The following is a 230,686-nucleotide window of genomic DNA, read 5'->3' as shown; positions in this document are numbered from 1 at the left end:
TTCCAAGAATTTTCTTTTTCTGTTTTGACTACTAATACTACAGGTAATACTGCTTTATTCAATCATGATTTAGCGGTGAGAAATATTATTACGAGAATTACTGGTAGTTCACCTGCTTATATTGATGGCACAATCACAGTGAGGCCAGGTAGTAGAGCTAATTTGTTTTTTATTAGCCCAAGAGGCATAATTTTTGGTGCAAATGCTAGTTTAAATATTGCTGGTTCATTTGTTGCTACTACAGCGAATAGTCTGAGGTTTGCTGATGGGACAGAATTTAGAGCCAATGCCAATAATAATGCACCATTACTAACAGTCAGTGTACCTGTTGGGTTGCAATTTGGTAGTAATTCTGGTGATATTTCGCAACCAAATGCTAATGTTTTACCTCTGGCGCTGACAGTTCAAAATGGTCAAACTTTAGCTTTAATTGGTGGTAATGTGTCTCTCCAAGCTAGTAGTTTGGCAGCACCAGGAGGCAGAATTGAGTTGGGGAGTGTGACTGGGAGTGGTTTTGTCAATCTGAGTGTTGTTGAGAGAGGTTATGCTTTTGGATATTCTGGTGTAGAGAATTTTGGCAATATTGAACTTGCAAACGGTGCAATTGTAGATACTAGTGATTTTCCTGTTGTCGATAGTAGTGGTACTATCCATATCCAAGGGAGAAATATTACTGTAAGTGATGATTCATTGGTGTTTGCGCTGAACTTTGGCTCAAAAGCTGGTGACAATTTAATCCTCAGTGCCAGTGAATCAATTAGATTAAGTGGTAGTTCAAATATTGCCAGTTCTGCGGAAGGAGAAGGGACAGCTGGGAACGTTTTGATTACGGCTGGTAATTCTGTGGAACTGAGGGAAACATCATTTATTGGTTCGCAAGTTTGTGCTTTCAACCCTCGTTGTGTGAACGTTACAGGTCGTGGTGGTAACGTGACTGTTAATACTAGCAGACTTTTGCTTACAGGTGGTTCAGGGATAGAAGCTTCGACATTTGGTACGGGTAAAGCTGGGGATATATTTGTGAGAGCAACAGATACTATCAACTTGATAGGCGAAACGCCGGATGGTGATATTCCTAGTGGAATTTTTGCTCAAGTAGCTGTGGATGCGATAGATGATGCTGGTGGTACTGGTAATTTGACTCTGGAAACTAGGCGGTTGTCTATTCAAGGAGGCGCACAGATATCGATTGCTGCTAGGTATGGGGGTAGTGGGGGTGATTTAAGTATCAATGCTTCAGATAGCGTCCAGTTAAGTGGAGCTTCACAGTTAGCAACAGCAGCGCCTAATGATATTTTTCGCAGTGGTATTTTTGTCTCAGCCCAACCAGGAGCTACCAATAATGTCGGCAATTTAAATATTAATACAGGACTGCTGCGAGTAGAAGATGGAGCGAGAATTACTACCGATAATTATGGTTCTGGTAATGTAGGTAGCTTGAGATTAAATGTTAGACAGTTGGCTATTTGGGATGGTGGAGAGGTAAGAGTCGGTGCATTTGGAATTGGTTCTGGGGGAGATTTGATTGTTAACGCTACTGATGCTGTAGAAGTTATCGGTATAGGACGTAATACTCCCAGTCGTTTGTCGATGATTGGTGAAGGTCGTGGAGAAATAGGTAATCTAGATATTACCGCGCGATCGCTCAAATTAGATAGTCAAGGTCAATTACTCACTCAAACTACCTCAGCTAATGGTGGTAATATCACGCTGAACCTCCAAAGAATCTTACAACTACGTCGTAATAGTCAAATTTCTACTTCAGCAGGTACGGCTTTATTAGGTGGTAATGGTGGCAATATAGAAATTAACAGTCCATTTATTGTTTCATCTACTGACGAAAATAGCGATATCAGCGCTAACGCTTTTAATGGTCAGGGTGGTAAAGTCACCATTAACACCAAGAGAATTTTTGGTTTTGTTGTTCGTAGTCGAGCAGAACTTGAGCAGCTTTTAGGAACTACCGATATTACTCAGTTGAATGCACAACGTCTACTAAGCAATGACATTATTGCTATCACTCCAGGCAATCCATTAATCAATATACTACCTAGTGTTAATCCCATAGATATAGACGCTAATTCGACAGTAGTTCCTCTACCTGCCAATGATGTAGTTAATCTTAGTTCTCTAGATGTCGCCTCTCAGCAGAAATTTGCCTTTTTACCCGTCAATCCCATCAAGGTTGACACAAGCATAGTCCAAATTTGTAGTCCAGATCATCAGCCAAGACCTAGTTCTTTGTTCATAACTACTAACAATATTCCTCAAACTTTAGAGGGAGCAAGTTTGATTAATCAGAGAATTAATTTATCTAATCGTCATAGTGATTTTGGTAATCTCCATAATTCGTTAATTGGCGATAAATTGAGGTTTATTCCTGTGGTGAATATACCAGAATCGTCAACGATTGTTGAAGCACAGAGATGGATTGTCGATACCAATGGTAAAATTGTTTTAGTTGCTCAAGCAAAAACTAAACAAAGTTGCTGATTAGTTTTTAAAAATATCTCTGGATATCTAGTATTAGTAGGTTGGGTTGAGGCTTTGGGAAACCCAACACCAATATCCATACTGGATTTTTAAGATCCATGTTGGGTTGCGCTGGACTTAACCCAACCTACGTCTGAATTTGGTGAGTTGTGCTGCGCGACAACACACCCTACGTAATTTTCAGAAATCAAATATGAGTTTTATATATCTATTTTCATACTGACAACTTTAACTTTGAAAGATTCAGCAGATTTTGGAGATGTACTTGCTTGCAATTTGACAGATAATGGAGCTTGAGAACGCAGGATTTCTCTAGGAATCTCTGCTTGATACGCAGTAATTTGGTTTGTAGTTTTTAAATTCCATGCTGTGATAACACGATTATTGATGATTAGCTGTAAATTGACTGGTAAGTTATGATTTTCTGCTAGGTTAATTATTTCTACGACTAGCTTAATATTACCTGATTGCCGAGTATCAATAGGCAAAATCAATGTAGCTTCTGGATATCTCATCAAGCTACCATCGACGGCAATTTTTCCCCAACCTTTACGGGTGAAGTTGCGCGAGTTACCCCCTTGGGCAAAATTAATCCTGAAGGGAATAGCACATCGGAAACTACCATTAATATATCCCCATCCTTGGCGATTAAATGTCATGTCTGACAAGAGTTTTTCTGGAGAATATTGTGAGTCTAGACTGGTGAGTTTTCCTTGGTTTCCACAAAGGCGTGCTTGTGTTTGGAGTGCGAAATCTCGATAAACCAGAATTTTTCTAATATAGCCTTGTTTATCTAAGAAAATGAAGGGAGAATCTGTAGGGGTAGGAGCAATTGTTTCTCCAAATTGCTCATATTCTCGAACACGTTCAGCAAATATTTCTGGCTCTGGATTATACCAACTAGGAAAATTCGCTAGTACCCAAGCGGCAGAAGATTTCATTTTTAAATAATGTCCATCTCCAGGATGTTTAAAAAATAGATAATTGGGAAAAATCTGTAAGACTAAGATTATAGGTAGAAAGGAGTATTTGAGTAAGCCTTTCAGTTCTGACATATTTGCCGCTAACCAGATAATCAAAGCCATTGTTGCCCAAAAAGCGTAGCGGCTGAATACTTCTTGTCCATGATTCCAGTTTGTTTGGCTTAAGGTGGGCTGGAGCATCAGGAAAAATGCTACTAATAATATGTCAGCCTGATTAAATATGGGACGCTGATGCTGAAATATCACGCGAATTAAGCGATATATCAGCAGTGTCAAAACACCAACCATGATACCGGGAAAACCGACGATTAGCCCTTGATTTAAGTCAAATAGTGTAGAGTTAAATCTTGCTAAACTAATCAGACGAGGATCAACAAACCCTCGTTGAGCGATTAAATTGGGAACTTGATAATGATAATAATAAAAAATATAAGGTAAAAAAGAAATAGCAGCAATCAAAGCTATCCATATATATTTTTTGACGAAGATTAGAGGATTTTTTAGGGAAGCCAATGTGAAGTTTTTAGCGACAAAAAATAGACAAATAGCTGCTAAAAGAAAAACTACTGATGGATTTTGCAAAGTAGCTAAGGTGGCGGCGATCGCTGCTACATAAATCCGTTGATCAATGAAGGCACATCCAGAGATTAAAATAGACGCTGCCAGATAAATTTCTGGATGTGGCCATAGGAGATAAAAGAATATACACCCGGCTAAATAAAGTAGGGCGATCGCCCATCTAGTAAAAGGAGATTGTCGAGAAAATAGCAAGACATAAATGAGTGTGAAACTAATTAATAAAGAGTTGGTTAATTGAAACGCTTTGAGTTCATTTAAGCGCAACACAGCCAACAATACTTTCACTGGTAAATTGATTAATGGATATAGCCAAAAATGATAACCAAAATATTCTCCTTGGCTCGACTTGAGAATGCCTAAATAAATTTCATTTTCACCATTTTTTAAAGCTGTTAATATTCCTTGCAGCACTTTTACATCGTAAGAACTAGGCTGACTCTCCACAATTTTTATCAGGCTGGTGATATCGGCTTCTCGAATATCTGGACTAAAATGATTGAAAAAACTCTGCAAAATTAAAGCATATTCATAACCATCACCCTGTCTAATGGGGTTGGTTTTCAGGCAAAAGAAAATGAGTATTAGTGAGAGAATAGAGATAAAAATTACAGCAAATTTTTTCGAGGCTAATATCGTAGCGATCGCACCCAGAAATGATCCTAAACGATTGTTTTTCATATAACTATATTTGCATACAGTGTAATTTTTAAAAAGTAACAATTTTTGAAAGATGGAGAAAGACAGACAAATACTTTAACTTACCAAGAGTTAGAACATCAAGTACAGGCGATCGCATCTCATCTGCAATCCATCTCTGCACCAGGCAAACGGGCTTTACTCCAATGATCATAATATTTGCTGTCACCCATTGAATATTTTATTTTCTGGAAGTCTCTAGGCAAGTAATTATACCAATTTCTTTTAAATGTGAAACAGTAGAGATGTTGCAATACAACGTCTCTAAATAGTTTATATGTCAATACGGTTCAGTTAAGGTTGTCAGCTTATTGATCTCCCAAAAACCAAGACTTGGGGGATTCTCCCCCAAACCCCCGATTGGGAGAAGTTTGTGGGGAAGGTTTCCTTCCACAAAACTTCGGACGGTTGCGTCCCCCAAACCCCCTCCAAAAAATAGATCTGTTTTATGTGTAGGAATTCATTTATTTTCTTAACTGAACCGTATTGGTTTATATGTATATTGGGTTTAAGTCCCCCACTTTAACAGTGAACAGTTATCAGTCAAGATCATTGAATCAGCGTTAACTGATAACTGATAACTGATAACTGATTTAAATCCCCCACCATACGCCGTTAGGACTCTTCACTGATAACTGATAACTGATTTAATCAGTTAGGTATTTGATTTTCTGCTGTTATGTCTACCAACAGAGAGATGATTTCCCCAAGAACGATTGCTAACCTAGATAACGTTGAACATTTAAATAGGAAATTAAAAACACTTTATGGCATCCCCAAAACAATTACATGGTACAGAATTAGTAGATTGTGCAAGGGCAAATGCCAAGCAGGGAATTGAGGTTGCTGCTTATCAATGTGGTTACGGGAATGATCTCAATACATTTGCACGGCAACTCAAACAAGCTTGTGAACAAATGAACTTGCAAGTTAAAGAACTCAGCGAACTAATCACTGATCAAGATTTAATATTGAACTTGGGAAGCGGCGAGATTATTGCCCCTGATACCGCATCAGAATTGTAGGTTAGGTAATAGGTAATGGGTTAAGAAGTTCATCGACTTGTATTGAGTTTTTTCATTTTTCAATAATCAAACACTAGTCCTATAGTCCTATAACTGTAAAATTACTCTAGCTAAATTGAAGTAGATGAGAACGCCGAGTACGTCAACTGCTGTAGTGATAAACGGTGCTGACATTAATGCTGGATCTAGTTTCAGAAAGCGAAACAGAAATGGCAATGCGGAACCGGATATGGAAGCTAAAACAGAGATAGCTATCAAACTAGTCCCAACAGCGATCGCTACTTCTATGCGACCTTGGAGAAAATAAGCCCAGACCGTAGCGATAGATCCCAGCATACCTCCTAATAATGCACCAGCGATCGCCTCTCTACCAATTACTTGCAAACTGCCCAGGGAGCGAATTTCTTCGGTGTTCATCCCCCTAATTACCACAGTAGAAGATTGAGCGCCGACGTTACCACCAGTACCAGTTAGTAAGGGAATAAATGCTGTTAGTGTGACAACTTTTGTCAAGATATCTTCTTGAGATTTAATAATTGTGCCTGTAACGGTGTTGGTGATCAGTAAAACAAATAACCACAATACCCGTTTGCGTGCCACTTCTAGTAAACCCATCTGAAAATAATTGTCACCGCTAGACTGCACACCACCACCCAAAGCGTAAATATCCTTGGTGGTTTCTTCTTGGAGAATATCAATCACATCATCGACCGTGACAATTCCTACTAACAGCTGTTGTCTATCAACCACAGGTACAGCTAAAAAATCATACCGTTGAATCAATCTCGCTACTTCTTCTTGATGGGTATCTGTGTTGACAAAAATCACATCACGAGTCATCACATCACCAATGATTTGTTCTGGCTGGGATGTGACTAACTCCCGTAAAGAGACAATCCCCGTTAAACGCCTGGCCTGATCAGTAACATATAAGTAATAAATGATTTCACTAGCATTAGCTAGGCTGCGGATGCGTTCTAAGGCTTGAGCTACAGTAAAATTCTCTTTGAGGGCAATAAACTCCAAAGTCATAATCCGCCCGGCTGTATCGGCTTCATAACCCAGCATCAGCGCTGTGGCTTGGCGTTCTGCGGGACTAAGTTGCTCTAGGAGGTGATTAACTACCTTTGCTGGCAATTCATCAAATAATCTCGCTCGATCATCCGACGACATTTGATCAACAATATCCCGGACTTCTTGACTTTTGAGTTCTTCAATTAATCTCTCTTGCACACTGTAGTCGAGATATTCATAAACTTCTATGGCCTCATCCTTAGAAAGTAAGCGAAAAGCCAAAGCGTGCATTGCTTCCGGTAAACCTTCAATCGCTTCGGCAATATCCGCAGGCTGCACAGGTACAAGAATAGCTTTGGCCCCCTGCAAATCTGCTGCTTCTAAAAGCATTCGCAGTTGAGTCCTCACTAAATCCCGCAATTCCCTACGTGACACATCCTGAAGGGTAGAGTTTAAATTGTTCGTCTCTGTCACTTTCCACTTTCCTCGACCAGTCTGAACAAGGTTGCTGCCTCTAGTCTAAGGGATAGTGGAAGATATAATACCAATCCGTAATTCGTAACCCACATTCTGCACTTCAAGAAGTAGCATAAACGAACTACATTGCCAATCAATTCAAAACGATATTTAACATGAATAGATGGTCTCACAAATTTCAACTAGGATAGTTACTTACATTTTTGCACTTATACCTATCTTTTTATACTCTTAAATATAATTAAATTTAAAAACAAGCATGATTTATTCATCAATTAACCATCCACGCTGTATACCAGACTCAATACCACCAGCCCAATCCTTTATTAAATGGTTACGCACTTTCTGGAAAAGATGTTGTACTACCGTTGGATTAATTGAATTTTTTATGTAGGTTGATTCATACCTAAACTCTCTATCAGTATTTTTTTGCTGACGTAGTACATAAATTTGATCAACTTTATATTTTCGTAAATTTACATCATTGGTCAGTTTTATCCATTCCATAACCACAAGGTATAAACTATTAGGATTTCTCGCTTTTAAATCCTCTGCTGCGCGTGAAGATCCCTCAAGCATGGTTTTATCTAAATATGTTTTACATTCGATGGCAACAACTGGAATATCAAAAATATGCGTCTCAATATTACCTGTGACTGTTACTTCAGAATATGTATCAGGCTCTTCCTTGAAAATTGTCAGCACTTCACCAGGAGTATTATCTTGTTCTGGAGGAGGCGCTGCTTCAAATGATGCTTGAATAGTTGCACCAATTACAAAATCATGATCTTTTCTCTCAATTCGCGCATAAGGTCGTTTGAGCATTTCCGAATATTTTGGTGGTACGAAGAAAATATCTTTGAACGTGTGTGACTTACCAATAAGAGCGTTCTGCCCAAAATCTTGTACTAAATCTTTAAATAAATAATAAAGAAATTCTTCTAAAACACTAGAGTGAAGGTTGGATCTTGAATCAAATTTTTCTGCATAATGCTGCTGATCTAAAAAATCTTTATATGTAGTGAGAAGTTCCACTCTTTGAGTAAGAATTAAATCATCTTGGTCAGTAATTTCTGATTTTGGCCCAATCAGATTCAGATTTGCTTTATGCCATTTGTCATATTCAGTTCTGATTTCTTTAAGGAAATTTCGGCTTTCAGGATCTCTGTATTTTGTACGATGATTCTCTTTTTGTTCAAGATTTGAACCATGAACTAGAGGATTTCTATCAGTTGTTGGCATAACTCTAATTTCTCTTGAAGATGATGTGCAATTACTTTAGCGAGAAGAGGCGGCACAGCATTACCGATTTGATTATATTGACAAAGAAATTTTTCATCAAATCTTTCTTCTCGATGCAATAATTTATGAGATACGACAGTTTTTTTGCCAAAAAATCTATAGTTATCTGGGAATGCTTGAATTCTAGCTCCTTCACGAGCTGTTAAGTTTCGATGTTGAAAAGGATGGATAAAATTAGCATAGAATGAAGCCGCAATAGTGTGAGACGGTTTATCAGGATTTAAACGGCGATTATTCTGATCATAAGATTTGTCTGATAATTCACCATTACCACTACGTCGTCTAGCTCCATGTTCTTTAGGTACATCGGAACTGGATTCACCCCATTTTATATGCCGGAAACGTTCTACTAAACGGTCAGAATGTTCCATTGCCACATGATTATAAAGTGTAGTACTACTATTTCTAGCCCAAGCCTGATAAGTATTTTGAGGTTTTAAATAATAGGGTTGCTCTTCACTTCCTTCACGCGCATTAAGTTCTGGTAAGTCTGATATTGCGTCCCACAAAGTTAGTGCAGGTATAATACTCGTATCATCAAATATTGATAATTGAGACCTATGGAAATTTAAAAATTGCAGAGAATGTGTTTTTTTAGGAATACCGAGTTCTTCACCTTTTTTATTGGCAACAATAAAGACACGTTCCCTAATTTGTGGAACACCATATTCCGCAGCATTTAAAACCCATACTTCGACAAAATAACCAAGTTCTGCAAATGTTTTCTTAATAATATCTATAACTTTAAAACCTTCAGCATTTTTTCTGGATAGCAACCCTTTTACGTTTTCCATTACAAACGCTTTAGGTTCAAGAAATTTTATCCATTGTGCAAAGTTGATGAATAAACTATTTCTAGGGTCTTTAGGATCTTTTTGGGCTGGCCCAGCAATACTAAATCCTTGGCATGGAGGCCCACCAATTATAATATCAGGTTTAAAAATGCAAATATCCTTAACGTCATGTTCTGTACTAAAGTTGCGGATATCATTTTGAATAACTGTTGAATGAGGGCGATTGTAGCGTAGTGTATCACAAGCCCACGCATCGATTTCAACGGATAAAGGTACAGAGAAGCCTGCCATTTCAAAACCTAAACCAAAGCCTCCTGCCCCGGCAAACAAATCGATAGCAATAGGTTGTTCTCTTAGTACCATACATTTAAAGCATTTAAGTTCTGAAAAAATTAGCTTGATACCTTTGTACTTGTTTGTCAAGGGTATCTAGTTTTTCTGTAAACTGCTGGAATGACAACGGCACAACTTAACAAACTTACTTAATGCAGCCCACGTAAACAGTCTTCTAGCTTAGTTGTGCCAATCGTCTCGTTGCGTCAGTCCGGAAGATTGGTAGGATGGGAAAAAGCTAAATATTTGTGTTATTGCTAAAAGTTCCATTTAATCATGACTATTTTTCAAGTTACTTCTCTCAATCCGATCGCTCAACAAACTCGCCAAGCTGCAAGTTTACTCGCATTATTGTCTACAGAAGCACGCAATCAAGCTCTGGACGCGATCGCTAGTGCTTTAGAATCAGCAAAGGCAGAAATTCTAGCAGCGAATATAGCTGATTGTACAGCTGCTACGGCGGCAGGCATCGCTAAACCTCTGTACAAACGTTTGCAGTTAGATGAACATAAATTAAGAGATGCGATCGCTGGGGTGCGGGATGTTGGTAAACTGGCAGATCCCATCGGACAAGTACAACTGCACCGTGAACTTGATACAGGTTTGGTTCTCAAACGCATTACCTGTCCTTTGGGAGTGTTGGGAATCATTTTTGAAGCCCGCCCCGAAGCAGCAATTCAAATTATCTCTTTGGCAATTAAGTCGGGTAATGGTGTTATTCTCAAATGTGGTAAGGAAGCAGTACGCTCTTGTGAAGCGATCGCTCAAGCTGTGAAAACAGGGTTATCAACCACAGATGTCAACCCTGATGTAGTCCAGTTACTCACAACGAGAGCAGAAACTTTAGAACTTTTAAAGTTAGATAAATATGTAGATTTAATTATTCCCAGAGGTTCTAACTCGTTTGTCAGGTTTGTCCAAGAGAATACCCGCATTCCCGTTTTAGGTCATGCTGATGGTATTTGTCATGTATATATAGATCAGGCTGCTGATATCAGCAAAGCCGTTACAGTGACAGTAGATGCCAAAGTACAATATCCGGCTGCTTGTAATGCGATTGAAACTCTCTTAGTTCACCAAGCAGTTGCCCCAGAATTTTTACCCCAAGTGGCACAAGCTTTACAAGCAGTGGATGTAGAGTTGAGAGGCGACGAACGCACCTTAGAAATTTTACCGGAGATTGCACCTGTCACAGCACTCGACTGGGAGACCGAATATAGCGATCTGATCTTGGCAATTAAAATTGTCGAATCTGTAGATCAAGCGATCGCTCATATCAATCAATATGGTTCTCGTCATACTGATGCGATCGTCACTGAAGATTTAGCAACTGTAGAAACTTTCTTTGGTTTAGTCAACTCAGCTGGTGTCTTTCACAACTGTTCGACACGCTTTGCTGATGGTTTCCGTTACGGCTTTGGTGCAGAAGTAGGAATTAGTACTCAGCAAATGCCGCCCCGTGGCCCTGTTGGTTTAGAAGGACTAGTAACATACAAATATCAAATGACAGGTGCAGGACATATCGTTGCCACTTACACGGGTGCAGATGCCAAGCCTTTTACCCATCGAGATTTGTAGTTGCCCGAAATCCTTGTAGAGACGTTGCACTGCAACGTCTCTACTTGTTATCTAGAATTCCCTAATTTTTGTTGCTGTTGGCCTCCCAAAGACCAAGAATTAAGGTGCAAACCATCATATTTTGAGCTTTGACTGACTCTGAAAATAGCCGTCACAAATGAAACGGCAAATAGTGTCAAAACACTTACTAAAGCTAAAACATATTTGTCGGTTTGCTTGGCTGCTATTTTAGTAGACTTTTGAACTTGCATTGTTTTTTGTAATATTTACATCAAAGGAAGATAGGAAAATAGCGGATGCCAACTCATCACAGTTGCGGCAATAAATAAGACAAATATCCAAAAGAACATTGTTTGAACTTTGATATTTCGGTTTCGCCACAAATAATGAAGAACTACCCAACTGACTAACCAGCTAATCAATAAGATAGTTTCTTTGCCACTATAGCTACCAATTTCACCATATAGTTTGTTGGCATTATGGCTTCCTGGTATCCAACTACCAATATCCCAAACAATTTTTTCTATTTCTGGGGTGACACTGACTAAATGCTGAGTCACCATCATTATCAAACAGCCTATTCCCGCACTAATTAATGCTGCTGCTGCTGGCCCAGAAACATTGGGGGGATGATGGGAACCCTCTGCTAAACTCTGAGGAAATAATCTTAAACGTTGCCACAGAAAACTGTACATAGCTGCTGATTCTGTATCATCTCTGCGGAATAATTCTTTACTCATAGCTCACACTTAGTTGAAAATAAATTACAAAGCATGGATTTTGGCGATACCAAGTCCAGTTACTAAGCCACCCATAGCAAAGAACATCATTGCCATTAATCCAATGCAGGTAACTGCTAAAACCGATCTGTTTTGTTTCTCCAAAATAGCATCGCCGTATTGCCACAAAATCCAAGTACAAGCTACTCCTAAAGGCAAAGTGAATAGCACACTAAATTCGTGATATTCCATGAAGATAAAATGCACCAAAGGAGTGTTTGCTTTAATCCAAGCCCGTGCTGAACCAAATTCTGCACCAGCACGATATCTCATGTAAGCCCAGTTACCAGAAGCAATTGCTAAAAATGCCAGTAAACTTGCCCAAAAAGTTAAGGTTCGCATCTGCGGCAAGATTTTACCCACGCCTCTGAGTAAAGGAAACGCTAAATGTCCAGCGTAAACTGCAACTATTGTCGCCAGCAGTGAACCACAACCATGAATTGTCCCCATCCAGCGTTGCCAAGGGCTAGGATGCAATAAGTTGATAAATGGTAAGAATAAAAATAACCCTACTGATAGAATGCTCAATCCATAAATACAGGTTCTAGCAATATCTAATTGTGTAGGTAAATCCCTCGAAACTGAATCTGTATGAGAATCTTGCACCATAGGTACTTTCTTTGTAAGTGTTGGTATTTGTCAACTAGAAAAAGAATATATGCAGCAGATAGTTTGAGGTATTCGCCTTTCTGTAGGCAGCAAAATACATTCAAAAATTACACAAAATTTTGGATTCTGGCTGCTAAATTCTGATTTCAAAGAAATTAATCACGACATTACAGTTAATCTTTACGTCGCTTTTCTGTTTTTTGGTAATCGCAAAGAATCAGCCCTGGTTGGTTGTTATCTGGCTAGCTTACACTGGCTTTGTCATCTCATCAAGTTATTTGTCTAAATCAATTGCCTTGATGATTTAAGTCATAAGCATAATAACTACCTAATCAAAGGTCAAGGAAGTTTACAAAAATTTTATACTTAATAGTAAATTATAAACTTTACTAAATCAGAAATTATTGTAGGGATATTTGGTAATAGATAAAAACTCAGTTGATGATTTGATAATTCTGCCAATTCGGCACATGATTAGTTGAGTTTTCGAGTAGAATCAAAAATTTTATCCACTCACAACTTCAAATTGTCCCATGCAACCATTTTCAGCGATCGCATCTTGATGAGGATGAAACATATACTTACCTGGATAGCGAAAAGCAAACTCTAGGATATGTCTTTCTGCTATCCCCATTGTAATGACATCGGTTTTCTCGCTAGCCTGCATACTCATGCCATAACGATAGACATCAAAGAAATTGGCATGAAGGTGAAATGTTACCGCCGGATCATACTCAATAATGTTGAGAACATATAGCCGAATCAATTGATTTTGGTAAATCTGAATCGGATGGTGCATATAGTGATGCGGCAAGCCGTTAAAAGCATAGTAGTCATTGTGGCTATTATCGTCTATGTCATACCCACCCATGACCAAAACTATCTCATCCGCCGGGGGACGGGGTGTCGGCGGATCGATAATAAACATTCCATACAAACCTTTGGCGATATGACGAGTCACAGGTTCAATATGGCAGTGATATAAATGAACACCGTAAGGTTCAGCATCAAATTCATAAATTGTGGCGCTACCATTACTCACAGGACGTACACCATCCATCTCTGCTGGATGGACACCGTGAAAATGTAGCGAATGGGAATGTCCAGCTTGATTATGAAATAATACCCGGATGCGATCGCCCTGTTTCGCCCTGAGTGTCGGCCCCGGTATGCGACCATTCAAATCCCAAATATTATAAGCAACAGCAGTATTAAGCTGAATAACAGAAGTCCCGGCAGTTAATTCAAATTCTCGAATTGTCCGACCATTTTCTAGTTTTACAGTCCCATAATCAAATTCTCTCAGCATCTTCATGGGATTAGCAACCTGATCAGTTGCATCTATTCCCATCGATGGTACTTTGACAATTGACTTACTGTGTCCATTCAAGGTTTGCCACAAAATTGCCGCACCCACCACACCAGCACTACCTAATCCCAGTTTCAACAATTGGCGACGACTGAAAAATTCTTTTGTATCTAGAGTAAAGTTATTGGGCATGAAATCCTGCCACTGCACCAAAATTGGATTTGCCAACTATTGGCAATTACAGTCATGTATCCTACAAGAGTTAGGAATTATTGTCAATAAGCATTTTAACCTGGGTTTTGGAGATCCATACTGGGTTTCCTCACATCAATCCAATATCATTATCTACATTGAGTTTGTTAAGATCCATCTTGGGTTGCGCTCCACCCAACCTACTAATGAACTTTAACTTTGCCATAGCACTACTAACTGTGTCATTGCTGTGTTATTTGTGTGTATTTTCTGTGTCGCTTCAGTCAGGGAAGAAGCTATTAGTTAAAATAAAAATTTTGAGCATATTTTTGGCTTATATATTATCTTTTAATAAGTATTTAGCCTTTGGTTGAAGATGATTTGATAGTATCTATATCAATGTCAAATATTGAATACATTTTATACACACTTGTCAAAAACAAAGTTTATCGTATATCTTTTTGCAATCAAGTGGCACAATGTCCTTGAACGAGTTACCCAAATTAATTACGAGAGGTCAACAATGACAACTTTATCCTCTAATTCAGTATTACGAAAGACCGCAGGTATTACCCTGTCTAAGCCTGTACAGGTAACACTTTATATGCTGCTATCTTCTTTAGTCATCTGGACTGTATTCTTTTCCACTTATCCCGCAGCCCACAGCACAACCCATTCACTACGTCACCATACTCTCGGTGTTGCTTGTCACTAATTGATAATATTCCCAGAATTTTGAGGTACAGTGTGCTTTGTTGGCTCAGACATCTGACAAAATCATTGAGATAAAATAGCGTTAACTTCGTCCAAACAATTTTGCTGGGAATAATTTTAGGTAATGTAGAGATTTTTTATTTCCTATCTCTACACTACCTGAACTTAATTCGTATTTCAGCAATTAACGACATTAAATCAAAGTAACTCTTGAATATTTTATGAAAAAATCTCACCTATTTAGAGTAATTGTTACTGTTGGCATTGTTTTGTCCATTGTTTACTCATTGGTAGGTTCTGCCCAAACTCCTGTATCTAGAGTCCAACTCTCTACTAATCCACCTATAGAAAAGATTCTACCTTTTGAAGCCGAAGCTGCAAAACCTCAGTCGCCTGTGACAATCACCCTGCAAGCTGTTGACGCTAGTGGTAATCCATTAAAAAATTCCTTAATTAATCTAGATATTTTGACTCCACGATCTAATTTTTGGCTAACAACTGATTTTCCCATTGTTGAGGGAACAAAATTGCTGCAAATGAGTGCCAATGCACCTGATGGTAAGTTAGAAATTCAGCAGATATTACCGATTCGGGGAAAATATCAACTCAAGGTGAATGTGTCACCTCTCGTAGCTAATGCTTTTACGCCCTACGAACAAATATTAAATATTGATGTCCCGGAAAATTCTATTAAATATAAATATTTTGCTGTTGTGGCAGCTATTTTATTATCAATGGGATTGTTGGGTGGCTGGGTAATTGGTGGACAAGAAGAATTGCGTCAAGGAGAAATTGCACCGCAGTCAGTCCGTCTATTATTAAGTGCGTTGACAGTAGTTGCCATATTCACTTTGTTGTTTATCAATATTAGTGCAGAAGTAGCAGAAGCTCATAGTGGACACTCCAGCAATCAAGAAGCAATAATTGCACCTTCTACTCAACAAGCTCAAGGTTTAGAAATCCGTTTAGATGGAGATAAAAATGCGACGGTAGGCAAACTAGCGAATTTTGCTGTTCAGGTGAAAGATACTCAAACTGGGCAACCCATTAAAGATGTAGCTTTACAAGTACAAGCGATCGCACTAGAACATGATTTAACAATCTTTACTTACAAAGGTATAACAAATCAAGCAGGCCAGTTAACATGGCAAGAGCAATTTTTTGATGGTTCACTTCATAAAATTGAGGTAGCAGTAAATCCTCTACCAGGATCTAACCAGCAAGTTACCCCATTAAAAGCAGCGCAAAAAGTTGAAGTTACAGGTATTGCACCACCAATGTATACCCGCATCATTAGCCTATTTTACTTTACTGCTCTTGTCGGTATTGGTATGGCAATAGGATTATTTATCCAACACCGCCAAAATCCCAAATTGAGAGCTAATTAATCAAGCCTATACTAATCGTTCAGCTCACGAACTTTCCGGTGGACAAAGACGGCTAGCAGCTTTAGCCGCCATTTTGGCACTAGAACCGACAATTTTAATCCTAAAACCAGTTGGGTTTGCCATTAGATTGGTAAAGTTTTAATGGTTTGTGTCATCAAGCAAAATAACGAGTAGGGGCGTACATCTGTACATCTCTATACACCTAATTCACTTTTTATAAGCGCTTTCTCTATATTTAAACTGTTCAAAATGCTGGTTTTAATTGGGCGTTTTTCGTCCCAAAATATCAGAGAAGAGTAGAAGTCAGTTACTAATGTCGAAGTTAAAAGTGTAAATACTTGATTAGCAACTTTCTCATCCTCAAAAGCCAGGAAATAGACAGTATCATCAAAAACAGTAGGTTTATTATTTATCACTCTAATGAGTCGAAAGCTGAGTTTTTTATATAGTCCACAAATTGCTATTTTCCAAGGTGAAAATGTATAATTACCGACTCCAAAAATAGAAAACCGGGGATTATTTTGATATATTTTACTTTTTCTAGCATCTAAATATTTTGCATGAGACTCTAGATAATTCCAGGTTTTAGGTGCTAAATATTTGATATGGTCAGTTGATTCGCCAATGAACTTTTGAGTTACTACAACATATCGATTGGTAGATTCTATTCGACCTTGAGCAATATCAGAACCTTTAATTAAAGGGAAAATAAACGTTTCTTCGATATTAACATTTTCTCCTAATCCATTTATATAAATATCATCAACTTTACGTAGTTCCATCACACTTGAGCAATCATGTTTAATACCAGAACGCCACTTTTTTTGTGATTTGCTATCATACAAGTCTTTTAATTTTTCAAAAGTCATTATGTCTTTAACAAGAATACTATCTTGATAACTTATTCGATAACAATTATTATCTTCAAGATCATTGAATACATCACAGAAATAATTTTTGTATTTTGAGCCAAATTTACAAAATAGTAGGCAAGCATCAACATCTGCACCAAAATATTTCTTTGCATCTATTTTATATGTTGCAAAGTATTCAAGATAAAACTTTTGAGAATGAATATAATTTAATAGTTTTCTGGCAACAGAAGTTTTGCATAGCATTGCCAGATAGGACTTACGCTTTTGCAAACATTTAATCATTTGCATCAACATCCATTCTGAAATATCAAAATTACTCTTTCCTGTAATTGCATCTAAAGCAGTGTGATTTTGAAAATTAGTTTTTTGAGGTAAGTTTATACCAGCGATTACTCCTTGCTGTGAGTTAGTTACCCAAGGGAAGTTACCTATTACTAATATATTCCCCTCAAGTTCTCTTATTAATGAAAACCAATCAAACTGAAAAAAATCTTCTTGCTTAAGTTGAATTCTATTTTCATTTGATAAACAGTATTCATTTTTGATTTTTCTTATATAGTTGGGATTGATTTCCATCCCAATAATCTTGTTCGTAGATTTAAATGACTGTGCAGAAGCTTTAATAAAGTTACCTACACCGCAGGTTGGCTCAATAATCACATCAGGGCTAATGCCGAGTTTAACTAGCTTTTGGCAAATCTTTTGAGCTAACTCTATTGGAGTTTGAAAATCTCCATATTCTACTTTTAACTTTAAAGACTGAGTCATAAATTCGACCTATAAACAACAATTATACCATCTTCTTGTCCAGCACGATCAATAACTCTTCCATACTGCAACCTCCACTGCAAAGCATTAGAAATAGTTAAAAATCCCTGAATCGGTGGATTTATTAGTATCTCATCTGCAATATTTCCTGCTTCAATTTCATCAACAGGCAAATTTCTATCCAGGATGAATGCAATTAGATCATCTTTGTTTCCTTCATTTTCCAAAATATTACTGATTCCACGAGTCATTTGAAAATCTGCTGTTCTTTCCGCACTCACATAAATTGTATGTAAAATATTTAAAGTTGCTGTTCGATTTTCACTATTGTCTGTTTTGTCATAAACAAAAATAATGAGCGAGTAGCCAAGACCAAAAATCTTTTGTCGTGCAGATTTGAAAGGACATGACGACTGTGGTTGTTTGATACTTGTCACTTTTACGTCAACCAATAACCCTGGAAAATCTATTCCACTTGCTGAATTGCCTTCCAGAAACTCATATTTCCTTTTCAGATAAAGCTTAAATTTTTGCTCTAAGTAGGTTCCCACTGCTTTACCATCTGTAACACCATAAAGCAAGGGTTCTGGGTATTGAGACTCGACTGTTGAAAATATCGCCGCTTCAGAGCATAGCGTTTTTACTGTTAGGCTGGACATGAATGAAAATAAAAATTATGCTAAATATCTTAGCCTAAGTTGACAATATCTTTGCAGTGTAAAGGTGAGATGACCATGAGATAAGCGATCGCTACTCTTGTAGCGACAAAATTCAAAATAAATACAGCATGAACACTTAGTTGATTTGACATAGATTGTTTATTTATCTAGTGCTGTATTACGTCGCATATAAGCTGCACCAATCATCATACCTATTAGCTGCATCCAATAAGCTAGACTTGGTTGGTTAACACCCAACGGGGGAATATTTAAACTGCCAATGCCATAAAATAACTGTTGAATATACCACCAAAATAAATAAAAATAAGCTGGTACTGTGATGGGAATGTAGACAATAATTAATGGTAGTATAGAGTCTATTTTGACTTTAGTAAACTTGGTAATATACGCACCTAAAACTGCGGCGATCGCTCCATTTGCCCCAATTAAAGGTATAGTCAAACTTGGCTCTGAGATAATTTGCCCCAGTTCCGTCAAAACACCAGCAATCAGATAAAATCCTAAATAGCGTCTATGCCCTAAAATATTCTCTATAGCCCTACCAAATACCCATAAAAATAGTAAATTACCCAATATTTGACTAAAACTACCATGTAGAAATAAGGCAGACAAGAACGAAAGCAAACGTCCAAATACCACCACCCAAGCAGCAGGATTGATAAAAACTGCGTTGTGAATTGCTGTAGTAAACTGGAACGGAACCACACCCCAAGTGTTGATAAAATAACCTAATTCATCACTCAGTTCCAGTTTGATTTCCCATAAAAATACGATAATATTAATACCAATTAACCAGTAATTAATAATCGGTCGCCGCCGCAAACGTAGGTTATCACTAATAGGAATCATGGGATTTGGTCAATAGTCAATGGTCAATAGTCAATGGTCAATGGTCAATAGTCAATAGTCATTAGTCATTAGTCATTATTCACTCCTCAGCACTCCCTCACTCCCTCACTCAGCACTAACCACTTAACCTGTGGCAAGATTGGAACAGATCATGATGCACTGAACTAGGTAAACTAGATGCTGGGAAACACACTTGTTGGAAGATACCAAATTATTAGCCACTTGGGAGGTGGGGGATTTGGTGAAACTTTTGTGGCTTGTGATACTCATTTGCCTGGATTACCTAAGTGTGTTGTGAAAAAACTCCAACCCCCAGCTAATGATTCTCGGACTTTAGAGATAGCTAGGCGATTATTTGATACGGAAGCGCAAGTTTTGTATAAGTTGGGAAGGTGCGATCGCATTCCCCAGCTTTTAGCTTATTTTGAAGAAAATGCTGAGTTTTATTTAGTACAAGAATTTATCTCTGGTCATGATCTGAGTCAAGAATTAACACCAGGAAAAACTTTTACTCAGGATGAAGTCAGTATACTATTGCAAGAAATTCTTGCCATTCTAGAATTTGTCCATCAGCAAAATGTGATTCACCGTGATGTTAATCCGCGAAATTTGCTCAGGCGACAAGATGGCAATTTGATTTTAATTGACTTTGGAGCAGTTAAACAAATTACAACGCAACTGATTACGCCCACCAGTGAAAATAAATCGACTGTGGTAATTGGTACTCCTGGCTATATACCGGGAGAACAAGCACAAGGAAACCCCAAATTTAGTAGCGATATCTATGCGGTGGGGATTATTGCTATTCAAGCTCTCACAGGTTTATCAACTCATCAACTAGAATATGATGACGATACGAATGAGATTATCTGGCACAATCATGCAGCAGTTTCACCAGAATTTGCTAAATTGATTGACAAAATGGTTTGTTATGATTTTCGAGAACGTTACCAGTCAGCAACGGCTGCATTACAAGCACTTAAAGCCATCACAGAACCAGCACCTGATACTCTAGCTATCATTCCTACTCTCCCACCTGGAAAAATTAGCTTTCCTCAAATTAAAAAAGGCATATTACTCAAGTTTTTATTAGCAATATTATTAATTAGTGCAACTGGTGTAACATCAATTTTTATTGTGAATAGTATTAATACTAATAATGCGACAGAATTAACTAAACAAGGGAATATACTTTTTGAACTACAACGTTATCCAGATGCTCTAGCTATTTATCAAAAGGCTGTTACTATTAGACCAGATTATGCCCAAGGTTGGCATGGTAAAGCTAAAACTCTTGGGGAATTAAAGCAATATCAAAAAGCACTTATAGCTTATGACAAAACTATTCAACTCCAACCAAATTATGTAGAAGCTTGGAGTGGACGCGGTTTTACTCTACAAAGTTTACAGCGATATGCAGAGGCGATCGCTTCTTTTGATAAAGCCTTAAAACTGAATAATAACTACCCAGAAGTCTGGAATGCTAGAGCAGTAGCTTTCAGCAACTTAAAGCAATATGATCAAGCTTTAAAATCTTATGAAAAAGCTCTGGAGTTTCAACCAGATGCTTATGAAATTTGGTATAGTAAAGGGCTAGTTTTACAAAATCTTCAAGAATACGAAAAAGCTATTGACGCTTACAACAAAGCTCTAGAAATTAAATCTGATTATGCGCCGGCTTGGTATAACTTGGGCAATGCCAAAGTCAAGCTGAACCGCTATGAAGATGCCTTTCAAGCTTATGATAAAGCGGTACAATATAAGTCAACTTTTACAGCAGCATGGTTATCAAGAGGTAACGTTCTGATTATATTAAAACGTTATCCTGAAGCGATTGAGTCATTTAAAAAAGTCATTCAAATAAATCCCAATAGTTATCAAGCATGGTATGGGCAAGGCTGGTCACAACATCAAAGCCAACGCTATGTAGAAGCAATAGCAGCTTATAAAAAAGCAGCACAAATCAAACCAAATAATTATCAAGTCTGGTATAATTTGGGTAATTCTCAATATATCTTACAGGAATATCAAGCAGCGATCGCCTCCTACGATCAGGCAACCCGTTACAAACCAAGTCATTACGAAAGTTGGTACAGTAAAGGCAATGCCCTATTAAATTTACAGCAGTATCAAGAAGCGATCGCTGCTTACGAACAAGCTATTAAATATAAGTCAGATTATCATCAAGCAATTAATGCTCGTGACGAAGCACAACGTCAATTAGAAGCCGCAACACCAAAGCCTGTAACTATACCAATCATGCCTGATCCTGAATTTAACAGTCCCCCACAGGAAAATTAAATCTATTCAGAGGCCTTCCTACTATTGGGTGAACCAATTGGGTAGTCAAAAAGTACTGGAATTGGGTGAGGTCTACTGTCATCTAGATATTTACTTTGTAGATATCTATTAAGTAATCAGCTTGAGTATCAAGCATGACGAGCATGACTAATTCCATTAACAATCATAATTACCACAATCAACCGATAATTAAACAAGGTAATACAGGTGAGATAGTCAAAGTCCTGCAAAAGCTTTTAAGAAATCACTGTTGTTATTCTGGAACTATTGATGGGGTTTGTAGTTCGGAAACTATTGGAGGTGTTATTTTATTTCAACACCGGGTTTTTCTACCAGAGAACGGTATTGTTGATGAGAAAACTTGGCAAGCCTTGTACAAAGGAGGAGCAGTTAATTTGCCTACTCTCCAAAATGGTAGCCAAGGCGAATTAGTCGTAGCCTTACAACAGAGATTATATATTGCTGGCTACTACACAGGATTAATTGACGGAGACTTTAGTTTACTGACACAAGCAGCAGTCAAATCTTTTCAATTTCGTCATAAATTAAAGGTGGATGGGATTGTTGGCGATCGCACTTGGTTTACTCTGAGTAACACACCTTTTTTCAGCAGTTAAAGGCTAATCATTATTACCAATTTATGTTAAGCAAAAACAAAGAATGTATAAAGAAATCAAGTTAACTGCTGTATTATACGAAACATAAATAGTAGGTTTAACAAAATATTTTCCTAATTTTAGGAGCGCCTGATGGTTACAGCAAAGGAACCAAAACAACAGGTTAAAATCGGCCCCACCAGACTGCTAATTAATAATGAATGGGTGGAAAGCGTTAGCGGTCGGAGATTTGAGACGATTAACCCAGCTACAGGTGAGATAATCTGTGAAGTAGCAGAAGCAGATGCGCCAGATGTGGACAAAGCCGTGCAAGTAGCCCGTGCGGCTTTTACCAGTGGAGAATGGTCGAAGATATCTGCCACCAAACGGGGAGAGTTACTTTACAAACTAGCAGATTTAATTGCTCAAAATATTGATGAGTTGGCACAGCTAGAAACCTTAGACAACGGTAAGCCGCTACAAGATTCCTTGAGTGATTTGGAATTAGTCATTGCTACTTACCGTTACTATGCAGGCTGGGCTGACAAAGTACAAGGTAAAACTATCCCTATCAACGGCCCTTATTTTTGCTACACTCGCCACGAACCCGTGGGTGTAGTTGGGCAGATTATCCCCTGGAATTTCCCCTTGTTAATGCAGGCATGGAAATTAGCCCCAGCTTTGGCAACTGGTAACACTGTTGTCATGAAAACAGCAGAACAAACGCCTTTATCAGCCTTACGAGTAGGAGAATTAATTGTCGAAGCAGGTTTTCCCCCTGGTGTGGTGAATATCTTATCAGGATACGGCCCCACAGCCGGGGCAGCTATCGCACGCCACATGGATATTGATAAAGTAGCGTTTACAGGTTCCACTGAAGTAGGGCATCTCATTATGGAAGCTGCTGCTAAAAGTAACCTCAAGCGCGTCACCCTCGAACTTGGTGGCAAAAGTCCTAACATTGTCTTTGCCGATGCCGATTTCGATCAAGCGATCGCCGGCGCTCACGATGCTATATTCTTTAATCAAGGTCAATGCTGCTGTGCTGGTTCGCGGCTATTTGTCGAAGAAAAGTGTTACGACGAATTTGTAGCTAAAACTGTAGAAAAAGCCAGAAACCGCATTGTGGGCAACCCCTTTGATCCCGATACCGAACAAGGGCCGCAAGTAGATCAAGAACAATTTAACAGAGTCATGAGCTACATTGAATCTGGAATGCGGGAAGGCGCACAGATGCTTTGTGGCGGTAATCGCGTGGGCGAACAAGGTTACTTTATTGCCCCGACAGTGTTTGCCGATGTCCGTGACGAAATGAAGATTGCCCAGGAGGAAATCTTCGGCCCGGTGATGAGTATCATCAAGTTTAAAGATATCGAAGAAGTGATTCAACGGGCAAACGCCACCATGTATGGACTTGCTGCCGCAGTTTGGACACAAGATATCACCAAAGCTCAGGCGATCGCTAACAATGTCCGAGCTGGTACAATCTGGGTTAATTGCTACGATGTCTTTGATGCAGCCGCCCCCTTTGGTGGGTTCAAGCAATCCGGTATTGGTCGAGAATTAGGTGAATATGGCTTACAACAGTACACAGAAATCAAGACTGTTACCATAAAGTTGTAAGTTGAGACGACTAAGGTGTGTCATTGGTGATATGCCTTAGTAGTCAAATGTTAATTGCTCACTGATTTTGCCAGGACTTATGCTGTTAACTGAACGTCGTGCTGATCGAGTGATTCTCTACAATATCAGTTGGCAACAATTGGAAAATCTATTAGTAGACTTAGGTGAAAATCGTGCAGCTAGGATAGCTTATGATGATGGCACGTTAGAGATTATGACACCATTACCAGAACACGAATATTACAAAGAACTAATGGGTGACATCATCAAAGATACGGCTGAAGTTTTAGAGCTAGATTATGAGTGTTATGGCTCAACTACTTGGAAAAGAGAACTACAAAAGGCTGGCATAGAATCTGATAATTGTTTTTATTTCCAAAATGAAGCCTTAATTAGAGGTAAACTTAAGTTTGATTTAAATCAAGACCCGCCACCAGACTTAGCTCTAGAAATTGATGTTACTAGTAAATCTTTAGATCGCTTTCCCATTTACGCCCGTCTAGGCATACCCGAAATTTGGTGCTATGACGCTGGAGAAATCAAAATTTACCAGTTGCAAGGTAAAGAATATATCCAACAAGAAAAAAGTTTAGTATTTCCTCATTTGAACATTCAAGAAATTCCATCACTTATCGAAAGATACCGCATGGCAGGAAGACGGGTTTTTCGACAAGCAATTAGAGAATGGGTAAAAGGACAAATAGGTTAACAGATTACTCTTGAGCAAGTTCAGCTTTAGCCTGTTGCCAGAGGGCTTCTAACTCATCCAAACTGTAATCTGTTAGGGGACGGTTTACTACTGCCTCCATTTTTTGCAACCGTTGGACAAACCGTTGATTAGTGCCTTGTAAACCTTCACTGGGGTCAAGATTATGCCAACGGGCTAACTGAATGATGGCAAAAAGTAAATCACCTAATTCTGCCTGTTGACGTTCTGGTGACTCTTGTGCAACTGCCTGTTGAAACTCTTGTAACTCCTCGTGGAACTTTGCCCACACCCCATCAATATTTTCCCACTCAAACCCTACCTCAGCCGCCTTTTGAGAAATCTTCATCGCTGCTGTTAGGGGAGGCAAAGTCCTGCTATAACGACTGAGTTTTGTACTCAGCTTTTGACTTTCTGCCGATGATTCACCTTTTTCCTGTGCCTTGATTTGTTCCCAATTTTGCCGCACCTCATCCGCATTTTCCACAGTTACATCACCAAACACATGGGGATGACGACGAATCAACTTTTGCGTAATACCTTTGGCAACTGCTTCTAGAGAAAATTGCCCATACTCACTCGCAATTTGCGCTTGCAATACCACCTGTAATAATAAATCTCCCAACTCCTCAGCGATCGCATCCTGCACCCCACTTTTAATCGCATCCACCACCTCATAAGCTTCCTCTATCACATAAGGTGTCAGACTTGCAGGAGTTTGTGCCAAATCCCAAGGACAACCCCCATCAGGCGATCGCAACTTTGCCACCACCTCAATCAACTCCTGCAACGCCGCCAAAGTCTCCATATTGTCTTGATTTTGACTCAATTCCATAACTCCGCGTGCCTCTGCGTTTTAGATATTACCTCTTTTCCTTCCCTCTCCCCCCCGTAGCCCGACGACTTTTCACCTGACGCTTCTTCATCCCACGAGGTAGCAAACCCTTGACCCCCTGCTTTTGCCACCGCTTATAAGCCGAACCTCCCCAATCGCTGAGAGAATGACTCATCGCCCCCAATTCCAACCCCAAAAACAAAGCCAAAAACTCAGTCCCATAACTTGAAAGCGATCGCCTAACACTACCCTCCAAATCTTGCCAAGTCACAGACACATTCCCTAGCTTATCAGCAACTGCCAAAATCACCATCGCCACAACAGCCAACCAACTCACCAAATAAACTACCCGCAATGTCGTGCCAATAATCGGCCCATGAGATAAAAAAGAACGATGGCGGAGACTTTTTTGATAAGGTAGCCAAATCCAACGCAAAAAGCCCCAGCGTTGATACTGACGCGAGTAAATATCCAAATCAGGGCCGAACATCAACCCACCAAACATAAACCCGCCTGCTACCAACAAAGTCACGTTACCAGAGCGAGTCTGCCAGAAAGACACACCAGCCACCAATGGCAACGCCCATAAAGTAATGCGATCGTGGGTTCGACCAGAGGGCATTTATCAGGTTCTCAAAAATTTTTTCTCAAAAATACTAGCGCAATTCAAAATCTTTTGCTATATTGATTGTTAGTGAAATTAACGGGCGGTTAGCTCAGTTGGTAGAGCGCCTGCCTTACAAGCAGGATGTCATCAGTTCGAGTCTGGTACTGCCCATTCAAAAAAGCCACCTGTATAGGTGGCTTTTGTGATAGAATCGTACTCTTAGCACCGTGATTTACAGTACAGTAGGGTGTGTAATCGCTTCAGCATAATGCACAGTTAGAGATTTTCGCTGCGTTAGAATCTATTTTAGATATGTAATGGGCATAGCCAAAGCAGGAATAAATTAGTTTCACTGTTTGGATTTTGGAGGTTGGAAAATTAGATGGCAGCGACTCAACCAACAGTTTTTAAAAACTTTCGTCTTTACGATCAAGATTTTTATATGTGGATAGAGACAACTGTTAAACAGTTAAAAGAAGGTAGATTTTCTGATGTTGATTTAGAAAATCTGATTGAAGAAATTGAAAGTATGGGGAGAAGTGAAAAAAGAGCTTTAGAAAGCAATTTAGTAATTGTATTAATGCACCTATTAAAATACAAATATCAACCAGAAAAACGTACTAATAGTTGGCTTTCTACTATCTTTGAACATCGACGTAGACTAAATAAAAATTTGCAAGATAGCCCAAGTTTGAAAAAGTACTTTGCTGAAAACTTTATCGAATGTTATCAGGATGCGCGTCAGTTAGCGGCTTTAGAAACTGGGTTAACCATTGATATTTTTCCAGTAGAGTCTTTTTGGACTGCGGAGGAATGTTTAAATCAAGAGTTTTTACCTGATTAGTTAAGTAATGATTATTCTCCACAGCGATGCTTCTGTCACATTTGTCTTAGGATTTTATTTTTAATTCACATTGTTGAAAAATATAATTCACCGCAGCAAATAATTTATCTAAATCTTGAATCACATACAAATTTTGATTTCGAGTAAATACATCATTAACTAATTTTCCAAACTGCCATATTTTTCCGTTAGAAACAATCCCGAAAACATCATTTTCAAAATCATTATTAATTCGCTGTACTGCGATCATTTCCGCTAAACACTGCCCCCAACCTTCTTCAAATTTATCTTGTTTAGCTTCAACAGTTAAAAAATAAGGTTTATCAAAAACAATTGTTGCCAGAGGATTTCGCTGTGCCACTGTATAATCTGGAACACCTGATAAATCTTCATCATAAGCTAATGTTTCATGACTCCAAAGTGTTAATTTACTTCGGTAAGATTTCCATACTTCTTTTAATACTGGATAGATCAGATTTTCACAAATAGCATCTTCAGAATTATCAATAACCCCATCGATAAATAGTAAATCTAGCTCCTCTTTGAAAGATTGTTGTACAGGAAAATTTATTTCTAACATGAAATTAGCCTGTATATATTTGATTTGAAATTTTTTAATTACTGCACTAATACTTTTATAATTACTAAATGCCATTTTAATTAATCTCCATTAAATTGGAGTTCAGTAGGTAATGACCTACAAATTACTTTTGCGATCAAGATATACTTCAGTTAAAGCTAAAAACTACAACTGGTGTAAGTTGGGTTGAAGAATGTAGGCGTAAGCCTTCTCGGAGAGTAACCTAACGTTATCAGGACTTTGTTGGGTTTCGCTGTCGCTCAACCCAACCTACTTTTCTACTTTTATGCTTAACTGAACCGTATTGCTTTATGTCGTTAGTGCTGATAACAACTAATAAACTCTCGAAACGCCCAACCCCAGACTCTACCTTCAAAGCCGACCTTAGCCCATAATCGGTTTTTCTCATCATGAACAATTTCATAAATATAAACTTCTGTGTCGTTCTTTATTGTGCCTATGATTTGTCCATTGGGTGATTTACGTAAGTTTAATAGAGTTCCGGTTGGGTCTGTAACTTTACAAACCGTTTGAGCTTTTGCAGGAAACGAAGTAAGCGTAGTAGCTAGAGCTAAGGTAATGACTATAAGTTGACTTTTCATAACTGCCTACAACTAGTTTAAGTCTAGTTTCTGTGATAAATGTATTTTTTTACATCAGTGATAGCTTGGGAATTTGTATAAGGAAATTGTGAATATGTGTTCGGTCGTTTGCATTATCAATAATTACCTGTGCTAGCCTAAAACTGGTTTACCACAATTCAGAAGATATCAGCAATTGCGATCGCTTGGTATTGGGCGGGAAAATGCAAGGCTTTAACCAGCATACCGAATCATAGCCCATGTCCTTTAATTCCTCAAGCTCCAAACCCGGTAAACTGACGTACATAGGGTTCGTGGAACGCCAAAATAATATCTTGTTTTGGTACTCCCATTTCCAGTAATCGATTGGCAATTCCTTCTTCTGTACCATCATGTTGAATCCATATTTTCCCATCTTTAATATCGAGATGTAGAATACAGCCAAAGTCGCGTTTATTTCCCCGCCAACCAACATAAAGTAATTGATAGTGGTCTTGCTGTTCGTCAAAAATTGTTTGCACCTCATACTCCTCAGCATTTCGTTGCATTGAAGCTCTCTTTTGACGTTCGCTAAGAAGATGTTGAATATACTGTCGATATTTTTCTACAGCCATTGACGAATAACCTCCTTTTGTACATCGTAAATTATTAACCGTAATTGATATTTTGCAACTGCCGATGTAATAAATTTTCGTTGTAACGCAAACGTCTAATATCAATTCAAAATTTAAAAAGCTACCAACGAAAATCAAATAGGAGTCCTATTATTTAACTATACTAAAAATTAATTTAGTTATATTTTTTGACCTTAATTAAGGTGTATCTCAGTCAGAATGAGATTATAAATTGGTATTATTAATAGATATGTTATAGGATAATTTAGTCTGGATAAATACTTTTAAAATACGTTTAATAGCATCTTTTTTAATCAATTTAATCGCTTGAGTCACATCCAACCATCGCCGATATCTTTTACTGGCTTCTGGATAATTATCAATTAACATATCAACTGGTAACAAATACATCTTCACTCGGTAAACTTTGCCTCGTTTCCGATATTTATAAGTACCAAGTTTATTCGCATCCACTTGTCCCAGTACTCCGGCTTCTTCCCATGCTTCTTTAGCGGCTGATGCAGGCGGACTCATACCTTTGACAACCCCGCCTTTAGGGATAACCCAATCTTGTCGATCGCGTGTGGTAATTAACAAGATTTCAATCCTGCCATTTCTCTGTCTGTAAGGAATAACCCCAGACTGATCTAATACTTTGTTTACCTTGCGTCTCATAAGCTAAGTTTATTTTATTGCAGAGTTTTCAGTGTATTTTTACCTTTGACTTGTGATTTTTGAATTGACCCTAAGATAGAGGTTAACAGGCGATCGCTCACAACAAAGTAACTAAGATCACTTTTATTTGTCATCTAACCCTTGGCATCTAGACGAGTTGCTTGCTCTAGAGCCGATTTTTCTCTAGCTCTATGGGCGTAAGGTTGTAATTGAGAGCGATCGCCACCTGTAAGTATACTCAAATTGTCTAGACTCATACCCCGCATCAACATTTCCACACGCCAAGTATGTTGAGCTTGCGAAATTTCTGGTATTTGTCCTTGGGGAGTCAATAATCCTTTAGTCCATGTTTGCCAATTTTCTAAAACCTCCGCTTCCGAGATTGGTTGAGCTGCTGTATTGAGAAACATAGCCAGATCAGCATCTTTCCGACTTTTCAACCATTTAATTAAAGGATTGTTGGTGTAGGAACCATAACGTTTACCCAAAATCCACTGATTTACAGGCACTTGCCGCACAAATCCTGGGGTTGTAATCTGAATAAAGTGACCATCAGTATCATAAATCTGTTGGTTGCGCTGTAAGTTAACTATTTCTGTGAGTGATAAACCCGCAGCAAATAATACATAAGCGATCGCATAATCTTGCACCCCTGATTTTCTGGCTTGACGGAGAATTTCATGGACTAAAACAGCAGGTAAATCGGCTACTTCTGGGGTAATAATACTTCTTTCGATGCGGCTTGTTGCTGATGTTGTAGCGGGTGACATCGCGCCTTGCAGAAATAATTCCACCAAATTTTCCAGAAAATCATCCCGACTTTCCCATAGTTGGTGAAATTCGCTAGTAAATTCGATGACAGCATAACCCAAAATCATCCCATTGAGTAAACTAGCTAATTTTTCTGCGGGTAGATAGGTGCTTAAATCTCCCTGTTGAATCACAGTTGCTAAATATTCAGCCACATAGCGGTTAGCCTCTGTCAATCCTCTTCCCAAAGCACGACGATTGTCTGTAGGAAATTGGTCAGCTTCACCCACCACAGACCTAACTAACTCTGGTATTCTTTCTAAAGCGTGTAAAGTGTCACTTGCATAATCTTTTAATGCTTGATAAACATTACCTGGGGGAGTTGCTCGTCGCACCAAAGACTCGCCTAAGTTTTTAAAAGCTGCCGATTCTTCTAACACAGCCAAAAGTAGCCCATGTTTATTCCCAAAATTGCGAAACAAGGTTACTTCATTCACTGTTGCTCTTTCGGCAATTTGCCGGGTTGTAGTGGCACTCACTCCTTGAGCTGTAAATAACTCCAATGCCGCTTGAATCAAGCGTTGACGAGTTGAGAGGGGTTGAGAGGTCATAAATAAAATGCAAGCGTTACTTGCACATCAGAAATAGAGATGTTAGCATACCAAGTGTAAGTGACACTTGCTTTGGTTTACAATTATTATGACTTCAAAACATCTAACACTCGCCTCTGAGGGGGAGAATTTACTGCGCCTCAGTTGGGTAAATGTAGTATTTTTTGCCACAATTCATATCTTAGCTTTATTGGCTCCTTGGTTTTTTTCCTGGTCTGCTTTGGGTTTGGTGTTATTTTTACACTGGTTATTTGGCAGTATTGGTATTTGTTTGGGGTATCACCGATTACTTAGCCATAAGAGTTTTCAAGTACCCAAATGGTTAGAATATGCGATCGCCATCATCGGCGCTTTAGCTCTTCAAGGAGGGCCTATTTTTTGGGTGGGTGGACACCGCCAGCATCACGCCCATACGGAAGATCCCAACTTAGATCCCTATTCTGCTCAACGCGGTTTTTGGTGGAGTCATATGTTGTGGATTTTCTACCCCCGCCCTGAGTTTTTTGACAATAAAATCTATCAAAAGTCTGCCCCTGATTTAGCTAGACAACCTTTCTATCGTTGGTTAGACCGCTACTTCTTACTATTGCAAATTCCTCTAGGGCTACTACTTTACGCTTGCGGCGGATGGTCTTTTGTGATTTACGGGATGTTTGTCAGAGCAGTATTACTCTGGCATTCCACGTGGTTTGTCAATTCTGCCACACATATGTGGGGTTATCGCACCTTTGCAGCCAATGATAACGCGCGTAATTTGTGGTGGGTTTCTCTCCTCACCTATGGCGAAGGTTGGCACAACAACCATCACACTTACCCCAATGTAGCCAAATCAGGCTTCCAGTGGTGGGAAATTGATGTGACTTGGTGGAGTATTAAAGCTTTGAAAACCTTGGGTTTAGCTAAGAGAGTAGTGAGTAAGTAATTGTCATTGGTCAATAGTCAATAGTCAATAGTCAATGGTCATTGGTCATTGGTCATTGGTCAATGGTCATTAGACATCTCCGAAAATGAATGTAGAGACGTTGCAGTGCAACGTCTCTACAAGGATTTCGGGCAACGCAGAATTAATTTCTGGAGATGTCTATTAGGCAATAGTTCTATACTCAGCACTCAGCACTCAGTACTCCCTCACTCAGCACTCAGCACTCCCTCACTCCCTCACCTTCCCAACTTATTAGGAATACCCTCACAACCGCCAGGGATTGTTTCTCTGGATTTTTCGCCACTCCAGGCGCAGCAGTAGTAACGGTTGGCTTCTGACATACGTTGTACATCGCTGAAATCGGCATTTTCGATGACAGCACCGGTGTGTTCGCCTGTATTGTAATCTGGTGGTTCGCTGCGACTGCGGGGTGAGGCTTTTTCTACGGAACCATAGAATAAGCGCACAGCATTGAGATCAGCACCGTTGATATTTGCATCGTAGAGGATGGTGCGAGAGAGGTTGGCTTTGACTAAATCACAACCACTGAGGTTAGCGCGGACAAGATTGGCTTCACTCAGGTCAGTCCAACGTAAATCTGTTTGGGAAAGGTCTGCACCTGCTAACATCACACCTAAATCTATAACGCGCACACCTTCCAGGCGATCTTCAGCGTAACCGCCCATACCATTGAGAATTGCTCTACCCAAACGGCGATCGCGTTTTAATGGTGTAAGTAACTTAGAACGGGAGAGAAAGCGGAGAATTTTGGCTTTACCACTACCATCAACACTACTAAAGATAGCTGCTGTGCGTCCTTCTGCGATCGCTCTTTCTTGCGGCCAGTCTTCGAGTAATCCTTCTTCATCTAATACTAAGTCAGAAATGCCTTGGAAGTAAGAATCAATTGTCTGTTGCTGAGTGATGATGTTTTGCTGAACAGTCAATAGGTTTTGCTGAATTGTCAAGTCTTTGGATATGACATATTGTCGCCACGCCACATAAACAGCAATGATGGCAATGAGAATCTGACCTAAAGCACCAAACCATTCTGCCAGAGTTCCAGAAGCTTCCCAGTTAATTTTACGTCCCCAGAGAAGTAGGCGATCGCCCACACCACTAAACCGCAAAAAGCCGATGAGTGATACAACCAATCCCACAAAAGCCACAAACAGAGTTCTATCCAAAGGTGAAAACCACTCTTCTATCACATATTGCAGCCAGGGTAACAGCATCACCAACGACAGCAACAATGTCACCAATGTGCCGATAGCACCAATTATCCAGTTATTCAGGAAAATTCCGCTAAAAGTGATGACTATGCCAATTACAGTAATTAGTAATGCCCTCGGCTTAACTATAATTGGAGGTTTCAGGCGTTGCTGAAAATTAGAATGGGCTTGCTTTAAAGCAGATTTGTTTTGCGGTGACTGTAACGACGAAATTGCCGCTAAAGCTTGTTGTGCGGCTAGTGCTTCCGAAGTTAAATGATTATCACCTGTACCACCGTCAAAGTCATCCGGTTGTAAGTCTTGTTCAGGTGTTGGTTCTGGGGTTGGTAGATTAGGAGAATTGGATTCAATTGTCATGTCTTCTATTTTGCCCCAGCAGACCTGGTTATATAAAGGTGGGGAAAAATTAATTTTAGAACATTGGTGACAAGTTAAAGCTGTAAGGCTGTTGTCAAAGGGATTTGAGACAATAAAGAATAAGTTTTCACGATTTGTACTGAGTTTTTATATGCAGGTACATATTCAAATATTCTCAATTTGAAAATCGCGTAAATTTTTTAAAATAAAAATATCATTTTTTTTCACTAAATCTCCCATACAAACTATAGGTAAACGTTCTTGATAAGCTTTGATTGCCAGAATATAATCATGGTCAATAAGTTCAGTTTTAATTTTACGTAATTTATCAAAGACCCTGCCAATAATAGTAATTTCCCCACTGAATTTATCTTCATGAGGAGTAGCAATTTGTGTGACAAAGCCCTGAATTTTTAGCCGAGGGTAATTATTAATAAAATTGCCTAAAACTTCCAGGTGAGAAAGATTTTCTGAAATTGCTATGATGTCGATAACTTCACGGATTCTTGGAAGATAATCACCTAAATTTTTGGTGCTGGGGAGTAATATTTCAAATTCTCCTGCCTCTGCTGCTTGCTTGTGCCAGATTGTAGCATTATCGAGAAATAATCGGTCTTCGTGCCAACCGTGAGATTGTAAATACTCTCTGATTTGTTGTGGTTCTATATCTTTAATAATTTCCGCATCTTGCACTGTAACTTTCATGGTTGTACTCCTTGACAGATACTTTGCATAATTGATTGGAGAGCAGCAACTGTAAATTGATTATCTCTTGACATGGTGACAGTCACAGTCGAGATGTTTTGTGTTTCTGGCATTCCTCGCAAGGATAACCAATAGCCGCCATACCTCAGACAAAGTTCTTTTTCTGATTGTTGCACCCAGTCAGCTAAGTTGTCAGGAATTAAAACTACAATTAAGATTCTAGGAACAACAAAATCAATCATTCGTAAATCATTGTAATTTTTCGGTTTGAGAGGGTAGTGGATAGCTTTATTGTTAAGGATATCTCTTGATGTTGATTTTAGCTGCAATTCCAAACGAGGCGCACGGATGCGTCCCATAATACCTGTGGCAGCTATTCCCCAGTCTACGCTGTCGTCATCTACAGCTGGTTTGTAAAGAGAATAACCTGCAACACTGGTAACAGCTTGGAGATATGCGTTGCTAAATTGTTCTTTCTGTTGGTTGATATCCACTACTAGCTAAGTTTATTATTGATGTAATTTTGAGTTTACATCGCCTTTACTACATTTTTTTGATTCTTTGTCAGGATGTGAAAAGTCAAGAATTTAACTGTTGACTAAGAACTATTGATTCCAACTATGAAAAAACTTTTAATTACTGGTGCTAGTGGTTTTTTAGGATGGCATCTTTGCCAGGAAGCTCAAACAGAATGGGAAGTTTATGGAACTTATTACACTCATCCCTTAGATATTCCTGGGAGCAAATTAGTCAAGGTAAACTTAACTGATTTTACAGAACTCAAGCAAATATTTCGGGAAATTCAACCAGATGCTGTTATTCATACAGCTGCACAATCACAACCTAATTTTTGCCAAACCCATCCAGATGAATCCTACATAATTAATGTCACTGCATCCTGTAATATTGCTGGACTTTGTGCTGATGATGCTATTCCTTATGCTTTTACATCTAGTGAATTAGTATTTAATGGCTTAAATTCTCCTTATCGGGAAAGCGATCGCATCTGTCCTATTAACATTTATGGTGAACAAAAAGTCATGGCGGAAGTAGGTATATTAGAACGCTATCCCCTGACAGCCGTTTGTCGAATGCCATTAATGTTTGGCAATGTCCCACCTACAGCTAAAAGCTTTATTCAACCATTTATTCAAACCTTACAAGCAGGTAAGGAACTAAACTTATTTATAGATGAATTTCGCACCCCTGTCAGTGGCAAAACGGCGGCAAAAGGATTGTTATTAGCATTAACAAAAGTCAATGGCATCATTCATCTCGGTGGCAAAGAACGGATTTCTCGTTATGATTTTGGTCAAATTTTAGCAGAGGTGTTTCAATTACCAGCTACAGGAATTAAGGCTTGTCGTCAACAAGATGTGAAAATGGCAGCACCCAGACCGGCGGATGTTTCTTTAGATAGTTCCCTGGCTTTCGCTTTGGGCTATCAACCTTTATCTATCAAGGAAGAATTAGCAGCCCTATTGATTCCCCACCTTTGAATTTTGGCGTTGCTGAATCAGGTGATGATTTACTCACCTAGAAACACGTTATCAATTAAAGTCGGTGGGCAATACTCAGCAAATCTCAAATGTAGCTGGAATTAATCACTCTACAATGATATTTTTGCCCAAATGTATAGATTTTAATGACGATGATTTGTTATTTAAATCACTTAAATCAATATTAAGCAAACATTAAAAATACTCTAAATCCAGTAAAGATGATGTATCGTTTTAATCATCATTAACAAATTTGCTATCAAAGCGTTAAATGCCAAATCAAATATTTAGGCAGACAATATTGCATCTACTATGTCAGCATTTTTTACAAAGACCTTTTGGAGAATCTAACTGATAGTAGAAGTCAGGAAAAGAATTTGTTTAGAGAATAACTACAAGCAATAATAGGGAATTGGGATAAAACTAATGAAGACTAAAATTATTGCAGTTTTAGCGATCGCAGTATCTGTTACTAGTTTAGTCAGCCCGGTTCGCGCCCAATCACCAGCACCAAACCCCGACACACAAGACTATAAACTGACTGGTGATTCTCTAGAAGGAATCGGTGATAGATCAGCACAGGATGACTTCTCAAAATTCTTTAATGGCAACAACTCAGGAGAAATCTCTAATAACCCCAGAGAAAGCAAAACATCTCCTAGTGAATTGCGATTAAATCAACCCATATCATTGCCAAATAATCAAATTTTATTGCAACCAGGGCAGCCGTCTGTTAATGGCAACGAGGCATTACAATTACAGCTAGATTTGGATAATCAGTAAGAAGCTGTTATAACTGCGCAAAAGTTCAAAGTAGAAGATAATGGGTAATGGGTAGTGGGTAATAGTAGGGTGGGCAGTGCCTACCTTACTACTTGAGTCCAGGCTCATCGTTGTTGCATTACCACTAACAGACGCGATTAATCACATCTATACTAAAACAACTGACAAACTTTCTTGAGTTGCCTAAGACCAATCTAATGGATAATTCTACTGGCAGTTTGCAGTAAAATTAGTCCTTTAGATAGAGGAGGGCAAGGCAGATGACTCGTGTCATTATTGTGCGTCATGGTCAAAGTACCTATAATATCGAACGCCGAATCCAAGGGCGTGCTGATGTATCAACATTGACGGATAAAGGCTATAGTGATGCTAGCAAAGTAGGTAAAGCCCTCAGTAATATTTCATTTAATGCGATTTACAGTAGCCCACTCCAGCGAGCAAGACAGACAGCAGAAATTATTCATCAGGAATTAGCTGGACAGTCTGAGGTACGAATTTCTGATTTGCTGTTGGAAATTGACTTGCCTTTGTGGGAAAAAATGCTCACCTCTGAAGTCAAACAGAAGTTTGCCGAAGATTACCGCATTTGGCATGAACAGCCCCACGAATTACAGATGTTAATTAAAGATGGTGGGGAAACTAGAGAACATTTTCCCGTTTTATCTTTATACGCACAGGCGCGGCAATTTTGGCAAGAAGTTTTAGCTCGCCATACAGGTGAAACTATTCTTATCGTCGGACATAACGGTATTAATCGCGCTTTGATTAGTACAGCTTTAGGAGTTCATCCTAGTCGTTACCATTCCTTACAACAATCTAACTGCTGCATTAGCGTCTTAAATTTTGCTGGGAAATTGGGCGAACCTGTGCAACTAGAATCGATGAATCAAACACAGCACATGGGTGAGACTCTACCCTCTCTACGTCCCGGTCATCATGGAGTCAGGCTGTTGTTGGTGCGTCATGGGGAAACTGAATGGAATCGCCAAACTAGGTTTCAAGGACAAATCGACGTTCCCCTGAACGACAATGGCCGAGAACAGGCGCGCAAAGCCGGGGTATTTCTCCAAGATGTAGCCATTGACTTTGCTGTGAGTAGCTCAATGCTACGTCCTAAAGAGACAGCCGAGATTATCTTGGGTCATCATCCTCAGATTAACTTGGAGTTACAAGACGGTTTGAGAGAAATCAGTCACGGACTTTGGGAAGGAAAACTAGAAGCGGAAATAGAACAAGAATTTCCCACAGAGTTGCACCAGTGGCGCATAGCACCAGCAGAAGTACAAATGCCAGAAGGTGAGAATTTACAGCAGGTATGGGAACGCAGTGTGATAAGTTGGCAAAATATTGTCCAAACGGCGTTAGCAAATCAACGGCAAACCGGACTCATCGTCGCACACGATGCTACAAATAAAACTTTGCTGTGTCATGTCCTGGGTTTAACTCCAGACAATTTCTGGAATTTTCGTCAAGGTAATGGTGCAGTTAGCGTGATTGACTACCCATCTGGATTAAATGGTGTCCCAGTTTTGCAAGCTATGAATATTACTAGTCACTTGAGTGGTGGTGTACTAGATAAAACCGCAGCCGGCGCATTGTAAGGGGAGTGAGGGAGTGAGGGAGTGAGGGAGTGGGGGTGAAGAAGGAATGCTAATGACCAATGACTATTGACTATTGACTATTGACCAATGACCAATGACTAATAACTAATGACAACTGAACTTCTGCAACAAGTAAGGGTAATTGATCCGGTTTCTGGAACTGATGAAATAGCTGATGTGCTAATTGCTGATGGTAAAATCCAAGCGATCGCTTCACAAATTTCTGATATCAGTCCTGATACACAAATTAGAGATTGTCGGGGATTAGTTTTGGGGACTGGATTAGTAGATTTATACAGCCATTCCGGTGAACCAGGGTTTGAAGAACGGGAAACTCTTGTATCTTTCCTGCAAGCTGCTGCGGCTGGTGGTTTTACTAGAGTTAGTATTTTACCCGATACGTCCCCGGCGATTGATAACCCGGCGCTTGTGGCACAGTTGCAGAAGAAGACAAGGGGACAAGGGGACAATTCTTTCTCCCCATCCCCCACTCCCCCCATCTCCCCCTCCCCCCATCTCTACACATGGGGTGCTGTTACCCTAGATGTGGCTGGGAAGCAGATGACGGAGTTGGCTGATTTAGCGGCGGCGAGTGTTGTGGGTTTTACTGATGGCTTACCTTTGGATAATTTGGGACTGGTGCGGCGGGTGTTGGAATATGTGCAGCCATTGTACAAACCAGTAGCATTTTGGCCTTGCGATCGCCAACTGATGTCTAATGGAGTTATGCGGGAAGGGGCGGATGCACTGCGGTTTGGTTTGCCACCTGTACCTGCCAGTGCCGAGACAACAGCGATCGCTTCTCTGTTAGAATTAGTTGCTGCTACTGGTAATAGTCAAGTCCATATTATGCGTGTCTCCACCGCCCGGAGTGTGGAACTCATCGCCGCAGCCAAGGCAAACGGTTTACCTATCACCGCTAGTACTACCTGGATGCACCTGTTATTAGACACCAAAGCTGTAAAGAGTTATGACACTAGCTTGCATTTAGATCCACCATTGGGAAATGCTAGTGATGTCAAAGCATTGCGTGCAGGGGTGCGGAGTGGTGTGATAGATGCGATCGCTATTGATCATGCACCCTACACTTATGAAGAAAAAGTCCAAGCCTTTGCTGAAGCCCCAGCCGGTGCAATTGGTTTTGAGTTAGCATTACCTTTACTGTGGCAACATCTGGTAGAAACTGGCGAATTTACCGCCTTAGAATTGTGGCAAGCTTTGAGTAGTCGCCCAGCCCAATGTTTACAACAAAAAATGCAGGCGATCGCACCACATCAAAGTGTAGAATTAACTTTATTTGCTCCTCAACAAACCTGGAAAGTTGACAGGAAAAATCTCTACACACTTTCTAGTAATACACCTTGGTTCGGACAAGAATTGCTAGGTCGAGTAGTAAAAATTTGGTTATAAGATATGGAGTAGAGGAATTTAGAACTTATCAAGTATAGCGATTTTCATGCTGATGAAGTACACCTGTCTAGTCCAGAAGTCGTAGGGGCGGGTTAAGTGAGATATTGGTGAATAATGTCAGCATATTTGTTAACCCGCCCCTACTGCTTATGAGAAATGCGGGTAGCCTCTGTTAACTAAAAATATGTACCTCACTTAACTGAGAAAAGCTATAAAATATCAGGCTAATTAGCTGGCAATTCCAGAGCAGGAACTTGTAAAAACTCTCGGACTTTTTGCAAGTAAGTTGGCGCATCTTCTAACATGGGAAAATGTCCTGTATTCGGAATCATCACAAACTCTACTTTGTCATTTAAAGCTGCTGCTTGTCGTCCCATTGCCGCAGGAATAATTTGGTCATATTCTCCTGCTATTAGTAGAGTCGATACTTGCAAATTAGCAAATTCTTGAGGCATTAATTCTGCCTGTGCTTTACTCACAGAAGTAAAAATTGTGCCTAATGCAGTATCATAATCAGCATCAAGAAAATCTTGTAAAAAAGCTTGACTTTCAGTTTTGGGGATGGGACGATGTAAAAATCTGGCCATAAACATCTTGTCAACAAATGGTATTTTGCCTAACCATTGGGGACGGAATTTGACTACATAACCACCAAATTTATGAAAAGCGGTGAAAGCTTGCTCATCATATTCAAAAATTCCGCTACAAGTTAAAATTCCTCGTTCGACTCGTTGGGGATAGCTATTAAAAAATAGTGTAGCGACGGAAGCCCCCATCGAGTGAGCGTTAATATAAACACGTTGCAGCTGCAATTTATCCAGCAAAACTGCTAAATCTTCAGCGTATTCTGCTAATTCATAGGTTAACTCTTGAATTGCCTGTAGTTTTTCCGGCGTTGACTCCGACTCAGCAACAGATTCACTGGCTGGGATGACAGTGGGTTTTCCTTGAGAACGGCCAAACCCCCGCAAATCGTAGAGTAGACAATCAAATTTATCTGATAAGGCATTAGCAGTACTTGTCCAGTATCTAGCTGAACCAGCCCAACCGTGAAGGAATACCATCACAGGTTTTGCCACATCAGTGGATGATTGTTTTATCCACTCGTAATAATGTTCAACCCCACGCACATTGATGAAAGGCATTTTTTCTAAGTCAATAGTCAATAGTCAATAGTCAAGAGTCATTAGTTAGTGGTCATTGGTCATTATTTCACTACTCCCTCACTCCCTCACTCAGCACTCCTGTGGAGGCGTATTGCAATACGCCTCTACTCAGCACTCATCACTACTAAGCCGATTCTGGTTTAGGTAATGAAGACGGATGTACTAGCAATTCTGCTGTAGAACGCTTCTCTACCATTTCCCTAGTAACTGTGCAACGTGTGACATCTTTACGGGATGGTAGCTCATACATAACATCTAACATCAGTTCTTCGACGATACCACGTAATGCTCTGGCTCCTGTTTTGCGACGGTAGGCTTCTTGAGCGATCGCTTTGAGCGCATCTTGTTTAAAATCTAATTGGACATTATCCATCTTCAGCAGTTTTTGGTACTGCTTCACTAGGGCGCTGCGGGGCTGAGTCAGAATTGCCATCAAGGCTTCTTCATCTAGAGGATCAACTACAGCTACCATTGGCACACGCCCGATAAATTCGGGAATCATGCCAAATTTGACTAAATCATCTGGTTCTAGATGGCGGAGTACATCTGCTGCTCGTTTTTCTTTCGATTGGTTATCCCCAGGTTGGACAAAACCTATTGACTTTTTACCGCCCCTCTGCTCTACGACTTTTTCTAGCCCGACAAAAGCCCCACCACAAATAAACAGAATGTTGCTGGTATCTATTTGGATGCAGTCTTGGTAGGGATGTTTCCGTCCGCCTTGGGGTGGTACATTGGCGATCGTCCCTTCTAGCATTTTTAATAGAGCTTGCTGGACACCTTCACCGGATACATCTCTAGTAATAGAAGGGTTTTCACTCTTGCGGGCAATTTTATCAATTTCGTCGATATAGATGATACCTCGCTGGGCTTCTTCTACGTCCAAATCAGCCACTTGCAATAATCGTAGTAAGATATTCTCTACATCTTCCCCTACATACCCGGCTTCTGTCAGGGTTGTGGCATCAGCGACAGCAAAGGGGACATCGAGAATTTTCGCTAGGGTTTGAGCTAGGAGAGTTTTGCCGCAACCAGTAGGGCCGATTAACAAAATGTTAGATTTTTGCAGTTCTACCGCATCTTCTGCCCCATTCTTACCATTGCCTTTGGTTTGCAACAGTGCCAACCGCTTATAGTGATTGTAAACTGCTACTGACAAGACTTTTTTGGCTTCATCTTGCCCAATCACGTGTTCATCTAGGTATTTTTTAATCTCTCTGGGCTTGGGAATTTGAGTCAGAGAGAGATTGGCAGAACGGGTGCGGCGTTTCTGAGGTGGTTCTGATTTGGGGGTTGGTTGTGTCGTCGCACCACTAGTATCTAGCAACTCCTCATCTAAGATTTCATTACACAAGTCTACACATTCATCGCAGATGTAGACTCCCGGCCCTGCGATTAATTTCCGCACTTGCTCCTGAGACTTGCCACAGAAAGAACATTTTAAATGGGAGTCGTACTTAGACATACCAGCCTCTTATTTCACGATGGTGACGTTTTCCCCTGCTGTGGGAAGATTTTGTCTGGAGATGACTTGATCGATTAAACCGTAATTTTTTGCCTCTTCTGCCGACATAAAGAAGTCGCGGTCAGTATCTGCTTCAATTCTTTCTAAGGGTTGACCAGTGTGATTTGCTAATAACTGATTCAACTGAGCCTTAATGTAAAGAATTTCCCTCGCTTGGATTTCTATGTCAATAGCTTGACCTTGTGCGCCACCCAGGGGTTGGTGAATCATAATTCGGGAGTCAGGCAGAGACATACGTTTACCTGGAGTTCCAGCAGTTAATAAGAATGCCCCCATGCTAGCTGCCAATCCAAAACATATGGTAACAACATCGGGACGAATCTGCTGCATTGTATCATAGATTGCCATACCTGCGTAGACAGAACCACCAGGGGAGTTGATATACAGTTGGATGTCTTTTTCTGAGTCTTCCGCATCCAGAAACAACAACTGAGCCACAATCGTGTTGGCGACAGCATCATCTACGGGAGTTCCTAAAAAGATGATTCTCTCCCGTAGCAGGCGGGAGTAGATGTCGAAAGCCCTTTCTCCCATTCCCGATTGTTCTACAACCATCGGCACGATGTTGCTGATGCCGTTGAGATGGGAAGACATACCAAACTGACTGATGCTGCTGATGGGGTAATTTGCCGACTGGGATACAAGCATAGGAGAACAATTAGAAATTAGGTGGGACAGAGATTGTGGCAGCTATGACTGCCGGGAAGTGAATAAATGGGATTTTGTATTTACCTGTGTGTTAACCATTATGCCTCATCTATATTCTTGTCGTTTGACCCTGCATCAGGCAAGGGCGATTAGCTACGCCGGGCATCACACCATTGTTAATCTGTCAATTTCCTATGTTACAGACGTTGTTGGCAACGTTTGTCCCGTTGTGAATAACTGAGTATGAGTAATAATTTTTCATACTCATAACTCAGCATTTATAACCCATAAATTTCCGTTTGGGGGATAATTTAAGCGTCTGTTGTTGATTCTGTGACAGTTTCCGAACTTTCTGCCTCAGTCTCTGGTGTAGTTGTCTCTGATTCTTGGCTATTTAATGAGCCTTCAGGTACAAGTTCTACGGTAGAGTTGGCCAGGAGCCAATCGATAATTTTTTCGGTCAAAAGTTCGTTCTCTACCACTGATTGCAATCTATCTGTGTCAATATCCTCATCGGGGTATTGCTCCAGCAGTTCTTGCACCTTAGCTTGGATTTCGCCTGGAGTGACTTCTATCGACTCACGTTTACCCACTTCTTGTAAGGCGAGAGACTTTTTCAGACGCTCAATTGCTTCTGTACGCGATCGCTCACGTAATTGAGGGATAATGTCTTGGGTAAATAATTTCTTCACATCTAAACCCTGTTGGGCTAGTCGCATGGCTGTTTGGGTCAGCATCGAGTCTACTTCTCGCTCAATCAGGGTTTCAGGTAAATCTACCTCTATGTGTTTGAGCAATTCTGCCAGCAATGCTTCTTGCTGATTGCCTTTAGTTTTTTCTGCCGCTTCTTTCTGATAACGCTCTACTAAAGACCCACGCAGTTCTTCTAGGGTATCAAAATCACTCACCTCTTGGGCGAAGTCATCATTTAGTTCCGGCAGTTCTTTTTCTTTGATTTCTTTGAGCGTAATCGTGAAAATCGCTGCTTTGCCAGCTAATGCTTCATTCACGTAGGGATCTGGAAATTGGGCTGGCACTTCTCTGGTTTCCCCAGGATTCATCCCCACCATTCCCGTCACAAAACCAGGAATAAACTTATCTTCCTGTAATTCTACTTGAAAGTCACTAGCCTCACCCCCAGGAATGGGTTCTGGTTCTGCTGCTGGGTCGTCATCCTCAGCTTTAGCAATGACACCTTGAAAATCGACTACAGCCACATCGCCAATTTGCGCTGCACGTCCTTCTACAGGAATTAATGTTGCTAGTTCCTGACGTTCTTTTTCTAAAACTTCCTCAACCCGCGCTGAGTCGTAGGTGATTTCCTCTGCCTTTGCTTGCAACCCTGTGTACTGCACCAGATTAACTTCTGGTTCCACATCCACAGCAGCTGCAAAAGTCAGGGGTTTCCCTGGTTCATAATTACTAATCAAATCATCAAAAGAGGAACGCAGTTTTGGTTGACCAATGGCGGAGATGGATTCTTGTTTAACTGCTTGCTCAATCCCATCTTGAATTAATTCTTCTAAGGCTGCGGCTTTGATGTGAGTTGTGCCTAATCGCTGTACCAATACTTGTCTGGGTACTTTGCCTCTACGAAACCCAGGAATATTCACGGTATTGGCTAAATTTTTAATTACCTTTTCGTAAGTTTTCTGGGTAATTTCTGGTGTAATCTCTATTTCCAGCCCAATTTGACTGGCGGGAAGTTTTTCCTGGGTAACTTTCATGCTTTGTCTCTATTTTTTGGTGTTTGTGACTCCAAGTACATACGAGAGGCGATAGACCGCTTCTGGGCGTTGATGTCTCTTGGTGAGAATGGGAAGTGCCTGTCAGGCAGATTTCCTGGCTTCATTGTAGATATCCAGTTTACTGTCTAAAGTAGAAGGACTGGACACTTTCGCGCTATAACTTTACTGAAGGTGTCAGTATGAATATTTTTCAGACTTTCAGTTTCGAGAACTACCACCGTGATATTCTGGTGTTCACGGCTGAACGATTGATTTTTTCATGTTATGTTGTTGAGCCTAGCTTGAAAATAGGGGTGATGGAGCGAGAAAGTCAAGTATTTTCTACCTTCTAGCCGGAAAATCAGCAATGGTAACTGGGTATTCCAGGAAAAAGCTGTTCATGTCTTTGTTGTGTATTCTAGTTGGCTAACGGGTATCAGGGTGGGAGAAAAAACTTTTTGCTTTGGTTTTTCAGTCAAATAGAACTGGGAAATGACAAAAATAGAGTACACTGCATATTCTTAAGCACATAGCAGAATTGTTGTATAATGTATTTAAATTTTTAATTAAACGGTAAATTTGCCAAAATTGTTATAAGATTTAGCATTAATTTAAATTCTGTAAATAACCGCATCAATAACCGAAAAAATTAATATTACTTGTAGTCAAAAGAATTTCTTCAGTACAACAAAGTTAAATCACTACCATTAGCTAAAACTTATGTGAAGCCAAGAAAATCCAGCAAAAATTCTCATGTCCTCAGCAGATGGCGTAACTGCCAAGCTCAAATTCTGCTAGTTCCTGTCTCATTCCCAGGAAAATTATTAATGCTTGCTTAGTCATTGTTATGCAGTTAGATAGATATGAATAAATTATAAAACTGTAAGATATTTACCAAAAAAACCATGAAAGGAGAAAGCTAGTTTGTCTAATTCTTATCGAGTAGCTATATTGGGAGCAACTGGTGCTGTCGGTACAGAGTTGCTGGAATTGCTGGAGAGCCGGAATTTTCCCATAGCGGATTTAAAGTTATTGGCATCAGCAAAAAGTGTAGGGCGATCGCTACCCTTTAAAGGCGAAAATTTAGTAGTCGAGGCAGTGAGCGATCGCGCTTTAGAAAATATTGATATAGTGTTAGCCAGTGCAGGTGGTTCCACATCGAAAGCTTGGGCAGCCACAGCCGTCGCCAAAGGTGCAGTAGTCATCGATAACTCCAGCGCCTTTCGGATGCAAGCCGACGTACCCCTGATTGTCCCAGAGGTCAACCCCGAAGCCGCAGCCAACCACAAAGGCATCATTGCCAACCCCAACTGCACCACAATTTTGCTGACATTAGCAGTCTGGCCACTACATCAAGTGAAACCAGTACAACGCATTGTTGCAGCCACATACCAATCTGCCAGTGGTGCAGGAGCCAAAGCAATGGCAGAAGTCAAAACCCAAACTAGTGCTATCTTAGAGGGACAGTTGCCAGTAGCCGAGGTTTTACCCTATCCCTTGGCGTTTAACTTATTTCCTCACAACTCCCCATTACATGAATCAGGTTATTGTGAGGAAGAGTTGAAAATGGTCAACGAAACTCGCAAGATTTTTGGTACAGAACAAATCAGAATTACAGCAACTTGTGTACGGGTTCCCGTACTACGCGCTCATTCCGAAGCCATTAATCTAGAATTTGCTGAACCATTCCCAGCACAAGCAGCCAGAGAAATTTTAAGTAACGCCCCTGGAGTAAAATTATTAGAAGATTGGGAAAAAAATTACTTTCCCATGCCCATGGAAGCTAGTGGTCGAGATGAAGTTTTAGTGGGGAGAATTAGACAAGATATTTCTCACCCCTGTGGTTTAGAACTTTGGCTTTGTGGCGACCAAATTCGTAAAGGTGCAGCCCTAAATGCTGTACAAATAGCCGAGTTGTTGGTAGAAAAAAATTTACTCCAACCTGCAAAAGCTTATGTTGCATAAGTAAAGCTTTACTACAAACAAAATTAAACAAGGTCATTAGGAGTAACAAAAGGGTGGGAGATTTCGGCAGAGTTTTAACCGCTATGATTACGCCGTTTAAACAAGACGGTAGCGTCAATTATGGTGTAGCGGCAGAACTAGCAGCACATCTAGCAGACAACGGTACAGATACATTAGTAATTTGCGGAACAACTGGTGAATCACCTACCCTGAGTTGGGATGAAGAATACCAGTTGTTTGTGGAAGTTTTGCAAGCAGTTGCAGGCAAAGCTAAGGTGATAGCAGGATGTGGTTCTAATTCCACCAAAGAAGCGATCGCTGCCACACAAAAAGCAGCTAAAATAGGCGTACATGGTACTTTACAAGTAGTACCTTACTACAACAAACCGCCTCAATCTGGTCTCTACCAGCACTTTCAGGCAATAGCTCAAGCCTGTCCCGAACTGCCGTTATTGTTGTACAACGTTCCTGGACGTACTGGTCAAAATCTCAGTCCAGAGACAGTTGTTAGGTTAGCCGAAATCGACAATATTGTGGGTATCAAAGAAGCAAGTGGCAATCTTGACCAAGGGAGTGAAATCCGCCGCTTGACACCGCAAGAGTTCCAGATTTACGCTGGAGATGATTCTTTAACCCTACCCTTGTTAGCGATTGGGGCCAAAGGAGTAGTTAGCGTCGCTTCCCATCTGGTAGGAAACCAACTACAGCAGATGATTCAAGCTTTTAATGCCGGGCAAGTGACAGTCGCTAGTGACATTCATCTTCGACTCTTCCCCTTGTTTAAAGCTTTATTTCTCACGACAAATCCTATTCCCATTAAACAAGCACTCAAACTTCAAGGTTGGGAAGTGGGTTCTACTCGTTTGCCATTAACTGAAGCTGACACAGAAGTCAGTCAAAAATTAGCGGCAGTACTACAAAAACTCAATTTAATTTAATTAATCATTATTTAAGCCTGTTGCTCACTGCTGTTTGTTAAAAATATTGGGTAATTGCTAGTCTGGTATAAAAAACTAAAAAAGCTGATAAATGATAGAAGTTTTCTTGCACCCTCCTAATCAGTAATTAAGCAAAATTAATCTTAGTCCTATCGCCAACCCTTATGAGTGTATTTATTTTTGTTTAACGTTTAACTAATTAATCAGCATCAGCATCATTGTCACTGCTAAAACTTTGTACACATACCATGAATTATCCAAACTAAAAGCTCTTATTGATTACTCTCAAAATTCCCCATTTAATCAAAATTTGGCTACTTGGAAAAAGCTAGCTAGTGTTGTCATTCATACAAGAAAAAGCATTCTAATTTCCAGTTTTATTAACACTTACACGACAAACAACGATCTCAGGAGAAAATGACTAAAAACTACACTGATTCCACCCTGAAAATTATTCCCTTGGGTGGGCTACATGAAATTGGTAAAAACACCTGTGTTTTTGAATATGATGATGAAATTATCTTATTAGATGCAGGATTGGCTTTTCCCACAGAGGCGATGCACGGAGTCAATATCGTCCTACCAGATATGACCTATCTCCGGGAAAATCGCCACAAAATTAAAGGTATGATTGTCACCCACGGGCATGAAGACCATATCGGCGGGATTGCTTTTCACCTCAAACAATTTGAAATTCCCGTAATTCATGGGCCAAGGCTAGCAATGGCCATGCTAGAGGGTAAACTAGAAGAAGCCGGAGTCCGCGATCGCACAGAGTTAAGAACAGTCCTACCTCGTGATGTCGTCCGCATTGGGAAATCATTCTTTGTAGAATACATCCGCAATACCCACTCCATCGCCGATAGTTTCACCGTCGCCATTCACACACCCTTGGGTGTCGTCATTCATACCGGGGACTTTAAATTCGACCATACCCCCGTCGATGGTGAAAGATTTGACCTGCAACGCCTAGCCGAACACGGTGAAAAAGGTGTACTGTGTCTGTTAAGTGATTCCACTAACTCTGAAGTACCAGGATTTACTCCCTCGGAAGCCTCAGTTTTACCCAACCTTGACCGAGTATTTGGTCAAGCCACTGGCCGACTATTTGTCACCACCTTCGCCTCTAGCGTCCATCGCATCAACATGATTTTGCAACTAGCGAAAAAGCACAATCGTGTAGTCACAGTTGTCGGACGTTCGATGCTGAATTTGATTGCCCATGCGCGCAATCTTGGCTATATCAAATGTGAAGATAATCTGCTGCAACCCTTGCACACAGTCCGCAGTCTGCCTAATGAAAATGTCCTAGTTCTCACCACCGGTTCTCAAGGCGAGACAATGGCAGCCATGACCCGAATTGCTAATCAAGAACACCCCCACATTAAAATTCGGGAAGGCGACACAGTGGTTTTCTCCGCTAACCCCATTCCCGGCAACACAATTGCTGTCGTCAACACCATCGACAAATTGATGCAGCAAGGTGCAAAAGTCGTCTACGGAAGAGAGCAAGGTATCCACGTTTCTGGACATGGCTGTCAAGAAGACCAAAAATTGATGATTGCCTTAACTCGTCCCAAGTTCTTTGTCCCTGTCCACGGTGAACATCGGATGTTGGTGAAACACTCAGAAACAGCCAAAAAAATGGGTGTACCCGCCGAGAATATGGTAATTATTCAGAATGGCGATGTGATAGAATTGACAGAAGACTCGATTAGAGTGGCTACTAAAGTGCCATCAGGGATTGAACTGGTAGATACAACCAGTTCCGGCATGGTGAGTGCTAAAGTCCTGCAAGAACGGCAACGCATGGCAGAAGAAGGAATTGTGACTATTGCTGCTGCCTTAGATTGGCAAGGTAAATTACTTGCTAAACCAGAAATTCACCTGCGGGGTGTGGTGACTAGTGTAGAGCGATCGCTCTTGCAAAATTGGGTCAAACAGCGCATTGAGGAAATTCTCAGCCTCCGTTGGTCAGAATTTGCCACTTCCGAAGGTGAACAGCCAGAAATAGATTGGGGTGGCTTGCAAGGCACATTAGAGCGAGAATTGCAACGCTCCATCCGTAAAGAATTACAATGTCAGCCATCTGTAACTTTGTTGATGCAAACCCCCGATGAGCCACCTGTGAAAGTTGCCGATGGCAGAAGACGGCGGCCTAGAACCACTGCTCAAGTAGCATCCTAAAAAATAGATAATAGGGAACGTTCTCATCGTTAACAACTCAGAGCCTCGACTTCCTTGAAAGTCGAGGCTCTGTTGGTTGGTAAAATATACCTATAAAATTCAGAGTAAACTGTCATGACTACTGAGACTAACCAGGTAAATTCTTCAACCACCGGTGCTGATGCTATTGATGAAGCGATCGCCAAAGGAATCGACTTTGATGGCACTCCCATTCCCACCGCCAAGCTAGAACTGTATACCAAAGTCATGGCACTGGAAGCAAATAGACAGCGTAGTGGTGTATCAAATACTATGCGATCGCGCATCGTCCGCATTGGTGCAAAACACATCCCCCAACCAGAACTTGACACATTATTAGCAGAAGCTGGTTTCGCACCTTTGAAAGAAAAAGAAATTGCCTTTTTCTACGGCGGCAAGTAATTTTGTGCGTAGGCGATCGCCTACGCTTATCATATATAAATAATGCCAAAATCAGCAGATGCTTGTGACCAAGATGGGCGATCGCAAAAAAGCTTTCTTGTAATGCAGATGTTCTCTAATCCAACGTACAAATTTTAACTAATATAATGGGTAGGCAAAATGCCCACCCAACAAGATAGATAATTTATTTCTGGAAAAACTCTTAGTGCCAGGAACTAGTTTTGTTCAACTGGAGTTCCCATGCGTTTTAGCCAGCTATAGTTAGCGGTGATGGCATCTCTAAAGGTTGGGTAAACGCTGTATTTAACACCAAACTCTTCACAAACTTCGGCTAAAATGGGGGCAATTTTGGGGTAATGAATGTGGCAAACTTGAGGGAATAAATGATGCACAACTTGATAGTTAAGTCCGCCTAAATACCAATTGAGGAAGTGATTTCTGGGAGCAAAATCAATAGTTGTTCTGATTTGGGATATTGCCCATTCATCCTCAACTTGTAAAGAATCAGGATCTGGTTCAATAAATTCTACACCTTCCATCACATGAGCCAACATAAAGATGTTGCAAATCAGTACGCCATAAGTCATGTAGGTAATGAGGAAGCCTGCGATCGCTTGTACTGGTGTGTAGCCAACTGCGATGGGTATACCGATAAAAATACTTAGCCAGATTAGCTTACCAGCAAAGAGGGTGAATATATCTAATGCTTTGGGTGTGGGGATGGGATGGTTGTGATATCTCCGCTTAAACATCATGGTTTTGATATCAGAAATAGCCCAATACATTGGCACTACTGCGTAGAGAAAGGAAATAAAGATGTGTTGAAATGAGTGATGGGGTTTATATCCTACGTAAGGAGTCATCCGCACTATGTCATCACCGTGTATTTCTACATCATGTCCCAAGATATTGGTGAAAGTATGGTGTAGAAAATTATGGCGATATCTCCACAGATAGCTAGACACACCAATTACATCGTAGGTTAATCCTAGTGCGCTGTTTACCCACGCTCGACTAGAATAACCACCATGATTTGCATCATGTCCGACGCTAAACCCTACCGCAGCAATACCGCATCCTAGAAAGACACAACCAATTGCTTTAAGCCACATTTCTGGTGGGCCGAACACAACAAAAGTCCAAGCAGAAATCACCCAAGCAAAAATCATTAATGTCTTGAGATACATTGCTGGATTATCTCTAGTACCAATGTTCTGCGACTTAAAATAGGCATCAACTCTTTTATTTAGTTCTTTTCTAAAACCATAGTTTTTAGTAAAAGTTACTCTTGTGGCTTGTGTTTGGATCATAGAAGCTATTCAAGTATCCTGAAAATGTGTGTAGTAAAAGAACATTTTGCAAAGCATATACAATCTGATGTAATTGTTAAAAACATCAGTTTTGTATACCTCAAAAAGTAAACAGTTAAATTCCTAAGATTTATGCAAAAGCATCCAGATGGGATTGTAACTTTTTTATCTTAAAGGGTAAAGGGTACTAATATTAATTTTTTCTGCAAAATTTATTCAGCTAATCAGAAAATATTTGATATTACTCAATCGTTATTTAGTAATGTAATAGTTTTGAAATTTTGTGAAAATTGAGAGTTTTAGATCCCCGGATTTTTAGATAATTCGGGGATCTGGTTGCCGATGAATAACTGGATATCAATTATCTAACAGAATTCAGGAGTCAGTAGTCAGAATGGGCTAAACGCCCCGCTACCGCTAATAGCATGAATTGGAGTCCGATTGGAGGATAATTGGGTTTAAGGCCCTCACTAAATTATTTGGTGGTCTACAATGAGTGGCTCTTCTGAATTCCCACTTATTCATTCTGAATCCTGGATTCTGGCTTCTGAATTCTTCTTCATCGTTTTGCATAGTATTCGTCAAAAGTCTGATAACCAACATCAGTTAGATACAAATGACACTGATCTGTAATTTGCTTCATCAAAGACCAAGAAAAGCGACACTCATCATGAAGATAGGGTGACCAATTTTCCTTGATACTACTGTAGGCTAGACGCAAATTATAAGAAGGAATCGCCGTTGAGAGGTGATGGGGAACGTGGACACTAATATCGTGGCAGAGGAATTCTATCCAACGTGGGTAATCGCAATGGATAGTACCAGATAATTGGGCGATCGCTTCATTCCATTTGTCTGCTTCGGCAAAAGGAACATCTGCGGCTGTGTGGTGAACAATTGTGAAAGTACTCATCCAGAAATGGTACACCAGCCAAGGCATCAGCCAAAATTTGACAACACCCCAAATACCAGTTGTCGCAATTAAAAGTGGAAAAGCGATCGCTGCAAATATTAATACTACAACCACAGATAGCTTCACATCAGCTTGGTCTTTAGTTTTGAAGTTCCGCCAATCAAAATGCACCGCCGCCCAATGTCCAATAGAACCTACCCACCACAGACGTTTACGCATGAACAATTCAAAAGCAGACTGGTAAGTTTTATCCCAGCTAGTAAATACTTCTGGTCTGATGGGATGCCAAGCATTATCCTCATCTAACTTATTAGTGTGCTTGTGATGGTGATTATGTTTAATCCGCCAACTATGAAAAGGGTATATTAAAGGCAGCAAAAATATATGCCCCACCAAATCATTTACCCAACGACGTTTAGCAAATGAACGATGACCGCAATCATGAGCAATCACAAAAAAACCTGTTAAGGCCGTACCTGTAAAAATCCAGGCGATAGGTAAGAGAAACCAAGGAGCGATCGCCAAGCTATAGTAGCCTAATCCTACCATCACAACATTGAGGATCACTTGTGTCCAAGCTTTGCGGCGATTCTGCTGAAAACATTCCTTTGGCAAAGTTTTGATAATATCTTTGAGCTTTAGTTCGGAATTACTAAGCTGATTATTTATTTCCTGAGTTTTGATTATTGATGTAGTCATGAAAACCTGAAGAACAACAAACTCCTCTACCAAGCCACCACAAAAGCAACTTGCTGCAAAGTCTTTAACAATTAACTTTTTGCCTGAGCGCAACTCAAACTTACCTATGACATCTGGAAATAACTTTTACCAGCTATTTTTGAACCAAACAAAGGGGTATTTGGTTGCGAAAAAATTATTAAGTCATTAGTCATTTTTGAGACAAATAACTAATGACACATAATAGACTAATTACTGCCTTTTGTCTGCAAGTTTGATGTTATTTGCTAGACCAAGTACCTGTAACAACTGGATAGTCATCCAAGTCATATCAATTTCCCACCATTCCAACCCGTGACGAGCCGAATATTGAAAAGCATGGTGGTTATTGTGCCAGCCTTCGCCAAATACAAGTACAGCCACCCACCAGCAGTTAGTGGATTTATCACCAGACTCATAGCTACGATAGCCGAATTTGTGGGTAGCACTGTTCACTAACCAAGTGCAGTGGTAAACCCAGACAATGCGGACAAAAATTCCCCACACCACAAAAGACCAACCGCCCAGGTATAACAGCAATACACCCAGAGCAATCTGGATGAAAATGAAATATTTTTGTAAAAACTGATAGACTGGGTCTTCGGCAATATCTTTGGTGAAACGAGGAATATCAGCGTGAGCAGGACATTTATAAATCAGCCAACCAATATGACTCCACCAGAAACCTTTGTTGGAATCGTGGGGATCGGGTTCAGTATCAGAATGTAAATGATGAATGCGATGTGTCCCGACCCACTCAATTGGCCCTCCTTGACAGGCTAGAGTCCCACAAAGTACGAGGAAATACTCTAACCATTTGGGAGTTTGGAAACTGCGGTGGGTGACAAGGCGGTGAAAGCCCAGGGTAATACCCAAACCACCTGTTACCCAGTAAAGCAATAAAGCCACACCAACCGCCGCCCAGCTAGAGTTGCCAGGAACAAAGGCAAAGAGAGCGCCGATGTGTAGACCTGCGAAAAATAGGGTGTTTACCCAATTGATTTGAGGTTTAGTTGAAGTAGCAATTGTCATGCAGTAACCTGTATTGAAATTGTCCAGCCTAATCTGCGTGATTGATCAATCCGCATATTTTATAGTTTTTTGTTTAATGAGGAAGTAATGAACAGCTTGGAACAGCTGCGGCAAGCAGAACAGGCACTGTTAGAGATTTTTTCTGGAATTGACGCTCAGGTCAAGCATAATCTGAAAAAAGTGCTAGAAGCCTTTCGTAATCAACGTGTGGGAGCGCACCACTTTGCAGGTGTGAGTGGCTATGGTCACGATGATTTAGGTCGAGAAACTTTAGACAAAGTTTTTGCCGAAGTTATGGGTGCTGAAGCTGCGGCGGTGCGAGTGCAGTTTGTTTCGGGAACTCACGCGATCGCTTGCGCCCTATTTGGTGTACTTCGTCCCGGAGATGAAATGTTAGCAGTGGTCGGTTCTCCCTACGATACGCTTGAAGAAGTTATTGGTTTGCGGGGTCAAGGTCAAGGCTCCCTTATTGAGTTTGGCATAAAATACCGCCAATTGGAGCTAACTTCTCAAGGAACTATCGATTGGCAAGCTTTAAGTACTAACGTTACTGATAACACTCGTTTAGTGTTAATCCAGCGCTCTTGTGGTTATTCCTGGCGACCTAGCTTGTCAATTGCCGATATTGAAAAAATTGTTCACCTAGTCAAACAGCAAAATCCTCACACCGTTTGCTTTGTCGATAACTGTTACGGTGAATTCATCGAAACCCAAGAACCAACCCACGTTGGTGCTGATTTAATGGCTGGTTCCTTGATTAAAAATCCTGGTGGTACGATTGTCACGGCTGGTGGTTATGTGGCTGGACGAGCTGAATTAGTGGAAGCAGCCGCTTGCCGCCTGACTGCACCGGGTATTGGTAGTTATGGTGGTGCTACTTTTGACCAAAATCGTCTCTTGTTCCAAGGTTTATTTTTATCGCCGCAAATGGTAGGTGAGGCAATGAAGGGAACTTACTTGACTGGTTATGTATTTGACAAACTAGGTTATCCCGTCAATCCCGCGCCCCTTGCTCCTCGTGGCGATGTGATCCAAGCTATTAAACTCGGTTCTGCTGACAAGCTGATTGCCTTCTGTAAAGCCGTACAACAGAATTCTCCTGTGGGTTCTTACCTAGACCCCGTTCCTGATGCTATGCCAGGGTATGAGAGCCAAGTGGTTATGGCTGGGGGGACGTTTATTGAGGGGAGTACTCTGGAATTTTCTGCCGATGGCCCCTTGCGTGAGCCTTATGTAGTTTATTGCCAAGGGGGGACTCATTGGACTCATGTTGCCATAGCTTTGGAGGCAGCGATCGCATCTGTGGGTAGAAATTGATTTAAAACTTTGTGTCTCGATGTCTCTGTGGTAAAAAATTTATCTAACCACAAAGGCACAGAGACACAGAGGAATGTGTCTATTTAATTTCGCTCAATTGCGTCTCTTGTGGTCTTGTACGCTTCAATAAAGGTACGGAATGATTCTTCGGATATATCGTCGGCGATCAATTTCTGAGCTACTTCTTTGAGAATTTTGTCAATTTTTTGTTGTCTTAAATCCTGGCTTTGTACATCATCATTTAACAATTCCACCATTTCTTTAATATATTTAGCAGCTAATTCTCTTTGTTTTTGTTCTATTTTTTGTTGGTCAAATTGTTTTTCACGCTCTAGAGATTCTCTGGTAGTTTTATAAGCTTCATTGAAGGTTCTAAAAGATTCCTGGGATATTCTCTCTTGAATTAGAGCTTTAGCTGCTGCATTAAAGGCTTCATCAAGTAGCTGTTGCCTAAAACCCACTTCGCCTAAACTTTTATTCATCAATTTGATGGCTGATTCGATATATTCGTCAGATTCATTTTTTTTGCTGCTTTCTATCCAGATTTTGATTTGTCGTACCCAAGAAAACATGAGTAGAGCAACTGTCAAAAGCAAAGCTAAATAGTCGGCGTGTTCTTGGATAAACGATGGTTCGCTTTGCTCATAAAAAGCGATCGCTCCTGGATGAATCGGCGGAATACCAGCACTATTTGTAGTGTTAGGCTGACTGATGGTTGCCACTAAAGGTTTAACTTCTGGATGATTAGGTGATACTGCATTAGCAATTTCTCGACGATTTTCAAAGATGATTTGAGTAATTTCTTGAATGATTTCTTTATCTACTTTGTTACTGGCTAATAATAGTCTTGATACTGCGACTGTTGGTAAGTCTTTTTCTGGTATGGGTTGATTACCTCTATATGCGCCTTCCGGAATTTTGGCATTTTCCAGGGCTGGATAGAGAATTTTCATGGCTTCTGCTTGTTGAATTGGCACTAATCTGCCACTGGATTGTTGGACAAGTTTAGAAATACTTCTATTACCTAAAGCCCGGACACGGAATAAAGCATCGGCTTTATTATTAAGAAAATCTTTATCTGCTAACTCATCGTTGTAGCCTTGAACTGGCTTACCGTTATTATCTAAACCTGTAATTTTTAAATCTTTTTCGTTTAAACCAAAATGCCTAGCTACTTGTTTAAAAGACTCATATTGTCCTCCTTTAGCCGGGAGAGCGATCGCTTTACCTTTGAGTTGTACAAATTGCTTAATATTAGAGTCTTTTACTACTAGCTGAAATAAGTCTTTATATAAAACAACTACGCTGCGTTCTGCTACTTTTGACTGTGGATCAGATGATCCTAAATTACGATTGGTGAATGTGTTCATTTCCTCTGTAATCACATCGGCTTGAGCCGTTGCTAAGTCAGCTTTGCCTTGTTCTAACCTCTCTAGGTTTTCTGTTGTTCCACCAGTGGCTATGACTTCAATTTTAATATTTGATTTACGTTCTACAACTTCTTCAATCGCTTTACTGATGATATAGCTTTCCCCTGTTTCGTCTCCAGCTACAAGCTTAAGTTCAGTTCCCGTGAAGCGATGGATCACGTTAGAAGTAACAAATACAAATAAAGTAGCACTCATCAGTCCCAGGGAGAGCAGACCAAACTTAGATAAGGAATCCAAATCGTCAAAAAAACGTAGAGGAATTTTCAACACTGCCATATGTGCAAATTATTTAGCTTAATCAGGTTTTTTACACTCACACATATTAAATATTTAGTAAGTGAAATTTAACTAAAGATTATCAATGAGTTAAGTTTTAAGTAAGCTCGAATTCGCAACTTTGTGTCTTTGTGCCTTTGTGTTAAAAAAAGTAATTCTTTTCACCACAGAGGCACAGAGGCACAAAGAATTAACAGGGCTAGATTAATCTGGCAATTTGTACTGTCCAACGATACGTTTAGCAAACTCTGGCACGTGTGCGGCTAATTTCTCTGGGTGATTGCGTTTGACAAACAAATAATTGCGTGTGAAGTGAGAATCAATGGAAAATCGCGCGTATTCCAAGCCTTTAGGTCCGATTTTATCAATCACTACACCCATAAGTTTTGCAGCCCACATGGGGATAGTCACCCCTTTATCATAGGCGGGGATTCCTTGTTGTACGGCTTCCTGGCGATTTCCTTGCGACATGACAGGTTGAGTGTCTAACTGATCTTGTACTAAGTCCAGCATTTCTTTGCCTGTATCATTTCTGACAACAATCCATTGCCAACCGAAGGGTGCGCCCATGTAACCGACAACTAAATCAGCCAGGGAGTTGACATAATCAAAGCAACTCATGCAGGAAGGGGCAAAGACATCCTTGAGTTGGTTGGTTTTTAAGCCAAAGAAGGGGACTTTTTCAATTGAGCCATCTTCATGCTTGAAGTGGATACGGAAGTCTTGCATGAATTCATAGTGTACAACTGTGTCAGGCGATCGGCTGGTGGTATTTAAGAATTTTTGTAGTCCGGCGCGGTTGACGTTATCTACGCAGGGTGTACCTAAAACGTAGAGTTTTTCTAAACCAAGTTGTTTTTCTACCGCCCTGAGTGCTTGAATTTGACAACCTACACCAATGACGAGTAACCGCTTCATGCCCGATTTTTCTACCTGTTCCAAGATGGAAAGATTAGGGGATAGTGTAGGTTTATTTACTCGTGCTGCTAGTATTTCTTCTGGTGTCCGAGCAATGACAGGCATGGGTTGAAAGCGGTCTTCTTTGGTATTCTGTACACAAACAACGCCTTCAACTAAGCCACGATTCAGCATTTCTATGGCAATACTGCTAACAATCCCTGTCCATTGTGCGCCTGCGATGGGTTGTTGTTTCCGTGCGGCGATCATGTCTTGATGTACACCAAAGTATAGCTCATCGGGGTTATCCAGATTGCGCGATCGCCTATGAGTTTGTTCTTCCAGTGTGTCTATCTGCTGATTAATAAAAGCACAAGCTTCCTTGACATAGTGGATATAGTATGTATCACATAGCCCACACTCACTGCAAAGTTCTTTTGCAGGGCGACGACTGGTAGGCTTGAGGGCTTTAGCTTTTCTATGCTTGTGAGAATCAATAGATGTCATATAAATGTTTGTTTATCAAGGAATGTCTTTTATTACAATACCTTCAGACGTTATGAACTTGACAATCGAGATTGAAAAAGAAGCAGACGGACGCTTTATCGCTGAAGTGATTAATTTCCCCGGTGTGTTGGCTTATGGGGAAACGAGAGAGGAAGCAGTAACGAAAGTTCAAGTATTAGCTTTACGTGTGCTAGCAGATAAGCTTGAGCATGGGGAAGTTACTCCAGAATTATGAAATTTTTCATTACTATGATTTCCACAGCTAGCTGGAAAACTTAGTAGAGCGATCGCCTTTAACCTAGCTATCTTAAAATTAATTATCACTACAAGATGGTATTTTCCAGATGAGCAGAGAATTCAACATCTTAATAGAGCGTGATGCAGATGGTTATTTTGTCGCATCGGTTTCAAGTCTTCCTGGATGTCACACACAAGCTAAGTCTCTAGATGAACTCATTGAGCGCATTACAGAGGCAATAGAGCTTTGTTTGGAATTTGTGTAATTGATTGTAGCGGTAGCTTTACTCAACACCAAGATATACATTGAGTTCCTTAGATCATGTTGGGTTACGCAAAGCCTCCACCCAACCTACTAATACTACTAATACTGATTAATTAGCAAATATCTGCCTTAAATGCTGTTAATCATATCTTATTTGCGAATTTAGCAAAAATACTCGGTTTAATTTGAGTATAATCACTATTTTTGAAATTTAACTATTGAGTTAATCTTATCGCTTTAAAAATTACTTAATAGTCTTGCTTGTATTCTTTTATTCCACTCTGGAGTATGTTTGAAGGTGTTGGCAAGCTGAAGTTATGGGTAATTGGATTCTTAAATCACAGCATTTAATCTTTGAGTGGTGTAGAATATATAATCCTTCAGAAGTATTGACTTTTTAAAGATTGCAATTACTCGTATTGCATATTCCCTCAAAAAGTTATAGATTATTAACTTATAGGGGAAGATCAGTCTTTAAAACGAAATCCTCACTCAGTAAGGATATGAGAAGTCTTAAAGACTTCACACAAACCTTAAACAGTTCCGAAGATATGTTTTTGTTTGGTAAAGCAAACCTCCAAATATGAAAATGGAGTGACAGATAATCTAAAAATATATCTTATTAGACTGTTTTTAGGAATTATTTTGATTGCTGAAGGTAGACTACCAAAAAATAAGTAATCATTATCTAATCAATTGTTCATGTAAAACTTATGAGAAATAACATCTGCAAAAAAGACTGTAGACTGTTATTCCTAATGAATTGTTACTGTTCAAATCTTATCTTAGCTATTTTAAAATAGTGGAGATAATCAAACCAAAGCGCATCTACCAATAATTTACACCCCAATGGAGTCGATCTGGCGATGCAGAAAATAAACGAAATGCTAACAAATGAAAATATAGAAGAATCGGCATGGAAGGCATTAGAAAGTTCAATTTTATATTATAAAGGTCGCCCAGTTGGCACAGTTGCTGCCGTTGATGTATCTGTAGAAGCACTAAATTATGACCAATGTTTTGTCAGGGATTTTGTTTCTTCCGCTTTGATGTTTCTAATTAAAGGTAAAACAGATATTGTCCGCAACTTTCTGGAAGAAACATTAAAACTACAACCCAAAGACAGACAATTAGATGCTTATAAACCCGGACGCGGATTAATCCCAGCTAGCTTTAAAGTCGTTTCTGTCAATGGTGAAGAGTATTTAGAAGCAGATTTTGGTGAACACGCGATCGCCAGAGTTACACCAGTAGATTCTTGTCTGTGGTGGATCATATTGTTGCGTGCTTATGTAGTAGCCACTAAAGATTTTTCCTTAGCTTATCAACCTGAATTCCAAACAGGAATCAAGCTAATTATGGAAATCTGCTTGGCAAATCGCTTTGATATGTACCCAACGCTGTTAGTTCCCGATGGCGCTTGTATGATAGATCGTCGTTTGGGTATTTATGGACATCCACTAGAACTGCAAGTTCTATTTTATTCCGCGTTACGGGCGGCGCGTGAGATGTTAATTTGCCAAGGTAATCAAGATGTTGTCGAAGCAATTGATAATCGCCTACCACTTTTGTGCGCTCATATTCGTCAACATTATTGGATAGATATTAATCGCTTGAATGCCATTTATCGATTCAAAAGTGAAGAGTATGGCAAAACGGCGGTGAATCTTTTTAATATCTATGTAGACTCAATTCCCTATTATGAATTAGATAAATGGTTGCCAAAAAAAGGTGGCTATTTAGCAGGTAATGTGGGACCATCACAATTAGATACGCGATTTTTTGCCCTAGGTAATTTGATGGCGATCGTTTCTGATTTGGCTACAGAAAGTCAGTCACAAGCAATTATGAATCTGATCGAAGATAGATGGGAAGATTTAGTGGGAGATATGCCCATGAAAATTTGTTACCCAGCTTTAGAAGATGATGAATATAGAATTGTTACCGGATGTGACCCCAAAAACATTCCTTGGTCTTATCATAATGCTGGCAGCTGGCCAGTCTTAATGTGGATGTTAGCAGCATCTGCTGTCAAAGCTGGTAAACCTTATCTCGCAGGTAAAGCGATTGAAATTGCCCAAACACGCCTGATGGAAGATGAATGGCCAGAATATTATGATGGTAAAAAAGGGCGACTAATTGGTAAGCAAGCCAGAAAATATCAAACCTGGACAATTGCTGGCTTCTTGTTAGCTAGTGAATTGTTGAAGAATCCCGATCATTTGTCATTAGTTAGCTTTGATAGATTACCACCTGAATTAGTTTCTAGAGCGTGTGAGTTTGAAATTAGCAGTGTAGATGCTTCCATGTCTCTATAAGTTTTTAAGCAAGTTTTAGATCCCCGACTTCTAAAAGAAGTCGGGGATCTTGTCTCTCATGAAGTATTTAGTACAATTTAATATGTTTTCATTGGTATTAAGTAGGCAGGTATAATCGTTGATAAAACGGGTTTTGGCAACGCTCAACCCTGAAACCTCTGATTAATTTTTGTTATTTAATTCAGAGTTGATAGATTTTCCGAATTTTAAATTGCTCATGACAAATCCCCGTCAAATAGCTTTGATAGCCTTAAAAGATGTTCACAAGGGTGCTTATGCTGATGTTGCTTTAGACAGAGTTTTACAAAAAGTTAATCTCTCAGGTGTCGATCGCCGTTTAGTCACAGATTTAGTTTATGGTAGTGTTCGCAGACAGCGTACCCTTGACTCGCTCATTGACCAACTGGCGACAAAAAAATCTCATCAACAACCAAGTGAACTCCGCACCATCTTACATTTGGGTTTATATCAACTACGGTATCAAGAGCGTATCCCGGCTTCGGCGGCGGTAAATACTACTGTAGAATTAGCCAAGGAGAATGGTTTTGCTGGATTGACAGGTTTTGTCAATGGTTTATTGCGTCAGTATATTCGTTTGGCTGAAGCATCACTAGACCCTCTGCAATTACCAGAAAATCCGGTGGAACGGTTGGGAATTTTACACAGTTTCCCTAATTGGATTGTGGAGGTATGGTTAGAACAGTTGGGTTTGGGGGAAACGGAAAAACTGTGTGAGTGGATGAACCAAACACCGACTATCGACTTGAGAATCAATCCTCTGCGGACTTCTATAGAAGAGGTGGAAACAGCTTTACAGGCGGAGGGGATTTTAGCTAGGCGAATTCCTCACCTACCCCAAGCTTTACGATTAATTGGCAATACTGGCGCAATTCAAAATCTTCCCGGTTTTAGTCAAGGTTGGTGGGTTGTGCAAGATGCTAGCGCTCAGTTAGTCAGTCATTTGCTTGACCCCCAACCCGGTGAGGTGATAATTGATGCTTGTGCTGCGCCTGGGGGAAAAACAACACATATTGCTGAGTTAATCAAAGATCAGGGTAAAGTTTGGGCTAGCGATCGCACTCCCTCCCGTTTGCGTAAACTGAAAGAAAATGCCCAACGTTTAAATTTACACTCAATTCAAATTTGCACAGGCGACAGCCGCAATTTACCACAGTTTAATCATACTGCTGACCGTGTTTTACTAGATGCCCCGTGTTCTGGGTTAGGCACTCTGCACCGTCATGCAGATGCACGCTGGCGACAAACACCAGCATCAGTCCAGCAACTATCGGTATTACAACAGGAACTCTTAGCACATACATCAAAATTTGTCAAAGATGGTGGGGTTCTAGTTTATGCCACTTGTACCCTGCACTCAGCAGAAAATGAAGATATCGTGACAGAATTTTTATCTCAGCATTCTGACTGGCAAATTGAGCCGCCTGGGACAGATTCACCCTATTTTACTTATACTACGCCCCAGGGTTGGCTTAAGGTCTGGCCTCAGAATCAGGACATGGATGGCTTTTTTATGGTGCGCTTAAGAAAAACCAATGATTCCGGGTGATTACGATCAGGGATAGTACGATTTGATGAGACAGAAGTCAGAATCCAGAATCCATGATGACTCTATCTGACAGGCATAGGATTGTTCACAGAGTTCTTGTTGATTGTCTTACGCCATTTGTCGGTGAGGTGTTTACTGCTGGTTCATCCGTCAGCTTGATAGTATTCACTCTGACTTCTGAATTGTCATTTAAGGAAGCCTGAATCTCTCAGAGGAGGCAGCAATGGTCACCGATTCAAATGTGAAAAACTTAGTTAAAATCCTGATAGGAGCCGCTTGGATTGATGGCAGAATCCAACCTGAAGAACGGCAATATCTGCGCGAGATAGCTCAAGCTAAAGGTTTGGCTACTGATCCAGAGATTAAGCCTTGGCTGTACGAGTTAGTAGCCGTACAACCTAACGAATGCTACGCATGGTTAAAAGAGTATCTAGGCGATCGCCCTAGTTTAGCAGACTGTGAAAGTCTTATTGAAGCCATTAGTGGCTTAATCTACAGTGATGGTGAAGTAGCGATCGAAGAAGCTAAACTCCTGACAGAATTACAGGACATAGCCAAGCCAAATGAAAATAACCAAGCGGCTCACACTACACTGCTTAAACAAATTCAACAACTCTATCGGCGTTGGGTAGAAGTTCAAAACTAAAATTATAGTCAAAAGTCCATAGTCCACAGTCTAGATAAATGACTAATGACCAATGACTAATGACTAATGACTATTTTATGACTTCGGTTCACCCAGACCCGGAGTTTCTTCTTTTTCTACTTTGGGTATAAAATCTGGACGCTCTTTACTTTCCCAACCAGCAGGACGTTTAGAGTTGTACCAAGCAATCGAACCAATGGTTACAGCCGCAACGAAACCAACTACATAAACCAATGTAAAAGCTGTGGGAAAATGATTCCCTCCTGTTGCTACTGCATCTGCTGCCTGCATCAATATAAGCATGAGTATATCTTCCTAAATTTACGCAACACTTCTTAAAACAGTATAAAAAAAGTGTATCATCTACATCCACCCCTAGTTTGAACATTTAGTATGACGGAGGAAATAGTTATTAGGCAATAGGCAATAGGCAATAGGCAATAGGCAATAGGCAATAGGCAATAGGCAATAGGCAATAGGCAATAGGCAATAGGCAATAGGCAATAGGCAATAGGCAATAGGCAAGAGTCATTGGTCAGAACTCAGTACTCCCTCACTCCCTTACTCAGCACTCTCTCACTCATGATACATATAAATTATGTAGAGACGTTGCATTGCAACGTCTCTACTGTTTTTCACATCAGATTATTCGACTGATTTGTTAGTGGTCTGACATTAGAAAAGTAGGTTGGGTTGAGCGACAGCGAAACCCAACAAAGTCTTGATACCGTTGGGTTTCATTCTTCAACCCAACCTACACCAGTTGTAGTTTTTAGCCTTAACTGACATTAGATAAAATCGGCAGACGTGATATTGCTGGACTGGGTATTTTGTAAAATTGCTAACAACTGAGTATTGCTGCCGTTTTGCAAACTAATCAGGGTATTATTGAGGTTAGTACCTGTGCCTTGAGCAATTGTCAGTTGTCCAAAAGATAGACCGGATAAGCTCAAGAAGTCTATGCCGTCAGTAAAATCACTAATAGTACTAGTGCCTGGATTCGAGAGGATAAAGCGATCGCTACCACTACCACCTGTTAAGCTATTACTACCAGCACCACCATTAAGAGTATCGTCTCCACTACCACCTACCAATCTGTCGTTACCGTCTCCACCGAGTAAAGTATCATTACCATTACCGCCGGAAACATCATCAAAACCTACTCCGCCGTTGAAGGTGTCATTACCTCCGCCCAAGTCAACTACGGAGTTGGCGTAGCTACCCTGGAAAGTGATGACATCATTACCATCACGAGGGTCGTTGCTTGCAGGTTCATCGCCCTTGAGATTGATAAAGAAGCGTGAATTATTTATGGTGACAGTAATTGTGTCATCACCGTAACCACCAGTAATTTTGCCATCAGAACGGGGTGCGTCATTGGGATTGGTGTTATTATCCCAAGTGGCAGCAAAAGTGACAGTGATGATGTCATTGCCAGATCCACCATGAGCGCCCAGGATGCCATCTGGGTCGATAATAGTATCATCACCATCACCACCAAATAGGCGATCGTTAATACCTGTACCACCGTTAATGGTATCGTTACCACTACCACCAGCAACGAAGTCATCCCCAGCTAAAGCATTAATCAATTCATTGCGGCTAGTCCCGACTAAATTATCAGCGTTAGCTGTACCGTTAATGATAATGGGCAGGTAAAAGCGACTAACTGAGGGATCATGGTCACTCACTTGGTCAGAAAATTCGGCGTTGACGTGGACAACATCAAATTCAGCTTTGGTGCTGAGATTATTGCTGACTAGGATATGGTCTAGTACTTGAGCATTACCTTGGAAGTTGTAAGTATAGCGCTCACTGGCTGGGAGAGTATTAATTAAGTTATTTAACCCACCACTTTCCAGAACTGCTAAAGGTGCGGAAAATTGAAAATCATTAAAATCTCCAGCCACAACTACATTAGCATTGGGGTCTATGGTGAGAATTTCTGCCACAAAATTCTTCACTTCCTCGGCTTGTTGTAAGCGTTGCACTTCTGAGGAGAGGGTAGGCGGTTGGAAGCGTCCAAATAAGGGTTGGTCGCCACCTTTAGAGTTAAAGTGATTGCCGATGACAAATACGCGATTACCGTTAAAGAGGAATTCACCAACTAAGGGTTTACGGCTACTAGTAAAAGCATCTCCATTAGACAAGTCGGTGTCAACAATCCGCCCAGGACTAGAGGAAAGTTGAGGAGAACCATTAACATTGGTAACGGTGGTATCAACAGTCGTACCACCACCAGCAACATCTACGAAACTGACACGGTTAGGGTTAAACAAGAAACCAACCCGGATGTTACCCCCTGGTTCACCACCATCTTGATTATTTTGGGGATTAATTTGGCGATATTCGTAGGTAGGCCCTCCAGCCGCCGCAATGGTAGCAATTAAAGTCTCGAATGTGACATTGGCATCAACTACACCGTTATTGGTTGGGCCATTGTTGTCTTGAATTTCTTCTAAAGAGATAATATCAGGCGATCGCAGATTATTGACAATCCGGTCAGCCAAGGCGCTAAATTTGGCACTACCATCATTAGGGTCAAGGTTTTCGACGTTGAAGGTGGCAACTGTCAGCTTGTCTGCATCTGTGCTGGTTAAGTTGGTAACTTCTTTTTGCAGGGTACTAGGAGTAGCAACTGTGGTGGGTGAGGTTGCTAGGACTTCATAGTTATCAAAGCTATAGCTAATGACTCCAGTGACGTTGTTTAATTGAGCGCCGACATCAACTGAAGGTGAAGGTGAGCCGGGGGTCAGAGTATCATCAATTTGGATACGTTCTGGGTTAAAGTCGTCTGGATTAATCAAGATACTACCTCTGGCATTAAGCCCTGTAGCACCTGTACCGCTATTACTTAAGACCCAAATTTCCCCGAAATTATTAGTTGGACTCACTGCAACAGGATTGGGAATCTCGACTAAAGTCCCCTCTAAACTTTCGTAAAAATCAATTCCCTCCACGGCTGGGTCGAAATCACCGCCAGTTTCCACATTACTAGTGGTGGTAAAGTCGTTGTTGATGATTTGAGTGGGGGGAGTGCGGCCTCCTGCACCAATAATTGTAGGGGTGATGGTTCCTAGAGAAGCGATCGCACTCACTGCACCACCGCCAATGGTAGTATTAATTTGAGTTATGGTCAGATTCTCGTTGTCATTTCCTGGACGAAATTCATCAACTCTGCCTGTCACCTGTACAGATTGACCAACTGTGGGATTGGCAATACTAGAGTTGCCCAGAAATACAAAAATACCTTCTGAGGTGGCATCATTATTATCTGGGTTGGGGTCTTGTAAGTAAAAACCACGACTACTGCCTGTAGCAAGTATGGCTGTGACTATGCCAGCGACATTGGTGACTGTTTGCCCAACTAACGGCGAAATGTGACTAGCACCTTGGATATCATGAATTCGCACTACAGGTACAGGTGCGGTATCGTTATCAGTAATTGTGACGGTGGCTGTATTGCCACTACCCAAATCATAATTACTGCCATCGATTAAATTTAAGGTGACAGTTTCATTCCCTTCCACTAAGGTATCATCAACTGGTGTGACAGTAATATCGACAAAAGATTGATTTGCCAGTATGACAGCAGTTCCCGTCAAACTGGGTGTGTAATCTGTATTATCTGCTTGTCCTGCACCAGTAGCGATCGCATAATTAACAGTTAAATCTGTAGTAGTATCACCAGTCCGACTAATTCTCAATATTCCCGGATTATTGTCAGTTTCTGAAGCTTCAGCATCAATTGCTTGAATTGTCACTGTCGGTGTGGGATTTCCCCCAGATGCAAAACTAGCAGTTACGGAAAGGTCATCAATTCCTAAACCGTGGTCATTATTAGCATCGTTCATGTCACTCCAGCGTAGCCAAATTTCTTGACCAGGAGCAATATTTAGCCCACTCACAGTGGAAGATAACACAGTCCGGTTAGCGGCTAAATTCCCATCCAAGGCGCTAGGACTAATAGTGTTAAAAATTGGGCTAGTAAAATCCAGATTATCGAAATCATTCCAATTTCCGCTAGTTAGGCTAGTAGCACCAACTTGATAACCAAAATCTAGTTTTTGCTCCTCACTGGGGGTTGTAGAGTTACTAACACCACCAGTCCGCCACTGCTCACCGATGTAACTAATATCCAGAGATGTAACTGTATTAGCAGTGTTGTTAACGAAGCGCACACCCCAAAGAATTGTTCCTGTACCATTAGAAGCAACTCCACCTAATGCTCTGTCTGTTGCAGAAGTACTACCAAAACTGTACAATGCACCTGCATTATTAGAACCAGTACCAGCATTGTATGTAACTCTGCTGGAATACCATCCTGTAATCGTGCTGTCATCAGTCCAGGTATTTCCAGTACCAGTGTTAGCTAATGTATCAAAATTTTGGCTGTAAGGATTGCCCAGATTAACTGCTGGCATATTCAACCTCTATAAATATTAGCAAATACCAGCATTCATACGAGGTTTGGACTATGCCTAGATAAAGGTTGAGTAATGTTAAGTTTAAGGCTGTTTTTAAATTTAAATACTTCCTGCTCTATGCTCAATCCCCAGTCTAATATAAAGAAGTGTGAATCAAGCGATCGCTCACAAGCATGGACTGGAAAGAAATTAGAGGTAACTGGGTACTAATTCCCCCAAATCCTATTGGGGTCATTCATTTTTTGGGGGGTGCATTTGTTGCCACTGCACCCCATCTAACCTATCGTTGGTTGCTAGAACAACTGGCAAATAAAGGATATGCGATTATTGCCACACCATTCGTCAATACTCTCGATCATATTGCGATCGCTGATTCTGTACTCCTAAATTTTGAACGTACCCTAGAGCGATTACACGACTCTGGCACATTACGTAAGCTGTATCTACCTACTTATGGAATTGGACATAGCATGGGGTGTAAACTCCACCTGCTTATCGGTAGTCTCTTTTCTGTGGAACGCGCCGGAAATATCTTAATCTCTTTCAACAATTATGCTGCCAAGGATGCCATACCCTTGGTGGAACAGTTCAACAATACCTTAGCGATTGAGTTTACCCCTTCCCCCACAGAAACCAACAAACTAGTAAAGGAAAAATATGATGTCCGGCGCAACCTATTAATCAAATTTAATAACGATAACCTCGACCAATCAGCAGCTTTAACCAAAATCTTACAAGCACGCTTTCCGGACATGGTGACAACTCAAACCTTGCCGGGAACCCACACCACACCATTGGGACAAGATGTCAAGTGGCAACCCGGAACTTCATTCACTCCCTTTGATGCGCTAGGACAATGGTTTAAGCAAGAAGTCTACCGTGACTTAAATCAGCTAAACCGTTCTCTGCTGTTGTGGTTGAATCCCCTTGCACCACCATAGTATAGGTATTTTGTTTAGTTTTTGAACTGATGGGCGTGGGTGGGGAGTGGGCAAGAAGAAGTCTTATATGCAATTTTGGAGAAAATTTGCTGTAATCGATAAATAATTAGAAAATATTGAGTATTATTGCTTTGAAGGTAATACTTAAACATTATTATTACTTATCATATTTTAATAATTATTTTTAATAACTAATTACGCATTAGTTTTTTGCTAAATTTTTTATGTTTCAAATACTAGTAATCGATGATGATTTATCAATCCAAACACTACTAAAAAGAATTCTGCAAAAACAGGGGTATCAAGTAGTTGCTGCTAGTAATGGTGAAGAGGGAATAACCCAGGCGATCGCTTGCAGTCCAGCACTGATCATTTGTGACTGGATTATGCCAGGATTAAATGGGTTAGAAGTCTGTCATCGCATCAAGACAGATGCCAATTTATCTACCACATTCTTTATTTTATTAACATCTTTAGATTCCGTTGCCGATCGCGTCAAAGGCTTAGATGCTGGTGCTGATGATTTTATCACCAAACCCATTGAGCAAAACGAACTGCAAGCCAGAGTCCGAGCCGGGTTGAGACTGCATCAAGTAAGTAAAGATTTACAAACCCAAAAGCTGCTGTTAGAAGAAGAACTCGCCGAAGCAGCAGAATATGTGCGATCGCTTTTACCTCTACCCATCACAGAACCCATCAGTATCAATTCTCGCTTCATTCCTTCTCGTCAACTCGGCGGTGATTGTTTCGATTATTACTGGCTAGATGACGATTCTTTAGCTATCTACTTGCTAGATACTGCTGGACATGGACTCAAAGCCGCCTTACCTTCGATTTCCGTGCTTAATTTGCTGCGTTCTCGTGCGCTCAAAGGTTTAAATTACTACCAACCCAGTGATGTATTAAGAAGTTTAAATGAAACATTTCAAATGAACTATCAAAATGACAAATACTTCACTATTTGGTACGGTGTTTATAACTGTGTTAGTCGGCAGTTGACTTACTCTAGCGCTGGTCATCCACCAGCAATCTTGATCTCTGGAACATCCCCAACTAGTACAGAAGTTCAACTTTTAAGGACACCTGGAATGCCAGTTGGTATGTTTCCAGAAGCGCAATATGTTGATGCCTATTGTGAGGTAGAAAGATTGAGTAGTCTGTATATCTTTAGTGATGGGGCTTATGAAATCACTAAATCAGACGGCAAACTTTGGAGTTTAGATGCTTTTATTCAGATACTTGCTAGCGTACACAATAGTATTGATTACCAACTTGATCATGTATTGAATTTTCTCACAGCCTTGAACTATAAAGATATCTTTGAAGATGATTTATCAATCCTACAAGTTAAGTTTGATTAATTTTTAGAGAGGATGACTTGATTAAATTCATCTTGACTTTTAAATATTTCAAACACCTTATCCATCCCCGTCAATTCAAATAATATTCGTACCTGTTCATTAATTGAACACAAAAATAACTTTGTTCCTGCGGCTCTTAATGTTTTAAATGCTAATACCAAAGCGCCCAACGCCGAACTATCCATAAAAGTTACATCTTGACAGTCTACTAAAACAATATTTACCCCACTATTGAGCAGATGTGTAATTTTCTCTCGCAAATCTTGTGAGTTAGTTGTGTTGATGATGCCACTGAGTTTAATAACTTGTACTTGCTGATTCATAGTGTTTTTCACCAAAGTGTTGTAATAGAATGTACTAAATTTGCTAATATTATATAGCAAGGTGGATATTTTAGTAATAATACCCAGTTAAAATAGGTAGTATGATTTGAGATTACAGGAATATCTTCACTCTCAAGACTTGCTATCTCAAACATACAATCGAGAATTTTGATAACTAGTTAGTAAAAAACTGGTATTTCATAGTATCTAAGAAAATAGTAATCATCAGGTAAGGTCTATGAACATAACTTAATTCCTCAAGATAATTTTGTATCTCTCATACCAAAAATCTAGATTTTTGGTAAATTAATTAGAGATTAGTTTGCATCTAATCTATTGCGACAAAAAAGTATTGCAGAAAACTTTTTTCATGTATAAAGCTCGTTTTTCATGAGGAACCTTTACCCTTGGCGTAGAGGAATAGTAATCACAAATTTACTACCACTTCCTAACTGTGAAATACATTCCAATGTTCCACCATGTCTTTCAGAAATAATTTGGTAGCTAATAGATAGTCCCATCCCCGTACCTTTACCAATTGCTTTAGTAGTAAAAAAAGGATCAAACAGTCGTTGCTTAACTGCTTCTGTCATCCCTGCACCATTATCAGCAATACATATAGATAGGTGATGGGGCGGGATTTTTTGAGTCTGAATATAAATTTGTGGTTGAGTCAATAGTTCTGATTTTTTTCCAATTGACTCTTCTAGAGTATCGATCGCATTTGCCAAGATGTTCATAAAGACTTGGTTAAGTTGTCCAGGATAACATTCTACTAAAGGTAAATCGTCATATTCCTTGATTACCTGAATCTCACAGCGATGAGATGTAGCCTTCAGCCGATGTTCCAAAATCATTAAAGTACTATCAATGCCCTCATGAATATTTACCTCTTTCATCTCTGCTTCATCCATGCGAGAAAAAGTACGTAGGGATATGACGATTTCTCGAATCCGTTGCGCGCCAATTTTCATTGAGTTAAGTAGCTGTGGCAAGTCTTGGATGAGAAATTCTATGTCGATATCTTGTGCTAATTCTTCTATTGTTGCTACAGGATGAGGATAGGCTTGTTGATATGTTTGTACTATAAATAATAAGTCTTGAATGTATTCATCAGCATGGGTCAAATTACCATAAATAAAATTAACAGGATTGTTGATTTCGTGAGCAACACCAGCTACCAATTGCCCCAAACTAGACATTTTTTCGCTTTGTATTAGCTGCATCTGAGTTCGCTGGAGTTCCTTGAGAGTGGTTTCTAATGCTTTTTTTTGGCGGTTTAACTGAATTTCTGTCTGTTTGCGATCGCTAATTTCTAATGTAGTTCCGACCAACCGATAAATTTTCTCCTCACTATCCTTGAGTGGATTAATTGTAGTTAACCACCAAGTTTCTTGATTATTCATCATCAAGCATTCTTCATAAGTAATAGGAGCATCAGCCTCTAAACATCTTCTGTACTTCTGAGAAAATAATGCACCTTCAATTTCACCATAGACATCTTCTGGTGTTGCACCAATTACTCTGGCATTACTAATACCTGTAGCGCGTTCCGTAGCCTGATTCCAACCCGTAAAGCAAAAATTACCATCTTTGAGAACATCGACTACAAATATAGCGTGTTCAGATCCATCAAAGACACCACGGAGAAACTGCTCTTGCGATCGCAATTGGGCTTCTACTTTTTTTCGCTCAGTAATTTCTGCTTGCAGTGTATCATTGCTTCGAGCTAGTTCTTCAGTACTTTGTTTCACTTGTGTTTCTAATTCTGCACAAGCTTGTTGCAGCCATGTTGCTGTATGACTATCAGCTAAATTTAGTAACTGGAGCAAAAAAGCGACATAAAAATTCTTTTGTTGGTGTCTATCTGGACAATTACTAGTGAGTTCCTGCATTTTGCTCAGAGACTCATTGATTTGGTTGTCCTGTTGCATTTTTGAAGTCATGTGATTGGGCATTTAAGCGGCTGATTACCAACTATCTCCGAAGCCAAAGCTTCGTTTTAGTATTCCCAAAATTAGTCAATAGTCAATAGTCAATGGTCATTAGTCAATGGTCATTGGTCAATAGTCATTAGTCAATGGTCAATAGTCATTAGTCAATGGTCATTGGTCACTACTCAGTACTCCCTCATACCAATTCACTAAAAATCTGATACAGATCCGAACACGGAAACTCTTGTAAAACCAGGCTTTCTTAATTTTGAATTTTGAATTTTGTTAGCGCAGCGTTAGCGACGCAGGAGCGTCGCGTCATTTTGAATTGGTATTACCTGAGCGCGATAAAGTAGCTTTTCACCTTGAAGGTAGCCAGTGTAGCGTATTTTGACAGTTTCACCGGGTTGTGCAGTTCCGTCCATTAATTGATGCAGTTGGGGATTATATGGTAATTCAGATCCTACTGGGGCGATCGCTTCTATTCCCCATGCTTGGCATAATTTTTCTAGAGATTTCTGCACTAGAGGCACGATCTTAACTGCTGGTAGTTGGGGATTTTCTTGAGCTTTCTGGGCAACTGTCGGCCACTGTAACAATAAAGATTCCAGCAGCTGTAAACTCGCCTGCTGGAATTCTTGCTGTAATATTTCTCGCTGTTGTTCTAGTTGTAGCTGTAAGCGATCGTACTCTTTTTTTAAATCCACAATTTCTTCAGGTGTCTGCTGTGGAGTGTGGGGTGTGGAGAGTATTAAAAAAGTATCTAATAATTCATTTAAGGGTATCTGTAGTACTTGCGCCAGCTTTAGCAGTACATCCAATCGCATCTGCTCTAGTTTGCCTTGGCGCAACCGCAGTATTTGACGTTCAGAAACACCAGCAGTTCGACTCAGTGCTTTGAAACTAGTAATACCTACCTGCTGCATTAAATTTTGCAACTTTTGCGTGGAATCGGACATTGGGAACAGGTGACAGGGAATAGGGGATTGGGGATTGGGGATTGGGGATTGGGGATTGGGTGGAGAAAATAGTTATTCTTTCTCTCCATACCCAGTACTTAACCACTAGAAGAGTTGAAACCCAGATTGACCATACTTATTTATACACCGTAGCCCAGTACCCAGTACCCAATCCCCAGTACCCAGTACCTATTCTTCCAGCAAACTTCTCAACATCCAAGCGGTTTTTTCATGTACTTGCATCCGTTGAGTTAGTAAATCGGCAGTGGGTTCGTCGTTTACTTCATCAACGATGGGAAAAATAGAGCGTGCTGTTCTAACTACGGCTTCTTGTCCTTCCACGAGCAGGTTTATCATGTCTTTGGCTTTGGGAACGCCGGCGGTTTCGGGAATCGAACTCAGTTTGGCATATTCGCTATAAGTTCCTGGTGCTGGATAACCCAGCGCTCTGATTCTTTCCGCAATTAAGTCCACTGCTAAGGCTAATTCTGTATACTGGGTTTCAAACATCAGGTGCAGCGTTTGAAACATCGGCCCAGTGACGTTCCAATGAAAATTATGCGTTTTCAAATAAAGTGTGTAGGTGTCAGCCAACAAACGAGACAATCCTTCGGCAATTTTAGCTCTACTAGCTTCATCAATGCCGATATTGACATTCTTAATTGTTCCTTGAGATGCCATAAATTTCTCCTAACTGAGTAATTATTATTAATTGGGCATGAGGGATGAGGGGACAAGGAGACAAGGAGACAAGGAGAAAATTACTTAATTACTCTTTCACCCCATCTCCCCCTCTCCCCATCCCCCTATCTCTCATCTCCCATTCCCTATTCTCTACGCTAAGTGCATCTGCAAAACACTACGCGGAGCTTTGCGAACTCTGGCTAAAATAGTTTCTTTACCTAAACGTTGGCAGGCTTCATACCGATGACAACCAGAAAAGCCATAATATTGTCCATCTACCTCTAAGACATCTATGGGTTCTTGCTGTCCAATTGCGGCGATTGATTCCATCAGGGCTTGCACTTTATTGGGATCGTTACCACGGGGTAATGGCCGCCGAATTTGATTTAAGGGAATTTCTTGTACTCTAACCATGAGGAGTAATGCCTAACTAGTTTTGTTTCTTCTCTTTAAATAAATCATACTCATTATGACTTCGTTTTGCAAGTAATTTTAGAGCAAAACCAGGAAGGGTATTATTGGAGCGCTCATGCGACAAAACCACCAAGCTTTTAAGCAATTGCCACCAGCCAAGTCTCACAACACAGAGGGAAAAAATCACAGAACCATGAAGCGTTCGTTCTGGCGTTTTTCCTATACGGTACTGACAACATTTTGTTTACTGGGATTGACAGGCGCATCAGCGACTGAAGATAAAATCAAGGATTTAGAACTGAAAATTGGCATTGTGCAGCGATTTGGCGCGCAACCTACAGCCAAACTGCAATTAGAGCCGACGACGGGCGATCGCCTGAAACTAAAATTGATACAAGGCGCAAAACAGCAAATCCTCGTCACACAAAGCCCCGTCAAGCTGGAAACAGTGATGCAAGCTTTACCCAAGCCAGCAATTGAGGAAGTGGTAGTTTTAGGTACATATCGCACCTACGAAACTGCGGAAGACAGCGCCGAAAAATGGCGATCGCAGGGAATAGAGGTAGAAATAGCTCAACCAGAACGCTGGCAAGTTTGGGCAAAACGAGATGTGTATAGTACCCCGTTACTGCGCCGCTTGTTGTTCCAGAGTTTACAAACCAAGGGTGATAAATTGGCATACATTGATACCAAAGTTTTACCCAAAGTACCGCGAGTCAGTTGGGTAGTCAATGGGCAACGATATACACCAAACTACGTAGAAATAAGCACCACAAAAAATGTCATTCGTCTGAAACAAGGTGAAAAACTTGACAAATCCCGACTTTATGCTGGAAAAATTAACTTTCAGCCCAATGCTTACGGGACATATACCCTAGTCAATCAAGTATCTTTAGAAACTTACTTGCGTGGCGTTGTTCCCAATGAAATTGGCACGAATGCCCCAAAAGCTTCTCTAGAATCACAAGCAATTCTCGCGCGAACTTATGCCTTGAGGAATTTACGGAGATTTGCTGTAGATAATTATCAACTGTGTGCTGATACCCACTGCCAAGTTTATTATGGGCTAAACGGCACAGATAGCAAAACTGATAAAGCGATCGCCACCACTAGAGGAATGGTACTCACCTATAATAATCAACTGGTGGATGCTCTTTATTCTTCCACTACAGGTGGAATCACCGCCTCTTTTAGTGACGTGTGGAATGGTGCAGATCGTCCTTATTTACGTCCAGTTGTCGATGCACCAAACAATATCTGGAACTTTCAAAAACAAAATTTAAAAGACGAAAAGAACTTCCAGAAATTTATCAGCCTGCAACAAGGATTTAATGAAAGCACCTGGGATACGTTCCGTTGGTACAAAGAAACACCACTAAACGAGATTATCCAGGACTTGCAAAAATTTTTGCGGGCAAAAAATAGCCCCTATGCTAAATTCAAAACAATTCAGGCAATGGCCATAACTGACCGCAGTCCAAGCGGAAGAATTTTAGAACTAGCTGTCAAAACTGACATTGGCATCTTCACCCTCCACAAAGACGAAGTTCGGAGTGCCTTTGCTGCACCAAGAAGTACACTTTTTTACATAGTACCACTCAACAAAGGACAAACAGATTTGTGGGGATACGCCTTTATTGGTGGTGGACTAGGACACGGAGTCGGCTTAAGTCAGACTGGCGCACAAAATTTAGCAAAACTAGGCTGGTCTAGTGAAAAAATCCTCCAGTTCTATTATCCTGGTACTAAGATCCAGCAACTAACAGATGAAGTCAAGTTCTAGAATCATCATTAGAACTTATCCATATTTGACAAAACATTAAGGTTTTGTATTAGGCATTGGTCATAGAAAAATGAGAATTCACCAATGCCCTAAATGCAATTCGCAACAAAGGGGAAACACCTGTAAGCCAGGGTTACCCCATTGTTCAAAAGCAATGAGTAGTCTAACTAGGGAAGTCCTAATTTCTAGTAAAGTTCTTCTTCTTTGTGAGTCTGAATGGTCACATCAGAGGTAGCATAGGCAACACAAGTCAGTACATACCCAGCTTGGATTTGGTCGTCATCTAAGAATGATTGGTCAGACTGGTCAACAGTACCAGAAACTAATTTACCAGCACAAGTTGAGCAAGCACCTGCACGACAAGAGAAGGGAAGGTCAAGACCTTGTTCTTCCGCAGCATCGAGAATGTACTCATCAGAAGGAACATCAATTGTAGTTTCAGTACCTTCAGCTTCGTTTATTAATGTGACTTTGAAAGTTGCCATTTCAGTGATCCTCTCTTTTGCAAACGGCGGTATAAGTTATCCTAAAGCAAAGCTAGGCGGCTGATCTCAGGGGATTAGCCACAGGTTTGTATTTACTTCACTTCTGATACTACGAGAAAAACTAAAGTATATAACTCGAAATCCCCCACGATTAGTAATGAAATTTAGATATCTGATAAGAATAAGTTTTTTTTATACTTTAAGCTCTCCAAAATGGTAGTTATTATAAAAACTTATAGGTTGACGAGGAGGGCATAAAGAGTGGTAAGTGATGAGTGCTGAGTGAGGGAGTGGGGGAGTGCTGAGTGGTAAGTGGTAACTAATGACTAATGACTAATGACTAATGACCATTGACTAATGACTATTGACTATATTTTGAATTCCCCTACGGGCTATTGTGAAAGGTGAAGGTGCAGTACTGGTAAATATTTATGTATAATGCAGAAGCAGCTTTGGGAAAAGCAAAAATGCGCGTAGCTATAGTTGGTACTGGGTATGCAGCAAAACTACGAGCAGAGGCTTTGCTACAAGATGAACGGGTACAACTTGTCGCTGTGGCTGGAAATAAACCAGAAAGAACTCACACTTTTGCCCAAGACTACGATATTGAAGCGGTAGCAGCTTGGAAAGAATTGGTAGAACGAGAAGATATAGATTTAGTAGTTATTTCTACCATTAATAGTGAGCATGGTGCGATCGCTCGTGGCGCACTGACGGCTGGGAAACACGTCATTGTTGAATATCCCCTATCTGTAGATTTTACTGAAGCTAAAGAACTAATTGCCCTAGCCAAAGCGCAGCAAAGATTACTCCACGTCGAACACATCGAACTTTTAGGCGGGTTACATCAAGCTTTAAAGCAAAACTTAGACAAAGTTGGTCATTTATTTTACGTGCGCTACAGCACCGTCAATCCCCAGCACCCAGCACCCCGTAAATGGACTTATAACCATGAAATGTTCGGATTTCCTCTAATTGGTGCGCTATCTCGCTTACATCGGCTGACTGATTTGTTTGGCGAAGTTTTCACCGTCAACTGTCATCAACGCTATTGGGAAAAAGAAGCAGACTATTACCAAACCTGCTTTTGCATTACTCAATTATGCTTTGCCAGTGGATTGTTAGCCCAAGTAATTTATGGTAAAGGTGAAACTTTGTGGCAACCAGAACGAAAATTTGAAGTTCATGGCGATCAAGGTGCTTTAATTTTTGATGGGGACACAGGATTTTTTACGCAAGCAGGGGAACAAACGCCCATAGAAGTGGGGACTCGTCGAGGCTTGTTTGCCAAGGACACAACTATAGTGTTAGACCATTTATTTGATGGTACTCCTTTGTACGTTACCCCAGAGGAAAGCTTGTATACTCTAAAAATTGCTGATGCTGCCGAAAAAGCTGCACAAACAGGTTTAACCGTATTTTTGACAGATAATTAGATTAAATTTCATGAAAACCGAGCCAATTGTTATTTTATCCCAACGAGAAATAGAAAAAATGCGCCAAGCGGGAAGCTTGGCGGCTAGACTTCTAGAACATCTAGAACCAATGGTGCAGCCAGGAGTCACAACCTTGCAACTGAATGACGAAGCAGAACGTTGGACACAAGCACATGGCGCTAAAAGCGCACCTCTAGGCTATAAAGGCTTTCCCAAGTCGATTTGTACCAGTGTGAATGAAGTAGTCTGTCATGGAATACCCAATGCTAGACAGGTTCTCAAGGAAGGTGACATCATTAACATCGATGTCACGCCAATTGTTGATGGCTATCACGGCGACACCTCAAAAACTTTTATTGTTGGTACTGGTTCCCCAAAAACGCAAAAGTTGGTGGAAGTGACAAGAGAGTGTTTATATTTGGGGATTAAAGAGGTAAAACCAGGAGCGAAAATAGGCGATATTGGTGCAGCGATTCAAGAGTATGCTGAGGCTCAGGGTTTCTCTGTGGTGCGTGACTTTGTTGGACATGGTATTCGCAATATTTTCCACACTGCACCCGATATTCCTCACTATGGTACACGGGGCAAAGGTAAAAGTCTCCGAGCAGGAATGGTATTTACCATTGAGCCAATGATTAACGAAGGAACCCACGAAGTCGAAGTTTTAAGCGATGGCTGGACAGCTGTTACCCGCGATCGCCAACTATCAGCCCAATTTGAGCATACAATTGTAGTCACAGACGATGGGGTAGAAATTCTCACAGAAATCAAGTAGTGAGATCATAATTTGGCGATCGCCTGAAGATAAAATTAAGTCAAGTCTGAATATATATTTGAATTCAGCAATGAAGACCTTAGCTAAATGGTCTGTGGATGACTATCATCGGATGATTCAAGTAGGCATTCTATGCGATCGGCGTGTGGAATTGCTAGCTGGTGAAATTGTAGAAATGAGTCCAGAAACACCAATCCATTACAGTACGGCAAAACGAGGAGCAAAATACCTAGAAGAGTTATTGATAGGTAGAGCTGATGTCCGTTTTAATGGGCCTATCACTCTGTCTAACTCCGAACCTGAACCAGACATTGCTATTGTCCGATTACCTGAGTCTGCCTACAATCAACGTCATCCCGAACCACCGGATATATTTTGGGTTGTAGAAGTTGCTAAGTCAAGTTTACAAAAAGACCTAGAATTGAAAACATCCATCTACGCTAGCGCTAATATCCCGGAATACTGGGTGTTAAATTTGTCAACTGGGCAAATCATTGTCTTTCGAGAACCGCACAATGGCAAGTATGTCTCAAAACAAACCATTGGAGAAGGAAAAATTACACCAATAGCATTTCCCGATATTCAAGTATCTGTGGAAAAACTTTTGATGTGAGTAGTGTTTTTATAGACACTCCTAAGAAACTGCCTAACCCAGAACGCGCTATCGTTGAAGCAGAGAAAATCGCAGGGTATTGTCTCAACCCAGAACATCCAGAAGGAAAGCACAAAGCTCGTGTATTCAAATCTTCCTGGACTTAGATTTAAATAATGCAGAAGAACTACAAACCATACTTTTACAAGCAGTAGCTATTTACGATGCTATCCCTGGTAAAAGCAATCCATACGGTCAAAAATATATCATTGACTTTCCCGTTACTCGCGCTGATAAACAAGCAATTATTCAGAGTGTTTGGATAGTGCGAAATGATGAAAACTTCCCTCGTCTAGTCACCTGTTATGTACTCTAAAGAGTAAAGTAATACAATGAAATTATTAGATGTTGTTGCCCTAACCGAAGACTTACCAGAGTTGGAATTATATCGTGGTCAAGTAGGAACGATTGTAGACGAATATGAACCTGGAGTTTTTGAAGTAGAATTTAGCAACTTAACAGGACAGGCTTATGCAGTAGAAACCTTAAATTCTAGTCAGATCATGATTTTATATCATCAACCAATTGGTGAAAGGACATTAGTGTAAGTGTAGCAACCTACTGTGCTAATCGCTCAAATTTGTAGGAATTATGCACTCAACAAATAAACCCTTCTGAGGGTGGTCAATAGTCCATAGTCCATAGTCAAAATCAAGTTTTTTTGGACTATTGACTATTGACAAAAAGCCAGAAAATTTAGTGACACTGCGTAAGTCCTCTGTCTTGAAAAAGTCCCTATCCCCAGTTCCCTATTCCCTATCCCCCATCCCCTCTATTCAAAACTTCTCTAGCGACAGTACAATCTTGCTGAATTTGGTTTTTCAAGGCTTCCAGAGACGGGAATTTTTGTTCAGGCCGCAGAAATTCTACCAATTTGACAGCTAGTTTTTTACCGTACAAATCGCCAGACCAGTCGAGCAAATGTACTTCCACTGATGAATAAGTACCGTTGACGGTGGGACGATTACCTATATTCATCACTCCTAAAATATCACTGGGTATGGTAGCATCTGGTGTCTCACTCAAAATTTCGACCAGGACTGCATAAACTCCTTGACGAGGGATAAATTTATCCTTGGGTAATTCCAAATTAGCAGTGGGAAACCCAATGGTTCGGCCTAATTGTTCGCCTTCAATCACATCTCCAATAAGAGTGTAGGGACGACCTAGTAGACGATTGGCATTTTTGATGTCGCCACTTTCTAAATCTTGACGGATTAATGAAGTACTAATAGGAGCCTCCTGTGGAGAATCAAGGCTGCTACAGTTTGTCTCATCAAGAAACAGACCATCAGAAGTATGTAGCGGAACTATGGTAACAGGAATTTGGTACTTAGCGGCAATTAGTTGCAAATCCATAGCTGTACCGCGACGCTGTTTGCCAAAGCAAAAATCTTGCCCGACGCTAATTTGCTGACAGCGTAGTTGTTGCACAAGAATTTTTTCGACAAACTCTTCCGGTGACAAAGCTGATAATTCTTTGTCAAAGGGTAGTAATACCAGTTGGTCTACACCCAGCGATCGCAATTGTTGCACTTTTTCGTCCAAAGGAGTTAACCAAGTCCGGGGTTGTCCGGTGAAGAACTCATGGGGATGAGGACGAAAAGTCACAACTGTAGAATATATCCGTTTTAGTGGTGCGACTGGTGGGTTTCCTATTAGTACTGATGGGGGTACATTCTCACTCTCTCCCTCAGCTTGAGCGCTCCTAGTTGACTGTAAAACAGGTTGAATGACTCTTTGATGGCCAAGATGCACTCCATCAAATTTACCAAGAGCCACAGCCGTTGGTGTTAAAACCAGTTCAGTTGAAGCAGCAACCCACACAGAACACCCATTTTGAGACAGATTTAGCACTGGGATTTTAAGATTTGAGGTTTATCTGACGAAGGTGGGAAGTGGGGGAGATGGGAAGATGGGGGGATAGGGAGAGAGGGAGATGGTGGGAAAGAACCTATACAAGTATTTTCTCCTTGTCCCCTTGTCACGCCAGTCACCTCAACGGGGGAAACCCCCGCACGGTGCTGGCTCCCCTTGTCCTCTTGTCTTCTTCCATTTTGAATTGATCTGTCCTTCACTCCCTACTTTTCCTCCTGCCTTCTTAAATCTAATCTAAAATCTACAATTACTCCGCGTGCAGTTTTTATGCTGAAAAATTACTAACAGAAAAAGATTCTGATAAGGGCATGGAAATGGGAACTTGGAGTATCATTCCTTCTCTAGCCATAATAGCCCCAGGAAACTTAGCATATGCTTGTGTTCCCACGCGATCTAAAAAATCATCATTATGGGCAGGATCGTGATGGAAAATCACCAATGTTTTGACATTAGCGGCTTTAGCTACTTTTACAGCTTCTTGCCAAGTTGAATGTCCCCAGCCAATTTTCGGTGATTTGGCACAATGATATTCGTCATCGGTGTAAGTGGAATCATAAATGAGAATATCCGCATTTCGCGCTAGCCACAGCACGTTCTCATCTAATTTATCTGGGAAATGCTCTGTATCGGTAATATAAACAGCCGCACCACCACGCCAGTTGACTCGATATCCCACCGCTTCACCAGGATGATTGAGTGGTGCTGTTTCTACAGTAATATCTTTGATGTGGATGGGTTGCCCTGGTTGCACGTCATGAAAATGCAAGTTAGCCTGCATGATTTGCAAAGGTACAGGGAAATTCGGATGGAGCATTTGATCGTTAAGACGTTGTTCTACAGTAGAACCATCAGGAGCGATCGCACCATGAATATGAAAATTATTCCCTTTAACAAATCCTGGCACAAAAAAGGGAAAACCCTGCACATGATCCCAGTGGGAATGAGTGAAAAATAGATAAGCTTCTAGCGGCATTTGGGACAATAAAGATTGCCCCAAGACGTGAAGTCCTGTACCACCATCAAAAATTAAGCGTTTACCACCGACCTGCATTTCTACACAAGGAGTGTTACCGCCATAGCGGACTGTGTGCGGTCCTGGACTGGGTATGCTGCCACGAACGCCCCAAAATTGCACAGTAAATTGGTTCTCTATCCTGGACATGAGTATTGTTTGCTGGACTGAGCGGGCAATTAGTAACGAAAATGTTACTGATTTTGTAAAATCTATGCTGTCTTACTGTAGGAGATAGAGAGGTAGATTGTTGGTAAAACAGCATACCTTGCTTTCGGTAGATTATCCACACTAGGTAAGGTAATACAAGGCTGTTACCTTATTATTCCCAGCATTTATGTATCAGTAATACCAAGAACGCTCCTATTTTATAGCCTAAATTTTGCTCCACTGTATAGATGGGAAAATCAATTCAAAATTCAAAATTCAAAAAAAACAAGGGGATAAGGGGAGCCAGCACCGTGCGGGGGTTTCCCCCGTTGAGGTGACTGGCGTGACAAGGAGACAAGGAGAAAATACTTATATAGGTTCTTTCCCCCCATTCCCCCATCCTTACTACTAAAAATCCCAGTCCGCTAATTTATCCAATGCAGTACCGTATGTGAGATTGTATTGCAGTGGTGTAATACTAATGTAGTTATCTCTAATGACGTGAACGTCTATGGGGATGTGTGGGGATAAATTTAACCCGATTGGCGGTTCTACGTCTTCTAAAACTTCTCCAGTTAACCAGTAGTATGTTTTACCACGAGGATCGGTGCGCTTGTCAAAAACATCAACGTAGCGCCGTACTCCTTGACGGCTGAGTTTGACACCAGCGATTTCTTCCCATTTGACAGCCGGAATATTGACATTAAGCAACATCAAATCTGGTATTGGTTGAGTAGCTAGTTTCTCTATCAGGACTGTGGCAAACTTCGCCGCAGGTTGAAAGTCTCTGGAAATATGGCTAGTTAAGCTAAAGGCAATACTGGGGATACCTTCGATCATGCCTTCCATCGCTGCCGAAACTGTACCGGAGTATAAAATTTCTGTGCCTAAATTTGCTCCTTGATTAATTCCAGAGAGAACCAAATCCGGGGGAGACTCTAGTAAAGCCCAAAGTGCCAGTTTTACACAGTCTGAGGGAGTACCATCACAAGCCCAGGCCTTAATTGTCGGATGAAAAATAGACTCGACAATTTCGGCGCGGATGGGTTGATGTAAAGTTAATCCATGACCAGTAGCCGATCGCTCTCGATCTGGACAAACTACACTCACATCATGGCCAGCCTCAGCTAAAGCGTTCGCTAAAGTCCGAATACCCAAGGCGGAAATACCGTCATCATTGCTAATAAGTAATTTCATAGTCAATAGTCAATAGTTAATAGTCAGTAGTCAATAGTCTATAGTCAAAAAATTTTTCTGATGATTTGAGCAACACTTCAATGGGCGATCGCATCTAAACTGGTAAAAAGAGGCATACTTTTGACCCGTGCCTCTATAGAATTAATGGCATACTACTAAAGTTATGTGTCAGGTAGTCCAAAATATTTGGACTAATGACTATTAATGTACAGACGTTGCATGCAACGTCTCTATCAATGACTAATAACTAATGACTAATGACTAATAACTTAGAAGCTCAACTTTTAGCATTGCGGCAGGAAGGAGAACAGGCGATCGCAGCTGCCGATACCCTCGAACGTCTGGAGGAACTCAGAGTTAGCTATCTGGGCAAAAAAGGGCAATTGGGGGCATTGTTGCGAAGCATGGGGCAGATGAGTGCGGAGGAAAGACCGGTAATTGGAGCGATCGCCAATACGGTTAAGGAAGCTTTACAAACCAGTTTAGACCAGCAACGTACTGCTTTAGAAACTGCCCAAATCCAAGCACAGCTTGACGCAGAAACTCTCGATGTCACTATGCCTGGCATTTATCGTCCCCAAGGTCGCATTCATCCCCTGAATGGTATCATCGACCGAGCGCTGGATATTTTTGTCGGCATGGGCTACACAGTAGCGCAAGGGACGGAAATGGAGACGGATTACTACAATTTTGAGGCTCTCAACACTCCCCCTGATCACCCCGCCCGTGATATGCAGGATACTTTCTACTTACCAGATGGTAATCTGCTGCGGACGCACACTTCTTCAGTGCAAATCCGTTACATGGAGAAAGAGGAACCACCGATTCGCATTGTTGCCCCTGGACGAGTTTATCGCCGAGATGATGTAGATGCTACCCACTCAGCAGTTTTCCATCAAATCGAATTATTAGCTATTGACGAAGGACTAACATTTACAGACCTCAAAGGCACAATTAAGGTATTTTTGCAAGCAATGTTTGGTGAATTACCCATTCGTTTCCGTGCTAGTTACTTCCCCTTCACCGAACCTTCGGCTGAAGTAGATTTACAGTGGAATGGGCGTTGGCTAGAGGTGATGGGTTGTGGCATGGTTGATCCTAACGTGATGAAATCTGTAGGTTATGACCCAGAAATTTACACCGGATTTGCTGCTGGTTTCGGTGTAGAACGTTTTGCAATGGTATTACACCAAATTGATGATATCCGCCGTTTGTATAACAGTGATTTACGATTTTTGCGTCAGTTTTAGCTCTATATAGACATTTAGTATGGTGCAGAAAAATGACTCAATCCTCTAAATTAGACCAAGTTTTAGACAGCATCGAAGATTTATCAGTAGATGAACAGGAAACACTAATCGATCTGATACGTCACCGCTTGGCAGAAAAAAGACGTTCTGAAATTGCGGCGAATATTACTCAAGCACAAGCAGAGTACCAGTCAGGTGGAGTTTTTCGTGGAACTGTCAATCAAATCATAGATGAGTTAAGTACATGATGACTCTGGTTCTAGCATCATCGTTTAAACGAGCATTTAAACGGTTGGTGCGACGACAACCAGAATTGCAAGGGCGAATTGAAGCGCGTTTAGCGCTTTTAACATCTGATCCATTTGATCCACTGTTACAAAGCCATAAGCTGAAAGGTAAGTTGTCTGAGGCTTGGGCTTGTTCAGTGGATTACGATTGCCGTATTGTCTTTAATTTTGTGGAAAATCCAGAATCTGGTGACGAGGAAATTTTACTAATTGATATTGGTTCTCATGATGAGGTTTATTAAGTTGTCATCACTGAATTAGTTAAAATCTGAGTATGCAAATCACATTTAGGCAATATGACTGCAATCACGACCAAAAAACTAACCCTTAAGGAATATATAAAATATGACGATGGCACTGATAGCCAGTATGAATTAGTGGCAGGGGAATTAGTTGCAATGCCACCCGAAAGCCCAAAAAATGTGCAAATCTCTCTTTTCTTACTCGTAAATTTCCTCAAGTTCATTCCGGTTAATCAAGTAAGTAACAAAGTTGAAATAATCGTTTGTGGTTCCCGTGCTACAACTCGTGTTCCCGACTTAGTTGTACTGACAGATGAACTAGCAAAAGCCTTGCAAAGCGCGACTAGATCCACTATTACCTTAGATATGCCACCTCCTGCTTTGGTTGTAGAAGTTGTTTCTCCAGGCAAAGCAAACGAAGATAGAGACTATCGTTACAAACGTTCTGAATATGCTGCTAGGGGAATTGATGAATATTGGATTGTTGACCCTCAAAAAGCCCTGATTACTGTATTGATATTACTAGATGGGCTGTATGAAGAATCTACATTTACTGGAAATACATTAATCATTTCTAATATTTTTCCTCAATTACAGCTAACAGCAGAGCAAATACTCACAGCAGGGGAAAAAAACACATCAATTGGGTAAACTAACGACAGCGATCGCAATGTCCACAATGCCAATTAGTTGTTTCTTGAGTGAAACCAAAAGCATTTAACAAAAACTGCCAACGGCACTGTTTAGTATTTAAATATTGGGTGATTTGTTGAGTAGCTGGTAATTGTGTCGATGGTTGAGTTTTGACTTTTGGTTCAATCTTGTAATGAAAAGGATCGAGCCAGTTTAATTGTCCACTGCTGTGGAGTAAAGCTAGGGCTACTTCACTATCGGGAAATTGTCGAGTTACTTGATTTATTTCTCCTTGCTGAGGGAGTTTTTTGATTAGTTGCTGGGCTTTTTGTTGTTGCGATCGCATTTTTTCCACAAAGAATTGTTGTCTTTGTTTATCCTCTCCATCTAACCACCCTGTCGGTTCACTAATTAACGTCAAAGCCTCGGCTGGCTTACCATCTCGTCCCGCCCTGCCAATTTCTTGCACATATTCAGATAATAAATGTGGTGCGTGAAAATGAATTACCCAACGCACATCAGGTTTATTTATCCCCATGCCAAAAGCGCAGGTACAAACCACAAAAGGTATTTTACCACCTAACCAATTTGCCTCCACGTCTCGGCGTTCTGTTGCTCCTAATCCGGCGTGATAACTGGCTGTCGTGTAACCCATCTCTGCTAACCATGCAGCTAAATTTTCACTATCTCGCCTTGTGCGGACATAGATTAATCCTGCTTGTCCTGGACGATTTTGAATAAATTTGAGTAATTGTTGTTTTCTCCCTCTTGGTGTCCAAGCAATGCGGACATTAAGGTGTAAATTAGGACGGTAGGGATTCAGGCGAAAAATTTCTGGTTGCTGTAATTGCAAGACTGTTTGAATAATTTTTTGCGCTGAGGGGTCAGCTGTAGCCGTAAATGCAGCGATGCTAATTTTGGTTCCTGGTGGTTTATGTTTGAGTAATGCAGGTCGGACAGTGCCTAATCTGCGGTAAGCTGGACGAAATGTTTCTCCCCACTGCACTAAACAATGAGCTTCATCTAGAATTAAGCCGTTGATTTGTAGTTGAGGTTGAGATAATTTTTCCCAAACTGGCGGACTTAGCAAAGTTTCTGGAGATAAATACAGCAATCTTAGCTGTTGTTTTGCCAATGCTTGCAATGTAGCACGGCGTTGCCATGATGGTAATTCGCTGTGCAGTAATGCGGCTTTTTGCTGGCGTTGAATTAATTCTTGCACTTGGTTTTCCATCAGCGCTACTAATGGCGAAACCACTAGAGTTACTCCTGTTTGTAGCAGTGCTGGTAGTTGAAAACAAATTGATTTTCCGCCCCCTGTAGGCATGATAATTAGAGAGTCTTTTTGCTCTAATAAACTGCTGACAATTTCTCCTTGTGGTGGACGGAAATCTTCGTAACCCCAAATTTTCTGAAAAGCCGCACGAACTTCATCCCAAGATTTTGTCTGATTCATTGCATAGTAGTAGATACCCTTGATTTTGAATGTACACTCTACTACTAAGTTATTGGTTCAGTAATGTTATCAGTTGTTTTCCATTTAGTTAAATACAATTCATCATGGCGGTGCTAGTATTTAGTAGCTGCTAGCGTGTATAAGGCTGCGCGATGATCAGTCCAGGAACAACGCGGTAATGTTTGACATTAAAAGTACAAAGTGTTGCACTTCTCCCAACTGCACAAGCGGCAATTAAAGCATCTAACAACCCTAAACCATGTGATAAATGATAAGTTGCAAAGTCTGACGATGCACGATTTAAATCAGCTTCAGTAGGCCAAATTACGGTTAGCGGTGCAACTAGTTTTAGAGCATTACGCAATTTTTGGTGATTTTCTGCATCTTGGACTAGTTCCATAATTACAAAACCAGGTATACTAGGTAACTCAGATAGGCTAGCAAACCACGTTATTGCGGGAGTATGACCTCGTTGAATATCAATTAAAATATCCGTATCTAACAAATACATCGAAGCTATGCTCTCTTACGGTTTTCAGCTTCATGACGTAAATTGCGAGCATACGCTTGACTATCTGTAATATCTGTTCGTGAGTTGATTATACCTTCGCTCTGCCAATAAGCAACAAGCTCGGCTCCTGTCTTAGGTGGATTTGCCAAAATCTTTCTCGCGGAAATCAAGTGAATAATATATTCAGAAAGAGTCAGATTTAGCTGAGAAGCTTCAGTACTAAGCTCGTGTTCTAACTCTGGCGGTAAATCAAGATTAATATTCAACTTTAGCTCTCCTGTTAAGCTCCTGGTTATAGATTGATATTAATAGGACTTACGCACTTAACCAATAAACCCTTCTGAGGGTGGTCAATAGTCCATAGTCAATTGTCAAAGCCATCTTCCTCTAGGGCGGTGACATAACCTGCGATCGCTTCTTTAATATTTGCAAGAGCTTCCTCTTTCGTTTTACCTTGGCTAACACAACCTTTCAGGCTCGGACACTCTACAATCCAGTAGTCATCCTCATCTTTATACATGATTACTTGCCTGATATTCTGGTTCATGTTGTCAATATGTGTATGAAGTTCACTTACACTTTCTCTACAGCCACTTCTCCTGACTTCTCTTGAGTTTGCAACGCTGCGTATAAACGATTTAGGGCATTCACATAAGCTTGGGCGGAAGCGACGATGATATCTGTGTTGGCTGCATGGCCGGAAAATACTCTGGATTCATAGCGTAAGCGAATTGTTACTTCTCCGATCGCATCAATTCCAGCTGTAACTGACTGTACCGAAAATTCTATCAGTTGGTTGGGTACATTGACCACGCGGTTAATTGCTTTATACACTGCATCTACTGGCCCAGTACCAATGGCTGCGTCTGTCAGTTCTTCGCCGTCTGGGGTACGCAGGGTGACTGTGGCGGTGGGACGGGCGTTGCTACCACAGGAAACCTGTACCAATTCTACCCGGAATAAGTCGGGGGCTTGTTGGATTTCATCGTTAACGATCGCCTCTAAATCCCAATCAGAAATCTCTTTCTTTTTATCGGCTACTTCTTTAAATCTGACGAAGGCTTTGTTTAACTCAGTTTCTGATAGTTCAAAACCCAATTCTTTCAACCTTGTGCGGAAGGCATTACGCCCAGAATGTTTGCCTAAAACTATTTGATTGTCTGTTAACCCAATCAATTGGGCATCCATAATTTCGTAGGTGAGTTTGTTTTTTAACACCCCATCTTGATGGATTCCTGATTCATGGGCAAAGGCATTTGCACCAACGATGGCTTTGTTTGGTTGGACTAACATTCCCGTCAAATTGGAAACGAGACGGGATGTTTTATAAATTTGTTTGGTGTCGATATTTGTCAGGGATGCTTCTGAATCTACTGGTCTACCTAAGAAGGGATTAAAATATTGTCGGCGGACGTGCAATGCCATGACTAGTTCTTCTAAGGCAGCATTTCCTGCCCGTTCACCGATACCATTGATGGTGCATTCTAATTGTCTAGCACCATTTTTGACTGCTTCTAGGAAGTTAGCTACAGCCAAGCCTAAATCGTTGTGTCCGTGAACAGAAATAATGGCTTGATCAACATTGGGGACGTTTTCTTTTATCCCCTTAATTATTGCCCCAAATTCGCTGGGTGTTGTATAACCAACGGTGTCAGGAATGTTAATTGTTGTTGCGCCGGCGGCGATCGCTCGCTCTAAAACTTGATATAAAAATTCCGGATCAGAGCGTCCAGCATCTTCTGGGGAGAATTCTACATCATCGGTGAAGGTTTTGGCATAGGCGACCATTTCTTCAGCGATCGCGATTACTTCCGGTCTACTTTTTTTCAGCTTGTACTTCAGATGAATATCAGAGGTGGCAATAAATGTATGAATCCTCCCTTTAGCTGCAGGTTTAATGGCTTCGGCTGCTACTTTGATATCATCATGTCTCGCTCTTGCTAGACTACAAATCACTGGGCCTGTTTGGGTCCCCACTGCTTGAGCAATTTTGTTGACAGCTGCAAAATCTCCTGGACTAGCAAAAGCAAAACCAGCTTCAATAATATCTACACCTAAACGGGCTAGTTGCTTGGCAATCACTAGCTTTTCATCTATGTTGAGTGTTGCACCTGGACACTGTTCCCCATCACGGAGGGTTGTGTCAAAAATGATGATTCTCTCTGGTTTAGTTGTCATTTTGGCTTGTGTGTTTTAGTTTTACTTTTTGCTTTAAATATCTGGAAACCTGAGTTTTTGTAGTTTTAATTAATTTTGTAAATAATTGCTAAGAATATTAACCTTCTACTTTTTCTATCTGGTCTCTAATATCATTCAAATCTATATATCTATCCGTAGCATTGCGTAATTCTCTAGCAATCATGCCTTCTGTTGAGACGACTGTAATGTGAGTATTTTTTGACCGTAATAGTTCAATTGCCCTTTCAAAATCGCCATCACCACTAAATAGAACTACTCGGTCATACTGGTCTACCGTATTAAACATATCGACGACAATTTCAATATCTAAATTAGCTTTTTGGGAATAGCGTCCGGAGGAATCATCGTAATATTCTTTGAGGACTTTTGTCCTGACTGTATATCCTAAACTGATGAGAGCATCACGGAAACCTCGTTGATCTTGCTGGTCTTTTAAGCCAGTGTACCAGAACGCATTGATAAGTGTTGTCTCTGATTGTTCGTTTTTGAAGTATTCTAATACGCGCCTTGGATCAAAAAACCACCCATTTTTTTGTTGGGCATAGAACATATTGTTTCCGTCTACAAAAATAGACAGACGATTCATTGGAGAACCCATAGAAAAATACACCTAATATATAGTAAAGAATTTAGATTGAGCAATGATTATAGCAATTCTCATTTGATAAATTGGCTAATAGTTCTAGAGTAGCTTTTCATGTATAGCTTTTATCTTACCTCGCGCCAAGCATAAAATTAGCAGTAATGAGAGAATTAATCTGCTGGCAGTTGCATATTTTTGCTCTCAACACTAAGAGAAACACCCTGTAATCAAAATCTACCAATAAAATTGACCCAGTAACAGGATGCTTAACTATCCATCTATCAAGTTTACTTCTAAAGAGGTAAGGCATAGGTCTAAAGATAAGAAATGGGTTGTGCAGTTAATAGTATGGCTGCGTGAGAAATACAAGTTTTGTATAAGCAGTATAAGTGCTGTTCATCAGATATGTTAGAGGCTAAGGGTTGGGTGCAACTATTTTTTACGCAACATGGGTTGATGGTAGCAGCAAGTTTCCCAATCAGCTACTTATGGGTAAATCTCACCACTAAGCATGACAAAATATTTTGTCTCATCTGTGCGTGGCTATTGGGGCATGAGCCGTGTGCTGATATTGCTCCTCTGCTTCTTAGCCCCGATGATGCTGACCCAGCTGAGATGGTTTTACCCCAGTTTGGTGCAAAATAATATTTGTATTACAAATGTATAAGGTTGCCATTCAATTTTGATTTCAATGTGGTTGTAGTATAAATGGGACTAAATAAATAAAAAATTGTACGTCACCCAATTATTAACATGATATGGCAGAAGAACCGACAGAAAATGCCCATAAAAAATATGTATCTACTGCCCATGTAACGTCAAGTAAAGCAACAAAAACGACTTTGACAGCAGCAGCACGACAATCTCAGCGTTTAGTGCGTTTACGAAGTCTACTCACCATAACTGCGGCGATTGGGGCGGCGCTACTGACAAGTTCTGGCTTAAGTTTAGTACAACTGTTAGAAAATCAAGCACTTTCAGTATTTTTTCAACTCCGAGGGCCGCTTGTACCTCCAGAAGATATTGTCATTTTAGCTATTGATGACCAGTCCATATCAGGACCCGAACAGTACTATAAAACAAATCCCCAACAGTATGCCTACCTGGAACCACTGAGAAGTTTTCCTTTTAAACGAACTGCATATGCTCAGGTAATTGCCAAATTAATGCAATCTGGGGCGCGGGCTGTGGCTTTAGATGTGGTGTTTGATTTGCCGGGAAGTTATGGTGATGAGGACGATCGCCAATTACAAGCGGCATTACAAAAATATGGTAACAAAGTTACATTAGCAGCACAGTACGATTTTTCTCAATCCCATCAAGGTACGTTGAGTCAACTACGCTTACCCTATGAAAAATTTCGGACAAGCCCAGTATCAATAGGTACGATTAATTTTCCCTTGGAAGCAGATGGCAAGATCCATCGTTTAGCTAGTGAATTATCTAAATTATTGGCAGACGAAGATTTACTCACAGATAAGTTACCATCCTTTGAACAAGCAGTTCTCAGTGCTGCTCAGGTAAAATATCCCCAACCAAAAGGCGATCGCATTTATTTTTGGGGAGGGGCAGGAACTTTTGACACAATTCCTTTTTGGTATGTACTAGATCCGCAAAACTGGCATAATTATTTACAACAGGGAAAAGTTTTTCAAAACAAAATAGTCATCATCGGTGCGACAGCTCAGTTGGGGAATGATTTTCACCCAGTTGCAGTGGATGAGAGGATGTCAGGGGTAGAAATTCATGCCAATGCCATCGCTACTATCATGACAGGTAAATCGATCGCTCCAGCTATAAAAAGTCCACTCCTGAGAGCTTTATTTGTGCTGGTTTTAGTTGGTGGTACATCTTGGGTGACGACTAGAAGCAAAAGCAGCCTGAAGATATTTTACTGGAGTGTGGCGCTGGCTAGTGCTTGGGCTAGCATTAGCTATGTTAGTTTTATTTATGCACAGTTACTTTTGCCGACAGCTATACCAGTATTGGCGATCGCTGTTTGTGGGTTATCCTATTTAGTAACTGAAGTTGCTAGGGAAAAAATCAGAACCCGCCAGCTAGTAGACGTTTTTCAAAAATATAAAACATCTCCCATTGTCCAAGAGATCATCTCCCAACAACAAGATTTACAAGATTTATTGCAAAAACGAGATTTGGCTGTCTTTGGCAAAGTCTTGGGTGGACGCTATAAAATTATCAAGGTGCTTGGTTGTGGAGGATTTAGCGAAACCTATATCGCTGAAGATACCCAACGTCCTGGGAACCCTCGCTGTGTCGTCAAACAACTAAAACCAGCTAATACCCAAGCCAAAGGATTAGAACTAGCTAGACGTTTATTTCAATCAGAGGCGCAAACTTTGGAAAAATTGGGTTTAAATCCCCAAATTCCTCAACTTTTAGCTTATTTTGAACAAGAATCAGAATTCTATTTAGTGCAAGAATATATTATCGGTCGTCCGCTAAATCACGAACTACCGTCAGCTAGAGGCATTAGTGAAACATCTGCGATCGCTATTGTCAAAGAACTATTGCAAATATTAGTATTTGTTCATGAAAACCATGTCATCCACCGTGATATTAAACCTAGTAACATTATCCGCCGAGACTCAGACCGGAAATTAGTCCTCATTGACTTTGGTGCAGTTAAAGAAATTTCCCTACCCCAAGTCGAAAATCAAGAACCAACACCCTTTACCATTGGTATCGGCACTAAGGGTTATGCACCCAGCGAACAATGTTTTGGTCGTCCCCAATATAGCAGTGATATCTATGCAGTCGGGATGATTGGGATTAAAGCTTTAACCGGGATAGCCCCCCATGATTTACCCAGAGATGAGCATGAAGTCTTACAATGGCGCGATAAAGCAATCGTCAGTCAAGGTTTTGCAGATATTCTCAGTAAAATGGTAAAGGATGATTTCAAAGCGCGTTACCAATCTGCATCAGCAGCATTAGCAGCCTTAGATGAGTTAGTTAATTCGCCAAGCAATTCAGCATCCGCAGATGACTTATCAACAAATACACTGGAATTGTTAGATGATTCTCATTTACCTACAGCACGATGGTATAAGAATGGGGAGTGAGAGAGTAATACCAATTCAAAATTCAAAATTCAAAATTAAGAAAGTAAAAAATTGTAGATTGGGTGGAAGCTTGGCGTAACCCAACATTCTAATTATCTGTTGGGTTGCACTACGGGAACTATTTTAGGCTTGCTACGCTACTACCAAGATTCCTCCTGTGATTTATCGCTGAATAAACCCAGCAAGGGGCCGAGAACTGCACCGAACAGAAAACCGCCTGCATGGGCCCAATAGGCAATACCGCCGCTTTCCATGCCAATATTTGTGGGGGTTTCTAAGCTGGCGAGTCCATAGAAAGATTGTTGGAGAAACCAAAAACCTAAAAAGAAGTATGCGGGAACGCGGAAAGTTGGGAAGAAGATACCCAAGGGTACAACACCGAGAATTTCGGCTTGGGGGAAGCGGAGAATGTATGCACCCATAACACCAGCGATCGCACCACTAGCACCGAGGGAAGGAATGTTAGAATCTTGGGAGAAGTACCACTGAGTTAAAGACGCTAAAATACCGCAGCCTAAGTAGAATAGCAAATATTTGGCATGACCTAATTTATCCTCAACGTTGTTACCAAATATCCATAGAAACAACATATTACCTGCTAGGTGTAAAAAACCACCATGTAAAAATTGTGAAGTAATTAAGGTTGCCCATTCTGGTACTGGTTGATGAATAGCCACCCCAGCAAAGCTTAAGGTAAGTTCTCTGGGTACTACCGCCGCTAGATGTAAGAAACCATCTAGTGCTTGGGGAGGAAGACTGGCTTCATACAAAAAGGCGAGGATATTGGCAGCAATTAGTCCATAGGTGACGTACGGCGTAATTTCTGTGGGATTGTTGTCTCGAATGGGAACCACGAGTTGTACCTAGTTTTCAAACATCAAAACCAAAATACTGAGTTTATAGGGTAATTTCTTCTACCTTATGGATGGATGTTGGTGATTTTTTTTAACGCATACGGGCGCAGAGGTCAGCGCGGATTACAACAGTTAATTTTGTCAAACACAATTTAATTTTTAATTTTAATTTTTCTTTTTTGAGAACAAATAAATCTTAATGATTTTGGTATTGATTATATTGATGTATTAAATGTATTATTCATATATTACTTAAGTAAAAACCCTGTTGACCAGTACTGAAAAAGACTACCAATTTTTTTTAGATTGTTATCACTAGTAATATTTGAGAATGCTGACTAATAGCAATCTATAGTAGTTCTGTGTAATTAATCTCTTACTCAAAGAGATGATACGAAGCGTGTCATAGTCACCAGTTGTTCCCTGCTCAAAAAATTATTTTCCCTTGATATTAATGACTTCAGCATCTGCGACTTGATAAATATCAGTTGCAGTATGGCTCTATTTCAGTGACTAATAAATTACCTAAATAATTTGTCATGAGAAAGTCTTTCTGGGGTCTCAGTTTAGGGCTAAGTTTACTATACCCTACAATCATTATTCCAGCAGCCCAAGCAGTATCCTTAGAATTATTGCCAGCAGTGCAGACAGTTGATGTTGGTGATTCTGTAGATGTAGACGTAAAAATTTCCGAGTTAGGAGATTTTCAGACACCTTCCCTAAGCGGCTTCGCTCTGAGTTTATCATTTGATCCGGCTATCCTCACCTTTAATAGCTTATCGTTTGGCGATCCTATCAACGGAGATTTAGTTGGATTATCTTCAGATACAAGACTAACTGACATCCAAACCAGTTCAGGATTAGTAAATTTTGCGGAAATTTCTTTTGATGATCCAGCAGATTTAAATAATATACAACCAGCTAGCTTTATTCTTGGGAGAGCAAATTTTACTGCTCTTCGTCCTGGTATTAGTCAGCTAAAATTATCTGCGAGTATTGATGGATTATCAGATGAAAATAGCGCTCCTCTATCCTTAACAGGAGTCCCGATAGATGCGTCTGTAACAGTTACAGGTACTCAAGTTCCGGAACCGAATTTGAGTTGGTGGGGATTAGGATTAACCATAGGTTTAGGAACAACAATTACTAAGAAAAAACGTAACTTAGTAAACACTTAAATTAGACGTTTACTATTATTGGTGAATTTCATCATTAATATCATTTACCCATCTAACGTCTGATTTTCTTGGGCAAACAATATTATTTGCTTCCAGACAAAAGATAAATACGTTTAAGCGAAAGAAAATAGTAGATTGGGTTGAGTAATCGCTCAACCCAAAAAACTCTTTTGTTTACCCTAGTCACACTGCATATTATCTAGGAGTAGAAAGAATATAAATCATGGAAATTCAACCTATATTTCAGGAACCTACTACGCCTATATCTGATTTAGGTAAATCACATCTATTACCACAAGATATTTTATCACCTAATTTAATTAATATAAATTCATCCGCTTTATCTAGTTCCATTATTCCAGTTATAGAAAATGTATTTTTAAGAGGAGATGCTAATAATGACGGAGGATTGACGAATCAGGATTTAGACCTAATTCTGAAAGATCGCAATAAACCTATTGTTGGCACTAACGATCCACGAGACTTTGATGGTGATGGTAAAATTACGATTTTTGATGTCAGAAAATTAGGCTTATTTATTAAAGGTAATACTGATAACCTTGCACCTAATTTGTCAGCATCATTAACTAATGATACTGCTCCCAATAATGGCACAAATACAGATTTTATTACCGCAGATCCTGCCATCCAAGGAACTATAATTGATGCGAGTAAAATCACTAGGTTTCGGGCTGGATTTGATAATACCCCTGTTGATCAATTCTTCAATATCCTTGGCATCTTAGAAGCAGATGGTAGCTTTGCTTTAGACGCTGCTGCTCTGTCTGAAATTAATGGCGATTCATTAACAGATGGTTCTCATACTCTGTATCTACAAGCTCAAGATAAATGGGGTAATCTGTCGAGTTTATTTGATGTAAGTTTTACACTCGATACTCAATCTCCCAGAGTTGATCTAGCTCCTTTTGAGGTATATACTACCAGTTTTGATGCTTTTGATATTGTTTATAATGAGTCAGTATCTGACTCAGCGTTGATAGCTGGCAACTACACTCTTCAATACAATAATCGAAAACCTGTTGATATCATCTCAGTTACCGCAATCAACGACACTACAGTTAGAGTTTATCTAGCTGAAACCTTAATCGATGGCAGTTACCAACTAATAATTAATCCCGCAATTAGTGACTTAGCAGGTAATTCTTTAATTGAGAGAACTACCTTCGACTTTGGAATCTTCACCCAGCCATCTCCAGCAACTCGCTTAACGGAAATTTCCCCGGCTAATGGCGAAGAAATGGTCAATTTGACCCGCGAGACAATTATCCGGTTTAACGAACCCATTGATCCGACCACAGTTGATACAGACTCGTTCTATTTAATTGCTAATGGTGAGCGAGTAGCAGGCAGAATAGAAGTGTCTAGCACCGAGTTGTTTGCCACATTTTTCTACAACAATCCCTTAGTACCATCAACAGAAGTCCGTGTAGTTGTCGATGGTAATAAAATTTTGGGTCGAAATGGATTAGCGCTGGATGCTGATGCTGATGGCCTGGCTGGTGGGATTGCTACTGCCGATTTCCGCACATTACCCCTAACGCGCATTGCCGGCACAGATGTTTGGGGGTATGTTTACGACTCTTATAACAAGAATTCAGATGGGTCTAACATTCCTGTGGTTGGTGCGACTATCCGTGTAGATGCCTTACCAGGAGTTACAGCTGTCACCGATGAAAATGGCTACTTTATCCTCCGGGATATGCCAGCACCGGAATTTTTCGTCCATATTGATGGGAGTACAGCAGTTAATGCGCCAGCCGGAACAGCCTATGCAACATTAGGTAAGCCGTTCCATAGTGTTCCGGGTCAATCTACGCAATTGACAATGGATGGTGCAACGTTCAATATTTATCTGCCACCGATGGCTGCTAGTGATATCCAGCAGTTATCTGCTACAGAAGAAACAGATGTAGGATTTGGGGAAGCTAGTAAAGCCCAGTTACAAGTCTTATTCCCGAATCTTGACCCGTCTATTTGGGAATTAACCAAAGTTACGTTCTCGCCCGGTTCAGCGCGTGATGACCAAGGTAATGCTGCTACTCAAGCGGCAATTATTGCTGTAGCACCCAACAGATTGCCTGCGCCCCTACCGCCAAATGTAGATCCAAAACTGATCATTTCGATTCAGGCGGGAGGCCCGAATGGTTTCAGTCAGGCTGGTGGTGCAACTCGTTTTGATGTGCCTGCACCGATACAGTTCCCCAATTTGGAAGGGTTAGCACCTGGGGAGAAGAGTTTAATTTGGTCTTTTGATCATGATGCCGGTAAATGGGTAATAATTGGCAATGGTACAGTCAGTGAAGACGGCAAGACGATTGTCTCCGACCCAGGCGTAGGGATTATTGCACCAGGATGGCATTTTACAATTAGTGGAACTACTGCTAAACAGCGTATCGGTGAAAGCAAATTTAATCGGTGTGGTCTGGATTCGGATTCTTATAATGCTGACTTTCCCATTCAAAACAATTTATATGAATGGAAAAATAAGCCACCAACACTAATTGAAAATGCCTTGTTATTAGATCGTATATTACCCAGTTCCGTATTAGAAGGAGCAGTGCGACTTTTTCTTGCACCTGCGGCTGGGAATTTAGGCAGTCAAATGATGAATCGTTTTATGTCTGGAGAAGGCGGGACTTTTGAACAGCCAGACGGCAGCATCCTTTCTAACTTGATAAAAGATTCCAAAGTTTTTCAAGGTTCACTAACGGAAATTAAAAATGATATCCAAAATAAAATTCAGGCACAGGCTAATGGAGGTGGTATCGACAATCGCAATATTAAGATAAACACTCCTAATAAAAGATTTTATAATTTTAGCGATATAACTCTTTCGTTGTTGGTTGGTGGACTTCAAGGGACTCAATTATTTACTGAAAATTTTAATGCTGAAGTAACATCTTTCACTCCATTTGTTGGAGGAAGTGGTGAATATTCTGCGACATTAAAATTCGAGCTTTGTGATGATTTTGGTGTAGATCGTAATGATTTATATTTACCTCCATTAGCTGATTTGTGGATTTTACAACATGAAACAGTTGGGACAAAATCTTTCCAGATAAAGATTATTGTGGAAGTGCCTATTCAGGGAAATTTTATAATTCCATCAGGATATGAAGATTTTACTATCGATATTGGCAACCAAAAACTTCTAAAAAACAATACATTAGAAGCACAAAATATTCAAGAATCGACGGCACTAGGCTTTGGCAGCGATCCCGCAGTATTCTACCGTTATGAAATGGAAAATGGTTTAGAGTTAACTGGCAGTTTTAATCCTGACACCTCTCCTCAGAATTTGGTATTAGCACCAAATAAATTCTTCACTGCAACTTTTTATCAGCCATCAACCAATAACAGTGCGAAAATATCTGGAATTTCATCCTCTAGTGGACAGTTGACACTTTTTAATGAATGGGGTTCTCAGAACGAACAATCTTCGTTTCTAGAATTTGATACATTTGGTGGTGCTGATGCTGATGGCGACGGCATTCCAGATGTTGGTGAATTTGTTTTAGGCTCTAATCCCAACAGTATAGACAGCGATGGGGATGGGATTAGAGATTCAGCTGAACTTGAACAGGGACTAGATCCCCTCAATGGTCGTGGCTTCCCCACAGGTATCATCTCCACTTTGCCTATCAGAGGTGAAGCCAAAGCAGTGGTTGTTGAAGGTTCAACCTTGATAACTGGTAGTCAAACGGCTTATGTGGCTACCGGCTCTTACGGTTTGGCAATTGTCGATGCTTCCCAGTTCAATAATCCAATTATTCTCGGTCAATTGGATCTGCTGGGTGATGCGACAGATGTGTCCGTTGATGCCAATTTAAAAATTGCGGCTGTGGCTACCAATAGTGAAGGCTTGCAATTGGTGGATGTTTCTGACCCCATGCTACCAACCTTGCTACGGACAATTAAGATTTCTGCTAACCAAGTCAGTTTCCCTGTCAACCAAGTGGAAGTAGTTGATGGTATCGCTTATATCATTGCTGGTACTTCTTTACGAACAATTGATTTATTGACGGGGGAAAGCTTACAGAATCTAACTCTTCCTGGGTTTGGGACAGTCACTGGTTTAGCAAGGGAAGGCACAAAACTATATGCTTTTACTAGTGGTTCTGATATCTTCTCTGTGATTGATATTACCCAAATAGGGGCGGCAAGGATTGTTGGTCAATTAAGCGTCTCAGTCGCTTCACAGGATGTGGGGGTATTTGCTGCTAACGGTGTCGCTTATCTTGCGGGTAGTGGATTGCGGACTATCAATGTTTCTAATCCGAGTAATCCGACGCTGATTAGCGATGCTGACTTCTTCTTTACAGCTCGTGATGTGGCGCTCAATGGCTCAGGTTTGGCTTTAGTGGCGGCTGAAGATCAGGGAATTGGGGTTTATGACATTAGTGACCCACAGAACACCAACAATATTTTATTTACAGTAAATACACCAGGATTTGCCCGTGATATTGCGATCGCCTCCGGTATTGCTTTTGTGGCTGATGACACAGGTGGATTACAAGTCATCAACTATCTACCATTTGACAACAAAGGTCAAGCTCCCACCGTCAGTATTAGCAGTTCTGTAGTGGATGTAGATCCTAACACTCCAGGCATTCAAGTCAATGAAGGCGGAAATATCCCCATTCGGGTGAATGTGGCTGATGACGTGCAGATTCGCAATGTTGAACTATTAGTTAATGGTGAGGTGGTGAGTAATGATGTCACCTTACCATTTGACTTGAGTGCGATCGCTCTCAATAATGATCCTGATGCTCCCGTTGTCAACGTCCAGGTACGAGCTACCGATACAGGTGGTAACAGTAGTCTGTCTAATCTTCTCGCCTTTGACCTAGTACCGGATACGGTTGCGCCTCTAATTAATAGTGTCACACCTGCTAACGGACAAACAACCTTAGAGAATTTACGCCGTGTGACAGTTCGGTTCTCGGAAGCATTGGATACAGCGAATGTGATTGCTGCCAACTTTAGATTGATCAACAGTGCCAATGAAGTAATTGTCCCAGAAAATATTCAACTGCGAGAAAGCGATCGCACAGTGCAACTAACTTATCAGGCTCTATCCGCCGGCAGTTATCAATTAATTATTGATGCTGCTCAAATCACCGATAGAGCAGGTAACCCCTTGGGAACAGAAAATATCATCAGTAGCTTCACTCTAGAACCAAGTCAGTTTATCGATATTAGTCAGACAGGTAATGTTGTACCAAATTTACAAGGTGATGATCTTAGCTCTCTAGTTAATTTACCATTTGCCTTCACTTTCTACGGTAAGACTTATACCCAGGCGGGGATTAGCAGTAACGGCCTGATTAGCTTTGGTGGTACTAACGCAAACTATGTTAATCAGTCACTCAACTTTGCTGCTTCAGGGTTAAGGAATTTGCCATCACTGCTTCCATTCTGGGATGACTTAGAAACTCGTAGTAATGAAGGTAGGATTGCTACTGTATTTACCGAAACACAAGGCAGTGTAGGTAGTCGTCAATTTATCATTCAATGGCATCAGCTTGAGGCTTATCCCTTCGAGGGTGAAACAGGTGATATTACTTTCCAGGTGATTCTCACAGAAGGTAGTAATGCTATTCAATTTAATTACTTGGACGTTAACTTCGACGGAAATACCGACCAACAAAATGGCGCAGGTCGTTCAGCTACAGTGGGGGCTTGGAATAGCCCGACTGAGTTTCAACAATACAGTTTCAATGAAGCTCGTTTAAGTGATGGACTCTCTTTAATAGTTACCGAAGCAGGCATTATTGAGTCTTAAATCAGTTAACAGTTAACAGTTATCAGTGAACCGTTTACTGATAACTGTTAGAACATATTTATCTTTTTGAGTTTATTAACAATATTGTAGATAGTCTGAATTTCAAAGAGGGTGAATTATGGAAGATTTTCAAAACATTTCTAATATTAATGCCAACAATATTTTGATTCCGTCATTATTGACTGAAACTGGTAGTGATCTATTCACTCCTCAGATTTTAGGTAAAAACTCATTATCTCTGTCTTTCCCTACAATTCCCTTTATAGAAGATGGATTTTTAAAAGGGGATGCCAATAATGATGGCGGATTAACTTATCAAGATTTAGACTTGATACTTAAAGACAGAAATAAACCCATAGTGGGAATTAATGACCCTCGTGATTTTGATGGAGATAAGAAAATCACCATTTTTGACGTGAGGAAGTTGGGTTTAGAGATTAATTTTAATCGAGATAAAACCCCACCTAATTTATCAGCAGCTTTAGCTAACGATACAGGTGTCAGCACTGATAAAATCACGGCAGATATAGCAATTAAAGGAACTGTGAAAGATGCCAGCCGCATCACCCGCATTCGTGCAGGTATAGATAATACAACTATCGACAAATTTACAAACATTCGGGGAGTGGTTGCCAATGATGGGACTTTTATCTTAACAGCAGAACAGTTATCAGAAATCAATAACAATACACCACTTACTCAAGGTCAGCACACTCTACATTTATTTGCCAAAGACCAGTGGAATAATACCTCTACCTTTGATCTAACTTTTACGCTAGATAGTAATAGCCCCATTATTAGTGCGTCTTTAAGTAACGATACAGGCAGTAGTAATAACGATCAAATTACCAAAGATGCCACAATTACTGGCAGCATCAAGGATTTGCAGCAAATCGTCTCCTTTCAGGCAGGATTTGATAATACAGCAACAGCTAACTTTGTTGATATCTTAGGAACTTTAAAGGATCAGAACTTTACCTTAAACCAAAATAAAATTACAGAAATTAATGGAAGTAACTTAAGTGATGGTTCCCATACACTGAAATTAATTGCCACAGATATTGCCGGGAATACAGCGAACTTAGACTACACCTTTACCGTAGATACTACTCGTCCCCAGATTCCAGGGTTGATGCTAGATTCGCTGTTTGATTCTGCGCCAGTTGGGGATTCTCAAACTAAATTTGCGACAGTAAGTTTAATCGGACAAACAGAAGCAAATACCACTGTTTTATTACAACAAACAAGTCAATTAGTTACAGCTGATGCCACTGGTAAATTTATATTTACTGGTGTGGCATTGACACTAGGAGATAATTCATTTACTGCCATTGCTACAGACAAAGCTGGTAATCAAAGCACATTTACGGAAATTGTCAAGCGAGTTACCGAAGATAACAGCGATGTCGTGCTTGACTGGAACACCATACTTTTAAATGCCATATATACAGATAAGACAGCCCCGCCCCGCGCTTCTCGGAATATGGCGATCGCACAAACTGCCGTCTTTGATGCAATAAATAGTATTACCAAGAACTATCAGAACTATTATTTCACAGGAGTTGCGCCAGTTGGTGCATCGCCGGAAGCAGCAGCCGCAGCCGCAGCCCATAGAGTTTTAGTCAATCTTTATCCTGGACAGATTACCTTCTTTGATGCAGCCTTAACAGAGTCTTTAGCAGAAATCCCTGATGGGGCGGCGGAAGATGCAGGGGTAATATTTGGGCGGACAGTTGCCGATAGTATTTTAACTTTGCGGGGTACAGACGGGTCAAGTACTACTGTTACTTATACACCAGGAACCAACCCCGGCGACTGGATACCCACAGCCCCAGGATTTGCGCCAGCTTTACTACCCCAGTGGGGACAAGTTACACCCTTTGGTTTAACCAGTGGTTCCCAGTTCCGCCCAGAGGGGCCGCCTGCCTTGGATAGTCAGCAGTACACTGATGATTACAATCAAGTCAAGGATTTAGGCAAGAAAAACAGCACAACTCGCACGGCTGAACAAACCCAAATAGCGTTATTCTGGGCTGATGGTGGAGGGACTTTTACACCCCCTGGACATTGGAATCAAATTGCCCAAAATGTCGTAGCTAGTAAGGGTAACTCTTTAGTAGATAATGCCCGGATATTTGCCTTATTGGATATTTCCATCGCTGATGCAGGAATTGCAGCTTGGGATGCTAAATATCACTACAATTTCTGGCGACCAATTACTGCAATTCAAAAAGGCGATACTGATGGTAATCCTAATACTATTGCTGACCCGAATTGGACACCATTAATTACAACTCCGCCCTTCCCCGATTATATTTCTGGACACAGTACCTTTAGTGGTGCAGCCACAACAATATTAACAGCACTACTGGGTGATAATGTCAACTTTACGGTTAATTCTCTAGGATTACCCGGAGTTTACCGTCAATTTAATAGTTTTAGTGCCGCAGCCGATGAAGCCGCTATCAGCCGACTCTATGGTGGTATTCATTTCAATACAGCTAACGTAGATGGACTGGCGACTGGTAAATTAATCGGTAATTATGTTCTGCAAAATCTTTTAGCACCTGTTGCTGATAATCAGCCACCGATCATTGGGGTGAGTTTACTTAATGATACAGGGAATAGTGGGAGCGATCGCACCACCTCTGACTCGACAATTAAAGGTACTGTCACCGATACCAGTCAGATAGTTAAATTCCAAGCCAAGTTAAATTCTGGCAGTTTTGTTGACGTTTTATCGAAGTTAAATACAGATGGTAGTTTCACTTTAGATAAAGCGACACTCACGCAAATCAATGGTGGACAATTAGCAGATGGTGTCTATCAACTAAGTCTCAAAGCTGAAGATAAATTGGGCAATGTTTCTGGTGAGGTCAAACTAGAATTTACCCTTGACACTACCAAACCAGCCGCACCGACTGAGTTAAAAATCAAAGATGATATTGACACAATCACGAACAAAACTACTCCCACTATCACAGGGAAAGCTGAAACAGGTTCACTAGTACAAATATTTGATGGCCAAACAAAATTAGGAGAGACAACAGCTACTAATGGTACATGGGAAATTACCACATCTCAACTGACAGATGGGGTGAAGAATTTCACAGTCAATACTATTGATGCGGCGGGTAATATTAGTGATAAGGCTACATTACAAATCACAGTTGATACTGTTGCACCCCTGTTAACTGTTACTAGTCCTCAAGCCAATGCCGAATTAAAATCAGGAGACAAACTTACAGGTAGTGTCAACGAAAATACTGCCCAAGTTAGTTATCGCTTCAACAATGGTAGCTTGATTACTGTCCCCATCAACAATCAAGGCAGATTTGATGTTGAGTTGAATTTAACTGGGTTAGCCGATGGACAACAAAACCTGACACTGCGGAGTGTAGATTTAGCAGGAAATAGTACCGAAACAACCGTTCTGGTGACGATTAAATCCACAACTTCAGACACCACACCACCAGTAATTACAGCCGCGTTATCTCAAGATACTGGCATTGTGGGCGATCGTCTCACCTCTAACCCCGCGATTAACGGTAAAGTGAGTGATACTAGCAAAATCAGTACTTTCCGGGCTGGGTTTGATAATACACAGGAAGCAAATTTTGTCAATGTTTTGCCTCGACTACAAGCAGATGGTAGCTTTGCGTTCAACTTAGCGCAATTAGAAACAATTAAAGGCAGCACATTAGGACAAGGACAACATCTCCTCAAACTGGTAGCTAGTGATGAGTTGGGGAATAAATCTAGTATCTTCAACTTTGACTTTACACTTGATAGTGTGGCGGCGATCGCCACTGTTGCCAGTACGATCAATGCGTCCAATGTGGTGATTGATGTAGATTTTAGTGAAGCGGTGACAGATAGTGCGATCGCCAAAAATAACTATACCCTGAAACTAGAAAATGGTCAGACTGTTGCCATCTCCTCAATTGCCAGACTCAGTACCAACAAAGTCCGGCTAAATTTAACAGCACCATTGGCATCGGGCAAGTATACCTTAACCATTGATCCAGCTGTGAGTGACCTAGCTGGCAATGGTCAAACAAGAACTTTAAGTTTCACGGTCAACCCCAGCCCCTTATTCCAACTCGTAAGCCATACACCGATGGATGGTGCGACAGAAGTTGGTGTTACATTTAGACCGCAAATCTTCTTCTCCGAACCAGTTGATCCCACAAGCCTCAATAGCAACAACTTCTTTGCCTCATTTGGTGGTGAGAAAATAGCCGCGACAATCGTCCCAGCCAATGATGGTCAGTTTGCTTGGTTGTTCTTCCAAGAACCTTTACCAGACGCTTCCTTAATCCGCGTCACCGTTGACGGCTCGACAATTAGAGCAAAGGATGGTGGCAAACTACTAGATGCTGATGGCGATGGTCAAGCTAGCGGAGTTTTGACTTTCGACTTTAACACCGTCAGTCTCGTTCCTACCCCCAATACATCCCTCTCAGGAATTATTACTGATCCAGGTGTAGACAGACTACCGCACACAGCCGATGATCAGCTACCAGGCCCTGATGGTGTGTTGATGACAGCAGATGATGTCTTCTTAAATCCCATTGCTGGAGTCAAAGTATTTATCCTGGGACGGGAAACTGACTTTAGAATCACTGGTGCGGATGGGCGATTCTCCTTTGATAGCGTACCAGTGGGCAATGTCAAATTAGCCATTGATGGGAGAACTGCTACCGCACCCCCAACAGGCTTTTACTTCCCAGAAATGGTCATGGATGTGAACATTTCACCAGGAGTTGGTAACTTTACGATGATGGGGATGCCAGAGGTGTATCTACCTCGCATACCCAATGCCATTCTCAAAGATGTCGATGCTAGTCAAGGTAAGACAATTGTTGCTGATGCGGTAGCTGCACCAGAATTAACTGCTGAACAACAACAGTATCTCACCATTGAAGTTCAACCCAACAGCCTTGTAAGTGCTGATGGTCAAAAATTAACCAGTGGTCAAATTGGCATCAGTACCGTACCGCCGGAACTAGTCCGAGATATGCTGCCACCAGGAGTATTGCAGCATACCTTTGACATTACAGTCCAATCACCAGGGATTACCAACTTTGCTACCCCTGCACCGATGACCTTCCCCAACGTCTTCGGTGCTGCACCAGGGACGCAATTAAACTTCCTCAGCTTTGACCATACTACAGGTCGGCTGGTGATTGAAGGCACAGCCACAGTTTCGGAAGATGGTAAATTTGTCAGAACTGATCCGGGTACAGGCATTACCCATCCAGGTTGGCACGGATTGACACCACCTGGTAGTTGCGGTGGTTCGGGAGGCGCACCACCCCCACCGCCACCACCACCCTCGCCTAAAGATACCATGCACGAGTCAGAGTTAGTCATTCCTCTAATTACGGGAGAAAGTGGCTCATTCTTGACAAAGACTTGGACTGCGCCTGATAAACTCCCTGACTCACCACCACCACCTCCTCCTACTCCGGGTTGCGCCGTACCGCAGAGGCCGAAAGATCCTGATAAAAAACAGCCCTATATCCAAGTCAATATTCAGGTTGAAGGGCCATTAGCTGATTTTATGAAGCAACGGTCGGGAACAACCGAACCCCTAACAGGTAGCTCATTTACCTTACAAGCAGGAAGTGGAGAAAAACACTCTTTAGAAGCGGTTGTTAAGTCCTATGTTGAGATGGCTGGAATTTTAGGAGGTACAAATAGCGCACCATTCTCTCAACTCAATGAAAATATTCTCTTTGGTAGCAAGATTCTTATCACTGAAGTAACAGGGAAGCCTGATGGGTCTAAGCATACTGAAAAGACAACTTATTACTTGTATCGCTTCATTGATGCAACCGATGCTGACCATAATGATAAGCAAATTGAGTTTGAGGATACGCTAGTCAATGGTACTCGAACTAAGCCAATCAGCTTAAAAGCAGGTTCAGCCACTCCTCAAATTAGTGCTTCAGGTGCATTCTCGGCTTCTGGTTCAACTGTGCAATTTAAGCCAACCTCAGTTGGACTAGATCAAAGTGGAACTTTAACGATTAAAACACCAACTGGAAAAGATGTTGGTACTCTTAATCTCAAAGGTGATGGTGAACCCAAACAGAAGTGGTTTGTTGATGTTAGTTCGTTCTTCAACCCTGATGACTTTACAGATGCCATTGAAAATACGTTTAGCAATGACATGACTACCAATGAAAAACTGATATTTGGTACAGCAAACACTGGTGGAACTGTTGTTTTTGATGCTGGAAAAGCATCCGCATTTATTAATGATGTGATTGCTGAAGCAGCAGGGTTACTCAATCCATTTAGTGCAGGGTTAGAACGAGTAACTTCATCATCATCTGGAACAGTTGATTTTGATGATTGGGAAGCTGAATCTTTAGATTTGTTTGATGATAAATATCCCACTTTGGGTTCTGCTTTCATTGTTGACAATGAAAACGGACAGTATAATATCGATGATATTTACACCAACCGCACGAAATATAGCACCTCAGAACAGAATTTTAGGCTTTCTGAAGCTTTAAATGAAAATTATGACGGTCATGTTGATATCTATTTCAATCGATACTTCCAAGTTTATGGTGACACCGTCTATCGAGATGAAAAAGGCAAGTCGTTAGGATTTACAGGCAAAGAGGAATGGACGCGAGACCAACTAGTCAAATCACTAGGTAAAACAATAGCTCATGAACTAGGACATAATGTTGGACTAAACCACACCAACAATTTCAACCCTAGTGACGTAATGGCTCAAGGCTTTGTCTTAAGCACACAAAAGAGTTTTACAACGACAGCCAATGCCTTAAAAATTGCACTAGGTCTGCCTTGGAGCGATGCAGAAGGACAGCAAGCAGTTCAGTATTATTCGACTTATATTACAAAGGGAAAAGGAGATGCCCCCGAAGGCATCAGCGATCCTGATTCGCAGCCGCCAAAACAAATCGCTGATGGACTGTTATGGCTGTTAGAAGATGGTTCTCAGAACTTCATTGATGCGATCAATTTTGGTAATGTAAATCTCACTGGTTCAGTGGCAAAGTTAAACTTTGTCCTGACAAATACAGGAGATCAACTTGCAACAATTAATAATATTTCCTTGACAGGAAATACAGGTCAATTCACCTTAAGCAACTTCACCAATGGTTTAGTACTTGCACCAGGAGCGAATACACCGATTACAATCAGTTTTGATCCCTCTGTGATTGGTAAGTCTAACGCTACCTTGGTTATTAATAGCGATGCTCTTCAGCCAGTTGTAGAAATTCCCTTGACAGGATTTGCTCAAAGTACCAATCCTTATCTATTCTTCAACACCCCAAATAACAATTTAGGCGGTGTGGCTGTAGCTGGTGGCAAGGTAGAAAAACCAAATTTGGCAACAATCACTAATTATGGTAATCAACCCCTCAGTATTTCTGACATTAAATTAGTTGAGGGTAGTAGTGCTTTCAGTTTACTAGGCGTTGCCAATAACTTAGCTACTAATCCCATTTCATTGAACTTTGGCGAATCTTGGTCTTTTGGAGTAGACTTCGATCCTAGCAACTTAGGACTAGATCGAGCAGTAATCGAAATTACCAGTAACGATTCCAATAATTCTAAATCTCGCTTTAGCTTTGTGGGTACTGGACTAGATCAAATTGTTTATCCCCAATGGGGTAATGATTTTATTGCGATCGAAACTCCCGATGTACCAGGTGCGCCAGTCTTACGAACTGTGAGTGATGACAAAGGCAATTTCCAACTGTTCTTACCACCAGAACAGGCTTATCACATGACGATCTTTGATCCTGTCACGGGCTTAGTTAGTCACAGTTATGGTAAGACACCGCAATCAGGTCAGGGAATTGATTTGACCGCTAGCATCGTCTTTAATGGCAGTAAAGCAGCTGATACCGACGGTGACGGTTTACCAGATGATATTGAGTTTGCCATTGGCACAGATTTGCAGAAGATTGACACTAATAATGATGGTGTGAGTGACTTTGCGGCGATTCAACAAGGCATTGATGCCCTGGGTGTAAATGCCCTGCCCATCGGCATAATTAGCACAGTCAAGCCACAACAAAATAATAGTTTTGTCCAGGATGTGGTGGCTAGTGACAAGACTGCATACTTAGCTGCGGGTTCTGGTGGGGTGCAGGTAGTTGACTTGACCCAAATTACCAAACCAGTAATTATTTCTAGTGTGTCTGGGGCTGAATTGAGTGGCAATGCGATCGCTGTTGCTTATACTTCCATTCCTGGTACTACCCCCGGCACGACTCAGCATCTAGTCGCCGCCGCCTTGGGAGGTTCGGGATTGGCTGTAGTCGATGTTACCGACCCCCCAGCCGCTAAGTTACTCGGCAGAGTCTCCCTCTCTGGCTCGGTATTGAGTGTCACAATTGTCGATAACTACGTTTACGCCGGCGGTAGTAACGGGCAAGTGACAATTCTGGATGTGCAAACGCGAGAAATTGTCGGTACATTCACGGCAACTGGTAGTGGTGATGTCTCAGAATTGACCTACAGCAATGGTATCCTCTACACCTTAAGGGGCGGCACTCTCGCCACTTACAACCTGGGTGAAAATCTCAGCGCCCCTGCACTGCTGAATTCTCTCGCCTTCTCTGGTGCTACCAATTTATTTGTGGGAGGCGATCGGGCTTATGTCACTGGCGCTCGGTTATTTGAAGCTGTAGATATCACTGATCCCACTAAACTCAAAAATACCTCCGGCGACAGTCCAATACTTAACTATCGTGGATTGGCAGTCAATGGTTCAGGGCGTTTAATTGTCGGCAGCACTACTGGCTTTAGTTCTGATGCTGATGCCCGCGTCACTCTGTTTAATGTCGATAATCCTGATAATACCAATGGTTTCTTAACGGAATTTGACACCCCTGGTTCTGTTCAAGATATCTGGATTCAAAATGGTTTAGCATTGGTAGCTGATGGGACAGGCGGATTAGCAATTTTCAACTACTTGCCTTTTGATAATAAAGGACAAGCGCCTAATGTCACAATTAGCACATCTGCCAAAGATAGTGACCTGACCAAGAACGGTATCCAAGTCGTTGAAGGGACAACTATTCCCATCCTGGCGAAAGTCACCGATGATGTGCAGGTGCGGAATGTCGATTTGCTAGTTAACGGTGAAGTGGTGGAAAATGATGGTTCTTTCCCTTGGGATCTATTTGCTATTGCACCGAAGTTGACAGCACAATCCAACAAAGTCACCTTGCAAGTGCGCGCCACAGATACAGGTGGTAACACTTCCTTGTCGAATATTCTCACCTTAGATTTGATCAAGGATACCTTCGCGCCGACTGTTATTAGCACCACACCCAATGAAGGCGCACGTCTGAAGACAATTCCATCAGTGAGTGTCCGCTTTAACGAAGCCTTGGATACCTCACGCCTCAACTTATCTGGTGTGAAGTTGACTTACTTGGGTGCAAATGGTGTAGTTGGCGGTGGTGATGATGTTCTGGTGAATTTGAATGAGCTACAAACTCGTAACCTCGATCGCACTCTCTTGATTTTACCTGGTAGTGAACTGAGTGTGGGTAATTATCAATTGAAGTTGGAGCAAAGTATAATTAGCGATCGCGCAGGTAATGCTCTAACTACTCCGATCACCTTAAACTTTACTAAGCGTCCCCTCACCAGTCCTCTCACTTTGGGTGGTGTAATTACAGGTAATCTTGCAGAACCGGGAGACGATGAGGTATATACCTTCACGGGTACAGCTGGACAACGGATCTTGTTTGATGGGCTAGATAACAATTTCACAAGTATTTACACTCAGTTACAAAGTCCGAGTGGTATTTCCCTGGGGAACTACTATTACTACAATGACAGTCAACCCTTTACTCTGACTGAAACAGGAACTTATCGCGCTACTGTCAGATCATCAAATAACGCTACAGGTAACTACAGTTTCCAATTACTAGATGCTAGTGCAGCACCAACTATCACTCTAGGCACAACGGTTACAGATACCTTAACTCCAGGTTTAGCAACTGAAGTTTACAGAATTAATGGCATAGCTGGACAAAGATTATTCTTTGATTCCTTAGCTACTGCATCAGGTGCAAATTGGACATTGTACAATTCTGGCAACCAGTATGTTACTGCTGCTAACCTAAGTAGTGATTTTGAAACCACATTAACCAATACAGGGACTTATTTGTTGGTGCTGGATGGCAACAACACTAATGGAAATGTTAACTACAGTTTCAAAGTCACTAATCCCCCAACTACAAGCACAGCGCTGACTTTAGGAAACACAGTCACCAGCACTATTTCTCAACCAGGGGAAATAGACGAATACACCTTCACAGGCACAGCCGGACAACGTTTGTACTACGATGCACTGATTAACAACAATACTTCGACAATTTATGCCCAGTTAATTAGTCCTAGTGGACAACAAGTATTTTATAACGGTGATGCCGATAGCGATCGCACTCCTCTCACCCTCACCGAAACAGGCACTTACAAACTCATCTTGGATGGTTATCTCGATAACACAGGTGATTACAACTTCCGCTTACTTGATGCTAGTGCTGCACCAATCATCACCCTCGATACAACAGTTACCAACACTCTCACCCCCGGATTAGAAAGTGATATCTACCGCATCAACGGTACAGCCGGACAAAGACTGTTCTTTAATTCCTTAACCAACACCGCCAGTGCTTTCTGGACATTGTATGGAGTAAATAATCAGTACGTTACCAATACCAACCTCGCCAGCGACTTTGAAGTCACATTAACCAATACAGGCACTTATTTGTTGGTGCTGGATGGTTATAACAGCAACAGTAATACTAGCTATAGTTTCAAAGTCACTAATCCCCCAACTACAAGCACAGCGCTGACTTTAGGAAACACCGTCACTAGCACCATCTCCCAACCAGGGGAAATTGATGAATACACCTTCACAGGCACAGCCGGACAACGCCTGTACTACGATGGACTGATTAACAACAATACTTCGACAATTTATGCCCAGTTAATTAGTCCCAGTGGACAACAAGTATTTTATAACGGTGATGCCGATAGCGATCGCACTCCTCTCACCCTCACCGAAACAGGCACTTACAAACTCATCTTGGATGGTTATCTCGATAACACAGGTGATTACAGCTTCCGCTTACTTGATGCTAGTGCTGCACCAATCATCACCCTAGACACAACAGTTACCAACACCCTCACCCCCGGTTTGGAAGCAGACATTTACAGAATTAATGGTACAGCCGGACAAAGACTGTTCTTTAATTCCTTAACCACTAGCGCCAGTGCATTCTGGACATTGTATGGAGTAAATAATCAGTACATTACTAGTTTTAACCTCGCCAGCGACTTTGAAGTCACATTAACCAATACAGGGACTTATTTGTTAGTACTGGATGGTTATAACAGCAACGGGAATACTAGCTACAGTTTCAAAGTTACCAATTCTGGTGTAGTTACCACCACGGCACTGACTTTAGGAAACACAGTCAGCAGTACAATTTCTCAACCAGGGGAAACAGATGAATACACCTTCACAGGTACGGCTGGACAACGTTTGTACTACGATGGACTGATTAACAACAATACTTCGACAATTTACGCCCAGTTAATTAGTCCCAGTGGACAACAAGTATTTTATAACGGTGATGCCGATAGCGATCGCCAACTCCTCACCCTCACCGAAACAGGTACTTACAAACTCATCTTGGATGGTTATCTCGATAACACAGGTGATTACAGTTTCCGCTTACTTGATGCTAGTGCTGCACCAACCATTACTCTAGACACAACAGTTACCAATACCCTCAACCCCGGTTTGGAAACTGACATTTATCGCATCAACGGTAATGCTGGACAAAAGCTGCGTTTTGATGCCTTAATTAGTGGTTCTGTGAGTGGGAACTGGACGCTATACGGCACTGGTAATCAGTATATTACTGGTACTAACCTCAGCAATGACTTTGAAGTCACTTTACAAAATAGCGGCACTTATTTGTTAGTGCTTGATGGCTATAACAGTAGTGGTACAGTCAACTACAACTTCAAAGTTACAGATATCAGCGATGCACCTGTAGCAGCCAGTGGATTTAATAGCATCAAGACTGGCACAATTGCCGCAGGTGGACAAGATACTTACACGTTTACTGCGTCTGCTGGTTTGTTGGTGTACTTCGATGGACAAAACTCTAACTCGAATAACATCACTGCTGAATTACGCGATGCTAATAATCAATATATCTTCGCTAGCAATACCAATTCCGACACCCAACTGATTCGTTTACAAAAATCAGGAACTTACACCTTAACCGTTAAAGGTGCAAGTGCAAGTAGTACGGGAAGCTATCGTTTCCAAGTCATCGATATTCCAGCCGCAGCCACCGATATCAGTTTCAACACTCCCATCACCAGAAACTTAACTAATGGTGCGGAAACAGTTGTTTACCGCTTTACGGGAACACCTGGACAGGAACTTTACTATGATGCGCTTCAAGGTGACGCAGATACAGTTTATGCTCAGTTAATTAGCCCTAGTGGTACTAGCGTTTTTTATATCAATTCCGACAGCGACAGAACACTTTTCACCCTGAATGAAAGTGGAACTTATTATCTACTCCTCCAAGGAAACAGCACCTCGGCTGCTGATTACAGTTTCCGCTTACTAGATGCTAGCGCCGCCACGGCTGTCACCTTAAATTCCACAATTACAGACACTCTCACCCCAGGATTAGCTACCAACATCTACCGTATCAATGGTACAGCCGGACAAAGATTATTCTTTGATTCCTTAGCCACCGGATCTAGTGCAAATTGGACATTGTACGGTATTGCTAATCAATATATTACTGCGAATAACCTCAGCAGTGACTTTGAAGCCACTTTATCTGATACTGGTACTTATCTACTAGTTCTGGATGGCTATAGCAACACCACTGTTAACTACAGTTTCAAAGTCACCAATCCACCAACTACAAGCACAGCACTGACTTTAGGCAACACTGTTACCAGTACGATTTCTCAACCAGGGGAAACAGATGAATACACCTTCACAGGCACAGCCGGACAACGTTTGTACTACGATGGACTAATTAACAACAATACTTCGACAATTTACGCCCAGTTAATTAGTCCTAGTGGACAACAAGTATTTTATAACGGTGATGCCGATAGCGATCGCCAACCCTTCACCCTCACCGAAACAGGGACTTACAAACTCATCCTGGATGGTAACGCCAACAATACAGGCGATTATAGCTTCCGGTTATTGGATGCTAGTGCTGCACCAACCATCACCCTAGACACCACAGTTACCAACACCCTCACCCCCGGTTTGGAAGCAGACATTTACAGAATTAATGGTACAGCCGGACAAAGATTATTCTTTGATGCCTTAGCTAATGCTGCCAGTGCATCGTGGACATTGTACGGGCCAAGTAATCAATATATAACTGGTAGTAACCTTGCCAGTGACCTTGAAACCACCTTACCTAGTACAGGGACTTATCTGCTAGTTCTGGATGGCTTTAACAGCAACGCAAATGTCGGTTACAGTTTCAAAGTTACTAATCCACCAGTCACAACCACAGCATTGACTCTGGGTAACACCGTCACTAGCACCATCTCCCAACCAGGGGAAATTGATGAATATACCTTTACAGGTACGGCTGGACAACGCCTGTACTACGATGGGCTAATTAACAACAATACTTTCACTATCTACGCTCAGTTATTTAGTCCTAGTGAACAAAGTGTATTCTATATCGATGCCGATAGCGATCGCCAACCCATCACCCTCACGGAAACAGGTACTTACAAACTCATCCTTGATGGTAACGGCAATAACACAGGCGATTATAGCTTCCGGTTACTTGATGCTAGTGCTGCGACAGTCATCACTTTAGATACTACCATCACCAATACCCTCACCCCAGGTTTGGAAACCGACATCTACCGCATCAACGGTACAGCCGGACAAAGATTATTCTTTGATTCCTTAGCTAATGCTGCCAGTGTATCCTGGACATTGTACGGTGCAGGTAATCAATATATTGCTGGTAGTAACCTCAGTACTGACTTTGATGCTACTTTAACCACTAATGGCACTTATCTATTAGTCTTGAATGGCTTTAACAACAACACCACTGTCAATTACAGCTTCAAAGTCACTAATCCACCAGTCACAACCACAGCACTCACTTTAGGAAATACTGTCACTAGCACGATTTCTCAACCAGGGGAAACAGATGAATACACCTTCACAGGCACAGCAGGACAAGGCTTGTACTACGATGGGCTAATTAACAACAATACTTTCACTATCTACGCTCAGTTAGTTAGCCCCAGTGGACAACAAATATTTTATATCGATGCGGATAGCGATCGCCAACCCTTCACCCTGATAGAAACAGGTACTTACAAACTGATTGTCAGTGGTAACGGTAATAACACAGGCGATTATAGCTTCCGCTTACTTGATGCTAGTTCTGCACCTGTCCTGACTCTAGATACTACAGTTACTAATACCCTTAATCCTGGATTAGAAACTGATATTTACCGCATCACAGGTAAAGCCGGACAACAACTTCGTTTTGATTCCTTAAATAGCGGGTTTGTGAGTGCTTCATGGACACTGTATAACCCTGGTAATCAGTATGTAACAAGTTTGAATTTGAGCAGTGATTTTGTCTTGACTCTAGCCAATGATGGGATTTATCTTTTAGTTCTGGATGGTTTTCTAGCCAATGGCACTATTAACTATAGATTCCAAGTTTCTAATGCCTAAACTTGGAGAATTATTCTGACAAGTCGTTGTCAAACAGTAGAGACGTTGCAATGCAACGTCTCTACATAATTTATGTGTATCATGATTAATGTGAAATGGTATCAAGCGATCGCTTTTAGGTATGTAAAGAAGTGCGCTCAAAAAATTAAATTGATACCAGGGCGTAAGCTACTGCTAATACCCATATTGTTGGTAAGAGTTGCAGGGCGATCGTGTAATATTAGAATATTATTAATTACTCAATTTTTTTTGTGTTTTCAATAAGAAGAGAGAATTCTTATGCAAAGTCGAATAAATATTCATCCAGATATTTGTAACGGACGACCTATTATTGCTAACACTCGAATTACTGTGCAAACGATTATGGAATTTTTAGGTGCAGGCGATTCCATCGAAGAAATCCTTGAAGAGTATCCTTCTCTGGAAAGAGAAGATATTTATGCCTGTATGCAATTTGCAGCAAAGTTGATGGCAAATCACTACGAAGTTAGAAAATTCGCATGAATGGATTTTTATTTGATGAAAATCTACCTTCAAAAATCCAATTTACTCCATCTCTTCCCATCATCCATGTTTCAATATTAGGCGATAGTCCTAGTGATACCCACATCTGGCATTATGCAAAGGAAAATGGCTTGATCATTGTTACCAAAGATGCAGATTTTTCAGATCGACTAATGCTTGATTTGTTCCCACCAAAAGTAGTGCATCTACGCTTTGGAAATATGCGAAAAAGTTCTTTTCACTCATTGCTAGCCTGTGTTTGGTCACAAATTGAAGATTTAGTTATCGATCACAAGCTAATTAATGTTTATTTAGATCGGATAGAAGCATTTAAATAGTCAGTAGTTGACATTATTTGTTAGACTGGCAATTGTAACAATAGAAATAAATCTGTATGTATTCCACCAGCCCACATCAAAAACTACTAGAAGCGATCGCTAACCTTAGTGATCAACAAATTTCGCTGGTTTTACAATTTATCTCATCTTTAGAAACACCCGTTAACAACTATGAAACTCCACCTAAAACAGCAATAGAAAGAATGGGTGGTTATCCCAAATTTTTACTAGAGGGATCAGGTGATTTGTCAGATAGAGATGTCCGTAAAAAAGCAATTTCTGACCTAATTCAAGCAAGACATCAAACAAGAACTCATGAATAATTATCCCCTAATCTTAATTGATACGGGGATTCTTGTTGCCTTCTATAATCGTAAAGACAAGTATCACCAAAAAGTTATTAACTTTTTTAGTACCTGTACCAGTCAACTCATCACAACAATTGCCTGTGTTACAGAAGTGATGTGGTTACTTGCCCCAAATACAAAAGTACAGAACGAATTTTTATCTGCTTTATCGCTAGGAGTATTGCTATGTGAACATTTACTTCCATCAGACTATCAAAGAATCCAGGAACTTAACACAATTTATCAGGATCTACCGGGAGACTTTACTGATCTATCGCTAATTGCTATTTCCGAAAGATTAAACATCTCTGCTATTGCAACTCTAGATAAAGACTTTAATATTTATCGGCGTTATCGCCAGCAACCATTTGATCGTATATTTTTACCTTGATTATCGGGCGTGGTTTATCGCTTTTTGATAACGAAGGAAGGGCGATGGTGGAACGCCCACCTTCTCCTAAAGGAGACGCTGCGCGAACGGCGATCGCTTTGCTGATTGAAGGTATCGCTTTTTTGATGGTTTTGAGAAGTACGTTGGCTAAACGCCCACCTTTGGCGATCGCTTGTGGGGATGAGGGAGAGCGATAGCGCCAGCGCTGACTTGTCAGTTCGCTGTTTGAGGATGTGAGAGGTTGGGAGGTGCGTAGGCGCAGCCTGCCGTAGGCATCGCTTTTGGAATGTGGCAGAGCGATCAGTTTGATGATAAGAGTATTGGAGGAGGCGATCGCAAATAGCTCATAAAAGCTTTTGCAGTTACAATTATTAGTAATCCAGTAAGCTATATTTTCTGCTATGACTGACGCATTACAATATATCTGTGATTCAGAAGGGCAAACAGTTTCCGTCGTTGTCCCCATTGCTCTTTGGCAAGAAATAATGGCTGAGAGAGAAACTGCTTATCTGTTGAGTAGTCCAGCCATGAAAGCAAGATTACTTACAGCTAGAAAACGTCTAGATGGAATTTCTTTGGAAGCAGTCTGTGAAAAACTTGGAATTTGATGCAGATGCTTTTGAGGACTTAGCTTGGTGGCTCGAAAGTGATCGTAAAAAAGCGTTAAAAATCATCAAACTAATTCGTGAAGTACAACGTAATCCATTTGAAGGCACAGGACAACCTGAAGCACTGAAATACGAACTATCTGGCTGTTGGTCACGACGAATCGATCAAGAACATCGTCTGGTTTATGAAGTCTTAGATGATAAAATCAGAATTCTCGCCTGTCGCTTTCACTACTGAAAATCGCTGTTTTAAAACTTATTTATAAACTAAATATTAAGGTAGGTTGTGTTACAAATCAGTTAACAGTTAACAGTTACCAGTTAATAAACACTGTTCACTGTTTACGCACCATGTTTCTCGGTGCGTCAAGCGTTGCCACTTTTAAAGGGGTTTGAGAAGGCATAAAGCTATGAATATTGCAGCAATTCAACCCACAACTATCGAGGAATTTTTGCAATTGCCAGAAACAAAACCTGCTTCTGAATTTATTCATGGACAAATCATCCAAAAACCTATGTCTCAAGGCGAACATAGCCAACTTCAGATCGAGCTATGCGAAACTATTAATCAAATTACTAAACCTCAAAAAATTGCTAAAGCTTTTCCAGAACTACGCTGTGTTTTTGGTGGGTTAGCAATTGTTCCAGATATAGCCGTATTTCGTTGGGAGCGAATTCCTCGATTGCCATCAGGACGCATTGCCAACCGGTTTGAAATCCATCCAGATTGGTTTATGGAAATTCTCTCTCTTGACCAGAAATATAAACAAGTCTTAGCCAAATTACTACACTGTGCTGAGTATGGTACTGAGTTGGGTTGGTTGCTTGATGCGGAAGATGAAAGCATTTTAGTAGTAGATAGAGATCGCCGAGTTAAGGAACTTAAAAATAGCGATCGCTTACCTGTTCTGACAGAGGTTGAATTAGAGGGTGTTTGAAAAGTGATTGGCTGTGATTTTAAGCACTGGATGATCCCCCCTAGCCCCCCTTAAAAAGCAGGGTGGTTTCATACGAAAAAAGAAAAATACATACATCTTGATTTGTCGCTTTGTAGCAGAAGTTTTGACCCCTCTCCAAACCTCTCCCCCACGGGGGGAGAGGCTTTGAAACAAAGTTTTGTTTTTTCTCTGTTTGTATGAAACCACCCTGCCTAGCCCCCCTTAAAAAGCAGGGCTGTTTCATTCCACAAGGTGAAGGAGTTTGTCAATATCATGAGAGATAAATCTTTGGGCAATTGTGATGGAAGTATGACCATTTCGGCGAAGTATATTGAGAGCGATTGCTCTCAATATGGAGAGATTTGCGGGAGCATTGCCCATACGGATCGTCGAATTATCTTCTTTGAAAACAACATCTTTCACCCAATGGAGGCAATTTTCGATACCCCAATGACCGCGAATACCGATGGCAAATTCCTTCGCTGTACAAATCAAGCTGCTAATATAACAAACAATCTCATGATATTTCTTATCCTTTCTTGTGCCAATTCTTTCGACCCTAATTAAAGATTGTATTCCCGTCCATTCTGGGTCAATTCCATTGACATCATGGAAAACTTCGACAGTACGAGTTGTTAATCTATCTCTAGTCTTTTCTGTCTCAATTATCCGAGAAGTTGGTTTTCTGGTAGCGGCAATCTGTTGAATATGTCGATGTAGTTTTGGTTGATTATCTTTCACAGCAATAACGTAATCGTTACCACCTTCAATAATTATTTTGCAAGTTTTTTTTGGCAATGTAAGGAATCAAAGCTCAAGATAACATCTTCTATATCCAATGCTGTGACTAGCTCCTGGACAACTTGTATTTCGCTTTTGAGTTGGTTATCAAATTTCTTCATCCCCACAACTAGCCCTTTCTTGCCAGCAAATACTGATACTATGCTCACAAAATTCTGATGAGATGAACTATAGTTCTCCACTGTACCCTTAATACTTTTACCATCTACTGCACACCATTCTGATACTTCTAAATCCACATAATTTTTCGCCCATTCATTAAATTTTTCTGTCAGTTTATCAAAATTCACTCCCATGACTACACGTCGAATTGTTGAATATGAGGGAACCCCATGTTTTTGAATGCCAAATTTTTCTATTAATACCCGTCTATGCCTTTTAACAAAATCTCCCCACTCACGATACCCAACATATCCATTCATTGTTCCCATTATGACAAACAGCAACACTAGCCACAGTGGATGTCTTCGTCCATCAGTCGTTCTAAAATCTTCCACTTGCTTTAATTGTTCTATCAGCTCTGCACCCATATTTTTTCCCCACAACTCTTGCTATTTTACCTGTTTTAGGGAATGAAACAGCCCTGCTTTTTAAGGGGGATTTAGGGGGATCGGAAAATATTTGATACATTGCTAGGGACTTTTCAAACATCCTCTTAGAGCTAACCGTTGAAGAAGTCTTTAGCTGGTTAAGTTTATAACCATAGACACAACAACACCCAAACATCTACTAGTTGCTACGATTTCCTCTCATTGTGCTTCCTGCTCAGGGATGTAATCAATTTCATTAAAACCAATCATTAATGAAAATATGTTACATTGCCCCCTAATTTGAGATATTTGAGGAAATATCAACTTTCGCGTTGGGTGCTGCTGGTGTTTAGCGAGACAGATATGAGATTAAACAGCGTCTTTACCTCTTACTTACATTACACTCTAGCTGTTACATCTGCCAGGGAAGCTTTGTAGCTTCACTTATTAAACTAACACTTCATAGATTAGTCTGGAATTTATTGCAACTAAACTTTACTTTATTGTTCAGAAGTTATGTACAACTTTCCTGGTTCATTAGGTTTAATGGGGATTTCTATCCAGAACTCTGTACCCTTACCAACTTCGGAAATACATTCCATCATCCCGCCGTGCTTTTCGGCAATAATTTGATAGCTAATGGCTAATCCCAAGCCTGTTCCCTTGCCTACCGACTTAGTTGTGAAAAATGGGTCAAAAATCCGCTTTTTGACTTCTGCTGTCATGCCTAAACCGTTGTCAGCGATGCGAATCAAAAGACGGGATTGATCGAGAGAAAGTCTGGTAGAAATGTAAATTTGCAAAGAGGAAATTGTCAGTTGGTTTTCGTCAGTTGTTTGACTATTTAGCAATGATTCTTCTAAAGCATCAATGGCATTGGTAAGCACATTCATGAACACTTGATTCATCTGCCCGGCATAGCATTCTATCAATGGTATGTTGCCATAATCTTTGACTACTTCAATGCCAGGAAATGTAGGATTTGCTTTTAAGCGATGTTGGAGAATTAATAAGGTATTATCAATGCCTTCATGGATGTCAATCGGCTTATTTTCAGCCTCATCTAGACGGGAAAAATTTCTTAATGAAAGCACGATAGAGCGAATGCGTTCCGCGCCAATTTGCATGGAAGAGATAATTTTTGGTAAGTCTTGGACTAAAAAATCTAAATCGATCGCTGCGATCGCTTGACTAATTTCCTGAGCAGGGTGAGGATAATAAGTCTGATACAGTGCCAGAAGTTGTAAAATGTCTTGGGTATAATTATGAGCGTGGCACAGATTACCATAGATAAAGTTGACTGGGTTATTAATTTCGTGAGCGACACCTGCAACTAACTGTCCCAAACTAGACATTTTTTCGTTGTGAATCAATTTAGTTTGGGTTTCTTGGAGTTGATGTAAAGCTTGTTCTAGTTCTGTGGCTTTTGCTTTGGCCTCATTTGCCGCTAGACTACTTTGTTGGTAGAGTTGGGCTTGTTGAATAGCGATCGCGGCCTGATTTGCTAGCTGTTGTAATAAGTCAATTTCTACATCCTGCCAATTTCTTGGTGCTGTACATTGATGGGCAATGACTAAACCCCACAGTTGCTCACCCATGTTAATGGGAACTATCAAGTTAGCTTGTACTTGCAAACTCTGCAAAAATTCATAATGACAAGCGCTTAATGAATCCGTTGACACATGATTAATTGCCCTGATTCTACCTCGAAAAAATAGCCGGGCAGACTCATCAGGAAAGCACCCCAAGGGCATGGCTATACCTAAAACCGAACGCCAATCGCCATTGACTTCTTCGACTACAACTTCTCCTTGTGAGTCACCAGTGATTTGGTAAATCAGCGTTCTATCTGCATTCAACAGAAACCGCACTTCTCGCACAATCGTTTGCAGGATAATTTTTAAGTCTAAAGTACTGCGGATTTGCTCACTGACTTGCTTGATGACTTGCGTAATTAGGAATGATTTTTCAATTTCGGCGGTTTGTTCCTTGACTTGACGTTCTAAATCTGTATTGAGTGCTTGTAGTTTTTGAGTTGTATCTTGCTGTTGAATCGCTATGGAAAAATCAGCTGCTAGAGCTTGTGCCAGAGAAATTTCTGCTAAACTCCATTGGGGTACTTGGCCTTTTTTTTGTTCTCGCCACACCTCAAAAGAAAGCTGAGGTAGCTTTTGCCGTTGATTTTCCTCGCACCTCCCAGCCCATAAAATTTCTGTATCAAATTCTGGGCGAAAAATGGTGATCACGCCAATAAAGCTTTGACGATAATGTAGAGGTAGGACTAACATTCCGCGAATACGACTTGATTGAAAAGCAGAAGCCAAAACCCTCAGACGCGCTTCTGAGTAAATGTCAGCAATGATCAACACATCATGGGGTTGGCATTGAGTCATCCAGTTTTGCCAGACAGGATGCTGTTCGATAACACCAGGGAAAGTTGGCTGTTCACCCCAGAGATAAACTTCTTTAGTAGGTTCGATATTTACATAAAGTCTGCCACCAATCCCACCCAAAGCTGTAATTGTGGCTTCTAAGGCAGATTGTAATTGAATAGTCGGTTGCCTGTGTAGGAGATGACTGATTTGGTTGATAATTTCTGCTTGCTGTTGCTGGGCGCGAGTTTCCTGGAGGAGATGGCTTTGAGCGATCGCAATTGCCACTTGATCAGTAATTTGCTGGACTAATTTCAGTTCTCGCGGCAAGATGGTACGCGGTTGACTGTGGTGTGATACCAATAGTCCCCATAATTGAGGTGTATCTGAAGAGGTGTTGAGATTGCACAGTAAAATTGGTACTACCAAAGAAGACTGCACACCCATTGCTTGCAGATATTGCAAATGACACGGATCTACCTGGCGATAAGCAATGTTCTCAGATGGGAAAGATGTTTCTGTATTGACTGATGGCAGCGGTGACAAGCCAATTTGCCCATTTGCCACATCGACGATAGAGCGTTGCCCCATTGACAAAAACATTTCTCTGGACTCTGATGGAATATCATCGGCAGGAAAGTGCAACCCCAAAAGAGAGGGAAGATTTTGTTCTTGAATCGATTCGGCGACGACTTCGCCACTACCATCAGCAGCAAAGCGATAGACTACCACTCTGTCTGTTGCCAAAAGACAACGGATTTCAGTAACTGTGGTTGTGAGTATATCTGATAGTTCGAGCGATCGCCTAATATGATTTGTAATCTGGTGTAATAAACTGTCTTGAGCAAATGTTGAGGGAAAACTATCAGGGTGATCCGTAAATGTCATTATCTAGTACACTTAGATGCTGTGCATCTTTACATACAACTACTATTAAGACTTAACAAACTTAAGTACAAAATTTATAAATAACTCGTTAATTTTATCCCTGTCTAATTGATTTGCATTCGGTAAAATTATGCAAATCACCAAGATTTATAGCAGGAAACAGGAAACAGGAAACAGGGAACAGGGTTGAAAGCCCGAAATCCTTGTAGAGACGTTGCAGTGCAACGTCTCTACATTCATTTTCACCAGATGTCTATTTTGCCATCCCCTACCTTAATATTTACTTTTGCCCTATCTCCTAACTCCTAACTCCTCTGCTCAACATATTCTCCCGACACTAGCTTCCACAAACCCAGATTGCGGATTTCTTCACGCACACTCATGAGGATTTTACCGAGATGATTTTGTCCAGTTTCATCTACACCACAACCCCAAAAGTAATCTGTCGGTGAATTCTCTACCAAAACTTCATCACCTGTACTTAAGAGAATTTCTCTGATATCACTATGGGTAAGAAATTTTTTCAGTACAGCTTCTCGCATGATTCTCGTTTTGACTAATTCCCAGTCTGGGCGGAGTCTACGACTATGACATCTTCCTAAAGCAGCAGCTTCTTCCGGGGTTTTAGTAGCGCGAATTAAGGGTATAGTGACTGCATCTATACTACCAACAAACTTTTGCGCTTGGTAATAATGTTCTACCGTTGACCAGTAAGATCCCTGAATTTCAATACCGTGGGGAGAAAAGTTAGAAAAACAGCCGTAAGGCTGCCAAACTTTATAAAAGTAAATAGTCATGGGAAAATTACTCTTTTATACCTTTATTAATTACTATTCTTATAATGCCTGTAGATGTCAGCAAGAAGTGATTAACTTAAGATTGATCCCTGAGAGCTAAGGCAAAGGGTTTATGGGCTGGGGACTATATTTGCATACTTCATCCAAACGCAAAGTACAAGATTATGTCTACAGATAGTTTTGAAAACAGTAGCTGGAGTTGGCAGTTCTCTCAGTTACAGCAACAGGTAGGAGAATGGTTGGAATATCAGTCATATCGATTGGAAAAAGTGTTGCCAGATTTGCCACCTTTAGGGAAGATTAGCCCGTGGTTAGCTAATCTGTTGCACCTTTTAGCTTGGGTGCTATTGGGGTTATTTCTCGCTATAGTAATTTGGCGCTTGTGGGTAGTCTTCAGTCCTTATATCTATTCTTGGCTAGCTGGTAATGGTAATTTTCCCAGTTACCGGACAAAAACTTTGGCTGAAGATTTAACTGTGACACGTTGGTTAGAACGATCGCAAGAACTTTACCGTCAGGGTAACTACCGAGAAGCTTGTCGTTGTCTTTATCTGGCAATTTTACAGCACTTGCATGATACTAAAACCATCCTCCACAAATCCAGTCGGACTGATGCTGAATATTTGCAGCTATTGCAATCTTCGACAACTCCCATTCAACCTTACGAAACTGTGATGACAATTCACGAGCAATTGTGTTTTAGTGATGGAGAGATTTTGCCCGAAAATTATCAACAGTGTCGGCAAGCCTACCAGGAAATAGTGCAAAAATGAAACGCTCAAACCGTCTGACTTGGCTGGGGGCGATCGCTTTAGTGGTAGTAATTATACTAACTTTTATTACTGCCCCTAATACACAGATATACAAAGGTTCTACTTACAACCGTGCTGCCGATGGTTACGGTGCTTGGTATGCTTTTATGGAAAAGCAAGGAACTACCATGCAACGCTGGCAAAAACCCTTGACTGCTCTTAAGCAGATAAAATCACCAGTAACACTTCTACAAGTCTATAACTATCCGCGAGAACCAAAGTTATGGTCAGAGGAATCAGAATGGGTGAAAACAGGCAATACGCTGGTGATTTTAGGCGTGCAAGCCAGAGTTAGTGCGGCTGAGTTTCACACCAGACAAACATCACCTGTGGGAGACATTAAAATTGACACCAGAAGACGCAACCAAAAAGTCCAGCAGCCACAAGTTTTGTTAGGCGATCGCTTTGGTGCTGTAATCTGGGAAGAGAAGTATGATCAAGGCAAGGTGATTTTCGCTACTACACCTTATTTAGCAGCCAATGCCTACCAAGATAATTTAAATAACTTTAAATATTTAGCTAGTTTAGTTAAGCAAAAAGGTCACACTTTATTTGTTGATGAATACATCCACGGCTATAAAGATGAGGATGTCAAAACAGATGCAGGTGAAGGAGATTTAATTGGCTATTTAGCCAAAACACCTATCGTAATTGTACTTTTGCAAGCAGGTGTTTTACTATTAGTATTAGTTTGGGGAAAAAACCGTCGTTTCGGTAGAGCGATCGCTTTAACCACACCAGCAATAGATAATAGCGCAGCCTATATCCAAGCATTAGCAGGAGTTCTCCACAAAGCCGAATCTAACGATTTTGTTGTAGACATCGTTGGCAAAGAAGAACAACTGCAACTGCAAAAAACTCTAGGTTTAGGACAAATACTACTAGAACACCAAACCCTAATCAACATTTGGACAGAAAAAACTGGTAAAAGTCCCACAGAACTAGATACAGTCCTCAAGTTACAAGCACGAAAACGGCGGATTAATCAATCAGAACTGTTAAACTGGTTAGCAAAATGGCGCAGCTTGAGGAATGAGTAGTGAGAGCTAAGAAAATGAATGTAGAGACGTTGCAATGCAACGTCTCTACAAGGATTTCGGGCAAATCTGTAATCGTTCTTCCATACCTGCATTACCTTGTAAACCACCGGTGTGGATTAATAGTAAGCGATCGCCTCTGGTAAAATATCCTTGCTGTAGTAAATCCATTACCCCATAAAACATCTTTGCTGTGTACAAGTAATCTAGGGGTATCCCATAAGTTTTAGTAAACTCTCGACTGAACAATAATAGCTCGTCGTTCACTTTAGCATAACCGCCAAAGTGGTAGTGACAAACTAATTCCCAAGATGCAAGAGAACTCCGAGGTTTTGGTAATCCAGAAGCAAGATACTCTTTAAGTAAGTTGTTAATATCGTGTACGAGAAATTCTCCGTTTTTTAAAACAGGAAACCCCAGCAAGCGCTGTTTAGAGTTGAGAGTAAGTGTTATACCTGTGAGTGTGGTGGCTGTACCACAAGCCAAGCAAACATGATTAAATTCCATATTTACTTGACTTAATATCTCCATACAACCGCGCACACCATCCAAATTACTACCACCTTCGGGAATGATAAATACTTGTCCAAAACGTTGTTGTAAATCTGCTTGTAGCGCAGAGGTGTGGCGTTGTCGATAAGTTTCTCGATTCAGATAAACAAGCTGCATACCTTGTTGCACAGCAAAACTCAAAGTGGGATTTAATGGTAGTCTTTCTTCTCCACGAATCACGCCAATGGTACGAAATCCTAAAAGATTACCTGCGGCGGCGGTAGCGAATATGTGATTAGAATATGCACCACCAAATGTGAGTAGAGTTGTGTAATTTCTCTCTTTGGCTGCGAAAAGATTGTACTTAAGCTTGAACCATTTATTCCCATTTACCCAAGGGTGCATTAAATCAAGTCTCAGCACAGACAATTCTATACCTAGATTGCTAGCAAGCTGATGATTAATTTTTTGTGTGGGAGGAGGAGTAAAAGCTAATGACATAGAGAAATCATCTGTACTTCAGTTCGGAAAAACCTAGTAAACAGGCTGAAATTAATAATGGTAAAAAATAGTATATGCCGCGATAAGCAAGAAGTGAACCAAGAATTACTACGGCAGAAAGTTTAGAGGTAAGTAACAATAAGATTACAGTTTCAAATACACCCAATCCACCAGGAATATTACTCACAATTGCTGCAAACATGGCTAATAAATAAATTCCTAAAAAATCGAAATAAGACAAAGATAAATTACTGGAAATTATGATATAAAGAACGCTAGCAGCTAGAATCCAGTCAAGACTAGAAACGGCAATTTGAGCTAAAGATATGGGGAAGGTGGGAAAACGCAATATGTGAGAGCGAATAGTTAATGGTTGTTTGATGAAAATGCTACTTAAGATGTAAATAGCAATTAGCAATAGAAAGATGATACCGATAGGTCTGACTGTGGTAAATGGCAAATTTAATTGGGTGGGAATGATCAACGGATGGATGAGAAAAATTAAACCAGCAACGGTAAACATTCCCAGCCAAAAAGTGAAATTAGCAAAGGCAATTATTTGGGCGATCGCTACTACAGATACCCCCCATCTCATGTAAAATCGATAACGAACAGCACTGCCAGTCAGCAAAGCAAAGCCAATGGTATTACTGAAGGCACAACTAATAAAGTTAGTTAAAGCAATCTTATTCCAAGATAGGGAACGACCAACATAGCTAAATCCCAAAATATCATACCCTACCATGACTAAATAGCCGATGGTAGTTAATCCCACTGCCCAGCTTAAGCGCGTTTTGGGAATAGCTGCTAATGAATTGACAACATCTCGATAATTATACTCTCGCAATTCACTAGCGATCGCCCACAGACAAAGTGCCAGCAAGAGCAAGCTAAACAAGTAACCAAAACTAAACTGTAGTTTTTTGAGCATAGTAAATTTGAGAAAATTATCCTTCACGTGTCAGTTGTCAGGTGTCAGTTGTTTCCATCAAAATTTTTTGGACTATTGACTATTGACCATTGACTAATGACTTGAACTTTCCATCACCTTGACACAGCATTGACAAACGTTTTGCGTAAGCTTTGGAAGATAAGCACTAACTCCCAATGCTCTATGCCAGATGCTCCATGCTCAACTACTAATAATATCGAAGATGTGCTAGTTGGTAAAAAAATCCACCTAAGGCAAGGGGTAGATTTACAAGTTTGCCACAATCCAGGTATCCATCCCCCATTGGTGTTTATTCACGGCGGAACGGGAAATCGGTTTAATTTTAGAATGCAGTATGAGTTTGCGCAAACTCAAAGTTGGGAAATTCTGGCATATGATTTGGCAGGTAATGGTCAATCTAGTTCTTACTCTCGCTACTCCATAGGGCGGCATTGTCGAGATTTACAGCGATTATTACACCGTTTTGAGATTCAGTCACCTGTATTGTGCTGTCACAGTTATGGAGTTCCCATTGGACTAGAGTTTCTTCAACATTATCCTGTGAGTGGAATCATTGCGATCGCTGGGGGAACTCACGACTTAGCACCTTGGTGGGAAATTCCCTTGATGAAGTTTATGGCTTGGGGTGGTAGATATATGTTTCACTTAGCCAACTTGCAAGCTTTGAATAAATTCCTTTCAACTTCTTATCGTCACAGTGCGATGGAAAGGTTTTTTGCCGAAAATCCAGCACCCACAGATGTTCATGCTTACAAAGGTTTAGAAATATTTTGGGATTATAACTTTTTTATCCGTCATCCCTTACCGAAAAATTTGCATATTCCGGCTTTAGTCATTACCGCCGGCCAAGATCCCACATTTACACACAAGATGGGAGAAGAATTAACCAGTCACTTTGTCAATGGTACTCACTTACATTTTGCCAATGCTGGACATTTAGTCATGGCTGAGTGTGCAGATTTAGTTAATCAGGCGATCGCAGATTGGTTAACACAGCGACTTTACTCTTAATTTCACCACTATGAATAACAGAATATCGCAAACTTTCTTACTCTTTTCGCTCATCACCCTAGTTAGCTGCAATTATTCTCAAGGTGCAATAGCTCAAAAGCCACTACAACAAGCCATCCTACCACCACAACCGAGTGCTGATATCTTAGCCACTCCCCTCACTTATAAAATTGCCACTTACGATAGTCAAGCTATGGGTGGAAGCCGCACTTATGGCGTTTCCTTACCTCCAGGCTATGAACAAAATCCACAACAACGCTATCCAGTAATTTTTCTGCTCCACGGTGGACATGGTGAACCTCAAGACTGGTTTAATCAAGGTAAGGGACACGCTCTCAAAACTCTAGAACAACTGTACACCACAGGTAAATTACCTCCCAGTATCGTCATTACTCCAGATGGTAACGACAAGCGCGGTTCTAGCCGCTACTGGGACCCCCAATATATAGACGGCCCTAATGGTAAAGTTTCCACCGCCGTTGGCAATGAACTAGTCAAAGTAGTGCAAACCCGCTACCGTACCTTACCTAATCCCGATTTTTGGGCAATAGGGGGATTATCTTCTGGGGGATGGGGTGCAGTCAATGTCGGTTTGCATAACTTAAATAATTTCTCAATTTTATTTAGTCATAGTGGTTATTTTCAAGATAAAAGCGGCCCGAAAAACAGTCCCATTACCTATATCAAAGATATTCCTTCACAAGCACAAAAAAGATTACGAATCTATTTAGATACAGGTATTTCCGATACTGAAGAAATAGATGAGGCGAAAAAGTTTTCTCAAGTCCTAGAACAATTCAAGATTTATCATCTCTTCCGCAAGTATCCTGGTAGTCATACTTGGCAATATTGGCGTGAACATTTAGCCGATTCTTTAACATTTGTCGGTGAGCAATTTCGCATTTCCCAGATAGCCCACATGGCTGATCATATGTAAGGATTCAGGAGTCAGAATACAGGAGTCAGAATAGTTCAAATTCTCATATTTGATGAGTAAGCTAATATTCCTAAACCCTTGATTAATTCAGACTTCTGACTCCTGGTTGCCGAATTCTTACGATCATATCAGCTTGCATAATTAAATTAGAATAGTCAATACCCCTCTCTGTCACCTGTCACCTATCACCTGTCACCTATCACCTGTCACCTGTCACCTATCACCTGTCACCTATCACCTGTCACCTATCACCTGTTCTTAAAAGTGCTGCTAATTTTAAAAACCCATGAAAATTTCTAAAATTTTTATTTACATCGTAGGAGCGATCGCCATCCTCACAACTGTTGGTTATTATTATGTATTTATCTTAGGCGCACCACAACTAGATCCACCCACAGAAGAGGCTAATACAAAACTTAAATTTCAGTTAGAAACTTTCAATTCACAAGCAATGGGTACAGTCCGCAATTATGGTGTGATTTTACCGCCAGAATATAAAAAATATCCGCAAAAACGTTATCCGGTCATCTTCTTATTACATGGTGGTCATGATGATGCTCGTGCATACGTTGATAAATATGCCATCTTGAATATACTAGATGAACTATATCAAAGTGGCAAGTTACCACCATCAATTATAATTACACCCGATGGCAATGATCATCGTGGTTCTAGTCCTTTATATGACCCCGAATATTTTGATGGGAATAACGGCAAGGTAGGAACTTTGATTGGTTCAGAATTAGTTACACTAGTTAAATCACGTTACCGGACTTTAGAGTCACCCCAGTTTTGGGCATTAGGAGGTATATCTTCTGGAGGATGGGGTGCGTTGAATATCGGGTTACGCTATCTCGACAACTTCAATATTTTCTTTAGCCACAGTGGTTATTTTACCGATAATAGTGGCGTGCAAAATAGTCCTCAACAAATTGTCCAGCAGCTATCATCCGCAGATCAAAAACGTATACGTGTGTATCTTGATGCCGGATTAAATGATACTAATTTATTAGCGTCTACGAAAACATTCCATCAAACTTTAAATAAGTTAGGCATTGCTAATGTTTTTTATGCTTTTCCAGGAGGTCATGGTTTATCAGGTGAAAATATAGGTTGGAACTACTTTCATAAACATCTCAAAGATTCCCTTTCCTATGTAGGAGAACAGTTTAAAAATTCCCAAAAGCAATGAAATATCAATCAAAAACTCAGATTAATCTATGGAGTGCAGCTATCCTGACTGGAATAGTCGGAGTAGTCAATTTATTATCCGCAGTCACACCCAACCTGTACGGAAGAAATCATTGGCTAAAGGACTTTTTACCATTTGAAATTCGTGCTACTGGACATATATTTGCTGCCCTAACTGGGTTTATATTACTGGCATTAGCAACTAATTTATTACGACGCAAACGAGTTGCTTGGCTACTGACAGTCAGTTTATTGGTTATTTCTATTGTTAGCCATTTACTCAAAGGATGGGACTATGAAGAGAGTATCTTATCCGGTGTTTTATTGATACAATTAATCTTCATGCGTCATGTGTTTACAGCACAATCAGACCGTCCTTCAGTTGCCAGGGGAGTACGATTATTATTTGGTGCATTGTTATTTACCCTCGCTTATGGAACAGTAGGATTTTACTTACTAGATGGCAAATTCACCGAGAATTTTAATTGGCGTGAAGCTATTTTGCAAACCTTAGCTATGTTCTTTACAGAAGATAATTGGGGACTGCAACCAAAAAGTAAATTTGGGGAGTTCTTTGCCAATTCTATTTATATTATTGCCGCTAGCACCATCACCTCTGCTGTGGTGCTGCTGTTACAGCCAGTATTTTTACGCCATTCCGCCAGCAGCAGTGAACAGCGAAAAGCCAAAGAAATTGTCCTACAACATGGATGTTCTTCTTTAGCCGCTTTAACTCTGTTAAATGATAAAAGCTATTATTTCAGTCCTTCTGGACACAGTGTCATCGCTTACGTTCCCAAAGGACGAGGTGCGATCGCTCTTGGTGATCCCATAGGGCCAAAAGAAGACCGCCAAGAAGCCATAATTAGTTTCCAACAGTTTTGTCAACGCAATGATTGGTATCCAGCTTTTTACCAAACCCTACCGGATGATATTGAACTATACCAGTCTCTAGGGTTTAGGGTACTAAAAATTGGCGAAGAGGCGATCGTTGATCTGAAAAACTTTACTTTACAAGGCAAAGCTGGGAAAAACTTTCGTCCCGCCATCAACCGTTTGACTAAGTTAGGATATCAAGTTAATTTCTATCAACCACCAATTAGTCATGAATTATTGCAGCAACTCAAACCCGTGAGTGATGAATGGTTAAAAATGGTGCAAGGTTCAGAAAAACGCTTTTCTCTAGGTTGGTTTGATGAAGCATATTTGCGAGAGTGTGAAATTGCTGTCGTCCATACTCCCGATGGCCAAATAGATGCCTTTACTAATCTTTTACCAGAATATCAACTCAACGAAAGCACTATCGACATGATGCGCCACCGGCAATCAATGGAAAACGGTACAATGGATTTTCTCTTCACTTCCCTGCTACAACATTTTCAAGACGCAGGCTATGACAGTTTTAACTTTGGACTTTCGGCTTTAGCTGGAGTTGGGGAAAAACCAGAATCACAGCGTTTAGAGAAAGTACTGCGTTATCTTTATGAACATTTAAACCGTTTTTATAACTTTCAAGGCTTACACGCTTATAAAGAAAAGTTTCATCCCCGTTGGGAAGGACGCTATTTAGTTTATCCTAGTTTAACAGCCTTACCTGATGTAGTTGTAGCATTAATTCGTGCTGATTCAGGCGATCGCCTCCTCGATTATTTCCAACCAGGAGCTTAACAAACTCGCAAGTACAGTTTTGCAATGGGGATTTAAAACCACCGCAGTTTGTGAAACTCAAAAAATCCCAAGATTATTGACTCAAAAACTCAATTATAGATAGTGAGTGTTGGGTTTCCTTGTGTTAACCCAACCTACTAACTTGTCGCACTAAGATAGTAATTAAGCCACACTAAATAAATTATTGAGACTGCCAAAAGCAGAAGCAATATTGACTGATCCTAATCCTAGAGAAACAGCTCTGACGACGACACCAAAAATATTAATGATGTCAGCAATATAATCCACTACTTTATTAAATGTTCCAATGGTAGCAAGCGCATCGCCTAATTCCTTAATTGCTTTTTTTAGATTAGCCGCAGGTTCTGTTAAATCCGTAGTCAAACTATTCAAAGCTTGTCCTGTTAACTCAATCACTCTGTTTTTGATTAAGCGTGACCAAGTTTCTAATTCTGAAAAAATAAATGCAGGAATTTGAGTTGAGTTAGCAATTCTAAAATTATCTATTTGTCTAGCAAAAGTTGCCATTGCATCTCGTAGATCAAATAAATCATTGGCTGTTAAGACTTGACTCATTTTTCATCCTTTTTAATTTCTGACGGCTAAAATTTAATTACCCTTAGAGGGTGTTTGAAAAGTTTCAGTAGGTATAAAAATGTCATTCTGACTGGAGCGGCGCGTAAGGAAGAATCTAGGTTTTGTGGCACATACCGAGATGTTTCATTCCGCTACGCTGCATTCAACATGACAAAGAAACAGACTTTTCAAACGTCCGCTTATTCTGCTAATTCTGCTTCTAACTTTTTAGCAATGTCTTGAATTCGTCCTAGTCGCTTCTCGGCTAATTCTTTCATTTGTTTTTGTTGATTTTGAGTAGGTTGATTTCCTCCCAAACTTTCAGGGGGTTTACCTTTAATTAAGGTATACAATTCATTGTGTCCCTGGGCAACTTCATCTAAAAGCTGGATGTACAGTCTGCCAATTTCAATATTTTTGCCTACTTCTGCGCGTTTTTCTCTCCATTGTTCATCAATTGAATAGAAAGGAGATGATACATCAAAAGCTAGTCTTGCTGGTGGTTTATTAGGATCAACATCGGGAAATTCTTTACGGAGCAGATCAGTTACAATCGCATTGTACTGGAGGTCAATATTATCTTGCTCTTGCTGAAGATATCCTTCAATGTAACCTCTTTGTACACTTGTCTTTAAAATTGATATATATGCTTGAACATCCTCATTGGTATTGACAATAGCTGTAGATAATTTATCTTCTCGAAACTGATTCAAAACAATTCTGGAAAGCAACTGTAAGACTCCCACACCTGCTTTAATCGCCTGTTGTCGTTCCGCCGCAACATTTGTACTGGTTGAAGTACCTAAAGGTAAGTCATTAATTGCATTGACTAATTTATCTGCTGTTGTATCGGGAAAAATAACAACATTATCACTGGAGATAGCTTCTAACGCAGCTATGTATTGAAATAAAAGGTCATGGCTTTTTTGAAAATCTTCCCCAATTTTCCACTCAGTATTGCACTTTTTTAGTCCTTCAATTCTTGTTTGATAAGGAGTTCTCCTTTGCAATATTGTGGGGGTAGGTTCAATCGGTAAGGAACTATATTGACGAATACAAGACTTATAAAAATCTTCTGCAATCAATGCCACTGTTTTACTTGCAGTAGCTCTCGTCTTGGTAAAGTCTCTCACGGCTTTGAGTAGGGAATCATCTCCACAAGCAGTGACCAGTATACAAAGAATAGGTGCATAAAAAAGGCCTGATTTCTTTATAGTTATTTTATCTTTCATCTCTATCTGGAATTTTTACATTTAGGTTATGTTATTAGTCTTTACTAGTCTGTCTTATGCTTAAGCGAGCTTGTTCATAACAGCGATTCTTAACTTACCATTTATGTGTATTTAATTTATCACTGTTTACGTATCTTAACGTGCTTCTTCCTGGGATACTCACGTTGTCTTACACCAATTCCAAAAATATTTGCGACACATGGTAGGGGCGTGACAGGACTAAAAGGTTGCCAAAAAAAGCCTCAGCAAGTAGCTAAGGCTTCATACTGGTTGCCCAAATTTCTACCAAAAGGCAATGAACAGGCTGCAAAATTGCTGAAAAATCTTTTAAATCAGGAGAAACAACAGATGTTAGGTGAAGAGTACAAAACTATCAGATCTTCAGGGCAAGTTTACAAGTTAATTTTAAGAATCAAAAGTACAGGTGAATTGGCAGTTTTTGGTGGATACCAATTGGGTAGTAAGGGTTCTAAAATAATTGTGGAAATTCTCAATTCATCAGACTTATATCCTACTGGTGGAGTTAGGCAAGTATCGCCTGGAGATATGGAAATTCTAGACCCACAACCTTATGAAGATTAGGGACTGAGGCTGAATTAAAAAATATAAGTTAGCATGGAGGCTTAGATAAATTGCACGTTTTATTTATGCCTCAAAACCGTAACAGCAATTCTCCCAGAGCTAACAAATTTAAAACGAAACTTCTTTATCTTTTGACGACAATCACTACTTTGATAGTGTTGTTTCCTTGGCTATACGAAATTAAAACAAAAGCTGGGATCAATATATCACAGAGTCGTCATGCCGGCACATTTTTTGAGAAACATACTGGTGGACTATTTAGATGTGAATGGCTTTACCCTTATCGTTGCGATCGCCCTAAAATGAATTAAGACAAAGTTAGGGTAGCATCTAAAAAACCAGAACCCCGATTTTTGACAAAAATCGGGGTTCTTTGGCAGAAAAACTACTTCAACTGAGTCAAAATCGCACTCACATCAACTGCTAATTTCTGACCTAACTTGAGCAAATGTAGACATTGATTAGTATCTGCGGCATGAGCAACAGTCGTCAAACACAGAGGGACTATGTGACTGTGCAAACGGCTAAAGTATAGTTCTTGGGACTGATGTAAGGAGATACCAATATTCAGTTGATAACCAACATCAATCAGTCGTTCTAAGCATTGGATATCTGTAGCAAAACTGCCATTAGCATCGTGCAACAATCTCCACAGGAATCGCAGAATCAACTGTTCGAGTATTTGCTTACCTTCAGGGACATTCAGCCGACAACGTAGGTGTTTAGCTTCTGTGGCGATCGCTTCTAATTCTACTATGTGATTCCAACTTAGTTGTGGTTCGGTGATATCTTGCTCTAGCGATCGCAATGTGGTCATACAGCGATATCCTAAAGCAATCTCGGCTGCTACTTGCAACTCTTGCGGAACTGCAAGTTCATCGCGGTGAAAGGCCATGAGTACACCATAGTTATCGCGGTAAGCTTGGGTGTAAAGTTGGTCTAACCGTGTCAGGGTTTCTTGAGAAAGTAAGCGCATAATCCGGTGGCGTTCTTCTGCAAACAGATTTTGCAAGTTGAAAGCAGCATCGCCAAACACCTGTGTCATCGCTAGGATAGTTTGGGCAGCGCTAGCTTGTTGTAGTGACGCAAACAGCTTTTCTTTAGCATGGCTATAGTCGCGTCTGCCGGTAAATAGCTGAATGCAGCAATGGAAATCCCAACCACCTAAATGCAGTACGGCAAAGACTAAGCTTTCACTCTCCCAGGTGATTTCCGATACTAATTTTAAATGTCCAACGGCTAGAGTTAACGCTCCCATGCGTTGTAGTTGGTAATCAATTTCATTGACGGTGTAGCAATACACCCGTTTTTGATGATGTTGTAGAGACGTTGCCGGTAAAGACGTTGCATGCAACGTCTCTACCACATGGTTCGGATGCAACACCTCGATATTTTTATGATTGCCAAATAACGAAGAAATGGCGTAATGGGCGGCTACTTGTTTGAAACTAATTTGGGCTGTTTGTACCTGTTGACGATAAACTTCTGCCCCGTGTTTGAAGAAGTCTACATTACTGGGTGCTAAACCCAGACGTTTGAGGAAGCCTTTTTCTAGTTGGACACCAGCCACATCTCCCGCCAGTTCTAAAGCACGAGAGGCGTAGCGTAAAATCTGGGTTCCTTCCGGACGAGAAAGTTCTTCAAAAAACCAACCGCAACTAGTGAACATCAATAAACTATGACGCTGCATTTCTAGTAAACGCAAAGCATCTACTTGTTCTGCGGCTGTGAGCTTGTGAGTTTGATGACGGGAGAGAAAACGAGTAATATTAGCAGGAGAGCGATCGCGGATGACCTCGATATATTCGTCTCGTGCTTGCCAGGGATCGCGGAATAATTGTTTACCTGATTCCTCATAGACTTCAATTAACTGATCCCGCAACCAATTGAGGGCATTTCTTAAAGGCCGTCGCCATTTTTGATGCCAAACTCCACCTTCACCACCACAACCACAATCATCTTGCCATCTATCGACACCGTGGGCGCAACTCCAAGCTGTGACTGGCTTGATTTCGACTTCCCAAGTGGGAGAACTTAAGCTGAGGTAGTGAGCAAAGTTAGTAACAGTCCAACCATGTTGAGGAAACTCTTTGATGAAAGCATAAGCCAGAGTTTTTTCTGTACCTTTTTTGTGGTGTCCGAAGGTTTCCCCATCGGTAGCGACAGAAATTAATTGGGATTGACGATGATCCCCACGAACAGCTGAACCAATGCGCCCAGCGAAGTGATGAGAGTTATAGACGACATCACTAAAACCCATATCTCGTGAAATCGGGCCGTCGTAAAAGAAGATATCAATATATGGACATTGGTCGTGGGGAATTGGTAATTGGCCATTGATATTTCCCAGACCTCTATCTCCTGGCAAATAGCAACGATAGGGACGGGTAGGATCAATCTGACTGCCACCAACTTCTAGCCATTCTGGTTGGGGATCATTGGTTGTGGGGAAAGGACGACAACGTTGAGCTTGGGATGGTGCCAAGACAATGAAGCGAATTCCCTCAGCTACCAAAGCTTTTAAAGTTGCATAGTCTACAGCCGTTTCTGCCAGCCACATCCCTTCGGGATCACGACCGAAGCGAGTGCGGAAGTCTTCTTTACCCCAGCGAATTTGGGTGCGTTTATCTCGTTCATTAGCCAAAGGCATGATGATGTGATTGTATACTTGCGCGATCGCATTCCCATGACCTTGCAAACGTTGACAGCTTTTTGCGTCCGCCTCTAAAATCCGTTGATAAACCTCGACATCATAGCGTTCCAGCCAGGACATCAGCGTCGGGCCGATGTTAAAGCTCATATATTCGTAATTATTGACGATCCCCGTCACTTCCGAGCGATCGTTTAACACTCTGGCGAAAGCATTGGGGCGGTAGCATTCCCAGTGGATGCGTTCATTCCAGTCATGGAAGGGAGTAGCACTGGGTTGACGTTCAATCGCGTCTAGATAAGGATTTTCTCGCGGTGGCTGGTAAAAATGTCCATGCACCGTTACATACACACCTGTAGCCAGATTCCGGGGATCGCTTTGGTGAGTATCTTTAGCAGTTATATCGAATGTTGATATTGAGCCAGAGCTAGCCGGCATTTCAGCAGATGTCATGTATATTTATTCCCAATCAAAAAACTTAAATTTATACCGGAATAATGGTTTCAAACTTTTCTACAACGTTTTGCCAGCCAAATCCGGTATATATCACAACTATGAGTACAGGGTACAACCAAACTCTTCAAAAAACTGTCTCACTATAGTATTAAATCTGCGTTATCGCCAAGTTTTCTCTGATAGTTCACAAAATCATTACCCATTGAATTACACCTCTGTTAAAAAAGACATATGCAAAATTCCCACTCTTCATACCCATCGGTAAACCAATAGCCACCGACGACAGGAAAGCTCTTTGTCAGCCCTGCCCCACTATTGGCACTAAATCCAGAATTAAATTCTGGCAAGTAACGCTTTTATTGATTCTTGTTTAAAATTTACTAGCGGTAATCTCAATCAAAAATTTAATGGTCTTTTAATATATTAAACCCCATTTTTAGTGTAATAATTCTGCTCAACTTCAGAGTTTTGTAACAAAAAATTGCGGAAACGATACAAACCGTAATTTTGCTTTACAAATATCACGTCAAAAGATGAACAGTATAATTTCTGAGTAAGTTTGTAGATGCTTGAGAGTATTCTAATTGGAGTGATAAGTGACGAGTGCTGAATGAGGAGTTACGAGTTAGGTAGTAGGGGAGAATTTATATTACTTACTGTCTTTTCACTCACAACTGAACACTCATTACTCATTACTCATTACTCATTACTCAGCACTCAGCACTCAGCACTCAGCACTCATTACTTTGAAAGGATACGCTCAAATAAAAGTAACCAATGTCAGGTAAAAACATTCTTTTTCTCTTGCTGTTGCTATTTATCCCCATTTCCCTAGCTGCACATTTTTTAGAGTGGGGGGATTTAATTGTTTTTGTCACCGCAGGTTTAGCCATTTTGCCCCTAGCAGGGTGGATGGGTACGGCTACTGAAGAAATTGCTGTGGTGGTGGGGCCGACTCTTGGAGGGTTGTTAAACGCCACTTTTGGTAATGCGACGGAATTAATCATCGCCTTGGTAGCTTTGAGGGCGGGGTTGGTGAATGTAGTTAAAGCCAGTATTACTGGTTCAATTATCGGTAATTTATTGCTGGTGATGGGACTTTCTATGCTGTTGGGGGGACTGCGTTATAAAGAACAGACATTTCAACCCATTGTGGCTAGAGTCAACGCGGCTTCTATGAATTTGGCTGTCATCGCTATTTTGTTACCCACAGCCATGAACTACACCTCAAAAGGCGTTGGCGAACAAACTCTACAATATTTATCTCTGGCTGTGGCTGTGGTGTTAATTTTGGTTTACGCTCTCACGCTGCTATTTTCGATGAAAACCCACGCTTACTTATACGAAGTGGGTGTAGCGGAAACAGAGACAGAAGAACACCACACCAAACCAAATATGTTGCTATGGAGTGGTGTATTGCTAATATGCACTCTGTTTGTCGCCCTTGAATCAGAAATGTTAGTTGATTCTTTAGAAGTTGCTACTTCTCAGTTGGGTTTAACAGCATTGTTTACTGGGGTGATACTGGTTCCCATTGTGGGTAATGCTGCCGAACACGCTACAGCCATCACAGTGGCGATGAAAAACAAAATGGATCTCTCTTTATCTGTGGCTGTGGGATCAAGTATGCAAATTGCCCTATTTGTCGCACCTGTGTTGGTAATTGCTGGATGGATAATGGGACAGCCAATGGATTTAGATTTCCAACCCTTTGAATTAGTAGCTGTAGTTGTATCGGTGCTAATTGCTAACAGTATTAGTTCTGATGGTAAGTCTAATTGGTTAGAAGGGACTTTACTGCTAGCTGCTTATACAGTACTGGGATTTGCTTTTTACTTCCATCCAGTTATTGATGGTTTGGGTTAGGATTGATCACAATTTAATTATACAAGCGATCGCTCTCCCGTCCACCTAGTCAATTGAGAGCGATCGCTTTTTATTTTGCGTCATATTTTTGGCAAAATGCCACTTTTATCAGATAAGTAATTTATCAATCTCTCCTGCCCAAATTACGCCTATACATATACCACTGAGGATGGAATAAATTTTTTATTATCTAGAGTTTATTATTCTTGGCAAGTTAAATAAATAATTTAGGAGGTAACTTTTTTACCTATTTATAAATGATACCAATACATTTATATAGATATGGCATTGCTATGTTACTACTGTAAATCGATAGGTATCAGGAATTTATTGGATTAGTATTAGTACTTATAGCTGGTTATTAAAGCACTCAAAAATATCAGTTTAAGTATTAATTTATATACTGCTTAATTCTTACTAATTATCTAATGCTTGAGTAATCAAGATTGTTGCATTTATTGATTGCTCAAAATTTAACTCATTAGATTTAAGTAAGAGTTATTCCGGAATAACTAAATTTTTTCTGTCAAAGGAATTATGGGTGATAGAGACATCAATTACCATGAATGATATTGTCTTGCTGGTGACAGGCGTATTAGCAACAAAGCAACCAAATCCGCCTATTATACCCAAACAGCCTGCAATTCAGCTTGACAAAGGCGTGACTAAATCAACCCAGGGTGAATCGTATCAGTTAGTATCATCTGTAAAAATCACGCCCCCTGAATTTGCACCAATTAATGAAAATTATTCAGCTATTAAATCAGCTATTAAAACTCAAAAAAATCTCATAAAAAAGACACAAAAAATCCTCACAAAAGATTTATATAGCGTAGCTGAGTTTAATAATTTTCAGGCTGTCAAGGTCAAGTTTCCCCGTGAACCGCGCCTTATAGCCCAACAAATCCGTAGCGAAATAGCGATCGCTAGAAGATATCAACGGTTTAGAACCAGAACTTTACCTAACCTCCGTTTTGGTAATTCCGGTCTTCCTGTGCGAGTTTTGCAACGGTTATTACTGGCTAATGGTTACGCAGTTCGCGTTGATGGTGTTTATGGTGCGCTGACAGAAAGTGCTGTCAAAGCCTTCCAAAATCAGCGCAACCTCAGAGTAGATGGGATAGTCGGCCCCGGTACTTGGTATGCGTTAGCGAGATAGGGCAGTAATTCGTAATTTTTAGTTGCAACGCTTAATTACGAATTATTATCGATATTTGTGCTGTTCTAGTAGTTGTTGTGCCTTGGGTTTATAAATTAAATAGAACAGAGACTCAAGGTAACGCAATAAATCCTCGCGGTTTTCTTTGGAAGTGAAATTCCAGAAGCCATAAATTCGGGCTAAGGATAACAATTTGGTTGTGTGAATTTTCCAAGTATACGTGCTGTATACTCGGTCAATTGCTTGCTGGGAAATTACACTCCAATAGTTAGGATTTTGTTCGCATTTGGTGACAAAATCGAGGATTTTGGTAGCTGTTTCCTCTAGATGAGTGGGGTTAATGTAGAAGCCGTTCACCTTGTCTTGAATAATTTCTAACGGCCCACCAAATTGAGTAGCAAAAGTTGGCAAACCAGAAATCATCGCTTCCAAAATTGTCAAACCAAAGGCCTCAAATAACGCTGGTTGGACAAAAATACCTTGATGATCAGCTATGACACGATAAATTTCCCCAGAATCAGTTTTTGATAGACGCACACCTAACCAACGAATTTTGCCATGTAGGTTGTATTCATCAATGATGTGGTAAAGTTTGACGATTTCGTCTCGTTCTTCATTATCATCTGACTCTTCTACCCGCAACTTACCGGCAACTAAAATTAAGTTGCAATGTTCTTGCAATTCTTTACTTTGTCCAAAGCATTCGGCTAAACCAGTCAGGTTTTTAATTCGGTCAAGACGCGCCATTGAGAAGATGGGACGCTTAGTTGGGTCATCGAGTTTACCGAAGATTTGGCTATCATCTTCTAGAGTAAACAACATTTCATCCAAGCGATCGCGATCGCTGTCTACTCTCTCTTGAGTACGGGTGTAGGGGAAATAGTAACTTTCATTCACTCCAGGCGGTACAACGTTAAATTTGGGGCTAAATAATTCCACCCCGTTTACTACGTGGTACAACTCTGGCATGGTGAAGCATTTGTAAGACTCATATTGTCCTATACTATCGGGTGTACCGACGATTTCTTGGTAGGTGCTGCTGACGACAAAATTGGCAGCATTCATGGCAATTAAATCAGCCGTGAATTGGAGAGAAAAATGATATTTATCCTCTAAATCTTGCCAGTAGAGGTTACTAAACAAGTATTTAGATTTTTCTAAAGCATGGGCGATGTTACATTGAGTAACTTTCATCCGTCGTGCTAACAGAAAAGCTACCAAATTCCCATCTGTATAGTTACCGACAATTAAGTCTGGTCTACCTTGAAATTCTGCTAATAATTCTCGTTCTGAATCAATGGCAAAGGTTTCTAGATAAGGCCAAAACTCAAATCGGGAAATCCAATTTTGTGTGAGATTAGGGTTGAAATCCCGTAGAGGTACACGCAAAATCCAAGCGTTTTCTGTACCGTGAACTTTTTCTAATCTTTGGTTACAAAGAGTACCATCACTATTAGGAATGAGGCGAGTGAGGATAATTACCTTGGGTTGGACATTTAACCCTTCCAAGCCAGCTAAGATAGCGTCTTCTTGCAATTGCTTTTCTAAAGTTTTCGCTTGATCAAGAACATAAACAACCTGTCCACCAGTATCAGGACGACCCAAAACTCCTTCTTGTCCGAACCAACCATGTGCTGATACCAAGACGATTCTAAAAATCATTGGGATGCGAGAAATGAACGCTTCCAATGTTTGCGGATCGGGGGAATCAATTAATTCATCCAGAATATTTAAGGTGTCTTGTACACGAGAGGCGGTGTTACCCCATCCCGGTTCAAAACCCATATTTTGTAATTGAAACCGGAACTGTTCGTAGGATTCATCATTTGGGCGATCGCTGACAAAATTGATCGCTTTTTTTACTTGTGTAGATAATTGCTGATGTGATTGGATGCGATCGTTAATTAACAATTGAATCCCGTTATATTGGTGCAATCGCAAGAAATTTAACAAGCTTTCTAGCCATTGTTTCGAGTCTTGAAAGAGTTTGCTAGAAAGATAACGGTTGAGATATTGTACCCCCTTACCGATATTCTTGGGGTCGCGGATGACTGGGGTGTAATCATAAAAGGGGCCGAAATCCAGTTCCAGCAAGTCTCCATCGTGGGGATGAGATTTATTGACGAAGCGATCGCGTAAATCCAATAATTCTTGCACCGTCATCGATTCAAAACTCAAGTCTGCTGTTAATCGATAGACTTCTTGACCAGCAATTTTAGGACGAATGATAAAACAAAGATGGGAATCTTCTTGAATGATTTCTTGAGTATAGTAAATCAGTTTGCCTAAATTAGAAGACCTATAATAAGTTTCTGGTTTCTGAGACTTAGCACAGTATTCATGAAACACATTCAAGATATCGTTACGCAGCAAGTAATTTTTATCCTGTTGACGTAACTCACTCACAAAAGCACGTAAATCATTTTTTTCTTCACCATCCAAGATTGCCTGAATCAATTCTGACATAATCACCCCTTAATTATGATTTAACCTTGTTGCCTTCTAGGGTAGCGCAAGCTGAAAACCTAGAATTTAAACACGTATAAACACAAAAAAACACAGATAAATAAATATATCTGTGTCTTGATCAGCCGTATCAACTCGTGTTCTTATTTACCTACGATATCGATGACTAGGTATTATTGACTCTCACTAAAGGTAGACAATTTTTTATACTATTGATAGATATGTATATAGTATTTTCCTAATGGAAATTATATTTTTTATACAAATAATATTTACTCATCAATTCCCAATGATGTATTTTTCCCCACCCAACAGTAGAGACGTTGCATTGCAACGTCTCTACAATATTGGCATGGCAACCTCTCTACATTTAACAACGCTGTAATTGTGCCAACAACACAACTATTTCATCCATTGCTTGCCGTAAAACACTCGCAGGTTGTTCTGATTGATTTACCAGAATACTAAAAGCTAAAGGCTCATATTGAGGTGGATTCACATATCCTGATAGGGAAACTGCACCGCTTAATGTGCCGGTTTTGGCTTGGACAATTCCGGCTGCGGGAGTGTTACGAAAGCGACTACTTAAAGTACCACTCTTACCAGCTACAGGTAACGAAGCACGAAACACATTTGCTGCTGGGGTTTTGGCGATTCCTTGCAAAGTCTTGACTAATGCTTCTGGAGTAATTAAATTACGTCGTGACAAACCAGAACCATCTACTAACTTATATGTTGTGGGATCAACTCCTAATTGAGTTAAGCTTTTGTTGAGCGCTTCTAAAGCAATATCAGCAGTACTTTTATTTTGTACTCTTGGTTGTTTAAAAGCCAAGGCTCTTAATATTGACTCAGCATAAAGATTATTACTATTTTGATTAGTTTCCATTAATAATTGCGATAGAGGCAACGACTGAACAAACGCCACTTCCTTCTGATTAGTATTACCAGATGCCACGAATGTTTTCCCTAAGTTAATTTTTGCTGTTGCTAAAGTAGTACGAAATCTTCTGAGGAAATAATAGTTAGGATCAACTACTGGCAACTCTACTAAATATGGAGTGGACTTAGCTGCTACTTGCCCTTGAATACGTAAAACTTTTCCAGTTAAATCGCGGGTAACATTAATATAGCTTGGTTGATTCTCAGCAACTGTGACTGATTGATTCACAACTAACCATTGTCTAGATTCATTCAGATCATTCCATTGTAATTGTGCAGCTTTACCAACAGCTTGGGGGATGATTTTTAAGCCAAAAACATTTTGATTGACAATAAAACTACTGACTGGCGCACCATAATCTGACTGTATATCTTCCCATTGCCAAGTAGAGTTAACAATATCTCCTTGAATATAACTATCATCAGCAGTTAACTCTTGAATTCTTGTGATCCCCTGCTGTTTCAATTGTTGGGCTAATGCTTGTAATTGAGTATCACTGAGACTGGGATCTCCCCTACCGACAACAGTTAAATTACCGTTAGTATTTTGATAAATTGAAGTACGAATCCGAAAATCTGCACCAAGTTGTTGCAATGCTGCTGCTGTAGTCAGCAATTTTGTATTAGACGCTGGAGTAAAATATTTCTCGGCATCTCGGCTATAAAGATTTTGCGCCGATGACAAGGGTTGAACTAAAATTCCCCAGCGTACCCGATTAAATAAAGGACGATTTACTACTGCATCTATGGCTGTTCCTAGTTGAGATTGACAAATTGATTTTGTCGTCGTTGTGGGTGCAGTGGGGGTTTGTGCTTGAACGGTTTGTTGAGTAATACTGATGTGAGTACCAACAAACAGCAGCATCAAGGTAGTAGTAATCTTTCTGGATACCATAAGTAACTCGTAATTCAATACAGTTTCTGCTTCCACAGTATTGTATGGGCTTACGGCTAGGGTGTTGACTTTGTGGGAAAATCTCTCAAAAAAGTTAATGCAAATTCTGTGTCTATTTCTACTTTGCTTGCGAGTCCTCATCAAGGAGCAGGTGTAGGCTCAAGTGAAACTCCTTTTGATTCTAAGCGATACCGTTCCTCGTCCGCCTCTAACTTCAGCAATTCTCGATTATTTTCACAGTAGTCGATGGTCTCGTAAATCGCTGCCAAGGGTAAATTCCAATTATCCGCTGCTTGTTCGGCTGACATATCATTGGAAATCATATCTTACCAGATGGTTGATGCAAATAATTTACGCCCTTTAATATAAAGTTGCCGTCGCCAAGGGTGCGGACGTGTTACTAAATATTGCCAGTTCTCTACATAGCTAGAGGTTTGCAAAGATTGAATCAAGTCACTGATAAGAGAAAGGCGATCGCTCACAGACAATTTGAAAGCTTGCTCTTTAAGTTCTTGCAAGGACATATAAAGTACTTCCCAATAATGCTTGTGTTCATTTTAGACTCAAAAACCCATTCATGGATAATGGTGTTGGGTTTCTGAGTTTAAGAGTTATTTGAGTTGCACCAAGCGTGAGTTATTCAGCGCTGAACTGTATTTGCAGACTGATTGAATAGCACATTTCTGGACTTTTCAATATCTATCGCCTGATTTTTCAAAACTTCTGCTTTCTCGTAGGCGCGAATTGTGGCTGGACGTGCTTTAATCGTCTCAAACCAGCGCTTGAGGTTGGGGAAATTATCTAAATTTTGGCTTTGAAGTTCATGAGGGACAATCCAAGGGTAAGCAGCAATATCCGCAATCGAATAATCACCAGCGACAAACTCTCTATCGGCTAGTCGTTTGTTTAGCACTGCATACAAACGTCCCGTCTCATTGACGTAGCGGTTAATTGCATACTCAATCTTTTCGGGAGCATACTGACTAAAGTGGTGATTTTGTCCAGCCATTGGCCCTAAGCCTCCCATTTGCCAAAATAACCACTGTAAAACCTCCACACGCTCTCTGACATTTTCAGGAATCAATTTTCCGGTTTTTTCTGCCAAGTATAGTAATATAGCACCAGACTCAAACACAGAAATCGGTTCACTCTTATCGGTTGGGTCATGATCGATAATTGCTGGCATCCGATTGTTGGGCGATATTTGCAAGAACTCTGGCTTGAATTGGTCACCAGCACCGATGTTTACCGGAATGAGGTTGTAAGGTAAGCCAACTTCTTCGAGAAAGATGGTGATTTTGTGGCCGTTGGGAGTTGGCCAATAGTAAAGGTCAATCATAGTTATCTCCGATTGTGTTTGTTACTTTATGGAGTTGAGTTTTAACTCTGCTACTGCTGACTTCTAATTTGTCCGACTGTTATCTTTGATGAGACAAAATTACAAGCAAGCGAGAATGAAACAATGATGCTGCGTTATAGTCAAGCTTTGGGCTATGTATTCATCCCATTAGGTTTACTGAATCTAGTTTTGGGTGGTTTTCTCCTAATTAAGGGTCAGTTCAGCGTTAGCATCATCATTGGACTCACCACACTGTTTTTGGGATTTGCATACTTGAAAAAGCCATATGTCACAATTAAACCTGATCAGTTCATTATTCATACACCTTTAGGATGGCCACAACGCATCTACAATTACAATGCTCCTGAAGATGTAAAAATAGCCCATAACAAGATATTGATGAAACAGGATGGTGAGTGGAAACGTTTACCTGTGTCTAAATTGCTGATTCAAACAGAAGACTGGTTAACTTTGCGTGAGCGATTTGCGGAGGGAGGAGAGTAGGGATGTAGGGGTGTAGGGATATAGCCAGCCAGTAGGTTGGGTTGACGTAAGGAAACCCAACACCAAGATATTGGTTAAGCTTTCAGTATCTATGTTGGGTTGCGCTACGCTTAACCCAACCTACATCTACTACATATGCTATCTGCTTGTGCTGTGAGCGTAGGCGTAGCCCGCCGCAGGCATCGCCCTCTAAACTTGGTGATGAACCAATAATTTATTTTTTTACCCCATCTATTTCCACACTTGCAGCTTCTAACTCAAAATTATCTTGGTAATCAAATTCCTCAGCCCGCCAACTATCTGCTATATCTTTGATAAAGCTAGCGGTAGGAATAGCAATTAATAAGCCTAAAACACCACCTAACTTAGCTCCTATTAATAAGGAAACAACTACCCATACAGGATTTAGACCAGTTAAATTACCAAGAATACGTGGTGCAATCAAATTAGAATTTACCTGATCAATAGCAACAGCTACACCTAAAACTTCTACCCCTAGCCAAAAGTTTTGCAACGCTACCAGTAGACTAACAATCGCAATTCCTATCCCTGTACCAAAAGGGAAAAGCGAAAACAACCCGATTACCAACCCAAACAGTAAAGACAAGGGGACTTGTAGTGCTAAAAATGCCAGCGTGACTGTCACCCCAAGCACAGCTCCCAAGGTGGCTTGACCGATAAAGTAATTATGGAAATCCTCTCGTAAAATTTGCCGTACCTTAGAGCCAATATGAGTGGGAAACCACCGATATATTCCATCCCATAAGCGATCGCCATTTAATACCATATAGATAGTCAACACCACTGTCAGCAAAACGTTGACCACAACACCGATAGTATCAAAAGCAAAACCTAGAATTTTTCCAGTCACAGACTGCAACTGACTAGAAACTCTCTCTAAAATTTGCGTCACTAAACCACTCAAATTCACAGGTAACTGCTGTGTCGCCGCCCATTTTTGAAACGCTTCAATCTGTTGTCCACCAGAATCAATCCAATAGGGCAGAATATTTACCAGTTCGTTTAGCTGTTCTATGAGCAAAGGTACTAAAGTCAGCCCTAAACCCACCAAAATCACCACAGCCAACAGCAACACCCCCACAATCGCCAAGTTACGTTCTACCCCCCGCCCTTGGAAAAACTGAATTGGGTAGTCCAAAACAAAAGCTAGTAAAATAGCCGCAGTAAAAATACTGACTAAAGGTTGAAAATACTGTATAAACTGAAGCAATAACCAACCATTGAGAATAGCGACAGGAAACGCCAAACCAATAGTTAACCATTTAGGCAATTTGTTAATCGATTGCATGAGTGTCGCTGTTGGAAGGGGATAGAGGACAGAGGGAGTGAGGGAGTGGGAGAGTGAGGGAGTTATGAGTGCTGAGTGGAAGTCGGAGAGTTGTGACTAATGACTAATGACTATTGACCATTGACCATTGACTATTGACCACCAATAAAATCTAATAAAATTTTCTGGGGTGTAGCACCTAATGGTTTTTCTTCCCCAGCATTTGCCGAATAAAAATTACCTTTACGAATATCGGCTGGTGTTAATAAACCCATGTCCCAGCCTTCGTTTAGCTCCAGTTGATGAAATTCTAGCAACAGGGGAGCGTGAAAGACATGGCGGACAACTGCATCATCAGCGTAACAACCAAATTCAAAAAAAGGTGGGAGAGTATAGCCAATTTCCTCTAAGATTTCTCGCTTGACTGCTACATCTGGTGTTTCACCGGGTTCGATGTGACCGCCGAATAGCGCCCAATGACCAGGATAGGGAATATTAGGAATATTATCCCGCAATTGCATGAGAAATTTATTATCTTGGTAAAGAATAGCGATCGCTACGTGGACTGGTTGTTTACTCATAAATTTTTAGCTAGAGTTGCTGTCACCAGTATTACTCTTCTACTAAATAAACTTCCCCAAATTCTTCACCAGCAATAGGAATGCTTTCATACAGCACTTTACCTTTAATAACTACTGAGTCTCCATTTTTGAGATTCCTTTGATGAGTCACAACCCAAATTGTGCTAGTGGAGTCATTAATTTGATACACCCATCCCTTTATTAGCGGCACTTCTTTCTCTACCTTACCTTGAACGTACACTGTAACTGATTTGTCTGGGACTGGTTTAATATCCCGAATAGGGGTGACATTACGACCAAACACAATATTACCCTCTCGCAAATCAGACATTTTTAAGGGAGTGCAACCATACAACTCCACAACCAACAGAAAAGTTAATCCCAGCCGATAAAAATTTTTTGATTGTTTCATAAAAGGCAATAGTCAATAGTCATTGGTCAATAGTCATTGGTCAATAGTCAATAGTCATTAGTCAATAGTCAATAGTCACCACTCTCAGACTTCCGACTCCCTCACTCCCTCACTCAGCACTCATTACTCAGCACTCATTACTCAGCACGGGCTGCATCGCCCCGCTTCCGCTAACAGCACTCATCACTCAGCACTCAGCACTCAGCACTCATCACTCATCACTCCCTCCTTCCCACATTATGGGAAAATAAATTGAGTGGAGGTGAATCTTCTAGAAATTCTCATGGAAACAAAAACTGCCAAAACTCTTGATGGTAAGGCTTTAGCTGAAAAAATTCACCAAGAACTTACATCACAAATCACAGAATTACAAACTAAAATTGGTCGTCCTCCTGGGTTGGCTGTGTTAATGGTTGGAGATAACCCAGCTTCAGCCGCCTATGTCCGTAACAAAGAAAAAGCTTGTGCCAAGGTGGGTATAGCTTCCTTTGGTCAGCATTTTCCACAAGAGACTAGCCAAGAAGAACTAGAGGATGTAATTGAGTCACTCAATCAAGATGCACTAGTGGATGGTATCTTGGTGCAACTACCCCTACCAGAGCATTTAGATGCGGTGAAACTACTGCATCAAATAGCGCCAGATAAAGACGCTGATGGACTACACCCAGTCAATCTAGGGCGATTAGTACGTGGGGAGAGGGGCTTACGCAGTTGCACACCAGCCGGAGTCATGCGGCTATTGCAAGAATATGAAATTTCTTTGCGGGGAAAGCAGGCTGTCGTGGTGGGCAGGAGTATTTTAGTTGGGAAACCAATGGCCTTGATGCTACTGGAAGCTGACGCTACGGTGACTATTGCTCACTCGCGATCGCATGAACTTAAATCTATCACCAAAAATGCCGATGTTCTCATTGCTGCCGCCGGTTTGCCAGGATTAATTACTGCTGACATGGTGAAACCTGGCGCTGTTGTGGTAGATGTGGGAATGAACCGCGTCACTGATGCTAATGGCAAGAGTCGTTTAGTTGGCGATGTCCAATTTGCATCAACTGCTGGTGTGGCTGAGTACATTACCCCAGTTCCCGGTGGTGTCGGCCCTATGACTGTGGCTTTGTTATTACAAAATACAGTCGCCAGCTATTTACAAACAGCAAAAGAGCAAGGAAAGCTAAATGATAAATGAAAAATTATAAATCGTAATATAACGCATTACTTATCATTTATCTTTGATGATTACTGAGGTATGAGTTAATCTTTTCGCTCCAGAGCATTTTAAAATTGTGACGTGTATGACACACAGCCAAGAGCCAAAAATTTAAGGAATTGTGAGAATGGTAGCAGCTGATAACCTCCAGAAGATGTCAGAGGGAGCCAAATTTAACCTAACAGCTTATCTCAAAGAACGGCAAAAACTTTGTGAAGCTGCCCTAGATGAATCTATCCCTGTCATTTATCCCGAAAAGATTTATGAATCGATGCGCTACTCACTACTTGCTGGAGGTAAGCGCCTGCGTCCTATTCTTTGTCTTGCTACTTGCGAAATGATGGGCGGCACAATTGAAATGGCTATGCCAACAGCTTGTGCGGTGGAAATGATTCACACCATGTCTTTGATTCATGATGACCTACCGGCGATGGATAATGATGATTATCGTCGCGGTAGGTTGACAAATCACAAGGTTTATGGTGATGATATTGCAATTTTAGCTGGAGATGGCTTATTAGCCTACGCTTTTGAGCTAGTTGCCACCAGCACCCCAGAAAATGTTGCAAGAGAACGAGTCTTACAAGTAATTGCTCGTTTAGGACGAGCATTAGGGGCTGCTGGCTTAGTTGGTGGTCAAGTCGTTGACTTGGAATCAGAAGGTAAATCAGACATTTCTCTAGAAACACTGAATTTCATTCATAACCATAAAACAGCTGCCTTATTAGAAGCTTGTGTAGTCTGTGGCGGAATTATCGCTGGCGCATCACCTGAAGATGTCCAAAGACTCTCACGCTATGCTCAAAATATTGGATTAGCATTTCAAATCATCGACGATATTCTCGATATCACCGCTACCCAAGAGCAATTAGGCAAAACAGCAGGTAAAGACCTCGTTGCGCAAAAAGTCACCTATCCGAGTTTGTGGGGAATTGAACAATCTCGTGTCAAAGCTCAACAACTAATTGAAGCAGCCTGTGCAGAACTAGAACCTTTTGGAGAAGGTGCAGAACCACTCAAAGCACTTGCTCACTTCATCACTAGTCGCAATCATTAACAATTCCCAACTCGTTGTCAAAGGTTTGCACCTCTTTGGGGAAACTCGCGCACGCAACACCAGTTGCTACAACCTGGGGAACCAAAGCAACGCACTGGCTCAACTTTCCGCAAAATTCAAAAATATTGACTTTTGACTGTTGACTTTCGACTCACCACACAGCACTCATTACTCTTCTTAATTTAACCAAAATACCATGCAGGACATAGGAGACATTTTAGACAATCGGGTGCTGCTGGTTGCTCTGGTAGCTTGTTTTGTAGCTCAAGGTTTAAAACTTTTTATTGAGCTAGTTAAAAATCGTAAACTGAATGTGCGCGTTTTAGTGACCACTGGCGGTATGCCTAGCGCCCATTCGGCTCTTGTAACAGCTCTTGCAGCTGGTGTTGGACAAACTCTTGGTTGGGCATCACCTGATTTTGCGTTGGCTACAGTTTTTGCCATCATTGTCATGTATGATGCGGCTGGAGTCCGTCAAGCTGCGGGTAAGCAAGCCCGTATCTTAAATCAAATGATTGATGAATTGTTTCACGAGAAACCAGATTTTAGTCAAGATAGACTCAAAGAATTGTTGGGACATACACCCGTACAAGTAATAGCGGGTTCGGCTTTGGGTATCACTATTGCTTTACTGGCTAGGGTTTTTTTAGTAGTTAATAGTCCATAGTCATTAATCAGTGATAAAAATTCCATGTATATGAATAAATATCAATTCTCTGTAATTTTTCGGGTGTATTATGCAGTAGTCTAACGCATCGATAATTATTGATGGTGCGTTGCGCTGTGCGACAACACACCCTACATTTAACTACATTTAGCTATTAATTCGGGTGATGTTGGCAACGGCAAGAAATCTCCTGAAGACGTAGATCATGAGTAATATTTTAGAATTTCTTGTAGGTTGGTTGGAAGCACACAAAAGATATTGACGGCAACATGGTAAAGCTCTATTGCGCCGTAACCCAACACCAAATCATGAAATTTTTAGATAATATTTTCAAGCGTAAAATAATTGCCGCATGAATTTTACCTTTGAAAGTGAGATATTTTTATAGTTGGAAGTTTTAATGATTGAGTAAATACGATTGAGACATACAAGATTAACCCTCTTTTATCACTTTGGAGAAATAAAAATAGGTGTAGGTTGGGTTGAACGAAGTGAAACCCAACAAAACCAGGGTTTTCGGATGTTGGGTTTCGTTCCTCAACTCAACCTACGCTTAGATTGATAAAAGTCTTGAAAAATAAGGATTTTAGATTTTTATCTGACAAGAGTGATTAAAGAGGGTTAATTACAATAGTAAAATTATGGATGAAGTAAAGAGAAAAAGATTAGAAGCAAAAGGTTGGAAAGTTGGAACTGTTTCAGAATTTTTAAAGACTTCAAAAGAAGAAGATGCTTTAATTGAGATTAAATTAGCTTTAAGTCGTAAGCTGAAAGAACAGCGCAAGAAAATGATGACACAAGCAGAATTAGCCGAAAAAATCCAATCCAGTCAATCCCGAATTGCCAATGCAGAAAATGCTGATGCTTCTGTTTCGATAGAACTATTAATTCGGGCAATGTTGGCAACAGGTATAACATTGCAAGAAATTGGACAAGTAATTTCCCAAGTCGGTTAATTGATTAAATTCCAAAGTGTTTCGGGATGCCAAAGTTTTATATTCTCTACAAACATCTCTATGGCTGAAGCTAGAGTTCGTCAGCAGTATGACAAATTGGCTACAATTTACGATACACGTTGGCAAAGTTATATATCTAACACATTATCCTTTCTGAAAACCTGGGCCGATATATCACCACAGGAGACTGTGCTGGATGTGGCGTGCGGGACTGGTGAGTTTGAAAGATTAATTTTGAGCGAGAACCCATTACAACAAATGGTTGGGGTAGATATTTCTGAGTCAATGCTGGCGATCGCCAAACAAAAATGTAGCTCTTACCCTCAACTTTCGTTTTACAATGCCAGTGCAGCATCCCTACCATTTGCTAATGATAGTTTTGATGTCATTGTCTCAGCTAGCTCCTTTCACTACTTTGACAACCCCAATACCGTACTACAGGAAATGAGACGAGTTCTCAAACCAAATGGTAGACTAATTATCTTAGATTGGTGTCGAGATTACCTATCGTGTAAACTACTAGACATCATACTCAGAATTATTGACCCAGCCTACAAAGGTTGTTACAACCAAAACGAACTCCACCACCTGCTAACAACCGCCGATTTATCAATTCGTCGTTCCAAAAGAGTCCGTTTCGGTATCTTGTGGGGCTTGATGATAGTGACAGGGGAGTGCTGAGTGAGGGAGTGAGGGGTGTAAACAGTGAACAGTGAACAGTAAACAGTGAACGTTTATTAACTGGTAACTGATAACTGATAACTGGTAACTGATTTGGGGAGTGAGGGAGTGCTGAGTGGTGAGTGGGGGAGTGAATAATTTGACTGTTGACTAATGACTAATGACTATTGACCAATGACTATTGACCAATGACTATTGACCAATGACTATTGACCAATGACTATTGACCAATGACTATTGACCAATGACTATTGACCAATGACTATTGACTAATGACTATTGACTATTGACCAATGACCCTTGCCTAACAACCCTTACAATCTCACAACTGATCGCAATAATATCACCTTACGACTATCTACCAGCACGGCAAAAAAACCACGTTCATTGAGTCTTTGCAGTGTTCTATAAGCTTCTTGTTGATTGGTGGTGTAGACTGCCAATAAGTAAGGGCGTTGTCCATAGGAAGCCAAGCCGACATTACCCCCTACAGCCTGTTGTACGCTAGTTAATAGTTCTGGACGGTTGAAATAATCTACTAATACAGCATAACCCTCACCCAAAGCTTGAGGATTATAGGCAACAGTGGGAACTGGTGGTTGTTGTGCTTGTGGTGGCGATTGTGTTTCCCCTGGTCGTGTAGTGATAATAGCAGACAAGCCGACAATGTTGTTGATGTACCTAGCCCAACGGTTAGCATCGTCGATTCTCTTAAACCCACCTATCCGCGTTACCGTATCACTGAGATATTGGCAAGTCGTAGTTTTAATTTCGTTGGGTAAAGCGTTACGTAGCTGCTTTTGATTTTCTGCGGTGGGACTAACTACCAGTAGCAGATACTCACCAGCAGTGGGAGGTTGGCACGCAGGAACACCAGATTGGGCGTTTGCAGAAGTTATACCACCCATCAAACCTGTTCCGGCGATCGCTAATCCTAATACACTAGATAAAGTTGCAAATTTTTGCACAAAATTAAAATGTATAAATAAATGAATTTCTTAAAAGATTTTATGTAGTTATTCGCCAATAGTCCAGAGTCAACAGTCAAAACTCATCTATATTCAAATTCTTGACCGTTGACTAATGACTAATGACTAATGACTACGCAGTAGCCAAAGATGCCACGGGATTGGGTATGCTATCAGAAGGAGCCTGGAATTCTCCTGTAATGACGTACTCTAAACGCAGTTTGAGCCAAATAATAAACTGAGGATTAGTCGAAATAATTGCGGCGGCTGGCTGGGGACAACGAGACTTAATTTCTGCCATTTCTGGCGCTTCTAAAAATGCTGGTTGAGAAACCAACCAAAAATCAATCTCTTTTTCTTGTTCATGGTAGTGACGAGTTCGTTCTTTGAGAACTTCTTCGATAGGTTCTTCATGTAACAAAAACCGCCGGCTAGCCAAAACGTAATAGTATGTTTGCACTGTCATTTAACCTCTAGTTGCTAATAATTTTAGGGTACAGTATTAACCCTGTACCCTTAGAGGGTGTTTGAAAAGTTTCAGTAGGTATAAAAATGTCATTCTTCCTTACGCTCCGCGTCAGGAAGAATCTAGGTTTTGTGGCACATACCGAGATGTTTCATTCCGCTACGCTGCATTCAACATGACAAAGAAACAGACTTTTCAAACGTCCTCTTACAAACTAACTCTTGTGAGATTTTTTGAACCAAGAACTGAAAGGACAGCTACTTCCTTTAGTTTGACTATTGGTTTTACCACCAGCTGTCAGTTTGTCTAAAAACAGCGTGTTGTCAAAATAGTGTTCCAAGGAAATAATTTTCAGGTCATCGGTAACGCGAGCAATGCTCAAACCGATAATTTCTATTGTCTCTCCAGTCGGGGCATAATCTTTATATGTACCTTGAAAATGCCCCCAGTGTCGCCATTTGAATGTGACATTCGGTGGACCCGAGTAAACTTCTAGCACCTCCCAGGGAAAGCCTTGAGGAAATGTTGTATGAAAGATTTTTGCGGATGATTCAAAGCTTTCTTGAGATGCTTTGTAATGTTGAGAATCCGCCATAAACAGATTGTAAGTACCTTGGGCTGCTAAATCTGCTGCTGTGTACTCTACTCCACCATTGGTACTGACACGAAATTGTTCATTCACAACTGACAACCACTGCTGCGGTTCAGTTTTGAAAGATACCTCCATCTCAAAGGTTCTGACTAAGTTCTGGACGATCGCCTCCAGTGTACCTTCTAAATGATTGCGTGTACTCTCCTTAGCAAGATTTTCCTTGGAGCGAGAATAATCTGGTGGAGTTTGATAACGCCATTGGGTATCCCCGCTTTCGGCAATCACCTGATCTCTATCTTGCACCCAAAGCGGAAGACTGTTAGATTGTGTTGCGGTCATAAAAAAATGCAAAATTTCACTGAATTTTCCAGATTTCGCAGTAACAACCCCTCTAGAGGAATTCGTAATACCCTACGGGAAGGCTTGCGCCTACGTAATTCGTAATACTCGCCTTCATGCGAGAAGCAAGCTACGTAATTACGTTATCGCCTCATCTGCTTCACACCACACACCCCACTCAGCACTCATTACTCAGCACTCAGCACTCTCTCACTCAGCACCTTTTATCGCCTGTTTCATCTCCCGCACAGCTCTTTCTATGCCAACTAAAGCTGCCCGGCTGATGATGGTGTGACCGATGTTTAGTTCTTCCATTCCTGGTAGTATGGCTACAGGATGGACATTCCAGTAGGTGAGTCCATGACCAGCGTTAACTCGCAATCCAGCTTTAATTGCTTGCTCACACCCTGCGGCTAATAAAGCTAGTTCATGGTGACGGCTGGTTTCATTGGTTGCCTCAGCATATTTGCCAGTGTGTAGTTCGATAAACTTTGCCTGCACCTTGACAGATGCTTCGATTTGTGCAGGTTCAGCATCAATAAATAAACTCACAGGAATATTAGCACTTTGTAATTTACTGACAACCTCACCCATTCTAGCAATTTGCCCAACAATATCTAAACCACCTTCCGTGGTAACTTCTTCGCGTTTTTCGGGGACTAGAGTGACATAATCAGGTTTAATGTCGAGAGCGATACCCACCATTTCATCCGTAGCTGCCATTTCCAAATTGAGGTGAGTGCGTACTGTCTGTCGCAACAAGCGTACATCCCTATCTTGGATATGCCGCCTATCTTCTCGCAAATGCACTGTAATCCCATCAGCACCGCCTAATTCTGCTAGTACTGCCGCCGCCACAGGATCTGGTTCCACCGTCCGCCGTGCTTGCCGGATAGTAGCGATATGATCTATGTTCACACCAAGAGTAGCCAACCCTAGTATCCCCCTATCCACAGTCTTCAGAGTATTTATCTTACAGCAAAGTGCGGAGAGAGTGCTGAGTACTGAGTGGTGAGTGCTGTTAGCGGAAGCGGGGCGTTTAGCCCGTGCTGAGTGGAAGTCGGAGAGTGGTAACTATTACCTATTGCTTATTACCTATCCCCTATCACCTGTCCCCTATCACCTGTCACCTGTCCCCTATCCCCTATCCCCCATCTTTCACAAAAAATAACATTTCCGATCTCTTTGATTCTGTCAGGCATCTGCGGCTTTTGACGCTAAAAATCAAATAGGATTGCTATATAACTAAATAATTTGGTTTTTACTAAATATTTTTCTACCAAGGCTTAAATAATAATTTCCCTAAATCTTGGAAGCGGGAGTATCTATCTAACATCAATATGTCAGAATTGTGGACTTATTTTTTTAACTCATCCCCATTCATACCACATGGACACTGCTATTTATGGAAGACCGATTTAGTTTGGTTACACATAGTATCTGATGGCTTAATTGCATTAGCATACTATTCTATTCCAGCGACATTGTTCTATTTTGTCCGTAAACGACAAGATTTGCCATTTTATTGGATTTTCTTGTTGTTTAGTGGATTTATTGTAGCTTGTGGCACAACTCATGTGATGGAAATTTGGACTCTTTGGTATCCTACATACTGGATGTCGGGGTTTTTAAAGGCTGTCACAGCAACAATATCTGTGTTTACGGCTATAGCTTTGATACCTTTGGTTCCACAAGCTTTAGCACTTCCGAGTCCGACTCAACTGGAACAAGCCAATCAAGAACTACAAACCCAAATAGCAGAACGATTAAGAATAGAAGCAGAATTAAGAAAATATCAGAATCATTTAGAAGAACTGGTAAATTTACGTACTGATGAAATTACAAAAACCAACGAAAAGTTACAACAAGAAATTACTGAACGTCAACGTATCCTAGAAATTTTAAGAGATAGCGAAGAACGCTACCGTTACTTAGCTGAGGCGATTCCTCAACTTGTTTGGACAACTGATGCTCAAGGTGAGACTGATTATTTTAATCAGAATTGGTGTGAGTATACTGGGTTAACGATGGAGGAATCATTGGGTTCTGGATGGATAGCAGCGCTGCACCCAGATGATTTGGCACGCGCTTATGAAGTGTGGTTAGATGCTGTCAGTTGCGGAACTGTATATGAGAATGAATATCGCTTTAAACGCGCGGCTGATGAGGCTTATCGTTGGCAACTAGCACGTGCTTTACCACTCAAAGATCAACAAGGACGTGTAGTTAAGTGGTTTGGGACTTGTACAGATATTCATGAACAAAAACAAATACTAGAAGAACGAGCGCATTTGCTGGAATTAGAGCAAGCAGCAAGGGCTGAAGCAGAAACAGCTAACCGGATTAAAGATGAATTCTTAGCAGTACTTTCTCATGAATTACGCACTCCTTTAAATGCGATTCTTGGCTGGTCGCAATTATTACAAAGCCGGAAACTAGATCCGGTGAAAATGAATCAGGCGATCGCCACCATAGAACGTAATGCCAATCTACAAGTACAACTGATTGAAGATTTGTTAGATATCTCCAAAATTTTACAGGGTAAGCTAGTAATTAATATTACAAAGATTGATTTAGCAATCGTCATTTCCACCGCACTAGAGACAATGCGTCTTGCCGCAGAAACTAAGTCCATTCAAGTAACAAAAAGATTTGCTTCCACGGTGGGAAAAGTGATGGGTGATTTTGCTCGGCTACAGCAAGTATTTTGGAATCTGCTTTCCAATGCTGTCAAATTTACACCCAAGAACGGCAACATAGAAGTGCGTTTAGAAGAGGTGGAAGGTTATGCACAAATAGTTGTTAGTGACACAGGTAAAGGAATTACTCCAGAATTTTTACCTTATGTTTTTGATTACTTCCGCCAAGCAGATAGCAGTTCTACCAGAAAATTTGGTGGGTTAGGACTAGGACTAGCAATTGTGCGGAAAATTGTCGAAATCCATGGTGGAACTGTGACAGCAGAAAGCCAGGGTGAAGAACAAGGCGCAACTTTTACCGTCCGATTACCAATCTTGGCAATAGAAAGTGAGCGTGTTACAGATGAACCAAATCAATCTTCGTTATTCACCAGCAAAGCTTTACCTTTAATTGGGATCAAAGCTTTGGTTGTTGATGATGATGCTGATTCTAGAGATTTTGTGTCTTTTGTATTAGAACAAGAGGGGGCCGAGGTAAGCATGGCAGCTTCAGCAAGGGAAGCATTACAAATGCTGCCACAGACTAAACCAGATGTTTTAGTTAGTGATATCAGTATGCCAGATATGGATGGTTATATGTTCATCCAAGAAGTGCGAACTTGGACACAAGAACAAGGAGGAAAAATTCCAGCGATCGCCTTAACCGCCTTTGCCAGACAATACGATCGAGAGCAAGCCCTCAATGCCGGCTTTCACCTACATCTATCCAAGCCCTTCAACGCTGAAGAACTAGTTGCTGCCGTTGTCAATTTGGTTAGTCATTAGTCATTGGTCATTAGTCATTGGTCAATAGTCATTAGTCAATGGTCAATGGTCAATGGTCAATAGTCATTAGTCATTATTCTTATCTCACTGTCCCCTTGTCCCCTTGTCCCCTTCTTCCATTTTGAATTTTGAATTTTGAATTGATTTGTCTCCCCCACTCCCTCACTCCCTACTCAGCACTCAGCACGGGCTAAACGCCCCGCTTCCGCTAACAGCACACCCTTCGGAAACGCCAAGGGCGAACAGCACTCTCTCACTCTCTCACTGCTTAGGACTACTTTCAGGTGTAGGTGTTGTAGGCACAGCAACGGGTGGGGTGGGAGTAGTAGGCACAGCAGCAGCAGCTTTGTTAATTTGGTCTTTGTATTGAGTAGGAGCTAAAGCCAAAGCACTATCAAACAAAGGTTTAGCTTCTGTGATTTTACCTTGTTGCTTTAACAACATTGCTTTTGCCAAAACTGGGCGAAAATCCTGAGCATCTTTCTTAATTGCTTCATCAAATGCAGCCAGCGCTTGAGGATAGCGTTTTTGGGCAGCATGAACGTTACCCAGTAACATCTCTACAGCAACTACATCCACACTTCCCGGTTGAATTTTGTTGGCTTGGGCAGCATTCTTAAGGGTATCTTGCAATAAACCGACAGCTGCTTCAGGGCGTTGCTGATCTAACAACAAAACCACCATCCCTTGTAAAGCTTTTAAATCACCAGGTTTGGTATCTAAAATTGCTCTGTAAGCTTGAGCCGCACCTTCTTTATCGCCAATTTGCTGTTTGGCTTGAGCTAACAGCACACCATACTCTGACTTATCAGGATTTAGCTTGGCTAGCTTTTCCAAAGGTTCAATTACCCCTTGAATATTACCTTGCTTCAACGCTAAAAGTTGTAACCGCGCTTGTAATAAACCCTTTAATGCCGTTTGATTTTCTGGTTCCCGTTGTAAAACCAGCTCATAACCACGCACCTCATCTTCCAACTTAGATTTTTGATCGGAAGCAGGTACATTACTTGGAGTACCAGCATTATTCTGATTGGGTGATGAACTGTTATTCAGCGCCCCAATAATAGGAACTATAGAAACACCTACAAAAACCAGAACTGCCAGTGCCAAAATAATTTGGACTATCCAGCGATTACGCGGTTGAGACACGATTTTGATGCCCTCCAAAACTCTAATCACATTATTATTGGCACAGATAAGCGGAGATTGGGAATTGGGTACTGGGTACTGGGTACTGGGTACATGAGGAAGAACAGGTATTGTCTTCTGCCCAATCCCCAATCCCTAATCCTCAATCCCCAATCCATCTGTTAAAAATTTGCAAAACTTTGCGGAATACTGCCAAATACCTGTGAATTTTATAACAAACCTGCTAGTTGCACTGCTAAAGTAAGTGATGACTTTAGGAAGAGCCACGAAAATAGAAGCTATGATATGCTTCCGAAACTAGTTTAAAGGCGCTACATTACACATTTAGAGTAGAATTACAAGTTCAGCGTCTCTAAAATTGTATAGAGCGTTCTCGTGTGATTTTGTGAAAAGCAAATATACTTTCATCAATCACACAAACGCTTTTTAGCTGCCTTAGTCAAGTCCCATAATTGGGATGTGTCTCCGCTCCAAGGAGTTTTTATGAATTCCGACCTGATGCCTTCGCCTGAATCCTCCAACTCTTTTGCCTCAGAACAACCTCAAACCAAGACAGAAGTGGCTACTAGTGTTCACATAGCAGCTACCGAGTCCACTAAGGTTGAGAACGTGCCAGACAACTCTAGCGAGATTACCACAGATGAAAACCTAGCCGATCGCCAGCAACCAATTCCACCTCCTAGCGAGCCAATGCAATACCGAGCCATTGGTCTAGTTAGAGGTCGCTACAAAGCTAGCGATGAACAATTTACCCAAGGTATCTTACTGACCACAGATGGTGCAGAACTCAATGCCGTCCTCCTGGGTCGGATTATGAGTTTAGTTAAGAATCACCTAGACCTGGAAAAAGACCATTTGTGGGTAGTTTATCCCCGTACAAGACAAGAAAACGACAGCCTACACATCCAAATTGTAGGTGTGTGGGAGCCAGAAAACCTATCTAAACCATCCAAAGAAGACGATCAACCAGATTCGGAGTCACCAGATTTACAGACTACTGATGAAGGTGTAAATGATGAGTCAGCAGCAGCTGCAAATCCTCCAGTACCTTCGTATCATATTTCCGATGGTGGTTTTTCCGTGCGTGGTGAAGTCGTTTACCAGTCTTTTGACACTAAAAGCTTAGTGATCAAAATTAAGCAAGCGCCACGGAAACCCACAGATAAGGCCAAATATTTTAAACTAAAACTGCGCGGTGTGCTGACCACCAAAGCCGTAGGTAAATTTTGGGACTTCCAAGCCAAGCGAGAAGCTGATGTATTGGTAGTAGAAACGGCAGAAGCGATCGCTGACCTACCCAAAAAACGCAGACCACCATTCAAAGGTGGCCCCCGTGGTGGTTCAGGTTCCAGAAAACCATTCCCCCCCAGACGTGGCGGTGAAACCCCCCGTCCTGTTAAAAAAGTCGGTGGCGAACCCTCGGCGGTAGCAAAACCCCTACCAAAAACACCCGCACCGAAACCAATTAAGCGACCTAAGCCAACGGAATAGGGAGCGCTGAGAGCTGAGTGCTGAGTAGTAATTAATTATTCTCCTCTGCTCCTCTGCTCGCCTACCCCCTAAAAATCCACCCAACGATCTTGGGGTAAAAAAGAGCGCTCTTTGGGTATAGGCGCAACTGGTTCTGTAAGGGTAAAACTACCTGCTTCAATCCACTGTTTTAGTTCTAAGGCAACTTGCCGAGATAGAAATAAACTAGCCAAAGGAGCAGCTCGTACAGTTTTACCCTCGATGGTGATACGCCCAGATTTGAGTTGGGCGTAACTCACCAAGCCAAATGTAGGACGAACACGCCGGGGAATGGAAAAATCTACTATCGGTGCGACTAAATCTTTGTCTTGGACTGCACAGTGTTCTATAACCTCTTCATTTAGGACTGGCAGTGGTACACCTACACCCAACATCAATGAAGGGCCGTAGCTTTTAAAATAACAGCCCCTCACCCAACGAGCATCCATTCCTTTGGCATCACCAATTAAAGCCAGGGTAGCAGCCGGGCCAATTGGTGTTTGATTAGCTAAACGCTTTTGTAAAGGAAAATGTTGAGTTCCTTCCCAAGCCACATAACCAACCCCACCACCCAAAAAAATTTTTGTACCAATGCCAACCAGTTGTAACTCTGGGTCATTGAACAGGGGAGAAATGGCTCCAGGATTGGAATAAACAGCATTTCCCAATCGGGGTTGAAGTGGGCCGAGATAAGTAAACAGTGGGCGATCGCCTCCATTCACACCCACGATAAAATTTTGATAAAGATTACGGGGATTGAATAAATAAAACTGATTGATTGTTTCACGAGTAATAGTAGTTTCAAAAGTTGATCTCGGATAACAATCAGTTACTTGTCCTTGCGCTCTCACGTGTATGGGTTTACCAGCAATTAAATCTTCAATTACATGACCCCCACCACGTTCCCGCACTTCTTCACCATCCATCACATCGACAGGACAGCTAGCGCCTAGATACAAATCCACAGCCCCAAACCCACTGTATGCGGGTACACCATCCAACCAACAACGACGAATTTTAATTGGTGGGTCGGTATGTCCCAAATTAATAATTGCACCAGTTGACTCCATCGGCTCGAAAGTGCCAGTAGTGACGACATCCACCTCTTTGGCAGCTTTGCTCACACCAACTTCGACAACTCGTGCTTTTAATTCCTCAACTGTTAATACAACCGCCCTATGATGGTTAATTTTCTCGTTAATTTCTGCGATCGTACGCATTTTAAATTTAGCGGATACATACTTTTCATTATGAAGCTGAAAGATTAATTATTAGTCAATAGTCAATAGTCATTAGTCAATAGTCAATAGTCATTAGTCAGCACCCTCCGACTTCCGACTTCCGACTTCCACTCAGCACTCACTACTCAGCACTCACCACTCACTAGCCTCTTTACTTGACCAATTCTGGAAGTGTCGCTTCTAACTTGAGACAATTAGCACCGTTTACTTGCAACTGATATTCCACCTTATCCATTAAACGATTCATAATTAGCCAACCATAGCCACCTTCTTGCTTATCTCCTGGAGTAGGTGGAAAGTATGTGGACATATCAAAACCTATGCCGTAATCCCAAATCTCTAAGGAAATATCCCGTTCTTTGAGTTCTAAACGCAACAAAATCGGTAAATTTGGTTGCTCTTTATGAGCATGACGCACAACATTAGAATAAGCCTCTACCAAAGCCAGACGTAAACGACTAGATTGTCGTGACCAGTCTACAGATTCTCCTAACTTTATTTTTAAGCACCCTAATAACCAATGTTCAACGATATTTAAATAATTCAAATCACTTGGTACATGAAGTTCACTTTTCATAACTTATAAAATCTCCAGTGAAAGTATAGTTTGATCATCTTCTTGCACATAGTTATCTGCTTGGATGCGAGCTAGCAAATGCTTAAGAGAGAGTGGTTGGGGTTCTTGTTGTAAAAGTTGCCACAGACCTTCTTGATTCAGCATAGAATGGCTAACTGGCTCATCGCCACCCACGGTTTTTACTGTGTTTAATAGATTATTGGATACTATTGCTTCTGTAATCCCATCACTGGTTAGGAGTAACGTATCTCCGGGTGCGAGAACTAAACGACCCGATGGAGCTTGCCACTTTGGTAAAATTCCCACGGGTATACCCCGGACTTTAAGATAGTTAGGTGATTCTGGTGATTCTGTTGTATTCACTTGACGTGACCAAACTAATGGGTAGATATGTCCAGCATTGGCATAGACTAGTTCCCTGGTAGTAGGGGTATAACAAGCTAAGACAAAGGTAATGAAGCAATTGTTGCCAATTAAGTCATCACAGAGAGCATGATTAAGATTTTGGATGACTATATTGGGTTCGGCTGGCACTTCTTGAGATAATTCTCGACGCAACACAGAAATAGCACTAGCCATAAATAAAGCAGCCGGTACACCTTTCCCAGAAACGTCACCGACAGCTAACCACAAATCGCCTTTGGTGGGATGAACAAAGACTTCAAAAAAATCGCCTCCCACTTCTCGCGCAGGGTAGCAACAAGCTTGTATCTTTGCGCCTTTAATATCGGGGAGGTTTTGCCTGAGTAAATTATGCTGAATTTGTCGCGCAACTTCTAATTCAGCGCTGATTTGCTGTTGTTTTTCTTGGAGGCGTTGATACAGTTTTGCTTGAGAAAGCGCTAGTGCGGCTTGTTCTGCCACACCTGTAATCAATTGAATGTCCTCTGCTTGCCAAGGCTGCTCACGTCCCCATTGGTATAAACTTAGTACAGCTAATAAATGCTGTTGATAAGAAAGTGGTACGGATAAATAGTGACAAGGGCTGCCATTATAGGTATCTTGATCCAGTTGATATTGACCCGTTTCCAGTACTTTTTTCATGAAAATTTCTGGTTCAAAAGCACTCTCGGATAAATCGTAGGTCGGATTTTGGTAAAAAAACTGAGCTAGTGTCAGATGATTACCTTCTACTGGTCTGAGGAGACAACAAGTTGCTTCAAAGGTTTGACCTATTGTGGCTGCTATTTTTTGCAGCATACTCTCATAATCTAAGGACTCTCGAATTGCCGTTGTGACTGCGTTAAATAAAGATTCTCGCCGCAAGGAACGCCGCAACTCTTTAGTCCGCTTTTTAACCAGGCGATAAGTATCAGTAGCTTGGTCAACTAAATTCTTCAGCCGTTCCGGATTCCAAGGCTTAGTGATGTATTTGAAGACTTGGCCAGAGTTAATAGCGTCTACCAAGTCTTCCACATCTGTAAAGCCTGTCAATAAAATCCGAATTGTATCAGGAAAGCGTTCTACTGTGAGACTGAGAAATTCAGTGCCGTTCATTTCTGGCATTCTTTGGTCTGAGATAATCACAGCCATTTCGCCTTTTTGCTCCAGAATTTCTAAGGCAACCCGGGCATGATTGGCTTTGTATACTTGAAAATCTCGCCTAAAGGTGCGGTAGAGTAAATCTAAGTTATCTGGCTCATCGTCCACTACCATGAGCTTGAGTTTTTCTACCTCGGTTTCTGTCATATTAGACTTTCGTTTTCATAAGAACACTGTGGTGAGATATTGTGTTTATCTCACCAAATAGCCAAAAACAACTATTGTTAGCTATTTATACTGACAAAGTTGTTTTGGTTACAAGTATAACTTTACTCTTAATTTTTTACACTTTATGTGGAAAGCTATGTTGTTAAACTTAGCATCAACTCTATCCTACTAGTCCCGATCGCAAAGCACGAACGGCGGCTTGGGTGCGGTCATCAGCACAGAGTTTGTTTAAAATGTTCCGCACATGGGTTTTGACTGTGCCGACTGTGATGTACAGGCGTTCAGCGATGACTGCATTGCTACAGCCTTCGACAATCAACTGTAATACTTCCAATTCTCTTTCTGTCAGGATATAGGGGTCAATGGTGTCCACATTATCCGTATTTTCTGGGTTGACAACAGTATTTTTTGCTTCTCCTATTGCTGTTTCTGATTTGGCAGGGTTTTGTTGTGCTTGTTGTAACACAATTCTGGCGATCGCTGGATCAATCCAGGCGTTGCCATTGTAAGTTACTCTCACCGCTTCTAGCAAATTATCAAACTTAATATCTTTCATGCAGTAAGAATCAGCCCCAGCCGCAAAAGCTGCCAAAACAGCTTCTTTGTTATCACGCAAAGTTAAAATCAATATTTTTGTGGGCAAATCTTTGCCATTACTTATGGATTTGAGTTCCCGTGTTAATTCAATTCCATCTTTATCTGGTAAACCAATATCGACAATTGCAATATCTGGTTGTACCTTTTTCAGCATATTTAAGCCTTCTGCCGCATTGGCAGCTTCTCCGACAACTTCAATTTCTTCTTTTTGTAAAAGTGCTGTCCGAATACCCACACGGGTAAGATCATGATCTTCAATCAGCGCAATCCGAATTTTACTCATAGTCAATTTCTACCCGTCATGCTAGCTTAACTGGAAAACCGAGGTTACTCAAAATTCTTCATAGACGCAGTTTCTAAAATAAATGTCGAAGTACCCAAAAACAAGAATAAATATATAATTTTCACCCATATAGACTGGTGGATCACCAGCTGATCACAGTCTAACTCGATAAATAATCTCAATAATCTACCACTTCAATCATAAAATCAGCGTGAACAAAACCTACATACAGTCATCTATTTCCACTAAAGCATGAAATTATACTTCTATTGTGGCAGGTGTAGGAACTAAGGTAAGGTGACAACTTAAATATAGCTGGGACTTTCTTGATGAAAGCCAAAAAACTAGCATAAGATGTTTTGACTAAAATTTTTCTGTTGTATTTGTTAATTACCTTATCTGACCTCTTGACGGTTGGATAGTATAAAGTTAATTTTTATAGACATTTGTCAAAAATCGATGATAAAAAGCTCCTGACTTACTATAAGTTGTATTTATCATTGATAAATACCAAATTCCAGGTTTATTTTCATAATTTAGTCTATTTGCAAAGGTAATTTAAGCTTTTTCACTCAGGTGCTGAGTCCTCAGACATCCCATTAAAAAATTTGATAAACTATCGTTCGAGAGAATCTGGTGTGAGGATAAAAGGCTATGGTTCAACCACCTAAAGTGTTTTCCGTACTGGGAATACCAGTCCATGTGATGAGTAACTACCCAGGCTGGCTACTGCAATGCTTACAACAAAAACAAGGCGCTCATGTTGTCACCCTCAATGCAGAAATGACAATGCAGGCGCAGCAAAATACATCCCTGGCTCAGGTAATTGAGAATGCTGAGTTAGTCATTCCTGATGGTGCAGGGGTAGTGATGTATTTGCGGTGGCTATTTTGGCAAAAAGTCCAACGCTGTCCAGGAATTGAACTAGCAGAAACTCTATTGCAAGAAATCGGTCAACAGCAGACAGACAAGACCATATTTTTTTATGGAGGTGCGCCAGGAGTAGCCACACAAGCAGCAACTTATTGGCAACAAAAGAGTCCTCATCTCAACATAGTCGGGACTCATTCTGGCTACCACTCTCCAGAAGAAGAACAGCAACTTCACCAAATCCTCACTCAACTGCAACCCCAAGTGATTTTGGTCGGTTTGGGTGTACCTCGTCAAGAATTATGGATTGCCCAAAATCGTCATTTGTGTCCTCAAGCAATTTGGATTGGTGTTGGTGGTAGTTTTGACATTTGGTCAGGCACAAAAAATCGCGCTCCCGCTTGGTTGGCTAATAATAATCTGGAATGGCTATATCGGCTTTATAAAGAACCCTGGCGTTGGCGGAGAATGTTAGCTTTGCCACAGTTTGCAATTAAAGCTTTTATCTATCGCTTGACAACGAAGAGTGCAACATAACAGACGTAGAGACGTAGCACTGCTACGTCTCTACAAGAATTTTGGGTAAGGTTGAAGAGTTGCAAAAATTTTTAATCCACAATTGTGATTCCCTGGTATTTCTAGGGAATCCTTATTTTTAAGCATTATTTTTTGTCAAAGGACAAGAACAAAATCACTAATGACCATTGACTAATGACTATTGACCATTGACTAGGAAAAATTTACTAATGCCTGTATTAACAAATCCAGAGACTGCTAATCAAACAGAATCTAAGACTCAACCGCAAAGTTATAGTACTAGTAACATGGTGCAATTGCGCTCTGTGACTAAGACTTACAGTAACAACTGTCATGCTTTGCTGGATATTAACTTAGAGGTGAAGCAGAAAGAATTTTTGTTTATTACAGGGCCGAGTGGTTCTGGTAAGTCAACACTGCTCAAATTGTTGTATGGTGAGGAGCTACCCACACAAGGAGAAGTGATTGTCAATGATTTTAATGTAGCAGGTTTAAGGGGCGATCGCCTGTCGTTATTGCGGCGAAGAATTGGCATTGTGTTTCAAGATTACAAGCTGATTCCCCAAAGAACAGTAGCAGAAAATGTATCTTTCGTCTTACAAGCTCAAGGCTACACCCGTAAGGAAATTCACAGACGTTTAGAACCAACATTAAAATTAGTTGGGTTACTTGCTAAAGCTAACTGTTTTCCTGATCAACTTTCTGGAGGGGAACAACAGCGAGTCAGTATTGCACGGGCCATTGTTGCCACACCACCGTTATTATTAGCTGATGAACCTACAGGTAATCTTGATCCTGATAACTCCTGGCAAGTAATGCAGATTCTCCAGAAGTTAAACTCTTTTGGGGCTACAGTTATTGTCACTACCCACGATGAACAATTAGTCCGTCGTTGCAATCATCCTGTGGTACAAGTTCGTAATGGTAAGCTGTATCGACAATTAAAGTGAATTAGGCAAGAGTCAATAGTCAATAGGCAATAGGCAATAGGCAATAGGGAATAGGCAATAGTCAATAGTCAATAGGTAAGAGTCATTGGTCATTGGTCATTAGTCATTGGTCATGGGTGGGAAATTTTGATTTTGACTTTATTTGATAGTGGTGTGAGATTGGGTAAAGGGGTTGATGGTTGTGATGAAATGCGTTCTAAGGCTTGTAAACTCTCAAAAGCTGCGTCTCGAACTACGGTTTCTTCTTCACGAGTTAGTAGTAGTTGTAAGCATTGCTGAATGTCTCGTTGCCATACTGAATCAATTTGCTGAGTGTCGATAATTCTAGTTAATCGGCGTAAGGTGATTAATCGTTTGAGTGCGTCTGCTGCTGTGAGATTGAGCAACAACTGCTCAAGGTGATTTTCTTCTCGATCGCTGGAGAATTTAACTATTTGCCAAACTAGTAAAATTAAGGTTAACAAAGTTCCTAAACCTTGAGCGATCGCACTAGCTGCTATCCACGGACTATCAGACTCAGTCCAAATAGCTGCCGCTACGTATGTGCTGAGAGTTGCTACACCTCCACTACTAACTGCTATGACTAGTCTCCGGTTGGTTCCATGGAAAAATCTGTGAATTTCTCCCCAGTGTTTTTGCCAATCCCATTTTTGCATTGAGTAGACAAATAACATCATCCCAATCCCCATCAGCAGTGCCAATAGTAGTTTCCAGTTCCACAACAGCATTACCACTAAAATTGTCAGCAAACCCAAAAGACCACCTGGTTCTGAGAAACGCTGCAATTTGGGTTGCTTGATGGCTTTAGTCTTAAGTTCTGGCAGCTGCCAGTTTAAAATCTGGTTGATCAATTGCTGCCAAGAAGACAAAGCCTTTACCACGGTGTTTTCCTACCTTACATTACAAGATTGTGTGATGTATCAGTTTTACTTGGCATAAGGAAAGGATGAATTATTTAAGCAATCGAGTTTTCCTGTAGGTAAACTTTATCCCTAGTAGAAGTTGCCCTCAAGCTAGCTAAAAATTTTCCCAAACTAGGAATTCGTACTTTCCCAATACCAAATACTATAAATCGACAATCAATATTACTCTATAAGAATACCTGTGTTAAAGTGGACAGCAGAAATTTTGCTAATGCTAGACACAGAAACGAAAATCATGGAGAGTAAATTGACCATCGAATGCAGAGAAGGTGACAGAGTGGATGTTATTGGCTTTGATGGATAATAAAGTATTAGGCGGTAATGCTGAGTCGGAGTTGGCAAGATTGGCACTGGGAAGTAGAGTTTGAGCTATTGGTTGGCGATCGCTATCATAAGCAGAAAGTACCAACCTCTGTGAGCTAGTGACACAAGCACTCACCCAATTAACTGGGCGCAAAAATTTTGCTTCCAAAAAGCCACTTTTCGGCGCACCCATCAACACTGTCAACCCGGAAGTAGTCATAAAAGCCGGATTTGAGGGCTGGATGGCGATTGAGTTGTGAAAAACAACCCCCCAATCCTCATATTGACGCTCTACGACTTCAAAGCACTTTAAATCTTCTAAGTTCAGACATAGACACGTATGTGCATTTATCGTCGTCAAGTCAACTACTGCTTCTAATTGACTCCGTCTGGCTGAAGCTACAATTTGATGCTGCACCTCGAATGGGGGACGTGCAAATGTACTGGATTCAAATTTTAGTAACTGATCTGATTGAAGAGTAGCCTGCTTGACCACAACACCCGCCTTAGCATTACCTAGAGAATCACAAAGTTAGTAGACACATCAACAACCATTCCTCCTATCTACAGGCTAGGGATGAGTAGTTGTTGCTTATAAGCGCTTTAGTTTTTTTGAGACGCTCATAATTTTCCGTAAGTATTCTGTAGACTACCACAAAAAACTTGTGCGTAAATATTGGCTAAGTAATTCTCGCTACCAGAGATAAATCTAAACAAACCCTGCTATCTGGTAATTACAAGCAAAAACCCTACTGATGTGTGAAAAAAAAATTACTGAATCTTTACAAGTAACCCAGTGATTTTACATCTACTTAATCTGACGCTAGCTAGAGGTGGGAAACTTCTTAGTTAATAGATAATAACAATTGTACAAAGCAAAACAAAACTGACAAAAAACCAGAAAAAACTTCTAAAAAAAAGGCAAAAACAAAGAATTAATGGCTATTGACGAATAACTAAACTACATTTACTGGATAGTGAAGCTCTATGTTTCAACCACTCGGATTTGAACAACGCTCAATCATTACCTCACTAGGTAAAATAGTATACTACACTGATACAGGCGCACTATGGCAGGAAAACCGGATAGACCATGAGCAAGAAACTTTATTGTTTTTACATGGCTTTGGCGGCGGGTCTTCTGCTTATGAGTGGTCGAAAGTTTATCCGGCTTTTGCTACTGAATATCGCATACTAGCACCAGATTTAATTGGTTGGGGTCAATCTGAGCATCCAGTGCGGAATTATGCAATTGAGGATTATTTAACAACAATTCGTGAGTTTATTGAGCAGACTTGCATCGGGCCAGTCACTGCGATCGCTTCTTCACTGACAGCAGCATTTACAATTAGAGTAGCGATCGCTCATCCAAATTTGTTTAAGTCTTTAATTCTAGTCACACCTTCTGGGCTAGCTGATTTTGGTGAGGACTATTCCCGCAGCTTTTTTGCCCAATTAGCAGGTGTTCCCATTCTTGACCGCTTACTATACAGTACAGGTGTTGCCACTAGTACAGGTATTCGCAGTTTTCTCGAACAACGGCAATTTGCCCAAGCTAACCGAGTCTATGAAGAAATTGTCGAAGCCTACCTGCAATCTGCCCAGCAACACAATGCTGAGTACGCAGCACTCTCTTTTGTTAGGGGTGACTTATGTTTTGATTTAGCCCTTTACATTCAACAACTACTCACTCCCACAGCAATCATCTGGGGACAAAAGTCTCAATTCACCGGCCCAGAAATCGGTCGTCGCTTGGCAGAAAAAAATCCTCAAGCAATCAGAGTCTTTCAACAACTGGAAAATACTGGATTAACCCCACAACTAGAACTACCAGCCGTCACTATTGGTTTGATCAAAAAGTTTCTACCCTTACTTAATTAAGGAGTGGTGAGTGCTGAGTGCTGTTCGCCCTTGGCGTTCCCGAAGGGTGTGCTGTTAGCGGAAGCGGGGCGTTTAGCCTGTGATGAGTGCTGAGTAAAGAGTGGTGAGTGAGGGAGTGAGGGAGTGAATAATTTGACTATTGACTATTGACTAATGACTATTGACCAATGACTAATCTCTTCGCTGAAGTCTCTGGACTAAATCATCAAAAGGTTGCCAATTATTCTCTTGAGTAATTGGTTCCCAAATCGACTCAATCACAGGTCTTGATAACACAGTTCGCGGATTAGAGGTAGTGAGAGTTTGAGCAATTATGTGCATTTGCTCAGGGTCAAAATCATTCAAGATTTTATGGTAAAGTATACACCAATTATCGAAAGTTGCATCTGTACCTGAAACAGGAACAATATCTGAGCTACTTAACACCAATCCCGGCTCATCTCTCCATTTAGATGAAAATGTCCGAGCCATCTCTGAAAAAAATTGATGATAACCAACTTGACTATCTTGCAAAAATTTAATGGTTAACTTTAACAGATCATCAGCTGCTGGAGATGCTAATTTTGCAAAGCCTAACTTTTTTAACATTAAATTGCGATATTCTGCCAAATAATATTTAACAAATCTAGATAATCCTAATTCCATATCAGCTTGATTAATAATTGTCTTTAATGGCGTTTGCAGCATTTCTAAATTTAATTGACATATACTTGGCTGATGAATGTAACAGTAGCGTCCGTAATAATCAAAATATGCTGCTGTAAAATGAGGATTATAAGTAGGAATAAAAGCATAAGGGCCGTAGTCAAAACTTTCCCCAGTAATGGACATATTATCTGTATTGAGGACAGCATGACAAAAGCCTGCAGCCATCCACTGAGCAACTAATTCTGCTACTCGTTTAACTAATTCGGCATAAAATAAAGCGTATCTATCTGTTTCTCCCACTAAATGTTGGTAGTAATACTCAATCACATGGTCTAATAACTTTTGAGTTAAATCTGGACGTTGGAGATAGTGCAAACGCTCAAATGTGCCAAAGCGAATATGAGAACGGTTCATCCTCACCATCACAGATGAACGAGTCGGTGAAGGTTCATCACCACGCCAGAGAGATAAGCCGGTTTCAATCATGGTGAGACAACGCGAAGTACGTACACCCAAATGATGTAATGCTTCTGCGGCTAAAACTTCTCTGACTCCGCCTTTGAGTGTGAGCATACCATCACCACCACGAGAATAAGGCGTTCTCCCGGAACCTTTTGTCCCAAAGTCATACAATTCGCCATCAGTACCCCGGACTTGTCCATACAAAAAGCCCCTACCATCACCCAACTGTGGATTATATTCACCGAATTGATAGCCGTGATAACGCAATGCTAAAAAGGGTTTACGTCCCTGAAATTTACCAAAAGCGGTGACGAAATCTTCGTCTGTCACATTTAAGGGATCTAATCCCAGTTTTGGTAGAAGTGCGTCGTTACGCCAGCGGAGGATGTGTTGAGGAAATTCGGCTGCTGCTACTTCGTCGTAGTAGTCATCACCCAAGGTTTGCAGGGCTGGTTCGTAGTTGAGAGTCAGAAGCGGATTTTGTCGGTTTGCAGTGTTGGGAGTTTCAGCTAAAGTCATTGCGGCCAAGCTTAATTGATTCTTCTCTCAATACTATCGCTCTGGGGAAGCTCCAGGGAAATGACAATGTTTAAGTTGTTGGGATTTACGCAGTGTCAAGTAACTCAATACTTTTCGTCAAAAGTCAATAGTTGATAGGGCAAAGTTTAAAAATCTTAATTTTGATTCTCTTGGTCAGGGTTTTGGTGTTAGGTACGTGAGTGCAACTGAGTAGAAAAACTGTAGATTATGGCATTAACCAATGGTTGCCATTAACAATTATTGATACTTCTTTTTAGTCGTTAGATAATTACACAATACATATAGCTAAATCTAGTAAATCATGGCTTAAGTAAATGTTTATCATCAATAAAGATTTATACATTGAGTAACCCCCTGTGATTTCCAAGTGAATGATAAGTTTTTACTTATATGACCAATCTAATATTTATTTTAGAATTCGAGTTTATAATCATCCACTTTGACATTAAAACCTGTAAACTAATTTCAATACAGTGAGTGACCGACAAGGAAATTCAAATAAAGCCAAGCAATTCACCAAAATTTATCTACTAGGTAATTGTCAAAGCTATTTCTGTCAGGGAATGGTTTGTTTTGACGTAGCTGAGTATGCAAAAAACTTTGTGATGAATGCGAGAGACATCATGTTTTCTTTGCCTTGATTGTCGTGTTTATAAATATTTACATTCAGCTTGAGGGGATTTTATGACAGAATTTTTTAATCAAATTTCTCGCCGTAAATTTATTGTTACAGCAGGGGCTTCGGCAAGTGCTGTATTTCTCAAAGGTTGTTTGGGTAATCCCCCAGAAACTACTGGTGGGACACAAACTGGAACCACAGCTCAACCAGTTGCTAACATCAGCCCAGAACAAGCACCAGAAGTAACCACAGTTAAATTGGGATATATCCCCATTGTCGAATCTGCACCTTTAATTATTGCTAAAGAGAAAGGTTTTTTTGCCAAGTATGGCATGACCAATGTGGAACTTTCTAAACAAGCTTCTTGGGGTTCGGCTAGAGATAACGTGGAAATTGGTTCAGCTGGTGGGGGAATTGATGGTGGGCAATGGCAAATGCCCATGCCGCATTTAATTACAGAAGGTTTGATTACTAAAGGGAATCAAAAAATTCCCATGTATGTTTTAGCGCAGTTAATTACTCATGGTAATGGGATTGCGATCGCTAACAAACACAAAGGCAAAGGAATCGGTCTACAACTAGCCAGTGCTAAGTCTTTATTTACCCAACTCAAATCCTCCACACCCTTTACAGCCGCATTCACATTCCCCCACGTTAACCAAGATTTGTGGATTCGCTACTGGTTAGCAGCAGGCGGTATCGACCCAGATACAGAAGTCAAACTACTAACTGTACCAGCAGCGCAGACTGTCGCTAACATGAAAACCGGCACAATGGACGCTTTCAGTACAGGTGACCCCTGGCCATTCCGCCTCGTCAACGACAAAATCGGCTTCATGGCTGCATTAACCGCAGAGATATGGAAAAATCACCCCGAAGAATATTTAGCGATGAGAGCTGATTGGGTTGATAAAAATCCCAAAGCCACAAAAGCCATACTCAAGGGTATCATGGAAGCGCAGCAATGGTTAGATAACTTTGATAATCGCAAAGAAGCCGCACAAATTCTGGCTGGAAGAAATTATTTTAACCTGAATGATCCAGAGATTTTAGCAGACCCATACCAAGGTAAGTATGACATGGGTGATGGTCGCAAAATTGATGATAAATCAATGGCTGCTTACTACTGGAAAGATGAAAAAGGTAGTGTTTCTTATCCATACAAGAGCCATGATTTGTGGTTCATCACGGAGAACGTGCGTTGGGGATTCTTGCCCAAAGATTACCTTGCCAATGGTGCAGCCAAGGCTAAAGAGTTAATCAATAAAGTTAACCGTGAAGACATTTGGAAAGAAGCAGCGAAAGAAGCAGGAATTGCGGCTGCGGATATCCCCACCAACACATCTCGCGGTGTAGAAACATTCTTTGATGGCGTTAAATTCGACCCCGAAAAGCCAGAAGAGTATCTCAACAGCCTCAAAATCAAAAAGGCGTAGAGACGTTGCATTGCAACGTCTGTACATTAGTTGCACGCAATGCAACTAATGTATGTACATGATGCAAGTTTTCTCCAACAGTCGTAGAACAGTTTTTCAATTCCGCACAAACATTCGTCATCTAAGGAACATCAAAATCATGACTATAGCGCAAAAAAGACCCGCAAGCCCGAAGTTAGATAATAGTGTTTTAGCCAAATTGCAAAAGCAATTTCCCAATGTAGTACCGCCAGCGATCGCCATCATTATTTTTCTGGTAATCTGGCAATTATTCTCCTGGACTCCTGGCGCAACATTACCAGGCCCCGTACAAGTAATTCAAGATACGTGGACTTTAATTTTATATCCCTTCTATGATAAGGGTGGTACAGATAAGGGTCTGTTTTGGCAAATTTTAGCTAGTCTACAACGGGTAGCCATTAGCTATACTTTGGCAGCAATTGTGGGTATTGCTTTGGGTGTTTTGATTGGGATTAATAAAACCATGTCCAAAGCCTTAGATCCCATCTTCCAACTATTACGAACTGTACCACCTTTGGCTTGGGTTCCTATCTCCTTGGCAGCTTTACGTCAAAACGAACCAGCAGCTTTATTTGTAATCTTCATCACCGCAATTTGGCCAATTTTAATCAACACAGCAGTAGGTGTCACTCAAATTCCTCAAGACTACAACAACGTTGCCAAAGTACTGCAACTAAGCCGCAAAGAATACTTCACTAATATTCTGATTCCTGCCGCACTACCCTACATTTTCACTGGTTTAAGAATTGCGATTGGTTTGGCTTGGTTAGCGATTATCGCCGCAGAAATCGTCATGTCTGGTATCGTCGGTATTGGCTTCTTTATCTGGGATGCTTATCAAAACAACAACGTCAGCGAAGTAATTTTGGCACTAGTCTACATCGGCGTTGTCGGTTTAATCCTCGATAAATTGATGGCAGCATTGCAAAACTTGATTTTACCAGCAGAGCAGAAGTAGTCATTAGTCATTAGTCATTAGTCATGAGTCATTAGTCATTAGTTAAGAAACTCATGGCTAGTGACCAACTAACAAAGTCTTGGGGAAAAAATAAATGAGCGTATTTGTTGCAGTTGATCAGATTGAAAAGGTATTCGACTTAACCGGCGGTGGTAAATATATCGCCCTGAAAGGAATCGACCTCCAGATTAAAAAAGGTGAATTTGTTTCTTTGATTGGTCACTCCGGTTGTGGTAAATCCACTTTGTTAAACATGATTGCTGGGTTGGACTTACCAACTGAAGGTATAGTGACTCTGGAAGGACAGAGAATTACCAGACCAGGGCCAGACCGGATGGTGGTTTTCCAAAATTACTCCTTGTTACCTTGGCGGACGGTGAGAGAAAATATTGCTTTGGCTGTCAACTCAGTGATGAAGGGGATGCCCGAAGGTGAACGCAAAGCTGTTGTAGAAAAACATATAGATATGGTGGGTTTGCGTCCCCATGCAGATAAACAACCAGGCATGTTATCGGGTGGACAAAAACAACGGGTAGCGATCGCCCGCGCTCTGGCAATTCGTCCTAAACTATTACTATTAGATGAACCCTTCGGTGCGTTAGATGCCCTCACCAGAGGTAATTTGCAAGAACAGTTAATGCAAATCTGCGAAGAAAATGAAGTCACAGCAGTCATGGTGACTCATGATGTCGATGAGGCAGTGCTGTTATCTGACAGAATTGTCATGTTGACCAATGGCCCGGAATCAAAAATTGGCGACATCTTAGAAGTTGATATCCCCAGACCCCGCAAACGCATGGAAGTAGTAGAACACCCCAGCTACTACAGTTTGCGGAGTGAGATGATTTACTTCCTCAACCAGCAAAAACGAGTCAAGAAAATCCGCGCCCGCAAAACAGCAGCCGTTTCTCGTCATGGTTTAGAAAAAGTCAACTTAGAAATTGGCTTCTTACCCCTCACCGCTTGCGCCCCCCTCGCTGTAGCTAAGGAAAAAGGTTTCTTTGTCAAGCATGGTTTAGATGAAGTGAACCTAGTCCGGGAGACTAGCTGGCGCGGTATCGTTGACGGCATGACTGGTGGTTATATCGACGCAGCCCAAATGCCTTCCGGGATGCCGATGTGGTTAACATTGGGCGGACATAATAACCAACCCCTACCCGTAGTTACCGCCCTCACCATGACTCGCAACGGTAACGCCATCACCCTAGCCAAACGTTTCTATGATGAAGGTGTCCGCACCTTATCTGATTTCAAAAACTACCTGCTACGTACCCGCGACCAAAGACACATCATGGGTGTAGTTCATCCCGCATCCATGCACAACTTGCTGCTGCGTTATTGGTTGGCAGCTGGTGGTGTTGATCCCGATTTGGATGTGGATATGAAGACCATTCCCCCCGCCCAAATGGTAGCCGACTTACAAAACAAGAGTATTGACGGTTACTGCGTGGGTGAACCTTGGAACTACCGCGCCGCCGTGGAAGGTGCTGGCTTTACCATTGCTACTGACTTAGAGGTTTGGTTGGGACACCCCGGTAAAGTTCTCGGTGTGCGCGAAGATTGGGCAGAAACCTATCCTAATACCCACATTGCCTTAACTAAAGCCTTACTGGAAGCTTGTGAATACTGTTCTAAACCAGAAAATGCGGAAGAAGTTAGAAGAATTGTTGCTGGAAAGGATTACGTCAGCACTGACTTAGAGTACGTCCAACTAGAAGACCCCAACAACAATACTTGTAGTTTAGACCATCCATTACGGGACTACGCTCACCACCAATTTTATTCTGATTCTGCCATCAACCGTCCCAGCCGCACAGAACAAATTTGGATTATGAGTCAGTTGGCGCGTTGGGGTGATACTCCTTTCCCCCGCAATTGGGTGGAAGTTGTGGAACGTGTTTGTCGTGTCCGCGTCTTCAGTACCGCCGCCAGAGAGTTAGGTCTAGATATTAGCTATACTCGCCAACCCATTCAACTGTTTGATGGTACTCCCTTTAACGCTGAAGACCCGATCACTTACCTCAACAGCTTACCAATTAAACGTGATTTCTCCATTGCCGAAGTCATCCTTGATTCACCCACTCGCCGAGTTGCGTAAGCAAATCATCAGGAAATAAACATCATGCGCGAGGATCGCAACTCCATTTACCAGTCTTTGAACTTCAATCACGAGTATTGGAACATGATTAATGAGTCTTGGAACTCCATTTATGAGGTTCTGAACTCGAACGATGAGGTTCTGAACTCGGTTAATGAGTCTTGGAACTCCGTTTATGAGGTTCGGAACTCGAACGATGAAGTTCGGAACTCGAACAATGAGGTTCTGAACTCGAACAATGAGGTTCTGAACTCAAACGTTGAGGTTTTGAACTCGGTTAATGAGTAAAACTCGCGCATGAATAAAAAATTTAGTGTTAGATCCCCCCAACCCCCCTTAAAAAGGCAGGGCTGTTTCATTCCCCAAAGAGCTTTAAAAATCAAGGGTTCTAGCGATGAAAAATTAGTTATTTTGTTACCGACGTGCCGATGAAACCAACTATTTTACTGATATTTCAGTGCTTAAATGTTCATCTCTTCGTCACGCTTACTGACAATTTTCTTGCTAACCATCTTGACAAATCCTGTTTGAAATGGAATGAAACAGCCCTGCCTTAAAAAGGGGGGCTAAAGACCTCTCAAAGTCCCCCTTTCTAAGGGGGATTTAGGGGGATCTAAAAAATTAGGCGGCTCAATCAGTTGTTTGAAAATACGCCCTAGCTTCTCTCCCTCATCAACCCAAACCCAAATATCACCACCATGCAAAACCGTAGTTCCAGCGTCACCGAAACCACCAGAGAAAGACAAACCAGACCATCCACAACTACAACTACCAGTAGTCGGTCTTTCCTGGAAATTAAAGACGTTACTAAAATTTATCCCACCAAAAAAGGCCCCTTCACCGTCCTAGATGGCGTTAACTTAAACGTAGAACAAGGTGAATTTATCTGCGTCATCGGTCACTCTGGTTGTGGTAAATCCACACTGCTAAACATGGTATCGGGTTTTAACTTCCCTACCTCCGGGCAAGTCTTACTCGAAGGTGAACCTATCACCAAACCAGGCCCCGACCGGATGGTGGTATTTCAAAACTATGCCCTACTTCCTTGGCGCACAGCTTTTGAAAATATTTACCTCGCCGTCAACGCCGTTTACCCCAACAAACCAGAAGCCGAGAAAAGGGCAATAGTCCGCGAACATTTGGCAATGGTGGGACTAGCCGATGCAATGGAGAAAAAACCCCTGCAAATGTCCGGTGGGATGAGACAAAGGGTATCCATTGCCCGTGCTTTGGCAATTCGTCCCAAAGTCTTAATTTTAGACGAACCATTTGGGGCATTAGATGCAATTACCAAAGAAGAATTACAAGAAGAATTGTTGAAAATCTGGGGTGATAATCGCTGCACAGTGTTGATGATTACTCACGACATTGATGAGGCATTATTTTTAGCAGACAAATTGGTGATGATGACCAATGGTCCTCACGCCAAAATTGGTGAAGTATTGGAAATTCCTTTTTCTCGTCCACGCGATCGCGCTCGCATCATGGAAGATCCACAATACTATAAACTGCGTAACTATGCTCTAGATTTTCTCTTTAACCGTTTTGCTCATGATGACGTGGGTTAGCAACGTTCCCTAGATGACGACTGTTAGCACAGAGGTAAAAGATAAAAGGTAAAATAATTATCCGTTTTATCTTTTGTCTTTCGCCTTTTTCTTCAGAAAACATAACTTTGTCGTGCCAAAAGATCCCCGATTTCTCATAGAAGTCGGGGTTCTCGTGTCTCAAGCAATACTAAGAATTACTTTTATGCAAAATACCTGAACTATTCCATGACCAAGGAATGAACCTATAGACAAATAATCGCGCTACACTAGATAGCATTAAAATTTAATTGGCTAAAAATAACTATTTGTCATATAGATAACTAAACTGTCAACGTAGAAAAGTTCCTAGTAAACATAGCAAATATATAAATTGTATATACCCTAATTACGTAGGTCTTCCCGTAGTGAATTACGAATTACGAATTACGAATTACGAATTATTATGAGTCTTCGCGCCTTATTATTAGTCAATCGTCATTCTCGGCAAGGACAAACCAGTCTATTGCAAGCAATTGATTACTTGAAAAACTATGGTTTTCAGTTAATTGAAGAATCAACAGAAAATCCTCAACACCTTTCTCAAATTATCCACAAGTATAAAAATGAAGTCGATTTAGTCATAGTTGGTGGTGGTGATGGTACTCTGAATACCGTCGTTGATGCTTTAGTAGAAACTCAATTACCTTTAGGGATTTTGCCATTAGGAACTGCTAACGATTTAGCAAGAACTTTAGGTATTTCTAACTCCCTGAGCGAAGCTTGTCGAACAATTGCTCAAGGAGAATTGCGACAAATTGATTTAGGTTGGGTAAACGGTAAGCACTTTTTTAATGTTGCTAGTTTAGGACTGAGTGTAAAAATTACCCGCCGACTTACCAAAGAATTTAAACGTCGCTGGGGAATACTAGCTTATGCAGTCACAGCCATACAAGTTATCTGGGAATCACGTCCCTTTAGTGCAGAAATTCGCTATAAAAATCAAGCTTTTCATGTAAAAACTGTCCAAATTGCTGTAGGCAATGGCCGCTATTATGGTGGTGGGATGGCTGTAGTTCACGATGCCAGTATTGATGACCAAAGATTAGACCTTTACAGTTTAGAAATTAAGCATTGGTGGGAAATTATTCCTTTATTACCCGCAATGCGAAATGGGCGACATATCCATCGGCAAAATGTCCGCGCCCTACATGGCCAAGAATTTGCAGTTTATACTCGTAAACCACGCCCCATTAACACTGATGGCGAAATTACCACCTATACCCCCGCAACTTTTCGCGTCATTCCCAAAGCTGTTAGTGTTTTAGTCCCACCGGTTTGAGTAGTTAGTGATGAGTGCTGAGTCCTGAGTCCTGAGTGCTGTTAGCGGGGCGTTTAGCCCGTGCTGAGTAAGGAAGTGAGGGAGTGGTGAGTGAACAAGGGGAAGCGCTTGCAGATAAATTCGCATTTTGCTAAGATTGGATCAATTGAGTCCAAAACCTTTATTTTGTCTTTATTTTGATTATTTTTATGTCTAACTCAAAAGCAATCTCGAATGCGTATTATTACCAAAAAAAGACTCAACCAAGCTAGCGAACAGTATCCTGATGCTGAATCCAGCATACGGGCTTGGAGTAAGCTTGTAAAAGCACAAGACTGGAATAGTTTTGAAGATATTAAAGCTACTTCCATTTTTGCGCCAGATCGAGTTAAAAACTTTGTGATTTTTGATATTGGAGGTAATAAATATAGGTTAATAACCTATATTGACTATAAAACTAAAGCTATATTTATTCGTGGGTTTCTCACTCATGCAGAATACGATAAAGATAAATGGAAAAATGACGAATGGTTTAATGGCTAACCTTAATATAGATGTGCTATCTACGAAGTAGAACTAGAATTGTCAAAGCTGCAAGCTTGATTCTACTAAATTAAGCAACTAATAACATAATGATGAAATGCAAGACAACGCTACCAATTACACAGAGTTACTTATATCTTTCCCTCCGCGCCCCATAAAATCTGAAGATGATTTTGCAAAAACTCAGGCGGTTGTCGATGATTTACTTGATAAGAGAGAATTGACGGAGGAAGAAGCGGACTATCTCAATTTATTAGGAATGTTAATTCATGAATATGAAGAACAGCAAGAGTTAGTTCCAGATATTTATGGAGTAGAACTACTGAAGGTGTTAATTGATGAATTAACTCTGAAGCAAAAAGATTTAGTGCCTATTTTTAAAACTGAATCAATTGTTTCTGATGTGCTAAACGGTAAGCGTAAATTGACAGTTGAGCATATCCAAAAACTTGCTGATTTCTTTAAAGTTTCGCCTGCTGTGTTCTTTCCTATAAATTCATCAAATAGAGATTTTTTAGAAGTAGCTTAGTCTACACAGTAGGCAATTACTACAAATTCATATTCATATTTAATTGATTAGAATTAAGTAGGATACTGTGGCAAATGACATCAAATCACGGAAAATACATTTGAGTTTTTCTCAAGAAATTAAGTCATTGCTGCAACGTTTAGCCGAACAGCATTTGACACTGGGAGATATTTTGCTAGAAACCTCAGAACGGGGTTTTAGCTTGGTAATTGCATTGTTAGTTTTGCCATTTTTGTTTCCCATGCCACCGGGGGCAGCTGGGCCTTTTGGTGTCGCTTGTTTGGTACTATCATTACAGATGGTTTTGGGTAGGCGATCGCCTTGGTTACCTAAAAGAATCGCCCGCTATAAATTTCCTCGCCCCTTTGCCCAGTTTTTACTACAAAACTTACGCCGTGTCACCAGAGTCGTCGAGAAAATAGCCCGTCCTCGATGGGAAAAAATTGCCGAAAATCCTTTAACATGGCGAGTCAATGGGTTTTGTATCTCTTGGCTGACAATACTACTCATCTCCCCCATTCCCTTAACTAACCCTATTCCTACAGTAGGAATTTTACTATTAGCGATCGCTACAATCGAATCTGATGGTTTACTAATTTGTATCAGCTATGTGATTACGTTTCTCATTACCATCTTGTTTGGATTCATTGGTTACGCCTTATGGTTAGCCCCTAGCTTGTTACCATCCGTCTTCAAATAATAAAACCCCCCAGCCAAAGACTGAGGGAGATTAATTAAGGTGCATCTTTCGTCTTTTCATTAGATATTTACCGCATCCGGAAAAATCCTTCCACATACCACCAGTTGAATATAGCCGTCACAAAAATCACACATTTGCTAAACGGTTCAGTATTGAAACGGTTTAAACTTAGATAAATGCTAACTATTTTCTTTCAATCGCTGTCTATCTTCAATTAGCTTTTGTAGTTTTCCTGCTTCTTCTACTGTATAAAACGTCTGATTGGGTTCAGATGTAATTTTATCCATCAAAGCGTGAAAAGCTTCAGTATCGTTGCGATATTTTAACAAATAAGCTTTCAACTCAGACTTACTCATTGCTGCGAAGTTGGGTTTTGTCATTCTTCGTATCTCCATCTGCCATCGCGTGTGATTAATATACCCGTTTCCTCTCCAGCCAGAATGTAAATGTTGCCAGTGCGTTCATCAATTCGGACTATAAAAATCGGCAAAAACAAAGTTGTAACATTCTGACAAAGGATAAAACACGTTATTGTTTGCTCTGGAGTGGGATAAACTGGGCTTCTCATTATAATTATGAACTGGAATATTGTTCTGCACAATAATCAAATTCTCATAAATTGTTCCCATTCACTAAAATCGACTTACATTAATTTTGACATTTTGTTACGTTTTTGACTTGTAAATTTATATGTATTAATCAATCAAAACATCAAGCTAGACGCAAACGATACTCATCCTCGATAAAATTAACTAACCAATCCTTGACGCTGCGAGTAGCCCGACAGTCATCTTCGTTGTAGCGGATGATGATTTCTAATAAAGTGCGATCGCCTGTTTCCAACCATTGATCATACCAGTAAATACACTTAGCACCACTGGCTTCTTTATCACGCCATTCAAAACCCAACCAACGAGCGATCGCTTTTAGCGCATAACTTTCTATTGGTAAAGCCACACTTTGAGTGAGGTGTTCATAAATATCGACAAATCTATTTAATACAGGATGAACTGAAGCGGATGGAGTCCGGTACAACTTTGCGAGACGTTTAACTGTATCAAATTCATATACACAAAAATGATAAATTGGTGCTTCTGGATATTGCCATACTAACTCAAGAAATTGTTGCCAAATTAATTCTTCATCTTCTGGTTTTTCTGCTACAAATGAATAAAACTCTTCAGTATTGGTTTGTTTATTAACAACTAAAACGCCTAACAAATAATCTAGATTTAAATCTGGTTGCGCTTCAATATCAAAATACAATTCTATCGGTGAGTTTAAGGTAAGATGCTCATGAGAACGAAACAACGGTAAAATCAAAGGCCGTTTTTCAATCACTGATTGGGCTTGAACTACTAACTTCCGTGCAACATGAGTATCAAAACCAATGAGATTTTCTAAAGTTGTGGGGCTGGTATTAGCGAGAGATTCTAACGTCGTGATGTCGAGGGTTTGGAGTTGGGTGTAGCGGATGGGGGAAACTCCTGGTAATAGTGAGAGGTGCTGCTGAGATTGGGCGATCGCATAACATTGACTGTACCAAAGACAAAGATTACACTTCTGACGAGAGATAAATACTTCTGGTGGAGTCTTTAAATCTAAAGTCTCGATGAATTCTTGTAAAATGACCTGCATTTGCGGTGTCCACCGCGACAAATCCACAGTATGCTGCCTTTGTTTACTACGCAACATCAACCAAGCTGTTGACGGTGCAACGCCCTGGGCTATTGCCAATACTTGAGCATGAAAGGCAGCGATGACTTGATATTCTTGTTTAGGACGCTTACCCAGTTCTATATCTACTGGTTGATAAATCCAATCACCAAAGTCAGACTGTCCCGGTTGTTTTACCAATAAATCGGGACGACTCAGGAGAGTATATTTTTTATAGTCTGGTGATATTTCTGTATCTAGCAAATGGTGATATTCAGCTAACAGTACCCCTTGATGAATATATTCCACACCACGCTGCATTAATTCCAAAGTAGCTACTTGCCCAGCTTCCCAGTTACCTCTTGGGTAATCCGGTCGATGATATGTAAACTGAGACAAAATACTTTGTTGATGAGCAGTTTTGTCTTGTTGTAATTTGAGCAATAATTCGCTAGGCTCGTCTCGCTGGCTTCTGTCACTGTTAATATCTAAAACAGGCCGGCGCTTACAGCGTTGATATTGCAAAATGTGTTCAGCATTAATCAGCATTCATTTAAAATTTAGTCATTGGTCAATGGTCAATAGTCATTAGTCAATGGTCATTAGTCATTATTCTTATCTCACTGTCCCCTTGTCCCCTTGTCACCTTGTCCCCTTCTTCCATTTTGAATTTTGAATTTTGTTAGCGCAGCGTTAGCGACGCAGGAGCGTCGCGTCATTTTGAATTGATTTGTCTCCCCCACTCAGCACTCAGCACTTTCTATTTGTGTGGTAGGGTAGTTTTTAGTCTTTTTCAAATGGATAGTTATTCTCGCCACGTTGCGTTAGTAGCTCATCAACAATTTTGTATTTTGAATTATTATGACTGGGTTGTATCGCCATCGTGAACAATTTCCTGCTTTAGCCAATAAGACTTATTTTAACTATGGGGGACAGGGGCCAATGCCTCAAGGGGCAATGGATACCATCACTCAAACTCTAGCTTACATCCAGCAGATAGGCCCCTTTGGCAATGAGGCTGGTAACTGGATTACAATCCAAATGCAAGGTGTGAGGGAAGCGATCGCTAGTGAACTCAACGCGCCTGCTGATACAATTACCTTTACGGATAATGTTACCGTTGGTTGTAATATCGCCTTTTGGGGTCTGGATTGGCAAGTCGGCGACCATATCCTCCTTTCGGACTGCGAACACCCCGGTGTCATTGCCACTACCCAAGAAATCAGCCGGAGATTTGGGGTAGAAGTTACTACTTGTCCTCTCAAAGCTACCTTAAATCAGGGCAACCCGGTGACAGTGATTACTCAACACCTCCGCCCCAATACTCGGTTAGTTGTCTTGAGTCATGTTTTCTGGAATACAGGACAATTGTTACCTCTAGAGAAAATTGTTGAAGTATGCAGAAACAATAACTCTTTATTATTAATTGATGCTGCCCAGTCAGTTGGGGCTTTACCTCTTAATCTAACTGATTTGGGCGTAGATTTCTATGCTTTTACTGGTCACAAATGGTTATGTGGCCCAGAAGGTGCGGGTGGTTTGTATATTCGTCCAGAAGTTAGGGAAAGCCTGAATCCCACATTTATCGGCTTGTATGGAATTATTGTTGATGACCAAGCCCAGCCTGTGCGGTGGAAACCAGACGGACGGAGGTATGAAGTCTCTACCCTAGCTTATCCATTGTACCTGGGGTTGAAAGAAGCGATCGCCATCCATCAGCAATGGGGAACACCAGAGGAACGTTACCAGCAAATTTGCCACAATAGCCAATACCTCTGGCGCAGGTTGTCAGCTTTACCCAGTGTCAAGTGTCTGCGAACTACACCACCGGAAACTGGCATAGTTTCTTGCCAACTCAGTCAACCCCAATCCCACGCCCAATTAGTAAAATTCCTCGATGCTCAAAGTATCTTAACGCGAACAATAGCCAACCCTAGTTGTATTCGGATTACGGTTCATTATTTAACGTTAGAGTCAGAAATTGACCAATTGGTTGAGGTAATAACTAGATTTAATCAATAGACATCTCCAAAAATGAGTGTAGAGACGTTGCAGTGCAACGTCTCTACGAGGATTTCGGGCAACCACATATAAGTAGAGGTGTACATTCATACACCCCTACAGTCTCGTAAAATAAGGAAAAATTCAGGAAAAATTATGGATGTCAGCAACTTGACTAAATGGCTGATGATCCAAGCTAGCAACTAAGCCTAAGCACCAACATCTTCACGTTCTATCTGTTGGCGAATGGTGTCAACAGCAGCATTAACCCCAGCCAGCCTAGACTCTAAATCATCTCTCATCCAGGTGAGAAACTTGAGTTTACGTTCCAAGTAAGATTTACGTGAAATAGGTTCGCTACCACAAAAGGAATTACCCCAAAAAGGAAACATAATTGACCTCTAAATTTAGACGAACAACAGAGCAATGAGTTGCACTACCATACTTATTTTGACGAAAAATTTAGTCTGGTAGTTGGTGTAATGACCGATCTAAATTACACCAATCAAGAAGAGGGGAATAGGGAATAGGGAATAGGGAATAGGGAATAGACAAGAAGTTTATTTGATTTATCGTGAGTATTTTCCCAAATTAAATATGACTTCTGCTAGAGGGATAACTCCGTTTTTATAGATATCTTGAGATTGGGTTTAGTAAATATCAATTGATTGGAAAAAACTTGAGTTTTACTGCACTTTACAAACAACTCATCCTAGAAATACACCAATCAATTTCTCGAACTAGGAAAAGTATCCATCATCAATTACTGGAGTTTGAATTATGGCAAATTGGGTATCAACAATAGCCACCCAAATCAATTCTCGGCTGCAAGAATGGCAGCTAAAGCGTTTTTTCGCTGTGGTCTTAGTGGGATTTTTAGTGCTGACAACTAACATTAATTCTGGACGTAACAGTGAAGCTGTCACTAGAAGACTTGACCAAGTAGTACATCAAGATGATGCCCAAAGACCAAAAACTACAGGAGAATGGAATCAAGAAGCTCGTGAAACTGAAGAAGTTCCTGGAGAACGAGCTAAAAGAATTGCCAAAGAATCAGGAGAAGCGATCAAACAATGGGGTTCTCTATATCCCAACACTGCACAAAGAAGTGCCAATGAATTACAGGAAAACCAACGGTAAATAAACTCAATACACTGGCAATTTCTGTAGAGTAGAGACGTATAATAGCACGTCTCTACATTTGCTGAATCGAGGGATGATTTAGCAAGTTATAAAATTTCCCCCCCTGCTTCCTCTGCTTGCCTAAATTCATTCCCCTGTGCTGCAACGCCGTTTTATTCTCTCCTGCCAACCTACGGCAAACTAAAGCTAAAATTACTTTGGTGATACTTAACCTGCTCCAACCTTGATGAAACGCTCAGACCCTAACTCTCAATTATTACAACGTCCGGAAATTCTTGCACCAGCAGGTAATTGGGAATGTGCAAAAGCTGCTGTGGAAAATGGGGCTGATGCAATTTATTTTGGTTTGGATAGGTTCAATGCCAGAATGCGGGCGCAAAATTTCACCGAGGCAGATTTACCTGCATTAATGGCATTTTTGCATCTCCGGGGTGTGAAAGGTTATGTGACTGTCAATACCCTGATCTTTCCTCAAGAATTAATCGAAGCACAGCAATATCTCCGGACAATTATTGCCGCCGGGGTGGATGCAGTCATTGTCCAAGATGTAGGTATTTGTCGCCTGATTCGTCACTTATCTCCTGATTTCCCGATTCATGCTTCCACCCAAATGACGATTACCAGTGCGGCTGGGGTAGAATTTGCTCAGTCTCTCGGTTGCCAATTAGTCGTACTCGCCCGTGAATGTTCCCTCAAGGAAATTAACCAAATTCAGCAGCAGATTTGCCAACGGGCGACTGCTTTACCCTTGGAGGTGTTTGTTCACGGAGCTTTGTGTGTCGCCTATTCTGGTCAGTGTTTGACAAGTGAAGCGTTGGGAGGACGTTCGGCTAATCGGGGTGAGTGCGCCCAAGCTTGTCGAATGCCTTATGATTTAATTGCCGATGGGGAAATTGTCGATTTACAAGAACGCAAATATTTACTCAGTCCTCAAGATTTGGCTGGGTTGGAAGTATTGCCAGATTTGGTGAAGTCAGGTGTAACTAGTCTCAAGATTGAAGGACGGTTGAAAGCACCAGAATATGTAGCTAATGTGACTCGTGTGTATCGGCAAGCTTTGGATCAAGTGATGGGGAGATCGGAGGAACCTAACCCCCTAACCCCCTTCCCTACTAGGGAAGGGGGAAAAAAGACTTCTCTGGCTGCGTCGGGGAGAAGTCAAGAACACTACAACTTAGAAATGGCTTTTTCTCGTGGATTATACACAGGTTGGTTTAGAGGAATTAACAATCAAGAACTAGTCCATGCCCACTTTGGGAAGAAGCGGGGAGTTTATTTAGGGGAAGTTAGCCGCATCCGCAACGAAGAGGTGATAGTTAGACTAGAAGCCCCTGTGAAACCCGGTGATGGTGTGGTGTTTGACTGTGGACATCCAGAGGGGAAAGAAGAAGGGGGACGAATTTATGGTGTGGTACAGCAGGGTAAAGAAACAGTCTTAAGTTTTGGTCGGAGTGATGTTAACTTCCGCCGGGTTCATGTGGGTGATAAGCTGTGGAAGACTAGTGACCCAGAACTTGATAAACAACTACGACAAAGTTTTGCTGGGGAAAATCCCCAATTTCAGCGGCCGATTAATCTGGAAATTTATGGTGAAATTGGTCAACCGTTGATAGCGATCGCCCGCGATGAATTTGGTAACATTGTCCAAGTAGAATCTGCTGTATCTTTAGTGGCAGCTCACACCAAACCCTTAGACACAGAACGCTTGCAAGAACAGTTTGGTCGTCTGGGTAATACTTCTTTTCATTTAGGAACATTAACGAATCATCTCAATGGTGCGGTGATGGTTCCTGTCAGTGAGTTAAATCGTATGCGGCGGGAAATTGTTACCCAGTTAGAAAAGTTACGCCGTCAGCCTAAACTCTGGCAATTAAACCCTCACAATTCCTACCAAGACTTACTTCCCCCCAAATCTGCCCCATCCCTCACATCTCCTGTTCTCATTGTCTTAGTTCGCAACCTCAAACAACTCCAAGTAGCCCTACAAAATAACGTTGAAATTCTCTACTGCGAATTTGAAAATCCCCGCGCTTATCGAGAAGCTGTGCGGATGGTGCATGAGGTAAGACAAGAGAACAAATCAATTCAAAATGACGCTCGCGGACTCGCTAACGCTGCGCTAACAAAATTCAAAATTCAAAATGGAACAATGAGGCAAGGAAATAATTCTGTCTCCCCCCCTCTCCCCAAAATCTACGTCGCCCCACCGCGAATTACTAAACCTGGGGAAAATTGGATTTTGCAACAAGTCCGCGCTTCTAACGCTGATGGCTATCTCATACGCAACTATGATCATTTGGCATACTTTGCAGGTGAACGTTGTGTGGGGGATTTTTCTTTGAATGTTGCCAACCCCTTGACAGCAGATTACTTTCAGCAACGCTTTGGGTTAGAACGGTTGACAGCATCCTATGATCTCAATATTACTCAAATAGAAGATTTACTTACCAGTTGTCCGCCCCAATGGTTCGAGGTGACAATACATCAACATATACCCATGTTTCACATGGAACATTGCGTCTTTTGTGCTTTCCTCTCCACGGGAACAGACCATACTAACTGTGGACGACCCTGTGAACAGCATGAGGTAAAATTAAGGGATAGGGTAGGTAGTGAACACGTCTTGCAAGCAGATGCGGGTTGCCGAAATACTGTATTTAACGGCACAGCCCAAACGGGAGCAGAATACGTACAGGGACTCATAAAGCTAGGTTTGCGTCACTTCCGCCTAGAGTTTGTCAATGAAACACCAGAACAGGTACATAAAACAATACAAAGCTACAGTCAGTTACTCCAAGGTGAAATAACAGGTTCTCAACTCTGGCGAGAATTGAAATTACAAAATCAATTAGGCGTAACTCGCGGCCCTCTCAATGTGAGTAGCAGATAATATTTTTGTTATTTATAGCGTTTCCCACTCAGATGCGGTACAAAATTATATCGCAAGGTGTAGGAGCAATTCATTTAGCCGAAGGCTTAAAGCAGGGTACATTGATGTCAACTTCAGGAAAAAGCTAGATGAAGCTGGCGTTGAACCCAGATGATCTCGCCCTCATCCCCTAACCCCTTCTCCCAAACATGGGAGAAGGGGGACAAGAATGCCTGACTCCCCTCTCCCAAATGTGGGAGAGGGGTTGGGGGTGAGGGAAAAACGTTGTCACCAAGCAGCTTTCACGTTAAGTTGACACCAATGTGCAGGGTATTGCCCCTACGGATGTACCTCACGTGAACGAGAAACTCTATAACTCAATACGTAATTACGAATTACGTTAGCGTAGCGTAAAGCCTTCTCTTTCAGAGACGCTAACGCGAACGGCATAGCTTCGCTTAGAGCGAGTCTTCTCCCAAGGGGAGACGCTAAGAGCGAAAGAGCGTCATTACGAATTACGAATTACCCGCGTTACTACTGCGGAGTTGTCCACAAGCTGCATCAGCTTCTAAACCACGAGAGTAACGCACACTCACAGCAATTTTTTGTTCTTGGAGAATTTGGACAAACGACTGAATTTGCTGGCGGTTAGGGCGTTTGTAATCAACTTCTTGGATAGGATTATAGGGAATCAAATTAACATGATTTTGAAAACCCCGCAATCGCCTTGACAATTCTAAGGCGTGTTCTGGTAAATCATTGACCCCAGCTAACAAGATATATTCAAAAGATATACGTCTGCCGGTGATAGCTACATATTCTCGGCATTCAGCTAGCAAATCTTCTATGGGGTAGGAGTGGGCGCTGGGGATGAGTTGTTCGCGTAATGCTTGGTTGGGTGCGTGGAGACTAACGGCAAGGGTGACTTGCAGATGGTGTTGAGCTAATTGACGAATACGATCGCGTATCCCTACTGTAGAGACAGTGAGCGATCGCTGTCCAATTCCGACATCTTGATTTAAGGATCTAACCGCCCCTAAAACATTATCTGTATTCAACAATGGTTCACCCATACCCATAAACACAACATGACTCACCCGTTGTTGAAAATCTTCTTGAACAGTCAATACTTGATCAACAATTTCATGTCTGCCTAAGTTACGTTTGTAGCCACCTTTACCAGTAGCGCAAAAATCACAAGCCATCGGACAACCTACTTGGGTAGACACACAGACTGTTAAGCGTTTGTCTGTGGGAATACCCACGGTTTCGACAATTTGCCCATCTGCTAGTTGCAGGAGATACTTGACTGTATCATCTGGTGCAACAGAACGGTAGTGAATTGTTGAACGGCCAATGGGAATTTCGGCTAATTCCGCCCGCCATTGTTTAGAGAATACCGAAATATCAGCAAGCGATCGCACTCCTTTTTGATAAATCCACTCATGCAACTGTTTACCTCTATAAGTCGGTTGTCCTTGCTGCTGTACCCACGCGCTTAATTCCGCAACTGAAGCACCTAGTAGAGGGGGTATGGTTGTTTCTTGGGAGATGTTAATTGGGGAAGTTAGCGGTGTAACAGACATATGTTGTAAAAAGTTGATCCTGAATCTCTATCCTAGTTTGTAATTTAGTCAGGTTGGTGATTTTTTTTAACGCAGAGGGGAGGGAGGTAAGCGCAGAGTAACGCGGAGGTAAGAAATAATTTTCTCCTTATCTCCCCATCTCCCCTGACCTATTTTTTAGAGAGGATGGTTTTCACATGATCGGCTAATCTAATTGCTAGGGCGACAATTGTGAGGGTGGGGTTAGCGTAACCGCCTGTGGGGAAAACAGAACTACTGGCGATGAAGAGGTTGGAAACGCCGTGGACTTGGCAATTTCTGTCTACTACACCTTGTTTGGGATCATCGTGCATTCTGGTTGTTCCCATGTGATGATGTGTACCGGGATGGATTAATTTTGGTAAATCGCCATCTCGGTCAAGTTGTAATTCACCGATACCAGCACGGGTAATTTCTTGTTTAAGGATATCTTGTGTGCGTTTGATGTGTTGGATATCTGTGTCGTGCCAACGCCAGTGTAACTTAACTCGCTGACGACCGAGGCGATCGCGCTCATCAATTAACGTCACTCGATTTTCGGGATCTGGTACTTGTTCCGTTTGGTGTAAGAGTTGAAATCCCGCAAATCGGCTTTGAGGATTGGCAATATTCGACCAACCACCCCAAGCTAAACTAGGAATGAAAGGTTCCTGTTTCAAGAATGCTCCATAAGCCGCAGGTAAGATATAGTCCAAACCGATAAATAGATTGCTTAAGTGTTTGATAAAATCTTGACGTGCTTGTGAATTATGTCTGAGTGAGAGCAATTCTTTCAGGGAATTTACAGCTTTTAACTGATATGGTTTGGGGATAGGAAATAATAAGGTACTAATATTTAGTAATTGTTCACGGCGCATCACTGCTTCTGTCAAAGCGAGTTTACCCATAACCGGGATATTATTCACTCGGCGCAAATCATATAAAGCCGTATTTTTAAAAATATCTGGATTTGTGGGAATCAATTTACCACAACTAACTAAGGGATGATCCATAAAGAATCTACCCACTAAATCATGTTGATTACCTAAACCCGTTTTTTGAGTCTTATTTGAGAGTAACAGCGATCGCGCAGTTTCAATTCCCCCCATTGCTAAAATCACTACCTTAGCCTGCACCCAAAATTCTTTACCTGATGAACAAGCTACTCGTAAACGAGTGACATTTTTAGCAGTGTCATCCGTGGCAATTTCTATCAAGTTAGCATGGAGATAAGTAGTAATATTACTAGCTTGATTAATTTCTTCTCGGTACTCATGGGTAAACGCAGCACGAGGCCCAAATTGAAACATACTAGTAGTGACATGACTAGTAAATGGTAACTGGGGAGTTTCAGCATTTTGCCACGACTCAGCATCATAAGCAAAAGCTCCCAATTGACAAACTCTTTGCGCGCGTTTGTAAAATGGATCTAGGTGAGATTTATCAAAAGGCCAACCACTATAAGGTAGCCAATCTCGCTTTTCAAAATCAATTTTATCTAGGGGTACGTGTCTCACACCAATTTGATTGTTACCTAAGCGAATTTTCCAAAAGTTAGCTGTACCACCAAATTGTAAACAACGCTGTTCTTCTAATGTGCCAAAAAGATTACCTACACTCTCACCTTGAGTAAGTGACTGAGTATGGTGATCAAAATCCAAACCACCACTTTCTAATAAACAAACCCGAATGTTTGTCTGAGCTAATTCACGAGCTAATGTAATCCCAGCAGGCCCAGCACCGACAATACAAACTTCAGTTTCAATACTGTCATCCTGAGATAATGTATGTGCGTCAATTAACATTAAGTAGCTACCTATAATTAGTCTAATTTTTGATTGAGTAAAGAATATTTGGATTGATATTACCCAATACTTCTAACTCAATAGCAACGAATATGGCACAACTTCATGAGGATGACCACCGATTAAATCACTTTTGTCTAGAGACATTTCGGTAGTTTATCCAACTAGTCTCAATACTTGGTTATATTAATGACCTAAAATTTGCTAAAATAGTCACAAAATACAAATGTATGTTTATGCAAAAACATAGAAATATAAAACTATCTGAGTCTTGATCGGAAATTTGCCTGATGTAAAAAATAAAATTTATTGAGATAAAGTCAGGTACGAAAAATTTAAAAAATCTCGTTTAATTCGTGGCAACACTTATCATGACATTTGCCAAGTGATTTATCTCACATAAGAGGATGTTTGGAACGTCTAATTTATAACAAACCATGCGACTCGAAGTCGCACGCCACTGACTTTATTTACATCAAAGTAAGGGATAATGAGGCGATGCCTAGTTTGGTAAACTACGGTAAACTACGCGCTTGATTACTGCTATTTTATGCTGGTATTATAAATGACTGTATGACGTGGAATTCTGATCACTCTGATATTTAATATTAAAAACTTCTCATGGCATTGATGTCACCCATCCACCTGTGGCATAACGAATCGCATCAGCATTTATCCTCGTAGCCAATTCATCAAACTTTGCCTCTAAATCTGGGGGAGTATCTACTATAAAACCATGCCAGAGTAAGGCATGAACTTCGGTGTGTGTTTGGTATGGTATTTGCACCAATTCGGGCTTAAATCCTAGTTCCTTAACAATATCCATTAACTCGACAACATCTAAATTAGCAAGATTTACCGATAAAAACCGTTTACCTTGTTCTGGAATACCGTTCAGAGTCTTGATGCCTTCAATTATCGGTTTTATTGTTGCTGTCATCAGTTATTATCTCCGTTCTAAACCAGCAAATAAACTTGTAAGTACCATTTTTAGTGGGAGTGATTGTTGTTTGGGTGACGTTAATGACTTCCGTTAGCAGGAATTGGCTGGCAATGAGTTCACACTTTGATTGTGCTGCTGTTAAAGAAACTGCCCGTATAGTCTCTTCCCATTCTGAGTAAGGATTATCTGGGTCTTGAAGCATCAATTCTCTGCGATCGTCATAATTTTGATTAATAATAATTTTAGCGCGATCAGATCACAGTATCTAAGATATTGCGATCGCTGTGATTAAATTAAGAATACAAACTTTCCGCCCGACAATAGATATTTTCTGATGGTTCATTAAAATATTTAAATAATGCTGGACATAACCATCTTTCTATATTAGTTGCTTCCCAGCGATACCAATGCCCGCTATACTCTGACAAATCCTCTACGAATGAATTTAATTTTGCCTAACTACTTAAGTGTGCCATAATAAACACTATCGTCACTTAATTGTAAACCGATGGTTTGGGTATCTGGGCAGAAGTTGCAAGGCGATAAGTACCTTTGAAAAAAAAGAGTTCTTTTCAAACAGCAAAGAAAAAACTTGTAATAATCTTCTCAACTCTCCATCTCCTCTTATCACTCCATCCCCTTCTAAATCTCCATCAAGTTTCAAACTTTTCAGCGATATTCCTCTTACTTCCCAAACCTCATTATGTTCTGAGCGTGAAATTCCTAATTACCATATACTTGAATCGGTTCGGGTATTAGTTTCTTTAGTTATTATTGTTATTATTATTGGTATCTTGAACTTAGTAATTAATGGTATTTTATCCGCTATTTTAAAAAACTCAAGTCTAGAATATTCTTGGAGGGTATGTGCCATGTTTGCAATTTTTCTAGGCTTAGTTATTGGATGGCAAGGACATCATATCTTTTTGTAAAATCTTACCTGCCTCATAAAATGGTAGGTTTGGTTGAGGAAGTAAATAAAAAAAATTGCAATCTAACTTAGATTTAATCACCAAGTTCGCCAGGTAAATCAGAAGAATTAAGCTGCCTAGATGAATGAAAAATAGTTAAAATACTCACTTCATTATCAGTTAGTAAATAAACAATGCGATAACTTCCAAAGATAATTTCTCTAATATTATCTTGGCTGATTTCTGGCACTATACGTCCTGATGATGGAAAATTTTCTAGACGTTCTACAGATAGAAATACTTTATTCACAAATACCTGAGCAAAACTAGGTGCATCTCGCGCAATAAAATCACCTATTGCCGCTAAATCAGTTAAAGCTTGATTTGTCCAGTTTATTCGTACCATGTCTTAATTTGCTTTTTGGCTTCTTGATGTGACACGATATTTCCAGTATTGACTTGTTGTAAACCTTGATTTACTTTATAGAGAAAATAAAGCTCTTCCATTACTTCTTCAAACGTCACATTCTGAGGCATTTCTTCTACTGCCTTGAGAACTTGATATTTTACATTAGTATTTACTGTCATTTTGATTACCTACAAAAAAGTTGAAATAAACGTAGTCTTCAATTAATAATTGAAATATTTTTTCAATCTTAATCAAGGCTTTACTTCGCACCTTGGCGATGCCTACGCGGATAAACTAGGCACTAATGATAGTATAATCAAAAAATCAACTCACATTCAACTAATTCAAGTTCAGGATAAAAAATTAGATAGGAAAAACCTTGAATAGCATAACGACGTATGCTTTCAATCTTGTGTGAAGTTCCTAAATTGGGATTTTGCTGAATCTTCAGAATAATTCTTTCTACTTCAGACAGAAAATCTAGTCCCAAGCCTACTTTTTGAGCTTCATAGTAAGCTATTGCAGCATCAAGCTCTTTTCTAGCTTCGGTGTGGATAACAATAAACTTCACGAATACTTTTCTCGTAAATCCGAAAAAACTTGAGATATTGGTTCTCCAATAGCTGTTTTGCGATTAATATCCTCTAGTCTTTGGGTTAATTCTGTATCCCAAGCAGCTTCTAGATTATCGTCTATGTCCTCATCTAGAGAATGAATTAAAAAGTAGGCAATTTCAGCGCGTTCTTTTGTGGAAAGCTGAGAAAGTTCAAGTTTAAGTTTTTCGGCAGTTTCACTCATACTTTAGGTATCACCAACAATTCTAAGTTACAGACTTATTTACCCGATCATACAGCAGATTTCAAGTAGATGAAGTACACACTATTCGTCTCAAAGCTAGGCATAAAGGCTATTTTACTTCTGAATTCTGACTCCTTAATTCTGAATTCTGCAACTGCTTTATCGTAAAATCAAGGGTTTAAGACCCCTATGTCTACACGTAGTATCAGTTGAGTTGGGGTTTAAATCCCCAACTCAACTGTCTTTAATTTTGAATTTTGAATTTTGAATTGTTAATTGGTTGTTTTGAAGGAACTATTAGGGCGTAGTTGGGTGTGATTTCGTTCAACTATATCCCTCCCACGCAGTCGAGTAGGTGTAATCAGAAAATAGGGAAAAATTTCGATTGTCGTTGCGGGTTTCTTCATCTAGAACTTTGACGACTTTGTTATAAATGTCTTCGGCTTGTTGGGGAGAATCACCAATACTGGTTAATCCCAATTTGCCAAACTGAGATAGACAACCCATCAGATGAAATACTGTCCCGGTTTCTGTACAACTGTCGAAGTGTAACCTGTGATGAGCGATGATATCCATTAAATCGTTAGGTAGCAATCCTCGATAGCGGTCTTTTTGCAGATTGTCGGTGGCGATGTAATATTTTGGTCTACCTTGTTGACTATAAAATAACCCGGTAGATGGTTCATAACGACCGTTGGTTAATAATTTTAAGGTCATGAAAGGATGAGTTGTGCCGCCTTTGCGGAGGTTAATTTCAATGGCTTGGATATCCCATTGACCATCACCTTGATCAACAGTGATAAAGTCTACACCAAAGCGTTCTAAGGCTCCTTTTTCTGCTAGCTTTCTGCCGACTTGTAAACCTAATTGTTGTAATTGCAAACGATAGCTTTTATCTGCGGGAAATCGGCAACCTAGATAAATTTGACCATCTGGCCCGCCTAAAATTTGGTCATGAGTCGAGAGAATTTCGACTTCACCTGTGGGAGTAATTCTACCTTGGACACTAGGCGATCGCTTAATTTCTCCTTCTACAAATGCCTCGACAATTGCGCCTAATTCCGGGATGCGTCCCGAAAAATTTGTCCAACTTTCCTGTTTGGCTTGAAAGCGCATGGTGGAAAAGCGATCGCTAATTGCTGTCACTCTATCTGTTCTCGAACCTTTTCCCGGCGATACATCCATAATGGGACGCAAATCTAGCAGTGCATTTCCCTCCCCAGAAATCCCTTCATTTAACTTGACTACCATCCGTTGCAATGTCGGTTGACGTTCCCACAAATCACAAGCAGCAACTGCTAAATCTTGGGGATGCCAAACTAACTCACTCCCATCGGGATGGGGTACACCACTCTCGGCAAAGATTTCTCTACTACCGCTTTTTGTCCCCCAAATTTGTAAATCTGGTGCAGCCGCATATAATGGCACATTCAATTTTAGTGATAATTCTGCTTCCCATTGGGTTGAGTTATAGCAAACTATAAATGATTTTTCTAATCTTAATGCTTGTTGAATTCGTTCTATTAATCGGGGGCGTTCTAAAATTTTTTGACTTAGAGGTTTGGGTGAAGAATCATAGGTCGAAAGTAAGAGCAAGCGATTACGCGCATGAGAAAATGGGATGCCCGGCAAAAGTTGTAAATAGTAATCAATAATGCTGGGATGTAATGGTGTAGATGTCACATAAATTAATCTAGTGCGGGGATTTCGCAACCGCATCAACGCAAACAGTAATCTTTCTTCATAATGTTCAAATCCTTCCACTTTTTGAATTTCGCGCTGATCAATACTTAAGGAAGGGATGACAATAATATCCGCCTCACCGGTGTCAAATAGCTCGATGGTTTTCCAGCGATCGCGTAAAGTTGATTGCAGAAGACGAAACTGATCCACCTGCTCTAATTCTGAATAATTCAGTGTCACCATAATCCCTACCCTGTCTTGATCCCCTATGCTGCTTTACTACTCTTGTATATCCTAAAGACAAGCAAATGCCCCGGATATGCAATACTTCTTAGACTGCACCTAAAGCAAAAAGGGGAGTAGGGGAAGAAAGATTTTTCATCCTGACCATCACTCTTTCCCTTTTTGCACCTGTTTATCCACTAGCTGACTACTTCTGCCATAGTAGGTATTTTTGTTATTTGTTGACCATGCTTCCAAAGTCAGAAAAAATTGCTTCACTAAGGGATGATTTGCATAGATAAAAATTTTAAAATCCTACTGCAATACAGATGTAATTATGCAAGAAATCAGCATACTGATGCGTTTAATGTATAGAGATGTTGCATAGCCTGTTTTTAGGTGATTGACTTTTCCCAATCCCTTCTAGAATAAGAAGACATTCTCTGCCAAATTTATTATTAAAGTTGCTCACATCGGGGGGGGTATTATGAGCCGTCCAATTATTCTTGGTATTGTTGGTGATAGTGCTGCTGGGAAAACAACATTAACTAAAGGTATTGCCCAGGTATTAGGCCCAGAAAATGTTACGCTCATTTGTACAGATGATTATCATCGCTACGATCGCCAGCAACGTGCAGAAATTGGCATCACTGCACTCCACCCCGATTGTAACTATTTAGATATCATGCAGCAGCACCTATCGCTGTTACGCACAGGGCAATCAATCTTGAAACCAGTGTATAGTCACAAAACAGGGACTTTTGAGCCGCCACAATACATCAAACCCAGTAAATTTGTGATTATCGAAGGGTTACTTGGTTACTCTACCCGTGCTGCCCGTGAATGTTACGATGTGAAGGTCTATCTTGCTCCTCCAGAAAAAATCCGCGCCCAATGGAAAATCAAACGCGATACCCAAAAACGCGGCTACACCCCAGAACAAGTCTTGGCAGAATTGGCAAAACGCGAACCAGACTCAGAACAATATATTCGTCCCCAACGGCAATGGTCTGATATCGTAGTTAGTTTTTATCCCCCCGGCGACGTAGAGGATGAAACCAACGGACACTTGAATGTGCGCTTAGTGTTGCGTCCCACTATTCCCCACCCAGATTTTACACCGATTATTAATTTGACTGATGGTAATTCTCTGTCAGCCATTCGCTTGGGATTAGACAGGGATATGAATAAACCTGTAGACGTGCTAGAAGTTGACGGTCACGCCACCTTAGATCAGGTGAATAAACTAGAGCATATCATGTGTTCTGATATGCCATATCTCAAGAATATCTGCGATCGCGAAAGCAACCCAGAACTAGGTAAAGTTGCGGGTACAACAGGTGAAACACTGCAAAGTTACCCCTTAGCTTTGACCCAGTTAATTATCACCTACCATATGCTCAAAGCGACACAATCATATCAGTAATATCATCTACCGCCAAAGGCAGTACATAAGATTAACGAGTGATGCAGGAGTAAAATATACATCTGGTAAAAATGAATGTAGAGACGTTGCAGTGCAACGTCTCTACAGGGATTTCGGGCAACGCATCACTCAGCACTAAAAAAAGCAGGAGTTATAAACTGTGATTATAGTCATCGATAATTACGACAGTTTCACCTACAATCTAGTACAGTATTTGGGAGAACTGGCGGCTCAGTTTCCTGTAGCATCAGATATTCGAGTTTTTCGCAACGATAAGATATCTGTAGCAGAAATTCACGCTTTAAATCCTGATGCTGTCGTGATTTCCCCTGGCCCCGGTCGTCCAGAAGATGCAGGTATATCTTTAGATTTAATTCAACAACTAGGTACTAACTTGCCGATTTTGGGTGTGTGTTTGGGACATCAAAGTATTGGTCAAGTGTTTGGTGGTAAAATTGTCTCTGCTCCAGAGTTAATGCACGGTAAAACTTCTCCCGTAACACACACTGGAGTTGGAGTTTTCCAGGGATTAGAAAATCCGATGATTGCTACCAGATATCATAGTCTGGTGATTGAGCGTCAGACCTGCCCCGAAGTGTTAGAAATCACTGCTTGGGTAGAAGATGGGACAATTATGGGAGTGCGACACCGGAACTATCCGCAAATTCAAGGAGTCCAATTTCACCCAGAGAGTGTTCTCACCTCTTCAGGAAAGCAGTTACTGCGAAACTTTTTGGCACAGTTAGAGTTAAGAGAGTAATTAATGAAACGACGACAGTTGATAGGCTATGCTGGGGCGGGGTTAGCTACAGCTTTAGTCTCCACCCTTGGTTCACACCGTCAAGCTGATGCACAATCTAGCGGTTTATCAGTGCAGTGGTTGGGTCATACTTGCTTTCTATTCACTGGTGGTGGGATAAAAATTCTGGTCAATCCATTTCGGAAAGTGGGTTGCACTGCTGGTTATCGTCAACCAAAGGTAGCAGCAGATTTAGTATTAATTAGCAGTCAATTGTTGGATGAAGGTGATATTCAGGGGCTACCGGGAAATCCTAAGCTGATATACGAGCCAGGAGCTTACGAGTTTAAGTCTATCAAATTTCAAGGAATTGCGATCGCTCATGACCGCAAAGCCGGTAAACAATTTGGCATGAATACTGCTTGGAAATGGAAACAGGGCGGAGTTGATATCCTGCACTTGGGTGGGGCGGCTGCACAGATTTCTATTGAACAAAAAATCCTCATGGGAAGACCTGATGTGTTGTTCATCCCTGTGGGAGGAAGTGACAAAGCTTACAATCCCCAAGAAGCTAAACAAGCAATTGAGGTATTAAATCCTAAGCTGGTGATTCCCACTCACTACCGCACCCAAGCTGCTGATGCTGCAACGTGCAGTATTTTACCCCTAGATGATTTTCTCACTTTAATGCAAGGTGTGACTCTACGTCGTAGTAATAGTGACGCTATTAATATTAGTTCTAGTAATTTGCCTGATAGTACTGTGATTCAGGTTTTAAGTTACAAGTTTTAATTAAAGGTTAGAAGTAGACCTTTCAAGGTGGATAAAAATCTTAGTCCAGAAATTCCTCTTTCACTTTTTAACTTTGTGCCTTTGTGTCTTTGTGGTTAAATAAATTACTTTTTTACCACAAAGGCACAGAGACACAGAGGAATTGGTCACTAGAAATTAGTTTGAAATGACTAGAGGTTAGAGGCTAGTAAAAAATCTAGCCTCTAGTTTTTTACGCTGTATACCACTCTGGAGTCAGTGGATTAGTCACCAGAGTTTCACTGGCTTTTGTGCCGTCCATTGTCCAAATTGTATCTGTTCCGCTTGCCTGATCGCGCCAGTAGATGTCAGTCTTGCCATCACCGTTGTAATCACCGAGATATGGCTTAGAAGCTGCGCCATTGCTGGGTAAGAAGGCTTCGCTACTAACTGCTGTACCGTCCATCAACCAAGCGGTGTTCTCGCCGGTTGTACCATTGTGCCAGAAGATATCTGTCTTACCATCACCATTGAAATCACCGATGCTGGCTGTCCAGTCGGTACTGAGGGTGTTGACAGCGCCTTCTGTGACGAAGATACCGTTCATTGTCCAAATTTTGTTCTCGCCGGTGCTGGTGTTGCGCCAGAGAAGGTCAGTGGTAAAGTCACCGTTAAAATCACCCAGGCTGTAAGTCCAGGATGCGTCTTGTGATTGTAGAGAGTACTTGGTGGCTTGTGTACCATCCATAAACCAGACGCTGTTATCGCCAGTGGTGGCATTTCTAAAGAAGAGATCACTCTTACCGTTACCGTCAAAATCCACAACAGTGGCGCTTAGACCGGGATCGGTAGCATCTAAAACATTCGCACTGACTACGGTTGTACCATCCATCAACCAAATCGCATTTTGGCCAGTTTGGGCATTATTCCAATAGATATCAGTTTTGCGATCGCCGTCAAAATCGCCGATGCTGGCATTCCAACCTGGATCTACTTTGTCTAGATAAACAAAGTTAGCTACTCTGGTTCCATCCATTAAAGCGATCGCATTTTCACCTGTGGCATTATTCCGCAACAAGAAGTCTGTCTTGCCATCACTATTAAAATCGGCAATTTTATAAGTCCAAGTGGATAAGTCATATGTACCCAAAGACGCTTCTTGTGTGGTTGTTGCGCCATCCATTAAGCGGACAACAATCTCGCCTGTTTGCGTATTTAGCCAAACTTTATCCGCTTTACCATCACCATTGAAATCAGGAGAAATGGCTGCGCTAGTCAGGTAAGGATTGGGATTGGGATTGGCGCTAGTAAAGGGAGAAGATGGTACTACTACGTCTGATGTATCTAGATATGATGAAGAACTTGTAGTGCCTAGTGGATTGGGATTGAAATCCGATTGAATATAAGCACTAGAGACTAAACTACTGGATTTTATCGAAGAATCTTCAAAGGCACTCTTTATTCTGGCGGCAAAATTATTGTTGTCAGACATAGCGTGTTTTTATGACTGTTGTCATAAGAGTTTTAGCTCAGAAGCAACTGTTAATTCTGTCATTTAATAACATTCTTTCAAGTTTTAAAAAATTTCTTTTAATCACTTGATGTTTCCCTTAATGTCAAATTTTGCCTACATTTTTGATTCTCTATTTTAAATATTTTTTAGAAAAATACAAGTCTTAAATAAACAGTTTTTTAAAAATATTTTTGTTGTTATTAATGTCAGATTTCTCGGACAAAAGTATGATTTTTTGTGTTTTTTATTTCTTGTAAATGTTACCCTGATAACAGAATAGGAATTAAATCAATTAAACAAAAACAGTAGAGACGTTGCATGGCAACTTCTCTACATAGTTTACGTGCATCATGATTAACGTGAAATGGTATTAGGTGCGTTAGACTACAAATACTTAATTTTATGCAAAAATCACATCGGATTCCCATAGATCAGCGTGTTGGGTTACGCATTGCTACACCCAATCTACTACATCTAATACAATTGTATAAAATGTAAGATCAGACCATAATTTACAACATTAAACAGCTATGCAAGCAGAATATCGGCAACGTCGTGAGCAATTAATGGCGAAAATTGGTAATGGTACAGCTATTTTTCGCAGTGCGCCAATGGCGGTGATGCACAACGATGTCGAATACGCTTATCGCCAGGATAGTGATTTTTTCTACCTGACTGGTTTCAACGAACCGCAGGCGGTGGCTGTGTTAGCACCCCACCATCAAGAACATAAGTTTGTGCTGTTTGTGCAGCCAAAGGATCGAGAAAAGGAAGTTTGGACGGGTTATTTGTGTGGAGTGGAAGCAGCGAAAGAAATCTACGGTGCAGATGAAGTGTACCCCATTGCCGAACTTGATGAAAAATTACCCCAGTATTTAGAAAAAGCTGATCGCCTTTATTATCACTTAGGACGCGATCGCCATTTTAATGACAAAATCTTAGGACATTACCAAGAGTTACTGCGAACCTATCCCAAGCGGGGTACAGGGCCGATTGCCATAGAGGATACAGGTACTATCATCCACGCTTTGAGGCTAATTAAAAGTGAATCAGAATTGGTACAGATGCGTCAAGCAGTAGCGATCGCTGTGGAAGCACACAATTACGCCAGGGAATTCACTACACCAGGACGTTATGAGTACGAAATTCAGGCGGAGATAGAACATATCTTTCGCAAACGGGGTGCATTGGGGCCAGCGTATCCTTCAATTGTGGCTTCTGGGGTGAATGCTTGTGTCTTGCATTACATCGAAAATAATCGCCAAATCCAATCAGGAGAATTACTCTTAATTGATGCTGGTTGTTCATACAATTATTACAACTCAGACATTACTCGCACATTTCCGGTAAGCGGTAAATTTACGCCAGAACAAAAGATATTATATGAACTGGTACTGTCAGCGCAAAAACAAGCGATCGCGCAAGTACAACCAGGTAATTCTTTCAAATCAGTTCATGATACCGCCGTCCGTGTCTTAACTGAAGGTATGGTGGAACTGGGTATTCTCACTGGCGAAGTGGATAAGTTAATTGAGGAAGAAAAATATAAACCTTACTATATGCACCGCACTAGCCATTGGTTAGGTTTGGATGTGCATGATGTGGGGGTTTATCAACACGGTGAGGATAAACCGCAGATTTTACAACCAGGACAAGTGCTGACGGTGGAACCGGGATTGTATATTGTCCCAGATACCAAGTTAGCAGAAGACCAGCCTGCCACTGATCCGCGTTGGGTGGGAATTGGGATTCGCATTGAGGATGATGTTTTGGTGACAGCTACAGGACATGAGGTGTTAACGGCTGGAGTGCCAAAAGCAGTAGATGAAATAGAACAATAAGAAATAGGGATGGTGTCTACCCCGAATTTCTCACGAAATTTATAAAACCGAAGCCCAGAGGCTGTAGGGGCGGGTTCACAAATATGCTTCAATCATTCACGAATATCTCATGAACCCGCCCCTACCGTTTTGTGAGAAATCCAGGTCTACCATTTCTATTTTTATGAGATATAATAAGCCGCCATCAACACCAATAAAAAGTTGGCATGAATAAGTTAGTTAAACAAGCATTATTGTTATTGGGTGCAGGGATTATTCTACTTTGTTTGATGGGGTGTGAACGCTTTTTTGGTGCGTCTGGTGATGCCGTTGAGCGTGTGAGTGATGGTGATACTCTGGTGGTAAAAGATGGTAAAGGGAATAAATTTACAGTGCGGTTTGCTTGTATGGATGCACCAGAAATTGCCCATACTAATAAAGAAAAAGCTAGTAAAAGTGTAAGCGATCGCCATCAGTTTAGCTGGGGTGTGAAGGCGCAGGAACGGTTAGAACAACTGGTAAAACAGGGAGGCGATCGTGTTACCTTGAATATTACAGATAGCGATCGTTATGGACGTAAAGTTGCCGAGGTGCGGTTAAAAGATGGCACTTTTGTACAACAGGTTTTGTTACAAGAAGGTTTAGCTAAAGTTTATCGTCCCTATTTAAACAAGTGTCCGAGTAAAGATTTAGTCCAGCAAGCCGAAGCCAAAGCGCAACAGCAAAAACTAGGTATTTGGGGAGATGCTGAGTTTACTAATCCTTGGGAGTATCGTAGTTTTAATAAGAGAAAATAAAACTGCGGGAATGCGTAAATAACGAGCAGCATCGCTAATGGAGTATGCAGGAATCTCTCTAGGGTCAGTTCCTCCGTAAAGCTCGGTCATAAGCGTGCCTGCCAGAGATGTCTATTTTATTATTAAATAATTTTACTCGACATTCAAGTTAAGCGATCGCCATCAGTTTAGCTGGGGTGTGAAGGTACAGGGATCATTAAATTTTGTGATGTTTGCTCTGACGCATCATTGGGTTCATCCAAACTTCCAAAAAAGAGAAAAACTGTGATGAGAGCAGAGTTAAAACTAGATATACTAAAGCAACTGCTGTATAAATCTCGAAAGCACGATAAGTATCAGCCACAATTAATTGACCACGGCGAAATAGTTCTTCAAAACCAATCACTGCTACTAAACTAGTATCTTTTAATAGGGTAATAAATTCGTTGCCCAATGGTGGAATCATCCGCCGTAAAGCTTGAGGAAAAATAATGTGGCGCATCGTCTGTACATTATTCATCCCCAATGATTTAGCCGCCTCTGTTTGTCCCCGTTCGATAGATTGAATCCCTGCGCGGACGATTTCGCTAATGTAAGCCGCAGAATTAAGACTCAGGGCCAGTATAGCCGCTAAAAAACGGTCAAACCGCAGCGTCACACCAAAATTTTGAGCTAATGCAGGTAAGCCAAAGTAAATCATAAAAATCTGCACTAGTAAAGGTGTACCGCGAAAAAAATCTACATAAGCGCGAGTTAGCCACCGCAGAGGTGCTATGGGTGAGAGACGTGCAATTCCCATTAATGAACCAGCAACCATCCCCAAACAAGCTGAAAATGCAGTGATTTGCAACGTTACCACAGCACCAAGCAGTAAGTTAGGTAAGGCATTGAGAATTATGTTTAAAGCCATGAAATATTATTAGTTAAACGAACATCCTAATTTTTAGCGTTTTTCTTTGTGCCTTTGTGGTTAAATCAATGATTTTCTACCACAGAGACACAAAGGCACAGAGGAATTTGTGATTGGAAGTTAAAATTTTTGACAAGGCTACCTTTAGCCTTATTCCCCTCTTCACTTCGGCAATTGTGGAGGCTCGGCTTTAAACCACTTCCGATAAATTTGCGTGTAAGTACCATCGGTAATGATTTTTGTGAGTGCATTATTGACAGCATCCAGATGAGGAGAATTCTTGGGTAGAGCAATGCCATAGAATTCTTCAGTGACGAGTTGATTAATGATCTTTAAGCCCTTGAGCTTACCACTATTGATGGCATCCAAGGTAACGGGAGCATCGTTAATCACCGCATCAACGTTACCATTTGCCAGTTCTTGTAGAGCTAGAGGTGCGGAGTCGAATTCTCGTACTTGAGCATTGGCGACGCTTTTAGCTGTTTTTGCGCCGGTTGTGCCAATTTGCACAGCGATTTTTTTGTTTTTGAGACTATCTAGGTTAGTAATAGTTGTATTATCTTGACGAATAGCGATCGCTAATCCAGCTTGAAAGTAAGGTCGAGAGAAGGATACTGTTTGCGCGCGTTCTGGTGTAATGGTGATAGAGCTAATGGCAGCATCGATAGTATTAGCTTGCAGCGCGGGAATAATCCCATCGAAAGGTAAACTCTGAAACTCAATGCTAAATCCAGCTGCTTTTGCGACTGCTTGCATCAAATCAATATCAAAACCGACTAACTCACCGCCACTACCTTTAGACTCAAAAGGCGGGAATGCTGGTTCAGTAGCCACTTTCAGGGTTTTATTCGTGGCGCTATTATTACTGGAACTAGTACAAGCTGATAATAATAGTACTACGCTCAACCCTCCTAAGAATTGCTTCAGGAAAAGCGATCGCTTCATTTTTGACTTGAACATCATCTTTAATTGTTGATTGTGATGGAATTTTCTCAAACTATGTTTTAAATTACTACACAAGGATGAGGTTAGTCGAAATTAACTTCATCTCACTAAAGAAAACTATACTCATAGCCAAGATATTAGAACCTTATCGAATTATGTCCAGGGATTTTTTTAAAAAACTATCTATCTTCTAGTCAAAATCTGCAAATTTGCTGGATTCATATTTACTATAAATAAGCAAATGATTTATATTTTATTATTATCAAATTCATTATTAAAAAACAAGAAAATACTAATTTTAATTAATTTTCTTGTTATCAAAAAGTTAAAATGAGCTAAACATAAGTAATGGTTGACAGGACTTTTTACGTAAGTCCTATTCAGATATGCCGTGATTTGTAGACAACTGGGTTCGACTCCACAGTGGTTGAAGCACAAACACTAAATCAAGACCCATAGTGTCTCAACAAGAGGGATGTGGCAAATGATATCAAAACAGCAATCAGAGTGCTATTATCAAGAACTTTTGCATGATTGGAACTATTGTCAGAAACTAGAAAAAATTGCTCGTAAATATACAAGAGGTACGAGTTTATCTTGGGAAGATGCTGTTCAGGCTGCCCATTTAAAAATTTTTCAAGCTGTGCAATTTGGTAAGTTTCAGCAAGGAGCGATACAACAGTTTAATCATTGGGCAACTACAGTAGCTAAATGTGAGATTATTGATTTTGTGCGAAAAGAAAGATTGAGAAGCTATCAAAGTCTAAACTGCAACCTACCTGAGACAGATATACCTCTGATAGATACAATTCCTGATGAATATAATGTTTTGGATGTAGTGGAACGAGCAGATTTAATCATGAAAGCAATAGAAGCAATTAATCACATCGATCAAAAATATCCCCAGCAAAAATACCTCCAACTTTGGCAAGAAAAGATAGAGGGGAAAACTCAAACTCAAATTGCTGCCCAATTAGGTGTTAGTCAGAGTGAAGTCTCTAAACGCTGGCAAGAACTTGTAGAACTGATTGCTGAGTTTTTAGGGTTACGCGAATTTGCTCATATTAAGCGCAAACAGCAAGCAATTAGCAAGCGGAAAGTAACACGCGATCGCACAACACAGCAATGGTAAATTTAGTAATAATTAATTTACTATTAGTCAAATTCGTAAAGATTTAAATAGGTCGTTATATTTTGGCATAATCACTCGTTAACTAATATATTGAATCCTAAAATATTTAAAATATTAGTTAAGTAATTTTCCCTAACAGGGATTAACGATTTATGCTGATTAACTTGAGTAATAGACAAGAGTACAATATGCCAATTCCACAGCCCGGTGAAATCTGGGAAGTGAGACGTTCACTGGAAAGTCCTCTAGAATTCTCAAGTCAAGAACGACAAACTTTGTTTTCTGATGCTGTACAAAATTTTCTTGCAGGTAACTCTCAGCCACGCTATGTAATGATTGTCAAAGAACCAAATATAGAAGTAGAGGAGCATTGGTTGGTTGTTGATGTCATGTTGTTGTCTGTTGAAACAGAATTTCTCAGTAATGTGGATTTATTAATTCCTGCGGAAATCTCTGGATTAAGTCAAGACTTACTCGCGGAAACTTGGCATATTATACCTGCATTAACTTGTAACTTATTACAATCTCATGGCAAAAGACTGTCTAGAGAAATTTATGATCATCTTCTGACAATAGGCGATTATTATTACAGGTTGGTTGATGAACTACCTGCCATCTTAAAAACCCAAAGTTTAGGATTAATCAGTGGCAATATAGATGCGGCAAAAGACTCAACAAGTCAAAATTTTCATCAACAAGAAGAAACTTGGAGTGAGGTGTTGACATTGCCAGTAGCAGCCTATTATACCTACTTAGATAGCATAAAACTTACCAATAGAGTTTTAAATGAGGCATTAAATCTGGAACAAGACTAAAATCAACTTTTCCTATGTTTAAAGTCCAAAAATTTGATCAGTTTTGGAATAATTGGTATTGAATATCCGTTCTCATAATTAGTTATTAAATAGAATTCAGGAGTCAGGAGTCAGAATTCAGTATGTTCCCAATTTTACTGAATAAACTTAACAAAGTAGTTGTCTTAGCCATATCAACTATGGCTATAGTTACTGTGAATGCTCAAGAGACTTTAGCCATACCCCTCATACCAATTTTGGATCAAAAGGCTAGTCAAGCGATCAAAGAGTTATTGGGAATTAATTTTGGTAATCAAGCAGCACCAACAGTTAATTCATCGTTCATGAATACGCAAAACAATACAACTAATTCTCCTTCCACAACTCCTAACTATCCCCCATCAAGCGGTGTATCAACTGATGCACAAACTACTCCAGGTTACGCCCCAGTAAATCCCGGTTATTCTCCACCTTATCAACAAAGTTATCCAGGTTATATCCCAGCACCGCCTCCAGTAAATCCTGGTTATCCTGTTCCAAACTATGCGCCTAATTATCCACAAATGTATCCAGGATACGTTCCAGGTTATGTGCCGGTAAATCCTGGTTGTCCTGCACCTATTTATCCTCAAGGTTATCCAGTACAGCCACCAACGCGATTTAATCCCCCAGTAATCATCAATAATTATTGAGAAGGTTGTTAATCAGTAAATCGGCACAGTCAAAAGTAATGATTTGGCAAATTGTGAACCAATAACTAATAACTAATGACCAATAACTAATGACTACTACTTAGTTAGAGATATTCGCGCAAGAAATCAAAGGGGTCGTCTTCCCAACACGGCTCAGGTATCATCAATAATAAATTGCTGTTTACGTCCGCTTCAATATCATCAATGTCACCTCTGTCAAACAGTTCTATTAAAGCTTTCCTATCACGTTCTTTCAAAGACGTAAACGCTGGGGCGTATATCTGTGGATTGATTGGATAATTCACAGGCATAATTTGAGTTGATGAATGCCAAAAAACTAGTTTTGCGGCTGGTAAACACTCATATTTTAACTTGCATAAGTGAAATCACAAATATGCAAATGTTTTCTGCCAATTTTCTGATATTTTCAGCCTAGAATAGAGCGCACCTATTACATAATTACAGTTAAATTTACCCACATCAGCACAATTATCCTCCGACTGACTCGACTAATTCCACACCGAATACTTCTGCAAAAGACTGGCTAATCTGAATTCGCACTTCATCACAGGTAATTCCTGGTATCCATTGAGCTAAACTACCTACAGGCTTATCAATAATGCCGCAGGGGACAATGCGCTCAAAGCCTGTCATGTCAGGACAGACATTTAAGGCAAAACCGTGCATAGTAATCCAGCGACTAACTTTAATGCCAATTGCGGCAACTTTTCGTCCTTCTAACCAAACTCCGGTGAAAGAGGGAATGCGCGAGCCTTCTAAACCGTAAACTGCTAATACACGAATTAATACTTCCTCTAATTGTCGTAAATACCAGTGTAAGTCTTGCTGGTGGCGCTGCAAATTCAAAATCGGATATCCGACTAATTGACCAGGACAATGGTATGTAACTTCACCGCCACGTTCGGTTCTATGTACCTCGAACTGGCTATGATTAGGGTCAAATTTGAGAAAGTCTGGACTGCTACCTTGTCCTAAAGTATAAACTGGCGGATGTTCGAGCAAGATTAGCACATCATCTAGATTAGGGTTATTGATGCGCTCATGCAAGAGCGATCGCTGCCATGTGTGCGCCTCTAGATAGGGCATCAATCCTTTGTGATATAAAAAACAACGCTTTAAGTATGGTTTATTACTATGGATCATGCCAAAAATCAACTGGGTTAACCACTAAATATATTGCAACTGCCGACTTTTGCGTCAAAAATTGTCAAGCTATGCAAAGGATTTTAAAGGAACGTCAAGGGAATCAGCCATAAGAAATACAAAGTGCTAGTTTGAATATAGAACCACATCAGGTGTTGGGAGGAATTCTCTACAATAAGCATCACGCCAAGACACAGGGAACGACTGCACTGGCTGATGAATCTAATAAATAGTTTGCATCTTCAAGACTTGTTTACTCTGACAATCAGCAGTAAACCTTCCTTAACAAACCAGCAGTGACTACTATATAGTTATGTAAAGTTTGTATTGAAGAAGAAAGTCAAAACAGTTATCCCTTAGATCACCTTAGTTGAGAAACTTGAGTAACTATCTCATTGTCTAGCAAGCAATCAGAAGTAGAAAAACAAAGCAAAATCTCACCAGAGGCATAACCATAGATGCCAACTAGATTAGATAAAATAGGCTAACAGTAAATTAACAACCGTTCACAAGTTGCGTTGGTGCAATAAATATAACTTACCGCAATCTCTTTTCATCTCAAAACAAAATCACATCAAAATATTGTGCTATTGCGCGGGAGAGTTTACACATGAAGCTTGTCATCCACGGGAAAAATATTGAAATTACCGATGCGATTAGAGAATATGTGCATCAAAAAATTGAAAAAGCAGTTAACCACTTTCAGAACATCACAAATGAAGTGGATGTGCATTTAAGCGTAGCCCGCAATCCTCGCATTAATCCTAAACAAGCGGCGGAAGTTACCATCTATGCAAACGGTAGCGTGATTCGTGCCGAGGAAAGCAGCGAAAACTTATATGCAAGTATTGACTTAGTAGCAGATAAAATTTCCCGACAACTGCGTAAATACAAAGAGAGACGACAAGATAAGAAAACTCAACCAGTTAGCGAAACCATTGTACCAGCACCAGTAGTTGCAGATTTAATCGGCGATCGCACTCCCGAATTACCGGAAGAAGTCGTCCGCACCAAATATTTTTCCATGCCACCCATGACGTTAACAGAAGCTTTAGAGCAGCTGCAACTAGTGGGACATGATTTTTATATGTTCCGCAATGCTGAAACAGGCGAAATAAACGTTATCTACGAACGCAACCACGGCGGTTACGGTGTCATTCAACCCCGGAACAATAACGGACACACCAATGGTAAAAACGGCAAAACAGCCCATAATGTTGTGATGCCGGAAAAGTCTCATAGGTAAAGAGACTGGGGATTAGGGATCAGGGATTGAGGATGAAATGGTAGACATTGACCCAATCCCCAATACCCAATCCCCAATACCTACTTAGCCGCTAATTGTTGCAAGGTTTTTAGTGCTTCTTCAACGTGTCCCTGGAAATTAAACATTGAATCAAAGACATACTGGACAATCCCTTGTTGATCAATAACATAAGTAACGCGGCCGGGAAACAAACCAAAAGCTGCTGTTGCACCGTATAGTTTGCGTACTTGGTCGCCTTTATCACTCAAGAGAGTAAAAGGTAAATTGTATTTAGCTGCAAATCGCTGATGAGATTCGCTACTGTCACCACTGACACCGATAACCTCAGCACCAGCATTTTGAAAAACCTCATATTGATCACGGAAAGCACAAGACTCTGCTGTACATCCTGGTGTATCATCTTTGGGATAAAAGTACAGTACCACGGCTTTTTTGCCGCGTAACTCACTCAGGCTGACAGATGAGCCATTTTGAGCAGGTAGAGTAAAATCGGGGGCAGTGTCTCCAACTTTAATTGCCATAGCAGAGTTATAAAATTTAAAATTTGGTTTTTTAATTGACGTTTCTTAATTTAACAAAAATATTACAATAAATAACAAAAAATTAAGTTATTTATTTTTCCTATCTAGATATATCTTGAAACCCAAACCACTACCAAAGCCACCACCAAATATGATAAGTATTTTGAGAATATCTTGATAAACAGCTATATCTTTATTAACTAGATAAACAGTTAGAAATACAAAAACAGCTACAAAAATACAAATTGCAATGAGATTGTACTTCCTCGTTTCTCTTGCATCGAGAAATGCTCTTTCACTATCCTTTTCGACGCTTTCCAGAATTTTTGTTATGTGCTGCTGATTAATTTTATCTAAAATTGGTGAGCTTGAAGATGCTGAAAAGCGTCCCATAGATAAAAATGCTCGTATCTCACTTTTGACTTCTGGTGGTAGGTTATTTAATTCTTCGGGTATTTTATCTATATATCCACTTTCATTATCTTGACTATTTTTTTCTTCACCTGTTTCTTTGTTAGACTCATTTTCCTGATTGGTCATATAATTCTTAGACTGTAAATACTGATGAGTCAGCAAATTTTAAAATTGAACTTTATTTTGATGCAATATATTGATTTATTGCAGCATAAAGCTTAGTTTGAAATAAACTAATAATTTTTTTCTCAAAAGTGAAATTTACTCTTGATTCTATCTCATTTTCTACAAAAATAGAACAAGCATAGCGGACTAAAGACGTAAATGCTTCATCACTAATTTCTCCATTCATATTTAAGTATGAGAAAAAAGCAATGATACTTTTCAGCCTCGAAAAATTTGAGGACGAAAAATCAATATTACTAATATCTACATCATTGGTTAGTAAGGAATTTGATATTCCCGCAGTTTTTTTACCCTTTAAAAATACCATAGAAATATTTTGCAAATTTGACTTTAATCAAAATTACCAAAGTTCGTTTCTCTGAGATTTTTTACCATAAAATGTACTCTAAATATATATACCTTATAATTATATTCTATCTTTTACATAATACATATATGTTAAAATGCTACATTTTTGACTCGATACCACACGTAGCAACTTTAATTTGTAAAACTTAATTAATTCCCTGCACGAGTCGAGGTAGTTTAGATACTCATCAAGTACAAAATTACTGTCCATGCGCCTAACCTCACTTGATGTATTTCGCGGTATTACCATTGCTGGGATGATTCTCGTTAATATGGCGGGAGTTGCCGATGATGTGTATCCATCATTAGCCCATGCTGATTGGCATGGTTGCACACCAACTGACTTAGTATTTCCCTTCTTTTTGTTCATTGTTGGTGTAGCAATGACTTTTTCTCTATCCAAGTACACTCAAGACAATCAGCCTTCCGCTTCTGTCTACTGGCGAATATGTCGGCGGGCAGCAATTTTGTTTGTATTGGGTTTGTTGCTGAATGGTTTTTGGAATAAAGGTGTGTGGACTTTTGATATAAATAATCTTCGCATCATGGGGGTATTGCAACGCATAAGTCTGACTTATCTATTTGCATCTTTAGCCGTCCTCAAGCTTCCACGGAAGGGACAATGGATATTAGCAGGCGTATTACTTATTGGTTATTGGCTAGCCATGATGTATGTTCCGGTTCCAGAATATGGGGCTGGGGTGTTGACTAGAGAAGGTAACTTTGGGGCTTATGTTGACCGCTTGATTATACCTAAAGCTCATCTGTATGCGGGTGATGGGTTCAAAAATTTGGGAGATCCAGAAGGACTTTTTAGCACAATTGGGGCGATCGCTAGTGTTTTGGCTGGTTATTTTACTGGCGATTGGATACGCAAACAACCAGTACAAACACGTACGAGTATCGGTTTAGCATTATTTGGCATTGGTTGCGTAATAGTCGGTTGGGCTTGGGGTTGGGTTTTCCCGATTAATAAGAAACTGTGGACAAGTTCCTATGTAATTTTTACGAGTGGTTGGGCTTTGCTGTTGCTAGCAGCTTGTTACGAACTGATTGAAGTGAGGTTAATTCGACGCTGGAGTCAGCCTTGGGAAATTATGGGACTAAATGCGATCGCTATTTTTGTCCCATCAGTATTACTAATCAAAATCTTAGTGAAAACTAAAATCGGCACTGACGAAAATGCGCCTAGTACTTACAATTGGCTATATCAAAATCTCTTTGTCTCTTGGGCTGGAACTTTCAACGGTTCATTACTATTTGCACTTGTCACCGTCTTGTTCTGGTGGGTTGTAGCTGTTGTCATGTATCGTCAACGCTGGTTTATCAAAGTCTAAATCTAGGTTCTTCAGTACATCACTTTTATTTATTATCTGACTATACTCAGTCACGGCATCATATTGGTCAGATATGAGCGCATATTTTGCTAATAAATCTAAATTCAAGTCTGGCAATAAATTACTTTGATTAACTTTTCTATAATTGTCACTTTCCCAACAATAAACTGATAATAAACCATCTTCCCAAAACCAAACTTCAGGAACTCGCAAACGCTGATAAATTTCTAACTTATTAATTCCACCACTCGTGACAGTTATTTCCAAAATTAAATCAGGAATAGTTTTTTTTGTTCCTAAGTTATAAGACTCATCGGGTTCGCATCGCGTTTTGTCTCCCTTGTTACCTATGGTTGCACTTCCCCGCCCATAAAACCGGATATTCTTCATCCGCATATAAACTTCCAGCAACATCGCCAGAGTTTTTTTATTATCTTCGTGGTCGTCAGAAAGTGGGGACATAATTTCGAGAATACCATCTAAATAAGTTAGTCGTGCGCTTGTCCCTGCCAGGGCGATATCAAGCTGTTCTAACTGTTCCCAACTGACATTGTACAGAATGATGTAGGCAGTCTCAGAAGTCGTAGGTTTTTGCAGAACAGGGGAGGACATAAGTTAAACCATAGAGTGCATAGTTTCTAGGGTACAATTCTTAAATAAATGGAATGCGGCAAGCATCGCCAAATATTAGCACAATGTCTCAAATATAATTCTTTTCAGCACAGATTTTGCTGAGTTTATAAGAGTCGCAACTAAGGAACAGGCCTTTGGTTGCTGATACCTTGAGCTATTGATTTAGAGGTGTTTACTGTGCGACTTGTTGGACTTGTGCAACATCTAAGTCTAAAGCTTGTGCTATCTGTTCCACAGTTAAACCCAGTCCTAACAGTTTAGGTATAGCTTCTAACTTGGCTTTTTGTTTACCTTCTAGTTCACCTTCGAGTTTGCCTTCGAGTTTACCTTCTAGTTTGCCTTCTTCTCTGGCTTCTTGATAAACCCGTGTTTGCTTCAACTCACTTAATCCAAACATCGCTTCTATCTCCTGACGGCTCATTTGGGGAAATTTATAAACTAAGATTGTCTCTATTAATTCTAGTAATTGTTGTTGTGGTAGTTGCAAATTTTCTGCTTGCTGGGTGCGGTTGATTAGTTCCCTGGCGGTGCTAACGGCTGTATCTTCCGCTTCTATGACTAATTTTATCGTAGCTATGCCGATGGGTAGTGATGTAATAGACCCTAGTTCATCTAGGTAAATTATTTTGATACGTTGACTCTGGAAGAATTCTAAAAAATTTTCTTTCTCTGCTGTATCTATATCTCGGCTCGGATAAATCACTACTCCTCGCCAAGGATTTGGGCGTTTGTTTTGGCGTAAGTATAAATAAATTTCGGAAACTAGGCGTAAGTAAATGTCTACATCTGATTGAAATTGCACTTCTACGAAATAAATCGGGCTTTTTTCGTCTTGGGTGGGGAGAAATACGCCGTCAATTCTCAAAGCTGTTTGTTTAATTTCTACGGAAGCAAATTGATAGATGTTGGCTATTTCCGGAGGGTTGCCAATTAGCTCAAAGAAAATGCTGGGGAATTCTTGAAATAGGCGATAGAAGAGGCTGTCTGTTTTCACTCTTTCAGGCTTAATATTAAACTAATTTACTAATACTATTAGTATTGCAGAGAAAGCCCATACTATTCCTGAGCAAATCAACAATGGCGATCGCTGCTAATAATGCTAATAAACATAACTCATAAATAATCGTTGTTGTTGTGTCAGATTATTTATGAGTTACGGATAACTGACAGCGTGAGGCTACTGGCGGGAATAGCTCAAAAATCAGATAACTCTTGCAAAATCGTAAACCGAATATGGTTAATAGCCAAATCACCTATGGGGATATCGTCTTTAGTTAATCTGACACCTTGACTACTCAAAGTCTCAAAAGGAATACCCTTGCCAATTTCAATGTGATACCAGCATAAACCCATAAAAAAGCGCGTGGGGTAAGGGCCATAATTGCCTAAATCATCGGGGTTAGATTCCATTGGCAACCAACCAAAACCTGGTATGTAAAATTCTAACCATACGTGATTAAAATCTGGTTGCAGGGGAACACCTTGCTGTTCGCCGTGGGCAGGGCATTTGTATCTACCAACAGTCCGGCAAGGGATGCCATTTAAACGGCATAAAGCTAGCAACACACCCACATACTCACCACAAGAACCCACACCCCGTTCTAAAACTATATCTGGTGTATCAATGTACGGCTTGATACCATAAGATAATTCATCGTAAACATAATTGCGGATACTGTACATTTTCCGCAACACATTAGTTTCTGAACCAATAGCTTCATCAGCTGCACGGCGAACGATGGGGGTATCCATTGCTAAATCATCGTCATCCACCAAATAACGGGTTTGAAATTCTGGGGATAATTCGGGAATATTTTCGACATCTTTGGGTGTGATGCGATACTTAATGCCTCGGACTTCCAACAATGCCTTCCAGCCAAAGATGTGACGTTCGCCAGGGGTGAGAGAGTCAAATCTAAATACAGCGACACGTTGCCCATCAATTACTTCTTCAGTAAAAGGTATACCAATGGGTGCAATTTGTTTGATTTTTTGCCGTTCAGTTTCTGAAGGCAAAGCAATACGCCATTCTACCTCTGGTAAATATACCTCCTCTAAAGGTGAAATTTCCTCAGCATAGGACATTTCTATCAGGTAGCCATTGGAGAGAGCATAGTGTTGATCTGGCTCGTGATGATAATACAGGGGATGAATAAAAGTGCGATCGCGGTATGTTAATTCATGATTGGGGTCAGCGTTGGGATTATCCCGAATATAGGGTTCCTCTGAGGCATAAGCGACAAAAAGACTTTCTTTACCGGTCTGATTATCTAAATGTACTGCTATGCCTGTAGGCGCTTCAAATGGGGTCAACAGACTAAATCTGACTTCCCCAGTGGCCCTATCCATAGAGTAGACTGTTTGTTCAGTGCGATCGCAAACCCAAAGGGTATCCCGATTCACAGCCAAATTTTCTACCCCAACACCAGGGGCATAAAATCTGGTAATTTCTTTCCGGGTATCCCGGTCAAAAATCACAATGTAGCCTAGCCTTTGGCAACTGACATAAACTGTTGATTCCCAAACGGCTACTCCGTCGGCACTATAAGGTAACGTCACAAAATGTTCCAAACCTAAAGATGACAGCTTGGATAAATAAACACTGTTACCGCGAGTTACCCAGAGTGTATCTTCCCAAACTGCTAAACCAGTGACTTCGGTAAATTCTCGAACTTGGTGGGGATTGAGAATCTTGCTATTATCAGTTTCCGGGTCAATTTCTAGTAAATGTCCCTTTAGAGAGTCAATGGCGATGAGTCTATCTTGGATGAAAGCAATGCCGCATAAAGTAGCAGCAGTCAACGGTCGAATTGTTTTTGGCCCTGACATTTGGCTAGCGGTCAAACTTGTGGGTGCAAAACTTATATTAAGCATATTATTTGCCGATTTAGCACGCCGAAAATTAATTGTGGCATGATAGCCATCACCTAAATTGAAAATGGACGTTCATCACTATTATCAGTACAATGTCTTACAAAAAACTCTTACCTAAGAGATAATACATATGTGCCAAAAAGCAGGGTGTTGGGTATGGGGTGTTAGGTCTTGGTTAATTAGTCCTTTCTGGAAACCGCCACCAATGGTTTACCAATCTCCGCTTTGTTGAGAGCTTGTCACCCTATTATTTATAGGGTAGGGTATAAAAAATTACAATTTTTCCGGCTCTCCACACCTGACACCTTGGTTTTAATCACCAGAAAAAATTAGTACTGGCCGACAACCATATCTAATACTTATACAGCTTGGCAATAGTTGTAATGTAACTTTAGTAGATGGTTTTCCGTCCATCACTAAATTATGATCGAATTCTGTAATCATTTCCTGTAACTTACACAATGTCTGCTAACTCTCTACCTGAAAATGCCGCAATTTGGCATAGTTTGGAAGTTGATAAAGCACTAGGACTGCTCAATAGCAATGCAGACAGTGGCTTAACAACCGAAGAAGTCGAACAACGGTTGCAAAAATACGGTCCCAACGAACTAGAGGAAAATGGCGGCCGTAGTGCTTGGGAGATTTTGCTCGATCAGTTCAAGAACATTATGTTATTGATGCTGATTGCGGTGGCTTTTATTTCTGGATTTTTAGATTTTGTAGCTTGGCAAGCAGGCCAACTCAAGCCTGGAGAAATACCTTTTAAAGATACGATCGCTATCTTAGCAATTGTCATCCTCAATGGTATCCTGGGCTATGTCCAAGAAAGTCGCGCCGAACAAGCCCTAGCCGCCCTGAAAAAACTGGCTTCTCCCTTAGTGCGTGTGCTGCGGGATAACAAACTGGTAGATGTGGCAGCAAAAGACATAGTTCCAGGGGATGTCATGCTACTAGAGGCTGGGGTGCAGATATCTGCCGATGGGCGCTTGATTGAACAGTCGAATTTGCAAATCCGCGAGTCAGCCCTCACAGGTGAAGCGGAAGCAGTTAATAAACAAGCAATCTTACAACTACCGGAAGATACATCTTTAGGCGATCGCTTAAATTTAGTTTTTCAAGGTACAGAAGTCGTCCAAGGACGGGGCAAGGTGCTAGTCACAAATACTGGCATGACGACGGAATTGGGGAAAATTGCTGCCATGTTGCAAGCGGTGGAAAGTGAACCCACACCCTTGCAGCAGAGGATGACGCAACTGGGTAATGTCCTCGTCACGGGTTCTCTGATTTTAGTCGCGATCGTTGTCATTGGCGGCGTGATTCAGGCTAGGGGTTTCAGCAACATCCAAGACTTGTTAGAAGTTTCCTTAAGTATGGCTGTGGCTGTAGTACCGGAAGGTTTACCCGCCGTGATCACTGTCACCTTGGCCTTGGGAACTCAGCGCATGGTGCGGCGTAACGCCTTGATTCGCAAACTGCCAGCCGTGGAAACCTTGGGTTCTGTCACCACCATCTGTTCTGACAAAACCGGTACATTGACCCAGAATAAAATGGTCGTGCAATCGGTTTACACGAACTATCAAACTTTCCGCGTCACCGGGGAAGGATACGCCCCTGTAGGTGAGTTTCAGTTAGATAGTCAAAATATCTCTGTAGAAGATTATCCCGAAATCTCCGCTTTACTAGTCGCCTGTGCCGTATGTAACGACTCAGTACTGCAAAAAGAAAAGGGTGAATGGATGATTTTAGGCGACCCCACCGAGGGGGCATTAGTCACCCTGGCAGGGAAAGCGGGTATTGAAAAAGACCAGTGGAGCTACAAGTTACCCCGTGTCAGCGAGTTTCCTTTCTCCTCCGAACGCAAACGCATGAGCGTCATTTCTCAAGTGGAGGAAGTAGCTACAGGTGAACCCTCAATGACAGCTGTTGATCCAGCGATCGCTAACTTCATCAATGGCGAACCTTACGTTATGTTTACTAAAGGTTCCCCAGAGTTAATTTTGGCACGTTGTACAGCTGTGCAATTAGGTTCACACTCAGATTCTATTAACGATGAGCAACGCCAGCAAATTTTGGCAGCCAATGACCAAATGGCAAGTAAAGGTTTACGAGTACTGGGTTTTGCTTATAAACCTTTAAGAGAAGTCCCCCCAGAAGGCTCGGATGAGACATCAGAACAAGAATTAGTTTGGTTGGGCTTGGTGGGAATGCTGGATGCACCACGTCCCGAAGTCCGGGCAGCCGTGCAAGAGTGTCGGGAAGCAGGTATTCGTCCCGTGATGATTACTGGTGATCATCAGCTGACTGCTAGAGCGATCGCCACTGACTTAGGTATTGCTCAGGAAGGTGATAGAGTTCTCACAGGTCAAGAACTGCAACGCATGAGTGACCAAGAACTAGAACAACAAGTAGACCTGGTAAGCATTTATGCACGAGTAGCCCCCGAACACAAACTCCGCATTGTCCAAGCCCTACAACGTCGGGGTAGATTTGTCGCCATGACAGGGGATGGTGTCAACGATGCCCCAGCCCTGAAACAAGCTGATATTGGCATTGCTATGGGTATTACTGGCACAGATGTCAGTAAGGAAGCCAGTGATATGGTGTTACTAGATGACAACTTTGCTACCATTGTTACTGCCACTAAAGAAGGTCGGGTAGTATATACCAATATTCGCCGCTTTATTAAATACATCCTGGGGAGTAACATCGGTGAAGTACTGACAATTGCTGCCGCACCACTATTAGGATTAGGCGGTGTTCCCCTCACCCCCTTACAAATTCTCTGGATGAACTTAGTCACCGATGGTTTACCAGCCCTCGCCTTAGCTGTGGAACCCCCAGAACCAGACGTAATGAAGCGTCCACCCTTCAGCCCTCGTGAAAGCATTTTTGCCAGGGGTTTGGGTTCCTACATGATTCGCATCGGCATTGTCTTTGCCATCATCACCATTATCCTCATGGAATGGGCATACCATCATTCCCATGCGGTGACAGGTGCAGGACTCTCCCCCGACCGATGGAAAACAATGGTATTCACATCTCTATGTATTGCTCAGATGGGTCATGCGATCGCTATTCGTTCCAATAACCAACTTACCATTGAGATGAATCCTGTTTCTAATCCCTATGTACTAGGAGCAGTGGTTGTGACAACGATTTTACAACTCATGCTCGTCTACGTCCCACCCCTGCGCGATTTCTTCGGTACTCACTGGATTACTCCCGAAGAATTGGCAATTTGTATCGGCTTTAGCGCCTTAATGTTTGTCTGGGTGGAATTAGAAAAACTCTTCTTCCGTTTTATGGGTAAAAGGACTGTCTAGCAATTCAAAATTCGTCTTGAAAAGTTTGCCGGGCGGGGGAAACCCCCGAACTTTGCTCAACGGGGGAAACCCCCCGAACTTTGCTCAACGGGGGAAACCCCCCGAACTTTGCTCAACGGGGGAAACCCCCGCACGCAAGTTCTCTCCGCACGCAAGTTCTCTCCGCACGCAAGTTCTCTCCGCACGCAACTTTTCGCAAAATTCAAAATTCAAAATGAGGAATCTCTCTGTGTTGAGTTTTGAATTTGGCGTTTTTAATTCTGCTGCATATCCCCACTCTTTTTTATGTACCTGAAAACTCTCCACCTCCGGCATTTTCGCAACTACCAAGAGCAAAAAGTTGAGTTTACAGCTGCCAAAACAATTTTGGTGGGGAATAATGCTCAAGGTAAGTCTAATTTGTTGGAGGCTGTAGAGTTACTCGCAACATTGCGATCGCACCGCATGGCACGCGATCGTGATTTAGTCCAAGATGAAGCACCCATAGCCCAGATTAACGCCACCCTAGAGCGACAAACCGGTCTGAGTGAACTTAGCTTAACTCTCAGGCGCAATGGCCGCCGCACAGTGGCGCTGAATGGCGAATCCCTGCGCCGACAAATGGATTTTCTCGGTGTGCTAAATGCCGTTCAATTCTCCAGTTTAGATTTAGAACTGGTGCGTGGTAGTCCAGAAGTCCGCCGCAACTGGCTAGATACCCTCTTAATTCAACTTGAGCCAGTTTATGCTCATATTTTGCAACAGTACAACCAAGTATTACGCCAACGCAACGCCTACTTAAAACAAACTCAAAACCCCCCACTCCCCACTCACCCCTCAGCACTCACCCCTCAGCACTCACCCCTCAGCACTCAACACTCACCCCTCGCCCTTTGGGATGCTCAACTAGTAACCACAGGTACAAGAGTCATCAGAAGACGCGATCGCGCTCTCAAAAGACTTGCCCCTTTAGCAGCTGCTTGGCACGCCAGCATCAGTGGTAGTACGGAGATTCTCCAAATCAATTATGCCCCCAATATACCATTAACTCAAAATCATGCCGATGATGTACAGGCAGCCTTTTTCCACAAAATACAGCAACGTGCCGTTCCTGAACTGTACCGTGGTACTACTCTGGTAGGGCCACATCGGGACGAAGTAGAATTAACTATCAATCAAACACCAGCCCGTCAATACGGTTCTCAGGGTCAGCAACGTACACTCGTGCTAGCACTTAAACTAGCAGAGTTACAGTTAATTGAAGAAGTTGTTCAGGAGTCGCCTCTGCTTTTACTCGATGATGTTTTGGCTGAATTAGATCCATCCCGCCAAAATCAACTACTTGATGCTATCCAAGACCGATTTCAAACTTTAATTACTACCACTCATCTCAGTTCTTTTGATTCCCAGTGGTTAAATTCTTCGCAAATTCTCTTTGTTCAGGCAGGAGAAATTAGCAATTCCCAATATCCTACAGGAAGCTACTAAATTAGCTTAAAAATTACTAGTCAGATATGAGAGATACAGACTATATTCTTAATCAAAGTGAAATAGTATCACTTGCTAAATCATTACGAAAAATCGAGCAAAATTTACTCAAACAAAATCAAGCTGAGGGTAACAGCAGAATTTGGTTTCAAGGTGAGGAACCATATTTTGATATTTTCTTTGAATTTGATTGTGAAGAAATATCGTGGTTTCAATTTACTTTCCGAGGTAAATCATTATCTTGGGAAAGAAAAAGACCAGAACTCCAAACGGGAACTACTAATGAATTAAGTATGGATGATGCTAGTTTTTATGCAGCTAGTAAAACAATCGAAAATGACAGCAAAATTGATGCGGAATTTATCTCGTTAGTCAAATCAATCATCCAAATTAAATCTGACGAACCAGCTTTTGATAAAGCATTACAATTATTTAATTAGTCATAAGTATTTCCTTTTTTGTAGGTTGGTTAGAACGTAGTGGAACCCAACAAATGATATCGGGAAAATGAACAATCTAAGAGGGTGTTTGAAAAGTTTCAGTAGGTATAAAAATGTCATTCTTCCTTACGCTCCGCGTCAGGAAGAATCTAGGTTTTGTGGCACATACCGAGATGTTTCATTCCGCTACGCTGCATTCAACATGACAAAGAAACAGACTTTTCAAACGTCCTCTAATGATGTCGCTACGATGAATATTACTTCCTGTTGGGTTACGGCGCAATATAAATTACTAATTGTGTAGCAGATACCAAAGCTTGTGCGCCTCCACCTAACCTACGGATATTTGCTATGCCACCCTCTTTTATGGTTTATTGGTTGAGTGGGTAAGTCCTATATATTATTCTAATCTTTTGAAAAAGTTGAGAATGGCAAAGGTCAGGATGGAGCCAGTTAAGCTCAATTGCCATAAACCACAGCCAGCCGCAATTCCTAAACCAGCCGAAACCCAAATGGCTGCGGCTGAAGTCAGTCCATGAATTTCTGGGCGTTTTGATACTTGAGAAGATTCGCGGACAATTTCGCCAGCACCCAGAAACCCTACACCTGCAGCAATTCCTTGAATTACTCGGCTAATCACTTCCGGATCTGATTGTGGATTGGTTATTTGCAGAGGTATAACAGTAAATATGGCTGAACCGAAACTGACCAGCATATGAGTTCTTAAGCCTGCTGGTTTACGCTGTAGTTGGCGTTCTATGCCGATGATTGCTCCAATTAGCAAAGCCAGACAAAGCCGTAACAGAATGTTCAAAAAATCATTGGGAGCAATATAATAAGTGTTTGACAAAATGAATATATAGACGCAGAGCTAAGTATATTTTATGTTATTTTCTTATTATATGTGATTTAATCAAAGATTATTCATAAGTTTATTGGTACTGCATAAAGTGGTGAGATATCCAAAAGAGGTATCCTCATGATTAATGGCAGAAATAATGATATTACAAGCTTTTTAAGTTTTGTAGTTCTGGCAACTTTCTCGAAACATTTTTAAGTCTGTGCAGTATTACTAGGATGGCACAATTATTCAGCTTACATATAAAATACTTTGCTTGGCGAACAGGTAGTAGATAGTATCTGAGAAGATTTCAGGGATTTGATAGCTTTAGCAGTAAACTGACAACTGACAACTAAAAAAATTGAGTGGACAAAATCTACTGGCTTGACCAAATTAAATTGCAAGACCGCGCCAAAGTAGGTGACAAAGCGTTCTATTTAAGCAAAATCAAACAGCGTGGCTACCCAGTTGTGCCTGGTTTTGTTGTTCCAGAAGAGGTTTTGCGGTTATTCTTAGAAACTCTCAACAGTTCCGAGTCATTAGTCGCTAACTTACCGAATTCTTCTTTACACTTGGATGTAGCCAATTGGCGACAACTCCAGCAGGTAGCTGGTCGTTTGCGTCAGGAAATTGTGAATGCAAATGTCCCATCTGAGTTTGTCAATGCAGTTTTCATGGCGGCTAGGGAATGGTCTACTGATTACTTAATTTTGCGCCCGACTCTAGCAGTAGCGACCGTAACTCAAAAGATGGGGAATACGACGGGATTGTTGGATGCAACTTTTTGTCATTGTGATGAAGCTGCGATCGCCTCTGCTCTTAAGCATACCTGGAGTCAACTATTTCGTGCCAGAAGTTTAGTCTTTTGGCAGCGTATGGGGGTGAACTTACAAAAAGTCAATTTGGCAATTTTAGTCCAGCCAGTCCAAAATGCGATCGCTAGCGGTTCATTAGTAGCCAACTCCGAAGGCTGGAAAATCTCGGCTACTTGGGGATTGGGGATGGCTTTGGCTCAAGGCGAAGTCGTACCGGATACGTACCAGATTCAACAAGAAACTGGTATTGTCTTAGAACGGCATCTGGGTAATAAAATGCTGGCTTATCGCCTGGGTAGTGATTTTGCTCTAGACTCTGCACTGGTGGGTGACACTTGTGTTGGTGCATATGTACTAGAGGAAACTCAGCAACAAGATTATGCTTTACCAGAAGAATATCTATCACAAATCATTACTTTAGGACATCAATTAGGCGGTGAATTGGGGAAAAACTTTGCTATTGAGTGGACGATAGCTGAGGCTAACTCTATCCCCCGTCTTTACATTACCCAAGTTAGTCATCCCCAATCTGTGATTCCCAATTTACAGTTTATCAAAGGTGTGGGTGCAGCTAGAGGACGGGTGAGTGCAAATGCTCAAGTGGTGATTAATTCACCATCAAAAACAGAACCATTGCCCAAGGGAGTAATTTTAGTCGTACCCAAAATTACTCCAGATTGGCTACCCCGACTACAACAAGTTGTGGGAATTGTCACAGAACAGGGGGGAATGACGAGTCACGCCGCCATTCTCGCTAGAGAATTGGGTATTCCTGCCGTAGTGAGTGCCACAGATGCCACATTATTAATTCAAAATGGAGAACGATTGCTGATAGATGGCGATCGCGGTGAAGTTTATCGTATTAAAGTAGACGAAGCATTAACCATAGAACATCAACCCAGCAAGATTGCATCATCATTCCATCCTTTAGTGAATAGGCAAACACCAATGATTGCTACTCAATTGCTGGTAAATTTGAGCCAATCCAGCTTGATTGAGCAAGTACAGAACTTGCCTGTCGATGGTGTAGGATTATTGCGCTCAGAATTGATGCTATTACCTTTACTGCAAGGACAGCATCCTCACTTGTGGCTATTGAATGGCAGACAATCGGAATTATTAGAGCAATGGTCTGAGCAGATTATCCAGTTTGCCCGTGCTTTTGCCCCACGCCCAGTTTTCTATCGTTCCTTGGATTGGCGATCGCCGGAATTATCCTCAGATCACATCCAATCTTCATCTCAGTCAATTTTAGGCGATCGCGGTACATTTAGTTATGTGCGTAATTCTGCGGTGTTTGATGTAGAATTAGCAGCCATAGCCAATGCCCAAAAAGCCGGCTATGACAATATAAATCTCCTATTGCCCTTTGTTCGCAGTGTCGCAGAATTTACTTTCTGTCGGCAGAAGGTCGAACAAATTGGCCTCAACCGAGTGCCAAAGTTCCAACTGTGGATCATGGCGGAAGTGCCGAGTGTGTTGTTTTTGCTACCAGAATATGTCAAAGCGGGTGTAGCGGGAATATCGATTGGAACTAACGACTTGACACAATTGCTACTGGGTGTAGATAGGGAAGAAGGAGACTTGAGCAAAGTTTTAAATGAACGCCATCCGGCTGTGATGGGGGCAATTACTCAACTCATGGAAATGTCTAAAACTGCGGGTATACCTTGTTCTATCTGCGGTCAAGCACCAGTGATTTATCCGGAGATCATTGATCAATTGGTTCAGTCGGGTATCAGCTCAATTTCCGTAGAACCAGAAGCAGTAGAGCGGACATATCAAGCGATCGCTCGTGCTGAACAACGTCTCATTTTAGCAGCAGCCCGTCGTCAAGTATATGGTTAATTTAATCTAAGAATTCAGCACCCAGGAGTCAGAAGTCAGTATCAATCAGGGTAAATCCTATTCCACTAAACCCATGAATATAGAATTCCGTGATGTCACCTTTAGCCGTAACCATCGTTCCCTAGTTTCTCATCTCAATTTTGTCATTCACCAGGGAGAAGCGTTAGTCTTACTCGGACGTAGTGGTAGCGGCAAAACTACAACAATGAAGTTAATTAATCGCCTATTTACACCCACGCAAGGAGAAGTTTTATTTGAGGGAATTTCTACAACTCAATGGGATGAAATTAAGCTGCGGCGGAAAATTGGTTATGTGATTCAAGAGACTGGTTTATTTCCTCATTTCACTGTGGAACGGAATGTGGGTTTAGTCCCTAGTTTAGAAGGGTGGCAAGCTAAACAAATTAAACTACGGGTTTATGAGTTGTTGGATTTAGTAGGGTTAAATCCAGGACAATTTGCTAAACGTTATCCCCACGAACTTTCAGGTGGACAAAGACAAAGAGTGGGTGTGGCTAGGGCTTTAGCGGCAGATCCGCCAGTTTTGTTGATGGATGAGCCTTTCGGCGCACTCGATCCCATCACCCGGTTAGAATTGCAACAAGAGTTTCGGCGGTTGCAACAAGAGTTAGGTAAAACTGTGGTGTTTGTGACTCATGATATTCAAGAAGCATTTGTTTTAGCATCGAGAATTGGTTTAATGTATGGAGGAGAATTGGTAGTATTAGGAACGAAGGATGAG

General features: G+C 40.9%; 198 protein-coding genes, 1 tRNA gene and 3 pseudogenes (2 of these 202 running past the window's edge). 100 read left to right on the top strand and 102 right to left on the bottom strand.

The window, feature by feature from the left end; genetic code table 11:
• Positions 1-2,493, top strand: the 3' portion of a protein-coding gene (locus tag FD725_RS16335) for a filamentous hemagglutinin N-terminal domain-containing protein (RefSeq protein WP_179049105.1). 183 nt of this gene lie to the left of the window's left edge; 2,493 of the gene's 2,676 nt are visible here — the last part of the coding sequence; its start codon lies beyond the left edge, outside the window; it ends in the stop codon at positions 2,491-2,493.
• Positions 2,494-2,693: 200 nt separating this feature from the next.
• On the opposite strand, the gene FD725_RS16330 is transcribed toward FD725_RS16335, so the two are convergent.
• On the bottom strand, positions 2,694-4,733 hold the full coding sequence (locus tag FD725_RS16330; protein ID WP_179049104.1) for a hypothetical protein: 2,040 nt from the start codon (positions 4,731-4,733) through the stop codon (positions 2,694-2,696).
• 45 nt (positions 4,734-4,778) lie between these two features.
• On the opposite strand from FD725_RS16330, the gene FD725_RS32540 reads away from it, so the two are divergent.
• Both FD725_RS32540 and FD725_RS16325 read left to right on the top strand, forming a co-directional pair.
• Positions 4,779-4,901, top strand: coding sequence for a hypothetical protein (locus FD725_RS32540; protein ID WP_256871633.1), 123 nt, complete (start codon positions 4,779-4,781; stop codon positions 4,899-4,901).
• 617 nt (positions 4,902-5,518) lie between these two features.
• A complete protein-coding gene (locus tag FD725_RS16325; protein WP_179049103.1) occupies positions 5,519-5,776 on the top strand; it encodes a hypothetical protein in 258 nt (85 codons plus the stop codon).
• Positions 5,777-5,863: 87 nt separating this feature from the next.
• Here FD725_RS16325 and mgtE read toward each other — a convergent pair whose 3' ends face one another.
• The 3 genes from mgtE to FD725_RS16310 all read right to left on the bottom strand — a co-directional run bounded on the left by mgtE (position 5,864) and on the right by FD725_RS16310 (position 9,726).
• On the bottom strand, positions 5,864-7,264 hold the full coding sequence (mgtE, locus tag FD725_RS16320; RefSeq protein ID WP_179049102.1) for a magnesium transporter: 1,401 nt from the start codon (positions 7,262-7,264) through the stop codon (positions 5,864-5,866).
• Between the two features lie 267 nt (positions 7,265-7,531).
• Positions 7,532-8,509, bottom strand: coding sequence for a Bpu10I family restriction endonuclease (locus FD725_RS16315; RefSeq protein ID WP_179049101.1), 978 nt, complete (start codon positions 8,507-8,509; stop codon positions 7,532-7,534).
• Positions 8,482-9,726, bottom strand: a complete 1,245-nt coding sequence (locus FD725_RS16310; RefSeq protein ID WP_179051561.1) for a DNA cytosine methyltransferase — start codon at positions 9,724-9,726, stop codon at positions 8,482-8,484. The genes FD725_RS16315 and FD725_RS16310 overlap by 28 nt, the downstream gene beginning before the upstream one ends.
• 246 nt (positions 9,727-9,972) lie before the next feature.
• On the opposite strand from FD725_RS16310, the gene FD725_RS16305 reads away from it, so the two are divergent.
• Positions 9,973-11,274, top strand: coding sequence for a glutamate-5-semialdehyde dehydrogenase (locus tag FD725_RS16305; protein ID WP_179049100.1), 1,302 nt, complete (start codon positions 9,973-9,975; stop codon positions 11,272-11,274).
• Positions 11,275-11,321: 47 nt separating this feature from the next.
• Here the strand turns inward: FD725_RS16305 and FD725_RS16300 are convergent, their stop codons facing one another.
• From FD725_RS16300 to FD725_RS16285, 4 genes are all read right to left on the bottom strand, one after another.
• On the bottom strand, positions 11,322-11,525 hold the full coding sequence (locus FD725_RS16300) for a hypothetical protein (protein WP_179049099.1): 204 nt from the start codon (positions 11,523-11,525) through the stop codon (positions 11,322-11,324).
• 15 nt (positions 11,526-11,540) lie between these two features.
• Positions 11,541-12,014 (bottom strand): hypothetical protein, encoded by a 474-nt coding sequence (locus FD725_RS16295; protein ID WP_179049098.1) that lies wholly within the window; start codon positions 12,012-12,014, stop codon positions 11,541-11,543.
• Positions 12,015-12,038: 24 nt separating this feature from the next.
• On the bottom strand, positions 12,039-12,662 hold the full coding sequence (locus FD725_RS16290; RefSeq protein WP_179049097.1) for a hypothetical protein: 624 nt from the start codon (positions 12,660-12,662) through the stop codon (positions 12,039-12,041).
• Between the two features lie 505 nt (positions 12,663-13,167).
• Positions 13,168-14,163 carry a multicopper oxidase domain-containing protein gene (locus FD725_RS16285; protein ID WP_179049096.1) on the bottom strand — a complete coding sequence of 332 codons (996 nt, stop codon included), beginning with the start codon at positions 14,161-14,163 and terminating at the stop codon, positions 13,168-13,170.
• Between the two features lie 523 nt (positions 14,164-14,686).
• Here FD725_RS16285 and FD725_RS16280 point away from each other — a divergent pair.
• The 3 genes and pseudogenes from FD725_RS16280 to FD725_RS32535 form a co-directional block, all read left to right on the top strand.
• Entirely contained in the window at positions 14,687-14,878 is a 192-nt protein-coding gene (locus FD725_RS16280) for a CbtB-domain containing protein (protein ID WP_179049095.1), read from the top strand.
• Positions 14,879-15,098: 220 nt separating this feature from the next.
• The gene (locus FD725_RS16275; RefSeq protein WP_179049094.1) at positions 15,099-16,265 is read left to right on the top strand and encodes a hypothetical protein; all 1,167 of its coding nucleotides are present in this window, start codon (positions 15,099-15,101) and stop codon (positions 16,263-16,265) included.
• A 1-nt stretch (position 16,266) separates the two neighbouring features.
• Positions 16,267-16,368 (top strand): annotated as a pseudogene (locus FD725_RS32535) (ABC transporter ATP-binding protein); the annotation flags it as partial.
• A 91-nt stretch (positions 16,369-16,459) separates the two neighbouring features.
• Here the strand turns inward: FD725_RS32535 and FD725_RS16270 are convergent.
• From FD725_RS16270 to FD725_RS16260, 4 genes are read right to left on the bottom strand one after another with little or no spacing between them, the layout of a single operon-like run.
• Positions 16,460-17,908: an SAM-dependent methyltransferase gene (locus FD725_RS16270; protein WP_179049093.1), complete on the bottom strand. Its 1,449-nt coding sequence runs from the start codon at positions 17,906-17,908 to the stop codon at positions 16,460-16,462.
• Positions 17,905-18,567: a restriction endonuclease gene (locus FD725_RS16265; RefSeq protein ID WP_179049092.1), complete on the bottom strand. Its 663-nt coding sequence runs from the start codon at positions 18,565-18,567 to the stop codon at positions 17,905-17,907. Before FD725_RS16265 ends, FD725_RS16270 begins: the two co-directional genes overlap by 4 nt.
• A 29-nt stretch (positions 18,568-18,596) precedes the next feature.
• Positions 18,597-18,719, bottom strand: coding sequence for a hypothetical protein (locus FD725_RS32530; RefSeq protein ID WP_256871631.1), 123 nt, complete (start codon positions 18,717-18,719; stop codon positions 18,597-18,599).
• A gap of 7 nt (positions 18,720-18,726) precedes the next feature.
• Complete coding sequence (locus FD725_RS16260) at positions 18,727-19,437, bottom strand: rhomboid family intramembrane serine protease (protein WP_179049091.1); 711 nt, start codon at positions 19,435-19,437, stop codon at positions 18,727-18,729.
• Positions 19,438-19,614: 177 nt separating this feature from the next.
• Here FD725_RS16260 and FD725_RS16255 point away from each other — a divergent pair, with 177 nt between their 5' ends.
• The 4 genes from FD725_RS16255 to FD725_RS16240 all read left to right on the top strand — a co-directional run bounded on the left by FD725_RS16255 (position 19,615) and on the right by FD725_RS16240 (position 24,666).
• On the top strand, positions 19,615-21,738 hold the full coding sequence (locus tag FD725_RS16255) for a serine/threonine-protein kinase (protein ID WP_179049090.1): 2,124 nt from the start codon (positions 19,615-19,617) through the stop codon (positions 21,736-21,738).
• A 134-nt stretch (positions 21,739-21,872) separates the two neighbouring features.
• Positions 21,873-22,355 carry a peptidoglycan-binding protein gene (locus FD725_RS16250; RefSeq protein WP_179049089.1) on the top strand — a complete coding sequence of 161 codons (483 nt, stop codon included), beginning with the start codon at positions 21,873-21,875 and terminating at the stop codon, positions 22,353-22,355.
• A gap of 132 nt (positions 22,356-22,487) precedes the next feature.
• Entirely contained in the window at positions 22,488-23,957 is a 1,470-nt protein-coding gene (locus FD725_RS16245; protein ID WP_179049088.1) for an aldehyde dehydrogenase family protein, read from the top strand.
• A 79-nt stretch (positions 23,958-24,036) separates the two neighbouring features.
• The gene (locus FD725_RS16240; protein ID WP_179049087.1) at positions 24,037-24,666 is read left to right on the top strand and encodes a Uma2 family endonuclease; all 630 of its coding nucleotides are present in this window, start codon (positions 24,037-24,039) and stop codon (positions 24,664-24,666) included.
• Positions 24,667-24,670: 4 nt separating this feature from the next.
• Here FD725_RS16240 and mazG read toward each other — a convergent pair whose 3' ends face one another.
• Both mazG and FD725_RS16230 read right to left on the bottom strand, forming a co-directional pair.
• Positions 24,671-25,498: a nucleoside triphosphate pyrophosphohydrolase gene (gene mazG, locus FD725_RS16235; RefSeq protein WP_179049086.1), complete on the bottom strand. Its 828-nt coding sequence runs from the start codon at positions 25,496-25,498 to the stop codon at positions 24,671-24,673.
• Positions 25,499-25,526: 28 nt separating this feature from the next.
• Positions 25,527-26,120, bottom strand: coding sequence for a metal-binding protein (locus tag FD725_RS16230; RefSeq protein WP_179049085.1), 594 nt, complete (start codon positions 26,118-26,120; stop codon positions 25,527-25,529).
• An 83-nt stretch (positions 26,121-26,203) separates the two neighbouring features.
• Here FD725_RS16230 and FD725_RS16225 point away from each other — a divergent pair.
• Both FD725_RS16225 and FD725_RS16220 read left to right on the top strand, forming a co-directional pair.
• Positions 26,204-26,276 (top strand) — tRNA-Val (locus FD725_RS16225).
• Positions 26,277-26,487: 211 nt separating this feature from the next.
• Positions 26,488-26,949 carry a DUF29 domain-containing protein gene (locus FD725_RS16220; RefSeq protein WP_179049084.1) on the top strand — a complete coding sequence of 154 codons (462 nt, stop codon included), beginning with the start codon at positions 26,488-26,490 and terminating at the stop codon, positions 26,947-26,949.
• A gap of 46 nt (positions 26,950-26,995) precedes the next feature.
• On the opposite strand, the gene FD725_RS16215 is transcribed toward FD725_RS16220, so the two are convergent.
• The 5 genes from FD725_RS16215 to FD725_RS16195 form a co-directional block, all read right to left on the bottom strand.
• Positions 26,996-27,604: a hypothetical protein gene (locus tag FD725_RS16215; RefSeq protein ID WP_179049083.1), complete on the bottom strand. Its 609-nt coding sequence runs from the start codon at positions 27,602-27,604 to the stop codon at positions 26,996-26,998.
• 242 nt (positions 27,605-27,846) lie between these two features.
• Complete coding sequence (locus tag FD725_RS16210; RefSeq protein WP_179049082.1) at positions 27,847-28,131, bottom strand: SH3 domain-containing protein; 285 nt, start codon at positions 28,129-28,131, stop codon at positions 27,847-27,849.
• A gap of 254 nt (positions 28,132-28,385) precedes the next feature.
• Positions 28,386-28,658: a XisI protein gene (locus FD725_RS16205; RefSeq protein ID WP_372726737.1), complete on the bottom strand. Its 273-nt coding sequence runs from the start codon at positions 28,656-28,658 to the stop codon at positions 28,386-28,388.
• 291 nt (positions 28,659-28,949) lie between these two features.
• A complete protein-coding gene (locus tag FD725_RS16200) occupies positions 28,950-29,399 on the bottom strand; it encodes an NUDIX hydrolase (RefSeq protein ID WP_179049080.1) in 450 nt (149 codons plus the stop codon).
• A 134-nt stretch (positions 29,400-29,533) separates the two neighbouring features.
• Positions 29,534-30,760 (bottom strand): TetR/AcrR family transcriptional regulator, encoded by a 1,227-nt coding sequence (locus FD725_RS16195; protein ID WP_179049079.1) that lies wholly within the window; start codon positions 30,758-30,760, stop codon positions 29,534-29,536.
• Positions 30,761-30,848: 88 nt separating this feature from the next.
• Between FD725_RS16195 and FD725_RS16190 the strand changes: the two genes are divergently transcribed.
• Positions 30,849-31,682 carry a fatty acid desaturase gene (locus tag FD725_RS16190; protein WP_179049078.1) on the top strand — a complete coding sequence of 278 codons (834 nt, stop codon included), beginning with the start codon at positions 30,849-30,851 and terminating at the stop codon, positions 31,680-31,682.
• Positions 31,683-31,918: 236 nt separating this feature from the next.
• Here FD725_RS16190 and FD725_RS16185 read toward each other — a convergent pair whose 3' ends face one another.
• The 3 genes from FD725_RS16185 to FD725_RS16175 all read right to left on the bottom strand — a co-directional run bounded on the left by FD725_RS16185 (position 31,919) and on the right by FD725_RS16175 (position 34,470).
• Positions 31,919-33,271: a pentapeptide repeat-containing protein gene (locus tag FD725_RS16185; RefSeq protein ID WP_179049077.1), complete on the bottom strand. Its 1,353-nt coding sequence runs from the start codon at positions 33,269-33,271 to the stop codon at positions 31,919-31,921.
• A 165-nt stretch (positions 33,272-33,436) separates the two neighbouring features.
• Positions 33,437-33,976, bottom strand: a complete 540-nt coding sequence (locus FD725_RS16180) for a hypothetical protein (RefSeq protein ID WP_179049076.1) — start codon at positions 33,974-33,976, stop codon at positions 33,437-33,439.
• Positions 33,973-34,470: a DUF4365 domain-containing protein gene (locus FD725_RS16175; protein WP_179049075.1), complete on the bottom strand. Its 498-nt coding sequence runs from the start codon at positions 34,468-34,470 to the stop codon at positions 33,973-33,975. The genes FD725_RS16180 and FD725_RS16175 overlap by 4 nt, the downstream gene beginning before the upstream one ends.
• Before the next feature lie 126 nt (positions 34,471-34,596).
• On the opposite strand from FD725_RS16175, the gene FD725_RS16170 reads away from it, so the two are divergent.
• From FD725_RS16170 to FD725_RS16155, 4 genes are all read left to right on the top strand, one after another.
• A complete protein-coding gene (locus tag FD725_RS16170) occupies positions 34,597-35,475 on the top strand; it encodes an NAD(P)-dependent oxidoreductase (RefSeq protein ID WP_179049074.1) in 879 nt (292 codons plus the stop codon).
• A 426-nt stretch (positions 35,476-35,901) separates the two neighbouring features.
• Positions 35,902-36,258 carry a hypothetical protein gene (locus FD725_RS16165; protein WP_179049073.1) on the top strand — a complete coding sequence of 119 codons (357 nt, stop codon included), beginning with the start codon at positions 35,902-35,904 and terminating at the stop codon, positions 36,256-36,258.
• Positions 36,259-36,518: 260 nt separating this feature from the next.
• The gene (locus FD725_RS16160) at positions 36,519-37,859 is read left to right on the top strand and encodes a histidine phosphatase family protein (protein ID WP_179049072.1); all 1,341 of its coding nucleotides are present in this window, start codon (positions 36,519-36,521) and stop codon (positions 37,857-37,859) included.
• A gap of 108 nt (positions 37,860-37,967) precedes the next feature.
• Positions 37,968-39,269, top strand: a complete 1,302-nt coding sequence (locus FD725_RS16155) for a dihydroorotase (RefSeq protein ID WP_179049071.1) — start codon at positions 37,968-37,970, stop codon at positions 39,267-39,269.
• Between the two features lie 224 nt (positions 39,270-39,493).
• Here FD725_RS16155 and FD725_RS16150 read toward each other — a convergent pair whose 3' ends face one another.
• From FD725_RS16150 to tig, 4 genes are all read right to left on the bottom strand, one after another.
• Complete coding sequence (locus FD725_RS16150; protein WP_179051560.1) at positions 39,494-40,414, bottom strand: alpha/beta fold hydrolase; 921 nt, start codon at positions 40,412-40,414, stop codon at positions 39,494-39,496.
• A 145-nt stretch (positions 40,415-40,559) separates the two neighbouring features.
• A complete protein-coding gene (gene clpX, locus FD725_RS16145; protein ID WP_179049070.1) occupies positions 40,560-41,900 on the bottom strand; it encodes an ATP-dependent protease ATP-binding subunit ClpX in 1,341 nt (446 codons plus the stop codon).
• Positions 41,901-41,909: 9 nt separating this feature from the next.
• Positions 41,910-42,608: an ATP-dependent Clp endopeptidase proteolytic subunit ClpP gene (clpP, locus tag FD725_RS16140; protein ID WP_179049069.1), complete on the bottom strand. Its 699-nt coding sequence runs from the start codon at positions 42,606-42,608 to the stop codon at positions 41,910-41,912.
• A 311-nt stretch (positions 42,609-42,919) separates the two neighbouring features.
• Positions 42,920-44,335, bottom strand: coding sequence for a trigger factor (gene tig, locus FD725_RS16135; protein ID WP_179049068.1), 1,416 nt, complete (start codon positions 44,333-44,335; stop codon positions 42,920-42,922).
• Positions 44,336-44,535: 200 nt separating this feature from the next.
• On the opposite strand from tig, the gene FD725_RS16130 reads away from it, so the two are divergent.
• From FD725_RS16130 to FD725_RS16110, 5 genes are all read left to right on the top strand, one after another.
• Complete coding sequence (locus tag FD725_RS16130) at positions 44,536-44,688, top strand: hypothetical protein (protein ID WP_179049067.1); 153 nt, start codon at positions 44,536-44,538, stop codon at positions 44,686-44,688.
• 571 nt (positions 44,689-45,259) lie between these two features.
• Positions 45,260-46,300: an aspartate-semialdehyde dehydrogenase gene (locus FD725_RS16125; protein WP_179049066.1), complete on the top strand. Its 1,041-nt coding sequence runs from the start codon at positions 45,260-45,262 to the stop codon at positions 46,298-46,300.
• Between the two features lie 53 nt (positions 46,301-46,353).
• The gene (gene dapA, locus FD725_RS16120; protein WP_179049065.1) at positions 46,354-47,238 is read left to right on the top strand and encodes a 4-hydroxy-tetrahydrodipicolinate synthase; all 885 of its coding nucleotides are present in this window, start codon (positions 46,354-46,356) and stop codon (positions 47,236-47,238) included.
• 417 nt (positions 47,239-47,655) lie between these two features.
• On the top strand, positions 47,656-49,425 hold the full coding sequence (locus tag FD725_RS16115) for a ribonuclease J (protein ID WP_179049064.1): 1,770 nt from the start codon (positions 47,656-47,658) through the stop codon (positions 49,423-49,425).
• Between the two features lie 114 nt (positions 49,426-49,539).
• The gene (locus FD725_RS16110) at positions 49,540-49,845 is read left to right on the top strand and encodes a DUF4090 family protein (RefSeq protein ID WP_179049063.1); all 306 of its coding nucleotides are present in this window, start codon (positions 49,540-49,542) and stop codon (positions 49,843-49,845) included.
• 215 nt (positions 49,846-50,060) lie between these two features.
• Here the strand turns inward: FD725_RS16110 and FD725_RS16105 are convergent, their stop codons facing one another.
• From FD725_RS16105 to FD725_RS16095, 3 genes are all read right to left on the bottom strand, one after another.
• Positions 50,061-51,155, bottom strand: coding sequence for an acyl-CoA desaturase (locus tag FD725_RS16105; RefSeq protein ID WP_179049062.1), 1,095 nt, complete (start codon positions 51,153-51,155; stop codon positions 50,061-50,063).
• Between the two features lie 559 nt (positions 51,156-51,714).
• Positions 51,715-52,767, bottom strand: a complete 1,053-nt coding sequence (locus FD725_RS16100; RefSeq protein ID WP_179049061.1) for a fatty acid desaturase — start codon at positions 52,765-52,767, stop codon at positions 51,715-51,717.
• 231 nt (positions 52,768-52,998) lie between these two features.
• Positions 52,999-53,817 carry an acyl-CoA desaturase gene (locus FD725_RS16095; RefSeq protein WP_179049060.1) on the bottom strand — a complete coding sequence of 273 codons (819 nt, stop codon included), beginning with the start codon at positions 53,815-53,817 and terminating at the stop codon, positions 52,999-53,001.
• Between the two features lie 87 nt (positions 53,818-53,904).
• Here FD725_RS16095 and FD725_RS16090 point away from each other — a divergent pair, with 87 nt between their 5' ends.
• A complete protein-coding gene (locus FD725_RS16090) occupies positions 53,905-55,134 on the top strand; it encodes a methionine gamma-lyase family protein (protein WP_179049059.1) in 1,230 nt (409 codons plus the stop codon).
• Between the two features lie 83 nt (positions 55,135-55,217).
• Here the strand turns inward: FD725_RS16090 and FD725_RS16085 are convergent, their stop codons facing one another.
• Together FD725_RS16085 and FD725_RS16080 are read right to left on the bottom strand one after the other, a co-directional pair.
• A complete protein-coding gene (locus tag FD725_RS16085) occupies positions 55,218-56,840 on the bottom strand; it encodes a TAXI family TRAP transporter solute-binding subunit (protein WP_179049058.1) in 1,623 nt (540 codons plus the stop codon).
• A 204-nt stretch (positions 56,841-57,044) separates the two neighbouring features.
• A complete protein-coding gene (locus FD725_RS16080) occupies positions 57,045-58,244 on the bottom strand; it encodes a Coenzyme F420 hydrogenase/dehydrogenase, beta subunit C-terminal domain (protein ID WP_179049057.1) in 1,200 nt (399 codons plus the stop codon).
• Between the two features lie 52 nt (positions 58,245-58,296).
• Here FD725_RS16080 and FD725_RS16075 point away from each other — a divergent pair, with 52 nt between their 5' ends.
• From FD725_RS16075 to FD725_RS16055, 5 genes are all read left to right on the top strand, one after another.
• Positions 58,297-58,479: a type II toxin-antitoxin system HicB family antitoxin gene (locus FD725_RS16075; RefSeq protein WP_179049056.1), complete on the top strand. Its 183-nt coding sequence runs from the start codon at positions 58,297-58,299 to the stop codon at positions 58,477-58,479.
• A 109-nt stretch (positions 58,480-58,588) separates the two neighbouring features.
• Positions 58,589-58,747: a type II toxin-antitoxin system HicB family antitoxin gene (locus tag FD725_RS16070; RefSeq protein ID WP_179049055.1), complete on the top strand. Its 159-nt coding sequence runs from the start codon at positions 58,589-58,591 to the stop codon at positions 58,745-58,747.
• An 865-nt stretch (positions 58,748-59,612) separates the two neighbouring features.
• Complete coding sequence (locus FD725_RS16065) at positions 59,613-61,064, top strand: glycoside hydrolase 100 family protein (protein ID WP_179049054.1); 1,452 nt, start codon at positions 59,613-59,615, stop codon at positions 61,062-61,064.
• Positions 61,065-61,281: 217 nt separating this feature from the next.
• Complete coding sequence (locus tag FD725_RS16060) at positions 61,282-62,631, top strand: 16S rRNA (cytosine(967)-C(5))-methyltransferase (protein ID WP_179049053.1); 1,350 nt, start codon at positions 61,282-61,284, stop codon at positions 62,629-62,631.
• A gap of 223 nt (positions 62,632-62,854) precedes the next feature.
• On the top strand, positions 62,855-63,277 hold the full coding sequence (locus FD725_RS16055) for a TerB family tellurite resistance protein (protein ID WP_179049052.1): 423 nt from the start codon (positions 62,855-62,857) through the stop codon (positions 63,275-63,277).
• A 75-nt stretch (positions 63,278-63,352) separates the two neighbouring features.
• Here the strand turns inward: FD725_RS16055 and psb35 are convergent, their stop codons facing one another.
• Positions 63,353-63,580, bottom strand: a complete 228-nt coding sequence (gene psb35 / locus FD725_RS16050; protein ID WP_179049051.1) for a photosystem II assembly protein Psb35 — start codon at positions 63,578-63,580, stop codon at positions 63,353-63,355.
• Positions 63,581-64,065: 485 nt separating this feature from the next.
• A complete protein-coding gene (locus FD725_RS16045; protein ID WP_179049050.1) occupies positions 64,066-67,701 on the bottom strand; it encodes an endonuclease/exonuclease/phosphatase family protein in 3,636 nt (1,211 codons plus the stop codon).
• Positions 67,702-67,877: 176 nt separating this feature from the next.
• Between FD725_RS16045 and FD725_RS16040 the strand changes: the two genes are divergently transcribed.
• Positions 67,878-68,645 (top strand): DUF1350 family protein, encoded by a 768-nt coding sequence (locus FD725_RS16040; RefSeq protein WP_179049049.1) that lies wholly within the window; start codon positions 67,878-67,880, stop codon positions 68,643-68,645.
• Positions 68,646-68,869: 224 nt separating this feature from the next.
• The gene (locus FD725_RS16035; protein ID WP_179049048.1) at positions 68,870-70,006 is read left to right on the top strand and encodes a PP2C family protein-serine/threonine phosphatase; all 1,137 of its coding nucleotides are present in this window, start codon (positions 68,870-68,872) and stop codon (positions 70,004-70,006) included.
• Here the strand turns inward: FD725_RS16035 and FD725_RS16030 are convergent.
• The 5 genes from FD725_RS16030 to FD725_RS16010 all read right to left on the bottom strand — a co-directional run bounded on the left by FD725_RS16030 (position 70,003) and on the right by FD725_RS16010 (position 74,320).
• Entirely contained in the window at positions 70,003-70,329 is a 327-nt protein-coding gene (locus FD725_RS16030; protein WP_179049047.1) for an STAS domain-containing protein, read from the bottom strand. The genes FD725_RS16035 and FD725_RS16030 overlap by 4 nt on opposite strands.
• A 401-nt stretch (positions 70,330-70,730) precedes the next feature.
• On the bottom strand, positions 70,731-72,263 hold the full coding sequence (locus FD725_RS16025) for a sensor histidine kinase (protein WP_256871630.1): 1,533 nt from the start codon (positions 72,261-72,263) through the stop codon (positions 70,731-70,733).
• Positions 72,264-72,559: 296 nt separating this feature from the next.
• Entirely contained in the window at positions 72,560-73,222 is a 663-nt protein-coding gene (grpE, locus tag FD725_RS16020) for a nucleotide exchange factor GrpE (RefSeq protein WP_179049045.1), read from the bottom strand.
• A gap of 189 nt (positions 73,223-73,411) precedes the next feature.
• Positions 73,412-73,903 carry a Dps family protein gene (locus tag FD725_RS16015; protein WP_179049044.1) on the bottom strand — a complete coding sequence of 164 codons (492 nt, stop codon included), beginning with the start codon at positions 73,901-73,903 and terminating at the stop codon, positions 73,412-73,414.
• Positions 73,904-74,056: 153 nt separating this feature from the next.
• Positions 74,057-74,320: a ParB N-terminal domain-containing protein gene (locus FD725_RS16010; RefSeq protein WP_179049043.1), complete on the bottom strand. Its 264-nt coding sequence runs from the start codon at positions 74,318-74,320 to the stop codon at positions 74,057-74,059.
• Between the two features lie 115 nt (positions 74,321-74,435).
• Here FD725_RS16010 and FD725_RS16005 point away from each other — a divergent pair, with 115 nt between their 5' ends.
• Entirely contained in the window at positions 74,436-76,103 is a 1,668-nt protein-coding gene (locus tag FD725_RS16005; protein ID WP_179049042.1) for a SpoIID/LytB domain-containing protein, read from the top strand.
• Between the two features lie 185 nt (positions 76,104-76,288).
• Here the strand turns inward: FD725_RS16005 and FD725_RS16000 are convergent, their stop codons facing one another.
• The gene (locus FD725_RS16000) at positions 76,289-76,588 is read right to left on the bottom strand and encodes a ferredoxin (protein WP_179049041.1); all 300 of its coding nucleotides are present in this window, start codon (positions 76,586-76,588) and stop codon (positions 76,289-76,291) included.
• 431 nt (positions 76,589-77,019) lie between these two features.
• Between FD725_RS16000 and FD725_RS15995 the strand changes: the two genes are divergently transcribed.
• The 6 genes from FD725_RS15995 (at position 77,020) to FD725_RS15975 (ending at position 79,999) form a co-directional block, all read left to right on the top strand.
• A complete protein-coding gene (locus tag FD725_RS15995; protein WP_179049040.1) occupies positions 77,020-78,024 on the top strand; it encodes a Gfo/Idh/MocA family protein in 1,005 nt (334 codons plus the stop codon).
• A 10-nt stretch (positions 78,025-78,034) separates the two neighbouring features.
• Positions 78,035-78,799 carry a type I methionyl aminopeptidase gene (gene map, locus FD725_RS15990; protein ID WP_179049039.1) on the top strand — a complete coding sequence of 255 codons (765 nt, stop codon included), beginning with the start codon at positions 78,035-78,037 and terminating at the stop codon, positions 78,797-78,799.
• A 70-nt stretch (positions 78,800-78,869) separates the two neighbouring features.
• Positions 78,870-79,412, top strand: a complete 543-nt coding sequence (locus FD725_RS15985) for a Uma2 family endonuclease (protein WP_179049038.1) — start codon at positions 78,870-78,872, stop codon at positions 79,410-79,412.
• Complete coding sequence (locus FD725_RS33145) at positions 79,409-79,558, top strand: DUF6883 domain-containing protein (protein WP_372726680.1); 150 nt, start codon at positions 79,409-79,411, stop codon at positions 79,556-79,558. Before FD725_RS15985 ends, FD725_RS33145 begins: the two co-directional genes overlap by 4 nt.
• The gene (locus FD725_RS15980; protein WP_256871629.1) at positions 79,492-79,767 is read left to right on the top strand and encodes a DUF6883 domain-containing protein; all 276 of its coding nucleotides are present in this window, start codon (positions 79,492-79,494) and stop codon (positions 79,765-79,767) included. Before FD725_RS33145 ends, FD725_RS15980 begins: the two co-directional genes overlap by 67 nt.
• Before the next feature lie 16 nt (positions 79,768-79,783).
• Positions 79,784-79,999, top strand: a complete 216-nt coding sequence (locus FD725_RS15975) for a DUF4926 domain-containing protein (protein WP_179049037.1) — start codon at positions 79,784-79,786, stop codon at positions 79,997-79,999.
• Between the two features lie 208 nt (positions 80,000-80,207).
• On the opposite strand, the gene FD725_RS15970 is transcribed toward FD725_RS15975, so the two are convergent.
• From FD725_RS15970 to surE, 3 genes are all read right to left on the bottom strand, one after another.
• Positions 80,208-81,308, bottom strand: a complete 1,101-nt coding sequence (locus FD725_RS15970) for a bifunctional riboflavin kinase/FAD synthetase (RefSeq protein ID WP_179049036.1) — start codon at positions 81,306-81,308, stop codon at positions 80,208-80,210.
• Between the two features lie 286 nt (positions 81,309-81,594).
• A complete protein-coding gene (locus FD725_RS15965; RefSeq protein WP_179049035.1) occupies positions 81,595-82,491 on the bottom strand; it encodes an MBL fold metallo-hydrolase in 897 nt (298 codons plus the stop codon).
• 408 nt (positions 82,492-82,899) lie between these two features.
• Positions 82,900-83,688, bottom strand: a complete 789-nt coding sequence (gene surE, locus FD725_RS15960) for a 5'/3'-nucleotidase SurE (RefSeq protein WP_179049034.1) — start codon at positions 83,686-83,688, stop codon at positions 82,900-82,902.
• Between the two features lie 257 nt (positions 83,689-83,945).
• On the opposite strand from surE, the gene pheS reads away from it, so the two are divergent.
• The 4 genes from pheS to FD725_RS15940 are packed head-to-tail and all read left to right on the top strand — an operon-like array spanning position 83,946 to position 86,118.
• Positions 83,946-84,938, top strand: a complete 993-nt coding sequence (gene pheS, locus FD725_RS15955) for a phenylalanine--tRNA ligase subunit alpha (RefSeq protein ID WP_179049033.1) — start codon at positions 83,946-83,948, stop codon at positions 84,936-84,938.
• Positions 84,939-84,970: 32 nt separating this feature from the next.
• Positions 84,971-85,186, top strand: a complete 216-nt coding sequence (locus FD725_RS15950; protein WP_179049032.1) for a hypothetical protein — start codon at positions 84,971-84,973, stop codon at positions 85,184-85,186.
• On the top strand, positions 85,183-85,467 hold the full coding sequence (locus FD725_RS15945) for a type II toxin-antitoxin system YafQ family toxin (protein WP_179049031.1): 285 nt from the start codon (positions 85,183-85,185) through the stop codon (positions 85,465-85,467). The genes FD725_RS15950 and FD725_RS15945 overlap by 4 nt, the downstream gene beginning before the upstream one ends.
• Before the next feature lie 54 nt (positions 85,468-85,521).
• On the top strand, positions 85,522-86,118 hold the full coding sequence (locus FD725_RS15940; RefSeq protein WP_179049030.1) for a Uma2 family endonuclease: 597 nt from the start codon (positions 85,522-85,524) through the stop codon (positions 86,116-86,118).
• 1 nt (position 86,119) lies between these two features.
• On the opposite strand, the gene FD725_RS15935 is transcribed toward FD725_RS15940, so the two are convergent.
• The 6 genes from FD725_RS15935 to FD725_RS15910 all read right to left on the bottom strand — a co-directional run bounded on the left by FD725_RS15935 (position 86,120) and on the right by FD725_RS15910 (position 90,864).
• Positions 86,120-87,556, bottom strand: a complete 1,437-nt coding sequence (locus FD725_RS15935; RefSeq protein WP_179049029.1) for an ATP-dependent DNA helicase RecQ — start codon at positions 87,554-87,556, stop codon at positions 86,120-86,122.
• A gap of 130 nt (positions 87,557-87,686) precedes the next feature.
• Positions 87,687-88,067: a PIN domain-containing protein gene (locus FD725_RS15930; protein WP_179049028.1), complete on the bottom strand. Its 381-nt coding sequence runs from the start codon at positions 88,065-88,067 to the stop codon at positions 87,687-87,689.
• Positions 88,068-88,072: 5 nt separating this feature from the next.
• Positions 88,073-88,333 (bottom strand): hypothetical protein, encoded by a 261-nt coding sequence (locus tag FD725_RS15925; protein WP_179049027.1) that lies wholly within the window; start codon positions 88,331-88,333, stop codon positions 88,073-88,075.
• A 98-nt stretch (positions 88,334-88,431) separates the two neighbouring features.
• Positions 88,432-88,614, bottom strand: coding sequence for a type II toxin-antitoxin system HicB family antitoxin (locus FD725_RS15920; RefSeq protein WP_218653119.1), 183 nt, complete (start codon positions 88,612-88,614; stop codon positions 88,432-88,434).
• A gap of 26 nt (positions 88,615-88,640) precedes the next feature.
• Positions 88,641-90,245: a 2-isopropylmalate synthase gene (locus FD725_RS15915; RefSeq protein ID WP_179049026.1), complete on the bottom strand. Its 1,605-nt coding sequence runs from the start codon at positions 90,243-90,245 to the stop codon at positions 88,641-88,643.
• Positions 90,246-90,342: 97 nt separating this feature from the next.
• The gene (locus FD725_RS15910; protein WP_179049025.1) at positions 90,343-90,864 is read right to left on the bottom strand and encodes an NYN domain-containing protein; all 522 of its coding nucleotides are present in this window, start codon (positions 90,862-90,864) and stop codon (positions 90,343-90,345) included.
• Between the two features lie 390 nt (positions 90,865-91,254).
• On the opposite strand from FD725_RS15910, the gene FD725_RS15905 reads away from it, so the two are divergent.
• Positions 91,255-91,494 (top strand): hypothetical protein, encoded by a 240-nt coding sequence (locus tag FD725_RS15905; protein ID WP_179049024.1) that lies wholly within the window; start codon positions 91,255-91,257, stop codon positions 91,492-91,494.
• A gap of 113 nt (positions 91,495-91,607) precedes the next feature.
• A complete protein-coding gene (locus tag FD725_RS15900; RefSeq protein WP_179049023.1) occupies positions 91,608-93,932 on the top strand; it encodes a CHASE2 domain-containing serine/threonine-protein kinase in 2,325 nt (774 codons plus the stop codon).
• Between the two features lie 140 nt (positions 93,933-94,072).
• Here the strand turns inward: FD725_RS15900 and FD725_RS15895 are convergent, their stop codons facing one another.
• Positions 94,073-94,786: a rhomboid family intramembrane serine protease gene (locus FD725_RS15895; protein ID WP_179049022.1), complete on the bottom strand. Its 714-nt coding sequence runs from the start codon at positions 94,784-94,786 to the stop codon at positions 94,073-94,075.
• Positions 94,787-95,325: 539 nt separating this feature from the next.
• Between FD725_RS15895 and FD725_RS15890 the strand changes: the two genes are divergently transcribed.
• The 7 genes from FD725_RS15890 to FD725_RS15860 all read left to right on the top strand — a co-directional run bounded on the left by FD725_RS15890 (position 95,326) and on the right by FD725_RS15860 (position 118,138).
• Positions 95,326-95,964, top strand: a complete 639-nt coding sequence (locus FD725_RS15890; protein WP_179049021.1) for a cohesin domain-containing protein — start codon at positions 95,326-95,328, stop codon at positions 95,962-95,964.
• A gap of 223 nt (positions 95,965-96,187) precedes the next feature.
• Positions 96,188-101,770: an Ig-like domain-containing protein gene (locus FD725_RS15885; protein ID WP_179049020.1), complete on the top strand. Its 5,583-nt coding sequence runs from the start codon at positions 96,188-96,190 to the stop codon at positions 101,768-101,770.
• 118 nt (positions 101,771-101,888) lie between these two features.
• Entirely contained in the window at positions 101,889-116,558 is a 14,670-nt protein-coding gene (locus tag FD725_RS15880) for an Ig-like domain-containing protein (protein WP_179049019.1), read from the top strand.
• Between the two features lie 279 nt (positions 116,559-116,837).
• Entirely contained in the window at positions 116,838-117,062 is a 225-nt protein-coding gene (locus FD725_RS15875; protein WP_179049018.1) for a DUF433 domain-containing protein, read from the top strand.
• A complete protein-coding gene (locus FD725_RS15870; protein WP_179049017.1) occupies positions 117,059-117,400 on the top strand; it encodes a DUF5615 family PIN-like protein in 342 nt (113 codons plus the stop codon). The genes FD725_RS15875 and FD725_RS15870 overlap by 4 nt, the downstream gene beginning before the upstream one ends.
• A gap of 56 nt (positions 117,401-117,456) precedes the next feature.
• Positions 117,457-117,723: a hypothetical protein gene (locus FD725_RS15865; protein ID WP_256871628.1), complete on the top strand. Its 267-nt coding sequence runs from the start codon at positions 117,457-117,459 to the stop codon at positions 117,721-117,723.
• A complete protein-coding gene (locus FD725_RS15860) occupies positions 117,716-118,138 on the top strand; it encodes a type II toxin-antitoxin system VapC family toxin (protein WP_179049016.1) in 423 nt (140 codons plus the stop codon). Before FD725_RS15865 ends, FD725_RS15860 begins: the two co-directional genes overlap by 8 nt.
• Here FD725_RS15860 and FD725_RS15855 read toward each other — a convergent pair.
• The gene (locus tag FD725_RS15855) at positions 118,083-118,604 is read right to left on the bottom strand and encodes a hypothetical protein (protein WP_179049015.1); all 522 of its coding nucleotides are present in this window, start codon (positions 118,602-118,604) and stop codon (positions 118,083-118,085) included. The two genes, FD725_RS15860 and FD725_RS15855, sit on opposite strands and share 56 nt — an antisense overlap.
• 98 nt (positions 118,605-118,702) lie before the next feature.
• Between FD725_RS15855 and FD725_RS15850 the strand changes: the two genes are divergently transcribed.
• Together FD725_RS15850 and FD725_RS15845 are read left to right on the top strand one after the other, a co-directional pair.
• Positions 118,703-118,984: a Txe/YoeB family addiction module toxin gene (locus FD725_RS15850; RefSeq protein ID WP_179049014.1), complete on the top strand. Its 282-nt coding sequence runs from the start codon at positions 118,703-118,705 to the stop codon at positions 118,982-118,984.
• Between the two features lie 172 nt (positions 118,985-119,156).
• The gene (locus tag FD725_RS15845) at positions 119,157-119,684 is read left to right on the top strand and encodes a Uma2 family endonuclease (RefSeq protein WP_179049013.1); all 528 of its coding nucleotides are present in this window, start codon (positions 119,157-119,159) and stop codon (positions 119,682-119,684) included.
• A gap of 240 nt (positions 119,685-119,924) precedes the next feature.
• On the opposite strand, the pseudogene FD725_RS32525 reads toward FD725_RS15845, so the two are convergent.
• The 3 genes and pseudogenes from FD725_RS32525 to FD725_RS15825 all read right to left on the bottom strand — a co-directional run bounded on the left by FD725_RS32525 (position 119,925) and on the right by FD725_RS15825 (position 125,072).
• Positions 119,925-121,015, bottom strand: a pseudogene (locus FD725_RS32525) (ISAs1 family transposase).
• 500 nt (positions 121,016-121,515) lie between these two features.
• Positions 121,516-124,275 carry a GAF domain-containing protein gene (locus FD725_RS15830; protein ID WP_179049012.1) on the bottom strand — a complete coding sequence of 920 codons (2,760 nt, stop codon included), beginning with the start codon at positions 124,273-124,275 and terminating at the stop codon, positions 121,516-121,518.
• Positions 124,276-124,580: 305 nt separating this feature from the next.
• Positions 124,581-125,072, bottom strand: a complete 492-nt coding sequence (locus tag FD725_RS15825; protein ID WP_179049011.1) for an NADAR family protein — start codon at positions 125,070-125,072, stop codon at positions 124,581-124,583.
• 164 nt (positions 125,073-125,236) lie between these two features.
• Between FD725_RS15825 and FD725_RS15820 the strand changes: the two genes are divergently transcribed.
• On the top strand, positions 125,237-125,845 hold the full coding sequence (locus FD725_RS15820; RefSeq protein ID WP_179049010.1) for a DUF4129 domain-containing protein: 609 nt from the start codon (positions 125,237-125,239) through the stop codon (positions 125,843-125,845).
• Positions 125,842-126,924 carry a DUF4350 domain-containing protein gene (locus tag FD725_RS15815; RefSeq protein WP_179049009.1) on the top strand — a complete coding sequence of 361 codons (1,083 nt, stop codon included), beginning with the start codon at positions 125,842-125,844 and terminating at the stop codon, positions 126,922-126,924. The genes FD725_RS15820 and FD725_RS15815 overlap by 4 nt, the downstream gene beginning before the upstream one ends.
• Before the next feature lie 45 nt (positions 126,925-126,969).
• Here the strand turns inward: FD725_RS15815 and FD725_RS15810 are convergent, their stop codons facing one another.
• Complete coding sequence (locus FD725_RS15810; protein ID WP_179049008.1) at positions 126,970-127,914, bottom strand: 1-aminocyclopropane-1-carboxylate deaminase/D-cysteine desulfhydrase; 945 nt, start codon at positions 127,912-127,914, stop codon at positions 126,970-126,972.
• A gap of 7 nt (positions 127,915-127,921) precedes the next feature.
• Positions 127,922-128,845 carry a lysylphosphatidylglycerol synthase domain-containing protein gene (locus tag FD725_RS15805; RefSeq protein ID WP_179049007.1) on the bottom strand — a complete coding sequence of 308 codons (924 nt, stop codon included), beginning with the start codon at positions 128,843-128,845 and terminating at the stop codon, positions 127,922-127,924.
• A gap of 183 nt (positions 128,846-129,028) precedes the next feature.
• On the opposite strand from FD725_RS15805, the gene FD725_RS15800 reads away from it, so the two are divergent.
• The 4 genes from FD725_RS15800 (at position 129,029) to FD725_RS15785 (ending at position 133,673) form a co-directional block, all read left to right on the top strand.
• Positions 129,029-129,877, top strand: coding sequence for an alpha/beta fold hydrolase (locus FD725_RS15800; protein ID WP_179049006.1), 849 nt, complete (start codon positions 129,029-129,031; stop codon positions 129,875-129,877).
• Positions 129,878-129,887: 10 nt separating this feature from the next.
• Positions 129,888-130,814 (top strand): esterase family protein, encoded by a 927-nt coding sequence (locus FD725_RS15795; RefSeq protein ID WP_179049005.1) that lies wholly within the window; start codon positions 129,888-129,890, stop codon positions 130,812-130,814.
• A gap of 286 nt (positions 130,815-131,100) precedes the next feature.
• Positions 131,101-132,006 (top strand): esterase family protein, encoded by a 906-nt coding sequence (locus tag FD725_RS15790; protein ID WP_179049004.1) that lies wholly within the window; start codon positions 131,101-131,103, stop codon positions 132,004-132,006.
• The gene (locus tag FD725_RS15785; protein WP_179049003.1) at positions 132,003-133,673 is read left to right on the top strand and encodes a phosphatidylglycerol lysyltransferase domain-containing protein; all 1,671 of its coding nucleotides are present in this window, start codon (positions 132,003-132,005) and stop codon (positions 133,671-133,673) included. The genes FD725_RS15790 and FD725_RS15785 overlap by 4 nt, the downstream gene beginning before the upstream one ends.
• Before the next feature lie 162 nt (positions 133,674-133,835).
• Here FD725_RS15785 and FD725_RS15780 read toward each other — a convergent pair whose 3' ends face one another.
• Together FD725_RS15780 and FD725_RS15775 are read right to left on the bottom strand one after the other, a co-directional pair.
• Entirely contained in the window at positions 133,836-134,249 is a 414-nt protein-coding gene (locus FD725_RS15780) for a hypothetical protein (protein ID WP_179049002.1), read from the bottom strand.
• Positions 134,250-134,449: 200 nt separating this feature from the next.
• Positions 134,450-135,340, bottom strand: coding sequence for a hypothetical protein (locus tag FD725_RS15775; protein WP_179049001.1), 891 nt, complete (start codon positions 135,338-135,340; stop codon positions 134,450-134,452).
• A 351-nt stretch (positions 135,341-135,691) separates the two neighbouring features.
• Here FD725_RS15775 and FD725_RS15770 point away from each other — a divergent pair, with 351 nt between their 5' ends.
• On the top strand, positions 135,692-136,063 hold the full coding sequence (locus tag FD725_RS15770; protein WP_179049000.1) for a hypothetical protein: 372 nt from the start codon (positions 135,692-135,694) through the stop codon (positions 136,061-136,063).
• Between the two features lie 65 nt (positions 136,064-136,128).
• Positions 136,129-136,374 carry a hypothetical protein gene (locus FD725_RS15765; RefSeq protein WP_179048999.1) on the top strand — a complete coding sequence of 82 codons (246 nt, stop codon included), beginning with the start codon at positions 136,129-136,131 and terminating at the stop codon, positions 136,372-136,374.
• Positions 136,375-136,448: 74 nt separating this feature from the next.
• Here FD725_RS15765 and FD725_RS15760 read toward each other — a convergent pair whose 3' ends face one another.
• Positions 136,449-139,166 carry a DUF3536 domain-containing protein gene (locus FD725_RS15760; protein WP_179048998.1) on the bottom strand — a complete coding sequence of 906 codons (2,718 nt, stop codon included), beginning with the start codon at positions 139,164-139,166 and terminating at the stop codon, positions 136,449-136,451.
• Between the two features lie 780 nt (positions 139,167-139,946).
• Here FD725_RS15760 and cax point away from each other — a divergent pair.
• Both cax and FD725_RS15750 read left to right on the top strand, forming a co-directional pair.
• Positions 139,947-141,035 (top strand): calcium/proton exchanger, encoded by a 1,089-nt coding sequence (gene cax, locus FD725_RS15755; protein ID WP_179048997.1) that lies wholly within the window; start codon positions 139,947-139,949, stop codon positions 141,033-141,035.
• Positions 141,036-141,597: 562 nt separating this feature from the next.
• Positions 141,598-142,194: a peptidoglycan-binding protein gene (locus tag FD725_RS15750; RefSeq protein WP_179048996.1), complete on the top strand. Its 597-nt coding sequence runs from the start codon at positions 141,598-141,600 to the stop codon at positions 142,192-142,194.
• A 45-nt stretch (positions 142,195-142,239) separates the two neighbouring features.
• Here FD725_RS15750 and FD725_RS15745 read toward each other — a convergent pair whose 3' ends face one another.
• The 5 genes from FD725_RS15745 to FD725_RS15730 all read right to left on the bottom strand — a co-directional run bounded on the left by FD725_RS15745 (position 142,240) and on the right by FD725_RS15730 (position 147,836).
• Positions 142,240-144,660: a sucrose synthase gene (locus FD725_RS15745; protein ID WP_179048995.1), complete on the bottom strand. Its 2,421-nt coding sequence runs from the start codon at positions 144,658-144,660 to the stop codon at positions 142,240-142,242.
• 370 nt (positions 144,661-145,030) lie between these two features.
• Positions 145,031-146,497 carry a D-alanyl-D-alanine carboxypeptidase/D-alanyl-D-alanine-endopeptidase gene (gene dacB / locus FD725_RS15740; RefSeq protein WP_179048994.1) on the bottom strand — a complete coding sequence of 489 codons (1,467 nt, stop codon included), beginning with the start codon at positions 146,495-146,497 and terminating at the stop codon, positions 145,031-145,033.
• 140 nt (positions 146,498-146,637) lie between these two features.
• A complete protein-coding gene (locus FD725_RS32520; protein ID WP_256871627.1) occupies positions 146,638-146,820 on the bottom strand; it encodes a hypothetical protein in 183 nt (60 codons plus the stop codon).
• Between the two features lie 3 nt (positions 146,821-146,823).
• Positions 146,824-147,021 (bottom strand): hypothetical protein, encoded by a 198-nt coding sequence (locus FD725_RS32515; protein ID WP_256871626.1) that lies wholly within the window; start codon positions 147,019-147,021, stop codon positions 146,824-146,826.
• 116 nt (positions 147,022-147,137) lie between these two features.
• Positions 147,138-147,836: a glutathione binding-like protein gene (locus tag FD725_RS15730; protein WP_179048993.1), complete on the bottom strand. Its 699-nt coding sequence runs from the start codon at positions 147,834-147,836 to the stop codon at positions 147,138-147,140.
• Positions 147,837-147,959: 123 nt separating this feature from the next.
• Between FD725_RS15730 and FD725_RS15725 the strand changes: the two genes are divergently transcribed.
• On the top strand, positions 147,960-148,340 hold the full coding sequence (locus tag FD725_RS15725) for a hypothetical protein (protein ID WP_179048992.1): 381 nt from the start codon (positions 147,960-147,962) through the stop codon (positions 148,338-148,340).
• Between the two features lie 214 nt (positions 148,341-148,554).
• Here the strand turns inward: FD725_RS15725 and FD725_RS15720 are convergent, their stop codons facing one another.
• The 3 genes from FD725_RS15720 to FD725_RS15710 all read right to left on the bottom strand — a co-directional run bounded on the left by FD725_RS15720 (position 148,555) and on the right by FD725_RS15710 (position 150,621).
• Entirely contained in the window at positions 148,555-149,649 is a 1,095-nt protein-coding gene (locus FD725_RS15720; RefSeq protein ID WP_179048991.1) for an AI-2E family transporter, read from the bottom strand.
• Positions 149,650-149,780: 131 nt separating this feature from the next.
• Entirely contained in the window at positions 149,781-150,209 is a 429-nt protein-coding gene (locus tag FD725_RS15715) for an NUDIX hydrolase (protein WP_179048990.1), read from the bottom strand.
• Positions 150,210-150,240: 31 nt separating this feature from the next.
• A complete protein-coding gene (locus FD725_RS15710) occupies positions 150,241-150,621 on the bottom strand; it encodes a hypothetical protein (protein ID WP_179048989.1) in 381 nt (126 codons plus the stop codon).
• A 283-nt stretch (positions 150,622-150,904) separates the two neighbouring features.
• Here FD725_RS15710 and folD point away from each other — a divergent pair, with 283 nt between their 5' ends.
• From folD to FD725_RS15685, 5 genes are all read left to right on the top strand, one after another.
• Positions 150,905-151,804 carry a bifunctional methylenetetrahydrofolate dehydrogenase/methenyltetrahydrofolate cyclohydrolase FolD gene (folD, locus tag FD725_RS15705; RefSeq protein WP_179048988.1) on the top strand — a complete coding sequence of 300 codons (900 nt, stop codon included), beginning with the start codon at positions 150,905-150,907 and terminating at the stop codon, positions 151,802-151,804.
• Positions 151,805-151,952: 148 nt separating this feature from the next.
• Positions 151,953-152,882 (top strand): geranylgeranyl diphosphate synthase CrtE, encoded by a 930-nt coding sequence (gene crtE, locus FD725_RS15700; RefSeq protein WP_179048987.1) that lies wholly within the window; start codon positions 151,953-151,955, stop codon positions 152,880-152,882.
• 196 nt (positions 152,883-153,078) lie between these two features.
• Positions 153,079-153,549, top strand: coding sequence for a divergent PAP2 family protein (locus FD725_RS15695; protein WP_179048986.1), 471 nt, complete (start codon positions 153,079-153,081; stop codon positions 153,547-153,549).
• Positions 153,550-154,190: 641 nt separating this feature from the next.
• A complete protein-coding gene (locus FD725_RS15690; protein ID WP_179048985.1) occupies positions 154,191-154,505 on the top strand; it encodes a helix-turn-helix transcriptional regulator in 315 nt (104 codons plus the stop codon).
• Between the two features lie 60 nt (positions 154,506-154,565).
• Complete coding sequence (locus FD725_RS15685; RefSeq protein ID WP_179048984.1) at positions 154,566-155,186, top strand: class I SAM-dependent methyltransferase; 621 nt, start codon at positions 154,566-154,568, stop codon at positions 155,184-155,186.
• A 314-nt stretch (positions 155,187-155,500) separates the two neighbouring features.
• Here the strand turns inward: FD725_RS15685 and FD725_RS15680 are convergent, their stop codons facing one another.
• The 4 genes from FD725_RS15680 to FD725_RS15665 all read right to left on the bottom strand — a co-directional run bounded on the left by FD725_RS15680 (position 155,501) and on the right by FD725_RS15665 (position 158,484).
• Positions 155,501-156,169 (bottom strand): hypothetical protein, encoded by a 669-nt coding sequence (locus tag FD725_RS15680; RefSeq protein WP_256871957.1) that lies wholly within the window; start codon positions 156,167-156,169, stop codon positions 155,501-155,503.
• A 118-nt stretch (positions 156,170-156,287) separates the two neighbouring features.
• The gene (locus FD725_RS15675) at positions 156,288-156,614 is read right to left on the bottom strand and encodes an MgPME-cyclase complex family protein (RefSeq protein ID WP_179051557.1); all 327 of its coding nucleotides are present in this window, start codon (positions 156,612-156,614) and stop codon (positions 156,288-156,290) included.
• Positions 156,615-156,834: 220 nt separating this feature from the next.
• Positions 156,835-157,551 carry a SnoaL-like polyketide cyclase gene (locus tag FD725_RS15670; RefSeq protein WP_179048982.1) on the bottom strand — a complete coding sequence of 239 codons (717 nt, stop codon included), beginning with the start codon at positions 157,549-157,551 and terminating at the stop codon, positions 156,835-156,837.
• 210 nt (positions 157,552-157,761) lie between these two features.
• A complete protein-coding gene (locus FD725_RS15665) occupies positions 157,762-158,484 on the bottom strand; it encodes a pyridoxine 5'-phosphate synthase (protein ID WP_179048981.1) in 723 nt (240 codons plus the stop codon).
• 407 nt (positions 158,485-158,891) lie between these two features.
• Between FD725_RS15665 and FD725_RS15660 the strand changes: the two genes are divergently transcribed.
• Positions 158,892-161,015, top strand: a complete 2,124-nt coding sequence (locus FD725_RS15660; RefSeq protein ID WP_179048980.1) for an ATP-binding protein — start codon at positions 158,892-158,894, stop codon at positions 161,013-161,015.
• Between the two features lie 261 nt (positions 161,016-161,276).
• On the opposite strand, the gene FD725_RS15655 is transcribed toward FD725_RS15660, so the two are convergent.
• Entirely contained in the window at positions 161,277-162,164 is an 888-nt protein-coding gene (locus FD725_RS15655) for a tetratricopeptide repeat protein (protein ID WP_179048979.1), read from the bottom strand.
• Between the two features lie 483 nt (positions 162,165-162,647).
• On the opposite strand from FD725_RS15655, the gene FD725_RS15650 reads away from it, so the two are divergent.
• Entirely contained in the window at positions 162,648-163,655 is a 1,008-nt protein-coding gene (locus FD725_RS15650) for a hypothetical protein (protein ID WP_179048978.1), read from the top strand.
• 68 nt (positions 163,656-163,723) lie between these two features.
• Here FD725_RS15650 and FD725_RS15645 read toward each other — a convergent pair whose 3' ends face one another.
• From FD725_RS15645 to FD725_RS15630, 4 genes are all read right to left on the bottom strand, one after another.
• Positions 163,724-164,893 carry a homocysteine biosynthesis protein gene (locus FD725_RS15645; RefSeq protein ID WP_179048977.1) on the bottom strand — a complete coding sequence of 390 codons (1,170 nt, stop codon included), beginning with the start codon at positions 164,891-164,893 and terminating at the stop codon, positions 163,724-163,726.
• A 172-nt stretch (positions 164,894-165,065) separates the two neighbouring features.
• Positions 165,066-165,491 carry an anti-sigma regulatory factor gene (locus tag FD725_RS15640; RefSeq protein ID WP_179048976.1) on the bottom strand — a complete coding sequence of 142 codons (426 nt, stop codon included), beginning with the start codon at positions 165,489-165,491 and terminating at the stop codon, positions 165,066-165,068.
• A 3-nt stretch (positions 165,492-165,494) separates the two neighbouring features.
• Entirely contained in the window at positions 165,495-167,180 is a 1,686-nt protein-coding gene (locus FD725_RS15635; protein WP_179048975.1) for a SpoIIE family protein phosphatase, read from the bottom strand.
• A gap of 181 nt (positions 167,181-167,361) precedes the next feature.
• Positions 167,362-168,081 carry a response regulator transcription factor gene (locus tag FD725_RS15630; RefSeq protein ID WP_179048974.1) on the bottom strand — a complete coding sequence of 240 codons (720 nt, stop codon included), beginning with the start codon at positions 168,079-168,081 and terminating at the stop codon, positions 167,362-167,364.
• Positions 168,082-168,735: 654 nt separating this feature from the next.
• On the opposite strand from FD725_RS15630, the gene FD725_RS15625 reads away from it, so the two are divergent.
• Positions 168,736-169,488, top strand: coding sequence for a WecB/TagA/CpsF family glycosyltransferase (locus FD725_RS15625; RefSeq protein ID WP_179048973.1), 753 nt, complete (start codon positions 168,736-168,738; stop codon positions 169,486-169,488).
• Between the two features lie 209 nt (positions 169,489-169,697).
• On the top strand, positions 169,698-170,438 hold the full coding sequence (gene ftsE / locus FD725_RS15620; protein WP_179048972.1) for a cell division ATP-binding protein FtsE: 741 nt from the start codon (positions 169,698-169,700) through the stop codon (positions 170,436-170,438).
• A gap of 110 nt (positions 170,439-170,548) precedes the next feature.
• Here ftsE and FD725_RS15615 read toward each other — a convergent pair whose 3' ends face one another.
• Together FD725_RS15615 and FD725_RS15610 are read right to left on the bottom strand one after the other, a co-directional pair.
• Complete coding sequence (locus tag FD725_RS15615) at positions 170,549-171,319, bottom strand: armadillo-type fold-containing protein (protein WP_179048971.1); 771 nt, start codon at positions 171,317-171,319, stop codon at positions 170,549-170,551.
• A gap of 256 nt (positions 171,320-171,575) precedes the next feature.
• Entirely contained in the window at positions 171,576-172,160 is a 585-nt protein-coding gene (locus FD725_RS15610; protein ID WP_179048970.1) for a hypothetical protein, read from the bottom strand.
• 491 nt (positions 172,161-172,651) lie between these two features.
• Between FD725_RS15610 and FD725_RS15605 the strand changes: the two genes are divergently transcribed.
• Complete coding sequence (locus FD725_RS15605) at positions 172,652-173,545, top strand: alpha/beta fold hydrolase (RefSeq protein WP_179048969.1); 894 nt, start codon at positions 172,652-172,654, stop codon at positions 173,543-173,545.
• 171 nt (positions 173,546-173,716) lie between these two features.
• Here the strand turns inward: FD725_RS15605 and FD725_RS15600 are convergent, their stop codons facing one another.
• Positions 173,717-175,174 (bottom strand): YdiU family protein, encoded by a 1,458-nt coding sequence (locus tag FD725_RS15600; RefSeq protein WP_179048968.1) that lies wholly within the window; start codon positions 175,172-175,174, stop codon positions 173,717-173,719.
• 705 nt (positions 175,175-175,879) lie between these two features.
• Between FD725_RS15600 and FD725_RS15595 the strand changes: the two genes are divergently transcribed.
• The 8 genes from FD725_RS15595 to FD725_RS15560 all read left to right on the top strand — a co-directional run bounded on the left by FD725_RS15595 (position 175,880) and on the right by FD725_RS15560 (position 184,946).
• On the top strand, positions 175,880-177,250 hold the full coding sequence (locus FD725_RS15595) for a CmpA/NrtA family ABC transporter substrate-binding protein (protein WP_179048967.1): 1,371 nt from the start codon (positions 175,880-175,882) through the stop codon (positions 177,248-177,250).
• Between the two features lie 139 nt (positions 177,251-177,389).
• A complete protein-coding gene (ntrB, locus tag FD725_RS15590; protein ID WP_179048966.1) occupies positions 177,390-178,229 on the top strand; it encodes a nitrate ABC transporter permease in 840 nt (279 codons plus the stop codon).
• A gap of 94 nt (positions 178,230-178,323) precedes the next feature.
• Positions 178,324-180,327, top strand: coding sequence for a nitrate ABC transporter ATP-binding protein (locus FD725_RS15585; protein WP_179048965.1), 2,004 nt, complete (start codon positions 178,324-178,326; stop codon positions 180,325-180,327).
• 698 nt (positions 180,328-181,025) lie between these two features.
• A complete protein-coding gene (locus tag FD725_RS15580; RefSeq protein WP_179048964.1) occupies positions 181,026-181,895 on the top strand; it encodes a nitrate ABC transporter ATP-binding protein in 870 nt (289 codons plus the stop codon).
• Between the two features lie 424 nt (positions 181,896-182,319).
• Entirely contained in the window at positions 182,320-183,195 is an 876-nt protein-coding gene (locus tag FD725_RS15575) for a lipid kinase (protein WP_179048963.1), read from the top strand.
• Between the two features lie 213 nt (positions 183,196-183,408).
• Positions 183,409-183,717: a type II toxin-antitoxin system HigB family toxin gene (locus FD725_RS15570; protein ID WP_179048962.1), complete on the top strand. Its 309-nt coding sequence runs from the start codon at positions 183,409-183,411 to the stop codon at positions 183,715-183,717.
• Between the two features lie 97 nt (positions 183,718-183,814).
• Positions 183,815-184,246, top strand: coding sequence for a type II toxin-antitoxin system HigA family antitoxin (locus FD725_RS15565; protein ID WP_179048961.1), 432 nt, complete (start codon positions 183,815-183,817; stop codon positions 184,244-184,246).
• A 94-nt stretch (positions 184,247-184,340) separates the two neighbouring features.
• Complete coding sequence (locus FD725_RS15560; protein WP_179051556.1) at positions 184,341-184,946, top strand: exopolysaccharide biosynthesis protein; 606 nt, start codon at positions 184,341-184,343, stop codon at positions 184,944-184,946.
• Positions 184,947-185,125: 179 nt separating this feature from the next.
• On the opposite strand, the gene FD725_RS15555 is transcribed toward FD725_RS15560, so the two are convergent.
• From FD725_RS15555 to FD725_RS15550, 3 genes are all read right to left on the bottom strand, one after another.
• Positions 185,126-185,326, bottom strand: a complete 201-nt coding sequence (locus tag FD725_RS15555) for a hypothetical protein (protein ID WP_179048960.1) — start codon at positions 185,324-185,326, stop codon at positions 185,126-185,128.
• Complete coding sequence (locus FD725_RS33140) at positions 185,323-185,514, bottom strand: hypothetical protein (protein WP_372726679.1); 192 nt, start codon at positions 185,512-185,514, stop codon at positions 185,323-185,325. The genes FD725_RS15555 and FD725_RS33140 overlap by 4 nt, the downstream gene beginning before the upstream one ends.
• A 143-nt stretch (positions 185,515-185,657) precedes the next feature.
• A complete protein-coding gene (locus FD725_RS15550; protein WP_179048959.1) occupies positions 185,658-187,151 on the bottom strand; it encodes a TM0106 family RecB-like putative nuclease in 1,494 nt (497 codons plus the stop codon).
• A gap of 312 nt (positions 187,152-187,463) precedes the next feature.
• Between FD725_RS15550 and FD725_RS15545 the strand changes: the two genes are divergently transcribed.
• On the top strand, positions 187,464-188,624 hold the full coding sequence (locus tag FD725_RS15545) for an aminotransferase class V-fold PLP-dependent enzyme (protein ID WP_179048958.1): 1,161 nt from the start codon (positions 187,464-187,466) through the stop codon (positions 188,622-188,624).
• A gap of 188 nt (positions 188,625-188,812) precedes the next feature.
• On the opposite strand, the gene FD725_RS15540 is transcribed toward FD725_RS15545, so the two are convergent.
• On the bottom strand, positions 188,813-188,995 hold the full coding sequence (locus tag FD725_RS15540; RefSeq protein WP_179048957.1) for a hypothetical protein: 183 nt from the start codon (positions 188,993-188,995) through the stop codon (positions 188,813-188,815).
• A 388-nt stretch (positions 188,996-189,383) separates the two neighbouring features.
• On the opposite strand from FD725_RS15540, the gene FD725_RS15535 reads away from it, so the two are divergent.
• Together FD725_RS15535 and FD725_RS15530 are read left to right on the top strand one after the other, a co-directional pair.
• Positions 189,384-189,743 carry a hypothetical protein gene (locus FD725_RS15535; RefSeq protein ID WP_179048956.1) on the top strand — a complete coding sequence of 120 codons (360 nt, stop codon included), beginning with the start codon at positions 189,384-189,386 and terminating at the stop codon, positions 189,741-189,743.
• A gap of 229 nt (positions 189,744-189,972) precedes the next feature.
• Positions 189,973-192,636: a U32 family peptidase gene (locus tag FD725_RS15530; protein ID WP_179048955.1), complete on the top strand. Its 2,664-nt coding sequence runs from the start codon at positions 189,973-189,975 to the stop codon at positions 192,634-192,636.
• 494 nt (positions 192,637-193,130) lie between these two features.
• Here the strand turns inward: FD725_RS15530 and rlmN are convergent, their stop codons facing one another.
• From rlmN to FD725_RS15485, 9 genes are all read right to left on the bottom strand, one after another.
• On the bottom strand, positions 193,131-194,201 hold the full coding sequence (rlmN, locus tag FD725_RS15525) for a 23S rRNA (adenine(2503)-C(2))-methyltransferase RlmN (protein ID WP_179048954.1): 1,071 nt from the start codon (positions 194,199-194,201) through the stop codon (positions 193,131-193,133).
• A 149-nt stretch (positions 194,202-194,350) separates the two neighbouring features.
• Positions 194,351-196,003 (bottom strand): FAD-dependent oxidoreductase, encoded by a 1,653-nt coding sequence (locus FD725_RS15520; protein ID WP_179048953.1) that lies wholly within the window; start codon positions 196,001-196,003, stop codon positions 194,351-194,353.
• A 619-nt stretch (positions 196,004-196,622) separates the two neighbouring features.
• Positions 196,623-196,943 carry a hypothetical protein gene (locus tag FD725_RS15515; protein WP_179048952.1) on the bottom strand — a complete coding sequence of 107 codons (321 nt, stop codon included), beginning with the start codon at positions 196,941-196,943 and terminating at the stop codon, positions 196,623-196,625.
• Positions 196,915-197,148, bottom strand: a complete 234-nt coding sequence (locus FD725_RS15510) for a hypothetical protein (protein WP_179048951.1) — start codon at positions 197,146-197,148, stop codon at positions 196,915-196,917. Before FD725_RS15510 ends, FD725_RS15515 begins: the two co-directional genes overlap by 29 nt.
• A gap of 803 nt (positions 197,149-197,951) precedes the next feature.
• Positions 197,952-198,263, bottom strand: a complete 312-nt coding sequence (locus FD725_RS15505) for a type II toxin-antitoxin system RelE/ParE family toxin (protein WP_179048950.1) — start codon at positions 198,261-198,263, stop codon at positions 197,952-197,954.
• Positions 198,251-198,445, bottom strand: a complete 195-nt coding sequence (locus tag FD725_RS15500; protein ID WP_179048949.1) for a hypothetical protein — start codon at positions 198,443-198,445, stop codon at positions 198,251-198,253. Before FD725_RS15500 ends, FD725_RS15505 begins: the two co-directional genes overlap by 13 nt.
• 137 nt (positions 198,446-198,582) lie before the next feature.
• A complete protein-coding gene (locus FD725_RS15495) occupies positions 198,583-198,837 on the bottom strand; it encodes a type II toxin-antitoxin system RelE/ParE family toxin (RefSeq protein ID WP_179048948.1) in 255 nt (84 codons plus the stop codon).
• The gene (locus FD725_RS15490) at positions 198,834-199,064 is read right to left on the bottom strand and encodes an addiction module protein (protein ID WP_179048947.1); all 231 of its coding nucleotides are present in this window, start codon (positions 199,062-199,064) and stop codon (positions 198,834-198,836) included. The genes FD725_RS15495 and FD725_RS15490 overlap by 4 nt, the downstream gene beginning before the upstream one ends.
• 324 nt (positions 199,065-199,388) lie before the next feature.
• Positions 199,389-200,990 (bottom strand): peptide ligase PGM1-related protein, encoded by a 1,602-nt coding sequence (locus FD725_RS15485; RefSeq protein WP_179048946.1) that lies wholly within the window; start codon positions 200,988-200,990, stop codon positions 199,389-199,391.
• 466 nt (positions 200,991-201,456) lie between these two features.
• Between FD725_RS15485 and FD725_RS15480 the strand changes: the two genes are divergently transcribed.
• The 3 genes from FD725_RS15480 (at position 201,457) to FD725_RS15470 (ending at position 203,926) form a co-directional block, all read left to right on the top strand.
• Positions 201,457-202,395, top strand: a complete 939-nt coding sequence (locus FD725_RS15480) for a phosphoribulokinase (RefSeq protein ID WP_179048945.1) — start codon at positions 201,457-201,459, stop codon at positions 202,393-202,395.
• A 160-nt stretch (positions 202,396-202,555) separates the two neighbouring features.
• Positions 202,556-203,155, top strand: coding sequence for an aminodeoxychorismate/anthranilate synthase component II (locus FD725_RS15475; RefSeq protein ID WP_179048944.1), 600 nt, complete (start codon positions 202,556-202,558; stop codon positions 203,153-203,155).
• A 3-nt stretch (positions 203,156-203,158) separates the two neighbouring features.
• On the top strand, positions 203,159-203,926 hold the full coding sequence (locus tag FD725_RS15470) for an MBL fold metallo-hydrolase (RefSeq protein WP_179048943.1): 768 nt from the start codon (positions 203,159-203,161) through the stop codon (positions 203,924-203,926).
• A gap of 211 nt (positions 203,927-204,137) precedes the next feature.
• On the opposite strand, the gene FD725_RS15465 is transcribed toward FD725_RS15470, so the two are convergent.
• Positions 204,138-205,376 (bottom strand): VCBS repeat-containing protein, encoded by a 1,239-nt coding sequence (locus tag FD725_RS15465; RefSeq protein WP_179048942.1) that lies wholly within the window; start codon positions 205,374-205,376, stop codon positions 204,138-204,140.
• 551 nt (positions 205,377-205,927) lie between these two features.
• On the opposite strand from FD725_RS15465, the gene FD725_RS15460 reads away from it, so the two are divergent.
• Positions 205,928-207,238, top strand: a complete 1,311-nt coding sequence (locus FD725_RS15460) for an aminopeptidase P N-terminal domain-containing protein (protein WP_179048941.1) — start codon at positions 205,928-205,930, stop codon at positions 207,236-207,238.
• A 206-nt stretch (positions 207,239-207,444) separates the two neighbouring features.
• Positions 207,445-208,014: a thermonuclease family protein gene (locus FD725_RS15455; RefSeq protein ID WP_179048940.1), complete on the top strand. Its 570-nt coding sequence runs from the start codon at positions 207,445-207,447 to the stop codon at positions 208,012-208,014.
• 196 nt (positions 208,015-208,210) lie between these two features.
• Here the strand turns inward: FD725_RS15455 and FD725_RS33135 are convergent.
• A pseudogene (locus tag FD725_RS33135) lies at positions 208,211-209,848 on the bottom strand (ABC transporter permease subunit).
• A gap of 484 nt (positions 209,849-210,332) precedes the next feature.
• Between FD725_RS33135 and FD725_RS15440 the strand changes: the two are divergent.
• The 3 genes from FD725_RS15440 to FD725_RS15430 all read left to right on the top strand — a co-directional run bounded on the left by FD725_RS15440 (position 210,333) and on the right by FD725_RS15430 (position 212,466).
• Entirely contained in the window at positions 210,333-210,980 is a 648-nt protein-coding gene (locus FD725_RS15440; protein ID WP_179048938.1) for a sigma-70 family RNA polymerase sigma factor, read from the top strand.
• A gap of 188 nt (positions 210,981-211,168) precedes the next feature.
• Positions 211,169-211,795, top strand: a complete 627-nt coding sequence (locus FD725_RS15435) for a hypothetical protein (protein ID WP_179048937.1) — start codon at positions 211,169-211,171, stop codon at positions 211,793-211,795.
• A gap of 179 nt (positions 211,796-211,974) precedes the next feature.
• Entirely contained in the window at positions 211,975-212,466 is a 492-nt protein-coding gene (locus FD725_RS15430) for a hypothetical protein (protein ID WP_179048936.1), read from the top strand.
• Positions 212,467-212,570: 104 nt separating this feature from the next.
• On the opposite strand, the gene FD725_RS32510 is transcribed toward FD725_RS15430, so the two are convergent.
• Together FD725_RS32510 and lipB are read right to left on the bottom strand one after the other, a co-directional pair.
• Positions 212,571-212,777: a hypothetical protein gene (locus FD725_RS32510; protein WP_256871625.1), complete on the bottom strand. Its 207-nt coding sequence runs from the start codon at positions 212,775-212,777 to the stop codon at positions 212,571-212,573.
• 178 nt (positions 212,778-212,955) lie between these two features.
• Positions 212,956-213,630: a lipoyl(octanoyl) transferase LipB gene (gene lipB / locus FD725_RS15425; RefSeq protein WP_179048935.1), complete on the bottom strand. Its 675-nt coding sequence runs from the start codon at positions 213,628-213,630 to the stop codon at positions 212,956-212,958.
• 610 nt (positions 213,631-214,240) lie between these two features.
• On the opposite strand from lipB, the gene hpf reads away from it, so the two are divergent.
• The gene (hpf, locus tag FD725_RS15420) at positions 214,241-214,876 is read left to right on the top strand and encodes a ribosome hibernation-promoting factor, HPF/YfiA family (RefSeq protein ID WP_179048934.1); all 636 of its coding nucleotides are present in this window, start codon (positions 214,241-214,243) and stop codon (positions 214,874-214,876) included.
• Between the two features lie 80 nt (positions 214,877-214,956).
• On the opposite strand, the gene FD725_RS15415 is transcribed toward hpf, so the two are convergent.
• The 3 genes from FD725_RS15415 to FD725_RS15405 all read right to left on the bottom strand — a co-directional run bounded on the left by FD725_RS15415 (position 214,957) and on the right by FD725_RS15405 (position 216,325).
• Complete coding sequence (locus FD725_RS15415; protein WP_179048933.1) at positions 214,957-215,418, bottom strand: peroxiredoxin; 462 nt, start codon at positions 215,416-215,418, stop codon at positions 214,957-214,959.
• A gap of 87 nt (positions 215,419-215,505) precedes the next feature.
• Positions 215,506-215,958: a hypothetical protein gene (locus FD725_RS15410; RefSeq protein ID WP_179048932.1), complete on the bottom strand. Its 453-nt coding sequence runs from the start codon at positions 215,956-215,958 to the stop codon at positions 215,506-215,508.
• A gap of 52 nt (positions 215,959-216,010) precedes the next feature.
• Entirely contained in the window at positions 216,011-216,325 is a 315-nt protein-coding gene (locus FD725_RS15405; protein WP_179048931.1) for a hypothetical protein, read from the bottom strand.
• A 250-nt stretch (positions 216,326-216,575) separates the two neighbouring features.
• Here FD725_RS15405 and FD725_RS15400 point away from each other — a divergent pair, with 250 nt between their 5' ends.
• Positions 216,576-217,703 (top strand): acyltransferase family protein, encoded by a 1,128-nt coding sequence (locus tag FD725_RS15400; protein ID WP_179048930.1) that lies wholly within the window; start codon positions 216,576-216,578, stop codon positions 217,701-217,703.
• On the opposite strand, the gene FD725_RS15395 is transcribed toward FD725_RS15400, so the two are convergent.
• The 3 genes from FD725_RS15395 to FD725_RS15385 form a co-directional block, all read right to left on the bottom strand.
• The gene (locus FD725_RS15395) at positions 217,623-218,315 is read right to left on the bottom strand and encodes a Uma2 family endonuclease (protein ID WP_179048929.1); all 693 of its coding nucleotides are present in this window, start codon (positions 218,313-218,315) and stop codon (positions 217,623-217,625) included. The two genes, FD725_RS15400 and FD725_RS15395, sit on opposite strands and share 81 nt — an antisense overlap.
• A 193-nt stretch (positions 218,316-218,508) precedes the next feature.
• On the bottom strand, positions 218,509-219,330 hold the full coding sequence (locus FD725_RS15390) for an Rpn family recombination-promoting nuclease/putative transposase (RefSeq protein WP_179048928.1): 822 nt from the start codon (positions 219,328-219,330) through the stop codon (positions 218,509-218,511).
• 200 nt (positions 219,331-219,530) lie between these two features.
• Positions 219,531-221,210 carry a transglutaminase domain-containing protein gene (locus FD725_RS15385; RefSeq protein ID WP_179048927.1) on the bottom strand — a complete coding sequence of 560 codons (1,680 nt, stop codon included), beginning with the start codon at positions 221,208-221,210 and terminating at the stop codon, positions 219,531-219,533.
• A gap of 461 nt (positions 221,211-221,671) precedes the next feature.
• Here FD725_RS15385 and FD725_RS15380 point away from each other — a divergent pair, with 461 nt between their 5' ends.
• From FD725_RS15380 to FD725_RS15370, 3 genes are all read left to right on the top strand, one after another.
• Positions 221,672-224,533 (top strand): cation-translocating P-type ATPase, encoded by a 2,862-nt coding sequence (locus tag FD725_RS15380; RefSeq protein ID WP_179048926.1) that lies wholly within the window; start codon positions 221,672-221,674, stop codon positions 224,531-224,533.
• 285 nt (positions 224,534-224,818) lie between these two features.
• Complete coding sequence (gene recF, locus FD725_RS15375; RefSeq protein ID WP_179048925.1) at positions 224,819-226,000, top strand: DNA replication/repair protein RecF; 1,182 nt, start codon at positions 224,819-224,821, stop codon at positions 225,998-226,000.
• Positions 226,001-226,026: 26 nt separating this feature from the next.
• Positions 226,027-226,440 carry a hypothetical protein gene (locus tag FD725_RS15370; RefSeq protein WP_179048924.1) on the top strand — a complete coding sequence of 138 codons (414 nt, stop codon included), beginning with the start codon at positions 226,027-226,029 and terminating at the stop codon, positions 226,438-226,440.
• 400 nt (positions 226,441-226,840) lie between these two features.
• On the opposite strand, the gene FD725_RS15365 is transcribed toward FD725_RS15370, so the two are convergent.
• Entirely contained in the window at positions 226,841-227,290 is a 450-nt protein-coding gene (locus FD725_RS15365; protein WP_179048923.1) for an MgtC/SapB family protein, read from the bottom strand.
• 356 nt (positions 227,291-227,646) lie between these two features.
• On the opposite strand from FD725_RS15365, the gene FD725_RS15360 reads away from it, so the two are divergent.
• On the top strand, positions 227,647-229,944 hold the full coding sequence (locus tag FD725_RS15360; protein ID WP_179048922.1) for a putative PEP-binding protein: 2,298 nt from the start codon (positions 227,647-227,649) through the stop codon (positions 229,942-229,944).
• A 73-nt stretch (positions 229,945-230,017) separates the two neighbouring features.
• Positions 230,018-230,686, top strand: the 5' portion of a protein-coding gene (locus tag FD725_RS15355) for an ATP-binding cassette domain-containing protein (protein WP_179048921.1). Its footprint extends 72 nt past the window's final position; the window shows 669 of its 741 coding nt (coding positions 1-669); it begins with the start codon at positions 230,018-230,020; the stop codon falls past the right edge of the window.

Source organism: Nostoc sp. TCL26-01, from assembly GCF_013393945.1.
Lineage (GTDB): Bacteria > Cyanobacteriota > Cyanobacteriia > Cyanobacteriales > Nostocaceae > Trichormus.
Note: the sequence above shows the minus strand (reverse complement) of the source record. Positions and strands in the feature narration are given on the sequence as shown.

Coding starts and splice junctions, on each gene's coding strand:
- FD725_RS16330 (WP_179049104.1), bottom strand. CDS start 4,733: ATGAAAAACAATCGTTTAGGATCATTTCTGGGTGCGATCGCTACGATA.
- FD725_RS16325 (WP_179049103.1), top strand. CDS start 5,519: ATGGCATCCCCAAAACAATTACATGGTACAGAATTAGTAGATTGTGCA.
- FD725_RS16315 (WP_179049101.1), bottom strand. CDS start 8,509: ATGCCAACAACTGATAGAAATCCTCTAGTTCATGGTTCAAATCTTGAA.
- FD725_RS16310 (WP_179051561.1), bottom strand. CDS start 9,726: ATGGTACTAAGAGAACAACCTATTGCTATCGATTTGTTTGCCGGGGCA.
- FD725_RS16305 (WP_179049100.1), top strand. CDS start 9,973: ATGACTATTTTTCAAGTTACTTCTCTCAATCCGATCGCTCAACAAACT.
- FD725_RS16300 (WP_179049099.1), bottom strand. CDS start 11,525: ATGCAAGTTCAAAAGTCTACTAAAATAGCAGCCAAGCAAACCGACAAA.
- FD725_RS16295 (WP_179049098.1), bottom strand. CDS start 12,014: ATGAGTAAAGAATTATTCCGCAGAGATGATACAGAATCAGCAGCTATG.
- FD725_RS16290 (WP_179049097.1), bottom strand. CDS start 12,662: ATGGTGCAAGATTCTCATACAGATTCAGTTTCGAGGGATTTACCTACA.
- FD725_RS16285 (WP_179049096.1), bottom strand. CDS start 14,163: ATGCCCAATAACTTTACTCTAGATACAAAAGAATTTTTCAGTCGTCGC.
- FD725_RS16280 (WP_179049095.1), top strand. CDS start 14,687: ATGACAACTTTATCCTCTAATTCAGTATTACGAAAGACCGCAGGTATT.
- FD725_RS16275 (WP_179049094.1), top strand. CDS start 15,099: ATGAAAAAATCTCACCTATTTAGAGTAATTGTTACTGTTGGCATTGTT.
- FD725_RS16270 (WP_179049093.1), bottom strand. CDS start 17,908: ATGACTCAGTCTTTAAAGTTAAAAGTAGAATATGGAGATTTTCAAACT.
- FD725_RS16265 (WP_179049092.1), bottom strand. CDS start 18,567: ATGTCCAGCCTAACAGTAAAAACGCTATGCTCTGAAGCGGCGATATTT.
- FD725_RS32530 (WP_256871631.1), bottom strand. CDS start 18,719: ATGTCAAATCAACTAAGTGTTCATGCTGTATTTATTTTGAATTTTGTC.
- FD725_RS16260 (WP_179049091.1), bottom strand. CDS start 19,437: ATGATTCCTATTAGTGATAACCTACGTTTGCGGCGGCGACCGATTATT.
- FD725_RS16255 (WP_179049090.1), top strand. CDS start 19,615: ATGCTGGGAAACACACTTGTTGGAAGATACCAAATTATTAGCCACTTG.
- FD725_RS16250 (WP_179049089.1), top strand. CDS start 21,873: ATGACGAGCATGACTAATTCCATTAACAATCATAATTACCACAATCAA.
- FD725_RS16245 (WP_179049088.1), top strand. CDS start 22,488: ATGGTTACAGCAAAGGAACCAAAACAACAGGTTAAAATCGGCCCCACC.
- FD725_RS16240 (WP_179049087.1), top strand. CDS start 24,037: ATGCTGTTAACTGAACGTCGTGCTGATCGAGTGATTCTCTACAATATC.
- mazG (WP_179049086.1), bottom strand. CDS start 25,498: ATGGAATTGAGTCAAAATCAAGACAATATGGAGACTTTGGCGGCGTTG.
- FD725_RS16230 (WP_179049085.1), bottom strand. CDS start 26,120: ATGCCCTCTGGTCGAACCCACGATCGCATTACTTTATGGGCGTTGCCA.
- FD725_RS16220 (WP_179049084.1), top strand. CDS start 26,488: ATGGCAGCGACTCAACCAACAGTTTTTAAAAACTTTCGTCTTTACGAT.
- FD725_RS16215 (WP_179049083.1), bottom strand. CDS start 27,604: ATGGCATTTAGTAATTATAAAAGTATTAGTGCAGTAATTAAAAAATTT.
- FD725_RS16210 (WP_179049082.1), bottom strand. CDS start 28,131: ATGAAAAGTCAACTTATAGTCATTACCTTAGCTCTAGCTACTACGCTT.
- FD725_RS16205 (WP_372726737.1), bottom strand. CDS start 28,658: ATGCAACGAAATGCTGAGGAGTATGAGGTGCAAACAATTTTTGACGAA.
- FD725_RS16200 (WP_179049080.1), bottom strand. CDS start 29,399: ATGAGACGCAAGGTAAACAAAGTATTAGATCAGTCTGGGGTTATTCCT.
- FD725_RS16195 (WP_179049079.1), bottom strand. CDS start 30,760: ATGACCTCTCAACCCCTCTCAACTCGTCAACGCTTGATTCAAGCGGCA.
- FD725_RS16190 (WP_179049078.1), top strand. CDS start 30,849: ATGACTTCAAAACATCTAACACTCGCCTCTGAGGGGGAGAATTTACTG.
- FD725_RS16185 (WP_179049077.1), bottom strand. CDS start 33,271: ATGACAATTGAATCCAATTCTCCTAATCTACCAACCCCAGAACCAACA.
- FD725_RS16180 (WP_179049076.1), bottom strand. CDS start 33,976: ATGAAAGTTACAGTGCAAGATGCGGAAATTATTAAAGATATAGAACCA.
- FD725_RS16170 (WP_179049074.1), top strand. CDS start 34,597: ATGAAAAAACTTTTAATTACTGGTGCTAGTGGTTTTTTAGGATGGCAT.
- FD725_RS16165 (WP_179049073.1), top strand. CDS start 35,902: ATGAAGACTAAAATTATTGCAGTTTTAGCGATCGCAGTATCTGTTACT.
- FD725_RS16160 (WP_179049072.1), top strand. CDS start 36,519: ATGACTCGTGTCATTATTGTGCGTCATGGTCAAAGTACCTATAATATC.
- FD725_RS16155 (WP_179049071.1), top strand. CDS start 37,968: ATGACAACTGAACTTCTGCAACAAGTAAGGGTAATTGATCCGGTTTCT.
- FD725_RS16150 (WP_179051560.1), bottom strand. CDS start 40,414: ATGCCTTTCATCAATGTGCGTGGGGTTGAACATTATTACGAGTGGATA.
- clpX (WP_179049070.1), bottom strand. CDS start 41,900: ATGTCTAAGTACGACTCCCATTTAAAATGTTCTTTCTGTGGCAAGTCT.
- clpP (WP_179049069.1), bottom strand. CDS start 42,608: ATGCTTGTATCCCAGTCGGCAAATTACCCCATCAGCAGCATCAGTCAG.
- tig (WP_179049068.1), bottom strand. CDS start 44,335: ATGAAAGTTACCCAGGAAAAACTTCCCGCCAGTCAAATTGGGCTGGAA.
- FD725_RS16130 (WP_179049067.1), top strand. CDS start 44,536: ATGAATATTTTTCAGACTTTCAGTTTCGAGAACTACCACCGTGATATT.
- FD725_RS16115 (WP_179049064.1), top strand. CDS start 47,656: ATGACTAAAAACTACACTGATTCCACCCTGAAAATTATTCCCTTGGGT.
- FD725_RS16110 (WP_179049063.1), top strand. CDS start 49,540: ATGACTACTGAGACTAACCAGGTAAATTCTTCAACCACCGGTGCTGAT.
- FD725_RS16105 (WP_179049062.1), bottom strand. CDS start 51,155: ATGATCCAAACACAAGCCACAAGAGTAACTTTTACTAAAAACTATGGT.
- FD725_RS16100 (WP_179049061.1), bottom strand. CDS start 52,767: ATGACTACATCAATAATCAAAACTCAGGAAATAAATAATCAGCTTAGT.
- FD725_RS16095 (WP_179049060.1), bottom strand. CDS start 53,817: ATGACAATTGCTACTTCAACTAAACCTCAAATCAATTGGGTAAACACC.
- FD725_RS16090 (WP_179049059.1), top strand. CDS start 53,905: ATGAACAGCTTGGAACAGCTGCGGCAAGCAGAACAGGCACTGTTAGAG.
- FD725_RS16085 (WP_179049058.1), bottom strand. CDS start 56,840: ATGGCAGTGTTGAAAATTCCTCTACGTTTTTTTGACGATTTGGATTCC.
- FD725_RS16080 (WP_179049057.1), bottom strand. CDS start 58,244: ATGACATCTATTGATTCTCACAAGCATAGAAAAGCTAAAGCCCTCAAG.
- FD725_RS16075 (WP_179049056.1), top strand. CDS start 58,297: ATGAACTTGACAATCGAGATTGAAAAAGAAGCAGACGGACGCTTTATC.
- FD725_RS16070 (WP_179049055.1), top strand. CDS start 58,589: ATGAGCAGAGAATTCAACATCTTAATAGAGCGTGATGCAGATGGTTAT.
- FD725_RS16065 (WP_179049054.1), top strand. CDS start 59,613: ATGCAGAAAATAAACGAAATGCTAACAAATGAAAATATAGAAGAATCG.
- FD725_RS16060 (WP_179049053.1), top strand. CDS start 61,282: ATGACAAATCCCCGTCAAATAGCTTTGATAGCCTTAAAAGATGTTCAC.
- FD725_RS16055 (WP_179049052.1), top strand. CDS start 62,855: ATGGTCACCGATTCAAATGTGAAAAACTTAGTTAAAATCCTGATAGGA.
- psb35 (WP_179049051.1), bottom strand. CDS start 63,580: ATGCTTATATTGATGCAGGCAGCAGATGCAGTAGCAACAGGAGGGAAT.
- FD725_RS16045 (WP_179049050.1), bottom strand. CDS start 67,701: ATGCCAGCAGTTAATCTGGGCAATCCTTACAGCCAAAATTTTGATACA.
- FD725_RS16040 (WP_179049049.1), top strand. CDS start 67,878: ATGGACTGGAAAGAAATTAGAGGTAACTGGGTACTAATTCCCCCAAAT.
- FD725_RS16035 (WP_179049048.1), top strand. CDS start 68,870: ATGTTTCAAATACTAGTAATCGATGATGATTTATCAATCCAAACACTA.
- FD725_RS16030 (WP_179049047.1), bottom strand. CDS start 70,329: ATGAATCAGCAAGTACAAGTTATTAAACTCAGTGGCATCATCAACACA.
- FD725_RS16025 (WP_256871630.1), bottom strand. CDS start 72,263: ATGCAACAGGACAACCAAATCAATGAGTCTCTGAGCAAAATGCAGGAA.
- grpE (WP_179049045.1), bottom strand. CDS start 73,222: ATGTCCGATTCCACGCAAAAGTTGCAAAATTTAATGCAGCAGGTAGGT.
- FD725_RS16015 (WP_179049044.1), bottom strand. CDS start 73,903: ATGGCATCTCAAGGAACAATTAAGAATGTCAATATCGGCATTGATGAA.
- FD725_RS16010 (WP_179049043.1), bottom strand. CDS start 74,320: ATGGTTAGAGTACAAGAAATTCCCTTAAATCAAATTCGGCGGCCATTA.
- FD725_RS16005 (WP_179049042.1), top strand. CDS start 74,436: ATGCGACAAAACCACCAAGCTTTTAAGCAATTGCCACCAGCCAAGTCT.
- FD725_RS16000 (WP_179049041.1), bottom strand. CDS start 76,588: ATGGCAACTTTCAAAGTCACATTAATAAACGAAGCTGAAGGTACTGAA.
- FD725_RS15995 (WP_179049040.1), top strand. CDS start 77,020: ATGTATAATGCAGAAGCAGCTTTGGGAAAAGCAAAAATGCGCGTAGCT.
- map (WP_179049039.1), top strand. CDS start 78,035: ATGAAAACCGAGCCAATTGTTATTTTATCCCAACGAGAAATAGAAAAA.
- FD725_RS15985 (WP_179049038.1), top strand. CDS start 78,870: ATGAAGACCTTAGCTAAATGGTCTGTGGATGACTATCATCGGATGATT.
- FD725_RS15975 (WP_179049037.1), top strand. CDS start 79,784: ATGAAATTATTAGATGTTGTTGCCCTAACCGAAGACTTACCAGAGTTG.
- FD725_RS15965 (WP_179049035.1), bottom strand. CDS start 82,491: ATGTCCAGGATAGAGAACCAATTTACTGTGCAATTTTGGGGCGTTCGT.
- surE (WP_179049034.1), bottom strand. CDS start 83,688: ATGAAATTACTTATTAGCAATGATGACGGTATTTCCGCCTTGGGTATT.
- pheS (WP_179049033.1), top strand. CDS start 83,946: ATGACTAATAACTTAGAAGCTCAACTTTTAGCATTGCGGCAGGAAGGA.
- FD725_RS15950 (WP_179049032.1), top strand. CDS start 84,971: ATGACTCAATCCTCTAAATTAGACCAAGTTTTAGACAGCATCGAAGAT.
- FD725_RS15945 (WP_179049031.1), top strand. CDS start 85,183: ATGATGACTCTGGTTCTAGCATCATCGTTTAAACGAGCATTTAAACGG.
- FD725_RS15940 (WP_179049030.1), top strand. CDS start 85,522: ATGACTGCAATCACGACCAAAAAACTAACCCTTAAGGAATATATAAAA.
- FD725_RS15935 (WP_179049029.1), bottom strand. CDS start 87,556: ATGAATCAGACAAAATCTTGGGATGAAGTTCGTGCGGCTTTTCAGAAA.
- FD725_RS15930 (WP_179049028.1), bottom strand. CDS start 88,067: ATGTATTTGTTAGATACGGATATTTTAATTGATATTCAACGAGGTCAT.
- FD725_RS15920 (WP_218653119.1), bottom strand. CDS start 88,614: ATGAACCAGAATATCAGGCAAGTAATCATGTATAAAGATGAGGATGAC.
- FD725_RS15915 (WP_179049026.1), bottom strand. CDS start 90,245: ATGACAACTAAACCAGAGAGAATCATCATTTTTGACACAACCCTCCGT.
- FD725_RS15910 (WP_179049025.1), bottom strand. CDS start 90,864: ATGGGTTCTCCAATGAATCGTCTGTCTATTTTTGTAGACGGAAACAAT.
- FD725_RS15905 (WP_179049024.1), top strand. CDS start 91,255: ATGTTAGAGGCTAAGGGTTGGGTGCAACTATTTTTTACGCAACATGGG.
- FD725_RS15900 (WP_179049023.1), top strand. CDS start 91,608: ATGGCAGAAGAACCGACAGAAAATGCCCATAAAAAATATGTATCTACT.
- FD725_RS15890 (WP_179049021.1), top strand. CDS start 95,326: ATGAGAAAGTCTTTCTGGGGTCTCAGTTTAGGGCTAAGTTTACTATAC.
- FD725_RS15885 (WP_179049020.1), top strand. CDS start 96,188: ATGGAAATTCAACCTATATTTCAGGAACCTACTACGCCTATATCTGAT.
- FD725_RS15880 (WP_179049019.1), top strand. CDS start 101,889: ATGGAAGATTTTCAAAACATTTCTAATATTAATGCCAACAATATTTTG.
- FD725_RS15875 (WP_179049018.1), top strand. CDS start 116,838: ATGCAAAGTCGAATAAATATTCATCCAGATATTTGTAACGGACGACCT.
- FD725_RS15870 (WP_179049017.1), top strand. CDS start 117,059: ATGAATGGATTTTTATTTGATGAAAATCTACCTTCAAAAATCCAATTT.
- FD725_RS15865 (WP_256871628.1), top strand. CDS start 117,457: ATGTATTCCACCAGCCCACATCAAAAACTACTAGAAGCGATCGCTAAC.
- FD725_RS15860 (WP_179049016.1), top strand. CDS start 117,716: ATGAATAATTATCCCCTAATCTTAATTGATACGGGGATTCTTGTTGCC.
- FD725_RS15855 (WP_179049015.1), bottom strand. CDS start 118,604: ATGGGGACAACGACGGAAACTGTTTGCCCTTCTGAATCACAGATATAT.
- FD725_RS15850 (WP_179049014.1), top strand. CDS start 118,703: ATGGAATTTCTTTGGAAGCAGTCTGTGAAAAACTTGGAATTTGATGCA.
- FD725_RS15845 (WP_179049013.1), top strand. CDS start 119,157: ATGAATATTGCAGCAATTCAACCCACAACTATCGAGGAATTTTTGCAA.
- FD725_RS15830 (WP_179049012.1), bottom strand. CDS start 124,275: ATGACATTTACGGATCACCCTGATAGTTTTCCCTCAACATTTGCTCAA.
- FD725_RS15825 (WP_179049011.1), bottom strand. CDS start 125,072: ATGACTATTTACTTTTATAAAGTTTGGCAGCCTTACGGCTGTTTTTCT.
- FD725_RS15820 (WP_179049010.1), top strand. CDS start 125,237: ATGTCTACAGATAGTTTTGAAAACAGTAGCTGGAGTTGGCAGTTCTCT.
- FD725_RS15815 (WP_179049009.1), top strand. CDS start 125,842: ATGAAACGCTCAAACCGTCTGACTTGGCTGGGGGCGATCGCTTTAGTG.
- FD725_RS15810 (WP_179049008.1), bottom strand. CDS start 127,914: ATGTCATTAGCTTTTACTCCTCCTCCCACACAAAAAATTAATCATCAG.
- FD725_RS15805 (WP_179049007.1), bottom strand. CDS start 128,845: ATGCTCAAAAAACTACAGTTTAGTTTTGGTTACTTGTTTAGCTTGCTC.
- FD725_RS15800 (WP_179049006.1), top strand. CDS start 129,029: ATGCCAGATGCTCCATGCTCAACTACTAATAATATCGAAGATGTGCTA.
- FD725_RS15795 (WP_179049005.1), top strand. CDS start 129,888: ATGAATAACAGAATATCGCAAACTTTCTTACTCTTTTCGCTCATCACC.
- FD725_RS15790 (WP_179049004.1), top strand. CDS start 131,101: ATGAAAATTTCTAAAATTTTTATTTACATCGTAGGAGCGATCGCCATC.
- FD725_RS15785 (WP_179049003.1), top strand. CDS start 132,003: ATGAAATATCAATCAAAAACTCAGATTAATCTATGGAGTGCAGCTATC.
- FD725_RS15780 (WP_179049002.1), bottom strand. CDS start 134,249: ATGAGTCAAGTCTTAACAGCCAATGATTTATTTGATCTACGAGATGCA.
- FD725_RS15765 (WP_179048999.1), top strand. CDS start 136,129: ATGCCTCAAAACCGTAACAGCAATTCTCCCAGAGCTAACAAATTTAAA.
- FD725_RS15760 (WP_179048998.1), bottom strand. CDS start 139,166: ATGACATCTGCTGAAATGCCGGCTAGCTCTGGCTCAATATCAACATTC.
- cax (WP_179048997.1), top strand. CDS start 139,947: ATGTCAGGTAAAAACATTCTTTTTCTCTTGCTGTTGCTATTTATCCCC.
- FD725_RS15750 (WP_179048996.1), top strand. CDS start 141,598: ATGAATGATATTGTCTTGCTGGTGACAGGCGTATTAGCAACAAAGCAA.
- FD725_RS15745 (WP_179048995.1), bottom strand. CDS start 144,660: ATGTCAGAATTGATTCAGGCAATCTTGGATGGTGAAGAAAAAAATGAT.
- dacB (WP_179048994.1), bottom strand. CDS start 146,497: ATGGTATCCAGAAAGATTACTACTACCTTGATGCTGCTGTTTGTTGGT.
- FD725_RS32520 (WP_256871627.1), bottom strand. CDS start 146,820: ATGATTTCCAATGATATGTCAGCCGAACAAGCAGCGGATAATTGGAAT.
- FD725_RS32515 (WP_256871626.1), bottom strand. CDS start 147,021: ATGTCCTTGCAAGAACTTAAAGAGCAAGCTTTCAAATTGTCTGTGAGC.
- FD725_RS15730 (WP_179048993.1), bottom strand. CDS start 147,836: ATGATTGACCTTTACTATTGGCCAACTCCCAACGGCCACAAAATCACC.
- FD725_RS15725 (WP_179048992.1), top strand. CDS start 147,960: ATGATGCTGCGTTATAGTCAAGCTTTGGGCTATGTATTCATCCCATTA.
- FD725_RS15720 (WP_179048991.1), bottom strand. CDS start 149,649: ATGCAATCGATTAACAAATTGCCTAAATGGTTAACTATTGGTTTGGCG.
- FD725_RS15715 (WP_179048990.1), bottom strand. CDS start 150,209: ATGAGTAAACAACCAGTCCACGTAGCGATCGCTATTCTTTACCAAGAT.
- FD725_RS15710 (WP_179048989.1), bottom strand. CDS start 150,621: ATGAAACAATCAAAAAATTTTTATCGGCTGGGATTAACTTTTCTGTTG.
- folD (WP_179048988.1), top strand. CDS start 150,905: ATGGAAACAAAAACTGCCAAAACTCTTGATGGTAAGGCTTTAGCTGAA.
- crtE (WP_179048987.1), top strand. CDS start 151,953: ATGGTAGCAGCTGATAACCTCCAGAAGATGTCAGAGGGAGCCAAATTT.
- FD725_RS15695 (WP_179048986.1), top strand. CDS start 153,079: ATGCAGGACATAGGAGACATTTTAGACAATCGGGTGCTGCTGGTTGCT.
- FD725_RS15690 (WP_179048985.1), top strand. CDS start 154,191: ATGGATGAAGTAAAGAGAAAAAGATTAGAAGCAAAAGGTTGGAAAGTT.
- FD725_RS15685 (WP_179048984.1), top strand. CDS start 154,566: ATGGCTGAAGCTAGAGTTCGTCAGCAGTATGACAAATTGGCTACAATT.
- FD725_RS15670 (WP_179048982.1), bottom strand. CDS start 157,551: ATGACCGCAACACAATCTAACAGTCTTCCGCTTTGGGTGCAAGATAGA.
- FD725_RS15660 (WP_179048980.1), top strand. CDS start 158,892: ATGTCAGAATTGTGGACTTATTTTTTTAACTCATCCCCATTCATACCA.
- FD725_RS15650 (WP_179048978.1), top strand. CDS start 162,648: ATGAATTCCGACCTGATGCCTTCGCCTGAATCCTCCAACTCTTTTGCC.
- FD725_RS15645 (WP_179048977.1), bottom strand. CDS start 164,893: ATGCGTACGATCGCAGAAATTAACGAGAAAATTAACCATCATAGGGCG.
- FD725_RS15640 (WP_179048976.1), bottom strand. CDS start 165,491: ATGAAAAGTGAACTTCATGTACCAAGTGATTTGAATTATTTAAATATC.
- FD725_RS15635 (WP_179048975.1), bottom strand. CDS start 167,180: ATGACAGAAACCGAGGTAGAAAAACTCAAGCTCATGGTAGTGGACGAT.
- FD725_RS15630 (WP_179048974.1), bottom strand. CDS start 168,081: ATGAGTAAAATTCGGATTGCGCTGATTGAAGATCATGATCTTACCCGT.
- FD725_RS15625 (WP_179048973.1), top strand. CDS start 168,736: ATGGTTCAACCACCTAAAGTGTTTTCCGTACTGGGAATACCAGTCCAT.
- ftsE (WP_179048972.1), top strand. CDS start 169,698: ATGCCTGTATTAACAAATCCAGAGACTGCTAATCAAACAGAATCTAAG.
- FD725_RS15605 (WP_179048969.1), top strand. CDS start 172,652: ATGTTTCAACCACTCGGATTTGAACAACGCTCAATCATTACCTCACTA.
- FD725_RS15600 (WP_179048968.1), bottom strand. CDS start 175,174: ATGACTTTAGCTGAAACTCCCAACACTGCAAACCGACAAAATCCGCTT.
- FD725_RS15595 (WP_179048967.1), top strand. CDS start 175,880: ATGACAGAATTTTTTAATCAAATTTCTCGCCGTAAATTTATTGTTACA.
- ntrB (WP_179048966.1), top strand. CDS start 177,390: ATGACTATAGCGCAAAAAAGACCCGCAAGCCCGAAGTTAGATAATAGT.
- FD725_RS15585 (WP_179048965.1), top strand. CDS start 178,324: ATGAGCGTATTTGTTGCAGTTGATCAGATTGAAAAGGTATTCGACTTA.
- FD725_RS15580 (WP_179048964.1), top strand. CDS start 181,026: ATGCAAAACCGTAGTTCCAGCGTCACCGAAACCACCAGAGAAAGACAA.
- FD725_RS15575 (WP_179048963.1), top strand. CDS start 182,320: ATGAGTCTTCGCGCCTTATTATTAGTCAATCGTCATTCTCGGCAAGGA.
- FD725_RS15570 (WP_179048962.1), top strand. CDS start 183,409: ATGCGTATTATTACCAAAAAAAGACTCAACCAAGCTAGCGAACAGTAT.
- FD725_RS15565 (WP_179048961.1), top strand. CDS start 183,815: ATGCAAGACAACGCTACCAATTACACAGAGTTACTTATATCTTTCCCT.
- FD725_RS15555 (WP_179048960.1), bottom strand. CDS start 185,326: ATGACAAAACCCAACTTCGCAGCAATGAGTAAGTCTGAGTTGAAAGCT.
- FD725_RS33140 (WP_372726679.1), bottom strand. CDS start 185,514: ATGAGAAGCCCAGTTTATCCCACTCCAGAGCAAACAATAACGTGTTTT.
- FD725_RS15550 (WP_179048959.1), bottom strand. CDS start 187,151: ATGCTGATTAATGCTGAACACATTTTGCAATATCAACGCTGTAAGCGC.
- FD725_RS15545 (WP_179048958.1), top strand. CDS start 187,464: ATGACTGGGTTGTATCGCCATCGTGAACAATTTCCTGCTTTAGCCAAT.
- FD725_RS15540 (WP_179048957.1), bottom strand. CDS start 188,995: ATGTTTCCTTTTTGGGGTAATTCCTTTTGTGGTAGCGAACCTATTTCA.
- FD725_RS15535 (WP_179048956.1), top strand. CDS start 189,384: ATGGCAAATTGGGTATCAACAATAGCCACCCAAATCAATTCTCGGCTG.
- FD725_RS15530 (WP_179048955.1), top strand. CDS start 189,973: ATGAAACGCTCAGACCCTAACTCTCAATTATTACAACGTCCGGAAATT.
- rlmN (WP_179048954.1), bottom strand. CDS start 194,201: ATGTCTGTTACACCGCTAACTTCCCCAATTAACATCTCCCAAGAAACA.
- FD725_RS15520 (WP_179048953.1), bottom strand. CDS start 196,003: ATGTTAATTGACGCACATACATTATCTCAGGATGACAGTATTGAAACT.
- FD725_RS15515 (WP_179048952.1), bottom strand. CDS start 196,943: ATGACAGCAACAATAAAACCGATAATTGAAGGCATCAAGACTCTGAAC.
- FD725_RS15510 (WP_179048951.1), bottom strand. CDS start 197,148: ATGCTTCAAGACCCAGATAATCCTTACTCAGAATGGGAAGAGACTATA.
- FD725_RS15505 (WP_179048950.1), bottom strand. CDS start 198,263: ATGGTACGAATAAACTGGACAAATCAAGCTTTAACTGATTTAGCGGCA.
- FD725_RS15500 (WP_179048949.1), bottom strand. CDS start 198,445: ATGACAGTAAATACTAATGTAAAATATCAAGTTCTCAAGGCAGTAGAA.
- FD725_RS15490 (WP_179048947.1), bottom strand. CDS start 199,064: ATGAGTGAAACTGCCGAAAAACTTAAACTTGAACTTTCTCAGCTTTCC.
- FD725_RS15485 (WP_179048946.1), bottom strand. CDS start 200,990: ATGGTGACACTGAATTATTCAGAATTAGAGCAGGTGGATCAGTTTCGT.
- FD725_RS15480 (WP_179048945.1), top strand. CDS start 201,457: ATGAGCCGTCCAATTATTCTTGGTATTGTTGGTGATAGTGCTGCTGGG.
- FD725_RS15470 (WP_179048943.1), top strand. CDS start 203,159: ATGAAACGACGACAGTTGATAGGCTATGCTGGGGCGGGGTTAGCTACA.
- FD725_RS15465 (WP_179048942.1), bottom strand. CDS start 205,376: ATGTCTGACAACAATAATTTTGCCGCCAGAATAAAGAGTGCCTTTGAA.
- FD725_RS15460 (WP_179048941.1), top strand. CDS start 205,928: ATGCAAGCAGAATATCGGCAACGTCGTGAGCAATTAATGGCGAAAATT.
- FD725_RS15455 (WP_179048940.1), top strand. CDS start 207,445: ATGAATAAGTTAGTTAAACAAGCATTATTGTTATTGGGTGCAGGGATT.
- FD725_RS15440 (WP_179048938.1), top strand. CDS start 210,333: ATGATATCAAAACAGCAATCAGAGTGCTATTATCAAGAACTTTTGCAT.
- FD725_RS15435 (WP_179048937.1), top strand. CDS start 211,169: ATGCCAATTCCACAGCCCGGTGAAATCTGGGAAGTGAGACGTTCACTG.
- FD725_RS15430 (WP_179048936.1), top strand. CDS start 211,975: ATGGCTATAGTTACTGTGAATGCTCAAGAGACTTTAGCCATACCCCTC.
- FD725_RS32510 (WP_256871625.1), bottom strand. CDS start 212,777: ATGCCTGTGAATTATCCAATCAATCCACAGATATACGCCCCAGCGTTT.
- lipB (WP_179048935.1), bottom strand. CDS start 213,630: ATGATCCATAGTAATAAACCATACTTAAAGCGTTGTTTTTTATATCAC.
- hpf (WP_179048934.1), top strand. CDS start 214,241: ATGAAGCTTGTCATCCACGGGAAAAATATTGAAATTACCGATGCGATT.
- FD725_RS15415 (WP_179048933.1), bottom strand. CDS start 215,418: ATGGCAATTAAAGTTGGAGACACTGCCCCCGATTTTACTCTACCTGCT.
- FD725_RS15410 (WP_179048932.1), bottom strand. CDS start 215,958: ATGACCAATCAGGAAAATGAGTCTAACAAAGAAACAGGTGAAGAAAAA.
- FD725_RS15405 (WP_179048931.1), bottom strand. CDS start 216,325: ATGGTATTTTTAAAGGGTAAAAAAACTGCGGGAATATCAAATTCCTTA.
- FD725_RS15400 (WP_179048930.1), top strand. CDS start 216,576: ATGCGCCTAACCTCACTTGATGTATTTCGCGGTATTACCATTGCTGGG.
- FD725_RS15395 (WP_179048929.1), bottom strand. CDS start 218,315: ATGTCCTCCCCTGTTCTGCAAAAACCTACGACTTCTGAGACTGCCTAC.
- FD725_RS15385 (WP_179048927.1), bottom strand. CDS start 221,210: ATGCTTAATATAAGTTTTGCACCCACAAGTTTGACCGCTAGCCAAATG.
- FD725_RS15380 (WP_179048926.1), top strand. CDS start 221,672: ATGTCTGCTAACTCTCTACCTGAAAATGCCGCAATTTGGCATAGTTTG.
- recF (WP_179048925.1), top strand. CDS start 224,819: ATGTACCTGAAAACTCTCCACCTCCGGCATTTTCGCAACTACCAAGAG.
- FD725_RS15370 (WP_179048924.1), top strand. CDS start 226,027: ATGAGAGATACAGACTATATTCTTAATCAAAGTGAAATAGTATCACTT.